This window comes from Anabaena sp. WA102 (assembly GCF_001277295.1).
In the GTDB taxonomy this organism is placed as follows: domain Bacteria; phylum Cyanobacteriota; class Cyanobacteriia; order Cyanobacteriales; family Nostocaceae; genus Dolichospermum; species Dolichospermum heterosporum.
This window is the reverse complement of record NZ_CP011456.1, coordinates 5,499,222-5,705,437: the sequence shown is the minus strand read 5'-3', so window position 1 is coordinate 5,705,437 and position 206,216 is coordinate 5,499,222. Positions and strand designations below refer to the sequence as shown.

Here is a 206,216-nt window from a genome sequence, read left to right as displayed (position 1 = left end):
TACTTCTGTGTCACCTATAATCATTTTGATAAAAACCCGGTAGCTAATATCCTAGCACCTACTAACGAATACGGAGCAATAATCACATGATAAAAATTAATAATCATAACTTAGCAGCGCAGAATATTAATACTAGATTTTTAGGGCAAAATTGGGGAAATAAGGGTAAAAAATGGCTCGCAGTGTGTGGTGTAGCCGTGTTCATGCTGGGAGGTTGTACGAATCTCAAGAAAACCACCACAGAAATCGAACCTAGCAATGCACAACCACACAAAACCACTGCACCCACTACAGAAATTGCTCCTCCCGCGATTTTTTCCTCTTCTGGAGATCCTAACTTTGTTGTCAAAGTAGTACAAAAGGTGGGAGGTGCAGTTGTTCGCATTGATTCGACAAGAACCGTCACAACTCAAGCACCAGACGAATTTTCTGATCCCTTTTTTCGCGGCTTTTTTGGCAATAGAATCCCTTCTCAACAAAGAGAAAGAGTAGAAAGAGGTAGCGGTTCGGGATTTATCATTAATTCATCTGGGCAAATTTTAACTAATTCTCATGTTGTAGACGGTGCTGATTTAGTTACAGTTACCCTCAAAGACGGCAGAACTTTTAAAGGTAAAGTATTAGGCGAAGATGCTGTAACAGATGTGGCAGTAATTCAAATTGATGCCAGTAATTTACCCAGTCTAGCTTTAGGTAAGTCGGATACTTTGCAACCAGGAGAAGCCGTTATCGCTATTGGTAATCCCTTGGGTTTAAATAATACTGTCACATCTGGAATTATCAGCGCCACAGATCGTTCTAGTAGTGATATCGGTGCAAGTGATAAGCGTGTTGATTATCTGCAAACAGATGCAGCAATTAATCCTGGTAATTCTGGTGGACCATTACTAAATGCTCGTGGTGAAGTCATTGGCATGAATACAGCAATTATTCAAGGCGCTCAAGGTTTAGGTTTTGCGATTCCTATTAATACTGCCCAAAAAATTGCCGAAGAACTAATTGCTAAAGGTAGAGTTGATCATCCCTATTTAGGCATACAAATGGTCACACTCACACCTGAAGTTAAGGAAAAAATTATTGCTCGATTTGGAGAGAAAATAAATTTATCTGCAAATCAAGGGATTCTATTAGTGAGGATTGTTCCTAACTCACCCGCAGCCACTGCTGGATTACGTCCAGGAGATGTGATCAAAAGTATGAATAATCAACCCGTTTTGAAAGTTGATGAGGTGCAAAGAATAGTAGAAAATAGTCAAGTTGGTATTCCTTTACAAGTGCAAGTAGAGCGTAATGGCAAAATTTCTGAATTCTTAGTTAAACCTGCACCTTTACCAATTAACAAAGAAAATTGATATTTAGTAAGTTGTCCCGGATTTCCTGCCCTTGGGAAAATCTTCTTCAATATCATCTAAGGTGGCAAAAATTTCCAGGAGGGATTTTTTCTGATAGGGTTCTATGATCAGTTTTCCGTCTTCTTGTCGGATAATTACTTCTGTTGTTGATAGGTTTAATTCTTGAGGAATTGTTAAGGTTTGGGTGTTACCTGCTTGAATAAGTTGGACATGATATTCTGTACTCATTGTCATGATCCTTTTTTGTGGTTTTATGGGTTTTATGGGATTAGGAAATAGCAACTTGACATCTACTGGCGTAAGCCATATTTCCCGGCTAATAGGTAAAGTTTACAATGGTTTTAGCTTTATTTAGCAAGCCCTAATTATTTCACAGAAAAGAGCGAACGGCACGGAAGCCACTTCTTGTCTCGCTTTTTTTAATGCGTAAAGTAACACCTTACGGCATTCATGACGGTGCGAGGTAGAAGGCGACGCAATCGGAGGGCGATCGCACATCATCAATGGTATAATCGTCAAAACGGCGATAATGAAATTTGATATGAGAAAAATATAGAGATTTGAAAATGAATGAATTAGCACCAATCATTAAATTAGGTAATCCGATATTACGACAAAAAGCTGCTGCGGTTGAGAATATTCAAAATCAAGAAATTCAAAACCTCATTGATGAATTAATTACCTCAGTTGCTCAAGCTAATGGGGTGGGAATTGCTGCACCACAAATAGCAGCATCATACCGTTTATTTATCGTTGCTTCCCGTCCTAATGCCAGATATCCCCATGCGCCAGAAATGCAAGCAACAGCAATGATCAATCCCCGAATTGTTGCCAATTCTTCAGAAGTGGTTAAAGATTGGGAAGGTTGTTTAAGTGTTCCTGGAATTAGGGGTTTAGTTCCTAGATATCAAACAATTGAAGTTGAATATACAGACCGTTATGGCAATTTACAAAAACAAGAATTAACTGATTTTGTTGCCAGAATTTTTCAACATGAGTATGATCATTTGGAGGGATTAGTATTTTTAGATCGTGTAGAAAACAATCAGGATTTAATTAGTGAAGAAGAATATCAAAAATCGGTGATTGGTAAAAATGAGTGATCCACAGATCCCCGACTTCTCTAAGAAGTCGGGGATCTAAATTCTCGGTGATATTTTACCAACCTAATTTTTCTAAAATGGGTTTTGTAGACACAATATGTCTGTCTAAACCCAATTCTTTGGGACTGACACCTAAAGCTAAAGCAATTAACTGGGGTAAGTGTAAAATTGGTAAACCTAATTTTTGACCAATGACCTTTTCTACTTCTGGTTGACGAGAATCTAAATTCAAATGACACAAAGGACATGGTGTGACAATACAATCAGCACCATTATTTAAAGCTTCTTGGATATGATTTCCAGCCATTTGGAAAGATTCTGTTGTTGCGTAGCTGGATAAAGGCCAACCACAGCATTGAGTTCTGCCACGATAATATACAGGTGTCGCCCCTACTGCCCGAAATACATTTTCCATTGCTTCGGGTTTAAAAGGATCATCATAGGGCATGGATTTCTGAGCGCGGAGGAGATAACAACCATAGAAAGCTGCACATTTTAATCCACTTAATTTCTTGGTGACACGCTGGGTAATTTCCTCTAAGCCGTAATCTGTCACTAAAGCGTAAAGAAGATGTTTAACTTCTGTACTCCCCCGATAAGGAGAACAGCCTTCTTTTTCTAATAAACCATTAACTTTATTCACGTAATCGGGATTTGTTGACTGACATTCTTTTAATCGTTCATCAACATGACCAATAACACCTTGACAAGTGCTGCAATGGGTAAGTAAAGGGAGATTTAATGATTCTGCTAACGCGATATTTCTGGCATTAACGGTATCTTCTAATAATTGGGAATCTTCTTTAAATGTCCCTGAACCACAGCAAGAGGCTTTTTTCAGTTCAACCAATTCAATACCCAAGGCTTGAGTGAGAGATTGAGTTGATATATACAGTTCCCTACAAGCCCCTTGAGCTACACAGCCTGGATAGTAAGCGTATTTTAGCGGTTTAGATAGCATAAAAGTATAGTTGGTTTATTGTTTAGAGGTGATGAGGATTGATTAATTGGGTGGTTACTGTGGTTATTAAACCTTTATCTCTCATTTCCAGGATCTCCTTCATCTTTAATCCTCAGTTTTAATGATAGAACCTATACTCAGGTTCACCCTTTCCGATAAGATGTATATGCCCAAAAAAAACTTTGTTCATTTAGAGCAAATCATAGCAACTTGTTAAGGACTTTTATTTATGAGCCAAGCAGCAACTTTTGAAAAAGTTAAAAAGATTATCGTTGAGCAACTTAGCATAGAGGATGAGGCTAAGGTTATACCAAATGCCAATTTTATGGAAGATCTAGGGGCTGATTCCCTAGATACAGTGGAGTTAGTCATGGCTTTGGAAGAAGAATTTGAGATCGACATTCCTGATGAAGCGGCTGAAAAAATTACAACTGTTCAAGCCGTAGTTGATTATATCTCTAGTCACGTTGCTGCATCTCCATAGACGAAATTATATTCAGCATTGACGGGTTTAAACAAATACTTTAAGAGTATACAAATTAACTGGATAAACCCGTCCTTAAATGAGTGTTAAGTGTCTAAACTGTAAGTTTGACTTCAAAAAAAGCACCAAAAGTCCATAATATTGAGCAAACAGTATAGTCTTAACTAAGAATACTTAACTCGGAACTCAGCCCTCTTAATTGTTTCCCCCTGCTGCTTTTTCGCCATATTTAATGCAATCATGATAGACTATAAACGTAACCGCGTTGTTGTAACAGGTGTGGGCGCGATTACACCTATTGGTAACACACCAGCCGAATATTGGGAAGGATTATTAAGCGGACGGAATGGAATTGACTATATCACCGCCTTTGATGCTTCTAAACATAGTTGCCGCATTGCGGGTGAAGTCAAAAACTTTGATCCACACACTTACTTAGATCGCAAAGAAGCCAAGCGGATGGATCGGTTTGCCCAATTGGGTGTATCAGCAGCTAAACAAGCTGTTGCTGATTCAGGTTTAGTAATTGATGATCTCAACGCTGAACAAATTGGTGTAATTATCGGTTCGGGAATTGGTGGAATTAAGGTTTTAGAAGACCAACAAACCATTTACTTAGATCCTAATAAAGGTCCTAGTCGTTGTAGTCCCTTCATGATTCCCATGATGATCGCCAATATGGCAGCAGGATTAACAGCAATTCATACTGGGGCAAAAGGTCCAAATTCCTGCTCTGTAACAGCTTGTGCTGCGGGTTCTAATTCTATCGGCGATGCTTTTCGTCAGATTCAAGGCGGATATGCCACAGCCATGATTTGCGGTGGCTGTGAAGCCGCAGTTACACCCCTGTCAGTGGCAGGATTTGCATCTGCTCGCGCCCTGTCCACCCGCAATGATGATCCGGCTCATGCTTGTCGTCCCTTTGATCGTGATCGTGATGGCTTTGTCATGGGTGAAGGAGCAGGAATTTTAATTCTCGAAGAATTAGAACACGCCCTTAATCGTGGCGCAAGGATTTATGGGGAAATTGTTGGTTATGGGATGACCTGTGATGCCTATCACATGACTTCTCCTGTTCCCGGTGGTTTAGGTGCAGCCAGAGCGATTGAGTTAGCTTTAAAAGATGCGTCACTGACACCGGAAATGGTTAGTTACATCAATGCTCATGGAACTAGTACATCAGCCAATGATGTGAATGAAACCGCGGCGATTAAGAAAGCTTTGGGAGATCATGCGTATAAAGTAGCCATCAGTTCTACTAAATCCATGACAGGACACCTGTTAGGCGGTTCTGGTGGGATTGAAGCTGTAGCGACAATTTTAGCGATCGCTCATAACAAAATTCCCCCCACCATCAATATCGAAAATCTTGATCCAGAATGTGACCTAGATTATGTTCCCCATACTAGCCGTGATCAGGTAGTCGAGGTGGCTTTATCTAATTCTTTTGGCTTTGGTGGTCATAATGTTACCCTGGCATTCAAGAAATTTACTCTCTAGTGACTTGCAAATAAAAAATATCCTATCGCTGTTGGGGCAGGGGAGTAGGGGGAGTAGGGGGAGTAGGGGGAGTAGGGGGAGTAGGGGGAGTAGGGGGAGTAGGGGGAGTAGGGGGAGTAGGGGGAGTAGGGGAGAAATTTCTTTCTTCTTTCTTCTTTCTTCTTTCTTCTTCCTTCTGAACTCCTGAACTCCTGAACTCCTGATAGCGCAGCGTGGCGTTAGCCATACTCCTGAATGGGCGCAGGCCCTGCGCCCCTACCTCCTGAACTCCTACTGTAATTTTGTTACTGGTTGGCTTTTTAGAAGTGAACCTGTGGCAAGTATGATAGAGATCATTCTCTGCTGAACCGTTAGTATGGCTTATGCCACGCTTTGGGAACAGCAAGATTAAATTATTGGCTTTATTCATCACCAAAAACTCACAATATCCCCCTTGTCCATTGACAATTAGGAATGGGATGATGAGAAAAGTGGGATCACTTGATAATGAACCCAACAAGAACAAGCTAAAAAGAGTCCTAACCCGTCGTTAACAATAAGAGATTATGGCTGTTGCAACCCAATCCATCCAAGAACTTTGTATTAATTCGATCCGCTTTTTGGCTGTAGATGCCATAGAAAAATCTAAATCGGGACACCCTGGACTACCGATGGGCGCGGCTCCAATGGCTTTTGTGCTTTGGGATAGCTTCATGCGCTATAACCCCAAAAATCCTCAGTGGTTCAACCGCGATCGCTTTGTTTTATCCGCTGGTCATGGTTCAATGTTGCAGTATGCCCTACTGTACTTAACCGGCTACGATAGCGTTACCATAGACGACATCAAGCAATTTCGTCAATGGGGTGCTAAGACCCCAGGCCACCCCGAAAATTTTGTTACAGCCGGTGTAGAAGTTACCACAGGTCCTTTAGGTCAAGGAATTGCCAATGCAGTGGGTTTAGCAGTAGCAGAAGCACACCTAGCTGCTAAGTTCAACAAACCAGATGCCAAGATAGTTGATCATTATACTTATGTACTTCTGGGTGATGGTTGCAACATGGAAGGAATTTCCGGTGAAGCTGCTTCCATTGCTGGACACTGGGGATTAGGTAAACTGATTGCTCTTTATGACGATAACCACATCTCCATTGATGGTTCTACAGATGTAGCTTTCACTGAAGACGTTTCCAAACGCTTTGAATCTTACGGTTGGCACGTTATCCACGTTAAAGACGGTAACACCGACTTAGCGGGAATTGCCAAAGCTATTGAAGCTGCAAAAGCCGTCACCGACAAACCCACCATGATTAAGGTGACAACCACCATTGGTTATGGTTCTCCTAACAAACAAGATACCGCTGGTATTCACGGTGCGGCTTTGGGTCCAGAAGAAACCATCGCTACCCGCAAAAACTTAGGTTGGGAATATGATGCCTTTGTAGTTCCTGAAGATGCTCTAAATCATACTCGCAAAGCAGTAGAACGCGGTGCAGGTTACGAATCCGAATGGAATACAGTTTATGCTGACTACAAAGCTAAATACCCCCAAGAAGCAGCGGAATTTGACCGTTTCATTACTGGTAAATTACCAGACGGTTGGGACAAAGTATTACCTACCTACACAACCGAAGACAAAGCATTACCCACCCGCAAACACTCAGAAAACTGCCTCAACAAACTCGGGGCTGTTTTGCCAGAATTAATTGGTGGTTCTGCTGACTTAACCCACTCCAACCTCACCGAACTCAAAGGTGCTGGAGACTTCCAAAAAGGACATTTTGCCAACCGCAACATCCACTTTGGTGTGCGGGAACACGCAATGGGTGCAATCTGTAATGGTATGGCGTTGCACAACTCAGGTTTAATTCCCTACGGTGCAACCTTCCTAATCTTCACAGATTATATGCGGGCTGCTATTCGTTTGGCTGCGCTCTCTGAAGCTGGTTCAATTTGGGTCATGACTCACGACTCCATTGGTCAAGGTGAAGATGGTCCTACTCACCAACCTATTGAAACCCTTGCTTCTTTGCGTGCCATTCCTGATTTAACCGTAATTCGTCCTGCTGACGGAAATGAAACCTCTGGTGGTTACAAAGTCGCAATTGAGAAGTCTAAAGCACACGCTTCCACTTTATTGGCGTTCACTCGTCAAAATGTTCCTAACTTGGCAGGTACATCCATTGCAGGTGTCGCTAAGGGTGGATATACAATTGTTGATTGCCAAGGTACACCAGATATCATCTTGATTGGTACTGGTTCAGAAGTCAGCCTCTGTGTAAGTGCAGCAGAAAAATTAACTGCGGTCGGTAAGAAGGTTCGTGTAGTTTCTATGCCTTCTTCTACCTTGTTCGATACACAAGATGCAGCTTACAAAGAATCTGTTCTACCAAAAGCTGTTACTAAGCGTCTATCGGTAGAAGCTGCTAGTAGCTTCGGTTGGCACAAATATACAGGTAGTGAAGGCGACACTGTAAGTATTGATACTTTTGGTGCTTCTGCTCCTGGTGGTATTTGTTTGGAGAAGTTTGGCTTCACTGTTGATAATGTTTTAGCTAAAGCCAAAGCATTGTTAGTTTAAACAGTAGAAGCCTCTCACCTACCCGATAGGGTAGGTGGTGAGATGAATACGCGTAAGTGACGAATTGCCCAACGAGCAAAATTAAGCGCAGCTTAATCAGTGTTGTTGGGCGATGTTAGCGAAGCGGCACGAAGTGCGGAATGAAACCACGAGATTATGTGATTACTTGCGCTCGTAATGACAATTTCAGGGGTCTATAACGCCTGAAACCCTTGCAGATAACACTTGTGTGTACACCGTAGCCTCGTAGGGAAGGGTCAGAGACTGGGAATGAGATGACTTGAGTTCTTTGCGGGATAGAGGTTTTACGTTAAGTTGACACCAATGAAGCTCTTGCTTTACCCCTACGTTTAGAATCAAACAATCAAGCCGTTTTGAGTATAAACTTTTTATGTCCTGTCATATTAAACCCTCCCGACTAATTTCAACCGCCAAATTAATCGCTGCTTTCATACTTGTTGGGTCAGCAATGCCTTTGCCGGCAATATCAAAAGCTGTACCATGATCCGGGGAAGTCCGCACAAACGGTAAACCAATGGTAGTATTGACAGCCCGATCAAAAGCCATCAACTTCACGGGAATTAAACCTTGGTCGTGATAAAGTGCCAAGTAACCATCAGCCGGATTTTTAACTGAAGAATTACCATACCAAGCCATACCTGGTTTCACCCACATTGTATCTGGGGGGATGGGTCCTTCTAGCTGTAAATGGGGGCGTTTTTGGCGTTCTGACTCCAGCCAGGGAATTAACCAATCTATTTCTTCCGTTCCTAGTTGTCCCATTTCACCGCTGTGGGGATTTAACCCGGCGATCGCAATTCTCCCATTTTTAATCCCCAAATCATTTTCTAAATACTCCACTAGCAAATCTAATTTCTGTGTCAACAACTGCGGTGTTAATGCCTCAGCTACTTGACGTAAAGGAATATGTGTGGTAGCAAGTAACGCCCGCAGAGTCCAACCAGTAAAAGGCGATCGCCCCACAAACAACATCCCGAAACGCTCCACACCAGCCCTTGCGGCTAAAAGTTCCGTTTGTCCTGGATAATTGTAACCAGCAGCCTTCCAAGCAGATTTAGCGATAGGTCCGGTAACAATTCCATCAAACTCACCCGCCAAAGTTTGAGATATAGCATATTCCATATAAGCAAAACTCGCCGCACCACTAGCTGCATTCCCCACACCAGTAATAATTTCACCAGCACTAGGCACATCAACTACAGACAAATTAGCAGGATTTACCAAAAAGAGGGAATTATCAATATTTTTACTGATATTTTCATAAACTTGAGCTAATAAAATTTTATTTCCCACCACCACCACATCACAATCTTGAGTAACTTCAGGATCAGCCAAAGCCTTCAAAATTACCTCAGCACCAATACCCGCCGGATCTCCCAGAGTCAGCACCAAACGCGGACGTTTATCTTGATTAATCATGATCTTGTATCCCTGCCCATCGTCGTCTATCCCCGAATATCATCCCTAAATTGGTTTAGAATTATTGATAGAGGTTTAATCTCAATAATTCTGATAGACCCAGTTTATCTGAATCCTCAAAGTTGAAAATAAGATTTGAGCCTTCAAATCAAATTCAGCGGTCTGAAAAACAGGAAACATAAATCAACAATCCACAAAGGAGCATTACAGCAAATGGGCAGCGAAATATTAAATGCAGCTATGCTATCTTTCGGTCTAATCTTCGTAGGTTGGGCGATCGGTGCTTTGTTACTCAAAATTCAAGGCGCAGAAGAGTAGAGGGGAAGTAGGGGAGTAGGGGAAGTAGGGGAAGTAGGGGAAGTAGGGGAAGTAAGGGAAGTAAGGGAAGTAGGGGAAGTAGGGGAAGTAGGGGAAGTAGGGGAAAAAAATTAATTCTTCATCCTGACTCGGTGACTCCTGACTCGGTGACTCCTGACTCGGTGACTCGGTGACTCCTGAACTCCTGAACTCCTGAACTCCTGAACTCCTGAACTCCTGAACTCCTAAATCTTTTATTAAAATGATGTAAAGTTTTATTTACATAACTAATTCTGTTAAGATTCTTTTCATAAACATTAAGATATATAACCAACCCCATGACATTATTAATAGTTGGTGCAACTGGCACACTGGGAAGACAAGTAGCCCGTCGCGCAATTGATGAAGGATACAAAGTCCGCTGTCTCGTTCGGAGTCCTAAAAAAGCAGCTTTTTTGAAAGAATGGGGTGCAGAACTGGTACGAGGAAACTTGTGCAATCCGCAAACCCTGACGGAAGCATTGACGGGAGTAACAGCAGTTATTGATGCCGCTACGTCCCGTGCTACAGATTCTCTAACTATTAAAGAGGTAGATTGGGATGGAAAAGTAGCATTAATTCAAGCAGCCAAAGCCGCTGGTGTAGAAAGATTTATCTTCTTTTCCATTCTCGATGCTGATAAATATCCCAATGTACCACTAATGGAAATTAAGGGATGTACAGAAGCATACTTGGTAGAATCCGGTTTAAACTACACAATTTTACGTTTGGCTGGATTTATGCAAGGATTAATTGGTCAATATGGTATACCTATTTTAGAAAAACAACCAGTATGGGTGACGGGAACATCCTCACCTATTGGCTACATGGATACTCAAGATATTGCTAAATTTGCAGTGCGGGCTTTGACAGTACCAGAAACAGAAAAGCAAGCTTTCCCAGTCGTGGGAACTCGTGCTTGGAGTGCCGAGGAAATTATTAATCTTTGCGAGCGCTTGTCTGATAGAGATGCAAAAGTTACACGAATGCCCATTGGATTATTACGGGCTGTACGGAATTTACTACGCTGCTTTCAATGGGGATGGAATGTTGCTGATAGATTAGCTTTTACAGAAGTTTTAGCCAGTGGTAAAGCTCTAAACGCAGAAAATATGGACGAAGTATATACTATTTTTGGTTTAGACAAACAGCAAACCACCACACTGGAAGTATATCTACAAGAATATTTCAGCCGGATTATGAACAAGCTGAAACAGTTAGATTACGAGAAAGCTAAAAGCAAAAAGCTCAAAAGTAAAAAGACTCCCTTTAAAGAATCTTCCAAAGCCAATAGTCAATAAATATGAGACTTATGGTTACATTAGTCCAAAATGTGTAACTATGAGATACATAAAAAACAGCCCTTAGACTTGGATATTTGAGTGTGCCGAAAGCAGGCATTATCTATAACGACGTTAAACCGATAGCGAGTAGTGTCGCTATTGAACTAAAAGACAAACTTACCGCTGCTGGTTGGGATGTGTACATCACAGCTAGTATCGGTGGGATATTGGGCTATTCTCAACCAGATAGTCCTGTCTTTCACACCCCCATTGAAGGTCTTACGCCCCCTGGCTTTGACTCAGATATGAAATTTACTGTGGTGTTAGGAGGTGATGGAACTGTATTAGCAGCATCACGCCTGGTAGCCCCCTCTGGTATCCCCATGCTGACGGTAAATACTGGTCACATGGGATTTCTGACGGAAATTTATCTTAACCAATTGCCCCAAGCCTTAGAACAGGCAATGGCGGGTGCATATCAGGTTGAAGATAGAGCTATGCTCACCGTTAAAGTTATGCGGGGAGATACGGTGAAATGGGAAGCCCTCTGTTTAAATGAAATGGTGCTACATCGAGAACCTTTAACTTGTATGTGCCATTTTGAAATTGCGGTGGGACGACATTCACCTGTGGATATTGCGGCTGATGGAATTATTGTTTCTACTCCCACTGGTTCAACGGCTTATTCTTTAAGCGCAGGTGGTCCAGTAATTACTCCCGGTGTGCCTGTATTGCAGTTAGTACCTATTTGTCCTCATTCTCTGGCTTCTAGGGCTTTGGTGTTTCCCGATAGTGAACCAGTCAATATATATCCTGTGAATATTCCCCGGTTGGTGATGGTTGTGGATGGTAATGGTGGATGTTATATTTTACCGGAAGATCGGGTATATTTAGAGCGATCGCCCTATAGCGCCCGATTTATTCGTCTCCAGTCTCCAGAATTTTTCCGTGTTCTCCGGGAAAAACTCGGTTGGGGTTTACCACATATCGCTAAACCCAATTCTGTAGAATTGCCTTAATTGTTAATTGTCAGTTAGTGTTGTCTTTGGTGGTAAATGCCAACTTAGTGTAACTCGCACTTCTCTATTTGGTAAAACTGATATTTCCCATACACCATTTATAAGTTCACGGGCTACAGTATCCATGATTTTATTACCATAGCCGCCTTTTTTGGGTCTATAAGTAGATGCTAAAATAGCTCCATCACATTTTTATGCAGGGATACACATTGACATCCAATCACTTACATATCTATTATCAGGAACAAAGAATTACAATTTAATGGTTAAGTAGCAAAATGAAAAAGTTGTTAAGACTTACAATATGTTTTGGCGCAGTTACTTTGCCCCACCTGTTTGGTCTGGGATTAATGAATAGTAGTATAGTTCCTGTTGCTTTTGGACAAAACAGTATCCGTAACGATCAAGTTTTCACACGAAAATCTGGTAATGGTGCTCCCTGGGGTGATTGGACTAGACCTGTGTACTGTCCACCAGGTTCATGGGCAGCTGGTTACACAATGAGGGTAGAACCTGAACGAGGTGAGGGTGATGATACTGGGCTTAATGCTATTGCTCTCTACTGCCGCGATCGCAATGGACGAGATGTAGATCGTATTATGCCCGATCCAGGGATGTGGGGTAATTGGCTTGAAGATTCTAATTGCTCTCCAGGTGTTTTTATGACACATTTTCAGCTAAGAGTGGAGAGCAACCGGGGATCAGAAGATGATACAGCTGCAAATTCTGTTGCTTTTACCTGTGGTAATCGCAGACAAATTGAATCTTCAGGTACTACACCTTGGGGAAACTGGGGACCTTGGCAAGGAAGTTACAAAAGAGTTGCTATTTGTGGTGTCCAAGCTAAGGTAGAATCTAATCGAGGTGAGAGCGATGATACTGCATTGAATGATTTAGAATTTATGTGGTGCAAAATCTAAGAGGATGATTTTGAGCGATCCTAGTATTCAAATCCCCGACTTCTTTGATAAGTCGGGGATCTATTTTCCTAATTTCTACAGCATGATGATCTTGTACCGTTGTCATACATTATATTTAATACCATATAATTACTTATTGACATAATATGCTAGTTTTAGCATACTTAACATTAGATGAATGAAAAACAAGAAAAGCCTCTCAGATGGATTGCAAGCGCCCTTAATGATTTAAAGAAGTTTCCTGAAGATGTACAGGATGTCATGGGTTACGCTCTTGATTTGGCACAACATGGACAAAAACACCCTAATGCAAAACCTTTACGCGGGTTCTCTGGAGCAGGTGTTTTAGAAATTGTAGATGATTTTGATGGGGATACATATAGGGCAATTTATACTGTTAAATTCGAGGGTGTTATCTACTTACTACATTCCTTTCAAAAGAAATCAAAACATGGTATTGCTACACCAAAACAAGATATAGAATTAGTTAAAAAAAGATTGAAAATCGCTCAAGAAAATTATTTACAACAAACTACCGAAAAAATGGAGTAAAAAAATGCCAGAAGAAAATCAAGTTGAGGTTAGTAGCGGAAATGTATTTGCTGACTTAGGTTTATCTAATCCTGAAGAAAGATTATTGAAAGCGGAGTTAGTCCGTAAAATCAGTGAAATCATTACTAATTTAAATTTAACACAAGTTCAAGCAGCAGAAATTCTAGGCATAGATCAACCAAAAGTTTCTCTACTAATTAGAGGTAGATTAAGTGGCTTCTCAACTGATAGGTTGATGAACTATCTAAACAAGTTAGGTAGTGATGTAGAGATTACAGTTAAACCTAAACCTGAAAATCGTAAGTTTGCTCAGATAATTGTAGTCTAATAATTATTTCCAAACTCAATATAGTTCGCTTATAGCGATATCACTGCGATCGCTCTTTTGATAATAGGATATTTAATGAAAAAACTTAATTGGCGCAACTATATTATTGCAACCTTAACTACCATAGTTAGTAACCCAATACTCTATGTTGCTGCTCAAGAAATTCCTAAAGGACAATGTATTACTAATAACTTTGGGCAACAACTATGTGGCTATAATTGTGTTCAAAATCAATTTGGACAAATGAAATGTGCAGATTGGCCAGGTGGTGTGTGTACTGTGAATAATTTTGGTCAAATTACTTGTGGACCACCAGCACCACACCATTGGAATTTACGTTATACATCCCCGTCACAAACAGCAAATCCTCCTGATATAAAATGGAGAATTGTCAGACATAATATGAGTCTGCAAGAATGTCAGCAAAGAGCATATCAATCTCTAGAAACAGCAAATTTTATTAATTTAAAAACAGGAGTAAATTCTAATTCAGGTTACATGATACAAGGCGATATTAACAATAATAGAGCAAAAATATCTTGTCTAAACGATATAGTCCTTATTATAGTTGCTGGAGATGAACCAAAAACTCTTAAGAGATTACACGATTCTATATATCAAAATATGGGTTTTCGTTGAAACAGCTAAAAAATATTGTAATCAATCATATCCCCGACTTCTTAGAGAAGTTGGGGATCTAGGTCTTGCTAAAATATAGACCATTTAGGGATACATCTGGCTAGTAAATGTGGTCAATCACCAGAATCAATTATTAGTGAAATTGTCAGATTATACATGGAAATACAATCACCATAAACAGTTGATGATACTGTATCTGATCCGTTAATTGGCTTATTTGCAGCAGTTCCATACTTCAACCCAATCTACGGGAGACCGGTCACACTATTAGTAATAGTCCAAATATCTACTAAAAGTAATAATAAGGTACAACCAAATAAAATAATATACATCCAAGGTTGTGAGAAAGGGTTAACATCGTGAGTATTAATATTAGTTTTTTCTTGAACAATTTTGAGTAGCTGAGATAAACCAGCTATACGCATGGGTAATAAATAACCTTTACCATCATGACTGATAAAATAATAGACTAATCCACCTTGACCAGTAGTACGTGGTTTTAAATCTTTAACATCCGACCAAAGCAAAGACCAACCAGGAAGGAAAAAGCGTGGTATCCACACTGGATAAGTGACTTGAATTTTTTCCTCATCTGTTATAACTCTTTCAGAAAGTACAGCATATAAAATCACAAAACCGGCGATAATTCCTACGATTAACAATGATGGAGGAACAGAGGCAGAAGTAACTTTAGCCAAAATAGGTAAAGGAACTGTTAAGGCTATATATAATGTTAATAATGTGATGCGAATGATTGGGGATAGGCGAAAAATAGAATTTGTCGTCATGGTAGTTATTGAAAATGAAGTTAGCTATATTTATAGTAACTGATTTTATTTTATTTTTGTGCTTTCAATTCTTACAGCTTTTGCATAGAATATGACTTTGTTGAGAACAAAGTGAGAAATATAGGATTAGACATCTCCAAAGAAGATGTAGAGCCGAGAATCCCTGTACATGGAACGTCTCTACAAAGGTTTCGACAGTCATATCTACAGGAACAAGCACGCAAACCATCAAACTCACCTTTTAGCTGATGAGTAGCAAGGTTAGCAGCAAATAAATCTATTTCCATTTGCTGTAATGTTTCCTCAATTCGTGCTTGTAAATTCTGATCATGTCTGATGAATTTTCGCAAAAATCGCCTGAAGCGAGAAGTAAGAACCAATTTTTTCATTATGTTTCATTAGTATTTAAGTAAGTTCTTAACTCAGCGATCGCTCTCCCAAGCAACACCCAACTTGTTCCTAAATGGCGATTTCTGCGGAGCGCTTCGCTATCGCACCCCAACCAACTTATTCCTAAACAGCGATACCTTCTTGATTAAGATATCGATCATTTTCAGAAGTTGGCTAGATATCTAGTTGATGCAAATTCTTAGTTTAAGCTATAATGGATAAATACTATTTCTATAAAAACCTACTTTTCCACCTCCCGAATTATAAGCACCTCCCATAGCTTCTTGTTTTAATTCTTCTGGTAAATGCTTCCAGTTTTGTCCAGATTCCAATAATCTTAAATATTTTAAGCGACTTTCTGGATAAGCCATAAATTCTCGTTCTGTATCAATTAAATCTGTTATGGCATCTCCTAAAGTTCGCCATTTAGGTAAAATTTTACCATCTTTGCAATATTTCGGAATAGGAAATGTAGCAGCTTCACCATCTCTAGAACCAATAAATACCTGGAGTTTAGACTAAGGCATGACAAAATGACCCAGAAGGACTGAGTTTACAAATTACATAGCTCAAACTAGAAAAACTAAGAGGTCAAGCCGATTTAGGTTGTTCCTTCTTGGGTCTAGGAGTAGTATTTTTGACTGTAGGGTAGCGAATTCTGCGTAAGCGGATTCTCCCAGTAGGCCAGCCAGGAGACTTTCCACGGGGTTTGGGGGAAACAGCCGGTGTACCAATCGCGGCGAAAACTCCTCCCATAGACTGAATCGCGCCTAGTAAGGCTACTTGGTCATCAGTTATTAAATTCTGCAATATTGTGACTGCTGGGGAGTGCTTCGCTATCGCACCCCAACATCCCCAAACAGCGATTCCTATCGCTCACAACCACCCCAATTTTAAGCGAACTGCTTGCAGCAGCGCTTCGCTATCGCTATTCCAACTTATTCCCAAACGGTGGTTCCTAGGTCGTGCTTTGCTATCGCACACAACTACCCTAATTTTAGACGATTCCTAGGTCGTGCTTTGCTATCGCACAAATAATTTGTAGAAGGTTTAAAAATTTGATACAATCTTAATTAAGACTGTTTAATTTTCGCAAAAAAACTATGTCTCAAGCAATTGATAAACCTATAATTCAAGAAAACACACTGTTAGAGAAATTTAGAAATCTAACTATTGAACAACAACAAACTATCTTAGATTTTGTGGAATTTATGCACAGTAAAAAACCGAAATCACAAGACAATCAAGAGGTTTCAGCTTATGATTTAGCTAAGGAATGGGCTGGGTCTGTAGAAAGTGGGATTGGTGATTTATCTACTAATAAAAGGTATCTTCAAGGATTTGGTAAATAATGAAATCAGAAATTATTATAGATAAGTAGGTGAACACAATAAAACCAAACTGTGTAAAGAAATGTAAAATCGCCCAAACCCTCTTCACTCTTGCCTCTTGCATGAGTGCCTTTTGCCTTGCCATAACGACAATTTTCAACACCAACCTACTTACTTCGCCTTTAGTGGCTTTTATTGATAAAAGTGATGATTTTCATGAATGGACAGTAGCAAAATGGAAAAATTTACGTCCTCCTTTATTCACTTGTGAAGCGGTTATTGCGGAATCTGGTTTTTTATTACAAAATGTTCATGGAGGAGAAAGTGCTATTTTATCTTTATTGGAAGCAGAAGTAATTAAAATACCTTTTAATTGAAGTGAAGAAGTAACAGTAATTAAGCAATTAATGCAACAATATCAATCCGTTCCTATGTCTTTAGCTGATGCTTTTTTAGTAAGAATGAGTGAATTAATTAGAGGAAGTAGTGTTTTCACTTTAGATAGTGATTTTAGGGTTTATCGTCAATATAAAAATAAGGTTATTCCTGTTATTATGCCTGAATAACATCATTGAATTGCACCACAGTCTCCCGATTCCTAGGTCGCGCTAGTTCCCTCCGGGACGCTACCGCGAACGCTATCGCACCCCAACATCCCCAAATAGCGATTCCTAGGTCGCGCTTCGCTCACAACCCCCTAATTTTAAACAATCGCACCCCACATCCCCAAACAGCGATCGCCTATTTTTCTTGATTAAGGGTTGAACGCAGATAAACGCGGATTTTTTGTCTGAATCAGGATGTCCAGGATTTGAGGATGTACAGGATGTAATTGCTCATTTGTTTGTTGGTAGTTAATGTTGTAATTGTCTGATAGCGTAGCGTGGCGTTAGCCATATCAGAATAAACAAAATCATCCCCAAATTTTCACCAACAATTATTAAATAACATCCTGTGAATCCTTTAATCCTGGTTATCCTGATTCAGACAAAAAAATCATAATCGCACCCCAACATTCCCCAAACGGTGATCGCCCACAACCACCCTAATTTTAAACGATTCCTAGGTCGCGCTAGTTCCCTCCGGGACGCTACCGCGAACGCTATCGCACCCCATATCCCCAAACAGCGATTCCTGCGGAGCGCTTCGCTATCGCTCACAACCCCCTAATTTTAAATGATTGCTCTCCCAACTGATTCCTAAATTTCTATCACAACCAATTTTCTAATTTAAGTCCTTCAATTCTTAATAAATCAGAATCATTAGAAACGAGAATTAAATCGCGGACAATTGCTGTAGCTGCTATTAAAATGTCAGCATCTTGGATAGGAGTACCTTTGGATTTTAATTTGGCATGAATTTCACAGGATTTTTCAATAATTTCTAAATCATCTAACAATAATACAGGATAATCATTACAAAATCCATGAAAATCTACTAATTGTTTAGTAGCATTGAGAGATATCAAACCTCTTTTAATTTCATAGTAGGTTATACAACTAATAAATATTTCTGAACCAAGAAAGCTTAACTCTCTCAATTTATTATTTATGGTTGTATTTTTCTTTAACGCATAGCTAACGATATTTGAATCAAGTAAAAAATTCATGGTTTTATTTTCTCGCTACTGCTGCATCAAAAATCGCTATTTCTTCTGGTGTTAAATCATTTAATGTCCCAGCAACAGCTTCTAATGTTAATATTTTACCAATCCTTCTGGTTAAATCATGTTCTTTAATTGCTCTCATTTCTTCTGGTGAAAATCTGCTAAATAATTCTATTAACGTTGCGGTCATTTCATATTGATCTAATTTCACCATGTAGAAACTACTACCTCGAAATAGTTTATCTACAACATGAGAAATGCGTTCTGTTAGTTCTTGTTGATAGTCGGTTAATTGTTCTTGCATGATGTTTACTCTGTTTGTGCTTTGGAAAAATCTAATTCTTATTTATATTATATCGTTCAATAAATTAATTTTTTAATACTCATTACCAAACAGCGATTCCTACGGAGCGCTTCGCTATCGCACACAACCCCTAATTTTAAACGAACTGCTTGCAGCAGCGCTTCGCTATCGCACTCCAACATCCCAAAACAGCGATTCCTAGGGAGCGCTTCGCTATCGCTCACAACCCTAATTTTAAACGATTCCTACGGAGTGCTTCGCTATCGCACTCCCAACATCCCCAAACAGCGATTCCTACGGAGCGCTTCGCTATCGCACACAACCACCCCAATTTTAGGCGAACTGCTTGGAGCAGCGCTTCGCTATCGCGCTAACCCTCAACAGGCAATAAAATAATAGGAATATGTACTAGAAAATTCTGAAAATCATTGTCAGTGTAGAGAATGCTGTAGCTTCGACGATGAGCAACTGCACAAATCAAAAAATCAGTATTTGAACCCTGAATGCCTTTACTGCGGCAGGTATTGAAAAACTCCGCAGCAAGTTCGTAGTCTTCTGGCATGAGTTCTAAATCAGGGAAAGCTCGGAGATAATCTCGTAGACGGGTAAACTGTTCAAAATTGCGGATTCCAGAAAGAATTTCTTGACGAATCGCACCTAGTAAGGCAACTTGGTCATCAGTGATTAAATTCTGCAATATTGTAACTGCTGGGGAAAAATCAGGTGGTGTTTTCCGACGTAGAGCCAATGACCAAACGGAAGTATCAACAATAATGCTCATGCTTAATGACGTTGCTGCTTATAGTTATAGCTTTCGTCATACTCGATAGTCCCAAAGAGGTCTAATACTTTGAGCCGTTTACGACGTTGAATATATTCGCGCAGTGCTGTTTCTACTAAAGAATCAATGTTCACCTGATTATCAAGTGCCAACGCCTCATTTAGTAAGGCTTCGTTGATGTTGAGAGATGTAGTCACAATCAATTTTGATCCTAAAAATGACTAAGGAATGTGAATTAAATAAGGTGCAAAAGTAGGGTGTGTTAGCGACAGCGTAACGCACCATTCCAGGTTACATCAGAATTGCAGGTTATTAAATTTGCGTTCCTAAACAAATGGTAGCGCACTCTAGGCGATCGCTCACAACCCCCTAATTTTAAACGAACTGCTTGCAGCAGCGCTTCGCTATCGCTCACAAATACCCTAATTTTCGGCGATTCCTAGGTCGCGCTTCTTCATTAAGACACTAAGCAAATAATTAGTTAATAAAATTGCACTTATTTGTTATAATATTATTTGTGGTTAATAAGAGAGAAATTATCTTGTGAAATCTACATTTAACTGGAATCCAGAACAGACTTTACTCGAAAAACTGATCAATCTGGCTAGTAACCGTGGTCAATCACCGGAATCAATTATTAGTGAAGCTGTCAGATCATACCTGGAAATCCAATCACTAGAAACAGTTAATGATGCTGTATCTGATCCATTAATTGGCTTATTTGCAGCCACACCTGATTTAGCTATTAATTCCGAAGATATTCTTCAAAATGAAGTAACAGAGAAATCAGGTTGGACATGGAAAGAACCCCAGCAGTAGCTGATACTGGCTTTGTTGTCGCATTGTTGAATCGTTTGGACACAATGCACAATAGTGTAACACCAGTATACACACAACAAAAACAAATTTTATTGCCACAAACAGTATTAGCAGAAGTGGCTTATTTAGTAGGACGTAATGCAGGTTCAGCAACATTAGTAGCTTTCTTAAAAGGACTATCTGCAAGTAGATTTATTTTAGTAGCTTTGACAGATCAAGATTTGGTGCGTGTTGCGGAAATTTTGGATGAATATGCAGATAGTCGGATTGATTTTGTAGATGCAAGTGTTATGGCTATAGCTGAACGTTTTGATATTAAAAGAATATTGACTTTAGATCAGCGAGATTTTAGATTATTTCGACCTCAGCATTGTGATTGTTTTGAGATTTTGCCTTGAAAGAAATATATAGTTAATATATAAGCGCGATTCCTGCGGAGCGCTTCGCTATCGCACCCCAACATCCCCAAACAGCGATCGCTCACAACCCCCTAATTTTAAGCGATTCCTACGGAGCGCTTCGCTATCGCAATTCCAACTTATTCCTAAAGTGCGATCGCTCACAACCCTAATTTTAAACGATCGCCTATTTTTGATCCTTGATTCAGGAGGTGAACGCTGATAAACGCAGATAAACGCGGATTTTTTGTCTGAATCAGGATGTCCAGGATTTGAGGATGTACAGGATGTAATTGCTCTTTTGTTTGTTGGTGGTGAATGTTGTAATTGTCTGATAGCGTAGCGTGGCGTTAGCCATATCAGAATAAACAAAATCATCCCCAAATTTTCACCAACAATTATTAAATAACATCCTGTAAATCCTTTAATCCTGGTTATCCTGATTCTGACAAAAAATCATAATCGCTCTCACAACATCCCCAAACAGCGATCGCTCACAACCACCCCAATCTTAAACGAACTGCTTGCAGCAGTGCTTCGCTATCGCACTCCCAACTTATTCCTAAATTGCGCCGGTGATAGCAATTTTCAAAATCTTTGCAATTTTCGTAATTATCCAGCCAGTAAATCCACAACATCTACTGATCTGAAGCCCACTCAAGTAGGGCTTGAAGATTTGAAAATTTAATGACTTTATATTCTGCTTTGAGAATAGTATTGCTCTCGTTGTACAAAAAGTTCTCAATTTTTTCTGCCTCCACGTCTAAATGAAGATAAAATAACCTGAATGAGTCCGAATCTTTGCTCTCTTCTATTTCGTATAACTCTTGAGACTTGTGACTGTTATGATATTCTTTGAACAATAAAAATCCGTCAGTACATACAGCAGATGTAAAGGTACTAAGAATTTTTTCAGTTATACCTGTATTACCAAATCCGGAGCTAACAACACTATCCAGCAGTCCTTTGACAAGCTTTAATCCTTGATCAAAAGTCATATATTTTTTAGTGATTGATTCTTCATATTTTTGATCAAGACCTTCAGATTGTTTTTTAATCTTGCTCTTAGCCTTTTCAATAACTTTATCCTTAAAATCAGGATATTTTTTTGCTAAATCTGTTACTGAAAAAATATTTCTGGCATCATTTTCATTGACACGTTTCGTAAATAATTTATAATAATCTGCCCCAAAAGCAATTTTAAGAAGGTCTCCTAAAAATTCTAAAAGCATAATTTGACCTGATGTACGCATAATTTTCCTCCTAACAGTAAATCAATTTTGTCCAACAAAATTAGAGTTCCCAGAACTGGGGGCTATACTAAACACGGATGGGAAATGGACTTTTGTAATATTACGAAAAACCCAGATGTGTAGGGGTTTAGCACTGCTAAACCCTTACCACAGAATCAAATGATTCAGCCATGTTGAGTATAACTGCACAATTGAGCAGCAAGCGATCGCTTAACTCAAAACCAGAATATCACAATACTGTCAGCACTAACGTTTTGTTACATAACAGCATAATTATGTAAACAAAATTTAAAAACAGGTGAGAGAACCTGTATTCTTTGTTAAGATTCATGAATAAATATGTTGTTTTCTATATCATTTTGTGTCAGATATAGGACAAAACCCCCACAGAATCCGAGTTTTCTGCTAAAAAACTCTTATTGCCGAAAATAATTGCAGTTACAAACGGCCATATTAGCCGTGAGGAACTTCATGAGAACACGCTTGAAAGGAGCTTATTTGAATGTTTACCCAAGTCAAGTCCACGATTCGACATATTGCACCTGACGATTTACGGGGACGTAAGTTAATCAAGGTTGTCTATGTCGTGCTAGAATCCCAATACCAAAGTGCATTATCGCAAGCGGTACGGGAAATTAACGCTAATCATCCCAGCGTAGCCATAGAAATCAGTGGATACTTGATTGAAGAACTGCGTGGAACTGAAAACTATGAGGAGTTGAAACGTGATATAGCCAGTGCTAATATATTCATTGCTTCTCTGATTTTTATAGAAGACTTAGCACAGAAAGTAGTTGCCGCAGTTGAACCCCATCGTGATAACCTAGATGTATCGGTTGTCTTCCCCTCCATGCCCGAAGTTATGCGCCTCAATAAAATGGGTAGCTTCTCTTTGGCGCAGTTAGGACAATCCAAGAGCGTCATTGCTAACTTCATGAAGAAGCGCAAAGAAAAATCTGGCGCTGGTTTCCAAGATGGAATGTTGAAGTTGTTGCGGACACTTCCCCAAGTGCTGAAATTCCTCCCCATGGAAAAAGCACAAGACGCGAGAAACTTCATGCTCAGTTTTCAGTATTGGCTAGGTGGTTCAGCGGAAAACCTGGAAAACTTCTTGCTGATGCTGGCTGATAAATACGTATTGAAAGGCGTAGAAAAAGAAAGCTTTGCTGCTGCTAAGTATGAAGCACCAGTTGTTTATCCCGACATGGGAATTTGGCATCCTTTAGCGCCGACTATGTTTGAGGATGTGCGAGAATATCTGAACTGGTATTCTGCCCGCAAGGACATTTCTAGTAACCTGAAAGACCCCCTTGCACCCTGTGTAGGTTTGGTATTACAACGGACTCACCTCGTTACCGGCGATGATGCCCATTATGTGGCAATTGTGCAGGAATTGGAATCTTTAGGGGCAAGAGTTCTTCCTGTTTTTGCTGGTGGTTTGGATTTCTCTAAACCAATAGAAGCTTACTTCTATGAACCAATTACAAAAATGCAGTTAATAGATGCGGTGGTGTCTTTAACTGGTTTCGCTTTGGTGGGTGGACCCGCTAGACAAGATCATCCTAAAGCTATTGAAGCCTTAAAACGGTTAAATCGTCCTTACATGGTCGCATTGCCTTTGGTCTTCCAGACTACGGAAGAATGGCTCGATAGCGATTTGGGGTTACATCCCATTCAAGTGGCTTTACAGATTGCTATACCCGAACTAGACGGCGCAATTGAGCCGATTATCTTATCAGGTAAAGATGGGGCAACCGGGAGAGCGATCGCTTTACAAGACCGAGTAGAAATAGTTGCCCAACGCGCCTTAAAATGGGCAAATCTCCGCCGCAAACCCAAATTAGACAAGAAAGTTGCCATCACTGTTTTCAGCTTCCCTCCCGACAAAGGTAACGTGGGTACAGCCGCATATTTAGACGTATTCGGTTCTATCTTCGAGGTTTTACAAGGACTCAGAAACAACGGTTACGACGTGCAGGACATTCCCGAAACTCCCCAAGAGTTGCTAGAACAAGTCATCCACGACGCACAAGCACAATACAACAGTCCTGAACTCAACATTGCTTACAAAATGTCCGTGCCAGAATATGAAGCACTGACACCCTACTCCCAACGCTTAGAAGAGAACTGGGGACCACCTCCCGGAAACCTCAACAGCGATGGACAAAATCTGTTGATTTATGGGAAACAATTTGGTAATGTGTTCATTGGTGTCCAGCCCACATTTGGTTATGAAGGCGACCCCATGCGGTTGTTATTCTCCCGTTCCGCAAGTCCTCATCACGGTTTTGCAGCTTACTACACCTACCTAGAACGGATTTGGGGCGCTGATGCTGTGTTACACTTTGGTACTCATGGCTCGTTGGAATTTATGCCCGGTAAGCAAATGGGAATGTCCGGTGATTGTTACCCAGATCAACTAATTGGCTCAATTCCTAACCTGTATTATTACGCAGCTAATAACCCCAGTGAAGCCACAATTGCCAAACGTCGCAGTTACGCAGAAACAATTTCTTACCTGACACCACCTGCGGAAAATGCTGGTTTATACAAGGGTTTGAAGGAACTCAGCGAGTTAATTGCTTCTTACCAAACTTTGAAAGACACAGGACGCGGCGTTTCCATTGTCAATTCCATCATGGATAAATGCCGCATTGTCAACTTAGACAAGGATATTGAGTTACCAGAAACCGATTCTAAGGATATGTCCTCGGAAGAACGGGATAACATTGTTGGTAGCGTTTATCGCAGGTTGATGGAAATTGAATCACGCTTGTTACCTTGTGGACTGCACGTGATTGGTAAGCCTCCTAGTGCTGAAGAAGCGATCGCAACTTTGGTCAACATTGCTAGTTTAGATCGGCAAGAGGAAGAAATTCAAGGTTTACCGGGAATTATTGCCAGAAGTCTGGGACGCACCATTGAAGATATCTACAGAAACAACGATGCCGGAATTTTGGCAGATGTGCAACTATTACAAGATATCACCCTCGCTACCCGTGCGGCTGTAACGGCATTAGTTCAAGAACAAATTGACGCAGAAGGTCGAGTTATCGCGGTTTCCAAGTTGAATTTCTTCAATATGGGCAGAAAAGAACCTTGGGTAGAATCACTGCATCAATCAGGTTACACCAAAGTTGATACCTCTGCGTTGAAACCCCTGTTTGAATATTTGGAATTCTGCTTAAAACAAGTTTGTGCAGATAACGAACTGGGTGGACTTCTCCAAGGTTTAGCTGGTGAATATATTCTCCCTGGTCCCGGTGGTGATCCTATCCGTAATCCTGACGTATTACCCACTGGTAAAAATATTCACGCTTTAGATCCCCAATCTATCCCCACTTCCGCCGCAGTTCAATCTGCGAAAATCGTCGTTGATAGATTGTTGGAACGGAACAGGTCAGAAAATGAAGGAAACTGGCCAGAAACCATTGCCTGTGTCCTCTGGGGTACAGATAACATCAAAACCTACGGTGAATCCCTCGCCCAAATTATGTGGATGATTGGTGTGCGTCCAGTACCCGATGCTTTGGGACGGGTGAATAAGTTGGAATTGATACCTTTATCAGAGTTGGGTCGTCCTAGAATTGACGTGGTAATTAACTGTTCTGGTGTATTCCGCGACTTGTTCATTAACCAAATGAATTTGCTTGACCAAGGTGTGAAAATGGCTGCGGAAGCTGATGAACCTTTGGAAATGAATTTTGTCCGCAAGCACGCTTTGAAACAAGCGGAGGACATGGGGATAAATCTGCGTCAAGCTGCAACTCGCGTTTTCTCTAATGCTTCTGGTTCTTATTCTTCTAATATTAACTTAGCGGTGGAGAATAGCACTTGGGATAGTGAAGCTGAGTTACAGGAAATGTATTTGAAACGGAAATCTTTCTCTTTCAATTCTGATAATCCTGGGGTTATGGATGAGTCGCGGGAGATTTTTGAAACTACTTTGAAAACTGCTGATGCAACTTTCCAGAATCTCGATTCTTCGGAAATCAGTTTAACAGATGTTTCCCATTATTTTGACTCTGATCCTACTAAGTTAGTAGCAAGTCTGCGTGCAGATGGCAAGAAACCTGCATCTTACATTGCAGATACAACTACTGCGAATGCACAGGTGAGAAGTTTATCAGAAACTGTGCGTTTAGATGCGCGGACTAAGTTGTTAAATCCCAAATGGTATGAGGGGATGTTATCTCACGGTTACGAAGGTGTGCGGGAACTTTCTAAGCGGTTGGTAAATACGACTGGTTGGAGTGCGACTGCTGGCGCTGTGGATAACTGGGTTTATGAGGACACGAATGAGACTTTCATCAAAGATGAGGAAATGCAAAAGCGTCTCATGAATCTCAATCCTCATTCTTTCCGCAAGATTGTTTCTACTTTGTTGGAAATGAATGGACGCGGTTATTGGGAGACTAGTGAGGAAAATTTAGACCGGTTACGTGAGTTGTATCAGGAGGTGGAAAATCGGATTGAGGGTATAGAATAGGATTAAATGGGCAGGTTTTATACCTGCCTATGATATCTTGATTTTGTTTCGCGCAATCTCTCTTAGAGATCCCGAAGGGTAGTCGCAAAGGAGCAAAGGAAGAGGGAGATTAGTTTATGATTTGGGAAAATAACAATTTTTGTAATTGTGGGATGTGGTTATGAATGCTTTAACTGTGAGTTTAAAATCAGTGATAGATATGACTGATGATCAGTTTTTTCAGCTATGTCAAAACAACCGCGAATTGAGATTTGAAAGAAATGCAAATGGGGAATTAATAATTATGTCACCTGCGGGGGGAGAAACGGGAAATCGTAATGGTAGACTCAATCAACAATTATTTAATTGGACTGATGCTGATGGTACTGGGATAGCTTTTGATTCTTCTACTGGTTTTAAATTACCAAATGGTGCAGATCGTTCTCCTGATGCTTCTTGGATTAAGTTGGAAAGATGGGATGCTTTAAGTGATGAAGAAAAACAAAAGTTTCCTCCTATTTGTCCTGATTTTGTCATTGAGTTACTTTCTCCTAGTGATAGTTTGAAGACTACACAGGAAAAGATGAAGGAATATATAGATAATGGTGTGCGTTTGGGTATATTAATTAATCGTAAATCTCGTCAAGTGGAGATTTATAGACCAGGAAAAGAGGTTGAGGTTTTGGATTCTCCTGCTACGGTTTCAGGGGAAGATGTTTTAAAGGGGTTTGTTTTGAATTTGGCGATGATTTGGTAATGTTTACAATTATTCAATTTATCTATCACGAAAGAGTGATACACTTGATCTAATTAGTGATATATGAGCAAGTTCCTTATACATCTCATTATATAACTATTGATTTTAGTAATTGTTGGGGAACGACAAGAATGATAGATGGTAAAGCTATTTCTATTTCCTTATTTACAGGTGCTTTTGGTCTAGACTTGGGTATGGAACAAGCAGGATTTCATACAGTAAGTGTAGTAGAAAAAGACCGTGATGCTACAAAAACAATTGCTCTTAATCGTCCATTTTTGCAAGAAAGTGCTATTCCCAGAGAAATACAAAACGTCAGTTCTCAAGAATTACTTGAAGAAGGGGGAATAGTTTTAAATTTAGGACGTGCTTTACAACCAGGAGAAGTAGATTTAGTAACAGGTGGTCCACCTTGTCAGCCATTTAGTACCGCAGGGAAAAGAGGTTCAGTTATGGACCCTCGCGGTAGTTTATTCATGGACTTTGTTCGCATTGTTAAAGAAGTCCAACCCCGTTTTTTCTTAATGGAAAATGTCAAAGGTTTGCTTTCTGCTCCACTTCGTCATAGACCAATTAACCAAAGAGGAAAAGATTACCCACCCTTGGAAGTTGATGAAATAGCTGGTGCTGCTTTGAAAGTAGTATTATCAGAAATGAAGGAAATAGGCTATAACATCGTTTATAACCTTTTAGAAGCAGCAGATTATGGTGTTCCACAGAATAGAGCGCGTGTAGTATTTATTGGTTCTAGAGATGGTGAAGCTGCTACATTTCCTATTCCCAAATATTGTAAAGATGGTAAAATTTTACCTAAATGGCGAACTTTAGAAGATGCTATAACAGATTTAGTTGATACAGAACAAGAATTTATGGCTTATCCAGAAAGTCGCTTAAAATATTTAAGATTATTGGAAGCTGGACAAAACTGGAAGCATTTACCAGAAGAATTAAAACAAGAAGCTATGGGAGGTGCTTATAATTCGGGAGGTGGAAAAGTGGGTTTTTATAGAAGATTATCTTGGGATAAACCTTCTCCAACAATTACAACAAGTCCACACCAAAAAGCTACAGATATGTGTCATCCTGTAGAATTACGTTCTTTAACTGTCCGTGAATCTGCAAGAATTCAAACTTTTCCCGATGATTGGATTTTTTATGGTTCTATCAGTTCTAAATATAAACAAATTGGTAATGCAGTTCCCGTATTACTTGCTAAAGAACTTGGTAGTTATCTTCTCAACTTAATTCAAGGAAAGAAAGCAAAAGGTAAAGAGATATCTGAACAACTTTCACTTTTTTCTCTATAGATTTGGTAACTATTTATTTTGTGGCTAATTCAGCAAATGCTTGATCAATTTTCTGTAACATATCTCGGATATGATTTTCAACTAGATCATAATCCATGCAAATCATATTCCAAAATGGTTTACCAGCAATGCGAGGAATGTTACTTCTATTTGAAAAAGTCCATTTACCTAAATCAAAAGCTGCTATAAACAAAGAGTTTTCATGAATACTTAATTCTTTTTTTGCTCTTGGTACTTGGGAACCAGTCAATGTTCCTTTTAGAGTTTTTAGTTGTGCAAACTTAACTGTTTCTTCCGAAAAAAGTAGAATATCAATTCCAGTAATTTTAATTCCAAATTCAAATTCTGGGTTAATAATATAAGGACTAATATTAGATATCTTTTCCCAGAGACTTCCCATTGTTGTACTAAGGCTTCTTGTCACTGAGTTGCTAGTAACTAGCAATTTAGCTCCACAGAGTTCAAAAAGATTGGATGGGTTAGGATGATCCTCAATTATTGAATTTTTCTTTTCAAAGTCGAGTTTTAACCACTCAATAAAATCATCTGCGAATTTTTCAGTTTTACTACTAATTAACTGAGATTGTCTATCTAATTCTAAAACAGATCCATTCTGCTTGTCTTGTGCAATTTGATATTGGAAGTAAGCTGGTGCTATTGAGGAAATAATTTTTCCGTATTTATATGCTATGTGTAAATCTTCATCTGCGATGTGAGTCACATCAATTAATGAAGCATGATGCAAAATTAGTGCTTTCCGTTCTTGGACAGAAAGTGGGATTAAAGTTTCAGCAGTTAATTCAGTAGACATACAAAGCTATATTTAACTTATTGAGCTTTCTTAGTATTACCCAAAATTACCCCCTAAACTGTCATATCTACGGAAATTGTATTTGATTGTTGGTGTAAAATCTTGATAAGTACAAAAATACTATGCAATAGTGATCGCTAGGTTGCTTTTGGGGATGCGGGGAGTGCGATAGCGAAGCGCTGCTGCAAGCAGTTCGCTTGTTGAGGATGTGGAGAGTGCGATCGCTGGTTGGGGGTGTGGAGGTGCTATCGCTTTTGGGGTGTGGGAGTGCGATAGCGAAGCGCTCCGTAGGAATCGCTGTTTGGGATGTGGGGGATGCGATAGCGAAGCGCTCCGTAGGAATCGCTTGTTAGGGTTGTGAGGAGGTGCGATAGCGAAGCGCTCCGTAGGAATCGCTCTTTTGGGGATGTTGGGAATGTGGGAGTGCGATAGCGAAGCTGACCGAAGGCATCGCTTTCGATTATTATAAGCATCTGAGTCAATAAAATTATAACTTGTGAGTCAACAAGACAAGCTATCAGCTAAAATTCTATCAGGCGCATCTGACACAAATATATCCTTTGAGCAATTGTGTCAACTCTTAATCAGATTAGGATTTGATGAAAGAATTCGTGGTAGTCACCACATTTTTACAAAAGAAGGAGTTGAAGAAATCTTGAACCTTCAACCCAAACAAGGAAAAGCCAAAGCATATCAAGTTAAACAAGTCCGTGAAATGTTACTTAAATATCAGCTAGGAGGTTAAGATGACTCTGCGCTATGAAATTAATCTCTATTGGAGTGAACAAGACCAAGCATTTATCGCAGAAGTTCCAGATTTACCGGGATGTGCTGCTGATGGAGAAACTTATCAAGAAGCACTGCAAAATATAGAAATTATTATGCAGGAATGGATAGAAACTGCTCAAGAGTTAGGTCGAAAAATTCCTGAACCTACACAGCGTTTAATGTCTGCTTAATTGATGCTTTTGGGATGTGGGAGTGCGATAGCGAAGCGCTCCGCAGGAATCGCTGTTTTGGGAGGTGTGGGAGTGCGATCGCTCTATTTCAAAGCACTTAACTTATCAATTGATTTAAAACCAACACAGTTAACCCTGGTAAAGAAGGTAAACGTATATCATTTGTCAAGAAAAAAGACGCACCACCATAAATAGCAGTAGCCATTTGAATAGCATCCGGTGTTCTTAAATTGTAATCTGCTCTTAATTTAGCCGCATTTTCAGCAATATCTGGTAACACTTCAATAGTTGTTAAACCTTGAGAATTAAAAAGAATATCACGATATTGTTGAGCTAATATCGTATTTCCTGCACGTAAAGGATAAACTAAAACTTCTGATATAGTTAAAACCGACGTGACAACACTGAACTAACCTCTATACATAGCTGTAAAAAAACATCTGTAACTTCTAAATAAATAGGATTTTCTTCTATAAAATAAATTAGCGGTGCAGTATCTAAACCTATAATTTTACCCTGTAATTCATTTAACCATTCCATGAATCACGCTCCTGATTAATATATTCCTGAGCGTCAATATTTCCCCAGATTTCTTTACCTAAACCACGTAATTCTAGAATACTACGCTTTGGTTTTGATGTCATTTTCAATTGTTGACGAATTAAGATAGATAAATTTTCAACTAATTTAAGTTGTTCTTCTGGAGTCAGATTTTTAGCCTGTTGTAACAATTCTTGATAGTTAGACATACATTTTTTGCTTATTTATAGTTTTAAGCCTAATTTAACTATACGCTGTTTTGGGTTTGTGGGGTGCGATAGCGAAGCGCGACCTAGGAATCGCTGTTTGGGATGTGTGGGAGTGAGATCGCTTGTTTGGAAATGTGGGGTGCGATCGCGTAACTGTAGGTAGAAACTTTGTATAATCTACATAATGATATAAAATTCAAGATGATTCAAACATTTAAAAGTAAAGCATTACAAAATCTATTCAGAGAAAATTTTAATAAAGGAGTTCCTGCAAATTTAGAAAAGAAAATTAGAATTAGGCTTGAAGTTATAGACTCAGCTTTAATGGTAGACGATATAAAATTACCGGGATATGATTTGCATGAATTAAAAGGAGACAGAAAAGGAACTTGGTCAATTAAGGTATCAGGAAACTGGCGGATAACGTTTAAATTTGAAGATGGGGATGCTTATGATGTCAATTTAGAAGATTACCATTAATGAATGTTGTGTTAATATAGTATTGAATGATTGAACATCGTTAAATAAAGCCAACCAAATTATTAAGGAGTATTAATTATGAATAATTTGCAAGATATTACTCAAGATAGATTAGTAAGACCAATACATCCTGGTGAAATAATTGCAGATATTTTAGATGATTTAGATATTAATCCTAGCAATTTTGCTGAAATTTTAGGAGTATCTAATCAAACAATTCAGGAAATTATTAATGGTGAAAAATCAATTACTGTAGATATTGCAATTCGTCTTGGTAAAGCTTTGGGAAATGGACATAGACTTTGGTTGAATCTTCAGCAAAAAGTTGATGTCTGGGATGCTTTGCAAAGTCATAAGGAAGAATATGAGCAAGTTATGACATTGGTTTAGAATTTATCACTCTCTATCTACCTCCATCAATTCAAATAACTGATGATCAATTCTTTGAAATCTGCCAAATCAATGAATTAATCAAAATTGAACGTAATGCTGATGGTAGTCTTTTATTAAAACCTTTATTGGGTGGGATAACTGGCAATATTAATTCTGGTTTAACTGCTCAATTAGCAAATTGGAACGATGACAAATCACAAGGTGTAGTTTTTGGTTCTGATGTCGGATTTATTTTACCAAATGGTGCTATTCGCTCCCCTAATGCTGCTTGGGTAAAGTTAGAAAGATGGAATAATTTAACTGATGAGGAAAAACAAAAATTTCCTCCCATTTGTCCTGATTTTGTAATTGAGTTACTTTTTTCTAGTGATAGTTTGAAGACTACACAGGAAAAGATGAAGGAATATATAGATAATGGTGTGCGTTTGGGTATATTAATCAATTGGAAATCTCGTCAAGTGGAAATTTATATACCTGGTAAGGAGGTTGAGGTTTTGAAATCTCCTGCTACGGTTTCGGGGGAAGATGTTTTGAAGGGTTTTGTTTTGAACTTGGGGATGATTTGGTAATTATTTGAGATTAAGAAGGGAGTTGTAATTTTTATGCCTGTTGACATTTTTATTTGGAAAGGTGAAATGCCAATCAAAAAGAAGATTCTTCTAAAAAATACTATTTGGCAGATTATTGTGAAAAAGGTTCTCCAATTTCCTATCAAGAAGATTGTAAGAAGCGTGGGAGATCACCTGATAATACATTTACTATCAACGGCTTAAATGAGTCTGCAATGCTTGATTATTATTCTCTCTATATAAGAGGTGATTTACATAAAGACGAATGTTCCCTTGCCTTTCCAGAAACACTTTTTCAGCAAGCCCTAAGTATAAAGCTACTATAGTTTTGTGCTGTTGGAGATGGTGCGATAGCGAAGCGCTGCTGCAAGCAGTTCGCTTTTTGGGATGTGGGGATGCGATAGCGAAGTGCTGCTGCAAGCAGTTCGCTTTTTGGGATGTGGGGAATGCGATAGCGAAGCGCGACCTAGGAATCGCTTTTGGGGTTTGGGAGTGCGTAAGCGTTGCGCTCCGCAGGAATCGCTGTTTGGGGGTATGGGAATGAGATCGCTGTTTGGGATGTTGGGAATGCGTAAGCGTTGCGCTCCGCAGGAATCGCTGTTTGGATATGTGGGGATGAGCGATCGCGTTTAAGGATGTGGGGTAGTGCGATCTCTCCTACAAACTACCAAACAATAGCAACTAAACCCGACGTAGTTATATTTTTATCGCACGTCAATAACCGTACAACTTCACCTTTACTGGCTAAAACTAACACAGTTGCCGCAATTTGTCTATCGTGCATTTCATTAATAGCAGATAAATTCATAGTCATTTCAATAACATCTTGATCAAGGGGATAAATTACCACACGAGGATCAGCTTCTACTGCTAAAATTACATCTTTAGGAGTAGGAATAGATGTTCTACCTCTTTCTACAATCCAAACAGCCTCAGCTAAGGTAGTCGCAGGAATAACTAACTGTGAATTAGGATCACAAAGGATAACTTTAGCATTTGGACCTAACTTTAAATTACCTTCAAGAAACCAGATTAAAGCATGAGTATCTAGGACATATTTCATAATTTATTATGACCAGTCTAAACTGTCTTCACTATCCCCATGAAATTCAGCAATTTCAAAATCCGCTTCTGTTGACTGCTGATTTCCAGAAAACATACCAAACAGCATTATTTGATCTTTTTTGTGATTTTTTTTCGATTTTAAAAAAGTGACAATAACAAAACTTTCTGAAATATCAGATGGTAATTCTTTAAGTTCTACCTTACCATCTTTGTAAATTCCTTCAATTGCTTGCAACATAATTTTTACCATTATCCAATTTTTCCTATCAGGAAAATACTCTCAATATCAGCAATAGCACTAAGTAAAATCTCAATCCGGTATGCCATACTTTTCCTTAAATTCTGCAAATGCTTGATTTAACGGCATACCCTCACCTTGTTCAAACTCATTTATACTTTGACGTATCTTGGCAACGGATTCCAGTAATTCCAGTCTATCAATCATTTTTTGATAACTTTCAGCATCTTGAACCACAGCAGCAGCTTTACCATTCACAGTCAGCACAATAGGAGATTTAGTTTCTTTTAACTTATCCAGAAACATCTTTGCTCCTCGCTGAAACTCTGATAAGGGGTGAATATCGCTTAAGCTAAACATCATACTTTCAATAAATTATTTGATAATTTCATGTTAATTGTATGAAAATATTTTGTCAAGGGAAGATATAGCTGTTTTGGGATGTGGGGAGTGCGATAGCGTTCGCGGTAGCGTCCCGGAGGGAACTAGCGCGACCTAGGAATCAAAAAATTAAACTTCCTCATCTAAGAATGGCAATAAATCCTCTAAATCTCTCGCTCCATGCAAAACCCGTAGAACCTCCACTTGTTCCTCTTGGACTTTATAAAAAATCAAATAGTCCTTAAAATTCTTAATCCGCCACTGACGAATTGTTCCCATATCAGACAAAGACAACACAACCTTACCCATATTGGGGGTTATTGCCAATTGAGCAAAAGCAGACTCAACAAACTCCAAAAACTTCTCCCCTGATTCCCGATTGCCATTGACCAAAATATAATTTGCTTGTTGTCTAATATCCTGGGTAGCACGATTGCGAACAATTACCTGGAAAGCCATACTCACTACTGCGCCTTACCAAAGACTGAACGGCGCAAATCTTGCCAATATTCAGGAGTTACAGGTTCTGCTTCTGAGTCCAAACCTTCTTGCAACAAACTAGCTAATTTTGCTTGAGCATCCTTACGCCGTTGATCCTGCTGCAACAACATCAAAAAATAGTCCGCTACAGTATCATAATTGCCAGATTGAAGCTGAACCTCAAGATAAGACTCAAGTTCTTTTGGTATCGGAAAACTCACATTCATAAGTTTCTAATATGAATAAAATCTTATTAGTATCTTATCATTTTTTATTCTGGTGATGAATTGAGGCGATAGCGAAGCGCTGCTGCTTTCAGCAGATCGCTGTTTTAGGGATGTTGGGAGAGCGATCGCGTTCGCGGAGCGTCCCGGAGGGAACTAGCGCTGCTGCAAGCAGTTCGCTGTTTGGGATGTTGGGAGAGCGTTAGCGAAGCTTACCGAAGGTATCGCTGTTTGGGGTGTGGGATGGTACGATAGCGCAAGCGCTGACTTGTCAGTTCGCGTTTGAGGGTGTGGGGAAGTGCGATTTCGTAACTGTAAGTAGAAATTTTGTATAATTCATATAATGATATAAAATTCAAAGATAAATGATACAAACATTTAAAAATAAATCCTTAGAAAATCTGGCTCTTCGGTACTTGTTATGCTAAACCGAGAAATTGAGAGAAGGGAACAGGGAACTCTTAACTGGGAACAGGGGAAAAATTTTAATTTTCTAGTTTTTTAATAAGACTAATAATCATTCTGCTTTCTTCTTTTAATAAATTAAGAATCATTTCTACATCTTTTTCTGAACATAATCCTACTCGGTGAGATAAAATCAGATGAGTTTCTAATTCATTAACTGACCCTTGAGCTATGTTTAAAAATCTTATATATTCTCCTCTATATCTTCGTCCATATCATAAGAGATATATTAGCACCGAATAGATACAGCACTTCTTCTAATTTGTTGAACCATACCATATAACTCATCTTTGGGAAAAAGTTTAGTGAGGAAATAGCATCTTTGAGCAATATCCATTCCTTTTTGCCAAATTATTAAGTCTTTAAAGTCATTAATATCTGACATTCTTCCTGTTCCCTGTTAAGAGTTCCCAGTTAAGAGTTCCCTCCAGTTTAGCATACTAAGTCCGGTAGAGCCGAAAATCTATTCAGAGAAAATCTACTAAGTCTTGGGGTAAAAGCATAATCAATTTATTAGATTGGATGCACAATGGACTTTCGTATTTTCCCAAAAGTATAGGAACAATGATTAGATGGTTTGGTGAAGTCGTAGGTTATTTTGATGGCAGAACTACGAGTGGTACTGTTGAAGGAATTAATAATAAACTCAAATTAATCAAAAGACTTGGATATGGCTTTCGTAACTTTAGTAATTTCCGATTACGTAGTTTATTAAACTGGCACTTTAGTATTAATTCTCCATAAAAGAGACGCAAGAGCCTCTTAGGTTTTCAGTCTCCTTTTATGAGGCAGTTTACAGAATATGCTGTGAGTTAAAATATTTAGGAATATTGATTATGAATCATTGTTTTGGGGATGTGGGGATGAGCGATCACGCAAGCGCTGACTTGTCAGTTTGCTGTTTAGAGATGTGGTGATGTGCGATAGCGAAGTGCTGCTGCAAGCAGTTCATGTTTGGGGATGTGCGATCGCTTTTGAACTTGTAACTTTAGGGAGAAACTTATCAAGAAGCACTGCAAAATATAGAAATTATTATGCAGGAATGGATAGAAACTGCTCAAGAGTTAGGTCGAAAAATTCCTGCACCTACACAGTTCAAATCATGAAACTATTGTTAATTTTACAATCACTGGAAAATGGTCAGAAGGCCACACCCCTTCCCACTGTTGACGATCAATAATGACTTGTTCTACTGAGAAAGAGCGATACCTTTGGTCAGCGCAGCGATCGCAATATATAGTATCAATAGCATCCCAGGCTTGACCCGTAAAATTATGAAAAGTTTTCTGTTGTTCTAGAGGCAGAGTCTCTAAAGGATCTTGTAATTGTTTGCCATTAGCTAAAGGGGATAGAAAAATTTGCCGTTCTAGAGTACCAGGATTAGCGTTAAAATCCCCCGTTAGCAGTAAGTAGTTTTTTAACGGAAATTCCGCCAACCGTTGACTAATTAAAGCTGCACTTAACTCCCTAGATTTGGCATTTTCGTGATCTAGATGGGTATTTAATATAGTTAAAGATAGACCAGGATTAGCAACTTCAAAATTAGCCCAAGTAGCCATACGTGGTAAACGAGTTCCCCAAGTAATGCTACCAGGAATTTCTGGAGTATCACTGAGATAAAAATCCTGTGTTTCCTGAAGTTTCAGACATTGTGGGTTGTAGAAAATTGCACAATGTTCACCCGTTCCTGTCCCAGTGCGATCGCCCCCAATTATGTTATATTCAGGTAAGAGCGCCTGTAAATCCGCCAGTTGATGAGATTTACCCTCCTGTGTACCCAGCAAATCCGGTTTGTAATGTTGAATTAAAGAAGCGATCGCCCCTACACGCTTTTTCCACTGACGCACCCCAGGATCTGGTTTATCATAGCGGAGGTTAAAAGTCATTACAGTAATTTGCATATATATTTTTTAAAGCTAACAGTGCAGTTGTTCCTAAACCAGAGAATATCCTATAGAAGCAAAAAATTAAAGGTTTTATCCGAGGCTTGAGTAGATACGACTCCCTGACAGACTTTAGCCCCAATATCTACCGATTAATCACCTAAATCATCTCATCAAGCCCAGATTTGAGCAAATTGTTAAGCCATCACAACCATCATATTTCGCCAAATTTAAACTGTGGTATTTTCAGGTGGATCAAACTTATAGCCATAACCCCGTACCGTCTTAATAAACTCCGGCATACTAGAATCAGCCTCCATTTTCTTGCGTAATTGACCAATATGCACATCAACAACGCGCCCATCACCCACATAATCACACCCCCAAATCTTTTGAATTAATTGAGTACGACTCCATGCTTGTCTAGGATGGGTAGCCAGAAAATGTAAAATATTAAACTCCAAAGCAGTCAAAGGCAAAGCCTTATTATTGAGTGTAACCTCCCGTGCTTCCGAATTAATAGACAACTGATTAAAAGTGAGACGTTGTGAAACACTAGGCTGAATATAGCGAACACGCCTTAATAGTGCTTCCACCCTAACTTCCACCTCAGCCAAACTAAATGGTTTAGTTAAAAAATCATCCGCACCGGCAGCTAAAACCTTGATCTTATCAGCTTCATCATTGCGACTAGTAAGCATCATTACCAAAGCATTAGTACGGCTCTGCATCTCTTGACACAGTTTATATCCATTTGCATCTGGTAAATTCCAGTCAAGAATCACTAAAGCCGGATTTAATTTTTCAAAAGCAACAAGAGCCGTTTTACCGTCCGCGGCTGATTCTATCTCATATTTACGACTCAAGAAACGCTGAATCAGGTTACGGACACTGACATCATCATCTACAATCAGAATCTTAGACTTAGTTGTGGAAAGCGTATCCATAATGCAATATATTATTGTTTCGGCAAGTTGCTGTGACGATAGGTACTGCTCAAGTTGAGTTTTTGAAAGTAAATTTACCCTCAATCCCTGTTTATTGATAGCAGGAAAGCGAAAAGTCTTTTAGTATCTAAATCAAGCAGCAAGGGTAATACCACATTCTGCTCAAGCCATGTTTTATGATTAGGGGATGTCCTCTTCTAGCTGGAAACTGTTATGGCTAAATTTTTCATGAAGTTTGTGCAAACTTTAGACATCTTACACTTTAAAAGAAGTATAAGTAATGGACAATTTTGGTATTTTTTAAAGATTTTTTTGTATAAATTATATCAATAACTAAAATAGATGCCTCTATATACATCATCACAAGATACCCAACTATCTAAAATATCGGGTATCTTGCTGTTAACATCGGACTGGAGATAGTTATAGGTTTAAGCTAAACATGATCAACAATCCTGAAAAAAAATGATTAATACTGAGGAACAGAAGCATCCACTTCTTGACTCCAAGCATTAATTCCCCCTTTAACATTTGTCCCAGTAATCCCCGCTTCCTTCAAGATAGCCAAGGCTTTCGCGGAACGTCCACCCAGTTTACAATGAGCAATTAAACGGTGTCCATTGAGTAATTCCTTCACCTTAGCCACACCATCACCATTTTCAATATCTGGTAAAGGGACTAACACAGAACCAGGAATTCTCGCAATTTCATACTCATGAGGATTACGCACGTCTAGCAGCACAAAATCCTTTGCCCCACCATCTAATAACGCCTTCAACTCCTTCACAGTCATTTCTTGAATTTCCATTTGCTGTTTCGCTTCTTCAGCTTGGGCTTGGGGAATACCACAGAATTGTTCGTAATCTATTAGCTTGTCAATAACTGGACGGATGGGGTTAGGACGCAGTTTCAACTCCCGGAATTTCATATCCAAGGCATTATAAAGCACCAGTCTACCACTCAAGGTAGTACCATTGCCCAGAATAATTTTCACTGTTTCCGTAGCTTGGATAATGCCAATCATTCCCGGTAAAATCCCCAGCACTCCACCTTCTGCACAAGAAGGAACCATTCCTGGTGGTGGTGGTTCGGGGTACAAGTCACGATAGTTAGGACCACCCTCATAGTTAAAGACGGTTGCTTGTCCTTCAAAACGGAAGATAGAACCGTAGACGTTGGGTTTATCTAACAATACGCAAGCGTCGTTGACTAAATACCGCGTTGGGAAGTTATCAGTGCCATCAACTACGATATCGTAAGGACGAATAATATCCAGGGCGTTTTCTGCACTCAGACGGGTTTCATACAAATCAACCTGACAATGGGGGTTAATTTCATGAATCCGGTTTTTTGCTGATTCGATTTTGGGTTTACCTACCCAGGATGTCCCGTGAATAACTTGACGTTGGAGGTTAGAGGTATCCACAACATCAAAATCAACAATACCAATTCTGCCTATACCTGCTGCTGCAAGATATAACAGTAATGGCGAACCTAGTCCACCTGTACCAATACACAATACACTGGCGGCTTTTAGGCGTTTTTGCCCTTCCATGCCCACTTCTGGCAAAATTAAGTGGCGGGAATAGCGTTCGTAGTCGTCTTTCGTCAACTGGATTTCATCCAGATTGGGATTTAGCATAGCAGTTGTAGGAATCAGCGCGGAGTATTAATGTTAACTTAAATTTGCTAATTTTATCAGTTTAATTGTCTCGGATTGAAACTGGTGGTTGTCGTCAAGAGTCCAGCTTTGCAGTTCACTAGCTTGAGTATTTTGCACTGATAATATCACATAAGAGTATTCTGTCCAAGCGTATATTCTATCCCATTCTGAAGGAATAGCTGGAGAATCAGGATGGGAATGATAGATCCCAATAATATTTAAATTACGGTTTCTCGCTGCTTTTTGCGTGTGTAACATGACTTGGGGCGATATTGCATATCTTCTGCTGGTACTATGTTTTTGGTCCTCTGTAAAATTGCCTTTTTCTGTATTCCAGACGTTTTCTGTGGGGATGATTTCTACTACAATTTTATATTCACTATTTTTATAACCTAAAATTAGCCCACAACATTCATCTGGATAGGTTTTTTGTGCATGATTTTTGATAATTTCTATATGATTTGTTTTGAGTTGAAGATTCATGGTAGCTTGTAAACGCAGATAAACGCAGATAAACGCAGATAAAGAAAAAAAGAGGAATAAATATCAAGTTAAAAATCTAACTTTACCAGTATTAATATCATAGTAAGCACCGATAATTTTTAATCTGTCATCACGGATTAATCTATCTATAATTTGTGAACTATTCTGCAATTTCCTAGCTTGGTATTCAATATTATTAATCACTGGATTGTTATCATCATTAATATTACTTCTTGTTCTTTGAGGTTGAGACAAACTTGGCTTAATGCCATCAACTACAGAGTTAATTTTACCATCATCTGGTTGATTGTCAATCGCTGCTGATACTGCACCACATCCTTTATGACCAAAAACAACTATTAATTGTGTTCCTAAATTAGCAGTAGCATATTCTAAACTCCCAATAGTTTCATTACTGGCAATATTACCAGCTATACGCACGACAAATAAATCTCCTAATCCTTGATCAAAAATTATTTCTGGGGGTACGCGAGAATCTGCACATCCTAATATTGCTGCATAGGGATATTGTTTTTTAGATACTGATTGCAACCGTCTTTTTGATTGATTGGGATATTGACGATTTTGATTAACAAATCTTCTGTTTCCTGCTATTAATCTTCTTTTTGCTTCCTCTGCACTCACTGGATTAGGATTAGGATTATTTTCAGGAATTGTAATTTCTGAACGGTTAGTAATGATTTCATTACAAGCAGTCAAAGTACCCATACTCAAGGTACTTAAACCTACGAATTTTAAGAAGTTACGACGACCGACAAATCCGTTAATTCTACTCATAACTCTACCTGATAACTTCTACATAATTTTTACAGAAGATATCAGATTTGATCATGATGTGAGAGTACCTTATTACACGGTTTAAGGGTTATTTAATCTTTTGCTTAAATACCAAACAATATATTGGACATATTCAGTATATTTGCCTTCTACATCTTTGCTACTAAGTTCCTCTAGTTTCTTTTTGATAGCTTCTTTTGACCAAGTTTTATTAGGGAATTTTTTATTTAACGCATTAATTAGAGTAAATAATTTGGTTTGACGATTATCCTTGAGAGTTTGAAGGTTAAGATTTAAAATTTCATTTAGTTCATGATTGATAGTTTCATCATCAGAAAAAATTTTTCCAGTAGAACTATATTTGATATAATTTTCACAATTTTTAGTAGAATCGCATGGATTAATAGTTATTTCTGCATCGCCTTTTCTTGGATTACAATGCTGATTATCCTTTTTACTACGACGATTACCTAAACAAGAAGCAAGGAGATTTTTATAATTTATTTGTAATTCTGGATATTTACTTTGTGGTTCGCAATGCTCAATTTCCATATTATCTTCAGATATTCGTCGCACACAATAGCAACAGATATAAACTTGTTCAGTCAATAATGCCTCTTTTAAAGACTTTTTTGGACTATATCCGTCATAATTTGCCCCATTTATTTGACGATATTGTAAAAGACATCGAGGTTCATAACCTTTGATAATGCGTTTCATTCTACCCTGTTTAAAAAGTCAATAAGTGTATAAGCTTGAATCATATCTGGATCATTATTTCCCAAGGATTCAGATAATTTTTGCAGTTCTAATTTAGCTTCTTCTAAGTTATCATTATCTATCATTTCAAAACATTTATCTATTCTTTCTTGCATTTTCACAGGTCTTTTTTCCACACCCATAACCTCAGAAAGAATTGAGTTACTGTCTCTACCAAAAGTATGGGGTGTTAATTCTACAATTTCTGAATCTTCTAAAATAAATACGTTTTCTCGGTTGACTTCACTCAAAACTTGAGGAGAATGAGTAGTAACAATAAATTGACAGTTGGGAAATGTTTTTCTAAAACTCGGAATGACAATTCTTTGCCATTGAGGATGTAAATGTAAATCTATTTCATCAATTAATATTATTCCTGTTCCTTTTTCTAGCAGTTCGGCAGGATTATTAATACTAGGATTTAAAATTGCTAACCGTCTTGCGATATCAACCACTATCATTAGTAAGGTTTTTTCCCCGTCGGAAAGTTGATCTAGTTTGAAGTTTTCACCATTTTTTTTAATAACTAACGAAGGTTTACTTAAACGACGAATACCACCTTCTCTTTTAGAATTTGCACGCACTATGTGTAAATCGGAAAATTCCGCATTAGGAAAGTTTTCTAAAAATGTTTCTAATACTTTCCTTATGATTTGAAGACGTGGATTTCTAAAGTTGGTATCTTGTGTTAATCTAACTTCATTTTCATATTCTTCTTCTTCTTTAAACCAATATAGGAAATCTCTAAAATCATTTATATTTCCTGAAAAAGCTGTTTGATAACCAATAAGTCTATTATTATCATAAGTATTTTCTCTTTCCTCTTCACTCATATCTTTTATGGCTGAAGATTTTATTAATATTCTGTCGGTGTGATAAAAAACGATAATTGGTAAAATTAAATCATTTTTATTATTAATTTGTAAAATTCGCTCATCATCATGAATAGGAATTAATTCGTTTAAAAGTCTCTCCAGCAAATAATTAAAAAGGTCTCCTTTCGTGGATTGCATTCCCCTTTTTCTATCTTGACTAACTTCCCACCACAACTTGTTATTTGAATCAACTTCAACACGAGTAGATAGAAAAACTTCATTGGAAGTTATTTTAATATCATCCTCTTCAATATATAGACGAGATTCATAATGTACACTCACGTCGGCTACAAATTGAGATAAAAGGATAGCAATACTATCTAAAATAGACGATTTACCTGAACCATTCACTCCAATAAACACAGCCAAATCAGGAGGAAGCGTTAATTTAAGTTCTCGAAAACCTCGAAAGTTTTGTAAATGTAATTCTTCAATACGCATATTTATAAATTGAATATAATTGTAAATTCAAATCGCCAACAAGATGATATTTTTATCTTATCAAAAATTTCCGATTTAATAAAATCAGGACTTATGCAAAATATCTCTCAAACCCTCATTTCTCTGTGACCTCTGTGCCTGGAGTGGTTCATTCATCTTCAATCTCCATTTTCTGTAATTACCCTTTCTAAAGGCTTATCCCAACTATCAACCGGTAATTGAGATAAATAAGCAAAATCAAAAACTACTCCTATAGTCGCTTTCGTCTCCCAACCGGGAGAATTTAACAAACGGTCATAATATCCCCCACCATAACCTAAGCGGTATCCTTGGACATCACAACCCACACAGGGGACAATAATTAAATCTACTTCGTCAATCTCTATTATCGGTGCTTCGTGGTGAGGTTCAGTAATCCCATAAGCACCGATATTCATTGTGTCATGGGGTTGCCAAGAATGCCAAACTAGAGATTTATCAACACAACGGGGAAAACCCCAACGTTTGTTAGTGTTGGTATACAGTGAGCTAATATCAGGTTCTTGACGAAAGCTAAAAAAAGCGAGAATGGTATTTGCTTGATTAAATATAACCGAGTTTTGGATATTGGTGGTGAGGCGATCGCTTTTCCCCCGCCATTCTAATAATGTCATAGACTGACGTTTTTGGAGTAAAACCCGTCGCAATTCCTTTTTAGTTAGTTGTGACAATTTTAGATTTTAGATTTTAGATTTCCCTCGTTCCCATACTCTGTATGGGAATGAATTAAGAAGGCTCTGCCTTCTATATATACTAGAGTCAGAGACTCTATGAAGCATTCCCAGTCGGAGACTGGGAACGAGATACTCTTATGTAGCGGTTTTCCGCCACCAATCAATAGTATTTTTCAGGCCTTCTCTAAATTCTACCTCAGCAGTAAAACCAAAAGCCTGTTTTGCTCTTTCCGTATCCAAACAACGTCGGGGTTGACCATTGGGTTTGTCGGTTTCCCAAACAATTTCCCCGTCATACTCCATTAATTCGCAAATCAGGGTGATTAAGTCTTTAATGGATATCTCGTAACCAGTTCCTAAATTGACGGGTTCAGCATCATTATAAAACTGTGTTCCCATGACTATTCCCCGTGCTGCGTCCGTAGAATACAAAAACTCACGGGTAGGAGAACCATCACCCCACACAGGAAGTTGTTTTTCTCCCCTGGTTTGGGCTTCTTCCACTTTGCGAATTAAAGCGGGAATTACATGAGAACTGCTGGGGTTGAAATTATCTTCAGGTCCATACAAGTTCACTGGTAACAGGTAAATACCATTAAACCCATACTGCTGACGATAAGATTGTAGTTGGACTAAGAGAGCTTTTTTCGCCACTCCATAGGGGGCGTTAGTTTCTTCTGGATAACCATTCCAGATGTCATCTTCTTTAAATGGTACAGGGGTAAACTTAGGATAGGCGCAAATAGTTCCTACACAGACAAACTTTTCTATCCCTTGTTGATAAGCTGCATGGATTAACTGAGTTCCCATCATCAAGTTATCGTAAAATAACTCGCCGGGTTTTTCTCGATTTAGACCAATGCCACCAACATGGGCAGCTAGGTGAATGATAATATCCTGTTGATCTGCTGCCCGTTGGCAATTTTCCCATACTCGTAGATCACAATCGTGCGATCGCGTTACAGTAATTTTCTCACGATTAGCGCCATGCCGACATAATTGATCTATCACTTGACGACCGAGAAAACCCGCCCCACCAGTGACAAGAATTCGTTTATTTTCTAATTCTAAGGCTGTCATATTATTATCCTTGATCTGAATTAAAAGTGTAGAGATCCGAATTCTTGACGGGTAGTAGCAATATCTTGAGGGTATTTTGCACCATTACCATTGGAGGAAGTACAACCCACAGCTTGTAAATCAGCTTCCACCATTAGCGCAACCAGTTCTTTAAATGTTACCGATGGTTGCCAGCCTAATTTCTGCTGGGCTTTAGTGGGATCACCAATTAGTAAATCCACTTCAGCAGGACGCAGATAACGTTGATCAAATTCTACGTATTTCTGCCAATCGAGATTAACATAACTAAATGCTAACTCCAGAAACTCCTTCACTGAATGGGTTTCACCTGTAGCCACCACATAATCATCCGGTTGCTCTTGCTGCAACATCAACCACATAGCTTTGACGTAATCTTTCGCATAGCCCCAATCTCTCTTGGAGTCCAAATTACCCATGTAGATATTTTTTTGTTTACCAGCAACAATGCGGGCTACTGCTCTAGTAATTTTCCGAGTAACAAATGTTTCTCCCCGTCTTGGAGATTCATGATTAAAAAGAATACCGTTACAAGCAAATAAATTGTAAGATTCGCGGTAATTGATGGTTTGCCAGTGAGCGTACACCTTAGCACAAGCGTAGGGACTGCGGGGATAAAAAGGTGTGGTTTCACTTTGAGGAACTGCTTGCACCAAACCATACATTTCCGAAGAACCAGCTTGATAGAAACGGACTTCAATCCCAGTGCGGTGTTGATAATCGCGGATTGCTTCTAATAAACGTAATGTCCCCATACCTACAGCATCTACTGTATATTCAGGTGAATCAAAGCTGACCCGGACGTGGGATTGAGCGCCTAAATTATAAATTTCTGTAGGTTTAACTTCTTCTAAAATCCGCCGCAGTGTTGTTCCGTCTGTCAAATCACCATAGTGGAGAAATAGCCTTGCGCCCTCGTTATGAGGATCTTCATACATATGATCAATTCTGTCTGTGTTAAAGGTGGAAGTACGGCGAATAATTCCGTGTACTTCATAACCTTGTTCTAGTAACAGTTCAGTTAAATAAGAACCATCTTGACCAGTAATACCAGTAATTAAAGCCCGTTTTCTTTGTATCATGGTTGGTGATGCCTTGTTATTTTTAGTTGAAGATTACAAACCTTCTGATATAAATTAGCAGTTAATTGATATAACTGCCCAATAGTCGGGCTACAAATATTAGTTGCTATTACAAGTTAGAGGATGTTTGAAAAGTTTTGAATGTATAGACTGACCCCTCTCCAAACCTCTCCCCTGCAAGCTCCCCTGCAAGGGGAGAGGCTTTAAAACCCCCATTCCCTTGCAGGGAAGGGGGGTAGGGGGGTTAGGTTTTTGGAGATTACGGGTTTGATATAATACTTTTCAAACAACCTCTTAAAGGTCAACAAATATTTTTGCTAAAAAACACTTTAACAAATAATTATAGGTTTAGTTCAATTAATATTCTTGATTTCAAGTGTATCAATTATTGTCAGTAATAGAAATTCCTTGAGCCGTATATATGCGTAAGAATAAATTTTATACCTTTGCTATCGAAAATAGTTTTTGGGGCATAATGTTGCCCCATAAGATGGAATTTGCGTACTTACTTAGTAAGCTCCTTTATTTTTGGGCATGATGACAACATTAACTGTTTTCAGGATAATCCACAAATCGAGCCAAAAATTCCTAAAATTGACATAATGGAGGTCTATTTGCACCCGGCGAGGATATGGAATATCATTACGCCCGGATACTTGCCACAAACCAGTAATTCCAGGACGAATCGTTAAAACATGATTGATATAATCACCATATTTGATTAATTCTTCCGCTACTAAAGGTCTTGGACCAACTACACTCATATCTCCTTTGAGAACATTCCAAAATTGGGGAAATTCATCTAAGCTGGTAATTCGCAAAAAGTGACCAATTTTAGTGATTCTTGGGTCTGTTTTCAGCTTAAAATTGTCTTCAAATTCTGCTCGGAGGTTAGGTGATGTAGCCATCATTTCGACAAGAATTTCGTCAGCATTGTTGACCATGGTGCGAAACTTAATGCAATTGAAGCTGCGGTAGTTTTTGCCCACCCGTTCTTGAACATAAAAGATCGGACCCTTTGAGCTTATGGCTATCAATAAGGCCAATATCATGTAGATGGGAGAAAACAAAATCAAGACCGACAATGAAAAAACTATATCAAACAGTCGTTTAAAAAACTCTCCGTATAAACCCTCAAAAGATAAACTTCTGGATTTCACCTTTGGCTGTTTAACTTTTTGACCACGTTTTGATAAAACAGTCACAGATGTACCGTTATCCTTCCGCGGGTATCGCTTGCCGGAGAGGAGTGAACTCTGGGCAGTCATCATACTCCTTTATAATCCACACCACACATAGTCCCAATCTTAAAGCTAAAAGGCAGTAATTTTGAGGAAAAATTTGCACTCTTCTCAGAAAATAAATACAAAAGGCCGATGTTTACTTTTGGTAAACTCCTTTTTCACGACATTCATTCACAAAACCTAGATAACGTTCTGCAAAAACCTGGCGAGAAAATTGATTAGCGTGTGTTTGTATATACTCGTAATTGTATAAATGCTGATGATCTACAAATTTTTCTACGGCATCTACTATAGCTCCTACTGTTTGGATTTTAAATAATATACCAGTTCCTGTATCAGGATGTGTCTGAATATCTCTAACTGTTTCTAATGCACCACCTGCACCATAGGCAATTACGGGAGTTCCACAAGCTTGGGCTTCAACTAGGGCAATGCCAAAGTCTTCGCAAGCTGCATAAACAAAGGCTTTGGCACGGGACATATAATTTTTGACGATATGATCGGGTTGCCATCCTAAGATTTGAATATGTGGTTGGGCTATTTCCCGTAGTTTGTTCATTTGGGGACCTGTGCCAATAATGATCAAGGGTTTTTTTAGGTGATTAAAAGCCTCAATAATTAAGGAAACTTGTTTATAACTAACTAACCGAGAAACTATCAGGTAAAAATCCTCTTTTTCCGAGGAAAAGAGACATTCATCTAGGTTGACTGGTGGATAGATGACGGTTGCTTCTCGACGATAGCAACGCCAAATCCGTCTGGCTGTGTGTTGAGAGTTGGCAATGAAGTAATCTACTCGATTGGCACTAATTACGTCCCATTGCCGCAAATTATGGAGGATTTGGCGGGTGATCCAGCCGACTGCTCCTTGCCCTAGTTTGCTTTGCTTGAGATAATCAAAGGTTAAATCCCAAGCGTAGCGCATGGGGCTATGGCTATAACAGATATGCAATTGATTAGGGGTGGTTAAGACTCCTTTAGCTACAGCATGAGATGAAGATAAGATGACTTCATATTCTCGCAAATCCAATTGCTCAATAGCCAAGGGTAATAAGGGTAAATATTTTTGGACTCCTTGACGGGCTTGGGGAAATTTCTGTAAAAACGTTGTGCCAATTTGACGTTTGTACAGGTAACTTTCTGGATTGCTGGATTCAAAATCTATCAGGGCGTATAAATCAGCGTCAATGTGATTTAATATTTCCTGGACTACGAGTTCTGAACCTCCTGTGGCTTGAGGGGTTAACCACTCATGAACTAAGGCATATTCTAGGGACACGGTTAAGTTGAATGGGTGGAAGGTAAGTAGGTGAGCATTAAAAATTGTCGTTCGGAGACGGCAGGGGGAAAGATTTTGATCTCTCTAGATTGAATAGAAGATATAATCCTACCAAAAGATGTTCCTCTATTGATACTACAACCTGATAACCTCTACAGATAGGGGTGATTTTCCCATTTCGGTTATTGAGGAGTTAGGAAGTTATGCGGATTCTGGTTATCGGTGGAACTCGATTTATTGGGGTGTATTTGACTGAATTACTGATGAAAGCTGGACATGAGGTGGTTTTGTTCAATCGTGGTAATCATGCTGCACCTGCGGGGGTAGGACAAATTATAGGCGATCGCACTAACTCAACTCAACTTCAAGAAAAGTTAGCACCAGAAAGTTTTGATGTCGTTTTTGACAATAATGGTAGGGAACTAACGGATACACAACCTCTGGCAGAAATTTTTCAAGGACGGGTCAAACATTTTGTTTATATGAGTTCTGCGGGTGTTTACCTCAAATCTGACCAAATGCCCCATTTAGAAGGGGATGCTGTTGATCCTAAGAGTCGTCACAAGGGTAAACATGAAACGGAAGCTTACCTCAAGCAGTTGGGAATCCCCTTTACTTCTATTCGTCCTACTTATATCTACGGACCGCAAAATTATAATCCTTTGGAAAGTTGGTTTTTTGATAGAATTGTGCGCGATCGCCCGATTTGTATTCCCGGAAATGGTATGCACATCACTCAACTTGGCCATGTCTGGGATTTAGCTCAAGCGATGACCCAGATAATTGGGAATGATCAAGCAATTGGACAGATTTATAATATTTCGGGCGATCGCTTTGTCACTTTCGACGGTTTAGCCCGCGCTTGTGCTGTGGCTGTTGGTAAGTCTGCTGATGATATTAAAATTGTCCATTATGATCCGAAAAAGTTTGATTTCGGTAAACGCAAGGCTTTTCCCATGCGGGTGCAGCATTTCTTTGCATCGGTGAATAAAGCGCAAATAGAATTAAATTGGCAACCTAAATATGATTTAATTTCTGGTTTGCAAGACTCTTTAGAAAATGACTATTTAGCGACTGGTGCAGATAAAAAAGAAGTTGATTTTTCTGTAGATGATGAGATTTTAAACGCCACGTAATGAGTAATGGGTAAAATGGTGTCAACTTAACGGAAAACATCTATCTCGCAAACAACTCAAGTCATCTCATTCCCAGTCAGAGACTGGGAATGAATTCTAGAAGGCTCTGCCTTCAATGATATTAATGTAAGTTGCTAGTTAGGTAAATTGTCAGAATCAGGATATCCAGGATTAAAGGATGAACAGGATGAAACCAGAGCTTTTATTACCAATTACCTATTACCCATTACCAGCCTCAACGAGATAACTAGCAACTTGAGTTATTAGAGGCAGAGCCTCATCAACTGCATTCCTAGTCAGAGACTAGGAACGAGATGTGGTAGGGATTTGAGCTTAAGTTGCCACCTATGGGTTGCCATAAAACCCCACCCCTAGCCTCTCCCCGCAACGGGGAGAGGCTTTGAACTTGTTCTTTGTATGATAAAAAAGTCCAGCTTCTAGCCGTTTTGAGTATAAGTAGGTTGGTGTTGAAAATTGTCGTTATGGCAAGGCAAAAGGCACTCATGCAAGAGGCAAGAGTGAAGAGGGTTTGGGCGATTTTACATTTCTTTACACAGTTTGGTTTTATTGTGTTCACCTACTTAGCAGCCCCGACAGCTTATTTACTACTTTGCCCTGTTTGGAGCAAGAATAGTCTTAAAGATGCGTAGAAACCCAAGAGAATCAATTTTAATGCCAGAAGGTTCAGGGTATTCGCTATATTCTCTCATTTCCCCTTCTAACTGATGCAATAGGTTTTCGTTATCCTGCGTTCTCGCTACTTGCAAGCGATGTTCTAGGATTTTTTGGATATTTTCTTGATGCTTTCTTGCAGTTTGTTTAGCCAATTCCATTCTTTTTATACTCATTTTCGTTATCCTAACAAAGAATTTTAGATTAGACAATTTATACCCTGATAGCTTTTTTACTCATTTTTTAACTTTGCTAACATCTTCTTAGAAGTCTTCAAAAGATCCCCGACTTCTTAAAGAAGTCGGGGATCTGACTTGGTGATTTTGAACTACTTGGCTTGAGTTGACACAGTTAAAACCTGTGGTGGTGAAGCATCTGGTGGATACAGAAAGTCAACTTGGACTAAAGATGTATTTCCTGGTTTTATATCTAATGAGACTAATGGTTCTCCTAATTCACCGCGCTTCTGAACTAAATGTACAAATTTATTTTGCCATTTTCCCTGATCTTGATAACGCAAGCGTACAGTTCCTCGGAAAAAGATTTGACGAGTCGGTAACTTGAAAAAGCGGAGTCCAGGTTTACTTAATTGATTTTCTTTGAGTGGAGTTTGAATCGCAACACTCACAGTTTGTGGATTTTGAGTATTGTTGTATAAAGGTAACTTGAGACTATATTGAGTCCCATAATTACCATGAGCGTAATAAGCGGTGTCAGGATAGCGGACTAACATGGGTGCGGTTTGAATTTGATTTGTGCCTAATGTTCCTCCATGTAAGGTACTCAAACCGTAGGAAAAGGCTGCACCAGGTTGGGGAATGGTTAAATACTTGCTTTTTGGGGCATCTACTATGTCTGCTAACCATCGAGAACCCTTGGATACTCCGGCTACACGCCCGTAAATTGTCGGTTTGTTGTTTCCTGTGATGGTTGTGGGGACTTTATCTCTAGGGGTAGATAATTCACCATTATCTAATAAATTTTGCCATTCTGATAAATTCGGCGCACGTTCACTACCGTCAGTATTTATACGGGCAAACATCGCTAAACTAGCAGCATAAACATTACCATTACTTCGCAGTCGTAAATATGTAGACCGACCATTTAAAGGGGGTGTTAATCCTTGAACGGGAATGGGTAAATTTAATAACATCTGGCTTTTCCCTGGGGGAATAACAATTTGGGGAGGAAAAATATCTTGTCTTTTCCCTCTCAAAATATCAGACATAACCCGACTCCCAGGACCAGAAAAAACTGTGCCTAAGTCATTGGGAATTAAAGATGCTATTTCCTTAAACGGGGCATCTGGTTGACTTAAATAACTCGCACCTTGCAATATATTTACTGTCACTGGTTGAGAACCAGGGTTATGTAAGATGATGCCCAAATACAAAGAACGTAAATTTTCCGGTGGGTCAGCTTTGGCAATATGATGGGCAAAAATATCAAACTGTCCGCGCAAGGGAAAATCTAAATGGGCTGATGGGACTTTTTTTCCCGTTGCTGGAAAGGTAGAAAGTAAAATTCCTTCTTCTGATACCAGTTCTGGACTATTGCTGTTAAATACTGGTAATGAATCCAATTTTCCCGGTAAAGGACGGACTGATTGTATTTGTAATATTTCTTCTGGTGGTGGCGTGGCAGGAACAGCTTGAGCAAGGGTGAAAGCAAGTAATAGTGGCAACATAATACTGAGTAAATTTGTTTAAACAGACGTTAATCTCTCTAGAGAAGTGCCAAGTTGTTAATGATCAAAACGAAATCGGCAATTATCTCTGGCGAATTTTCTGGATTTAAAATTGGGACATGAACAAAAATACACTTAATTGACAGTTGGAACTGGTGTAAATAGTCCAATACTTTATAATAAAGTCCCTCGCAGACAAACTTACCACAGTCGTAGCTGATCTCAACTGCTGCTGTTTGGACTAATAATTTTTCGAGATCAACGCTGGTTTGGAAAATATTTTCAGGGGAATTTATAGACTCTTGAGGCAAGATGTCGAGAGAATTTGGAGATTTTACAGGCAAGATGCCTGTACCACGGGCAAGGACTTCTACGCTTAATTGGGAACGAGTTTCCGCCATGCCACAACAAATAATGTAGTCTGGTTGGAGTTCATTGATTTTGGCAATGACGCGGGAACTTGCCAGTTGCACATCTACAGGTAAACGGGGCAAAAAATTTAAATCATGGGAGAGTGAAGCCATTTTGGCTAGTGCGAGTAACAAGTCATCGGATGAATTTGACTCTTGTTGGCTTAACCAAATGTCAAAAGAAGTTAATAGTATTTTTTTTGCATTATAAATAATAATTAGAATTAGAATAATTAAAAGCCCTCCCTCATAAATTTACAAGGAGCAGCTAAATGGCAGTGATTGCAGTTGTTGATTACGATATGGGAAATTTGCACTCTGTTTGCAAAGGATTAGAAAAAGCTGGGGCGACTCCTCTGGTTACTTATTGTTCTCAAGAGTTGGCAAAAGCAGATGCTATAGTTTTACCAGGAGTGGGAGCATTTGATCCGGCGGTACAACATTTGCGATCGCGTGGTTTGGAACAACCGATTAAAGATGCGATCGCCTCTGGCAAACCGTTCCTGGGTATTTGTTTAGGATTACAAATTTTGTTTGAATCCAGTGCCGAAGGAACGTTACCAGGATTAGGAATTGTGCCAGGAAAAGTCCGCCGGTTTCGTTCTGAACCGGGGATGACGATTCCCCACATGGGTTGGAATCAACTCCAACTCAACCAGCCAAAAAACCTTTTATGGGAACATTTACCTATAGATCCTTGGGTTTATTTTGTGCATTCTTACTATGTTGAACCGACAAATCCCCAAGTGCAGGCGGCAACTGTGACTCATGGTGATCAAAGTTTTACAGCAGCGATCGCTCATGAAAATCTCATGGCTGTCCAATTCCATCCTGAAAAATCATCAAATGTGGGATTGCAAATTCTATCTAATTTTGTGGCTCAAGTCCGTGAAAAAGTTTTTGCTTAACAAAAGTTTGCAATATTTTCAGGTGTTTATTTACTCAAAGTTGAATATCTAATGATCAATTAAGTAATGAGTCTAAGAATTTACGGGAATCGTCTGCTTAAAACTTTACCAGGTGAACATACCAGACCTACCAGTGCGCGAGTCCGGGAAGCATTGTTTAATATTTGGCAGGGGAGAATCAGTGGTTGTCGCTGGTTAGATTTGTGCGCCGGTAGTGGTTCTATGGGTGCGGAGGCTTTGTGCAGAGAAGCCAGTGTCGTGATTGGCATTGAACAATCAAGTCAAGCCTGTGCCATCATCCAAGAAAATTGGCAACAGGTAGCCAAACCAGAACAGAAATTTCAGCTATTACGGGGAAATATTACTCAACAGTTAAAAAAATTATCAGGTCAAAAATTTGACAGAATATATTTTGACCCACCTTATACTAGTGGATTATATGAACCAGTATTACAAGCGATCGCTCAATATCAGCTTTTAGATTCCCAGGGAGAAATAGCAGTCGAACATCGTTACCAAGATTGGACACCACTAACCATCCCCAACTGGGAAATCTGTCGTCAGAAAAGCTATGGTAAAACCGCTTTGACATTTTATCAAGAAAGAATTCAGGAGTCAGGAGTTGCAGAAGTTCAGAATCAATAGACTAATTAACCACCCAGAACTAATAACGTAGCGTGGCGTAAGCCATAGTTCCGGGCTAATACCCAAAGTCCACTTTAGCAGTCTTCTTTAGAAGACTTCTGTTATTAGCCTCAGAATGAATTCTGAGGCGGGTGTTAGGACTGAGGCAAGAGGTCTATGGTAAAGGCAATACTCCTCACTCCCAACTCATCAATCAATATCAGCCGCCCAATTCTGTAGGACGCTTATATTGTCTATAGGCAGCGTAAAATAAACCGCTTAAAGTCACAAAAACTAAACCAAGCACAATACCTGATAGTAGGGGTTCAACCACTGTAAAGCTCCTTGTTGCAATTATTGAAAGATTTGATTCCTGTTTTTCATTTTACCAAATTTTGCATTAATCCCGCGTTCCATAGTAGCTTTAAATTTGACACTCCCCGGTCCAAAGACGCGAGAATTCTATAGAGAGTTTCAGTCTATATCTCTCAGTTATCCCAGCTTCAGGCAGGGTTCCTTCAATATTTGGGTTCTTGCCCTGATTCTGTTTACCATTACTGGCAGAATCATCTCTGACAAGCGTAACTTTCCGAGAGTCCCCCGGTAGGTTTTTAATGTCTTTGCTTACAATCTGATTGTATCACGAATATAGATTAAAATATAAATACTAGATAAAAATTATCATTTGTACTTGCGAACACCATCAAGAAATTTTAAGCTATGTGTAGGAAATGAAAACTTGCACATTGTCAAAGCAAACCTTTTGGATAACCAGCTAATCAAACCTGAAACCCTCATTCAACAGATCGTTATCTTCATCGTAGCGATACTGATAGCCCTCCCATTGATCCTGTTTGGGATTGAGATCGTCAAAGCCTCCGATCCTTATGTTAAAAGTGTTCTATCCCGTCAAGGCAACCCAGTCCAGGGGAAAGCTATTTTTCAAATCAACTGTGCTGGCTGTCATGGTTTAGACGCAACCGGACTAGTTGGTCCAAGTTTACGTGAAATCTCCAAATATAAATCCCGCTATGGACTAATTCATCAAGTAACTAGTGGGGAAACTCCCCCCATGCCAAAATTCCAGCCCAGTATCCAAGAAATGGCAGACCTTTTAAGCTATCTAGAAAGTCTATGAATAAGTAGGTTGGCGTTGAAAATTGTCGTCATAGCAAGGCAAGAGGCAAGAGGCAAGAGGCAAGAGTAAAGAAGTTTTCAGCGATTTTACGTTTCTTTACACAGTTTGGTTTTATTGTGTTCACCTACTTAGTTGTGCATAATTACGGGAGAAAGAAGAAGGAGTACAATTCTAGAGATTGCTATATTCTTGGATGTCCAGACGTTTGATTAAAAGTTTTTATAAGATTTTTCATATAAAAAACCATTTCTCAACGCAAAAGTAAATTGAGAACTTTATGCCAAATTTAGTTAAAAGTAAATCCCACCGCCGACTAAAACGCCAACTACTTATGGTGATGCTGGTGATTTTTGCTTGGAGTGTGGCTATAGGCTGGATATTGGGATTCGCCACTAGCGCCCACAGTGCAAACCCGGTGGACTCAATTGGGACTGTTGATGTCATACCAGCACAATATCAACCAGGACAAGAACTGTATTTAGAAAACTGCTCATCTTGTCACATCGCATTACCACCTGCTGTATTTCCTAGCCAAACTTGGAAAAATCTTTTACAGGACTCCCAGCACTATGGCGCACAAATTAAGCCCTTAGATAAGGTTTCACATTTCTTGGTATCAAAATATCTTTACACTTTTTCCCGTGTACAACTACAAGAGGAAGCAACACCCTATCGTCTCAAGGACTCTCGTTATTTTAAGGCTTTGCATCCCAGTGTGAAATTACCCAAACCTGTAACTATGAGTAGTTGTGTAAGTTGTCATATTGGGGCTGATAAGTATAATTTCCGCAGCCTCAGTGCAGAATGGGAGTAGAGTTAGGGGGCAGGGAGAAATAATTTAATGACAACTGACAACTGACTAATGACAACTGACGACTGACTAATGAAGCAGTTTAAATATTAAGATATTAATTGAAATCTATGATTGTATAAAGGCGACAGGTTTGCTTTCATTCGGTTTTTGAGTAAATTCTCATTTTACACCCATCCATAAGCAAAAGGGCTGGGTTACATTAAGTGTCTATAATCGAATAACCAAAGCTTTAATCTCCATTCCTCTTGATTTAATTCTATAAACTGCCATGCTAAAACTTTTGTTGGGCGATCCCAACGCTCGTAAACTTAAAAAATACCAACCTTACATTACAGAAATTAACCTCTTAGAGGAAGATATTAAGCCGCTATCTGATGAACAGTTAAAAGCTAAAACCGTCGAGTTTAAACAACGGTTGGCTAAAGGCGAAACTCTAGATGATATTTTACCGGAAGCCTTTGCTGTGGTTCGGGAATCGGGGCGGCGTGTCTTAGGATTGCGACATTTTGATGTGCAATTACAGGGTGGGATAATTCTGCATACCGGACAAATTGCCGAAATGAAAACTGGTGAGGGGAAAACTTTGGTAGCGACTTTACCAAGTTATTTAAATGCCCTGACTGGTAAGGGCGCCCACGTAATTACTGTGAATGATTACCTGGCGCGTCGGGACGCGGAATGGATGGGTCAGGTACACAGGTTTTTGGGGTTAAGTGTGGGGCTAATTCAGTCCACTATGACCCCCAGCGAGCGCCAAAAAAATTATGCGTGTGATATTACCTATGTCACCAATAGCGAGATTGGCTTTGATTATCTCCGGGATAATATGGCTACATCTATGGCTGAGGTGGTGCAACGTCCGTTTAATTTCTGTGTGATTGACGAGGTAGACTCGATTTTAGTTGATGAGGCGCGAACTCCATTAATTATTTCTGGTCAGGTGGAAAGACCGACAGAAAAATACCTCCAAGCGGCGGAAATTGCTTTTAGTCTCAAAAAAGATGAGCATTACGAAGTTAATGAAAAGGATCGTAACGTTCTCTTGACAGATGAGGGTTTTGCTGAATCGGAAAATCAGTTGGGTGTGACAGATTTATTTGACCCGGAAGACCCTTGGGCGCATTTTATGTTTAATGCGATTAAAGCTAAGGAATTGTTTCTCAAGGATGTAAATTATATTGTCCGCAATGATGAAGTGGTGATTGTGGATGAGTTTACAGGTCGGGTATTACCGGGCAGACGGTGGAGTGATGGGTTGCATCAGGCAATTGAAGCGAAGGAACACGTAGAAATTCAGCCAGAAACCCAAACTTTGGCGACAATTACCTATCAAAACTTATTTTTGCTGTATCCCAAGTTGGGGGGAATGACGGGAACGGCGAAAACGGAAGAGGTAGAATTTGAAAAGATTTACAAACGAGAAGTCACGATTATTCCCACTAACCGGATTAGAAGACGGGAAGACTTGTCTGATATGGTGTTTAAGACTGAACCAGGGAAGTGGAGAGCGATCGCTAAAGAATGTGCTGAAATGCACGAAAATGGTAGACCTGTGTTAGTGGGGACAACCAGTGTCGAAAAATCCGAACTTCTCAGCCGACTCCTCAAGGAAATAGATATTCCCCATGAGTTGCTTAACGCTAGACCAGAAAATGTGGAACGGGAAGCGGAAATTATTGCCCAAGCTGGACGCAGTGGGGCTGTAACTATCGCTACCAACATGGCAGGACGGGGTACAGATATTATCCTGGGTGGTAATTCCGAGTATATGGCGCGGTTGAAACTACGGGAATACTTTATGCCCCGCATTGTCAGCCCTGAAGATGATGAATTTGGCGTACAAAGGGCTTCGGGACTACCTATGGGTGGTAGCGGTGGTGGACAAGGCTTTGTTCCTGGTAAAAAGGTGAAAACTTGGCGGGCTTCTCCAGAAATTTTTCCCACTCAATTAACCAAGGAAACAGAACAGCTTTTAAAAGCGGCTGTAGAGGTGGCTGTTAAGGCTTACGGTGAACGGAGTTTACCGGAGTTGGAAGCAGAAGATAAGGTGGCTGTGGCGGCGGAAAAAGCCCCGACAGATGATGTGGTAATTCAGAAGTTGCGGGAAGCTTACCAGCAGGTTAAGCATGAATATGAAGAATTTACTGTCCGCGAACATGATCAAGTGGTGGAACGTGGCGGTTTGCACGTTATTGGAACAGAACGTCACGAATCAAGACGGATTGACAATCAATTACGCGGACGGGCGGGAAGACAAGGCGACCCAGGAACTACCAGATTTTTCCTCAGTTTAGAGGATAACCTATTACGAATCTTTGGGGGCGATCGCGTTGCCGGCTTGATGAATGCGTTTCAAGTGGAAGAAGATATGCCCATTGAGTCGGGAATGTTAACCCGCAGCTTAGAGGGCGCACAGAAAAAGGTCGAAACCTATTACTACGACATCCGTAAACAGGTGTTTGAGTATGACGAGGTGATGAATAACCAACGTCGGGCGATCTATGCGGAACGTCGCCGGGTATTGGAAGGTCAAGACTTGAAGGAACAGGTGGTTAAATACGCGGAAAAAACGATGGATGACATTGTTGATTATTACATCAACCCTGATTTACCTTCGGAAGAATGGGAATTGGATAAGTTGGTGGATAAGGTGAAGGAGTTTGTTTACCTGTTGGCTGATATGCAGTCTAGCCAGTTGGAGGATATGGTGGTGGTGGAAATTAAGGCTTTCCTCCATGAACAGGCGCGAATTGCCTATGATATGAAGGAATCACAAATTGACCAAATTCAACCAGGTTTAATGCGTCAAGCGGAACGGTTCTTTATTCTCCAACGCATAGATACTTTATGGCGGGAGCATCTGCAACAAATGGATGCTTTGCGTGAGTCGGTTGGCTTGCGTGGTTATGGGCAAAAAGACCCGCTGATTGAGTATAAGAGTGAGGGTTATGAGTTGTTCTTGGATATGATGGTGAATATCCGCCGTGATGTGGTTTATTCTCTGTTTATGTTCCAGCCTCAAGCGCAGCAAACTGCTGAGATGGTTTAAGGTAATATTTTCACGCGGAGACGCAGAGAGTTTTTTCTGCGTCTTTGTTTTAGGGACTTCCAAGAAATAAATTATCCTGATTAACGAACCACGGAGGCGCAGAGGACACAGAGGAATAAGGGTTTTGAGATATTTTTGCGTTAGGTGGTTTATCGGTTGTCAAGAGATTGCTTCCTTTCACTCGCAATTTTATCACTAAGTAGGTTGGCGTTGAAAATTGTCGTTATGGCAAGGCAAAAGGCAAGAGGCAAGAGGCAAGAGTGAAGAGGGTTTAGGCGATTTTACATTTCTTTACACAGTTTGGTTTTATTGTGTTCACCTACTTACCAAATTTTACTCATATTCAACACAAACCTCGGTAAAATAGGATCACAACTCACAGTATCAGGATTTTCTAAACACTCTTCTACTTGTCCAGGACGATAAATATAAACTCGGCGATTTTTGCGGTCAATTAATAAACCTAATTGGATTCCTGGTTCTTGTATATATTCCTGCATTTTATCCTTTAAAGGCTGCAAGTTATCAGAAGCAGACCTTAATTCAATCACAAAATCAGGACAAATAGGTGCAAACTTCTCTTGTTGTGCAGGTGTAAGTTGATTCCATCTTTCTAACTTTACCCAAGCAGCATCAGGAGAACGTTTCGCACCTGTAGACAGTGTAAATCCTGTACTAGAAGAAAATGCTATTCCTGTACCATCTTCATCTGTCCAATTCATTAATTGTTGGATAATTCTACCTTCTCGATTTCCTGTTTCTGAACCTGCGGGTGACATAATTGATATATCTCCAAATCTATTTTTCTCAATCCGTAAATCACGGTTTAGTTGACAAAATTCAAAAAATTGATCATCTGTCATTGATGAAGGCATTTGTAACATTAAGGGAGATGAAAGCATAATAATTTCCTTCCGTTTATTTGGTTTACCAAATTTTATTCATATCCAAAATAAATCCTGATAAAACAGATTCACAACTCACAGTATCAGGATTTTCTAAACATTCCTCTATTTCTCCAGGATGATAAATATAAACTCGGCGATTTTTACGGTCAATTAATAAACCTAATTGGATTCCTGGTTCTTGCATATATTCCTGCATTTTATCTTTTAAAGGCCGCAAATTATCAGAAGCAGACCTTAATTCAATCACAAAATCAGGACAAATAGGTGCAAACTTCTTTTGTTGTGCAGGTGTAAGTTGATTCCATCTTTCTAATTTTATCCAGGAAGCATCAGGAGAACGTATTGCACCTGTGGAAAGTGTAAATCCCGCACTGGAAGAAAAGCCAATTCCTGAACCATTTTCATCTGATCAAATTGCTCACTGTCCAATAATATGAAATTCTCGATTTCCCGTTTCTGAATCAACAGGTGGCATAATTAATATATTTCCGAATTCATTCCTCTCAATGCGTAAATCACGGTTTTCTTGACAGAAATCAAAAAATTGATCATCTGTCATTTGCACTGATGAGGGAAAATGCAATATCAAAGGTGATGAAATCATAATTATTTCTTCCATCTGAAATTAAAATCAATTTTACCACAAGCCGTTGCTGAAATTAGTTAATATATAGTTACCAACGGTTGAGCAATTAAAAGCAGAATTAAACGCAGATTTCGTGGAAATTCCCTATAGAATATAAGATACAGGAATTAAACAAAGGGTAAATATGCGATTACTACATACAATGCTGCGGGTAGGTAATTTAGGAGAGTCCTTAACATTTTACTGTGATGTATTGGGAATGAAGTTACTCCGCCGGAAAGATTATCCAGCGGGAGAATTTACCCTGGCTTTTGTCGGTTATGGAGAAGAAAGTGATCATTCAGTTTTAGAACTCACCCACAACTGGGGCGTAGAAAAGTATGATTTAGGTAGCGCCTATGGTCATATCGCTTTGGGTGTGCATGATATTTACGCTACCTGTGAGACTATTGGAAAACTGGGTGGTAAAGTAGTCCGAGAACCAGGACCTATGAAACATGGTTCAACAGTAATTGCTTTTGTGGAAGACCCAGATGGTTATAAAGTTGAATTGATTCAGTTAAAAACTCCAGAATGATTTAGGGTAGAGGGTAAGAAGAGAACTTCTTTACCCATTACCCAAATCCCTCCTAAACTTAAATTACAAGTCTAAAATCTAAAATTTTACAAATGCAGCCTACAGATCCTGATAAATTTACTGATACAGCCTGGGAAGCGGTAACAAAATCCCAAGACGTGGTTCGTGCTTATAAACAACAACAATTAGAAGTTGAACATTTAATTCTCGCCCTTTTAGAAGAACCCACAAGCCTAGCTACAGCCATTCTCACCCGTGCAGAAGTTGATTCTGTGCGATTCAAACAACAACTAGAGGCTTTTACCCAACGTCAACCCAAAGTTGGTAAAAGTGATCAACTTTACCTGGGGCGGAATTTAGATTTACTTTTAGATAAAGCTAATGAAATTAGAGCCAAAATGAGAGAGGAGGAAATCTCAGAAGGGCATATAATTCTAGCGTTTGGTAATGATGAACGTGTTGGTAGACGGTTATTTAAAAGCTTAAATATAGATATTGCTCAAGTAGAACTTGGGGTTAAATCTGTTCGCGCTACTCCCAAAATCAAAGCATCTCCAAAAGCAGAAGCAGATGTACAAGAGGAAGCTTTAAAAAGATTTGGACGAGATTTAACGGAACAAGCTAAAGCAGGAAAATTAGATCCAGTTATTGGTAGAGATGATGAAATTCGCCGGGTAATTCAGGTTTTATCTCGTCGTAGCAAAAATAACCCTGTGTTAATTGGTGAGCCGGGAGTTGGCAAAACTGCGATCGCTGAAGCTTTAGCCCAAAGAATGGTGAATGGTGACGTTCCTGAGTCTTTAAAGAATCGCCAATTGATTTCCTTGGATATCGGTAGTTTGATTGCAGGAGCAAAATACAGAGGTGAATTTGAAGACCGTTTAAAGAATGTCCTCCGTGAGGTTACGGAATCAAACGGGCAAGTAGTTTTATTTATTGATGAACTACATACCGTTGTCGGGGCTGGTTCTAATCAACAAGGGTCAATGGATGCCGGAAATTTGCTTAAACCTATGTTGGCGCGGGGCGAGTTGCGTTGTATTGGTGCAACTACCTTAGATGAATATCGCAAATTTATTGAAAAAGATGCAGCATTAGAAAGAAGATTTCAACAAGTATATGTAGATCAACCGACAGTAGAAAATACAATTTCGATTTTGCGAGGTTTAAAAGAACGTTATGAAGTGCATCATAATGTTAAAATTTCCGATTCCGCTTTAGTTGCTGCTGCAACTTTATCAGCGCGTTATATTGCCGATAGATTTCTACCAGACAAAGCTATTGACTTAGTTGATGAAGCCGCAGCGAAATTAAAAATGGAGATTACATCCAAACCGGCGGAATTAGAAACCATTGACCGGCGCTTAATGCAGCTAGAAATGGAAAAGCTGTCATTATCTGGAGAAGAACAGAGTATTTCTCCAACTAGAGAACGATTAGAACGAATTGAACAAGAAATTGCCAGTTTAACAGTTAAACAGCAAATATTTAATGAACAATGGCAAGGGGAAAAGCAGATTTTAGAATCTATCAGCGGGTTAAAGAAAGAAGAAGATGCCATGCGGGTGCAAATTGAACAAGCAGAACGAGACTATGATTTAAACAAAGCCGCTCAATTGAAGTACGGTAAGTTAGAAGGTGTGCAACGAGAACGAGAAGTTAAAGAAGCGAAACTTTTAGAAATGCAAACTCAAGGTTCGACTTTGTTGCGCGAACAAGTCACCGAAGCCGATATTGCCGAAATTGTCGCTAAATGGACAGGAATCCCTGTAAATCGGCTTTTAGAATCCGAACGGCAAAAATTACTAAAATTAGAAAGTCATTTACACGAACGGGTAATTGGTCAAGAAGAAGCCGTTTCCGCCGTCTCTGCGGCGATTCGTCGCGCCCGTGCGGGGATGAAAGACCCCTCTCGTCCCATCGGTTCATTCTTGTTTATGGGACCAACTGGAGTGGGTAAAACCGAACTCGCCCGCGCCTTAGCTCAATTTCTCTTTGATTCGGATGATGCTTTAGTGCGTTTGGATATGTCCGAATATATGGAAAAACACTCAGTTTCCCGCCTAGTGGGTGCGCCTCCTGGATATGTGGGTTATGAAGAAGGGGGACAACTTTCCGAAGCGATTCGCAGACATCCTTATTCTGTGGTGCTGTTAGATGAAGTAGAAAAAGCCCATCCCGATGTATTTAATATTTTGTTGCAGGTATTGGATGATGGTAGAGTTACTGATTCCCAAGGACGGGCTGTAGATTTTCGGAATACTGTCATAGTTATGACTAGCAACATTGGTAGTGAACATATTTTGGATGTATCTGGGGATGATTCCAAGTATGATTTAATGCGTAATAAGGTGATGGAAGGTTTGCGAAGTCACTTCCGTCCCGAATTTCTCAACCGCATAGATGACTTAATTCTTTTCCACGCTCTTAATCGTTCAGAAATGGGGCATATTATCCGTATTCAACTTAAACGGGTGGAAAATCTGCTCAAAGAACAAAAAATCTCTTTCGAGATATCTCAAGCCGCTTGTGATCATCTTGTGGAAGCTGGTTATGATCCAGTTTATGGCGCACGTCCATTAAAACGCTCAATTCAACGAGAGGTAGAAAATCCTCTGGCTACGAAGTTACTGGAAAATACTTTTGTTTCTGGTGATACTATCATCATTGATAAGGCTGAAACTGGGTTAAGTTTTAGTAAAAAAGTTTAGGCGTTGCTGAATGAAAGTATGAATTTGTCAGGCTTCGCCCCGCTTCGCTAACACGCAGAGGCGCAAAGAGTTTGAGAAAGGGAATTTTTAGTTTTCATACCGCCATTATCCAACGCTAAACTTTAAATGAATTTTCATTAGTAAATAGGGGGCTTTCTATGGAATTGATTTCTTCGTTAGGGATTACAAGTTCGCAATATCTTTCCAAGGAAAGATTTATTAGTTATCATCATCAGTCGCGGTTATTGTTTTCCTTGGGTAGTCAGGTTAAAAATGTTCTAGAAATTGGTATTTTTAATTCTTTGCTTACAGAAATACTCCGACAAAGTAATTATAATGTAACTACTGCGGATATTGATCCTAGTCTCAAACCAGATATAATCTTGGATTTGACGGCGGACTTTATACTACCAAAAGATAAGTTTGATGCAATTGTTCTGTTTCAGGTATTAGAACATTTCCCTTACGAAAAATCTGAATTAGCATTGCAAAAACTCGCCGCAGTTACTAAGAAATATTTGGTAATTTCGATTCCCAATACTACTCAATATCTGTCATTGCAAATCAAAACTTCTTTTCTACTTAAAGCCAGACATTTACTCTGGGAAATTCCCCAATTTTGGAGTACAACACCACTTTGTGATGAACATTATTGGGAATTGGGATTGAAAGGATATCCTAAAAAGCGGTTTTTGGAATCTGTTGCTAAAGCTGGTTTGATAGTGAGGGAAGAATATGTTGATCCTACTTTCCCATATCACTACTTTTTGATCTTAGAAAAAATATAAGTGCGATCGCTTGTCTAATACCAATTCTGTATAAAGATGCCCCAAATTTAGAAAGGAACGAACCACAGAGGCACAGAGAACACAGAGGAGGAAAAGACAAGGTTACAAAATTCAACGCAGCTTCATAAAGAAATGGTATAAGATCATGAGAATATCCTACTCGGTTTTCTTTTTGGTGGGACGTTTCCGTTCTGATTTCTTCTTGAAACCTACTGCTTGGGCTGCATCACTATCTGACCCAAATTGACCTTTTACTGCTTCTTTCATGGCTAAAACAGCATTATGGAACTCCCATTCTGCTTGTTTGGCTGCGTCTGCGGAGGCTTTAAATAATGCTTGTTTTTCGGTTTCTTCTTGTTGTCTTGTCACCATTTCTGCATAAGCTTTTTGTAATGCTTCCGGTGTGGCTGCTACACGAGCAGTGGTATAACCAGAGACGGCTTTGAGTCCGTTGTAAGAATCTATGTCTTGCTGGAGGTTGCTAGGGGTGATGCGGCGACTAGTATCTGGGGCTGGCATGATAACTTTGTTGTTAAAAATATTTGTATCAGTTTACTATACAATGTTTATTTATGGCAAGACGTTATTTAGATTTTTTATTTGAGTAGATTTGGATTGCTAAACAATGCTTATGTATTGATATCTAATATTTTTGTTTTTTATGCAATGCTTAAAGAATAAATGACAATGGTTTAAAATTGCAATTTAATCTTTTTAGCATTGCTAACATTAAGTCATCAGCTAAGTAGGTTAGCATTGAAAATTGTCGTTATGGCAAGGCAAGAGGCAAGAGGCAAGAGGCAAGAGTGAAGAGGGTTTGAGCGATTTTACTTTTCGTTACATATTACTCTTCGAGAAGCCGCTTCGCGTCTACGGTTTTTTCCGTTCACCTACTTATCTGTTTCTTGTGGTTTCTGTTGCTTTAACCAAGTTTCTAAATCAGCAACTTGTGAAAAATCTAACAAAGCATCTGCTAAATTTTCCAGTTGTTCTATAGACAATGATTGAACTTGCTCGATTAATGATAATTTAATTTCACCAAATCGGCGATTTATTAGCCGTAAAACTAGACGTTCTTCTCCTTTTTGTTCTCCTTCTAGTCTAGCTTGTTCTTTATCTCGTTGATAAAATGGTGCTAACCGCATAATTAACTCCTTATCTTCTGGTTCTGAACTTTTATTGATCTGTAAAGTCTGTTGGAGGTTGTAAAGCAATTCTAACGTTGCTTGTTGGAATGGGTAATTAGTTGGTAATGTTTCTAATTCATCAATTGCTCTTTTTTGTACTGTTTCCCGTCCTAATAGTCTTAACCATAGGGTTTCGGGTGTACGTGGTAATTGATGAATGGCGACAATGGCTGTATTCAAGTAATCTGCTAAAAAGTAGATTCCTGCTGGCCAATTGGGGTTTTCTATGGCTCTAAAGCCCGATAATAGGGTTTGTGATGCTGTTGGTGTCAGAACCCATAGTTTAGGTGTTTCTATGGTAGCTATGGGGTTTTTATTCCGTTTTGCTTCTCGTTGTAATGCACCTCTCACTTCTAATGATTTTAACAAACAATCACAGATTTCTTCTTTGCTTGCTGGATTGCGAAAGGGTTCAAAGATAGCAGGTGTAGCTGCTAGTTTACCTAACAATCCTAATATCTCGATGTCGGCGGTTTGTGTGCTGACGGGGGAAAATAATACATCTATTTCCCTGATTTCTCCAGCTAAATGGCTGGGGGCTTCAACTTGTCCAAAGGGTTTTAGTAGTTCTTCTAAATAGTCTTTGGCGAATTGGTCATGGATAAAGCGGGTCACAGTTGGTTTTGTAAGAATATTTAAGATAGTTCTTCCTTATCAAGTTCAGGATAACATATTTTAAATGAGATGTCAATAGTTTTATTACCTTTTTTGGGCGATGCTTTTAAGGTGTTAGGAGTTAATGTTTTATTGGGTTGGCAAATAGGGTTATTATTTTTTTCTCACGCAGAGACGCAGAGGCACGGAGAGTTAAATTGTCTGTTTGCGAGATAGTTCTTCCTTATCAAGTTCAGGATAACATATTTTAAATAGGAAGTCAATAGCTTTATTATGTTTTTTTTGCGATGAGTTATGAATGGATGATGAAAATATTTTTCTGGATTGTTATCTGATGCTTTAGGAATAATTGTCTGAATCAGGATGTCCAGGATTATAGGATTTGCAGGATTATATGTATAAGAGTCATTATTGTGGATGATTTATGGGTTTTACTTTAATTATTGCGTTATTTTCTATCTAAGCAGTTTTATATTTATGGGTTTAGTAGTTGTTCTCAATGGGTTTTGGTGAGTTAATGATGAGTTACGCAAAGCAAAATTAGTTTTGTGAGAGTTTCCCACAAAATCGCACTATATTTAGTTAACTCAAGCATGATCTTCTTCAGGATTTTAGTAATTTATCAAGTAATTTGACACTTATAATCCTGTACATCCTTAAATCCTGGACATCCTGATTCTGACAATTTTATGATTGCATTGCAAACCTGTTTTTATGTATTGCTATCCGATGCTTTTGGTTATTGGTGCAAAGACTCTCGAATAGATAACAATAAATCAGGATCACTTTCTATCTGTTCTAGTAATGCTAATGCTATTTCTGTATTTAGTTCGGGAAGGTTTGCTCGTTGAGCAAGTGCGTCAAGAACAGCAAATAATGTATCTTTTTTGCAATGCAAAAAGCTCATTACGTATAAGGTTTTTACCATAAGTGCTGCGTTTTGCGTATTGGGGTGTTGATTTCCTAATACTTTTTGATATATTGCTAATGCTTTGTTAAATAATTTTTCAGCTTCTTTATATTTATTTTGTGCTTCATATAAAAATGCAAAATTGTAATAGCTTTGTGCTACGTCAGAATGTTCTGTACCGAGTTGAAATTTACGTATTTCTAAAGACTGAAGATAGTAAAGTGCTGCTTTATTATATCGTCCTTGATTTTTATAAAGTAATGCTAAATTATGAAGACTTTGTGCAACATCAATATGACTTGTACCTAATTGGCGTTTTCTAATTCTTAAAGATAGGCGATATAAAGATTCTGCTTTAATGTAACGTCTTTGGCAATGGTGCAATAATGCTAAATTATTAAGACTTTGAGCTACATCAAGATTATCTGTACCTAGTTGGTGTTTTCTGATTTCTAAAGACTGACAACAGAAAGATTCTGCTTTAATATAAAGTCCTTGGCAACTATACATTAATCCTAACTCATTTAAAATTTTTGCAACATCAAGATGATCTGTACCTAGTTGGCATTTTTTTATTTCTAAAGACTGACGATAGAGAGGTTCTGCTTTATTGTGTTCTCCTTGAGAATGGTATAACCGTGCTAAACCATTTAAACTGTAAGCAAATTTAATATCTTCTTTGTTTTCACACCAACCAATTATCTTTTTTAAATGTGGTTCAATTAAATTGAATGTTATTAAATTGATTGGTTGATTGATATTACTAGCAACAATGGCAAAAATATCACAATATGCTTGTTTAATTTGGCTGTAATCAGAATGTTGTTTCAGATGTTCACTAAAATAGTCGTGAATAAGCAAATGTAAATTATAAATATTTTTTTCAACAGTTATCACTAGATGCCGTTTTATTAAATATTTTAACCAACGGTCTTTTAAATTATCCTCATTAAATAATTCACCTTGCAACTGTTGATAAATAGCTGTAACAAAATCCCAACGAATAGGAAAAGGTGCAAAAGCAGCCAACACACAAGCGAGATATTTAGCTTCTGGTTTTAATTCATCCCAACTTAAATCAAATGCAGCTTGTAACCCTCTTTGTGCTTGTATTCCTCCTGGAACGTCTTCTGGTGACAGTGCAGGATGTTTAACTTTTTCTTGCAACTTACCACGCATTGCTAACAGTGATAAATCCTGATAGTCTTCATCATCTAAATAATATGCCACCAATTCTAAAGCTAAAGGCAAATATCCCAACTCATAACAAAGTAGTTTAGCCTGTTTTGGTTCTGCATCAATTCGTGATTGTCCAATAATTGAGGCTAATAAATCTACTGCTGCTGCTTCTGACAATACTTGTAATTCTAACTTTTCCGCAATGCGTTTATCTGGTGTTTCCCGCGAAGTCATCAACAACCGCAGGGAAACTAAATCTGCTGGTGGTAAATAGGTTTTGATATTATCAGCTAACCCAGATACATCATCAAGAATCAATAATACATTTTCTGTTTGGTATTTCCATTGTTGCCAACAAGCCGTTACCATTTGTTGAGTAGATAAATTTGCTGGTAATTCGGCTTTAAATCTCCATTTAGTCAAAGCGATAATTTCCGCAGCCATATTTTGCCTATCTCTGGCATCAATATAATAGATTCCACCAGTAAAGAATGATGTACATTCTGTTAAATTGGCATATTCTCGCACCAGTCCAGTTTTCCCAACTCCTCCCATTCCAGAAACAACACAAACGTTTTTACCACTTTGCAATAATTCATGGAGTTCTTCTAATTTTTTTTCTCGTCCAAACAGTCCACCCTCACGGGGTTGAGGTAGTTTGAAAGGGTTTCCTTGTAGTTGTGTGGGTTGAGAAGAAAAGAAGTTATTTATAACATTACCTTGTCCGTCTTGTTGGATATTTATTTGTTTGTCAATCATTTTTTATTTACCATTGCTGCTAGTTTATCTAGTTATCTCGTTCCCAGTCTCAGACTGGGAATGCTATCATTGAGGCTCTGTCTCTGCTATTATTGAAGTCAGAGACTTCTAGAATTCATTCCCATACAGAGTATGGGAACGAGAAACAAAGTATAACAACGAGAAAATTATTGTTGTCTATATGACATTTTCTAAGATTAAAGCAATAGCTTGTTGTAATATCATTTCCTTATCTACCATTGCTGCTAATTCTTCGGTTTCATATTTACCTTCAAATGCTTCTTTTGCTGCACCATTCAATGATAATTCATAAGCATCTTCTAAAGTTTCTCGCAATTCTTCACTTGTAAAGTACATTCCCCCAGCTTTACGACGTTTGTTTGTGCGTTGAATTTCTTTCACTGCATTAGCAATAGACAAATCCCATGATCTAGTTGTTCGTTTTTCCGCAGCTTGCTTAATTAGATGCAGAAGAATAATTTTGCCAAAACTAAAAATCTTATTCAGTTTATCATCTTTGCTCATTTCAGTCATCTCTTCAACTAGCAGCAATGCACCAGGAATATTGCCATTAATCAGCAATTGTTGAAGTTCTAGTAATTCTTCCATAACTCAAACCTCCTGAATTAAATTTCTCACTTTAAAACTTCTACCCCAATATGGGTTAGATAAAATTCCTCACCCTCTGACTCACGTAAAGCATCCAAATAAGCATCAATACCACGAGGTGGGGGAATTGATGTACTATCTTGAAGATGGAAAACTAAAGCTGAACGCATATTCTCTAACGTTGTTTCCAATGTCTCCCCCGTAGCAATACAACCCCAAACATCAGGAGAGTATGCGGAAAATCCTGTTTCAGTTCTTTCTAAAACGATCAGATACTTATCCATATAATATAAGTTCAGAAGTTACTAAAGGTATTATGCTGAGTATTGCCTGTACCAGCTTGGGAAATATTAATCTGTTTACCAATAATATTAATTGTGCCACCAGCTTTCACCGCTTGATACTTTTCCTGAAATGTGGTATTTTCCTCTGTGTCAGCAGTAGCAACTAATTCCGCAAAAATCGGATTTGAGGGAATTTGTTGTAAAACTTCTGAATTGAGAGATAATACTTCTGGATTCCCTGCTGCTAACGCTGCTGCTGTTTCTGGGGAATGCTTGCGAATGACAGCAAGCGCTTCACCAACCTTTTGCATGAAAAAATCACTAAAATTTTCACCCTGTTTCTGTAACACTCCAGTGAGAAATATGGTAGTAATGGCAGTAGCTAAAGTTATCGGTTCCATAGAATTATTCCTCAAGATAGTTGAATATACTTAATTTTTATTATAAATGCCTAAAACCATCAACAATAATCCTGGTAGTGTAATCCGAATCATAATGAAGAGGTATTCCTGACCCCAAAAGCGATAAAATCACCGAAAATTGATTTTCATAAAATATATCTGCAAGTAAAACCGACGGATAACTATGTTAGAACAAGGCAATATCAGTATTCATACCGATAATATTTTCCCGATTATCAAGAAGTCTCTCTACTCAGATCATCAAATCTTCTTGCGGGAACTGGTATCCAACGGGGTAGACGCTATCCAAAAGTTAAACATGGTATCCCGCGCTGGGGAATACAATGGCGAAATTGGTGAACCGGAAATTACAATTAGCATTGATAAAGACAACAAAACTCTCTCAATAGCTGATAATGGCATTGGCATGACAGCAGAGGAAGTAAAAAAATACATTAACCAAGTTGCTTTCTCCAGTGCTGAAGAATTTATTGACAAGTATGAAGGTAAGGCAGATCAACCGATTATCGGTCATTTCGGTTTGGGTTTCTACTCATCCTTCATGGTAGCAAAGCAAGTAGAAATTGATACTTTATCTTACCAGGAAGGCGCACAAGCCGTGCGTTGGACTTGTGATGGTTCACCCAAATTTATTTTAGATGAATCTTCCCGCACCAGTCGCGGAACTACGATTATCCTCAGATTAGAAGGGGAAGAAGAGGAATTTTTAGAACCAGCACGAATTAGGAATCTTGTCAAGACTTACTGCGATTTCATGTCAGTTCCCATTAAAATGGATGGGGAAGTTTTAAATAAACAAAAAGCTGCATGGCGGGAATCTCCCACTAATCTCACCAAGGAAGATTATTTAGAGTTTTACCGCTATTTGTATCCTTTCCAAGAAGAACCTTTGCTGTGGGTGCATTTGAATACAGATTATCCCTTTGTGATTAACGGGATTTTGTATTTCCCGAAAATGCGTCCTGATGTAGATGTCACCAAGGGACAAATTAAGTTATTCTGCAATCAGGTGTTTGTCAGTGACAACTGTGAGGAAATTATTCCCCAGTTTTTAATGCCCATGCGGGGCGTGATTGATAGCACTGATATACCTTTGAACGTTTCTCGAAGTGCATTACAAGGCGATCGCACTATTAAGAGAATAGGAGATTATATAGCCAAAAAAGTCGGCGATAGACTCAAAGAATTATACCGTGATAACCGCGAACAATACGTAACAGCCTGGAAAGACTTGGGAACATTCGTGAAATTTGGCGTTCTCAACGATGATAAATTCAAAAAACAAGTTGAAGACATCATCATCTTCCGCAGTACAGCCAAATTAGAAGCCCCTGTAGCCGACACCGCAGCCGTTGAAGTTCAATCTGCTGACGGTGATGTTTGGCAAGATGTTACCCCAGCAAACGCGACTAGCATCCCCTACACCACGCTGAAAGAATACCTAGAACGGAACAAAGAACGTCACGAAAACAAGGTATTCTACAGCACCGATGCAGCTACTCAATCCACATACATAGAACTGCACAAAAATCAAGGTTTAGAAGTCCTCTTTATGGACTCCTTCATTGATACCCACTTCATTAACTTCCTAGAACAAGAATATCGGGATGTTAAATTTACACGGGTAGACTCTGACCTCGATAACACTCTTCTCGATGACAAAACCAGCGAAATTGTTGACCCCACCACCAACAAGACCAAAGGAGAAGTCATTAAAGAACTATTTGAGAAAGCCCTCAACAAGCCAAAACTCAACATCCGCACCGAGTCCTTAAAATCAGACGACCCACAGGGAACACCACCTGCAATGGTGTTATTACCCGAATTTCTGCGGCGGATGCGAGAAATGAGTGCTATGATGCAGCAGCAAACCGTCGAATTCCCCGAAGAACATATTTTACTAGTAAATACTGCTCACCCGTTAATTCAAAACTTGGTTAATCTCAGTCAAGGTAGTATTATTCAGGGTGATGGGGAGTCACAATCTAGCCAATTAGTTAATATGATGTGTCAGCACGTTTATGATTTGGCACTTATATCGCAAAAAGGCTTTGATGCAGATGGGATGAAATCCTTTGTAGAACGTTCCAATGACGTACTCACCAAGCTAACAGAACAAGCCAGCAAGTAAACAGCCAGATAACCGACTTCTCGGAGAAGTCGGTTGTAACACTTTATTTTTTTAGAGATTTTCTTGATGGTTAATATAAGAACGCAGCACAGTATTAATCATTGATTGATAGCCTTTTCCCTGGTGTTTAAACCATTCTAAAACGTCACTATCTAAGCGAATGGAAATAGCTTTTTTAGTAATAGGTTTCACCATTTTAGCGGTTTGCCAAAAGTTATCATCTAATTCGGGAATATCAGAAGTATCAATAGCAGAATCTGGGATATTTTGGATTTCTTCAAGACGTTGCGGCGAGATATTCATAGTATTGTCTCCTTTCTTTAGGGGTGGCTTTTCGGGCTGAAATTAGACGGATTTTACCGTTTATTTCGGTATGGACTACGGTAACAACAATAATTCCTTGTATTGCACCAATAGTAATTTCTCTAATTTCTTCATCATAGTCAAATCGTTCATCAATTGACGTAAAAACGATTCCCTGAAAAATTTCTTGTGCTTCCTCAAAGCTAAGGAACGCAAATTTAATAACCTGCAATTCTGATGTAACCTGGAATGGTGCGTTACGCTGTCGCTAACACACCCTACTTTTGCACCTTATTTAATTCACATTCCTAAGTCCATGTTTTTTGTGATTGTGTTGATTTTTATGTTCGTCCCATTCAAATTCCATTTACTTTATAAATACATTTTGTATATACACAAGAATAACACAAGTAATCAAAAGTCAAGATTAAGAGGGTGTTTGAAAAGTTATGGTTGATGTATCAAATATTTTTTACCCCACCCTAACCCTCCCCTTGTAAAGGGGAGGGAACTGGATTTTTATTGTTTCCCCCCTTTACAAGGGGGGACTAAGGGGGGTAGCAATGTGATGAAAATTACGGAATACCACTTTTCAAACATCCTCTAAGATTTTCTCAAAAGGTCGGTAATGCTTGCCATAATTCCCCAGATACTAGATAATTATTCTTTTTCCCGAACTTGTTGAGATATAATGGGAAGGTTGTCTTAAAATAGAACTCTAGGAGATATTTATTATGTCCCGTCGTTGTGAACTAACTGGTAAAAAAGCCAATAACGCTTGTTCCGTTTCCCACTCTAACCGTCACACCAAGCGTCTACAGCACGTTAATCTGCAAACAAAGCGGGTTTGGTGGCCTGCTGGTAACCGTTGGGTAAAATTGAAACTTTCCACCAAAGCCATCAAAACCTTAGAATTTAAAGGTTTAGACGCAATGGCAAAAGAAGCAGGAATCAACCTCAACCATTACTAAATAGTAGGGAACAGGGAACAGGGAACAGGGAACAGGAAATAGGGGGAGGAAAAGTTCTTTGATATTGATTATTCTTCTTTCTTCCTCCTGACTCGTTCTTTCTTCTCCTGACTCCTGACTCCTTTCATTAAACACTATTTAATTTAATTACACCCTGATCAAAAACGCGATTATTAGTACCAATAGCACTCACTTCCATTCTATCTGCATACACATCATAGGCAGCAAAACTCAAATCACTGGTTGAATATTCTGTCCATTGAGAACGACCAACTGGACGATTACCAGCACCAGCACCACAGATTAAATAGGTAGTTCCATTAATAGCGCGAGTTCGTTCATAATTATGTTCATGACCATTGATATAAAGTTGAACATTGTATTTTTTAAATAGAGGAGTAAAGGTTTTAATAAAACTTGTATTATTTCCATAATGACCAGACGAATAAATCGGATGATGACCAAAGACAACTTTCCAAGGTGCTTTACTCAGACTTAATTCTTTATCTAACCAAATTAATTGATTTTTCCAATCAGCATTACCATTAGTATCTAACGCAAAAAACTGAACTTTATTTTGACTAAATGTGTAATAACGTCCCTGCATATTAAAACCAGGATATTTAACTTGGGGAACACCATTATCAGTGCGAATATCATGATTGCCTAAACAAGCATGAAACTTGACACCATTTTTTAGTAAAGGTTGATAGGGACGTTCAAAAACTTCATTTATTTTCTCAATTTCCCCATTATTGTAGATGTTATCACCAGCTAAAACTACCAAATTATAAGGATTTTGCTGATGATAAAAATTCATAGCATTTGCTACAGCATATTGTCCTTTAGTCCCAGTTCCTGTATCAGCAACGGAGACAAAACGCAATAATAAATCTTTTTTGACTGGTTTAGCTGCTGTTGCTGATTGTATGAGAGAATTTGAATTTGACAATTTCCCACTCAAAAATCCAGATGCTATGGTGCTGATTCCACTTAAAAACAAAAATTGACGGCGGTTAATATTCATATTTTATTAAAATGGCACAATAGATGATTATAGTCACAATACGTTTTCTACATTTCAATACCTTGTCCATTTTTCGTAGGTTGGGTTAAGCGATCGCGCAACCCAACGCATTTGTTGGGTTTCGTACCTCAACCCAACCTACAAATCAAGACTTTTTCCAATTTGGACAAGGTATTGATATTTTTGATTCGCTAATTTGGGTAAAAGTTCCATGTCAGGAGAAAAACGTAGAAAACCAAGAAGTGAACCCGCACCTACACTCTATCAAAAAAATCAACCAATTTGGAAAACGGCAATTATCCAAGTTTTGCGGGGAACGATTGGTGTTTTAGAAACTACAGTAGTTAAACTGGAGACAGAAACACCCGCTGATACTCAGAAAAAAACTAATTTTTTATGGCGTTGGGATGGATTTTTAAGGACATTCCGCTTATTTCTACCATCAAATATATCTAATAATGTATCAGATACGGTGCTGACAGGGATTTTTGCAGTAATTTTTGTGGTGACAATAGGAATAACTACATTTATGTTTATTCCTAAATCTGTGGAAGTCGCAACTGTTCCCCCGGTAGAAGAGGTTATCCCACCAAAATCAGTTATAGAACCAGAACCAACTCCCACCCCAGTTATAGAACCTGAAGTCATACCAACCCCCACCCCAGTTGTTGAACCGGAAGTCATACCAACTCCGGTTATAGAAACTGAAACTACCCCAACTCCAGTTATCGAATTAACACCTGAACAAGCTTTACTAGCAGCAATTGAAAATCAGTTTTCAGATATTACCATTGCTGTTAAAAATACGCAGGATAAAAATATTATTTCTCAACTCATAAAACCTCTTCAAGCTAATTTCCGTACCAGCGATTTAACTGTGAAAATTAGCGATATTTGGTATAACCTGGAAAAATCTCAACAGGACAAACTAGCAGCGGATATATTACAACGTTCCCAAGAACTTAATTTTATCCATTTAGAAGTTGTTGATTTTCAAGAGAAAATAATTGCCCGTAGTCCAGTTGTGGGTAATAAAATGATAGTTTTTAAACGTTGAAATTTTATAGACTTTTTTCACTGAGAGAGACTGAAAAACAAACTTACAGCAATTCTCGTTCTTATGAAACACAATGGAGGGCGCAGGCCCTGCGCCCCTACGGGTTTGGTGATAAAAAACTGTACTTCATAACATTAGAAAGTGCTGTATCTTGATTTTTCAGCCTCCCTAAAATTAGCTTAATTCCAATAAACCTTGATAACCTGTAACAATACGATTACCATCTTTGAGAATGTGGACTTCAATTTGATCACTAGCCCAAGTAATTTTATCTGCAAATTCTGGATTAAAGATATTGACTTTTTGATTACTAGAAGAAACGGGAGAATCAGGAGAATTAATTGCTAGAGATTTGACAAAAGGACCATCAATCAAAATATCTAATTCTGCCAATAATTCTTTTGCACCAGGAGGTGCGGAATCAGATTGTAATTGCTGGAGTGTGAAACCAGTAAAAGACATGATATTTAAACCCGCTGCTTTTAATTTTTTCGCTAAAATTGTTAGTGCAGGTGCTTGCCAAAATGGTTCACCACCGGAAAAAGTTACACCCGTATTCTGGGGATTTTTGAGAATACTTTCAGCGAGGGTATCAATAGCAACTAAATCATTAATCTCAAATGCCCAGGAGTCAGGATTAAAGCAACCAGAACACTCACGGTTACAACCTTGTACCCAGACAACAGCCCGACAACCGGGTCCATTAACTTCTGATTGGTCAACATAACCCATAATATTCAGATAACCGGGGGGGATGTCCGCGAGTGCTAGAGATGGGTTCATGGGCTTAGTTTCCATCTTTTCTCAACTCCTTTTCAACTTTTCCTATTACTTGCTAATATAGCGAGACTCGGAACAAGTGTGGAGAAAGAAAATATAAGCTTTTTGAAGTTTGATTATTTTGTACAGTCAACCTTTAGGTTTTTTTAAGCTTTTGCCCAGGAGGGGATGAATGAACGCGCAGCAGCGATCGCATGAAAGAATGCAAATATCCTGTGGCTGGCTTGACCATGATCCCGGCATTTTTGCAAGTCGAAAGACCGTAATTCTTTTTCGATGACGTTTTCGACATCAGCAGCTAAATTTAACCTACCTTCATTGAGATAACATTCGGTGAGAAACAGTAATTTCTCAACATTAATTTCATTGGTTTCCCATTGAATTTCAATAGGAAACTCATAATTTTTGTCTAATGTTCCCCCACTGTAAACGTTTTCCATGAGTTTATTGCCGATAATATATTTAACTTTATGGGTGTTAGCCAGTTCTATTAAATCATTAGCAGTTGGCTTCAATCCTAGACGACGACGGAAAACGGAATCAATAATTTCATATTTACTATTGTCTGGAAATACTGTGACAACCACTGCCGCAATTCCTTCTGTATTTCCATAACATCCGATGATGTTTTGACTTTCTTCACCGTGAACAAATAAGATATCCATAATATGCACCAACTAAATTAATAAGAGGGAATCGAGTTGATAAGATTCTCGCAGATGAGACGCAATACTTGTCGGTCAAGGAAATGTAGGTTGGGTTGAGCGACAGCGAAACCCAACAAAATCCCTGATAATGTTGGGTTATGGCTGATGCCTCCGGCGATAGCGAAGCGCTGCTGCAAGCAGTTCGCAGGGATACGCCACACTATGGCTATAATCTATCAGACTTTTTTCCAGAATTGTAACTTTGTTCAAAAAAAAGCACCTTTTTATCAATAGATTAATTTTAGATTAATTACAAATTAAAATCTATTTCTTTAGATAGATGAAAGGGCAGATTTTATTTTGTTTAATCAAACGTTGCTCAATTAACATATTTTTGACATCTCGTCGCAGGAGTCAGATCCCCGACTTCTTTAAGAAGTCGGGGATCTTATTTATTGTTAACCTGAATAATAAATATTCATAAGATGTCGTTCTGCACCTGCACCTAAAACCCAGCGAATAGTTGTAAAAAACGGATGCCAATTGTCTGTACCATTACCAAAATATTCGGCTGCAACTTTCTCTTCTAAATCATTTATATCAATTGTCTCATCATCAAGTTCTTTTTCTATTTCGTCAATTACAACTAATCGTTGATCTTTCAATCTTTGGACATTAAGTTCCAGAGTATCAATAGTAAATTGAACATTTTCTATAGGAATACCAGAATCTTCACAAGCTTTTTTATCAGGTCTAATTTCACCATCTTTACTACTGAATTTAAATAGACGTAATGTTGGTAAATTCAGAGGATTTAATAATCTACCATCAGGTATGTCACCATCCTTCTTTTTGCCACAACATGGTAAATCTTTCAGTAGTTGTGGATTTTCCAAGTCTTCATCTTTCATTCCACCTGGAGGAAGACAGATAGCAAGCATATTTTGCCAATCTAGATCATGATTATTTTCTTTTGTTGATTGGTTACGAGGAATAAAATGTTCTACAGAACGATTTTTCTCATGAAGGGACATTTCACAATAGGCACAAAGTCCCTTTTGATCAGTCGCTAAAGTGTCACGAATTGCATTCAAAGTTTCTCGGTTCTTTTTTAAATCACTCCATCGCTTTATCTGTAAAGAAAATCGCCCTTTATACTTTTTAAGTTCCTCTGGTTCTGGGGATTTCAGCACTTTTTTCACACCGCATTCCTCCGTTCCAATTTGCGGATTTGCATATCTGCTCTAGTCATATCTGGATCATAAGATTCCCAGTGTTGTAATTCTTGTCTGAGGCGTTTTGCTTCTTCTAATTGACCATTATCAATTGCTTCAAAAAGGCGTGTCAGTGTTCTTGATTCTTCCGTATCTGGTCTTAAATCACTCAACCCTAAAACATATCTGACAATATCTGAACTTTTCATCCCCTTGGTAGGTGATGGACATTCCTTGATTTGATAATCTTCTAATATCTTCACCTGATTTTGTTTAACTGTTGTTACAACTTCGGGACTGTGAGTAGTGGCGATAATTTGAGTGTTGGGAAATACCTTTTTTAAATCAGGAATAATATTTTGTTGCCACGTTGGATGTAAATGTAAATCTAACTCATCAATCATCAAAATGGCTTCTGCTGATAATGGGTTTTCCATGTGTGGGTTTGCTTGTGCTAAACGCCGCGCAAAATCCATCACCAACGCTAACATATTGCGATAACCTGCACTTAATTGACTAAGTAAAAGTTCTCGTTTTTCTCCTGTTTCCATTGTCCACTCAACCATCAATTTTGCAGATGTTGCACCTGAAAAATAAACGCGAGCATTAGGAGCAATAATAGTAGAAATAGCTTTTCGTATTTGCTTTAAATCTGGAAGTTCAAAGTTAATATCTTTTTGATTTTTTCCCTCTCTCAATTCTTCATACTCACGCCAAAAAAACCAAGTGGCTAAATCAGTAAAATTAGCTGTTGCACTTAAAGCATTTTTTAAAGAATCAAATCTATCTAAAGGTAGATTGGAAATATTTTCTTGGTATTCAAGATTAGTTAAATTACGATCACTTTTATAATAACCTATGACAGAAAGCTCAGATTTTGGGTCATTTTTCAAAGTATCACATTTATTTTGCAACTCAGCAAAAAACTCCTTATTTGCTTCTTCTGATAAAGATATACCTGTGACTGCTGTAGAAATATCTTCCTTGTTATAAATAAACTTTTTTTCGTAGACTATTCTCCAATCTAAAAAATCTGTAGTTGATACAGTAAATTCTGCATAATGTTTTTGTTGATTTTCTTTTTGTTTGACTGAAAAATCTTCTTGTGAAAAAGGGTTAGTTTGTTGATATCTTATACTTTCAATTAGCTGAATACAACGTATATATGAAGCAAACATTGCCGCAGCAATACCATCCAATAACGCACTCTTACCTGATCCATTATTGCCAACAAAAATATTGATATCGGGATCTAAATTAACTTCCAAATGCTCAAAGCAGCGGAAGTTTTTGATAATGACTTTTTGAATGTGCATTGATTTATTGTTACAGTTGATTTTATTTTAACATATTACCTCGTTACCGTTAATTGCATTTCTTTGGTGTTAATAATTCTAAGTTATTCTCTAAAATCGTCCCTTTCAAATTTGCTCCCTGAAAATTTGCACCCCTAATAGTTGCACCGTGCAAATTTGCTCCGGCTAAATTCGCACCTTTCAAATTTGCCCAACTTAAATCAGCTTCCGTTAAATTAGCTTCCGTTAAATTAGCTTTAGATAAAAATGCGTTTCCTAAATGAGCTTTGGTTAAATTAGCTTTATGTAAGTTAGCTTGATAAAGTTGAGCAGTCATTAATTCTGCTTCATATAAATTTGCTTCACTCAAGTTAGCAGTAATTAAATTAACTGCCATCAAATTTGCAAAACTTAAATTACTGCGAATAAGTTGCGCTGCGGCTAAATCAGCATTTTTTAAATTAGCATTTTGGAAATCTGTACCAATTAAATTAGCATCGTTAATGATAGTATTTTCCAGATTTGCACCACTAAAATCAGCACCAATAAAGTTGCCAAAACTTAAATTAGCCTGGGTTAAAATTGCCCCACTCAAATTAGCAATACTCAAATTCGCTTGACTTAAGTTAGCTTCTATTAATTTGGCTTGATAAAAAATAGCATTACTGAGATTGGCATGACTGAAATTAGTTCGCACCAATAAAGCGTGAGCTAAATTTACTTTATTCAAGTTTACCCCTTGGAGATTTGCTCCGCGGAGATTTTCTCCTAGTAGATTTGCAGCACTAAGATCAATTTCAATTTGGGAATTTTTGTTTCTCCATTCTATCCAGGTAACTGCTCCTGAACGTAATACATTGAGATGTTGTTGATTTGCCATTTTTTGCTCCTTTAGGACTTACGCAAGTTTCACATTTAATATTTTTTGTAAGAGGGTGTTTGAAAAGTCATGATTGCTGTATCAAATCTTTTACCCCTCCCTAACCCTCCCCTTGTGAAGGGGAGGGAAGCAGATTTTTCTTGTTTCCCTTTACAAGGGGAAAGGGGGTAACAATGTGATGAAAATTACGGGATACCACTTTTAAAACATCCTCTAAGGTGCGTCAGACTCGATTATGGGGTAAGAATAAACAGATTTTTAACATTTGACGCACCCTACTAATATGTTAGTTGCGTCAATCTTGTTCCTTATTCGTTACGCTTACCTTGGGAATTTTCCCTTCCAGGTGAGTTTTCAATTGCGGCTAAAGCGCCCGCTGCTCCTGCTAAAATATCCTGTTCTGAGCCACCTAAATAAAGTCTGCCAAAACTACCGACAGCTTGAACTTCGAGGATGTTAATTTGCGCTGCTTTTTCTGCTTCATTAGCTGCTAGTGCTGCATAAGCGGCTGGTTCAACTTCCAATACATAGAGGGTTTGTCCTGCTAGTAGCAGTTGTCCTCGTCGGGTACGGTTAATAAGTTGGGTTTGGTAAGCGTCAATATTGCGGATAATTTGGCTAGAAACTACGCGAGGTTTAATACATTCCTCTTTTTTTACGCCTAAAAATGCCAAAATCGCATCTCCAGCGGCTCGTGTTTCCCCTTGAGAGCCAGAATGCACTTCTAATAGTCCATATAGACGTTCTACTACTTGCACTCCAGGACGAACGGAAGCGGATTTCAGGGCTACGTCCGTAATCTTGTTGATTTCGATACCAGGGGAAATTTCAATCCATAGGGATGTATCCCCCGGTAATGGTAAGAAACCCTGGGCTACTGTTCCCATGTATGCGGCGTGTTGAGGTTGCAGATTGTCTAGAAATACGAAACTGCGTAATTCTATGCCCAAAGTCTTAATTCTCCAGTCATGAGGGTAAACATTTTGGATTTAGATCCCCGACTTCTTTGAGAAGTCGGGGATCTGCAATATATGAGTTTACCGTTAAAGTGGACTAGTTTGGTAATTAGTGATGATTAATTCTTCGGCTGGAGGATGTTTTATTTATAAGTATTAATATGAAATAAGTAAGCCTTAAAGCCAAAATCTTCTGGATTAGAGACTTCCAAGAAATAAATTATCCTAAGAAACGAACCACAGAGGCACAGAGTACACAGAGAGAGAATTTCTGCATCAGTTTTGGGACATTTTTTTATTTGGAAGTCTCTTAGATATTTTAGATGCACAAAAAGGGTTTTACTACTGACCGCTGCTCGATTTTTCATGGGGTCTTTATGTCTAAGACTTTTATGAGATCACGGCATCTTTGATTTTTCGCTTTTTCAAAAAATTAGACATAAATGGCCGCTCAAAGAATAAGTAAAACCAGTAAGCAATAATGAGTGACATCACCGTACCTATTAAATAACATCCTGCTGCAAACATATCTGGTGAGATTGGTAGGTAAAACAGGAAGTAACGCACAAAAACTAAAACTGGTCCATGAGTAAGATAGAGACTATAGGAAAATGTTCCCAGGGCGATCGCTAAAGGATGTTGTAAGATCCGTAGGATTAAAGATGGTTTTTTGTCCTCTATTATTGACTTGGTTAAGGAAATAAATAGACAGGCAAATGCTAGACCGGCGAAAGTTTGATTAATCCATATATGCAGTCCTAGCCGTCGCCATTCAGTGATGACAGCAAGACAGCTAAAGATAATAGCCAACCAACCCCAAGGTAAAGAATTTCTGATAGCTACTAACTTGGGTTTTTGGGAAAATCCAATATCTGCTGCTGCCATTCCTAAACAGAATATACATAAAAACCAAGGATTGGCTGATTCAAATAATCCATTCAACAAATATAGAGGAGTTAAACCAATTAAAAAGGTAATAATGACAATCCCAAATAATCCCAACCTTCGCCATATAGGTAACAATAATAACGGAAATAAAAAGTATATTTGCCATTCTGTGGCGACAGTCCACATGGGTGGGTTAATAGTTAGATATGAGTTGCTGTCAAGATTATGAACTATGAGTAGTTTAAGCAAGACATCCATCAAAGAAAATCTGGGAGAAAATGCTCCTAGTCCTGCTTCTGTATTCCATTGAAAATCCGTAAATTTTTCTAAACCCAAGATAATTGCTGTTAATAGTAAACAGATAAACAGTATTATATAGTAGGGTGGTAAAATTCGCCGCGATCGCTTCTTAATATAATTCATGAAACTTCCTGATAACTGACCATTTTCAGAACGCGCTACTGGCAGCATCAAAACATAACCAGAAAGAACAATGAAAATGACAACACTAAATGCACCATATTTCATGATTTCTCCAAATAATGACCACATTATAGGCAATTGTCCTTCAATTGATGGTTCAATATGTACGAGGACAATATATAAAGACGCTAATCCCCTCAATCCGTCTAAATAAGGAAGATGAAGTCTCTTTTTAGTGGATTCTTCGATAATTTTAGTCATTCAACTAATCTCCTATGCTATTTTTGTACGGACATTTCTTCTCTATTTGCATTTTGGGATTGCAAATTAATTATCAAGAAGAAATACAATATAAAGTTTTTCAAGTATTTGCAAAACCCACAACAAGTTTAGGACTTACACAAAAGTCACGAAATATGAATGAATAAGGAAGTAAATGACAATAAAAAAAGAGGTTTTAGAGATTTTTCACCTAAGCTATAAGGTTCTCAAAATGCCTCTTAAATAGAGGTTATTTAAATGTTGTAGATGGCTATACAAAAGATGCTGATTGATTTGTAACCAAATTTGGTAATCCGCTATATGTACTTGTTCAAAAATCAGAGAAAATACTTTTTTATATTTGGAATTAATAAATACTTCCCTGATTACTGTAACGGCTTCCTTTGAGCCAATTTTTAAATATACCATTGTTGTAATCATAGTATGTCAATAAATTTCACTTATGTACTCTTCGTACAAAATACCTTTTTAGTGACATAAATAATGTCTCTCTCTTATTTTAAAATAAAGCTACAAAATAAATATCAAGTAATCGTAAAGTTTAAACATAAATTATGAAGATTTAAAAGTAAACTTAGTTTTATGATTAGTACGGTTACAGCCAGGATACTCTACCCAATACTGTTCGGTTAACGAAAATTTCCACGTAAACAACATATTGTATAAAACCAACAAATCATTGAAAATGTTGGGTTTCGTTCCGATTGCTCCGCAACGCTAACGCGAACAACCCAACCTACGTATTTTTGTTTTTTAGTCTTAACCGAACAGTATTGATACTCTACCAATAGGACATAAGTATAAATAATACTTACGACAAATAGGGTATTGATTACTGCTGTATTTTGTGATTTCATAGTCCAATTTAATCTAAATTAAAGTAAAAACTGTATCTGTGCCTACAACTTTAATTTTCCGAAATATATTTTTCATTACAGCTTTAAATAAGAATAATAGCGAGAATGGGGGCAGAAGAAATGATTGTTTATTTTCTATTGTGAAATCATGGTAATGATATCAGAGAACGTTCAGAACCGATTAACTATACAAACTGTAGAAATTGCCCCTAATACCACTGCGATTCGTTCTCTAGACTGGGATCGGGATCGTTTTGATATTGAATTTGGTTTACAAAATGGTACAACCTATAATTCATATTTAATTAGAGGTGAACAAACAGTTTTAATTGATACTTCTCACCAGAAGTTTCGTGAACTTTATTTAGAGACTCTTAAAGGTTTAGTTAATCCTAAAACGATTGATTATATAATTGTTAGCCATACTGAACCTGATCATAGTGGCTTAGTAGAAGATATTTTACAGTTAGCACCTAGAGCCACTGTTTTAGCTTCTAAAGTGGCTTTGCAATTTTTAGAAGGTTTGGTACATGAACCTTTTTCTAAGCGAATTGTTAAAAGTGGCGATCGCGTAAAAATTGGTAAAGATCACGAAATGGAATTTGTCAGTGCGCCAAATTTACACTGGCCAGATACTATTTTTAGCTTTGATCGCAAAACCCAAGTTCTCTACACTTGTGATGCCTTTGGAATGCACTACTGTGATGATCGCACTTTCGACGAAGATTTAGAAGCAATTGAAGCTGATTTTCGCTTTTATTATGATTGTTTAATGGGTCCAAATGCTCGTTCTTTGCTAAATGCAATGAAGAGAATGGGTGAACTTGGGGAAATCAAAATTATTGCCAATGGACACGGACCATTACTACATCATAACCTCGATATTCTCAGAGAATGTTATCACAATTGGAGTCAAAAACAAGCAAAAACAGAAACTACTGTAGGGTTGTTTTATGTTTCTGGTTATGGACATAGCGATCACTTGGCACACTCAATTGGTGATGGTTTGCAAAAAGCTGGTGTTGGTGTGGAAGTATTGGATCTCAACACCGCAGAAAGCCAAGAAATTCAAGAATTAGCCGGCAGAGCATCTGGTTTAATTGTAGGGATGCCTTCTACTAGTGCAATTAAAGCACAAGCCGCAATTAGTTCTTTATTAGCCGTTGCTAAAAATAAGCAAGTTGTGGGTTTATTTGAGTCCTATGGTGGCGATGATGAACCGATTGATACTCTCAGACGCAAATTTATTGATTTAGGTATTAAGGAAGCTTTTCCAGCCATTCGTATTAAAGAAACCCCCACAGATTCCACCTATAAACAATTTACAGAAGCCGGCAATGCTTTGGGACAATTGTTAGTGCGGGAACGCAATATTAAACAAATCAAATCTCTCGACGTGAACATGGAAAAAGCGTTGGGAAGAATTAGCAATGGTTTGTATATTGTCACTGCCAAAAAAGGCGATATTAGCGGTGCAATGATCGCTTCTTGGGTGACACAAGCCAGTTTACAGCCTTTAGGTTTTACCATTGCTGTAGCTAAAGATCGCGCTTTAGATGACTTAATGCAAGTAGGCGATCGCTTTGTTCTCAATGTTCTAGAAGAAGGCAACTATCAAGACCTGAAAAAGCATTTTCTCAAACGTTTAAATCCCGGTGCTGATAGATTTGCAGACATAAAAATCCAAACTGCTAAAAACGGTTCACCCATTCTTACCGACGCACTCGCATACATGGAATGTGAAGTAATCAGCAACATGGAATGTAGTGATCACTGGATTTTATACTGCACAGTTGAAGATGGCAAAGTTTCTAAACCCGATGGAATTACCGCAGTTCGTCATCGCAAAGTAGGAAATTACTATTAATTAGTCATTAGTCAGTGGAAGTAAGAGTAAAATTTCCTTCTTCTTTCCTATTTTCCTATCTTCCTTCTTTTTCCTGACTCCTGACTGGGCGCAGTCCCTGCGCCCCTACCTCCTATTTTCCAATACACAGATATTTATTTACCCATCTTTCATAATAACTATGACACTTCCAGATTCATTTTCTAACGCTGTTGAATCAGCTAAAAATTGGGTTTCTCAAGTTTTTTCGACCCAACAAGTATCCATGAGCGATTCCAGACCAAGAGACGTACAAATACTACCAATTGCTACTAACACAAAAGTAATGCGATCGCGTAGTAAGTCCCGGTTGCGGTTTGAAATTGAATATGCTCTAGAACGGGGAACTACTTCTAATAGCTATTTAATAGAAGCCGATAAGACTGCATTAACAGACGCTCCCGCCGAAGGATTTACAGAAATTTATCTGGAAGCATTACAGAAAACTATTAATGTGCAAAAGTTGGATTATGTAATTTTGGGACATTTTAACCCCAATCGTATTCCTACTTTAAAAGCAATTTTAGCGATCGCACCCCAAATTACCTTTGTTTGTTCCCTTCCCGCTGCTAATAATTTACGTGCTGCTTTCACCGACCAAGATATCAAAGTTCTCGTCATGCGGGGGAAAGAAACCCTAGATTTAGGTAAAGGTCATGTCTTGAAATTCTTACCTACTCCTAGTCCCCGCTGGCCTGAAGCACTTTGTACTTACGACCAACAAACCCAAATTCTTTTTACAGATAAGCTATTTGGCGCTCACATCTGTGGTGAAGAAGTATTTGATGATCATTGGGAAACTTTCAAAGAAGACCAACGTTATTACTTTAATTGCCTCATGGCTCCTCATGCAACTCATGTGGAATCAGCTTTGGAGAAAATCTCCGATTTACAGGTGAGAATGTATGCTGTCGGTCATGGACCCTTGGTACGCACCAGTTTAATTGAACTAACCAAATCCTACAGTGAGTGGAGTCGCGCTCAAAAAGATCGAGAAATATCCGTAGCACTTCTCTACGCTTCCGCTTATGGCAACACTGCCACCTTAGCACAAGCAATGGCGTTAGGATTAACCAAAGGTGGCGTTGCAGTTAAATCTGTCAACTGTGAATTTGCTTCTGCTGACGAAATCCGTACCAGCTTCGAACAAGCAGATGGTTTTATCATTGGTACTCCTACCATTGGTGGACACGCACCTACTCCCATTCATACCGCATTAGGAATTGTCCTCTCTAGCGGTGATAATACCAAACCGGCGGGGGTATTTGGTTCTTATGGTTGGAGTGGTGAAGCTTTAGACTTGGTAGAATGCAAACTCCGAGACGCTGGCTATCGTTTCGGTTTTGATACCTTGAAAGTCAAATTTAAACCAGATGAAGTCACTCTCAAATATTGCGAAGAAGTCGGTACAGACTTTGCTCAAAGTTTGCGAAAAGCCAAGAAAGTGCGTGTTCCTCAACAATCTGCAACCCCCACAGAACAAGCTGTCGGCCGGATTATTGGTTCTGTCTGTGTTATTGCAGCCAAACAAGGAGAATTTTCGACAGGGATGATGGGGGCTTGGGTATCTCAGGCTACTTTCAACCCACCGGGAATTACTGTAGCGATCGCCAAAGAGCGAGCAGTCGAATCACTATTATATCCTGGTGGTAAATTTGTCTTGAATATCCTTCCTGAAGGTGTTCATCTGGAATACATGAAACATTTCCGCAAAAGTTTTAAACCTGGAGAAGACAGATTTGCTAACTTCCCCACAGCGGAAGCCGATAATGGTTGTACCATTTTAACAGAAGCCTGTGCATATCTAGAATGTTTGGTACAACAGCGCCTAGAATGCGGTGATCATTGGGTAATTTATGCAACTGTTGACAACGGTAAATTACTCAAGCCGGATGCCATGACTGCTATTAACCACCGGAAAACAGGTTCATACTATTGATGTTTTAAAAGTTTTCGGCGACTAGAAGTCGCTACTACACAAGCAAAGTCCACCTAATCAAAAATCCATTCTATTACATTCGACTGGAAACCGCTGTAAAATACAATGGAGGGCGCACGCCCTGCGCCCCTACGGGTTTTGCGATAAACAACTATAACGTATTCAACCCACGAAGGTGGGTTTTGTCTGTGTAGCCGCGACTTCTAGTCGCCAGGTGGATAATAAAATTAGACTGATATTTTTTAACTCTTACAAAAGTTAAATTTTTTAACTTCCGTAATTTCCACAAAGACAATTGTGAAATACTAGTTTAATCTCAAATTATGAAGGTATTAGTAATCGAAATTTATTAACTAAGTAATTGGACAAAAATATTTACAGTCATTGCGAGGGAAGGGAAGCAATCACAACCCTTGCGATTGCTTCATTTCACTTCGTTCCATATGGCTAATGCCACGCAACGCTTACGCAATGACATTGTGTAATTAATTTTGTCTCACTACTTAGATTGCCAGATACTTCTGAAGTGGTTGATTATATAGTATATTTTTCCCCCCATGAATCCCAAACATACAAAAATTAACTTTCCTCTGTGGCAATATTTAAACCAGCCATTATTTAGCTATCATATTCAAGTAATCTGGAATCCCCAACGTTTTGCTATGCTTTGGCGAATTCAACTTTTAGAACAATGCTGGAGAAAAAAATGTGCTTCTAAGGGTAAACAACAATCTTGATTTGTCAGTTGTTAGTAGAAACTACCAATTACCAATTACCAATTACCAATTACCCATTACATAGATTGACTCAAAAATAAAAATCCTACTTGTAACAAACCAACAACAAAACCTAAAACACCACCCAAAGTGACAATTGCTTGTAATTCATTTCTGACAATTCCCTCAATTGCATCTTCTAACTCAGCAGGTGATGTACCTTTGACTCGTTCTACAATTACCTGATCTATAGATAAAATAGGAATTGCTTGAGATACAATAACTTCTAAATCTTTTTCCAGATACTTTTCTAAAATTAATGCTAAATCCCGTGCAACAACTTCTAAGGAGGTGTTAACAACGCTTGAACTACTTAAGCGATTTAGTAATACAATAGAAATCCTTTCCCAGTCAGCCGATTCTGTTAATTCTTTCAGTAAATTACTACCACTATTTTGTAGATATTGACGGACATTATCTCTAATAGTTTTCCGCAGTTGACGCACTGTACCAACTGGGAGATTTTGCAAAGATAAATTTTGTAATAATTCTTTAATGCGATCGCGCATTTTTAAATCTTTGATTAATTCTTGCAATCGCTTGTTAGTTGCTTCTTTCTCATCTAAGCAAAATGTCCGTAATCGAGTTAAAGTATTTTTCAACCCAAACAAATTTGCCACTACCCAATAAGTACCACTGGTTTTTTCTCGAAAGCTTTCATCAATAGTTTGAATTGTCCGATCTGTTAAAAAATCAATAATAACTTGTCGTAATCTATCTGAAGGTAAAACCACCTCTAGTAACCAATCAGCTAACCGGATAGATTGTTCATCACTGAGTTGAAATTCTAGTAATACTTTGTCAAATATTTGGTTAACTTGGGTTTCTAAAAATGTTTCTTTTCTCGCCAGAACCTTCAAGAGACGCGGTAAAGATTCACCTAATAAATCCCGTAAAATACCAGCTAAAATTTTAGTGCTACGAGGGTTTTTATCACCTTTAACTTGATCAACTACCAGACGTAATAACCAGAGAATTCCACCTTGTAATCGTTCAGGTTGTAGGAGTTTCCGCGCCAGATTTTGCATTTCTTCTGGAGTCAGTAGCGATTTCATAATCGCATTCGCAATATTCTGTCCTAACCGTTCCTGATTACTAGGAATTAAACCAGGAGTAAACGGTACTTTTCGTCCAAAAATATAAACGGCTTTATAGGGACGAAATAACATTTTTATGGCTATGTCGTTGGTATAATAGCCAATTAATCCACCCAGAATGGGGGGAGAGATATATAATAGAATTCTAGACAAATCCACAGGCTTTTGGATTAGGTAATGGGTAATGGGTAATGGGTAAGGGTGGAAGTTTTATTGAATTATTAATTTTGGCTCTACCGCTCCCTTTACGTAAAACAACATTTATTGTAGGTTGGGTTGACGCAAGGAAACCCAACAACTCTTACTATCTTACCGCCAATGTTGGGGTTCACTTCGTTTAACCCAACCTACAAAAATTAAATTAATATTCTTCTCCATAAGGGGAGCGGTAGAACCTTAATTTTTAATTTCTTACTACTAATACTCCCATCATACCGTTAGCAATGGGGTAATGTGTGGCATTCATAAAACCGGCTTCAATAGCTAACTCTATTTGCTCCTTCCCAGTGGGAAATCGGTCTAAACTAGGGCTAATATAAGCATATTCGTCTTTTAAGCCTAGATTAGTAGCTATGGGAACTACCAGATTATCCAAGTACCACTGTTGCACAGCGCGGTACTGTTGATTGTCGGGACGATGAAAGTCTAAAATTGCGGCTTTTGCACCTGGTTTGAGAACACGGTGTATTTCTTTGAGACTACCGGGAATATCTTTAACATTTCTTAATCCATACCCCATCGTGGCTGTGTCAAAATAATTATCATCAAAAGGTAAATTTAATACATCTGCTTCTATCCAATTAATAGGAGGTTGGGGATAGTAATTTTTGCAGCGTTCTTGAGCAGTATTTAGTAAGTTAGCAGAAAAATCTACTCCATAAACTTTGCCTATTTTCCCTACATGACGTGCTAACCGAAAGGTTAAATCCCCACTACCACAACACAAATCTAAGCCAGTATCACCAGGTTTAGCTGCGCTCCATTTGACTGTCATTTCTTTCCAAATGCGGTGTTGTCCCCAGCTTAACTGATCGTTAAGTTGGTCATAAACAGGAGCAATACGATTAAATATAGCGCGGACTTCGTTACTCATTTGTTGAGGGAATAGGGAACATTAAGTTTTTTGGCACTTTCAGGGGTTAGGCGTTGACGGCGAACTTGGTTAGATTCAAAATTGGGTTTATCCATAAATATATCCGTGTTAGCTGCTATTTTGTTATATTTTCTATCTGTATGATGTTAAGAATAGCGCTGAAAACTCAAGTGAGATGCAAATTTCTTTGATACACTAATTCTACAACTATATATCTCACTTATTTTTTCTGACTATTTTCATGAGTAATAAGTCAAAATACACATAAGAGAAGAAGATAGTTTTCCAGATTTATATTTCTTCACGCTCATCACACAGTATTAACTTTTTAAGACGCATCCTTTAATTATGACCGAAATACAGCCCAATTTGCCAAATCCTGACCAAGAAACAGCCACAGAATTATTAGTTAAGCTGAGACAAAAACAGGGGACTTGGGTGGAATGGGGACAGGCGATCGCCTACCTGCAAAAAAATGGTTACAATCCCCAAGACATCTTTGAAGCCACTGGATTTGAACCAATTCAACAAAATCAGGTAATTGTTGGCTCTCAGGTTTATAATTCTATGGAAAAATGTGGCTCATCATCGGCAACATTGGCATATTATAGCACCAAGAGTAGTGATGTCTTATATGAATTGCGTGGATTAACCCAAGAAGACCGAGCCACGACTGCGGATTTGACATATCAATACAAACTTGATGCCGATGTAGTCAGGGATATAGCCAAAGCAGTGAAAGACTATTCTTGGTTTCCTACTTTACCCGAAGGTTTTAGTAAACATCCAGGAGATGCGATCGCCTATCAATCCTGGAAATATGCTAAACAAAAATCTGACTTATCCGAGCGATCGCGCTTAATTGCCAAGGGATTACGCTTTGCTCACTCCGAAACAGCTAGAAAACAACTAGAACAACTGTTAATGGATTTTAGCGTTACGGCTAAAGTAGCACCGCCGATTTTACCATTTTATCGTCTAGAAATTGATGAAGATTTACCCCGGATTTTACCGGTTGTAGGCGAGTTACCATTAACATCACAGGAATTAAAAGCTGTACCATTTATTACCGAAATTCAACCATTTCGGATCGTCAAATTTGCCGGAGAACAAGCTTGGGTATCTTTACCAGGTTGGAAAGTGCTACTAAATGCCGAAGATCCTGTAGTTGTCATTGGTAAAAGCGATATTTTCCCCAACCCCCATCAAAACAAAGTTGAACCAATTATGATCGTTATAGATCGCGCTCAAAGAGAATGGGATATTTCCAATTACTTTGTGTTTGAAAACGGCGATAGTATTGACTTTCAATGGTTTGAAACTGCACCAGCAATTCCCTTGTTAGGAAAAATGATTGTCTTGGTTCGTCCTAAGAAAGTTCTCGATGAAGAATATACCAAAGATGCTTGGCAGATTGACGAGTAATGCAATAGGAGACTTCCAAGAAATAAATTATCCCAAGAAACGAACCACAGAGGCACAGAGTACACAGAGAGAGAATTTTTGCATCAGTTTTGGGACATTTTTTTATTTGGAAGTCTCTAGAAGTCACCGAGTCAGAAAGAAGAAATTAATTTAACAGTTTTGCGTAGATGTGTAAGGGTTTAGCAGTGCTAAACCCCTACCCATACAATCAAGTAGTTAAGATATTTTTATTATATAAGCAGGTTTCATAGAAGACCAAGGGATTATTTTCTGTTGAAAGTTGATGAATTACGCATTGAAGATGTGATTCTTATATTAAGAATATGGCATGGGAAGGAGTTTCGTGATTTTGGGTAAAAACTGAAGCTAGATAGAGACTACACAAGCTTTTTGTGCGAAAATTAATCCAAGTATTTGGGGAGTTGCAAAAATGGCTTGGGTAGCAGGTGATCAGTTGCAAGGTGGAAAATACACAATTGAGAGAAAGTTAAAAACAGGACGATTTGGCATTAATTATATTGCTAAAAACAAACAGCACGATTTTCTGCTGCTAAAAACTTTAGATGTTAATTCACTTACATCTCTTAATCAATTAGAGAAAGAACGTTTAGAAACTATGTTTATGCGAGAAGCGGTAAAACTTACCCTTTGTCAACATGAACATATTGTCAAATTTTACGAACCTTTTAAAGAAGCAGGTTATTCATGTTTAGTAATGGAATATATTCCTGGAGAAACTTTAGATAAACTGGGAAAAATTTCTTCAGAAGAAGCATTAATTTATATTCAACAAATTGGCGCGGCTTTAACAATTGTACATCAACATCATTTAATTCATGGAGATGTACAGCCAGAAAATATTATTTTACGTGCGGGAAAATCTGAAGCTGTATTAATTGATTTTGATTTAGTTTTAGATTTTGATCATGAATTAACAACGCGACGAGTTAGAGAAAATGTCGAGGGTTTTGCATCTCTTGAGCTTTGCACTAAAAATACTAAACCAACCGCAGCTAGTGATATTTATTCCTTAGCTGCAACTTTTTATTATGCCATAACTGGTCAACTTCCTGAAACTGCTTTAAAACGTAAAATTGACAATAAACGTTTAACACCACCACAAGAGCTTATTTCTAGTATCAGTAATGAATTAAATCTAGCAATTCTTAAAGGAATGGAATTAGAAGCCAAAAACAGACCAAAATCAATAGAATTATGGCTAAAATTATTAAATAGCAATTCTTACAATGCCAATGCAGAACGTCAAAATGCCAATGCAGAAGGTCAAAATGTCAATGCAGAAGGTCAAAATACTAATGCAGGAAGTCACACTAATAACAGAACGGAAAACAAACCTTCTGTAAGTTGGGATAAAAGAATGCAGATTTTGACATTAGTTATAGCTGCAATTACAGCTTTTGGGGCTTTACTCCAAGGTATAGCTAGTTGGAAGAGTTCAACAACACCACCTCCCAATCCTACTTCTACCAAAAAATAAACAGTTTTTAATAAATAAACAGCTTTTTTAAATTTAATGAAATACAAAGTTATCTTATCTGTGTTCATCTGCGTCTATCCGCGTTTAATTCTTTTTTGTATTTTACTTAAATCAGAATTGCTGTAATTTGCTACTCAAAATTAGTATTAATTTGTAAATCAGAGGTGTTTATGACTTGGGTAACAGGACAAGAATTACAAAATGGTAAATATGTAATTCAGCAAGTTCTCGGACAAGGAGGATTTGGAATTACTTACCAAGCATTACAAGTTAATTTAAAGCGGTCAGTTGTCATTAAAACACCTAATGAATATCTGCAACATGATCCAGATTATGAAAAATATATAGAAAAATTTATTGCAGAAGGACAAATATTAGCAGAGTTATCTAAAGATCCTCATCCTCATATTGTTGGGGTAATTGAACTATTTCAGGAAGGTAATACCTATTGTCTAGTCATGGAATTTATACCAGGTGAAAATTTATTTCAAGTAATTAACCGTAGTGGAGCATTACCAGAAGCAGAGATTATAACTTATATTCGCCAAATTGGAGCAGCTTTGATAAAGGTACATAAAGCGGGTTTAGTGCATAGAGATACTCACCCTAGAAATATCATGATACGAAATAATAGTAAAGCAGTTTTAATTGATTTTGGCATTGCTAAAGAAATAATTTTTTTAAGTAGAACGTTGACAGATAGAGATGCTAATAGGGAATTTGCACCTTATGAACAGATATTTAAAGGAAGTAGAGATCCACGAGTAGATATTTACTGTTTAGCTGCTAGTCTTTATTATGGAGTAACTGGTCAATACCCGACAAATTCTTTAGCTCGTAAAGTTGGTAGAGAGCGATTAATTCCACCGCAGAAAATTATTTCTGGTATCAGCAAGGAATTAAATCAGGCAATTCTCAAAGGTATGGCGTTAGAAGCAAGAGACAGACCGAAATCAATGCAGTTATGGTTAGAAATGTTAAATTATAAATCTCAAATTCCTAATAAAGAGAGAAAAGTTAGTAATGTAATATTAAATATTGTTAGTGTCAGGAAAAACATTGTTAATATAATAATAAAATTTATTAATAGAGGCAAAAACATTGTTAATGTAACAATAAAAATTGTTAATGCAGGAACAAACATTGTTAATGCAGTGTTAATTAGAAATACTGAAAAGTCAAAAGTTGTTTATCCTGACCGTAAACCAGCTAGAACAATTCCTTGGGTTTCGTTGACTATATTATTATTGAATTATTGTATTATTGGCTTCACTTTAACCCTGGTTAATGCTCCGTTTTGGCTTTGGGCTGTGCTTGTGCCTTTGGTTTTGGTTTGGGCTGTGGCTTTCGCTTGGGAGGTGGCTGTGGCTTTGGCTTTGGTTTGGGCTGTGATTGTGGTTGCGTTTGTGGCTAAGGCTGTGGTTATGTTTCTGGCTGCGGCTGTGGCTGTACCTGCTCTTCTGGCTGAGGAAAAATTAAGAAAATCATTTAGTAAGTTTCATGCTTTTCTAATTTTAGCTGGCACTTCCAACATCGGTTTAGGTTTAGGATGGATAGTATACAAACTTTTGACGGTTTTATAGATAGTAAATAGAAATTTAGAGGTAAAGATTGTAGAGACCTTCCATATAATCACTACCCATATTTAACTTCAGGACTTACACAAAATATTCCTCAAACCCTCCTTTCTCCGTGTTCTCCGTGCCTGGAGTGGTTCGTTATTCCGTAACTCCTAAATTTAATATTACGCTTCCGGTTCAATTCCCAAAGCCCGTAATTGTGCGGCCAAGCAATTTCCTGTAGGTGTGGTGTGCTATGTCTCTTTTTCCTCAATTAAGTTATAATCTATTTAAATAAAGTCAATTAAATCAAGAGAACCTAAATTAGGGTAACATTAGAACAGGCAATTTTAACTGTTAATCAACTTCCTTTTGAACAAAGAGAAATGTTATTAGAAATTATTAAAAATCAAATGATTGAATCTCGTCGTGAAGAAATTGCTGAAGATGCAAAAAAAGCGATCTCAGCCTTTCACAAAGGAGAGTTAAAACCTCAGTCTATGGAGAGTATTATTGTTGAATTACAAGCAAGTTTAACAGAAGATTAATGAGAGAATTAGTTTTAACGCCTAATATCAAATTTAGTCATCTTTAGATGACTTTTGCTATTAGACTGGGAATTCATTCTCAGTCGGGCTATTTGTTTTTACTTCCATTAAATCCAAAACCGTCACCATTACATTTAATTTAATATTACGCTTCTGGTTCAATTCCCAAAGCCCGTAATTGTGCAGCCAAGCGATTTGCTCTTTCTTCACCAGTTAATAACAAATTACCTTGCAAATCCCACCACCGCAACCAGGGTAATTCTGCATTCTGATATTCACCTTGCCATAAACCCAACTCCACACCCATAGGTGTAATTGAATAATGTCCTCGTTCATTTGCTGCTAATAACTGATATTTTCCACCAATTAATTCATAAACTTCTATACTGGCTTTATTCACTTCATAAATGCCATAAAAAGCAGGTTTAATCACCTGTTCGTAAATCCATAATTTACCCTTCCAAGGCGTTTTATCTCGCTTTTCTGCACCATTCCCAGAAACAAATTCTAACACAATTAATGGCGAAATATATTCTAACCAACGCACATAAGAACGTCGGATTTTACCATCTAGTAAAGGTGGAACATTGGGTATATAAAACCAGTCTGGAGCTAGTGCGCCAATTTCTGGCGGCTCGGTAATGCGCCAATAAATAGCACTATTTTGACCTATGATATATTGTAGGTCTGGATGATGTTTTTGTAATACTGGTTTGATAGAATCAGTTAGTAGAATACTTTGGGGATGTTCTTGCCAATTTTTCACAAATGTACCGTCCGACTCTGGGAGTTGAGTGTGGTCTGGAAGAGAGGTTTCTGGATAAGGGCGTAAGTCTTGATCTTCCTGGATATCAGTTGTAAAAGTCATTATGTCCTCCTGCTGGTGTGAGGTTTATTCTAGTTTAGCAAGATTAAGGTGTAAAGCGATCGCCCAGCGCTCCGCAGGCATCGTACGATGTAATAAACCTACCCCTGTAGATATTCCTCTCATTGAGGATATTAACTTAAATCAAATTACACAGCTTGTATAAAAACTAATGACTAATGACCAATCACCACTGACTAAATTAAAAGAGAATATCGCTGTCATTCGCGCCCAACTGCGCCCAGGACAAACGCAAATGGCGGATTGGAGATGGGGACCATTGGCTGTGTCTGCTGTGCCTGGAGCGGGAAAATCAACGGGAATGGCGGCAGCCGCAGCGATCGCCATTGCTCGTCAATATGAGGATTATTTAAATACAGGCAATCAGGATTATAAACAGTTAATTGTTGTTACTTTTACCCGTTCCGCCACTGCTAATATTAAACTTAAAATTCGGGAAAACTTAAAGAAATTATCTTTACCACAAACAGGATTTGCCGTTTATACTTTGCATGGTTTAGCGTTAATTATCGCTAGTCGTCATCCGAATTTGTCAGGGTTACAATTAGAAAATGCGACTTTAATCACACCCAATCAAAGTCATAAATTCATTCGCACAGCAGTAGAACAATGGATTGCTAATTATCCAGAAATTTATCTACGTTTACTTGCAGGAAAGCAATTTGATGGCGAAGAAACCGAAAAACTCCGTCGTCAATCGGTGCTGCGAACGGAAATATTGCCAGATTTAGCTTATACGGTGATTCATGAAGCCAAAAGTTCGGGAATATCGCCAGCAGATTTATTAAAGTGGAGTGAACAAACTCATAATAAATATGACATTTTAAGAATAGCCGCTGGATTATATGAACAATATCAAAAAATCATGCAGTTACAAGACTTTATTGATTACGATGATATGATATTAGGGGCTTTAAAAGTTTTGCGAAATCCTAGCACCTGCCGCATTGAACAAAATAAAGTTTTTGCTGTTTTTGAAGACGAAGCTCAAGATTCTAGTCCTTTACAAACAGATTTATTAGAAATACTCGCTAGTCAAGAATATGCCGATAATTTAGATAAATCAGCTTTGAATTTAATCAGAGTTGGTGATCCTAATCAAGCCATTAATTCTACATTTACACCTGCTGACCCTATTTATTTTCGAGAATTTTGCGAAGATTGTCAAATTCAAGATAGACTAGCGGAAATGGATCAAGCTGGTCGTAGTACACAAATAATTATTGATGCGGCTAACTTTGCTTTAGAATGGGTCAATAATCAAGATTTTGCCAAAACTCAACATAGACAAGCACCATTTAGAAATCAGAAAATTCACCCAGTTAATCAAGAAAATGGCAATCCTCAACCTGTGGGACAAGGTTTCGAACTTTATACTCCTAGAGATATTCATCATACAGTTGAATTACTTTCCCAAAGAGCAATTGAACTATTTACAGAAAATCCCCAAGCTTGTGCAGCGATATTAGTGCGAGAAAATCGTCAAGGACGATGGTTAGCTGCGGCTTTAGAACCAATATGCAAAGAACATAAAATTAAACTTTATGATGTGGGAGAAAAAGAACGTCGTTCTCATGTTCCTCAAGAGATATTATCATTATTGCAGTTTTGCGATCGCCCCCATTCCCCCGATTATCTCAAAGCTACCTTAGAAGTCCTTGTAGAACGACAATTAATTCCTACCCAAGATATTAACACTCTGGCTAGTTTACCTGAAGAATTTCTATATCCGGGTCCTTTAGCCACACCCCAAACAGAAACAGTCCAAAAAGCGGCTCATCTTTGTCGGAGTTTACTCAGGGCTTATTTAGAATTACCATTTTATCAAATAATTTCTTTTTTGGCCTTAACCTTAAAATATGATCAAGCCGAATTGGCCACTGCGGATAAACTTGCAGAACGGGTAAATCAGCAAATTTTTGGTAATAGTTCTATGGGGGCAATGATCTCAACTTTAAGTGAAATTGTCAATTCCGAAAGATTTGAATCTGTAGAACCAGAAAATGTAGAAGCACAATACACCAAAGCCGGACAATTAACAATTATCACCATGCACAAAGCCAAAGGGCTAGACTGGGATTATGTATTTTTGCCTTTTCTCCATGAAAATTTAATTCCTGGACGCTTTTGGATTCCCCCCCAAGGACAATTTTTAGGTGATTTTACTCTATCAGAAGTTGCCCGCGCCCAAATTCGTGCTGGACTTCACAAAAAACCCATACCAGATATTAACCAAGCCTGGGAAGAATCAAAATACCTGAAAATTGCTGAAGAATATCGTTTACTTTATGTTGCCATGACTAGAGCCAAAAGACTATTATGGATGTCTGCGGCTCAAAAAGCACCTTTTACTTGGAATAAACCGGAGAATTTACAAACATCAGCCCCTTGTCCAGTTTTTACAGCTTTAAAACGGCAATTTTCTCGGTGAAATAATGTATTTCTCCTTTTCTCGTTCCCATACTTTCTCGTTTCTCGTTCCCATACTCTGTATGGGAATGAATTCAGAAGGCTCTGCCTTCCATAATAATAGAGGCAGAGCCTCTGTGATAGCATTCCCAGTCAGAGACTGGGAACGAGGTATGATGTATGACTTATGCTTTTCTCGTTCCCATACTCTGTATGGGAATGAATTCAGAAGGCTCTGCCTTCCATAATAATAGAGGCAGAGTCTCTGTGACAGCATTACCAGTCAGAGACTGGGAACGAGGTATGGGGTATGACTTAAGCTATTCTATTGGTCTTCTAACTGACTGCTGAATTCTCTTGGTGAACGTCGTTTTAACTCGACTGACTCAGTGCGGGGTAATAAGTCAAATATTTCTCTCAATTTGTCGTCTATTTCCTCAAAAGGTACTTGACCTTTTTTGTTCAAGATTACCTTACCTGACTGGTCAAAAACTACAACTTGAGGAACACTTCCTCCATAGTAATATCCCGCTTCTGTGGGTTGATAGGTATTGTCCGCTAAAAGAGTATCAACGCTGACAGGAATGATTTCTGTGGCGCGACCATAGAATGCTTGCATCTCGGAAACAACCGGCGCATATTTTTTGCAATCGCTACTGTCATCAGTGTAGAATGTCACTATTGCTGGTTTATGTTCTGCTAATGTCTGTGCTAGAGTTTCTTTGGGGGGAACGAGAGAACCATTACCAGCATAAATTACAAAAATATTGCCATCATATCGGTCATCTTTAATACCTGCTAATGCTGGCTGCATACTAATTACGAATAGGCAAACAAGCAGCAGCAAGCATTTCGACACTAACCGTTTCCAATTAGTAATTATTTGAGTTTGTGAAAAAAGCCACTTTATGCTATTCATTAACAGAAACCTTGTCTTTGCTACTATTTTTTGTGAGTTTGTGCTGAACTGATGGTGACATACTCCACACACTTCTCCTGTGCCTTGCGGCACGCTTGCGCGAACAGCCCAACCTAGTGGTCTGTCAATTTTGTTTTTGTGTTTAATCAGTTCCTAAATCAAAGATTCCCAAAATTGGATACAGACAATTTTAAGCTTGACAGACCACTAGTAGTCTGTCAACCCGAAAATGACGGGTGAAGGCAAGCAGGGGGAGAAGAGAGGCAGGGGGGGCAGGGGAGGCAAGAACAGAAGTTTTTTCCGATCATTACCCGTCAAAATAAATTTGACGAACTACTAGAAATCAAGACTTTTTTCGATTTGGACAAGGTATTGTTAGACTATACTCCTTTTGATGCTATCTTTTCTAATTAGTTAAACTTATACCAAGTTAAGAGGATGTTTGAAAAGTTTTTAATGTATAAATAAACCCCTCTCCAAATCTCTCCCCGATGCGGGGAGAGGCTTTGAAACCCCCATTCCCAGCCTTCGGCACGCTGCGCTAACGTAGGGAAGGGGGGTTAGGTTTCTGGAGATTATCGGTTTCATCTAATACTTTTAAAACACCCTCTAAGATGAAATTCCCTAGAATAAAATTTCCAGAATAATTGACCGCAGATAAACGCAGATAAAGACGGATGGATTTATGGATTTCATGATTCTGTGCAACTTCACATAAAATTGGGATTAAGGGTTAAAATTCTTTTGGCAATTATAGGTTATTTATAAATCATGACTGTGGGTAAGAAAATAAAGGTTATAGATAGACTCCGCTTGGGTTTTGCGGTATCAATGGCTAAAAGTGTGACGTTTTTGGTGCGGTCATTGCGTCTTGGTGCTGCTAGTGTTTTACCCGGTTCGATTGCGCGACGGATAGAACCTCGGATTTTGGAGTTATTGAGTCAGCAGGTTAAAAATGGGGTAATTCTCATTGCGGGGACGAATGGTAAAACTACTACGGCATTACTGTTATGTACTATTTTAGAACGGAATGGTTTCTGTGTTGCCCATAATTCTACTGGTGCAAATTTAGAAAATGGGTTAGCGACGGCTTTAATAGACAATGCTAGTTTGCTGGGAAATCTGAATGTAGATTATGCAATTTTGGAGGTTGATGAAAATATAGTTCCCAAGGTTTTAAAACCATTACAACCGCGAATTATTCTCTGTTTGAATCTGTTCCGTGACCAGTTGGATAGATATGGGGAAGTGGATAGTATTAGTAAGCGGTGGACTCAGGTGATTGCTACTTTACCAACAACAACGGTAGTTATTCCCAATGCTGATGATCCGACTTTATCCTATTTGGGTCAACAGTTACCCCAAAAGGTTTTATTCTTTGGTTTAAATGAGCCTGAGAATTATTTAGAAGCTATTCCTCATGCTGTTGATTCTATTTATTGTCCTAGATGTGGTCATGCTTTAGATTATCAAGGGGTTTATTTGTCCCATTTGGGAGATTTTACTTGTCCTAGTTGTGGTTTTACTAAAAGTAAACCTGCTTTATTAAGTCAGGAATGGTCACAAATTCTCGTGGGTTTATATAACAAATATAATACTTTGGCAGCAGCTACAGCAGCGCAAGCATTAGGAGTTGATGAGGTTAATATTAGGGATGGAATTAATAATTTTCAAGCTGCTTTTGGTCGTGCAGAAGATTTAGTAATTGACGGTAAACGGGTGCGGATTCTATTATCAAAAAACCCTGTAGGAACAAATGAAACTATTCGTGTCGTCACTCAAAGTACCGATAAAACTACTTTATTGGTGTTGAATGACAGAACCCCAGATGGTACTGATGTATCATGGATTTGGGATGTGGATACAGAAAAGTTGGTAACAAGGGGTGGAACGTTGATTGTGAGTGGCGATCGCGTGTATGATATGGCTTTACGTCTACGTTATAGTCAGGAATCTCTGGACAGTGACATCAATCTGATTGTAGAGCCAAATTTGCAGCAAGCGATCGCTACTGCTCTAGAGCATACACCAGCAAATGAAACTTTACACATTCTCCCCACCTATTCAGCCATGCTGGAAGTGCGAGAAGTATTGACTGGTAGGAAAATCCTCTGATAATTGACTAATGACGTTTATGGTTTATGTGTGAATTATGAAAATAGTCAAACTGATTTTACTGGCTTTTCCTATGTTTTTCGCATCTCTGCTATTGGTAGTTAACCCAGCACACGCTTCCAATTTCAAACCTACACCTGCTGTGCAAATGATTGTGGTGACATCTACTCAAGCCAATCTTGATATAGTAGTTACACCGCAAATAAATAGCATCACACACTCTGTAATCGAACAAACTGGTTGTAGTTGCACTAGTTGTGTTCAAGCTAATTTACAAAAATTACAAGGTAAATTACCTATGGTGGGAATTTAAGAAATTAGAACAATAAATGTTTTACAAGACACAGCAAGTCTGTGTCTTTATTACTTTATATAATTATTTCTGGACTTTTTAATATATTCATCAATTACAATCAATTATGTTAGAAAAAAAACTATCTTCACATTTATTGAAAACTATCATTCTAGGTGTAATGGTAGGTTTATTTGGATGTGGAAATAAAACTATTAGTACAACATATAATACCACCAATAATAATATTAATAATAATTTGCCCTTTGTCGTAGCAACTAATAGCGTAATTTGCGATTTAACAAAACAAGTTGCTGGAGATACAATTAATCTGATTTGTTTAATTCCTCCTGGGATAAATCCTATAAATTATAAACCCGTACCAGAAGATAATCAAGCCATTAAAAATGCTGGTTTAGTATTATATCATGGTTATAACTTTGAACCAGGGTTAATTAAAATTATTGAAGAGATCAAAAAGCCTAAATCAAAAATTGCCGTTGCTAAAACTATAGGTGTAAATTTCATCAAAATTGGAAAAACCGGTAAACAAATTGTTGAACCTCATGTTTGGCATAATCCAAATAATACTATCAAAATGGTAGAGATAATTAATAGTAGTTTAATTAAACTAGTACCAAAAAATAAGAAAATCTATAATAAAAATACAAAAATAATCACCCAAGAAATCAATCAAATCAATAATTGGATTAAAGTAAGACTAGCTAGTATTCCCGATAAAAATCGAAAATTAATTACAACAAATTCAGCAATGATTTATTATGTCAAAGCTTATGATATTCCCTATTCAGTCAATTTAGGTAATGTTAAAAATATGGGAAAATTGACAGATACAGAAGTCAGAAATTTGGCTAAGGATATTCAAAAAGCTAAAGTACCAACAATTTTTGCAGATACAAATACCAATTCCAATTTACTCGCACCTGTAGCGACAGCAGCGAAAGTCAGAGTTTCTCAAAAACCACTTTATATTGACGGACTAGGTGAACCAGGAAGTGACGGAGAAACCTATCAGAAAATGATGACTGCTAATACAAGAATAATTGTAGAAGGATTGGGAGGAACATATTTGAAATTTGAGCCGAAAAATCCTCGAAATAAATAGCTACTGGATTTCCATAGAAACAAAATATTTGCTACTTACGTCTAATCACTAAGTTGCTGTCACAAGCAATGCTACGCTTGAAATTTATACAGCATTGGATTGGGTGTAATGTTACCAGGGAACACAACTAATATGAAGCATCTATCGTACCGATATGGTATTTTGACGCTGTTTTCTATGTTTAACCTCATGGGTATGACTAGCAATAACAGCGTCTTGGCGTTACCAGAGGGGGACATAGCAAATCAAGTTTGCACTAAAGGAGGCGCTGCTGTTGTCACCGTTAAAAATGGTAATGGACATGGTAGCGGTTTTCTGGTCAGTCAGGATGGTTTAATTATTACCAATGCTCATGTAGTTGATGGTGGTCCTAGCGTTGTCACCGTGGCGTTTCGAGATGGTAAGCAAGTACCCGCCGATGTGATCGGTTTTGCGAGGGGTGGCGTGGATTTAGCGGCTTTAAAAATCCAAAATCGCAAAAATTTACCACATCTGAATTTAGCTCGTCCTGGGACAGCAAAAGTGGGTTATCAAGTATTTGCTATTGGTAGTCCTCTTGATGCTGATAACCGTGATACCTGCACTCAAGGAAATATTAGCCGCATTCGTCCAGATGGAATTATTCAACATACTGCAACTTTGAATCTGGGAAACTCTGGCGGACCATTATTAAACTCCAAAGGGGAAGTTATTGGTGTCAATACCAGCGTGGCTACATCTTTTGTTCTCGATAGTGAAGGTAATCCCATTGGTCGGACACCAGGGGGAACTGGAATTAACCTTTCTCAACCGGGGGAAAAAGTCAAATCTTTTTTAGCAGATATTAGACAAAAAAAAGTTTCTCCCGTATCAACTTTAGATGAACCAAAAGAAAAATCTGTAGAAACTATTGCACTTGATGGTCAAGTGATTAATGGTACTTTAAATGGCAGTCCTGATTATTATACATTTTCAGGTAAAGCAGGACAAAAAGTTGTGATTGAGATGAATAGTCAGAAGATTAATTCATTTTTAACTTTAGCTCAGGTGATAGAATCTGCTAACGGAAAAGAGTTGGAAAAAGTTGCTGAAAATGATGACAAAGGAGCAGGTAATTTTAATGCTGAAATTGTCACCACTTTACCAGCAGATGGCATTTATTTAATAGTTGCCAAATCTTCACAAAGGGAGGAAACTGGTAGTTATAGTTTACGCGCAACTGTCCAACAGTAGGTTGGGTTGACAAAGGAAACCCAACATTCATAAACGATAAAGTTCTAACCTTGTTGGGTTTCGCTATCGCTCTACCCAACCTACATTTTGACTACATTTTGACAATCAACATCAATTTTTTAATCAAGGACTCAAAAATCATGAAATTACAATCATTCTGCACTGCATTGGGATTAACAGCTTTAACATTAAGCGTCAGCACATTTCCTGGTTTTAGTCAAGATAATTCTTCTGCAAATCAACCAAATCAAGTGACTTTCTTCTGTCAGGAAGTATTTGATTCAGCCAGTGGGGAAAAAATTCCGGCTACAGTTGCTTGGATTCCCGAACGTCAAGCTCATGTCCGGTTTATTGGTTGGAAATCTCAGTATTTTGAAAAAAGTGGCTGGAGTCCCCAAAAACGTTGCCAAGAAGTATCTAAAAAATTCAAGAATTTTCAGGAAGCAGGTCTTTTGAATTACTTAAAAACAGGTAAAATAAATAATGGTATTTCTGTGATTTGTGCTGTGAAAAGTAATGAAGAAACTTGCAATGGAAACAATCAATTATTTCAGCTAAAAACTGGTAGTGATCCTGAATTAGTTTTAAAACAACTTGTTAATATAGCCGTGGGGACAAGTTCAAAAGAAATTCTACAAAGTACAGGAGGTAAAACGTATGTCAATGTGGGTAATTATTTGCAGAATGCACCCGTTGTTAATGTGGAAAAATAGGCGATAAAATAGCCGAGCCGAGTCATTTATCCGGGGAATAAATTTCCCGTCTTAGAGGGTGTTTGAAAAGTTATGGTTGATGTATCAAATATTTTTTACCCCACCCTAACCCTCCCCTTGTAAAGGGGAGGGAACTGGATTTTTATTGTTTCCCCCCTTTACAAGGGGAAAGGGGGGTAGCAATGTGATGAAAATTACGGAATACCACTTTTCAAACATCCTCTTATAGCCTAGTCATTTATCCGGGGAATTAATTCCCCGTCTTATAGCCTAAGTCGGTTAAAACCGACTGGGAATTAAGGACGGAAATTGATTGACAACTATTTGTAGATAAACATCTATAAATTCCCCAACCCATTACCAAAATCTGATAAGATGCCCAAACAACATCTTACCAATTAGTCGGTTTTAACCGACTTTAGCTATCAGACAGGGAATTTATTCCCTGGCTAAATGGCTAAATGGCTAAATGAATGACTACTGAACTACTGACTAACTACAAATCATCTACCAATCAACAAATACCATGAACCGCAAAGTTGCTATCATTTCCTCCTTATTATTCCTATCTTTCCCTTCATTGACATTAGCAAATCCTCCTCATTTCTTAGCTCAAACAGTTACACCAACCACCTGCAATATAGAACCAGAAAACGGTGAGACTGGAGAATATTCACCACAACAACTCCAAAATATTGCTAAACAAATTACAATCAGAGTAATTGGTGATAATAACGGTGGTTCAGGAACAATGTTTGCTAAAAAGGGAAACTCTTATTTAGTTGTAACCAACTCTCATGTACTTCTGGGAGTTAATAAAATTCAAGTTAAAACACCTGACGGTAAAACCTATTCAGCCCAAATTCTTCCTCATACTAATTTTGGTAACTTAGATTTAGCCGTCTTGCAATTCACCTCTAATCAAATATATTGTTTACCTAAAGAAATTGCTAGTTTCGATATTAATAAAGATACAGAAGTTTTAGCCACCGGATATTCTAGCAGCAAAGGTGAAATAGCTTTTAGAACTGGAAAAGTACAACAAATAATTTCTCAACCAAGTTTAAAAGAAGGATATGAAATTGGCTATAGCAGCGATATTGAACAGGGAATGAGTGGCGGTGCAATTATTGATAGTCGAGGCTATCTTCTGGGAATTAATGGTAAAAGTGCTTATCCTGTGTTAAATTCTGGCTATATTTATGCAGACGGAAAACGCCCCACAGATACAGAAATTCAAGAACTGCGAAAACTGAGTTGGGGAATACCTATTAAAACTCTTCTAGCTCAAGTAACACCAGATATGCTGACTGCTTATGCTTTACCTCAACCAGATGAAAAACAGGGAATATCACAAGGAAAATTAACAGGCTGGTTAAAAGATTTAGAACAAAAAGCTCAACAAATTACTGTCAGAATTGATAGTAGTAGCGGGGCTAATGGTTCAGGGGTAATTATTGCTAAAGAAGGGGATATTTACACCGTTTTAACTGCGGCTCATGTTCTCTGTGAAAGGGAAGACGCAACAAAACCCTGTGGAGGATTTAATTATCAAATCCTCGCCCCAAATGAAAAACAATATGCTGTGGAGAAAAGCAGTATTAAATTAGAAGAAGGGGTAGATTTAGCGGTAGTTAAATTTAGAAGCCAGGAAAATTATCAAGTTGCCACTTTAGCCAAATATGACCCGAAAGATGATGAATATATGTTCACTGCGGGTTATCCCAAATTAGGAGATAAATCACCTTGGCGGTTCACATTAGGACAGATTTTTAGTAAAGAACAAGGATTATTCCAAACTACCCAATCAGACTTTAATAACAATAGTTATGGTACAACACAAGCCGCAATTTCCTTAACAGGAGGATATGAATTAGTTTATAGTAGTATCACATTTGGAGGTATGAGTGGGGGACCTGTATTAGACTCCCAAGGGCGGGTAATTGGTATTCATGGCAGGACTGAAGGAGAAGCTGCTATTGATAATAATAGTAGTAGTGGCGGGACAATCCAATTAGGTAATAGTTTGGGTATTCCTGTGAGTACCTTTTTAGCAATAGCAACCCGACTGAATACACAAGCACAAAAAGTAGAAACCACCCCACCACCCGAACTAAATAAACAAAAAGCTGATTCTATTAAAACAGCGAGATTATCAGTAGATGTTGACAAAGGAAATACTACCGCCAGTCAATGGTTAGAACGAGGAAATCAACTTTGGCGGTTACGTCGTCCTTCAGAAGCAATACAGGCTTTTGAGGAAGCGATTAAGCAGAAACCAAAGTTTATTCACTTAGCTTATTATGGCAAAGGTTTGACGTTAGCTTCGAGTGGAAAATATCCAGAGGCTATAGCTGCATTACAGCAAGCAGTGAACTCTAAACCTGATTTTGTTCATGCTTGGAAGAAGTTAAGTGCAATTTATCCAGAATCAAAACAACTGGATAAAGCATTAGTAGCTATCAATAAAGCAATTCAACTCCAGCCTAATAATCCCAATTTGTATAATCAGAAGTATGCAGTTTTAGATAGTTTAAAAAGGTATGCAGAAGCAGAAGTAGCGATAAATGCAGCGATTAAACTCAGTCCCCGTGCAGTATTTTACTTCAATCGCGGGGTTGTTTACGGTGAGCAAAAAAAATGGGAATTAGCTCTGGCTGATTATAGCAAGGCTATTGCTATTAATCCAGATAATGCTGATGCTTACATCAATCGCGGGGTTGTTTACAATGAGCAAAAAAAATGGGAATTAGCTCTGGCTGATTATAGCAAGGCTATTGCTATTAATCCAGATAATGCTGATGCTTACATCAATCGCGGGGTTGTTTACGGTGAGCAAAAAAAATGGGAATTAGCCCTGTCTGATTACAACAAAGCTATTGCTATTAATCCAGATAATGCTGATGCTTACATTAATCGCGGGGTTGTTTACGGTGAGCAAAAAAAATGGGAATTAGCTCTGGCTGATTATAACAAGGCTATTGCTATTAATCCTGATTATGCTCAAGCTTACATCAATCGAGGGAATGGTTACTATAACCAGAAAAAATGGGAATTAGCCCTGTCTGATTACAACAAAGCTATTGCTATTAATCCTGATTTTTTTCAATCTTACTACAATCGCGGGGTTGTTTATGATGAGCAAAAAAAATGGGAATTAGCCCTGGCTGATTATAACAAAGCTATTGCTATTAATCCTGATTATGCTCAAGCTTACAACAATCGCGGGAATCTTTACTCTGACCAGAAAAAATGGGTATTAGCCCTGGCTGATTTCAACAAGGCTATTGCTATTAATCCTGATTTTTTTCAATCTTACTACAATCGCGGGGTTGTTTACGTTAACCAGAAAAAATGGGAATTAGCCCTGGCTGATTTCAACAAGGCTATTGCTATTAATCCTGATTTTTCTCAATTTTACTACAATCGCGGGATTATCTATTATCAACTTGGAGACAAACAAAAAGCAATTGAGAACTTCAAACAATCAGCGCAATTATATCTTGATCAAGGAGATACGGCTAGTTATGAACAAATAATGGATTTCTTAAAAAGGTTGTAGACAGCCATTCATTTAGCTATTTATCCGGGGAATAAATTCATCGTCTCATAGCGGAAATTTATCCGGGGAATAAATTCCCCGTCTTATAGTTAAAGTCGGTTAAAACCGACTGGGAATTAAGGGGGGAAATTGATTTATAAGCGTTGGTAGATCAACCTCCAAAAATTCCCCAACTCATCACCAAAACCAGTTAAATAAATAGCCGAGGAATAAATTCCCCGTCTCATAGCGAAAGTCGGTTAAAACCGACTAGGAATTAAGACGAAGAAATTAATTTATAACCCTTCGTAAATAAATCGCCACAAATTCCCCAATCCATCACCAAAAACTGTTAAAATGCCCAAACAACATCTTAAAAATTAGTCGGTTTCAACCGACTTGAGCTATTAGACAGGGAATTTATTCCCTGGATAAATGTATTACCTGGCTAAATAAACGCCTAAATAAACCCCTGATTATTTTAAAATTAATTATGGCTTTTTCGTAAATAAATCGCCACAAATTCCCCAACCCATCACCAAAAACTGTTAAAATACCCAAACAACATCTTAAAAATTAGTCGGTTTCAACCGACTTTAGCTATCAGACAGGGAATTTATTCCCTGGATAATCTGGATAATCTGGATAATCTGGATAAATGTATTACCTGGATAAATAAACGTCTAAATAAACCCCTGATTATTTAAAAATCAATTATGGCTTTGTGGAGATTGTATTATCATATTATTTGGGCTACGAAAAAACGCGAACCTTTAATAACCAATGATATAGAACAAAAATTGTATGGTTATTTAATTGGTAAAGCCGATCATTTATATTGTATAATTCATGCCATTGGTGGAATTGAAGACCATATTCATTTAGTGGTTTCCATTCCTCCTAAATTATCTATCGCTGAATTCGTGAAAACCTTAAAAGGCAGTAGCGCTTATCATTATAATCATTCTTTAAGTGACGGACAACAAAAATTTAGTTGGCAGGAAGGATATGGTATATTTTCTCTGGGAGGTAAACAATTACCAGAAGCCATTGATTATGTGAATAATCAAAAAATACATCATTTGCAGGGAACGACAATTCCATTATTAGAACAAGAAACAGATTTAGATAAACCTCCACAAACTGCAAAAACATCAGTTGATAGCTAAACAAATAGCCAGGGAATAAATTCCCTGTCTTATAGCTAAAGTCGGTTAAAACCGACTGGGAATTAAAGTTATAAATTAATTCGATTCAGCCCAGTTTTTTGCCCAATTTAGAGTTTGATGAACTTCCTCCATTGTTGCAGCTTCACAATAAAGACGTAAAACCGGTTCAGTGCCGCTAAATCTAATCATTAACCAACTTTGATCAGCTAGACGGAATTTATAACCATCAATTGTTTGACAACCAATAACTTCTTTACCCGCAATTTCTGTTAAAGGTTGAGATTGTAACTGTTGTAATAATCGCCCTCTAACTTCCATATTTGCTAAAGGTAAATCAATCCGATCATAGGCTGATGAAAAACCAGTTTGTTGTTGTAAATAGCGATAATATTCACCTAAATCCAACCCGGATTCGACCACAGCTTCTAATACATAAAGTGCCGATAATAAAGCATCACGTTCGGGAATATGGCTACCATAACCAATGCCACCAGATTCTTCACCACCGAGTAATACCTGTGTAGTTAACATTCGGTCAGCAATGTATTTATAACCTACTGCCGTTTCATGGATAGAAAGGTTATGTAATGCGGCTACACGGGGCATTAAGTCCGAACCACTCACAGTTTTAACGATTTCGCCCTGAAAGTTGCGCCGTAGGGTTAAATGGTCAATTAAGATGGGAATTAAAATTTGGGAACTGAGGAAATTAGCATCTTGATCTACTGCGGCAATGCGATCGCAATCTCCATCAAATACCAAACCCACAGTTAAACCGGTTTTATGGGTTTCTCGATGGGTTTTCATAACTGTAAATAGTCGGGAAAGATACTTTGGTAAAGGTTCAGGCGCACCACCTTCAAATAGAGGATCACGGTCGCTATTAATTTCCTTAACTTGTTCCCCTAATAATCGTGCTAATCCCCCAGCCGCTGCCCCGTGCATGACATCCACAAATATTGTTAACTTGCCAGTTGCGATCGCTTCTTTGATTTTGTCAATATCAACTTTAGCGGCTAATGCTTGACAATAACTTGGCCAAGGATCAAAGGTTTCTTCCTTACCTGGAATCGCTGCTGGGGCAACTTTTTCTGATAATAAAGCCTCTATCTCTTGAGTAACTTCCGGTGGTACTGAACCACCAAAAGCACTTTTAACTTTTAATCCTAAATATGCGCCAGGATTATGACTAGCTGTGACAACTAATGCCCCTAAAGCCTTGAGTTCTTTAGCCGCCCAACTGTAAGCTGGAGTTGGGGCAAAGGTTTCGCTAAACAGGACATCGAAACCCACTGCGGTGACGGCATTGGCAACCACACGGGCAAACTCTTCCGCCATAAATCGGCGGTCATAACCGACAATAATCGTTCGGCTACCCACTTGGGAAAAGTAAGTATTATGTAAAACTTTGGCTGCTACGGTTGCGACTAATGCCAGACGTTCAAAGGTAAACTCCTCACCTATCACACCCCTCCAACCATCTGTACCGAATTTGATTGGGTTAGTTACAACTGACATAAAAATATCCTAAATTTCTCACTGAGAATTTTAACATTAGTCAGTGGTCAATTGTCAGTTGTCAGTTGTAATAAAACTCTTCCTCTATTACCAATTACCAATTACCAATTACCTATTCCCTTTAACTTAATAGAGAAATTGCTATTGGTAAAATCCGATGCTCTTGGATTTGAATTCTCGCGTGTAGTGTTTCTGATGTATCATCTGGTAAAACGGGAACAGCCGCTTGAATTAAAATTTCGCCACTGTCAACTTCTAAAGAAACAAGATGTACAGTACAGCCAGTAATTTTGACTTTAGCGACTAAAGCCTGTTCTACAGCTTGCACGCCTTTAAAACTCGGTAATAAACTGGGATGAATATTAATCATGCGATTAGGAAAAGCGTCAATTAAAACTTGTGTGACTAATCGCATCCATCCCGCCATAATCACAAATTCTACATCATACTGCTGTAGTGTTTGGACAACTTTATGATCAAATTTTTGACGATTTTTATAGTCCCGATGATTTAAAAATACAGATTCTACACCCCAATTTTCTGCCCTAACTGCTGCTTTCGCATCAGGATTGTTGTAAATTAAAACTTGAATTTGGGCGTTAATTTTACCGTCGGCAATAGCTTGGGCAATTACTTCAAAATTACTACCATTGCCAGAAGCCATAATTCCTAGTTTCAAAGGCTGATTCGAGGAAACTTGGTGATGATAAATATCGGGATAAATGAGACTGTCAGTAGTATTTATTGGGGAATTTTGAATCATAGACAATAATTATTTTAACAAAATTTTTGAAAGTCGAGATTTTCAGATCCCCGACTTCTTAGAGAAGTCGGGGATCTTGTTATTTAAAATTCTCGTCTTAAGAAAATAATAATGGCGATCGCTAACAACATAAAACTGTAAAGTAAACTATAACCTGCATTGGTAACTAATGTGATTGGATCAGGTAGTGCTTGCAAACCGTAAACAGCATCATTCTTTAAATCTAATCTAGATAAATCTGGCAAAATTAGATATAAACTTTGGGTAATGCGTTCCATACCAGGATTCTGACTTAATTTACCTAATGCCACTAAATCTTGAGTAACATTCCCCATTAAATACACTGCAAATGTTAGGGCTGTGGCTATCAGTGAACTGGTAAAAACGCCCAAAGTAATGGCTACGGCAGTAATTAAACATAATTGCAAAAATAAGAATAGTGTAGCCAGAAAAATGCTAGTAATTGGATAGGATACTTGACCAACTTGTAAGAATCCTAAATAAATTATTGTCATTGCAGTAATGAGTACACCGATAACTGCTGATAACCCTAAATATTTACTAGCAATAAATTCACTGCGGCTGATGGGTTTGGCAATTAATACTAAAATAGTGCGTTTTTCAATTTCTTTGTTAACTAATCCTGTGCCGATAAATATAGCGACAATTAAACCAATGACGTTCATTGTTGCCAAACCAAAGTCCAAAAATATTTTATTACTGGTGGTGCCGGCAAATTCGGGAATGGCACGGAAGGCAATAGCCAGGATGATAGCATAAAAACCGATGATGTACAGAATGCGATCGCGGATCACTTCCTGAAATACATTCTTAGCCATGACGACAGTTCTAATTACATTCATAGTAATTACTTCTTCCTTATTGTTGTGCTGGTGGAGAACCCATGATAAATTTACTTGTGCGATCGCAAGTTAGACGGGCAACGGTATTTTTATTATCTGTTTGTTTACCAGAGTTAGATGGTTCTATCAAACAAGATTTTTTCCAGTAATATCCTTGAGAGTTGGCACTAGGTCCAGCCCAAATTGTTAAAATATCTAGCCTATATCCAGACTTGATATTGACTACACGGGGTTCAACTCGCCATAGTAGTCTTTCTTGAGATTTACCTAAATTACTATTAATCGTTCTTTTCCCCAAGTTGCCTAGTTGCTGATTAGCTTCTAGTAACCATTTTTCTACTTCACCCCAAGGTTTATTGGCAAGTTGTTGATTAATTAAGGGTTGCAGTTTATTTAAGATCAAATCACCAGTTTTTGGCTTTCGTGCTGGTCGTTCTAATCTAATCACAAAAGCACTTTTCTGAAAATTATCTGCTCGTAAACTGGGATATTCTTTTAACCATTTATCTATCACAAAGTAAAACTGAAGCCAACAACTAATTAGCATACACCAAGCTAATAAAACTACAACTTTTTGACGATCTTGCAATTTAGGAAGTTTCGCGTTTGGCAATCCTCTACCGTTGCCTTCAAAGAAGTTAGGTATGGCTGTAACTAGGGCGGCTATTGTCGGCCAAATGACTATAGTATTAAATGTTAATCCACTCTCCTGGTATCCAAAGGCAAAGACGCTCACTAAAAAGCCTGTGATTACTGCCCCAACTGGCATAAAAGTTCCGGGAATTCTTAAAGGATCGTCCGTAGTATACCAAGTTGTTCCTGCTAATAAAAATAACCAACCACAAAAGGCAATAATATCCCTAATATACCCTACGGCAAAATATGATATTCCCCAAGAAAAAACACTCAAATAGATAAATGTTTGCCATGAATATGCTTTGGCTGGTGTCAGAAATTTTTGCACTCCTGCAAATAAATCCTGAATATATTTAAATATGCCACCTATTTCCTTCAATAAAAAGTTCATGAGATTACCTCTAATTAATGCAATGATGAATATTGATCATTTTACCGAGAGCGAATTAATATGATAAAGGTTATGGCACTGTAACTGAGTGAATTTGCTATTAATGTTGCCGTGATTAAATTAGTATTCTGCAACTTAGCTATATTCATATAACTAGCTCTTTGTTGTGAAGACATGGTTTCTGGCTGGGTGTTTTTTCCGCCTTCACCCATAAAAATGATGAGGATCTTCATCAATAAAAATTTAACTAAGAAAGTCGCTATGAAAATAGTAAATGATAATAAAATTATCATTGTACTAATGCTAGAAGCTTTAATCTTATTGAAAAATACATAATTAATCAATTCGGCTTTGATCGGGATAGGTAACATTGGTTCGACTGTGAAAAACACAATCCAGCCAATGACACTCGAAAAAACATTTAAGGCAATGGCATAAAAAATGCTGGTTCTTTTATCAAACTTTAACCATTTATGAAGAACATAGGCTTCTATGGGAATGGCAGTTAGTAAGAATAATATTTCAAAAAATATTGCCCCAATAGGCAAGATTATGGGTAGTGATAATTCATCAGACATAATGGTAACAACAAGAAAATTTTAGGAGTTAGTTATATCCCCGACTTCTTGAAGAAGTCGGGGATCTGGAGATTACGTTTTTTTGACTTAGTTGTACAGAGTATAACTGAAAGAATACGGATAAGTAGTGAGACAGAATTAATTACACAATGTCATTGCCAATGGAACGAAGTGAAATGAAGCAATTCCAAGGGTTGTGATTGCTTCCCTTCGCTCGCAATGACTGTAAATATTTTTGTCCAATTACTTAATCGGCAATTATCTCATTGTTCTGACATTTATGATCCGAGTGTGACAGGATATTTAGATTGATTTTATTGATACATCTACCAAGCTTGAATACGCAAAGATACAAACCGCCCACCGCAGGGCGGAAGTCAAAAGTCAAAAGTCAAAAATCAAAAGTCAAAACCAAGACAGGATAGGCTTTTTAATGATTTGGGATAGTTGATTTATTTATGCCCTGCCGCACTAGATTCTAGTTTCGTTAAGATAGAGAATTGCTACTTTATAGCTTTTCAAAAGATGACAAGGAACGGTATCGGTATTCGCACAGCGCAAGTCCGTTCTGAGCGGCTTACGGGTCAAATTCACGTCTATGATGGTATTGGGAAAGGTAAGTCCCAAGCGGCTTTAGGGGTGGTTTTGCGCTCTATTGGGTTGGGAATCAATACACCTAGTGATTCTAGCCGGGTTTTATTGTTGCGGTTTTTGAAAGGTCCAGAACGGGATTATGATGAGGATGGAGCGATCGCTGCATTACAGCGCGGTTTCCCCCATTTAATTGATCAGGTTCGCACGGGGAGAGCCGAATTTTTTGGTCATGATCAAATTACAGCTTTTGATCGAACAGAGGCTGCAAGGGGTTGGGATGTAGCCAAAGGGGCGATCGCCTCTGGGTTGTATTCAGTTGTTGTCCTGGATGAAATTAACCCGGTTTTGGATTTGGGTTTGCTGTCAGTGGATGAGGTAGTAAAGACTTTAAAATCTAAACCCCAAGAACTGGAAATCATTACGACTGGACGCGCAGCACCGCCACAATTATTGGATATTGCGGATTTGCATTCGGAAATGAAACCCCATCACCACCCCACAGCCGCAGAACTTTTCATTGAAGGCATTGAAATTTATACAGGTGCAGGTAAGGGTAAATCTACCAGTGCTTTAGGTAAAGCTTTACAAGCAATTGGTAGAGGCATCAATCATCCTGGTTCTACTCGTGTATTAATTATGCAGTGGCTCAAAGGCGGTAGTGGTTATACTGAAGACGCAGCGATCGCCGCCTTACAACAATCCTATCCAGAAATTGTAGATCATCAACGCTGTGGACGGGATGCCATTGTTTGGCGGAATTCTCGTCAAGATTTAGACTATATAGAAGCGGAAAGAGGTTGGGAAATTGCCAAAATAGCGATCGCCTCTGGTGTCTATAAAACAATTATTCTTGATGAACTCAATCCCACTGTTGATTTAGAATTGTTACCCGTTGATCCCATTGTTCAAGCCCTGCTACGCAAACCTCGTGATACAGAAGTGATCATCACCGGGCGCTGTCAAAACCAACCCGCTTATTTTGATTTAGCTAGTATTCACTCTGAGGTTTACTGTCATAAACACTATGCAAATCAAGGCGTAGAATTGAAGCGTGGAGTTGATTTCTAAAGATACAGCGGTTTTCAGTTAGAGAACTCCACAAAAAAGATGAACTGCTTGCAGCAGCGCTAGTTCCCTCCGGGACGCTCTCGCGTTCGCTATCCAATCTTGTGGGATGGGCATCTTGCCCGTCCTTGTATTATTGGCAGGCTTTTCGGCCTGCACCACAAGAAATTTTGGGATATTTTTTTAATTGGAAGTCTCTTATATGAGTTACATCTTAGCCCCCTCTCGAAGAGCGGGGAGGGGTTTGGGGGTGGGGTCATTGGACTTCATAACATCGGTAAGTGCTGTATGGGCAGGGTTTTCCCGTCCTCATTTTCCTATTCCCTCTTTGTCCAATTAGCTTTGAAACCATCAAAAAGCTATCACTTTTCCCGATTCGAGACTATTCTTATCTCCTTCTGATTCTTCCTCCTGACTCCTGACTGGGCGCAGGCCCTGCGCCCCTACCTCCTGACTCCTAGCCCTCAATTTATTAATAGTAAATTTACAAAATTAAATAAATATCTGTATTCTCAATGAACCCCAAATATCCTATACTGAATCTTACCTATAAATAACTAAACCCCCATTTCTGTACTTCTGAAATCCCTGAAAATTATGGCGATTATCTCCTCCAAAAAACAGCCTCCAGAACCCAACGGAGAACCCAAAAAGCAACGGGAATCAGCCAAAGTACCCCCCGCAGAAAATCTGTTGCAATCAGAAGCTGCCATTAATGAACAAGGGAAACCAGAAGAAAGTATTCGTCCCCAGCGCTTTGCTGATTACATCGGCCAAAAGGATTTAAAGGATGTCTTAGATATAGCCATTAAAGCCGCTAAATCTAGGAACGAAGTCATGGATCATTTGCTGTTGTATGGACCACCAGGTTTAGGTAAAACCACAATGGCGATGATTTTAGCCTCAGAAATGGGGGTAAGTTGCAAAATTACCAGCGCCCCAGCTTTAGAACGACCACGAGATATCGTGGGGTTATTGGTGAACCTGAAACCAGGAGATGTGTTATTTATAGATGAAATTCATCGTTTATCACGGATGACAGAGGAAATTCTCTATCCAGCAATGGAAGATTGTCGCCTAGATATTACAGTAGGTAAGGGTTCTAGTGCCAGAATTAGAAGTATACCTTTGTCTAAATTTACCCTAGTCGGGGCAACAACCCGCGTCGGAGCTTTAACTTCCCCATTGCGCGATCGCTTTGGCTTAATTCAAAAGTTGCGTTTTTATGAAGTTGCTGAACTTACTCAAATTGTGGTTCGCACTGCCGAATTATTACAAACTTCAGTTAATTTAGACGGGGCTACAGAAATAGCCAAACGTTCACGAGGAACACCAAGAATAGCTAATAGACTACTAAAAAGAGTCCGTGATTATGCAGAAGTAAAATCTTTTATAGAAATAAATGAAACTGTAGCAGCGGAAGCATTGCAGCTATTCCAAGTTGATCCTTGTGGTTTAGATTGGACAGATAGAAAAATGCTCAGTGTGATTATTGAAAACTTTAATGGTGGTCCAGTCGGTTTAGAAACCATTGCTGCTACCACTGGGGAAGACACCCAAACCATTGAAGAAGTTTATGAACCATATTTAATGCAAATAGGTTATTTAAGTCGGACACCCAGGGGGAGAATAGCCACTAAAGCAGCCTATCAACACATGGGTTTTAAACCCCCTAATGAGCAGTTATCATTACTGTAGCCTAAGATCCCCGACTTCTCTAAGAAGTCGGGGATCTAGAGAAGTCGGGGATCTGAAAAGAATAAAAATACTGATTTAGTCTAAACTCCAGTTGCTACTGGCTGTTGATTGGTAACAGGAGCAAAAATATCTTCGTAACTTGGGAAAATTTCAAATACTGAATCAAGCTGGGTAAGTTCCAAAATCAACTTAACTGGAGCTTTAACATTGCAGAGAACCAACCGACAACCAATTTGACGCGCTGTGGTAAGTCCCTTGACAAGTGGGACCAATCCAGAACTATCCATGAAATCTACATTTGCTAAATCTATAACCCAGAGTTGGTGATGCTGAGGTTTAATAGCAGCCATCTGTTCGCTCAAGACTGTACCACTATCCAGGTCTATACTACCTTGGGGTTTGAACAAAATCACTTGGCGTTCTTGTGTAAGAGTCATAAATTTAACTGAGTATTTAAAACACAAAAGAAAGGGCAAACTGACATCCATACTGTTTATAATTCAACCGCATAATGACTGTTTTCGCAAAGTTTATGAGAATTAACAGCCGGACAGTTGAGAAAAAATTTTCCAGTATTTATGCCGTATAATTTGTTGATATGTTTTTCTAGTATAAGCATAAATTACCACTAATTTCGGTAACGAACTTATCATTATCTCAAATTATCTATAGCAATCCGGTTTGATTGGTCATTGGTCATTGGTGAAAAATATTCTTCTTTCTTCTTTCTTCTTTCTTCTTCCCCCTGAACTCCTGATAGCGCAGCGTGGCGTTAGCCATACTCCTGACTCCTGACTCCTGAACTCCTGACTCCTGACTCCTGATAGCGCAGCGTGGCGTTAGCCATACTCCTGACTCCTCCTATTGCGGTTTGATTGACACCCTAGCCAAAAGCAAGCAAAGATATGGTAAAGGTAAAAATTTGTAAACTCGGTGGTGCTGGATGTCTTTTGAGCTACTTTCACTAGAAAACATCCAAGAAATTGCTCATAATTATGGTTATTTAGCAATTTTTTTGGGAATATTGCTAGAAAATTTGGGCATTCCCCTTCCTGGCGAAACTGTAACAATTGTTGGTGGTTTCCTTGCTGGTAGTAATGAATTAAATTACTGGCTGGTTCTCGGTAACGCTGTGGGGGGTGCTGTAATTGGTGGCAATTGCGGCTATTGGATTGGTAGAGTTGGTGGTTGGCCTTTTCTGCTGCAAGTTGGCAAGATTTTCCGCATTTCCGAAGTCCGACTGCTGAGTATTAAAGAGCAATTTACGGAAAACGCTGGTAAGGCTGTATTTTTTGGTCGCTTTTTTGCCTTATTGCGGATTTTTGCTTCACCACTTGCAGGTATAGCGGAAATGCCCTTTGGCAAATTCCTGATTTATAACTTAGCTGGAGCGACTGCTTGGGGTAGCGTCATGGTGACATTAGCTTTTTTCGCGGGAAGAATTATTTCCCTAGAACAATTGGTAGCCTGGGTAAGTAAATTTGCAATTTTGGCGTTACTTATTTTAGTTGCTGTGATTGCTGTACCAATTTGGTTAGAGTCCCGCGAAGTGAAACAGCAAACTGAAGAATAGGTAAGAGGTAGGGGCGCAGGGCCTGCGCCCATTCAGAAGTATGGCTAACACCACGCTTCGCTATCAGGAGTATGGCTAACGCCACGCTGCGCTATCAGGAGTTCAGGAGGAAGAAATTTCTCCCCCTACTTCCCCTACTCCCCCTACTCCCCCTACTCCCCCTACTTCCCCTACTCCCCCTACTCCCCTACTCCCCTACTTCCCCTACTCCCCCTACTCCCCTACTCCCCTACTCCCCCTACCCTTTACTTGTTGCCCTGCGCCCAAATGCGGGTAGGTAGTCCCCAAACGTAGATAAAGCCTTCTGCGGCTTTGTGATCGAATTGATCTTCTGCGCCGTAAGTGGCTAAATCGGGGGTGTAAAGAGTATTGTCACTCCAGCGCCCAACTATGACGGCGTTACCTTTGAAAAGTTTTAACCGCACTACACCGGAAACTCTTTCTTGTGTTTGTTGAATAAAGGCATCTAAGGCTGCTTTGAGTGGACTATACCAAAGTCCGTTGTATACAATTTTGGTATATGTTTCTTCTATGCCTCGTTTGTACTGAGTGACATCTGCTGTTAAGGTGAGGCTTTCTAAGTCACGGTGGGCGTTAATCAGAACTATCATGGCTGGTGATTCGTAGATTTCCCGTGATTTGATGCCTACTAAGCGGTTTTCAATCATGTCAATCCGCCCAATACCATGATTTCCCACGATTTTATTGAGTTGTTCAATTAACTCAACAGGCTCTTTTGATGTGCCATTGATAGTGGTAGGAAGCCCTTTTTGGAAACCAATTTCTAGATATTCCGGTTCATTGGGAGTATCAGCTATGGCTTTGGTCATTTCATAGATTTCTTCCGGTGGCTCGTTTGCTGGATCTTCTAATGTACCAGCTTCAATACTGCGACCTAGCAAGTTTTTATCTATACTGAAAGGAGAGGATTTTTTCACGGGTGCAGGAATACCAAATTTCTCACCATAGGCGATGGTTTGCTCCCGACTCATGCCCCATTCTCTGGCTGGTGCTAGAATTTTCAGGTTAGGGTTGAGGGCTGTACAGGAAACATCAAAGCGTACTTGGTCATTACCTTTACCCGTACAACCATGAGCGATCGCATCTGCACCATATTTTGCAGCCGCCTCTACCAGTATCTTAGCAATCAAGGGACGAGCCAGGGCTGTACCAAGAGGATAGCGGTTTTCATAGAGCGCATTGGCTTGAATCGCCGGAAATGCGTAGTCTTTAACAAATATATCCTTAACATCCGCTACCAAGGATTCACTTGCACCGGATTTAAGAGCTTTTTCTCGAACTGGTTCTAATTCATCTCCCTGACCTAAATCTGCTGCTAGGGTAATTATCTCCTCTACTCCCCACTCTTGCTTGAGATAGGGAATGCAAACAGAAGTATCAACTCCACCAGAATATGCTAGAACAACCTTTTTAGCGCGACCCATGAATTTCTCCACTTAGGAAAACAAAGAATGAGTCATTATTATATCTGACTTGCCTAGCGGATATTTTTTTATGCAACCGTGACTTTGCTATATTTGTTTTATCCTAAATATGGGTAATAGTTTTTTGGGTGCAACTGTGTTTTTTAGTATTGTCATTCCTACATATAATCGCTTACCAATTTTGGAAAAGTGCCTCCGCGCTTTGGAGAGTCAGGAGTTTAGCAATAAAACTTATATAGAAGACTATGAAGTTGTGTTAGTAGATGATGGTTCTACTGATGGTACTTTGAATTGGTTAGCATTACATAAAGATGAGTTTCCCCACGTCCGCTGTTTTGAACAAAATCATGCAGGTCCAGCAGCAGCGCGAAATTTAGGGGTGGAAAAAGCGCAAGGTGACACAATTATTTTTATTGATAGTGACTTAGTGGTTTTGTCTAATTTCCTCCAAGCTCATACAAATGCTTTGGTACAGGGAAGGGAGAAATTAAGGAGCGATACCTCCGGTACACAATGCGATCGCTTTTTTACTTATGGTGCTGTAATTAATACTTGTAACTTCGCCAATCCTACGGCTGAACCTTATAAAATTACAGATTTTTCTGCTGCTTTCTTTGCTACGGGTAACGTGGCTATTCCCAAACATTGGTTAGAAGAAGCTGGGTTATTTGATAATGGTTTTCAACTTTATGGTTGGGAAGATTTAGAATTAGGTGTTAGGTTAAAAAACTTGGGTTTAAAATTAATTAAATGTCCTGAAGCTGTTGGGTATCACTGGCATCCACCATTTAGTTTACAGCAAATTCCTAAGTTAATTGATCAAGAAATTCAACGGGGACGCATGGGAGTTTTGTTTTATCAAAAACATCCTACTTGGGAAGTAAAAATGATGATTCAAATGACCTGGTTTCATCGTCTACTATGGGGGATTCTTTCTGTAAACGGATTATTGAATGAAAGAACTATGTCTCCGTTCTTACAATGGGTAATTAATATTGGTAAACCGCAATTGGCTTTGGAAATTGCCCGGATTTTCTTGAATTGGTATAATGTCAAGAGTGTTTATGCGGCTTATGCTGAAACAAAAAGTAAGTAAATCAAATTTATATACATCCTAGCTCATTAGGGTGGGCATTGCCCACCATGATCCATCATGTTAAATTAATAACCCTATTAATCATCGTGATCATCAAAAGGATCATCTAATTCCTGACTTGGAGGTCCAAAAGATGTATAAATTGCCATACCAGTAATAGCAACCAATGCCGAGCAAAAGGCAATTCCAAGCACCGTAGCGGGTTCTAAGTCCATAAATTTAGATACATATTATGAAAGCCATATTTATAGAATATTACAAAATTTAACTAATCGCACATTGTCCCGGAAGTCAGGAGTCAGGATTCCTAACTCCTCCTCTGAACAAGCAACCCCTCATCAAGAATCAATACCAGTAAAATTCTGGGTATTGCAAAGATTCATTGCCTTTTCTACTCCCTGTTTGAAACTAAATTCTCCACACTCAACAACAAAGTTTAAAACCTGAGACATAACTTTATTCTCAGCAGCGGAAAATCGTCCCAAAACATGAGAAACAGTATGAGAATTATCTCCATCTATTGCGCCCTTTGGTTTACCTATGCCAATTCGCAATCTGGGGAAATTTTGGGTATTTAGATGAGAAATAATGCTTTTCATGCCATTATGTCCACCCGCAGAACCGGATAAACGTAAGCGAGTTTTGCCCAAAGGTAAATCTAAATCATCATAAATTACTAATACTGATTCAGGCGGTATTTTGTACCAATTTGTCACAGCTTGAATAGCTTGTCCTGAAAGATTCATATAGGTTAAGGGTTTGAGCAAGCGGACTTTACCCTTACCTGCTGCATTCCCTTCACCAAACTCTCCTTGAAACTTGCGATTTTCAGCTAGAGAAATTTGCCAAGCCCGAGCTAGGGTATCTATAGCTGCAAAGCCAATATTATGACGAGTTTGATCGTATTTAGGCTCTGGATTTCCCAGTCCAACAATTAGCTGGGGAATCACCAAAACCATTGGTTTTACTTCTTCATCTTTCATCCTTGTATATTTTCTGACTGGGTTTTTCCAGCTTCAATGTGTTTATGCTCTAATTCAGCGGTTGTTTGCACAGTTTCTTTTAATTGTTCAGATTCTTTTTTGAACTCGCTTTGAAATTCATTAGAGGCCTCTTGAAAACTGCGAATCGTTTTCCCCAAACTGCGCCCAATTTCTGGTAACTTCTTCGGTCCAAAGATTAATAATGCAACTACCATAATGACACCCATTTCTGGTAAGCCGATACCAAATATATTCATTCTTCTCTCCTGTATACAGAAAAACCGCCACAACTACCTTATAGCTTTGGGATCTAGATTAATTTTATCGCTATTTTTAGGCATTTTTTTGCATAATAAAAAAACCCGGACAAGCCGGGTAGATGCTAATTGTCAGCTTGATGACTGGATAGCCATTAGCCGCCTAAACTGCGCCAATCAACAAGCACGTCCTGAATTAACAGAGACTTGTTATAAACTTGGAGGATAATTAGCAGAAATACCAAAAATAAACCCATAAACACACCCATTAAAGGTGTTGTTCCCCAACCTGGAGACACTTTACCATACTCAGCATTTAAGGGTCTGAGAATATCTCCTAACTTAGTCCGTTGTGCCATAGTTCACCTAAGAATTAGTTACCAAAGCTTTTTTAAATTTTTTCAGACATTCCCAAACCTTTACAGGCTGGGGATTCTTGGTTTAAACTTACCTGTTTTCGATTGACCTAATCACGGGTTTAACAGTTCGCATTTACTCATGTCTTTGTCACGAATAATTACCCAAGCTTTTATCCAGTGGTGGATAAGTTCCCGGTTGTCTCACGGTACATGGATGAATCCAAAAGCTGTTCTTAAATTATCGCAGTTTGTGATCTTTGTTTAGCGATATTGCCGGAGGTTTTCGCCACATTTACAAAAATACATGATTTTCGGTGTGTTGATGCGGTTATGGATGAATTAACGAACCGCAGAGGCGCAGAGTACACAGAGGGAAGAGTTAGAGAGAGAGGGCTATGCGTTTGATACCGTCTTTGAGGAGGGGAACGTTAAAGTTGATGAGGAGTCCTAAAGTGCGTTTGGTTATTTTGAGGTAGGAGAGAAGTTGAGCTTCGTGAATGGGGGCTAGGGTTTGCACAGCTTTTAATTCTACAACTAAACAGTCTGCAACTAAAAAATCTAATCTACCTCTACCTACATCATGTCCTTTATATGTCAAGCTTATTGACTTCTCAACCTCATGATGTATACCCCGAATCATAAATTCAACAACTAGTGCCTCCTTATACACCTCCTCCAAAAACCCAGGACCTAAAACCCGGTGTACCTCAATAGCAGCCCCAATAACCTCCCCTGTAAGCCAACTCATCTCCTCTCCTAACTCTCTTCCCTCTGCGTCCTCTGCGCCTCTGCGGTTCGTTTTCATCACATAATCCTTGCAAAAACAACTAATTACCAAATTAACCCAATTATCACCTCTACCAAACCTCTTACCTCCGTGTCCTCTGCGTCTCTGTGGTTCGTATTCATTGTTACATCTTTACTAACAAAATGAAGAAGTAATATTTAATTTATTCACAGGCGAAAAACGCGAAAATGCCAAAGCCTTAATTAGAAACTATTGCTAACTTACCCGCCTAGCACTGAAGTGCAAGGCTAATAACAAAAGTCGTCTCAAGACGACTGAAAAAAGAAAAGATTTGAGTCCGTTTTAACGGAGTTTGGCTATTAGCCTGGGGTTTCAACCCTAGACGGTTTGTGTAACCAACTACAAATCCTCCTTTCCCCATATCTTCACGATTTATCATCCCCCTCCCTCCAATCATCACCAAAATGCTACAATCTACACCATGCTAGGGGTGCTTGGGAAACCAAGCTGAGATCAAACCCTTAACACCTGAGTCTGGATAATACCAGCGGAGGGAAGCTGTTTATTTGAGGATTGTAATATGCGGACAGAATGGGTAGCCAAGCGACGTGGACAAGCTAACGTATCGCAAATGCACTACGCCCGTCAGGGTGTGATTACTGAAGAAATGGATTATGTAGCGAAGCGGGAAAAGCTGCCTGCTGAACTTATCCGCGCTGAAGTGGCACGGGGACGGATGATTATCCCTGCGAATATTAATCATACTAACTTAGAACCGATGGCCATTGGTATCGCTTCTAGTTGTAAAGTTAACGCCAATATCGGTGCTTCTCCCAACTCTTCTAACTTGCAGGAAGAAGTTGATAAACTCAACCTGGCGGTAAAATACGGTGCTGATACCGTAATGGATTTGTCCACAGGTGGCGGTAATTTAGATGAAATTCGTACCGCAATTATCAATGCTTCACCTGTTCCCATTGGTACAGTACCAGTTTATCAAGCTTTAGAAAGCGTTCACGGCACTATCGAAAATCTCACCGCTGACGATTTTCTCCACATCATCGAAAAACACGCCCAGCAAGGGGTAGACTATCAAACTATCCACGCGGGAATTTTGATTGAACATTTACCTTTAGTCAGAAACCGTCTGACAGGGATTGTTTCTCGTGGTGGCGGAATTTTGGCGCGGTGGATGTTGCATCACCACAAACAAAACCCCCTCTATACCCATTTTAACGACATCATTGAGATTTTCAAAAGATATGATGTTTCTTTCAGTTTGGGCGACTCCCTGCGCCCCGGATGTACCCATGATGCCTCAGATGAAGCCCAGTTGGCGGAACTGAAAACTCTGGGAAATCTCACCCGCAAAGCCTGGGAACATGATGTGCAAGTCATGGTGGAAGGTCCTGGTCACGTTCCTATGGATCAAATTGAATTCAATGTCCGTAAACAAATGGAAGAGTGTTCGGAAGCTCCTTTCTATGTTCTCGGTCCTTTGGTGACTGATATTGCTCCTGGTTATGATCATATTACCTCAGCTATTGGGGCAGCTATGGCGGGCTGGTATGGAACAGCAATGTTGTGTTATGTGACTCCTAAAGAACATTTAGGTTTACCTGATGCTGAAGATGTGCGGAATGGCTTAATTGCGTATAAAATTGCGGCTCATGCTGCGGATATTGCGAGACATCGCCCTGGTGCTAGAGATAGAGATGATGAACTTTCTAAAGCTCGCTATAATTTCGACTGGAATCGTCAATTTGAGTTATCTTTAGACCCCGAAAGAGCGAAGGAATATCACGACGAAACTTTACCAGCAGATATCTATAAAACCGCTGAGTTTTGTTCAATGTGTGGACCGAAGTTCTGTCCAATGCAGACTAAGGTTGATGCTGATGCTTTGACAGAATTGGAGAAGTTTTTGGCAAAAGAACCTGTAGCGCAAGGTTAATTACTGAACAACAAGATCCCCGACTTCTTAGAGAAGTCGGGGATCTAAAACCTTAGTTTTGGGAATAAAAATAAATCTAAAAGCCTTATCAAAATCGAGAAGAAAATCATGAAAATTCATCAATTGATATTCCAAGGATGTGCGCTAGTTATTCTGACTGCATTACCTTCTTTTGCAGAAACAAATAATAAGGTCATTTTAGTTCCGGGTGACAATCTTTTCCCTCTTAAATGTGAAACCATTAAGGGTAGTATTGATGCAAATGATAAGCTTGCTCCGCCGGGAACTCTTCATAATTCTGCGTCAAGATATGATTCATATAGCTTCAAGACTGACCCTGGAAATATTGTCTTTTTTGAACTTAGTAATACTAACCAGAACGATTCTAATTTTAATCCAAGACTTGAAACAATAGTGTTTAATAATGCGTCGAATTATTATAAATCAGGATTTGTATTAGGTCTAAATCCAAATAAAATACAGAAAGAAGCATGGTATTTTAGTCGGAAAGATACTAAAACCACAAATCGTAATTTGTATATTTCTTCTGCGACCTTTGGGAATTACAATTTAAGAATTGTATACGCTAGACCAAGCTCCAAGATTTATGAATCACAGATAGAGAAAGCTGTTGAAGATTCCTCAATTCTAGGTCAGCGCAAATTGTTATTAAATTAACGACATTAAAAACAAGAATGGGTCAAACACTAAATGATGATGAAAAAATACATCCCGTTGACATAAACGCTTTATGTAAAAATTAATATTTATATCATTCTTCCTTTGCGTCTTTGCTCATTTGCGTCTTTGCGCGAAACACAATTCATAAAATTTCTAATGTATGTCTGAGTGCTGCATCTACCAAAAACATTTCTGACCAAAAACCAATAACTTTATCTATTTCTGTATCTAAAACAGTTGCTAGATTATCTGTCATAATCACAGAATCAGTAATTAATCCTGTTTGTTTTCCTTCTGGTGTTCCTATATTCACAAATACTCTGCTAGGGTGTCCAGCACGAGAAACATTACTGGTAATCATAGCTATAATAGTTTGTGATAAACCAGTACCAATATTGTGAGATTGAACAACTAAAGCAGGACGACGTTTAGCAGTTTTCAAGTTTGAGTCTGGGAACAAAACCAGCACTACTGAACCACGATTATAAGGCATCGTAAACTTCCATCTCTGGTTGATCCCAATCTTGTGCAAAACATTGTAATCTAGCTCTTAATTTTGCGGCTTGTTCTTCATTAATTCCGCGAGATGACAAATCTACGGAAGCATTGGTATCGAGAAAAGTTACAATTACTCGCGCTGTATTTATGCCTGTTGGAGTTTCGGTTAGCTCAATTTTCCCGTCTTTGTAAATGCCTTCGATTGACTGTAACATTAGTTTAATTTTTGGGGTAAACTACTTTTAAAACTATGCTTTTGGTAGTAACATAATTATTATATAATATTTTTCATGTTTAGTGTGATTTTTGTACAAAACAAATGTGATTTTTAATACAATAAAATGACTCGACAATCTCACGATCAATTCGCTAAAGAATATCTAGAGGAATTATTAACACCTCTAGGAACAATTAAAAAAAGTGAAAAAGTTAAAAGTGAAGTTCAAGAAATTGATGTTTGGTTTGAACCATTTTCTTCTCAAACTCTGAAAAACTAGATTCCCGACTTCTTCAAGAAGTCGGGGATCTGAGGACATCAATATTAAAATGTAAAAATCTGCAAGTGAACAAATTAAATTTCATCCAAAAATTTCTGAACCGATAAAATATCAATCTGTTTAAATGGGTGAAGAATAAGCAAATCTTCATCACCTGTAATAATACATTGAGCTTTGCCACTCACAGCTAATTCTAGGTATTTATTATCTTTAGGATCTCGACATTCACTGATTTGTTCAGTAATATTAATAAACTCGATAGTTTCTACTAAATTATCTATTAATTCCCTCCGTCTTTCTAAGGTAATATAACGGTTGAATTTTGGTCTTGATAAAACTTCTTGTAACTCGGCAAAAACAGCAGCACTTAACAAGATAATACCTACATCTTGAGCTTTATTTAATGCCTGACGTGGTTTACTTTGACTAAATAAAAATGCACTTACGAAAACATTTGTATCAAATACAAAGCGGCGTTTATTTATCATCTTGCAAAATAGATTCTAAAATTTCAGAAGTTAAACCATTAGCTTGTGCCTCTTGACTAGCTTTATCCATTGTGTTTCTAAGTTTTTGAAGTGCTTCTTTACTATTTTTTAATAAATTTGACTCCATAATTAATGCTAACTTTAGCTGAATTTGTTCCTGTTCTTCCTTAGTGCTGCGACGATAAGCTTCAGCAATATTTGATGGTACTTTGATGATTATTTCTTGTATCGTATTCATATTTTTACCATTTTTATTCTTCCTATTCGACAATTATAATCTAATTTTTGAATTGCTGCCAGTTTTTGTGAATTAGTTTAACTTGTGGGGTAAACCACTTTTCAAACTATGCTTTCGGTAGTATAATAATTATTATACAATATTTTTCATGTTTAGTGTAATTTTTGATCTAATCAAATGACTCGACAATCCCATGATCAATTCGCTAAGGAATATCTAGAGGAATTATTAACACCTCTAGGAACAATTAAAAAAAGCGAAAAGGTCAAAAGTGAAATTCAAGAAATTGATGTTTGGTTTGAACCATTTTCTGATCAAACTCAGGAAAATCTACCTTTAGGTTTGTTAGGGAAGATGGCTAAAATTCAATGTTTATCGCAATCTACCATCGGAAATAGAAATTCGCAGTTGTTTACTTAAATTATATGCCGTTCATGGCGATGTAATTAGGAAAGCAAAACGCGAAAACAGAAATATTGCTGAATCAGAATTACCGATTTTATGGATTTTAAAACTAACTTTTTCATCTCGGATGATTGCGGGTTTAGGTGCAACTGAAATTCTAGAAGATTGGGTTCAAGGTGTTTATTTTCTGCCGAATATCCTGAAAACAGCAATAGTCGCTATTCATCAATTACCAGTAAATGAGGATACGTTATGGTTGAGAGTTTTGGGGAAAGGAGGAACACAGAAAAGAGCAGTTGAGGAGTTAACTGAATTACCAGAAAATAACCCTTTTCGAGAGAATTTGTTAGAAATTTTAGCGGACTGGCGCAAGAATTTAGAATTGAGAGATAATTTAAGTAGGGAAGAAGAGGAAGTAATTATGAACCTATCACCAGCTTATTTACAACAAATAGAAGACTGGAAGCAAGAAGGAAAGCAAGAAGGTAAGTTAGAAGCAGAACTTTATTTTATAACTTCTCTTCTGGAAGGGCGTTTTGGTAGTTTGGATGCTGAGTTATCTGGTGTGGTGGCAAAGATTGCTAAATTTCCCATTTCTGAACGCACTCAGTTACTTCTTTCTTTGGGTAATTTATCCCGTGAAGAATTGTTACAAAGATTGAGTAGTAAGGAAAGTTAGTATAATATAATTTTGGCAGTTTGAGGATATTTCCCAAACTGCTGATTTTTGTTTGATGCTGATGCTTTAACTGAGTTGGGAAAGTTTTTGGCAAAAGAAACTGTACTACAAGGGTAATAATAGAAGGATGGGCAATGCCCACTTTTCTCTTTTAAATTAAAAGTAGCATTGTAAAATCAAAGCCTTTATGTCTAATCAGCATCAAATTCTTCTTAATTCTATAGCAACGACAATTGCCGATTATAGACAGGGTGAAATTCCTGTTATTGATCCAAACCATGTAGAAAAATGGGTGAGGCAGTTTGATAAATTTGGCTTTGATGAAAATGCTCAAAAGGTTATTCTTGAGCAAATGGATAGAATTCTCAAAAATTACTATATTTCTCGCCAAGTAGCTCAAGAATTTGTTACTGATGTTTTGACTTTTGAAGCAATTTTTGGATCTAATCCCGCTAAAACAATAAAAAATGCTCAATTCTTACGAGTTCAAACTAAAGGAAATAGTCAGAATGATTTATTAAGTCTGACGGAAAAATCTTTACAGAATTTGTATGGTCTTAATTTTGACGATTGCGATAAATCACCTGTTATATATATCTATTTGGATGATTGTTTATATTCAGGAAATAGAGTACGACGTGATATTGATTCCTGGCTGTCTAATGCTGTTGAAGGAACAACTTTACATTTAATATTTTTAGGAATTCATAGTGATGGATACGATTACTCAAGAAAAATAATTCAGCAAAAGGCTCAAGCTAAGAATATTATAGTAGAATTTTGGCGACTACATGAATTTCATAATAATCGTTGGAAACCATCAAGATTTGACTGCTTTTGGACAAGCGAAATTTCTGAAGATGAATTAGTTGATAGATTCGTTCAACAAGTAAACGAAGATCGCCAGAATACAAATAAATCTCTACCATCTCTATTTCGTCCTAATAATGTACCAATTGAAGACAACATATTTTCTTCACCTACTGATCGTAAAGTTATTGAGTCTGCGTTTCTAAAAGCTGGTGCTTACATTGTCTCATTGCCAAAAAATCCGAATTCAAGTATGCGACCTTTAGGGTATGACTATCTTAAGTCACTAGGATTTGGTGCAATTTTGGTAACATATCGTAATATTGCCAATAACTGCCCCTTGGCATTATGGTGGGGTGATCCTAATAAAGCTTATCCACTAAATGCGTGGTATCCCCTGTTTCCTAGAATAGTTAATGAACATTACTCCAATCCCTGAATAGGAGAAATTTAAGATGGTAGCAGCATTAAAGCTTCCTGAATCAAGAACATATAATAGGCAAGATTGTATTACTTTTCGCAAAACGGCTGAAAGATTTGGTGGATTATCCAACATGGCAGGAGGATACCCATTATTTGTCAACGGTGTTAGGATTCTTACTTCTGAAGCATTGTATCAAGCCTGTCGTTTTCCTCATATACCTGACGTACAGCGTTTAATAATTACTGAACGAAGTCCCATGACAGCAAAAATGAGGAGTAAGCCTTATCGTGATAATTCCCGTGTTGACTGGGATTTAGTTCGGACAAAAATTATGCGCTGGTGCTTACAGGTAAAGCTCATTCAGAATTGGGAAAAATTTAGTAGTCTCTTACTTGAGACAGAAAATCAACCAATTGTTGAAGACTCGAGAAAAGATGATTTTTGGGGAGCTAAACCAGTAGATGAAGAAATCCTTATTGGAATAAATGTTCTCGGTCGATTACTAATGCAATTAAGAGAACAGGTCAAAACCGGAGAAATTACTTCCCAAACAATTGTAAGACCTCTATCAATTCCAAACTTTCTACTTTATGAGCGAGAAATAAATCCAGTATCAACAGATGGCGAATGTTATCTAGATAGCAACGCAGAAGTTTCAGTTGAAGTTGAGAACGAAGTAGCTAGTCAACTAACTCCAGAAGTAGTTTTACTGAGTGAGGATAAATATGAGATAGTTGGTAAAAAAAATGATACTGCAAATAGCATTGTTGAAATTAAGAGTGATTTTAACAAATACGATGCTTTCCATATAGTGTTACCTCATATTGAGGAGTTGTTGAATATAGAATGTACGGATAAAGAGTTAGCTGAACGTTTAAATATTCCTTTAACTTTAATGCGTACTTGGTTAGAAAGAGGAGTAAAACTAGGTAAGATTTCAAAGCTTCGTAAACCCGTTAGATATGTTTTAGAACGCCAATTATCTTTACTTAACCAAATGTAGAATTTGTGATTTTGGGAGTGCGATAGCGAAGCCCACCGAAGGTGTCGCTTATAGGATGATTTTGGGAATGCGATCGCTTGTAGTAAGATTTTGGAAGTGTGATCGCTTGTGGTGTGATTTTGGAGAGAGCGATAGCGAAGCGCACCGAAGGTATCGCTTGTAGGGTGATTTTGATGAGTGCCATATCAAGCTCATGTTATAATATCTCCATATATAGGAAAAAGGCTATGACTGCTTTAGTACAAGAACTTCTGAATACATTCGACCGCTTGACAGACTCAGAACGGTTAGATTTGGTATTAGAGATTTTAAAGCGGACAGTTGATTTAGATTTTTCACCCTTATCTGATGAAGATTTAGTCATGAATGCTGAGGGACTTTTTCTTGATTTAGATGAGGAAGAAACGACATATAAGTAGTCCTGAACGTGGAGAAGTTTGGTTAGTAGATTTAGGTTATGTGGCAAAAGTCAGACCATGTTTAGTAATTAGTATTCCTGCACTAGATCAAGATCGTGCATTAGTAACTCTTGTTCCACACACAACAAGTTCACGCGGTTCAAGATTTGAGGTACAAATCAAAACTAATTTTCTTCGAGAAGGAGTATTTGATGTGCAAAATATCATCACAATTCCTCATGCAAAGCTTTTACGCAAATTGGGAAACATAACACCAGAACAAATGCTGGAATTAGAACAGGTGCTACTATTTTGGCTGGGATTTGACGAAAAAAACGTTCAAGATGATGATGAGTAGTCTGTGCAGCAAATTGATAATTTAGTGCTTGTGTGATTTTTGGGAGTGCGATAGCGAAGCGCACCGAAGGAATCGCTGTAAAATAAAGAGATAAAATAGAATCATCCCTATTCTTCCTATTCTTCCTATCAAAACGAGGTACAGATGACTTATTTAGAACTACATCAAAAAATTGAACAACAGATATCCCAACTACCACGAGAACAGCTTTCCTTAGTTAATGATTTTCTCGACTCTATTCAGGAAAAAAGCACCGTAAATCAACGCCCATTACGTCGTATTTCCCCCATCAAGCGAGGTAAAAAAGCAGGTGATTTACTACATTATGCTGGAACTTGGCATGGTGATGATCTTGAAGATTGTCTGCGTTTAGTTGAAGAAACCCGTTCCCAAACGCAGTTTTAATTTCTGTTACTATGTCTTATTTGCTCGATACTAATCACTGTAGCTACATTATTAATGGTAATCCTCAAGTTACCAATACCTTAAAATCTTAGTCATCGTTGTTTACTTAAATTATATGCCGTTCATGGTGATGTAGTTAGGAAAGCAAAACGCGAAAACAGAAATATTGCTGAATCAGAATTACCGATTTTATGGATTTTAACACCAACTTTTTCATCTCGGATGATTGCGGGTTTAGGTGCAAATGAAATTGTAGAAGATTGGGTTAAAGGTGTTTATTTTCTGCCGAATATTCTGAAAACAGCAATAGTTGTGATTCATCAATTACCAGAAAATGAGGATACATTATGGTTGAGAGTTTTAGGGAAAGGAGGAACACAAAAAAGAGCAGTTGAGGAGTTAACTGAGTTACCAGAAAATAACCCTTTTCGAGAGAATTTGTTAGAAATTTTAGCGGACTGGCGCAAGAATTTAGAATTGGGAGATAATTTAAGTAGGGAAGAAGAGGAAGTAATTATGAACTTATCACCGGTTTATTTACAACAAATAGAAGACTGGAAGCAAGAAGGAAAACAGGAAGGACAACTTTCTTTGATAACTTCTCTGCTAGAAGGGCGGTTTGGTAGTTTAGATGCTGAGTTATCTGGTGTGGTGGAAAAGATTGCTAAATTTCCTATTTCTGAACGTACTCAGTTACTTCTTGCTTTGGGTAATTTATCCCGTGAGGAGTTGTTGCAAAGATTGAGTAGTGAGGAAGTTTGAGGGGATTTATGAAACAACAAGACCCCCGATTTCTTCAAGAAGTCGGGGATCTAAAATCTAATTATGGGTTATTTGTAATAAACTGATGTAGGGAGTTGAAATGGGTACTTTCCCAATATAAATTGTGGAAAGCACAAGCCAAGAGGGGATGTCGAAAACGAACAAATTATGTTACTAAATCGGCATTGGTAGAGGTGCGTTTCAGTGTGAATACAGCCAAGATAATTCCCACAATTGCTAATCCCGCAGTTGGGTAAAAGAAATTTGTGTAACTACCGAAAATGTCCCTAATTTTGCCAGCTAATAAAGTTCCACCCAAAGCCCCCATACCGTAAGCAGTGAAGACAATACCGTAATTTTTGGCGTAGTCTTGGGGTTGAAATATGATTAAAGTGGAAGTAGGAGCGATCGCTAACCAACCCCCCAAAGCCAAGTAAAATAGCGAGAAAGCGACTATATAAGTTAGTACACTTCCCTTTCCAGCACTCAGCATCATAATCGAGGCAATCAAAATCAAAACAAAGGAAACAATTGCCGCCAATTTTGGCGTAAATTTGTCTGTGAACCACCCAAAAAATAACCGCCCTGCACCATTAAAGACAGCGAACAGGGAGACTGTATTTGCGGCTGTTGCTGCATCCAATTTAATAATTTCCTGTGCTAGAGGACTAGAAATACCAATAGCTGCCAGTCCGGCAAAAGAACCAATGCTATAACAAAACCACAAGCCATAAAAACTGGAAGTCTGAAGAATTGATCCTGAAGTTTTAGTATGAGAATTTGCTTGAACAGCTACAGGTGGAGTCCATCCTTCCGGTTGCCAACCTTGGGGAGGAGTTGTGAGGACAGTAGAAATAGCGGTAATAATAGCTGCAAAAGCAATACCTAAAATTACAAAAGTTTGCCGAACTCCAAAAGCATCTATCAGAAACTTTGCCAAGGGTGCAGTAATTAAAGGTGACAAACCAAACCCAATCACAGTAGCACCAACAGCCAAACCTTTTTTATCGGGAAACCACTTAGCTACCACAGCCAACGGTACACCGTAAGCGATACCCACACCCATACCAGCAATTACACCATAGGTAATAGTTAGTGTGGGAATATTGCCACCCAAACTAGAGAGAATATAACCTAATGCCGTAATTAACCCACCAACACCTGTAATCAGACGAGTATCAAAACGATTGATATAAAAGCCAGTGATTGGCATTAAAATTGCGAAGACAACCAACAGCACAGTAAATGGCAACAGGCTATCAGTGGCACCTACATTGAGAAGTTTTTCTAAAGGTTTTCTAAAAATACTCCAAGAATAAACTGTACCCAAGCACAGCAGGATAGTGATACTTAGAGGTATCAGTATCCATCGCCCTTTCTCAGCAGGCATACCGAACAATTGTACTTTTTCCATTTGTTGTTATGTGAATAAGGGTGTTGTTATGTGAATAAGGGAAATAATTTTTTTCTAGTATCTCACTTTTTGGCTAAATTAACACCAACTCAGTTACTTCTTTCTTTGGGTAATTTATCCTAATTTATCCCGTGAAGAGTTGTTACAAAGATTGAGTAGTGAGGAAAGTTAGTAATGATATATTTTTTGGCAGTTTGACGGAATTTCCCAAACTGCTCATTATTTTTTGGCGAAAGCACCTGTAGCAGAAGGTTAAGATAATTGTCGTTAAAAATCTTTATTAGGTTGAAACTGGTAACAATCTAATCAATTAAACAAAAATATAACTGTTACTGAGGTAATTTAGTGAAACCTATTCTATCACAAATTGAGAAGGAATATTCTCCTCGTAGTCCTTTACACCAGTTTCGATTTAAAGAAGTGATCGCCTTTCATTGTTTTCGTTGTGGAACTTCAAAGAAAGCAAAACTACTAACTTGCAAATCATCCCGCAACCATGAGGGGAATAAAGGACGAAGTGGACGGTTAATCAGACGACTGGCAAGAATTGCCTTTTCCGGTGGACGACCTTGATTTTGGGGAGTGCGATAGCGAAGCGCACCGAAGGTATCGCTATTAGATAAAATAGAATAAGATAATTCGATAATTCTGACTCTACATATCTCAAACACATCCAGTAGGAAAATATGACATTAACCGAGTTACTTCCGTCAATTAAACAACTTTCAGCACCAGAAAAACTCAAATTAATTCGCATCCTTGCGGAAGATTTGGACACTGCTGAAGACATTTCTCCATTAGAACCCTTTAAAACATATCACCTACCAACGCCTTATAATAACTTTGGTGCAGGAGAAATTCTCATGGAAGCACTAAATCAATCAATTTATAATGATTAAATTTTATGCGGTTTAAGTATTCAACAAGCCACCCCAGCCAAAACGAATTTGATAGTTTACCAAGAGTTCTATTAGTTTTGCGTCGAGGAGATCAAATAGTAGAAGCAATTGGTTTAGTAGATAGTGGTGCGACTATCAACGTTTTACCTTATGAAATAGGTCTTCAATTAGGCGGAGTATGGGATGAAAGCAAAGCCATTATCCAATTAGCAGGTAATATCAGTCAAGCAGCAATGCCATTTTTCGCAAATGCTGAAATAGGTGAATTTCCCTCAGTTAGATTGGCTTTTGCATGGGTGAGTAAACCAAATGCACCTTTAATTTTGGGACAAACTAACTTTTTTATGGAATTTGATGTTTCTTTCTATCGTTCAAAACTTGAATTTGAAATCAAACCTAAATCCTAACAAAATCTCTCATGTATCGTTATTGGTAGTGTCTCATAGGTAAGGCGATCGCTTGTAGGATGATTTTGAGGAGTGCGATCGCACTGCGCTTCAGTGACCTATCAATATGTACTCAATACTAACATCCTCTCAAATTTGGTAAGACATCCTCAAGGTATGGTTATTTTATATGTTTCAAAGTATAGTTATTTAATTAGCTTTTCGTCTGGACAAGACCCATTATATATTGATCCTCTCTTGTCATCTATTTCCCAATTACCTTTACAATTAAAATTCCTAGCAATTACCGGGAGTGAAAAAGTCATTATGTTGTCTAAAAGAATCTTACCTTGTTTAGATGTCAAGGCGGGCAGGGTTGTGAAGGGAATTAACTTTGTGGATCTCAAGGATGCGGGTGATCCTGTGGAACTAGCCAAGGTTTACAATGAAGCCGGTGCAGATGAGTTAGTGTTTCTAGATATTACGGCTACTCATGAAGACAGGGACACAATTATTGATGTGGTTTACCGGACTGCTGAACAGGTCTTTATTCCCCTGACTGTGGGTGGTGGAATTCAAACCTTAGAAAATGTTAAAGGTTTGTTAAGGGCAGGCGCTGATAAGGTTAGTATTAATTCTGCGGCGGTCAGAAATCCAGATTTAATTAATCATGCCAGCGATCGCTTTGGCAATCAGTGTATTGTTGTGGCTATTGATGCTAGACGTAGACTTGATCCTGAGAATCCTGGCTGGGATGTATACGTTCGCGGTGGCAGAGAAAATACTGGTATTGATGCCCTTCGCTGGGCGGAGGAAGTAACAAAACGGGGGGCTGGAGAATTGTTGGTGACGAGTATGGATGCTGATGGAACTCAAGCTGGTTATGATTTGGACTTGACAAAAGCGATCGCTAATGCTGTAGAAATCCCCGTCATCGCTTCTGGTGGTGCAGGGAATTGTGAACATATTCACACTGCTTTAACGGAAGGTAAAGCCGAAGCTGCACTTTTAGCGTCTTTGTTACATTTTGGGAAACTAAGCGTAGCACAAATTAAAACTTATTTGCAAGAACGCCATGTTCCTGTCCGTCTTCCTACTTGATATCAAATACAGCGACCAACTGCATCTATTGAAGACAAAACACAGTTATCCAAAACAGTGTTAAGATAATCGTACTTCTATGAAGAAATATTAAGAAATATGTTGATTCCTATTTTAATCTTTGATGTCGCACTTGTAGCATGGTCGCTACACCTAATGGAAAAAGCCTATCATCATAAAGAATTTTCCTTCATGCTGGCTGGTATACTGGTGGCATTAGCCGCAGCAGCAATGCTAGTAGTTTACTTTTTAATGGGAAACTGCATGAGCTATTTGTTACAAGTAACTTAGTTTGGTAATTGGTAATTGGTCATGGGTAATTGGTAATTGGTAATTGGTAATTGCCATTCTGGAAATCCAGTTGTTATATTAGACTAAATCAATAGTAGTTAAGGATTTAGCAACTGTGCGAGATGATTTACAGGGATTGGATATTAGTCATGATCAACTTCAAGATGCGACTAACTTACCTGTTGATAATAAATTAATAATTATTACTGATATTATCCAGCAATTCAGTATAAGGTTGCTAAAAAAAGCTCGAAAAACAGAAATTGCTACTGTGGCTTTCGCGGGAATTACCATTTCTGTTTGTACTTATCTATTAGTAAAACTATCATCTTGGCTATCATTAATTATTTTCATTTTATGGACAAGTGGGAGTATTCAAATATTATTATATTTATTATGGAGAGGTAAAAGTAAGTTTCTGAAGCAGAATATGACCAATTCTTTGCGGATTTTACTAAATGATGTGGAAAGATATAATTCCGTGATTAAAGCTATAGATATTAACGACCAAATTGAGGATGTTGGCAACTTAGGAGTAAGTATACAAGAAAGAGAAAAAGTATTATTAGCACTTGAATTAACTAGAAATGATTTAATCCGCGCTTTAAAAACAGAGAGAATTTTGCGAGAAAATAAAAGTTTTATTATCACCAATTCTGATTTATTTACTAATAATTTAGCCACTTTGGCATCAATGCAAGTTACTGAAGAAGCCACAGAACATGGTAAATTATTAAATGAAGCCTTGCAAATTTCCCTAGATGTACAGCAGGAAATGAAAAAGTTGCAAAGTCAGAGTTAATACTTTATATATATTTATAGCGGTATGCAATTGAATGAGATAAAGTCAGCAAATCGTAAAGTCTTCTATTCTACAAACTTTGGAAATGAACTGGCAAGAAATTAGAGGCAATTGGGTACTTATTCCCCGTAATCCTATCGGGATTATTCATTTTTTAGGTGGTGCATTTGTCGCCACCTTACCACATTTAACTTATCGTTGGTTACTGGAAAACTTGGCGGATCAAGGATATGTCATTATTGCTACACCTTTTGTGAATACATTAGATCATATAGCGATCGCTAAATCTGTCCTCCATAAATTTGAATATACTCTCGAAAAGTTACAAGACTCTGGAAAACTCCGCAAAATTTATCTTCCCACCTATGGAGTCGGACATAGCATGGGTTGTAAACTGCATTTACTAATTGGTAGCCTGTTTCCAATCCAAAGGGCTGGTAATATTTTAATATCCTTTAATAACTTTGCCGCCAGTGAAGCCATACCATTAGTAGAACAGTTAAATTCCCAGTTAAATTCCCAATTAGACATTGAATTTACACCTACACCCGCACAAACCAACCAAATAGTCCAAGACAGCTATCAGATTCGGCGAAATTTATTAATAAGATTTAATAAAGATAGCCTAGATCAATCAGCAAACTTAACAATAATTTTACAACAACTCTTTCCTGACATGGTGACAACACAAACTTTATCAGGCACTCATACCACACCTTTAGGACAAGATGTTAAATGGCAACCAGGAACTTCCTTTAGTCCCTTTGATGCTTTAGGACAATGGTTAAAGCAAGAAGTTTATCGAGATTTAAATCAATTAAAACAAGTTATATTGTTTTGGTTAAATCCCCTTTCTTAATAATCTCATGTTTGAAATCCTAATTATTGATGATGACCGATCCATCCAAATTTTCCTCAAAAGAATCTTAGAAAAACAAGGTTATCAAGTTATTACCGCGAGTACGGGAGAAGAAGGGATTTTAAGAACGCTGGATTCACCTCCAGCCTTAATTATATGTGATTGGATTATGCCGGGATTAACTGGGATAGAAGTATGTAATATCATTAAAAAAGATCCCAAATTATCTACCACATTTTTTATTTTATTAACATCTTTAGATTCCGTCGCAGATCGAGTTAAAGGATTAGATGCTGGTGCTGATGATTTTATCTCCAAACCTATCGAACAAAACGAACTCCAAGCAAGAGTTAGAGCCGGGTTACGTCTACATCAATTAAGTCAGGATTTACAGACCCAAAAGCTACTTTTAGAAACAGAATTATCCGAAGCTACAGAATATGTAAAATCCCTTTTACCCCTGCCTATAAATAACCCCCTGAGTATTCAGTTTAAGTTTTTGCCATCCAGGCAACTTGGTGGGGATTGTTTGGACTATAATTGGCTGGACGCTGATTCTTTAGCTATTTACCTACTAGATGTTGCTGGTCATGGACTAAAAGCAACTCTGCCTTCAATTTCTGTATTAAATCTCTTACGTTCCCGCGCTCTCAAAGATTTAAATTACTATCAACCTAGCGAGGTATTAGCGGCTTTAAATAATACCTTTCAAATAAATTATCAAAATGATAAATATTTTACGATTTGGTATGGAGTTTATAATCGAGTTAGTCGGCAGTTAACATACTCTAGTGCTGGACATCCACCAGCTATTATCATTTCTGGTAACTCTCCTACTAACACAGAAGTAAAAAGATTAAAAACTCCAGGAATGCCGGTGGGGATGTTTCCTGAAGCTAAATATGTTGATGCTTATTGTCAGATTGAAAAATCTAGTACCCTTTATATTTTTAGTGATGGTGCTTATGAAATCACTCAATCAAATGGTAATCTTTGGAGTTTGGAAGGGTTCACTCAGATTTTAATTAGCCTACAATATTCTGTTGATAATCAACTTGATTATATACTGGATTACCTAATTAAATTAAACTCCAAAGAGATATTTGAAGATGATTTATCTATTCTTCAAGTTAAATTTGATTGATCAAATAAGTAGGTGAACACAATAAAACCAAAGTGTGTAAAGAAAAGTAAAATCGCCCAAAGCCTCTTACTTCTTACCTCTTGCCTTTTGCCTCTTGCCTCTTACCTTTTACCTCTTGCCTCTTGCCTCTTACCTCTTGCCTCTTGCCTCTTGCCTCTTGCCTCTTGCCTCTTGCCTTTTGCCTTCCTATAACGACAATTTTCAATGCTAACCTACTTGGCAGAAAGCAAAAGATTTTCAAATGCTTCTTGACTAGGAACAATTGTAAATTTGCTATCCATCCCGGTTAATTCAAATAGCATTCTAACTTGTTCATTAATTGAACAAATTACCATCTTTATACCTAATTCTTGTAAAGCTTTAAATGTTAAAACGAGAGTGCCTAATCCAGAACTATCCATAAAGGTAACATTATGACAATCAACTAACACAATGGACATTCCACTTTCCATTACTTCTGTAATACTTTCTCGAAAGTTTTGAGAGCTATTGGCATTGAATCTCCCACTAATGGAAATCACTTTCACCTGCTGATTCATAATATGCTAATTTTGATTTATTTAATAAGGTTCTGATTTTGATTTTATTAGTATATCTTAACGTTAAATTGAATAAAGACATTTTGTACACAAAAATATTGAGCAATTTTTCATCAGGCATTTATTCCAGTTTCTTATAACCCAAAATAGTGATCCTTTAGAGCATTTTTGGGAGATTGAGTCGCAACAAATACAACAAATAATTATATGGGACTGACTCTAGCTCGGTATAAAAGCTGGTCGTGTTGCATATAACCTGGATAACGTACCTTAATGATTTCTCCTGGTTGTGCTGTTCCCTCTAATAATTGATGAAATTGTGGATTATAGGGAATTTGGTCGCCGACAGCAGCGATCGCTTGCACATTCCAAGTCTGTAATAATGTCTCTAGGGGTTTATCTACCAAAGGTAGTATTTTCACCGCTGATAACTGGTGATCCTCCCTGGCTCTATGTGCTGCTATTGGCCATTGTAATAGTAAGGATTCCAATATTTGTAAACTCGATCGCTGAAATTCTTGTTGTAATACTTCCCGTTGTTCTAACATTGATAATGTTAATCTTTCATACTCAGATTGTAAATCCGTAATTTGTCTTAATAAGTTTATGTTTTTATGAGAGGAATGAGTGTTGTTGACACTTGAAAATAAACCATCAACACTGAAAGTTTCTACCAACTCAATCCAAGATATTTGTAAAATCTCTGACAGTTTTACCAATACTTCCATCCGCATCTGTCCGATTTTCCCCCTCCGCAACTGCAAAATTTGCCATTGGGAAACACCAGCAGCACGACTTAAAGCGTTAAAACTATCACAACCAACTTTTTGCATTAAATTTCGCAAATTATCAGTCAAGTCAACTTGCGCCATAAAATCTGGGATATAAGATGTTGTTAGCTATTATACCTTTTTTCCAGTGAAACTATTCTTCTATACTCAACATGGTTGAAATATGGACTTTTGGAAAATTACGAAAAACCTAGATTTGTAGGGGGTAAAGCAAGAGCTTCATTGGTGTCAACTTAACGTAAAACCTCTATCCCGCAAAGAACTCAAGTCATCTCATTCCCACTCAGAGACTGGGAATGAATTCTAGAAGGCTCTGCCTTCAATAATATTAATTCAGAGGGAACAGGGAACGGGCAACAGGGAACAGGAAAAACTCATGTTTAAAAACATGAGATTGAAATAATGACACTGTTTTTTTCGTGCTACGCATCTTTTAAAAACATCCTTTTTTTGACTGAAGCTCTAAACTTGTGCAAATGAGTGTTTCTTATTTGCTCCCAGTTAAGAGTTCCCTGTTCCCTTCTTTTGTAATTGGACAAAAATATTTACAGTCATTGCGAGCGAAGGGAAGCAATCACAACCCTTGGAATTGCTTCATTTCACTTCGTTCCATATGGCTAACGCCACGCTGCGCTAACGCAATGATATTGTGTAATTAACTCTGTCTCACTACTTAGAGGCAGAGCCTCATCAACTGCATTCCTAGTCAGAGACTAGGGGACTTCCAAGAAATAAATTATCCTGATTAACGAACCACAGAGGCGCAGAGGACACAGAGGAATAAGGGTTTGAGAGATTTTTGCGTTAGGTGGTTGAGTATTTTTTTATTTGGAAGTCCCTAGGAACGAGATGTGGTAGGGATTTGAGCTTAAGTTGACACCAATGAAGCTCTTGCTTTACCCCTACCTATAGAATCAAATAGAATCAAATAGAATCAAATAATTAAGCCGCATTGAGTATAGTTGGCTTATACAGCAGCAGGTTGTCATTAAAAATTGTCGTTATCACTAAATAAATCATACTCATAATGAGTTTTATTTGCAATTGTGCCGAAGAAAAGACGTAATGGTATTATAGAAGCGCGTAAGTGAAAAATATATAATATTCCCAGTTGCTAATTATCTAACTTGAGATTGGTAATTTGTGATTCTTCCTGCCGCCCTGCATCTTCTTATCATGATTCAGAGGAAGAAGCAACAGGGAACAGGAAAAACTCATGTTTAAAAACATGAGATTGAAATAATGACACTGTTTTTTTCGTGCTACGCATCTTTTAAAAACATCTTTTTTTTGACTGAAGCTCTAAACTGGTGCAAATGAGTGTTTCTTATCTGTTCCCTGTTCCCTGTTCCCTTCTTTTGTAAATTGAGTTAATTAATTTAAAACCTCTCCGACAATATAAGGGCAATCAGAATTAGTTTGCATGAAAATATTTATTTGGCGTTCTTCCTACAGATTAATAACAACCTTGTGCTTATTGGGATTGACTGCCGCATCAGAACCCGTAAGCAAAAACCAGGATGTAAAATTGCAAATTGGTATTGTCCAACGATTTGGGGCTAAACCCACAGACAAGTTAGAATTATCTGCCACCAAGGGCGATCGCTTAACATTAAAATTTGCAGTAGGTAGTCAACAGCAAACCCTAGTCACAGACAAACCCATCCAGTTAGCAACATTCATGCAGCCCTTAACCCAAACAGTGGTTCAGGAAGTATTAGTGCTGGGTGACTTTCGCACCTTTGAAACAGCCGAAGATAACGCTAATCACTGGCGTTCCCAGGGTATAGAAGTGGAAATATCCCAACCAGAACGCTGGCAAGTATGGGCAAAACGGGACGTTTACAGCACTCCCTTAATTCGCCGCTTACTATTAAAAAGTATAGAAACATCCGGTGATAAAAATGCTTACTTAGCCACCAATATTTTATCAAAAGTCCCAAAAATTACTTGGGTAGTAAATGGTAAAAATTATAGTCCCAATTATCTGGAAGTGACTGCGGGTAAGGAATTGGTCAAAGTCAGTACCGATAACAAACTCGAATCAAAGGGTGTTTATCCCGGAAAAGTGACCTTGCAGCCTAACGCCTATGGGAATTATACCTTAGTGAATACCGTCCCCTTGGAAACCTATGTGCGAGGAGTTTTACCCCATGAAATTGGCATAGATGCGCCAATGGCAGCCCTAGAAGCACAAGCGATTATTGCTCGCACCTATGCTTTGCGAAATGTTCGCAGATTTGCGGTAGATAATTATCAATTATGTGCTGACACACACTGTCAAGTTTATCAAGGACTGAGCGGAATTGCTAAAAATACAGATCAGGCGATCGCCTCGACCAGAGGTCAGATCCTCACTTATAATAATGAAATAGTTGATGCTTTGTATTCTTCCACTACAGGTGGTGTTACCGCTAACTTTAGTGATATCTGGAATGGAGAAGATCGTCCCTATTTAAAACCGGTCATAGATGCTGCTAATCAAAATCTTTGGAACTTATCACATCAGAATCTAGCAGATGATCGGAACTTTGAGAAATTTATCAATCTTAAAGCCGGATTTAATGAAAGTACATGGGATGTATTCCGTTGGCACAGAGAAACGGACATCAATAAAATTACCAAAGACTTGCAAAAGTTCTTACAAGCGAAAAAAAGTCCCTATAGCAAGTTCAAAAAAATTCAAGCCATGTCCGTCGTTCAACGCAGTCCCAGTGGACGGATTTTAAAACTGGCTGTGAAAACAGATATTGGCGTTTTTACCTTACAAAAAGATGAAGTTCGCAGTGCCTTCGCTGCCCCCATCAGCACGCTTTTCTACATTCAACCATTGAATAAAGGTCAAACCAATCTGTGGGGATATGCTTTTATTGGGGGTGGTTTAGGACATGGGGTGGGTTTAAGTCAAACAGGCGCTCAGAATCTAGCCAAACTGGGTTGGTCTAGTTCCAAGATTCTGGAGTTTTATTATCCGGGGACTAAAATTCAAGGGAGTAAGTAGGTGAACACAATAAAACCAATCTGTGTAAAGAAAAGTAAAATCGCCTAAACCCTCTTCACTCTTGCCTCTTGCCTTTTGCCTCTTGCCTTGCCATAACGACAATTTTTAACGCCCACCTAATTAGGTAATTGGGGAATTGGTGCAACTCCTACTCAGTAGCCAATTCCCAATCCCCTTTGTAGAGTGGATTTTTTTACTAAAACTTAGTAAAGATCTTCTTCTCTGTGGGTTTCGATAGTGACATCAGAAGTAGGATAAGCAACACAAGTCAATACATATTGAGCTTCAACTTGGTCGTCGTCTAAGAAAGACTGATCAGATTGGTCAACAGTACCGGAAATGATTTTACCAGCACAGGTTGAACAAGCACCAGCCCGACAGGAGTAGGGTAAGTCAAGTCCAGCTTCTTCCGCTGCATCTAGAATGTAGGTATCGTCTTCAACGTCAATGGTTGTGTCCAAATCTTCTGATTTGTTGATTAGTCTGACTTTGTAAGTAGCCATTTAATTATCCTCTGTTGTGAAATCGGCAGTATAAGTGATGTTTCAGCAAATTTTACAGCTATTCTGATGGGATTAAGTGCTGGTTTCAATTTACTTGAGTTCTGATCCCCAGGAAAAGGTTACAAGGGGTGACAGAAAATTAACTTTGTGAGGTTGATCTAGTTCCAAGATTTTAGAGTTCTATGATCCAGGAACTAAAATTCAAGGGAATAAGTAATGGGACAGAATTAATTACACAATTGATTTTTCTGTTCCCAGTTAAGAGTTCCCTGTTCCCTCTCTCAACGAGTGAATTTAATTTTGTCCGACTACTTAAGTAGTTGGGCAATTGGTAAAAGTCTTACTCAGTAGCCAATCCCCAATTCCCTTTGTAGAGTGGACTTTTTTACTAAAACTTAGTAAAGATCTTCTTCCCTGTGGGTTTCGATAGTGACATCAGAAGTAGGATAAGCAACACAAGTCAATACATATTGAGCTTCAACTTGGTCGTCGTCTAAGAAAGACTGATCAGACTGGTCAACAGTACCGGAAATGATTTTACCAGCACAGGTTGAACAAGCACCAGCCCGACAGGAGTAGGGTAAGTCAAGTCCAGCTTCTTCCGCTGCATCTAGAATGTAGGTGTCCTCAGGACATTCAATAGTTTGGTCTAAACCTTCGGCTTCGTTGAATAGTCTTACCTTGAAAATAGCCATTTAATTATCCTCTGTTGTGAAATCGGCAGTATAAGTGATATTTAAGCAAACACTACAGCTATTCTGATGGGATTAGCCGCTGGTTTAAATTTGCTTCAATTCTGATACTAAGGGAAAAGTTAAAATTTATGACAGAAAATTGACCCCGATTAGTAATGAAATTTAGTTACTTATTACCAATAAGTTTTTGTTATATAAAATCCGTAGGTGGATAGATGTCAAAGTGCATCAGACCTGAGTTCGGTGTTCGGTGTTCGGAGTTTGGAGTTCGGAGTTTGGTGTTTTTCCTTGACTTTTTTCGTGATAGTTACCAAAATTCTGATAATGATATCAATTTGTTGCCTAAGACATTTGACCTTTTCTGGGTTAATAGCTTCTGATTCAACTAAAACAATCAGCCAATATTCCGTTTCGCAGGCTTCTTTTAAAGAAATTTCCATTTTATGGAGAAAGTCTTTATGGCTGAAGTGCTGACTGAGATTCTCTTACATTCGCACCGATGGAAGTACCACTACGAATGAGTTGAGATGAGAGAATTTTTTCTACGCCACCCAAATCATGGAGAAAGCGACAAAGTTTGACAATCCTGACAGCAAAAGTTAAAGTTCTCTCTTGAATTCCTTGATTATCCGTCATGATTCAAATATGCGTGTCCTTTGCTCTTAAATTTTAACTCCTAACACCGAACTCAGGCATCAGGTAGTTCATTTTCTACGCAGCGCAGACGTGGATACAAGTAGGCAATCAAGGTGACGACTAGAGAAAACAGACCCATGATGATCAACATTAAACCCATGCCGCGACCATGACCAACCCCAATAATCTGGCCAATGCTATTGGCTAAAGCTCCATCTTGCGCCATGATTGGTTCAAAAAATTGATCAGCTAATGCTCCGCAGGTCAGGTAGGCCAGTGGTAAAAACCCCTGCACAGCAGCACTACGAAAAGCAAAAACCCTTCCCTGGACTTCTGGGGCTACTTTTTTTTGATAGATGACTTGAATTGATCCATTGATGATGGGAATTGTCAGAAATATCAAGAAATTGGCGATCGTAAATATAACTGTGGAAGCCTTCAACCCAGCTAATACATATAAAATGCCCAAAAATGCCATTGATACAAATATAGTATTGATCTGGCGTTCTAGCCCGCCCCAAATGCTCATTACTAGACTACCTACCAATAGTCCAGAACTGGCAATAGAATAGATAGTCCCTAGGGATTGAGCGGAAGCAAAGGAAAGCACTAAGGGTGTAGTTAAAGCTTCTGCGCTACCAATGAGAAAGTTGCTAATGGCAATGAACATGACTAATCCGAGTAGTCCAGGACGTGCTACTAAATATTTCCAGCCAAAGGTGATTTCTTGCCAAAATGAATGGGTTTCGGTATCGGGATTTTCTGTGGACGAGATTTCAGGAAATTTAACTACCAGCAAACAGATCAAGGCCAAGGCTAATGTAGATAAATCAATGATGACAATTCCTGATAATTGTACAGTTACTAACAAAGCTGCTGCTAATGCGGGGGAGAGAATTTCAGCGATCGCTAATCTGATCTGTGTCATCGAACTGGCACGACCAAGTTGTGCTTTTGGCACCAGTAATGTAGTCGCGGAGGAATAGGCTAGTCCCTGAAAAGCATTAAAGCTGGCACTAATCGCACTGACTACACACAGACTCCAAACTTCTAAGTGATTACTGATAAATAACCAAGCAATTAGCAAGGTACATAAACCCGCACAAAAATCACTAATAATCATGATCCAGCGCCGAGAAAAGCGATCGACAATCACGCCGGCAATGGGAGAGATCAAAATTGTCGGTAGGGTTGTGGAGAGAATCAGCAGTGTAAATTGAATTGTGGAATTCGTATGTTGATAAATCCAAATACTGAGCGCAAAACTGGTTGTCCGTGAGCCAACTAGGGATAAAACTTGACCAAACCAGATCAAGATAAACACGCTCATGCTTTGAGTTATCTCTCCTGACTGACTGGAGAAATACTCAGTCCATCTCAATAAAGACGATCCAAATCTGGGTTGTTGTTTTAACTCTGGTGGGCTGTTTTCTAACATGGCAATAGTGATTATTAGTGAACTTGTGGCAAAGCTTCATGGTTTAATGTCAGATCCCCGACTTCTCTAAGAAGTCGGGGATCTGAGTCTTGCAATGTTCACCAATCAAAAAATTCACAAACTTGACTAGTGGGATCTTCGACAAGCTGCTGAAGAATTTGCTGGTAATAGCCGAACAAAACCTCGATAGTTTCACTTGTGAATAACTCCGTGCTGTAGAAAACCTTAATTTCCATAGTGGGATTATTTACTGAGGGTGAAGAAACATAAATTTCTAAGGGAATTTCTCCATCCCACAAGTCGAGATCGCGCTTAATTGTGACAAAATCTACATCTAATATCCAATTATGCCAATTTTGTGGAGGTAGCATAGCCAGGGCTGCTGAGATATTCAGTGGTTGTTTACTGGTGATAGTTTCTGTGACTGTTTGACAAGCAATTTCTTTATTATTAATGGCTTCTGTGAGAGTTTCTTGGGCTTGTTCTAAAAGATTAATTCCAGTTTGTTCAGAGGAAAGATGCGATCGCAAAATTACATCATTGATGAAGCAACCGAGCATTTTTTCAGTTTCAACTGAACTTCGATTACCAATAGTTGTTATTACTAAAATATCGTTCTTACTACTGTACTTGAACAAAAGTATATTCATAGCAGTGAGAATGATCGCAAAGATGCTGACTCTTTGAGAACGGCAGACGGCTTCGATTGATGTCACAAGACTTACTGGCAGAACCACAGAATAAATAGCTGCGCTACTGCTTTTGTTACTCAACTGTAGCTGATTGCTAGATATCTGATCAGATTCTAGTGCAGTATCAGTTAGCTTTTGTAGCCAGTAAGCCAATTGCTTTTCTATGACCTTTTCATTAAAGTATTGCCGTTGCCAGAGGGTAAAATCTGCGTAATGAACAGGTAATTCCGGTAGGGGTGAAGGTAAACCATTTACAAAAGCTGTATAGAGGATTCCTAACTCCTCCAACAACAGACCAAATGACCAACCATCTGTGATGATATGGTGCATATTTAGTGTTAACCAATGTTCTTCTGGAGTTAGTCGCAGTAAAGTTGTTTTGATGAGAGGAACTAAAGCCAGATCAAAATGGTGATTATATTGCAATGCAGCTAGTCTTTCTGCTTCGGACTTTCGCTCTATCAAAGGGAGGTTTTGTAAGTCTATAATCTCTAATGGGATAGTCAGAAATGGGGTAATTACTTGTACAGGTTGACTTTCTACTATAGTAAAACCAGTGCGTAATATTTCATGACGACGAATTATTTCATTGAAACTGGACTCCAATGCAATTGCAGAAAGAGAGCCAGTGAAACGTAAAATAAAAAAGCTGTTGTAGGCGCAACTTTCAGGAGCTAATTGTTGTAACTGCCATATAGACTCTTGTGCAAAAGACAGGGGGATATAAGTATCTCGTGCTTGAGGGACAAGCGGTGGTAAAGTATCAACTGTCATGGCATCCAGTTGATGTGCAGTTATTACTTGACTAAGTTCAGCGATAGTTGGGGCTGTAAATAGAGAACGCAGAGGCAGAACTATGGAAAAATGTTCTCGAATGCGAGATATTACAGATGTGATCAGGAGAGAGTGTCCCCCCAATTCAAAGAAGTTATCATAGATGCCCACCTGCTCCCGGTGTAATACTGTACACCAAATTTCGGCTAATTTTGCTTCTAGGGCAGTCCCAGGGGCAACAAAGGTGGTTTCTAGCTCTGCATTGATTGTTTCTGGCTTTGGCAAAACCAGCCGGTCAACTTTACCATTAGGAGTCAGAGGTAAGGCTTTGAGCATGACAAAAGCCGCAGGTATCATATATTCTGGCAGATTTCCTTTCAGAAATTGACGTAATTCGCTACTGGTCAATGTTTCTGTGGTGCTGACAATATAAGCTGTTAAATACTTGTTTCCTGGATGATCTTCGCGGACAATTACTACTACCTGCTGAACTTGAGGATGTTGGGTTAATACTGTTTCAATTTCTCCTAGTTCAATCCGAAAACCCCGAATTTTAACTTGATGATCAATGCGTCCTAGAAATTCAATATTTCCGTCTGGTAAATAGCGTCCTAAGTCTCCAGTTTTATAAAGTCGCTCATTTGCCACAAAAGGATTAGCAATAAATCGCTCAGATGTTAAGTCAGGACGATTTAAATACCCTCTAGCTAAACCTAGACCACCAATGTATATTTCTCCATAAACGCCAATTGGTAGGAGTTGAAGATAGTGATCAAGAATGTAAACTTGAGTATTGGTAATAGGACGACCTATGGGTGGGAATTTACCATCTGATTCTTCTGATAAAATTTGTCCAGACGTTGTAACCACTGTATTTTCGGTGGGTCCATAGTTATTAAAAAACTTAAATGGTAACTTATTTGATGGATAAGAATTAAGTCTATCTCCACCAGTTAACATAGTTCGCAAAGTTGTCTTTTCTGTCCAGGATAAAAGACATAATTGTTCTGCTAAGGGTGTAGGAATAAAACTAATAGTAATATTATGTGATATCAACTTCTCTTGAAGGGTTTCCGCTGACAGCAGAAATTCTGATTTAATTAAATATATACTCGCTCCGACTACTAAATAAGGCCATAATTCCCAAACAGCAGCATCAAAGGCTGTTCCGGCTAACTGTGTAGTTCGATCTGATGATTTTAATTCAAAATTATTTAAGTGCCAGAACACTAGATTTAATAATGCTGAATGTTGAATTAGTACACCTTTAGGTCTTCCTGTAGAACCAGAAGTATAAATTACATAAGCTAAATTTTCCGGGGTGAAATTATGAATAGGATTATGGGAACTCTGACTGGCAATTTCAATTTCAAAATCTTTATCCCAACAAATAATTTTAGTTTGCGATAGCGAAGCGCTGCTGCAAGCAGATCGCTCTAGTGTTAATGATAAATGTGGGAGTAATAAAGAATGAGTCAAGATGATGGACATTTGTGAATCTGCCACCATATAAGTGAGGCGTTCTGGGGGATAGTTAGGATCGAGTGGCACATAAGCACCACCAGCTTTTAAAATTCCCAAATATCCGACGATCATTTCTAAAGAACGTTCTAAATAAACACCCACTAAGATTTCTGGTTCTACACCCAGAAATTGCAAATAATGAGCTAGTTTGTTAGCTTGTAAATTTAATTGTTTGTAGGTTAATTGCTGATCTTCAAATATTACCGCCACTGCATCAGGTGTTTTTTCTACTTGTTCTTCAAATAATTGATGAATGGATTTTTGGGGATAATCAGTTCCCGTATGATTCCATTCAACTAATAACTGATGCTTTTGGGATGCTGTTAGTAAAGGTAATGTTCTAATCCGTTCTTGGGGATTTGCTACAACTGCCTCAACTAAGGTGTGAAAACTCTCCACCATCCTGGCAATACTATCAGCATTAAACAAATTAGCATTATATTCAAATGCACCTATTAATTCAGTTCCTGATGCTGACTCTTTTTCCTGCATTGATAAGGTTAAATCAAAAGTTGCCCCCGCAGTCCCTCTTGTTAATTCTATTTGTGTAACTTGCAAATCTCCTAATTCCAGTTTTGACACCGGAGAATTTTGCAATACAAACATAACTTGAAATAAAGGACTATGACTGAGGTGGCGCTGAGGTTGGAGGGTTTCTACAAGTTGATCAAAGGGGACATCTTGGTGAGTATAAGCATCAAGTGCCATCTGTCGCACCTGTTGAAGTAATTCTTCAAATGTGGGATTTTCTTGGAGACGAGTCCGTAAAACTAAGGTATTCACAAAAAAGCCAATTAATGGCTCTAACGCGACACGATTGCGATTACTAATGGGAGAACCAACAACAATATCTTCCTGACCACTGTAGCGAGAAAGTAAGATCACAAAAGCCGTCAGAAGTGTCATAAATAGGGAAGAACCCGATTTTTGACTGAGGTTTTTGAGCTTGTGAGTGAGTTGGGAATCAAATTGAAATTTCTGGAGATCACCGTGAAAGGTTTGAATTGCTGTTCGTGATCGATCTGTAGGTAATTCAATGACTGCGGGAATATCTGCTAATTGTTGTTTCCAGTAATCAAGCGCGGGTTGATTTTCCAGCCATTGCCGTTGCCAATAAGCGTAGTCTGCATACTGAATTGATAATTCGGGTAAGGGAGAAGGTAAACCCGCTGTCAAGGCTGAATAAATAACCGATAATTCTTGAAGAAAATTCCCTGCTGACCAGGCATCAGAAATGATGTGGTGCATTATTACTAATAACTGATGGGATTCTGCCCCCAATTGCATCAATGTCACTCTTAAGAGAGATGATTCAGTTAGGGCAAAAGGGCGAAGATATTCATTAGTAGTTAATCTTTGTGCCGCAGTCGTTTTCTGATCTTCTGCTAATTCTTGTAAATCAATTACGGGTAAGGTAAATGCTAATTTATCAGCAATAAATTGAATGGGTTTACCATCGGCAATTCCAAAACTGGTACGCAGGGTTTCATGACGATTAATAATTGTAGCGATCGCCTGTTCAAGTGCTATAAAGTTAAGCAATCCTTGTAAATTCAGGACTCTGACAATATTGTAAGCAGGATTTGCCCCTTCCATTTGATCGAGAAACCAAAAACGCTGCTGGGTTAATGAAAGTGGTAATTCAATATTTCGAGAAACTGGTTCTAAGGTTGGCAGTAAATTCTGGGCAGAAGATCCAATTTGTTCACTAAATGTGGCAATTGTTGGCGCAGCAAATAAACTGGCAATTGATAATTCTAGGGATAGTGCCTCACGCAATCTTGATATAACTAAACTTGCCAATAGGGAATGTCCACCCAATTCTAAAAAATTATCATGGATACCAATTCTTTCAATGCCTAAAACTTCTGCCCAGATTTTAGCAATGATTTCTTGTGTGGGTGTTTGCGGAGGGATAAATTCACTTTGAATTGCTGAGATATCAGGTTCAGGTAAACTGTTACGGTCTAACTTTCCATTAGGTAAAACTGGCAATTTCTCCATGACCATTAAGGTATGGGGAATCATATAATCTGGTAGTTTGCTGGCAAGAAAATTGCGTAATTCTCCCGAATTAAAATCTTGATTATTCACTACGATATAAGCAACTAATCGCTGACCACCAGATACATCTTCTCTGGCAGAAACCACGGCTTCTCGAATACTGGGATGGAGTTTAATTACTGCTTCAATTTCTTCTAGTTCAACCCGCATTCCGCGGATATTTACCTGAAAATCAATGCGACCAAGAATTTCTAAATTGCGACCGCTTGAATAACGAGCAACATCCCCGGTTTTAAAGAGTCGTTGTTGAGGATTAAAAGGATTAATGATGAATTTTTCCTCATTGGCCTCGGTGCGGTTCAGATAGCCTCGTGCTAAGGTAGAACCCGCAATATGGACTTCTCCAGACTCACCAGTTTTGACTGGTTCAAGTTGGGAGTTAAGGACATAAACTTGTTGAATGTTTGCTAAAGGATGACCAACGGGAACATAGCCATCTTCAAGATCGTAATCTTCAGGAACAGTATAAAAACCATGGCCAATACTTTCTGTTTGACCAAGAATATTAAAAAACTGGGGTGGTGTTTTAAACAGGTTGCGTAACTTTTTAATTAGCTGATAGGGTAGTAATTCGCCACCAAATACTATTAATCTTAATTGTGATTCGCTTAGAGCTTTTGTATATTGTTGCTCTAAACTTTCTAAAGCAATTAGTCCATATCGCCATACAGAGGGTACACCATCAGAAATAGTAACACCACGTTTTTGAATTAATTCAAATAGGCTTAAAGGAGTTCTGGTTTGTTCACGAGTAGCAAGAATACTGGTTGCACCTTGGGATAAAGGTAAAAATAATTGTCTGACTGAGGCAGTAAAAGAGAAAGATGCTGTATGGAGATAAATATCTTGATGATTAACTGGTAATATTTTAGCGATCGCTTCAAGATAATTACAAATACTACCATGAGGCATTTGTACACCTTTTGGCTTGCCAGTAGAACCGGAGGTATAGATTAAATAAGCGAGATTTTCGGCTGTGACTCCACTGATGGGATTATGGGAACTTTGACACTCAATTTCTTGCCAATCTGTATCTAGACAAATTGTTGTAGAAGTTTCAGGAAGAGATACTACCAATTGTTGTTGTGTCACCACAAATTGCAACTTAGTGTCTTCTAGCATGAATGCTATGCGTTCTTGGGGATAGGCCGGGTCTATAGGCACATAAGCACCTCCAGCTTTAAGAATACCAAGAATACCGATAATCAGATCGAGCGATCGCTCTACGCACAAGCCGACCATGACTTCAGCACCTACACCAATACTCTGTAAATAATGTGCTAACTGATTGGCTTTAGCATTCAATTCTTGGTAGGTAAGTTGCTGATTTTCAAATATTGTCGCTACTGAATCTGGTGCTGCTTTTACCTGAATTGCAAATAAATCATGGATACAAACACCATTTTCTGGCAAATCATTGATGATTGTAGTTGTACTTGATAAATCTGAACTCAAATCTAATTTCATGTTATTCATCACTATAATTCCCAATTAATTTTTGATTGAATTTGTATTTAGATTCCTGATATAGCGTTTTCTAAGAGGGTGTTTGAAAAGTCCCTCATGGTGTATCAAATATTTTCAGATCCCCCTAAATCCCCCTTAAAAAGGGGGACTTTGACTTTAGTTCCCCCCTTGCTAAGGGGGGTTAGGGGGGATCTGTAAGTGCCTAAAATCACAACCTAAAACTTTTCAAACAACCTCTAATCTAATGAGGTACAAAATTATCTGTGTTTATCTGCGTTTATCTGCGTTTATCTGCGTTCCATAATTACTTCTTGTCCCTCACTTGCATGGGAACTGCTATAAAAAATTATTCCCTACTTATCTTTTGGTTGTAACTTTGCCAAATAGATTTAAATGGCTGTACTAATAAATTAATTGGATTATTAAATAAACTTGATTCCCCATCTGATAGACCAAAATTCAGCTTTTCATAACCTTTCGGTATATACAAAGTCCCAAATATCCAATCCCAAAAAGACAGAATGTAACCAAAGTTTTTATCATAATGCTTTGGTTCAACACTATGATGAATATGCAGAAGTGTTGAATGTTAAGATTTTGAGGATTGTGTCCAAGTTGTGCATTGGTATTGGTGATACCAAATTTGATCAATTAATGACTCTATTCTCAATAGACAATGGATTTTACCTGGGTAAAACGCAAAGATTGTAAAGTTTTATTGCAGGATTCAACACTTGTGATGAATATGATGTTGGGCAGGACTCATCAACACATGACTAACTTTATAGGGGTAGTTCAACCAAATATGAGAATGTCGTAAGTTAGCACCAGTTAAATAAAAGAGAAATATCTCCCAATTAACTCCATAAATGGATAAATGTGATACTTGATTACCAAATAAATAAATCCAGATTCCTGTCGTAAAACCCAGCATTACCGTCGCAAAGATCATACTTAATATTAAATCAAAGGGATGAGAGCGGTAAACAGTCATTGGAGTTAGTACATCCGCAGAATGATGGACTTTATGAAATTCCCAAAAGAATGAACTTCTATGAGCTAAGTAATGGTAACAATAATAGGCAAAATCCCCCGCTAAAGCCACAAAAATACTCAATATGACATAATGGTACCAATAAGGATCGGTGATTAAAAAAGGCGTTGTCAGATGGGTAATTTCTGTTAAATAATCACAAATGATATTTGCTAGATTTGGTAGAGAGAACATAACTGGCAATATTACAAATATTTCTAAGAGCGAAGATAAAAAATAATACTTGTATTCAGCGATCGCTGAAGGATGTAAATAAACTGCTTTTGGCAAAAGATACTGTCTTAAATTTATCTGTTCATCTTGTTGAGATAACCCTAATTTATATATAATCAAAGCTAGTAACAAAGCCGAAAGTATATATAACCAATAAATCTGAGATGAGCTGATAAATGGCACTAGGAATGGATAAAAAATCCGCAGATTTTGGATTTGTATAATCATCTTAGATATTGGGAAAATGAAAATAGAAATCTAGTAGATACTTCTGAAAATTATCCGGGGATTTGATATTTAAAGGAGAAAATAGACACATTTTATACACAAGATGTATAATTTCTTTTGGTATTTTCTAATTCATGTAGCATATCATGTAAAACCTATAACAGAACCTAATTATTTACAAACGCGAATTTATGACAAATTCAAAGAAAAATGCTCAAAAACCATGAGAAACCAGCTCTGAAAAGTTAAAATCGTTTAATTAATTGTTTATCCTGAGTTTTACACGATTTTTAAGCTGTATTATATTTATGGTAATGTTTCCAAAATTACTAAAGAGCCATAATATTTTACATTGTTGAAAAATACCCTAGTAGTTCGTCAAGATAAAAATGATGGACTGTAGTGTGAGCGTCTCGCTTACGCGGGCAAGATGCCCGCACTACCAAAAACCCGTCAAAATAAATTTGACAGACTACTAGTGGTATTAGATATTTCCTGATGGTGGCTTGTTGTTGACACTCCCCGGTCTAAAGACGCGGGGATTCTATAGAGAGTTTCAGTCTATATCTCTCAGTTATCCCAGCTTCAGGCATTGCCTTAAATATTTGGGTTCTTGCCCTGATCCTGTTTGCCATTACTGGCAGAATCATCTCTGACAAGCGTAACTTTCCGAGAGTCTCCCGGTAGGTTTTTAATGTCTTTGCTGACAATTTAATTGTCTCACGAATATGGATTGGATTAAAATTTGAAATAATTTCAAATTTTTAAATTAATGTCAATGCAGGATAAAGGAAAGCCTCTAGCCTTCATCCCTTCTCTAAAGCACAGATGTAGCTGACTAAGTCAGCTACATCTTCAAGGGTTTTCGGCATTTCCCTTATAAAATACCAACGGCATTAAACCGAAACATTGAAAACTGGTGATAAATTCATGGACAATAACGAACTACCTTTATGTACACACAGTCTCAGAGTCGGTTTGGTGGGAACAGGCTATGCGGCTAAACTCAGGGCTGAGGCGTTATTACAAGATCCTCGAACTGATTTAATAGCGATCGCTGGTAATCTTGAAAGGACAGCGGTTTTAGCCCAAGAATATGCAACTGTGGCGATGGATTCTTGGCAACAGCTAGTAGAACGAGACGATTTAGATCTGGTGGTCATCTGCACCATTAATCGAGATCATGGTAAGATTACCCGTGCAGCTTTAGAATCTGGCAAACACACCATTGTTGAATATCCCTTATCTGTGGATGTCCAAGAAGCTGAAGAACTGATTGCTTTAGCAAAAACAGTAAACAAGCTTTTGCACGTCGAACACATTGAATTATTGGGGGGTTGGCATCAAACTTTAAAACAACACTTAGACCAAATTGGTGACTTGTTTTATATCCGCTATAGCACCCTGAATCCCCAGCATCCAGCCCCGCGGAAGTGGACTTATAATCATGATATGTTTGGCTTTCCCCTAATTGGGGCATTATCTCGGTTACATCGTCTGATTGATTTGTTCGGTGAAGTCTTCACTGTCAATTGTCACCAACGATATTGGCAAACTGAGTCTGATTATTACCAAACCTGTTTATGTTCAGCCCAATTATGCTTTGACAGTGGATTATTGGCACAGGTAATTTATGGTAAGGGGGAAACTTTGTGGCAATCAGAACGCAAATTAGAAGTTCAAGGTGAAAAAGGGGAAATAATTCTCGATGGTGATACCGGAATGTTAGTCTTAGCAGAAGGAACAAAGTTGATTGAAGTGGGAACGCGACGGGGTTTATTTGCCAAAGATACAACTATGGTATTAGACCATCTATTTGATGGTAGTCCCTTATATATCACCCCAGAACAAAGCTTATATGCTCTCAAGGTAGCAGATGCTGCACACAGAGCAGCAACAACTGGATTAACTATATTTTTAAAAGAGTAGATAGAAAATTGATGAAAATCGAAACCATAGTCATTTTATCCCAACGAGAAATCGAAAAAATGCGCCGTGCTGGCAGCTTGGCCGCCAAGTTATTACAACATTTAGAACCTTTGGTTAAACCGGGAGTTAGCACTCTACAATTGAATGATGAAGCGGAAAGATGGACTCAAAAGCATGGAGCAAAAAGCGCTCCTTTAGGTTATAAAGGTTATCCTAAGTCTATTTGTACCAGTGTGAATGAGGTGATTTGTCATGGTATTCCCAATGCTAAACAAATTCTCAAGGATGGGGACATTATTAATATAGATGTTACGCCTATTGTTGAAGGTTATCATGGTGATACATCAAAAACATTTCTAGTGGGTAATCCTTCCCCCACAGCCCAAAAGTTAGTGGAAGTAACTCAAGAGTGTCTGCGGTTGGGAATTGCAGAGGTTAAACCAGGGGCAAAAATTGGAGATATTGGGGCAGCAATTCAAGAGTATGCGGAGTCTTTCGGCTTTTCTGTGGTGCGGGATTTTGTGGGACATGGAATTAGTAATATTTTCCATACTGCACCAGATGTTCCCCATTATGGCATTAGGGGTAGAGGGAAGAAACTGAGAGCCGGGATGGTGTTTACCATTGAACCGATGATTAATGAAGGAACTCATGAAGCCCAAATGCTTGGAGATGGTTGGACTGCGGTAACAAGCGATCGCCTCCTGTCTGCTCAATTTGAGCATACCATTGCTGTCACCGAAGATGGCGTAGAAATTCTGACTTTACCCTTAACGGGTGACAAGGCGGTTGAAGATGAGATGTGGCAATAATTTGAGAAAATAAGGGAGTAAAAAAATAGGGACAAAGAAGCCCCCGAAGCAAAAAATGTTACCACAATCATATCAAACAATTTTCCGAAAGCATTTGAGTGAACAGCAGTATTTGACACTAGAGATATTGTTGTTATTAATACAGGCTCATCGCCAAGTAAAACTGTCAAAATTGGCCAGCTTGTTTCCCCAACCAATTAAATATGAAAGCAGGAAACGTAATCTACAAAGATTTTTAGGAATAGGTAAACTCTGCGTAAAATTATTATGGTTTCCATTGATAAAATATTGGATTAGACAATCGTTAACACCAAAACAACTGAATCGAGAACAGCGCCGTTATTTTCATAAAAAACAGTATCAAAAATATGGTTATTGGATGGTAGCACTGGATAGAACACAGTGGAAGGGGCGAAATATATTTATGGTGACATTGGTATGGGGTACTCATGCCCTACCACTATATTGGGAAACATTAAATCATGTCGGAAATAGTAATTTACAAACACAGAAAAGATTAATAAAGACAGCAATAAAGTTGTTAAAAAAATGTCGAATTGTGGTGTTAGCAGACAGAGAATTTCATAGTCCAAAACTGGCTAAATGGCTTGATGAGCAAGGAGTTTACTTCGCTTTACGCCAGAAGAAAAACCTTTATTTTCAAGAAAAACCTGAACAAGAATATCAAGTTCTTAAAAATCAAGGATTTAAGCCAGGAATGTCGAGATTTTATGAAAAAGTTAAATGTGGTAAAGGGGATGAATTAGGCTTATTTAATATCGCTGTTTATTGGAAGAGAAAATATCGGAACTCTGGACCAAAAGAACCTTGGTATATCTTGACGAATCTACCAACTCTCCAACAAACTTTATGCCTCTATAGATGTCGATGGGGAATTGAGCAATTCTTTAAGGATTGTAAAACTGGTGGTTATAATTTAGAGGATACTAAAGTAAATGAAACTCGCTTTTTAGCTTTAGTATTATTGATTGTCATTGCTTATAGTTTAGCCACTATGCACGGTCAACGGATGAAAAAATTAGGTATAGAGACTTATGCCGGACGTATTCAACAACATCAGGACAAGTACCCACGTCAAAGTGATTTTAGCTTTGCTCTCTACGGACAACTATGGATTTATGGTATGGAATTATGGGCTGATTTAGCTCTGAATTTAATCAATCTCAAGCCTCATAAACGCCTCTTTTTTCAACGGGGCTTTCAGGCTCTATCCCTTATGAAACAAGCTCTTTAGCCGCCTTGTCACCCGTTAAGGACTTTACCAGACAACTCATAATTTCTCCAACACAAAATACTATGGGGGCTTAATATGCAGGTGATAGAAAAAGTAAATCCACATTCACAAGATAAAGTTATTGAGAGTATTATTAATCTCGTCAAAGCAGATTATGGAGATTTTGATTATATCGGTAAAATGGCAAATGCCGTTAGCGATTCTGATAGCTTGCAAAAAATGATTGATTTTCTTTCTATCACTCCCCAAGGCAAACAAGCTTTTCAAAAGCGACCAATGTTGGGTGATATCAACTTAGAAAAACTCCATAATCTTCCCACAAATACTTTAGGATATGCCGTTCTATAAAACTTACCCAAAATTACCAAAATCTAGACACATCTGGACAGCGATAATTTTGGTGTTTACTTTCTGCTTCATCGTGGTCTTAGAATGACTTCTAAGAGGGTTTTCCACTCGACAGACAATCTCGGTAGAACTTACCGTTTCTGACCGTAGTTCCTAAAAGGAACCGCTACGCTACAGGGATAAAAATATCCGCAAACCATCGGTCAATGTTCCGCGCTGCATTTAAGTCCCTATCGGCTTTATAGCCACAATCAGGACAAACATAAACGCGGTTTTTTAATGGCATTTTATGACGATGATTCCCACAGTTAGAGCATATTTGAGAACTGGGGAAGAACCTATCCACAAGGATTAATTCACTCCCGAACTTCTCGGTTTTATACTCTAACTGTCGTTTGAACTCATACATCCCACAATCGGCGATAGCACCCGCTAATTTGTGGTTCTTCAAAAATGCCTTAACGTGCAAATCCTCTAGGTAGAGTCGAGGAGGGATATTATTCCCTGCCCCTCTCTGTTAAATCTGGGCGTGCAACTTTCACTGCACCCAGCTTCCGATGTTCTTAGCTTTCGCTTTTGCTGATATGAATATAATCGTGGCAGCTTTCATGAATTGCTAGAAGGTTTTTAGGTTTACCATTCTTATGGTTTCCATCTATATGATGTAAATGTACCTTCTCATCACTGAGCATTTTTAAACCACAATGACCACATTTATGGCTTTGCCGTTTGAGGGCTTTAGAGGTATGGTTGTCATAGAGCTTGCTGTTACGCTCGCTCCAATAACTCAAATCTCCGTCATAGGGTGATTTCTCACCTTTAACGTTGATGTATTTGTTTTCGGAGTAAGGAACTGATGGAAACGCTTTATCTAGTAATTCCTTGCTAGTGTAGCGATTCTGTTTGGTTTCCTTGTTGAATACCCTGTAAGCTCTGTGTTGAATGTGGAATAACGAGTTGCGTGACCCTTTCATCTTACAAAAGCGGTGGTAGTTCCTCCAACCTCTAACTACAGGGGCTAATTTCTCAGCCTTAGTGATAGCACCATAATTCGAGTTGTTGACGATGTGTTTTACTTTCTTGCGAAAAGCTTTGAAGTTATCCACTGATGGAACGCATTTAAACTTCCCGTTTTTCTGGACTTTAAAGTGCCAGCCGAGGAAATCAAACCCACCTGTCGCGGCGGTTAGCTTGGTCTTTTTCTCACTGACTTTCATTCCCCGCTCTGCTAGGAACTGACTGATTTTGTCAAGTATAACGGTAGCATCGTCTTGAGGTCTAAGTATTATCACCATGTCATCCGCATATCGGACTGATGGTTCTATTACGTTGTTTCCGGCATCTTTATATCTGTGGATACTTTCGATGCCGTTTAAGGCGATGTTAGCTAATAGTGGACTTACTACCCCGCCTTGAGGTGTTCCCTGTTCTGGGAATTGAGGATTAACTCCGGCTTTGAGACAGCGGAATATTCCCTGTCTTATGCTATAAGGAGCGATGAGTCTATCCATGATGGCGGTGTGGTTTATCCTGTCGAAGCATTTTTCGATATCGAGTTCTATAACTCGTTTATCTATTCCTTTTCGTGTAGAGCATAGGTTGTTGTACAGGTATTTCTGTGCGTCATGCGCTGAACGACCCGTCCTAAACCCGTAGCTCCTGGCGTGAAAGGTTGCTTCGTGTGCTGGTTCTAATGCGTATTTGACAAGGCATTGGTAAGCTCTGTCTGCAATAGTGGGGATTTTCAGCATCCTCATAGTACCGTCCTTTTTGGGGATTGGTATTTCTCTTAATTCCTGGTGTTTCCAGTTGCTAACAGATGCTTTTAGCAGTTCATTAAGCTCGAAGCGTTCCTTAAAGGTAAGGGACTTTTTGCCATCAATTCCTGCGGTCTTTTTCCCAGCGTTTAGCTGTGATACTTGACGAATAGCCAGTAATCTTGCTGCGGTTGATTTCAGAATCAGCTTCTGTAGTGACTGCGCTTTCCGCTTGTCTCCAACTTGAACCGCTTTATACACTCGTTTTTGTAGGCGGAATAAGTTACGGCGGAATTGCTTCCAGGGTAACGTCTTCCAAGATTCACTAGAGTTTTCTCTGTGTCCAATCATGCTCTGCTCCAATTTGTGTATTCTGAACACCTCAGACCAATTACGGTCTGTCCTACCCGAATTGAAGGGATTCCGCTGCTCGTCCAGCCTACTTATGGGGTTCGACCGCCCCTAGACCTTCAATCCGTTTTTATTCGTTCCCTCGGTTGATTAATAGTTCCGTCAGGTGTAGCCATTTCAACCACTGGATTCCCTGGACTCTGACCGCTATTTAAAAAAGATGCGGCGGGATTTCGCTCCAGTGAAGTCAGGTTTTTGAGTTGTGTCCTGCTTGCGTGTAGGTTGCTTTTCTAGGCTCTGTTTCACCGTGGGAACTCCCCATTAACGCCAAGTGTCACCCCACAACGGATGTCTGATTGCGTCCTGTTCCCAGCTTCACCCTCTAGAAACCGAGTCTAGTCAGTGTGGGCAGGTAGGGAGTCATACCTGAGTCTGGTAGATGGGACTTGCACCCATATCAGACCGAGAGTTCAACCTTTCTCCTTAATTGGGTTAGGTTGGTTAGTTTATGTACGGACTGATTACCGTGATTCAACTAACAACGAATCGCACTCTTTATCACGCTGTGGTTTTTAGCTAGATAGTAGGTTAATTTGTGTATGGAATCCTGGCGAATATTAGAAACTTTGGCGTGTAATTTAGCCAATTTTCTCACAGCTTTTTTACGATTATTAGACCCCTTGACCTTCTGGGTAACGCTACGCTGTAAACGTTTCATGCGTTTACTCATCCGGCGGTAGGCTTTGGGGTTTTTGAATATTTCACCATTACTGCAAACTGCTAACTCCTTTATTCCTACGTCAACGCCGATGGTCGGTCTATCTGCAAGTATAGGAGGTTTTTCAATCTCGTACTTGACAGAAATAAACCATTTATCAGCCTGTCTAGAAATCACGCAATTATGAGTTGCTGTAATCGGTAAAGGTTCTGCTAAACGTACCCAGCCAATTGACGGTAATTTAATTCTTTTACCATCATTTTTAATCGCTGGTTTCGCCTTAGTTCCTGATTCTAAATAGAAAGAATCGTGTTGTCCTTTTTTCTTGAATCGTGGTTGTTTTGATGTTTTTTTGAAACACCTATCCCAAGCCTGGCGTAAATCAGCTAACGCCTTCTGAGGAACATTTTTATTAACTTCGTAATACCAAATATGCTCAGATTTTACCTCAGCAACTAACTTTTTATGCAGGTCAATCGCTGATGGTAATTTAAGTTTTTCGCCTTCTTTTTGAGTAACTAAGATATCTATAACTTGAGCATTTGCCCAGTTGTAAGCGTGTCTAGCTACTCCAGATGCTTTACGAAAAGCTGTAACCTGTCCGTTATTTGGAATTAACGCGGTTTTGAATGATAAAAGCATTGATTCGACCTTCAATGTTGTGTTACAATATTTAGTATACTCGATACTCTAGGATTTAGCAATGCCTAAAACTAAATTTAAACCACAAAATCAAGTAGCGTACGATAAATCACCTTTGCAGTTTAAGGTGTTGCCTGGGGTCAGAGAAAAAATTAAAACCGTCCCTAACACAGCAGCAACGGTTAAGGGAATTTGTTGATCAACTAATTGAAGACTTGGACAAACAGTAATATATGGATAGTTATGGGGAGAAATTATCAAGCTGTTCCTACCCCTTGCACATCATCTGCTGTCCAATAATTTACAACTCTTAAAACCAGGTCCTGTCGAAACCGATAGCCAATTCCTATTAGCCCACATCACTGAAACCCATGATATTTGGCATATCGTCACTGGTAGCAATACAAGTGTCCTGGGTGAAATTCAATTAGAAGCCTTTTGTGTTTCTCAGTTATATGCCAGCCGTTTTTGGTTGGGATTATTAACTAAAAATTTGTTGAAAGTTGTTTTATATGACATTGAACTTTCAACAAAATACATGGATGCTATTACCCAAGGATGGATCATGGCTAAACAGGCTAAACCACTATTTGGCATAGAATGGAATCTACTCTGGGAAACTCCATTGGCAGATGTGCGAAATTCCTTAAATATCATCCACGAATTTTGACGTTAATTTGATAGGTTTTTAAGGGCGGCAGATTTCTTTCCCAGGGACGTAAATAATGGAGTTCTAGCACTGCTGAACCCGAATTTTGGGCTAAAAACTGGAAAACTTGATTTTCAGATGCTCCTGGGGCTTCTGTCTCTAATGGCTTTAATACTGAATCTCCCAAAGGTTTGAGTTTGTCAGGGTCATTTTTAATAATTTGCCAACTATAGCCTGTTCCTGGATTAGTTAACAATTCAACAATCATCATATTACCTTTTTGAATAATAATCTGACTGTTATTGTTAGCATCATTGACAGTGATTTCTGATTTAGACATAGGAGGATTAGCCGTATTACTAACTTGAAAAATAATAGTCAAGGTAGTTAACAGAGAAATAATTAAAAAAACTCGCTTTGTAAGGGACATACAGCACTTTCTGATGTTAGGAGTGATTTTTTTTCATCTCGTTCCCAGTCTCTGACTGGGAACGAATTCTAGAAGGCTCTGCCTTCAATGATATTATACTCCGCAAGGGAATAAATTGAGCTTTTGCTTAAAGGTAATATATGGATGTAAAAACGCAAGTTATTACCTTCTCAAGTATAGAGGCAGAGCCTCATCAACTGCATTCCTAGTCAGAGACTAGGAACGAGATGTGGTAGGGATTTGAGCTTAAGTTGACACCAATGGGTTAGCTAAAGTCAAAACAATTATCGAGAGATGTTTTTGGAATTAACTTTAATTAATTCTGGATTGATTTTTAAAGGAGTGATTTTTTTCAACAAGTCAGGAGAAAGCTTGTAGAAATTGCTTCTAGCTTGAGTCCAAGCTGCGCCATAACCGATGCTATTGCTGTTATAGCCAATCCACATATAACCATTGTCACCCCAACCTGTACCCCAAGAATTCTTGATTAACCAAGCTTGTTTTTGATCATCCCAACCAATGAGGGTGACACCATGATTAATAGGACCATTTGCTTGCTCGTTAAATACGCCGCTAACATAACCTTGGAAAGCAGGAGTAACTCTCACTGCAACTGTTAAGGGTCCATATTTGCACATAGCCAGTTTCATTTCTGCAACTGTGGGAATTCCGCCGTTTGGTTTAACATATCCCCAGGCTATGGAACGGTAGGGAGTGTCTACGCTGGGATTGTAGGGATTGTTGGTGGCGGTGTAGGGTACTGTGGCTTCGGTGGCTGTGCCTTTGTTAATGAGGAAATCAAATGCTTTAGACCACCAACCCCCACCACAACTACCTGCACCACCCCAGTTAATAATTTGCTGTTCGGAAGCATCAGCAGCGGAGTTATTGCGAATGAGGTTATTCCCTTCGTAAGCTCCCAAGGTAGCAAATGCCCAACAACTACCGCAACCTCCTTGGTTACGAACTGGGGTAACTTTATTTAAATTCCGCCAGTCAAAGGATTTGGCTGAGGCAAAACAGCCATTACGTTTAATTAATTGTAATTCAGGGATTACGCCGGGATTGATACGTTCAAATTTCTCACGTTCGGCTGAATCAAGATTTAAGATTTGTGCTGCAACGGCGTTTTGGATGTTAGCCTGTGTTGGTAAATCATCTGGTGCTTGGGTGGCGGCTAGTTGCTCTAGTTTATAATCTAAGGCTGTGGTGTAACCTACCTGAAAGGTGAAGTTTTTTGACTGGATATCCCGGCGTAATTCCAGTAGTTGATTTTTAATGATTAAGGGAGCTTTTTGTTCTCGTTCAAGATAAAGGGGATTGATTTTGATTTGCGATAAATTTTTATCTACAGTTTGAGATGGGGGGATTCTTATTTGGGTTTTAATTGGTTGAGCAAGAGCTATGTTTTGGAAGATTCCTAAACTCAATAAAGCCGCAGTAGATATTTGCAGAAATTTAGAATTTCTCATCAATTTAAATCCTCCTTAAACTTGTTAGTTCAGTTTTAGTTCTGTTTTTTAAAGATTTTTTTACCCATTACCCATAGGTATTGCTGTTGACTTGTGGTTTATAGGTTTAGTTCCAAGATTTTTGAATATTAAGAATTGTCAATTTCCTGTTAGATAGGTCAAAGACAAAGTTTGAGGAATTACGCAACTGATACATTGGAAGGGTGCGTCAGACTACATAAATCCTGCAAATAAACAGATTTTTGGTGTGGCACTTGCGTAAGTTGTAAGGTTATAACTATACAATTAAAGTTCAAGTAAGGCTATACTTGTTATAGTCTTAGGGACTTCCAAGAAATAAATTACCCTAATAAACGAACCACAGAGGCACAGAGGACACGGAGGAAGAAGAAATTAATCATTTTTGTCAAAGTCACTCGATTCGCAAGTTGTCTTTATTTGGTTCAGTATTAAGAGATGATTTTACAAAAGAGAGGATATCCAGATAGTTGAAACTGTTCCCTGTTCCCTGTTCTCTGCCCTCACAGACAACTTTTTCAGCAAACCCTAAATAGGCAGATAGATTTAAGAACATCAGCCGATTTAAGTCGTTATTTTCGTGAGCAAGTCTTAATAGAAGCAATGGTTATTTATGAGCAAAATTGATGATTTAACTCGGCTAAAACACATCAAAGATTGGGCAAGGGAAGCGTTATATGGCTCTACCGGATCTACCGTTCCCTTTATGTAAAACAATATTTATTGTAGGTTTGGTTGAGGGACTGAGGGACGTTTACGAAGTGTGGCGATAGCTTGCGTGGCGACGTAGGAGCCATAGCCATAACCCAACACCTCCTACTATCCTCTCGCTAATGTTGGGTTTCATGCTTCAAGCCAACCTACGAAAATTAAATTAATGGTCAATTGCCTCTTTCCTAAATTTTATCTTCCCAATTTGTTAGGAATCCCTTGACAACCACCGGGAATTGTCCGTCTGGTTTTTTCTCCACACCAAGTACAGCAATAGTGACGGGTAGATTCGGACATTCTTTGGGCGTTGGTGAAGTCGGCATTTTCGATAACTGCGCCGGTGTGTTCTCCTGTTTCGTAGTTGGGTGGTTCGCTGCGACTGCGGGGGGATGCCTGTTCAGGTAAACCATAAAATAGGCGCACTCCATTTAAATCGGCGTTGCTCAAATTGGCATCATATAAGATTGTGCGGGCAAGGTTGGCTTTGACTAAATCGCAATTACTCAGATTAGCACGAATGAGGTTAGCTTCACTTAAATCTGTCCAGCGTAAATCATTGTCGGCTAAATCTGCACCTGCTAACATGACACCTAAATCAATGACGCGCACTCCTTCTAAAAGATCTTCGGCATAACCACCACTACCATCTAGAATAGCTCTTCCTAGTCGGCGATCGCGCTGGAGGGGAGAGAGTAATTTGGAACGGGAGAGAAATCGCAGAATTTTGGCTTTACCACTGCCATCTACACTACTAAATATAGCGGCGGTGCGTCCTTCAGCGATCGCTCTTTCTTGTGGCCAATCTTCTAATAATCCTTCTTCATCTAATACTAGGTCAGAAATTCCTTGAAAGTAGGAATCTATGGTTTGCTGTTGGGTAATAATGTTTTGCTGTACAGTTAGCAGGTTTTGTTGAATGGTGAGGTCTTTAGAAATTACATATTGTCGCCATGCTACATAAACGGCGATGATAGCAATGGCAATTTGTCCCAATGCTCCAAACCATTCTGCTAAAGTCCCAGAAGCATCCCAGTTAACTCTTTTTCCCCAACTCAGTAAACCACTACCCAAATTAGTAAATCTGAATAAGCCAATTATTGCTACTATTACTCCTATTAAGCCAATAAATACATTTCTATCTTGAGGTGAAAACCATTCTTGAATAATATTTTGCAGCCACGGGAACAGGATTAACAGTGATAAAATCAAGGTTGCTAAAGTTCCCACAATCCCCAGAAATGAGTTATTAATGACAATACTAATGATAGTTGTGGCGATCGCCAAACTGGTAAATAATAAAATTCTTGGGGTAATAGCAGTTTGCAAACTGGAGTTACTTTCCACAAGAAACGTAGCCCCTTTGCTCATGTTCGCCTTGAATGCAGATTGTCCAAATATTTGTTTTTTTCCTAATCCTTCTGTTAGTAATGAGTGATCACTACCATCAGTTGCTAATTCATCTGCTTGATTTATTTCTGAGTTGGATGAGTCAGGTTCAATACTCATATTTTTAGTTTCCTCCCATCGTCTCATTATCAATTTAATTGCTGTCAAAACACTTGTATTCACAGTATTATATAATCTTTATCCTCAATCTCAGATCAATCTGGATAATTGATCACAGATAAATACGGATAATTATGATTCTGTGCGGTTGTAAATCAATTTTTTTGTCTCCACAAGCAACAAGCACGTAATTTTACCACAAATCATTTAGAATTTTTATGTGGGATGATTCTTTTTTTTGGCAACTCACCAAATGACTCCGCCACAACAGCTATAAATAAGATCCCCGACTTCTTAGAGAAGTCGGGGATCTGACTCTGGCAGATATGGTATAATATTCATACTTTATGAAAACCTTATCCAAATCTTCATCTTGAGTTTACATAAATAAAAAACAATTAGTAATGATTAGTTGATTTCGATACGACTTAGAAGTTTCCATCAGTTTTAGGATAATTATATGATTTTTGTAGGTGCAACATGGTAGTTTGGCGAAAATTAATTGCCTCTAGTTTAATTAGTTTTCTGGCGATTGGCTGTAGTGATTTGGCAAATTCTTCTCCAGATAATACTCAACAAGTTGCCCAGGAAAGCAATGTTAATCAACTAATTACAGAGGTGCAAGATAGTCAAAAAGCCAAAAATTTATTACTACAAGGTAATGGTTTGTTGGATACCCATCGTTATCAAGAAGCTTTAAATGTATATAATCAGGTCATAGCTATTAAAGCTGATAGTGCGGAGACTTGGGTAAATCGTGGTAATGCTTTAATTGCTTTGCAACAGTATCCAGAAGCGGTATTATCTTATGATAAGGCGATCGCTATTCGTCCAAATAAAGATGAGGCTTGGTATAATCGTGGTAATGCTTTAACGGCTTTAGGAAATTATGAAGAAGCTGTTAAATCATACAATGAAGCGATCGCTATTCACTCGAATAAACATGAAGCTTGGATTAACCGAGGCATTGCTCTGACTAAATTACAACGCTACAAAGAAGCTTTGGCATCTTACAATCAAGCAATTACTATTCAACCCAATTTGCACCAAGCATATTATAACAAGGCTTGTAATTATGCCTTGCAAAATAATCTCGAACTAGCAATTGATAACCTCAAAAAAGCTATTCAACTTGTACCCAAAAAATATCAAGATTTAGCGAAAACCGACCCAGATTTTGCTAAAATTCGCGGTGAACAGCGGTTTCAAGCATTATTACATTGACACTCTCCGGTCTAAAGACCTATACTCAAAACGGCTAGAAGCTGGACTTTTTTATCATACAAAGAACAAGGTTCAAAGCCTTTCCCTAACCCTCTCCTAAGAAGAGAGGAAAAAGGAATAACATTTAATATTGGAGAGATTTACCAGAGGGGGTTCATATTTGGTTAAACTTATGAACCGTTTGCAGTATATCACCTTCCCAGATTTAAGGGACTTCCAAATAAAAAAACACTCAGCTACCTAACGCAAAAAATCTCTCAAACCCTCATTCCTCCGTGTCCTCTGTGCCTCTGTGGTTCGTTTATTAGGGTAATTTATTTCTTGGAAGTCCCTAAGACTATTCTTACTTTCTGACTCCTGCTAATATGTCCCAACTTCAACGCATTACTGTTCATCCCCAACAACTTCAAGCTAACAAACTTGTATTAACACCTCAACAACAACATTATTTGCTGCGGGTATTGCGCTTGCGAGATAGTGATAAATTTATTGTGATGGATGGTATGGGGAAATGGTGGTTAGCGCAGTTACAAGGGGAACAAGGAGAGATTTTAGAACCGCTGGAGGTAAAAACTGAATTACCTGTGGCTATTACCTTGATGATGGCATTACCCAAAGGCAATGGATTTGATGAAATTGTCCGGTGTTGTACTGAGTTAGGGGTAACTTGTATTGCACCTATTTTGAGCGATCGCACCCTATTAAATCCCAGCCCCAAAAAACTAGAACGTTGGCAGCGTATAGCCTCAGAAGCCGCTGAACAGTCAGAACGGGCTGTAGTTCCCACCATCCTCCAACCAGTAGCTTTCAACACTGCCATCAAAGAAAATATTGCCACTCATCGTTATATCTGTGAAGCTCGTGGAGATTATCCTCATTTACAGCAGATAATCAATAAAACTGCAAATGAGATCATTATTGCCATTGGCCCAGAAGGAGGTTGGACAAATCAAGAAATAGAAATAGCCATAGAATCAGGATTTCAGCCCATTTCCTTGGGTCGTCGGATTCTTCGCGCAGTCACCGCACCCATAGTTGCCATATCTTTAATAGCAGCAAATTTTGAATGATATCTTGGAAACCATCAAAACAACACCTGATTATTTTTACCCGCTACCCAGAACCAGGGACAACAAAAACCCGGTTAATACCTGTTTTGGGTGAAGTTGGTGCTGCTAACTTGCACAAACAAATGACCGAACATACTATTTTTCAGGTCAAAGAACTGCAAAGGACCACCAGAGTATCCGTAGAAGTGCGGTTTACAGGTGGTAATTTGGAAAAAATGCAAAATTGGTTAGGAAATGATTTAAAATATCAATCTCAGGGCGAAGGAGATTTGGGAGCAAAAATGGAGCGATCGCTCATCAATGCGTTTAATCAAAAAGCAGAACGAGTCATCATCATTGGTACAGACTGCCCTGATCTAAACTCGCAAATTTTAACAACCGCCTTCGAGGAATTAAAAGTTTGTAATCTTGTCCTGGGTCCTGCCCTAGACGGTGGTTATTATTTAATTGGGTTACAACAACCAATAGCAGAATTATTTACAAATATTTCCTGGGGAACCGCTCAAGTATTTGTAAAAACAGTAGAAATTGCCCAGAAGTTAAACTTATCAATGAGCTATCTGCAAACTTTAGCGGATATTGATCGTCCAGAGGATCTTAACCCCACTTTCTGATGTTATGAGGTACACTTTCCTATCGCAAAACCTGTAGGGGCGCAGGGTCTGCGCCCTCCACTGTATTTCATGAAACCGAGAATTGCTGTAACACCTAAACTGTTTTACTTGACAAATTCTTGTCATTCATTCAGGGAAAAACTTGATACACTAATCTTTATCAAACATTCTCCTAAATTCTGATTTTAAAAAAACTATGTTTAAATTCCCGCAAGCATTACCCGTACTAGGCTTACCAGTGCATATAATGAATAATTATCCAAACTGGTTATTAGATTGCTTAAAAGCAGGTCAAGGGACTCATGTCGTCACCCTCAATGCCGAAATGACTATGCAAGCAGAGCGCAATCTCCCATTAGCAAAAATCATTAAAAATGCTGAATTAGTTATTCCCGACGGCGCAGGAGTAGTTCTCTATTTACAATATTTATTAGGACAAAAAGTGCAACGGTTTCCCGGAATTGAATTAGCAGAAAGCCTTTTACAAATAATAGATCAAGAACAAACATCTGCTTCAATATTTTTCTATGGAGGCGCACCAGGAATAGCCGAAAAAGCAGCAGATTTATGGCAAAAACAACTTCCCACTCTCAAAATATCCGGCACACATTCTGGTTATCATTCCCCAGCAGAAGAACAACAGTTATTGCAAACTCTGACTCAACTACAGCCACAAGTAATATTTGTTGGTTTGGGAGTACCACGTCAAGAATTATGGATTGCTGAACACCGTCATTTGTGTCCTCACTCCATTTGGGTAGGTGTTGGTGGTAGTTTTGATATTTGGTCAGGTGGAAAAACTCGCGCCCCCCGTTGGTTAGCAAATAATAACTTAGAATGGCTATATAGACTATATCAAGAACCTTGGCGCTGGCAACGAATGTTAGCCTTACCAGAGTTCGCCTTTAAATCCTTAATTTATCGTTGGACTCATAAAGATGTTAATAGTTGGGAGTTCTGAGTGCAACGGTAATAGGGTTCTTTTTAGGAACTACGGTCAGAAACGGTAAGTTCTACCGAGATTGTCTGTGGAGCGGGCAAACAAGATTGGAAGTCATTCTAAGACCGCGATGAAGCAGGAAATAAACACTAAGATTATCGCTGTCCAGATGTGTCTAGACTTTGGTAATTTTGGGTAAGTTTTATAGAACGGAAACAGTTCGCAACGTAGGGGCGCAGGGTCTGCGCCCAGAATTCGGTAACAACAACAATGAGAAATCTGTAATGTACCAAATTATTGATAATGGTGCGTTACGCTGTCGCTAACACACCCTACTAAAAAATTTTTGCATATTTTGCACAAATGCTACAGTGTTTTCTAGATGAATATTATGTGCAATTTGATCAATTATTTGTAATTTAACAAAGTTACATTTTTTGGTAACTTCCATATTAATTTTCATAAATTTTTCATCTTCCTCACCAACTAATAATAATAGAGGAATAGTATTTTTAGGTAGAAATTCCCATAAACTAGGTTGAGAACCTGTTCCCATAAATTGCAGTGATTTAACTAAATTTAGCGGATTATTTGCTAATCTACTGGCTATCATAGATTGGTATTGTGGATGATTTTTAATATCCCCAAAAATTGGCTGTTGATACCAATTATGGAGAAAGTAATCAAAATCATCTTTATTTGTCATTCTCGTTAATTTTTTGGCTATTTGAGCATCACTTTTAATTCTAGCCAACCTTGCGGTTTCTGTGGCTAAACCAGGAGAAGCAGATTCTAGGATAACTTTAATAAATCTTTGGGGAAAATACAGAGTCAGATATAAGGCTAATCTTCCTCCCATTGAGTAACCAATTAAATAACACTGGTCAATTTTTAATTGATCTAATAATTGGATAATCGCTGCGGCTGTAGATGCCATTGTATAACATTCATCATCTAAAACATGAGTTTTGCCATGTCCCGGTAAATCAATGGTAAGATGGGAAAAATCATCAACTAGTAGTTTTATGGCTTGATCAAATTCATAAATATTCCCCATGAAGCCATGTAAAAACAGAATTATTGGTTTGTTTGGTTGATGATTTAAAGAATAGTGAAATTGATATTTATGGATAATCAAGGCAAAAATCTATCTAAAGCGGCTTTTAATTGTTCAATTTCTGATTCTATATTACCTGCTTGAGCGGCTCTACCAATACATTCAGTTAAATGTTCGTCTAGGACAATTCGTGCTACTTTATCTAATGCTCCTCGCACGGCGGCAATTTGTAATAATACATCAGGACATGGCGTATTTTGTTGTACCATTGTCTTGATTCCGCGAACGTGACCTTCTATACGTGATAGTCGGTTAATAATCCGCCGTAAGGACTCTTCACTGTGGACATGAGGATGAACAGAATCAATGTGTGTATGATCCGTATGACTGTGATTGTGGATATGTTCGCCTGGTTCTGATACAGGTGAGGAGTTGTTTGTGATGGGGGTTGCTCCATTCATGAGTTGTTCTATGAATATTGGTTTTGGCATTTTGGCTCTAATCAATATTTTAGCCTAGAGAGATAGGAATTTTGTATGTTGTTTAACTGCTGCTACTGAATTAGTGACAGATGGGAAATATTCATGTTTGAGCCAAGATTTGGCAAAATCCCCGAAACTTAAATGTGAGTGAAAATGTCAATAAACTAGAATGAGATGTAGATAGATTTATCAAGAAACAGCAAAAACTAGGCTTGTAGATTAGGTTGTGATTATGCGATTTTTTCAAATGCCCCGGTCTATTAGACAACTCAGTACCCATGTGTTAGCGATTTTTATGGGAGTGGTCTTGACTGTCACTTCCCTGCGGGTGTTACCTTCAGCAGCAGAACCGGGTCCAAATCCTGTCACTGAGTCATTCACACAAGTTGCTCAAAAACCATCTCCTGCTACTGCTGTCATTGGTAGTCACAGTTTTGTGACAGCAGCGGTGAATCGTGTGGGTGCGGCAGTGGTGAGAATTGATACTGAACGAACGATTACTCGCCGAAATGATCCGATGATGGAAGATCCATTTTTTCGGCGGTTTTTTGGTGATAGCTTTCCCCAACAATCACCGACGGAACAATTACGGGGTTTAGGTTCTGGTTTTATTCTTGACAAAAGCGGCGTAATTCTCACTAATGCTCACGTAGTTGATAAGGCTGATAAGGTTACAGTCCGTCTAAAAGATGGTCGCACTTTTGAGGGTAAGGTGAAAGGCATTGATGAAGTTACGGATTTGGCTGTAGTTAAGATTAATGCTGGTAAAGATTTACCTGTTGCCCCTTTGGGTGCTTCTAATAATGTTCAGGTGGGAGATTGGGCGATCGCGGTGGGTAATCCGTTAGGATTTGATAATACTGTTACCTTGGGGATTGTCAGCACCCTAAAACGTTCGAGCGCTCAAGTAGGAATCAGTGATAAACGGTTAGATTTCATCCAGACTGACGCAGCTATTAACCCCGGTAACTCTGGTGGACCATTATTAAATGGTTTAGGCGAAGTGATTGGAATTAATACCGCAATTCGCGCCGATGCGATGGGGATTGGGTTTGCAATTCCTATTGATAAGGCTAAGGCGATCGCTGTACAATTGCAACGAGATGGCAGAGTTGTTCACCCATACTTAGGTGTGCAAATGGTGACATTAACACCGGAATTAGCAAAACAAAATAACAATGATCCTAATTCCATGTTTGCAATTCCTGAAGTTAAAGGAGTTTTAGTCATGCGAGTTGTCCCTAATTCTCCGGCTGCAACTGCGGGTATCCGTCGCGGTGATGTGATTGTACAGATTGATAGTAAAGAAATTACTAGTGCTGAACAGTTACAAGGTGTAGTGGAAGACAGTACCCTTGGTCAAGCGTTGCAGATAAAAGTGCAAAGAGGGAATCAGACACAGATGCTTTCCGTCCGCACCGCTGAGTTGAAAGACCTTTCTTAGTTAGTTTTGAGTATGGGGGTATGCTTCATTCAATGGTGTCAACTTATACTCAATACGGCTTAATTATTTGATTCTGCGGGTAGGGGTAAAGCAAGAGCTTCATTGGTGTCAACTTAACATAAAACATTTATCCCCCAAAGAACTCAAGTCATCTCATTCCCAGTCTCTGACTGGGAATGAATTCTAGAAGGCTCTGCCTTCAATGATATTAGAGGCAGAGCCTCATTAACTGCATTCCTAGTCAGAGACTAGTAGTCTGTCAACCCGAAAATGACGGGTGAAGGCAAGCAGGGGGAGAAGAGAGGCAGGGGGGGTAGGGGAGGGAAGAACAGAAGTTTTTTCCGATCATTACCCGTCAAAATAAATTTGACGAACTACTAGGAACGAGATGATGATAGCGTAGCGTGGCCTTAGCTATATTCCCAGTCTCATAGCAAAAGTTTTCTTTTGATGACTGAATAACTAGAAAATTTTTGAACTTGTTTAGGCTAAAATTCAGTAACCCAATTGGCTTGTTGGGGTACGGGAATATAAATTCCGGCTGCGTCTAAGGAAATTTTGAGACGACGACGGTATTCTCTGGCTACAGTCCATTGCTTGAGGGGCTGAGTTTTGATTAAGACGCGAATCATGATACCGCGATCGCTAAAATGTTCGACTCCTAAAACATTCGGCTTTTCCAGAATTTGATGTTGCCATTCGGGATCTTGACTCATCTCCAAACCCACATTTTCAATTAATTGTAAAGCTTTGTCTACATCAGCTTGATAAGAAATCGGAATACTTAAATCAGCCCGTGACCAGCGGCTGGAGAGATTAGCTACAATCTTGACTTCACTATTGGGAATGGTAATTAAACGCCCTTCTGAATCTCGAACTTGAGTCATTCGTAGATTCAACTTTTCCACCAAACCGCCCACAGTGCCGACGGTAATCATATCACCCAGAGCATATTGATCTTCAAAAATAATTAGAAAGCCGTTAATTGCGTCTTTGATTAAGTTTTGGGAAGCGAGAGATATAGCCACACCGACCAAACCGGCACCAGCCAGAAGAGGAACAATATTTATTCCCAAGGCAATTAAGGACATTAAAATTCCCGCACCTACCCAAATAATGGTGGTGATACTTTTAGTGACACCGGAAAATGTGGATATTCTCAATTGTAGACGTTCGGAAGTTTCTGGAGTTAGTAATGCTCCACCACTAATGATGGTAGAGGTAAAATGATCGATGATAGCATAAGTAAACCTGACTATGACATACGTTCCCACACCAACAATAATTAATTTGATGGGAATTTTGGCAATGGTGAGAATCCCAATTTGTAAGGCTTGGGTAGCAGGAAATAGTCCTAAAATAATTAAATTACCACTGACCCAAATTCCAGCTTGTGCAAGTTGAAATAGTCTGGTTTTAACTTCTTGAAGATGTTGCTGTTGTTGATTAATTAATTTGGTAATGGGTTGATCATCTAAGGAATTAGACTCAAATGATTTTAGTAAATTATTACTTAAACGTTTTTGGAAACGACGGACTCCCCAACTCATAATCATCATAGTGATGGTACTAGCAGTAGCAATACCAACTTGTTGGAAAAATTGAGTTTGCGTTTCTGGTTGTGGTTGGGTTAATGCTGTTTTGATAAATGCAGTTTTGTGTAAATTCTCTGGAGTTTGGGTTGTAGCTTTAGGTATAGGTGCAATAGATATGATCATTGAACCCGTAATAGCTAAAAATTGAACTAGCACTCAAATACCTCCTTGGGTAATTCGCAAGGTTGCTATAGTCTTATCAGAGAAGGATGAAAAAGCCAAAAGTTAGATCAGGTCTTAATCTTACTTATATTGAAGATAAAGGTAGTATCTACTAGCTAATAGGTATTTATGATAAAATATGGCTAATTAAATGTATAATATCTTAGAAATAATATTTTTGAAAAATTTCCTATGTCTCGACCATCTTTTGTGATTTTTGCCCAAAATTACCTTTCTGCACTACTTAGTAATTATGGTAATGTTTTCCTGAATGAACTTATTCCCCGCAACCCTAAATTAAGAGTCTATAAACATCCTTCTCGATTTGGTTGGGAACGTACATATATAGAAACACTCTTTACTAATAACCCTAATATATTAGTTAGTCCCGAAGTGGTGGCGGAAGCAAAAATAGTAGATGTATTGTTTGAACCTGATATTAATAAATCTAGGATATCCTTGGGATTATTGGGAGAACTTACTTCAACTCCCTGTATTATTCAACCTCTACGCTGGACACCAAACACGCAGGAAGTAAGAAACTGTATAAATCATTTTTTAACGTGGACAAGTGAAACTAATGGCGGGATTATTCCTGTAAATGAAACTTTAAAAGATATAGATCGGGAAAAATCGGAAGAGGATGATAATAAAACTCAATTGATCATCGTTCCCTCTATTTTTCCTGACCATTTTCAAGGATTTGGAATTAAATCATCTGCTGTGAATATTCCAGGTGTTTATAATTTACCTGCAATTTTTTCTACTACTATCGTTGTTACAAATGAACTACCTATAGATATTTCCACTCTCTGGTTGAGGATTTTAGGACGGGGAAAGACTCAAAGACAGGCGATAATAGAACTTTTTCACTCAGGTATTGATGATCCGCTTTATACTTTAGCTCGGCAACAGTTACAACAATGGTATCAATTTTTATTACAAGGTGATATTGGTAAAGAATCTCATCTGTTGATACAAACTTTGGCTTCATTAACTTAGAAAATACTCTCACCCCTGCACACTAGCAATTATCTGGCCGATATCCTGGGGAGTTGCACCAGTAGCTAACATTGCACGTATTAATAACTCAATGGAAACAGAATCATCTCCATTTTCAGCATTAGCAATTCTGGGTTGACTATCTTATGACTTACACAAAATATCTCTGAAACCCTCTTTTCTTCGTTTTCTTCGTTCCTTCGTGGTTCGTTCTCTCATGATTTGTACTTAACTTCTGAACTTATCCATGTAATAAAACTAGAGGTTTATCAGTTTTTTCCATATTTTTACTATATCAAATCTGATATATTTCGGCATATAATTGGCAAAATTACTTTTGCTGATAAATCGGGAATCAGTATTTACGAGAAAATATGGCTAGTTGTCAGAAAATATTGTTAAAGTACGTAAAGGTTTATAGACCTGTTTCATTTTTTAGAGGATAATTTTCATGATTGCAACAACTCCCATATTAAAGCACGAGGTTAAAGACCTCGCCCTCGCTCCCTTGGGAAGACAACGGATTGAATGGGCTGGAAGAGAAATGCCCGTATTGAAGCAAATCCGCGATCGCTTTGAGAAAGAAAAGCCCTTTGCTGGATTGCGTATTTCAGCTTGCGCCCACGTCACCACAGAAACTGCACATTTAGCGATCGCTCTCAAAGCCGGTGGTGCTGATGCAGTCTTAATTGCCAGTAACCCTTTATCAACTCAAGATGACGTAGCTGCAAGTCTTGTAGCCGATCATGGAATTGCCGTATTTGCTCAAAAAGGCGAAGATGCCGCTACATATAACCGCCACGTCCAAATCGCCTTAGATCATCGCCCCAACATCATTGTTGATGACGGTAGCGACGTGGTAGCAGAATTAGTTCAACATCGTCAACACCAAATCGCCGATTTAATTGGTAGCACCGAAGAAACCACAACTGGGATCGTGCGGTTACGCGCCATGTTTAAAGAAGGCGTTCTCACCTTCCCAGCGATGAACGTCAACGACGCAGACACCAAGCACTTCTTTGATAACCGCTATGGTACTGGTCAATCTACCTTAGACGGGATTATCCGCGCTACAAATATTTTGTTAGCTGGTAAGACTGTTGTGGTTGTCGGTTATGGCTGGTGTGGTAAGGGTACAGCCCTCCGCGCCCGTGGTATGGGTGCAAACGTCATCGTTACCGAAATTGACCACATCAAGGCAATTGAAGCCGTTATGGATGGTTTCCGCGTGCTACCAATGGCGGAAGCAGCACCTCACGGTGATATCTTCATTACTGTGACAGGTAACAAGCACGTCGTTCGTGGTGAACACTTCGATGTCATGAAAGACGGTGCGATCGTTTGTAACTCTGGTCACTTTGATTTGGAACTTGATTTGAAATACTTAGCCGCTAATGCTAAGGAAATCAAGGATGTCCGTCCTTTCACAGAAGAGTATAAATTGACAAATGGTAAATCCGTTGTCGTTCTCGGACAAGGACGTTTGATTAATTTGGCTGCGGCTGAAGGACACCCCAGCGCAGTTATGGATATGAGTTTTGCTAACCAAGCATTAGCTGTTGAATACCTGGTGAAGAATAAGGGTAGTTTAGCTGCTGGTTTGCACTCTATTCCTAGAGATGTGGATGAAGAAATTGCTCGTTTGAAGTTGCAAGCTATGGGCATTTTCATTGATAGTTTGACAGCAGCGCAAATTGACTATACCAATTCTTGGCAGTCTGGAACGTAAGTCATTAATTAGTTGATTTTTTGGGGATAGGCTTTTAGGCTTATCCCTAATGTATAATGGTGCAATCAATTTATAGAGTTTAATTGCCTTCTTATGAACAAAAAACTTGTTGACTATGTTCAAAAAATTGAAGCTGGTTCTGAAGAAATTTTAAGCTCTGAATCTTCTTCCAAAAACACAACTGATGGTACAGGCAGCAATATAAATACTACAACTGTGATTTACAAATTTAAAGATGGAGTATCAATTGAATATGAACGAGAACATGATGATGGAAGTCCTTATCCAGGATGTCAAACATTTTTCTATACCTATAGGGTAATAAATACTAATAATTTTATTTTTGATGGAGAAACTACAGAAGTTTTTAGTAGTAAATCAGAATTTTGCACTTGGTTAGATAGAGCAAACAATTCATAAGTAATAAATTTTTTTTGGCTTGTTTTGACTTTTGAGGCTATTTACAGCAGTTTGCGATCAAGTCCAGTACAAAAATAGCTATCTAAATAGGGTCAAAAAACAATCCACAATGATTAAACCAATTGAGAGCATTTTCATCAGTAATAGCATTAACCGCCATAGTAATTGCCTCATCAAGAGCATCAAAACTACGAGCTTTTGCAGAACGTAAGATTTCTTTTAACTTTGACCAACATAATTCAATGGGTGATAAATCAGGGGAGTATGGAGGTAAAAATTTAACCTTTGCTCCAACAGATTCAATCAAAATTCTTGCCTTTTCAGCATAATGTACAGGTAAATTATCCATGACTACAATTGCGCCAATCCACAACTGAGGTAGTAAGATTTGTTCAATGAAAACTAAAAAACTAGTAGTGTTTAAACTACCAGGAAAGGTCATAGTGGCAATTAACCCTTCATCACTCATAGCTCCAATTAATGTGATGTTTTTACCTTTATTTCCTGGACGATCATCATAGACCCTTTCACCTTCAACACCTCTACCGTAGTTTCGTGTCATAGCCAGGTGTACACCTGTTTCATCAATGAATACAAGGTTTTTGACATCTATTGTATCTAGCCAACGTCGAAATTCATAACGCATTTCTTGTACTCTTTGTGTTTCTTGCTCACTTGCCACTAAAGTTTTTTTTTACGTCTTAAATCTAAGCGTTTTAGAGTTCGGGATAAACTGGATATACTTACCTCTATTTCTGTTTGATCCTTTATTGCTGCTTGAATTTCCCGTAAATATATATCATTCTGCTCTATCACTATTTTCTTCAACAATTCTTCCTCTTTACCTTTAATTAAAGAACGGCGGTCTCCACCTTGGGGTTTGGGTTCTATCTTCCCCGTTTCTCTATATTGGCGGAAAAATTCACTGATAAATGATAGGCTCACTTTAAATCTCGCTGCTAACTCTCTTTGCGTACCTTCTTTATTTTGCCAAGCACTTAATATTTTTTGTCTTATATCAGTCGAATATGCTGCTGCCATATATCTCAATTATTTTCTTTTTTTTACATCTTTAAAGTTTACCATCTTTGTACCGCGTTTGATCTCAAACTGCTGTATAAAAAAAGGAAAGCTGAAACTTTCCTTTTTTTCATACTGTGAATTTTAAATAAAGGTATGTCAAACCTTTTCAACACCTAGCTTAGACTCAATAATTATATTGTCAGATGATAATTTGACAACAATTATACCCATAGGGCTGTTTGCGGATAAAGATTGATATGAATTACCCACTTTAATATGCAATTTATAGCCTTGTTGTTCAGCATAATGAGTAGCTTCATCAAAAGTCTTTCCTTTCAAATTTAAATAATTGTCCATGTCAAAAAAATTCATATTTTTATTTTGAGTAGATTAGTTGTGTAGGTTGGGTTGAGAAACGAAACCCAACATCTTGATAATTTTATTACGTTAGGTTGCGCTTTGCTTAACCCAACCTAAGAATATTCTTAAACGCTCAATATTGTCTGTGACTCCATAGCACCAAGTTTTTGAGCTATCTCATCATACAGATCAACTATCTTTTCTGCTATCTTGCGAGCTTCTTCCTCACTCATTTTTGTAGTAGTTGCTTCAAAACTACCTTCATGAGTTAATTTCTGATGAATTTCATTAAATTCTTCTCTTAATTCTTCAGGAAAATCATCTGGTTGATGAAGTGTCATTAAATCACTTGAAGCAAAATATAGTCTGTCCTGTATACTTTCGTTAGATGAAGCTAGTGTTCGCACTGCTGAGTACAGCTTTTGCCGTGTGTATCTTAGAGACATAAGATCACCTTGCTAAATGTTTACTAAATAACATGGTAGTCACATTTTTTGGATGTGGTTGCGTATTAACCGTACTAAATGATGGTAGGATTTTATCACAATCCACATCTTGCTTGAAAATTAATTAAGCAAAACCACCATCCAACCTTGCTCTTAAAGCGCAAATATAAACAATAGCTGGAATAACTCTTTTATAACTAGGTTCTGACAACTGCCATATAGTAAATAATCCTGCACCTATCCAACCTACCGGACCGAGAACCTGAGCTATTGCAATTGACATTGTTTTATAAGCAACAAAAGGTAAAGTAATTCCTATCATTCCGCTAAGTGAACTTAGAGATGTTGAAGCTAGTAAATAAATACCAAAACCAGACAACTTAGCACCAGTCAAAGCCAGAAAAATACTACTACTTCCTAAAAGTTCACTTCCTTTATCAAATTCTGATGCTGTTTTTCTTAACTCTTCTTCCATTTGTCGTTTTTGTTCAGGTGTCATTTTCTCCCATATTGTTTCCATTACCTTCTGAGCAATTTTAATTTCCATGACACTAGCAGATTCATATTTATCACATTTGATTTTTAACTTTTTAGCAGCACGCCTAACTATTTTCTGATAACTTGGATGATCATCAAATATTTCATTAAATATATAACTAGCTGCATCTTGACTCTTTTTAGATAAACGATCAATAATGCGATCAACAGTTGGTTCTTTAGCTTTGAGAATATCTGCTAAAGCTTTTCTTTCATCAAACGATGCACGATTTAATAAATATTTAAGGTCATCCATATCATTAAGAGGTATTAACGGTTACTTGTTGACTTCTAAAATTATATCAAATATCACTCAATATTCAATAGATCGCTGTGCTGTGTTCTTCCTTTGCGTCTTTGCTCCTTTGCGACTTTGCGCGAAACAAAAAATATTTAAACACCCGGCGAATATAATTCGCGTCTACACAGACAAAACCCGCCTTCGCGGGTTCAAAAATCTTGTTTTTAGTCCACGCAGGTGGACTTCGTTTGTATAGCTGCGATTTCTAATCGCCAGGACTTTTTGTAAATACCCAAATTAATATACTATATATTGTAGTATAAATTTATCCCTATGTCAGCAAAAGACTTTTTTCACAATGCAGTTAGGTTAGCTTTAGAAAAAGATGGTTGGTTAATTACTAATGATCCTTTATCATTTACAGTAGATGGTCTTGACTTTAGAATTGATTTAGGAGCAGAAAGACTATTAGGAGCAGAAAAAGAAGGTCAAAAAATAGCAGTTGAGGTAAAATCTTTTTTAGGACAATCTGAAGTTACTGAATTTCATACAGCTTTAGGACAAACACTTAATTATCGTACTGTTTTAAGAAAAAAAGAACCCAACCGTATCTTATATTTAGCAATTGGTAATGACATATACAAAGAGTTTTTTCTAATTCCGTTTATTCAAGAAATAATTGCTGAACATAAATTAAAATTATTAATTTTTGAAATTATTAAACAGGAGATTGTTTTATGGAAAGAATGAATTATCCTGAATTAGTAAAAACCGTGTTAGCAAGACATACCGAAAATCATAGATCAGAAGGAACAGAAAAGGAGTTAATTTTTGATAGTGAAAGAAATAGTTATTTAGTAGTTCATGTAGGATGGCACAATAACGAAAGGGCTTATGGTACAGTTATTCATGTAGATATTAGAGATGGAAAAATCTGGATTCAGCGAGATTTAACTGAAGAAGGTGTAGCTAGTGAACTGGTAGAATTAGGAGTACCAAAAACCGATATAGTTTTAGGTTTTAAATCTCCTTTTGTGAGGGAATTTACTGGTTTTGCAGTGGGTTAGTTGTAGGTTGGGTTGAGAAACGTTCGCGTAGCGTGCCGTAAGCATAACCCAACATTTTTATTACTTAAAAAATAAGGTATTATCTAAGATAAAATATCACTTTAAATTTTTATGTCAGCAAAAGATATATTTCACAATACAGTTAAGATAGCTTTAGAAAAAGATAATTGGTTAATTACTCATGATCCTTTATCTTTTGAACTTACTGAAAAAGTTAAAGTGAGAATAGACTTAGGTGCAGAAAAGTTAATTACTGCGGAGAAAGATAATCAAAAAATAGCTGTAGAGGTAAGAAGTTTTATAGGACTTTCAGCGATTTCTGAATTTCATACAGCTATTGGTCAGTTTTTGAATTATAAGGTAGTATTAACACAGAAAGATCCTCACAGGATATTATATCTAGCTATATCTCAAGATATATATGAAGGATTTTTTCTAGATTCTTTTATTCAAACTGTTTTACAGACTTATGACATTAAGTTATTAGTGTTTGATGTAAAAAGAGAGGAAATCTTACTATGGAAACATTAAATTATCGAGAAATAGTTAAAAACTTTATCCAAAAATATGCACAAGAAGAATGTATAGAAGATTCAGAAAATCTCGAACTTGTTTTTGATACAGAAAGGGATGTTTATTTATTATTGGTTACAGGATGGAAAGATGAAAAGAGAATTTACTGGTTTCCCATTCATATTAGTATTAAAGATGGTAAAATTTGGATTGAAAGAGATTTTACCGAAGAAGGAATTCCTCATCAATTAGTAGCGTTAGGTGTTCCGAAAACAGATATTGTTTTAGGTTTTAGATCACCTTATGTCAGACAGTTTACAGGTTTTGCATCGGTTTAACTTTTTTATGTATCGTTCTAATCGCTTGATTATCCCCTAAAATCACAAACCAACCGCTTAAACATAGACACAGAAACAATAGTAGTATTCACTAAATTCTGCGCTTGATTAAAATCAGCATCTCCAGTAATTAAAAAATCCGCCTCTGCTGCGATAGCACAAGCTAAAAACTTTTCATCCTTTCTATCTCTAGCAAAATCTATAGTTACCTGAACATCAACTAATGTAGTCACCAAATCTATAATATCTAACCATTCTTTTCTGACTTCATCTGTCAACTTAAACTTCTTCCGACTTAACACATCCTGATACTCTGCTAAAATCTCCTCAGAAACAACCCAATCACAATTAGGACTATCCACAACAAATTGAATAACATCCCTTGGTTCTCTCCCCTTGAGAACAGCAGAAACTAAAACATTAGTATCAATAATAACTTTCATTCCCCACGCCGATAAGCTTCAATTTCTGCGGCTATATCCTCCTCTGTAACCTCTTCCACACCAGAAATAGCCTGAGTTTTATCAAATAAATTCCGCAACTTATTACTAATTGTAACTTGCGGGTTATCTTCAGCTAAAACAATAATCTCCACACGCTGTCCAACTTGAAAAGGTAAATCAGATAAAACTACCTGCTTCGGGTCTTCAATGGTGATATAAGTCTTGTAAGCATTCATGATTTATTCTGCTATTTATCCTGTATATATTTTATAACACTTCTCTTCCTTTGCACCTTTGCGTGAAATAAAAATATTCATAACTTCTTGATATACTAGAAACATTCCTAAACAATCATCTCATGTTAACCATAACCATTGATGAAATCCAGAAAAACTTCACTAGCTATCTTCACCAAGTAGCAGCAGGAGAAAGTATAATTATCATGGAATCAGGTAAAGCGATTTAGAGCGCCTCATATTAGGCAGTTTACTGGTTTTGCAGAGGGTTAAATTTTTTGTATTCTTCCTTTGCGTCTTTGCGTGAGATAAAGTTTCAATCATCCATTGATTCTGTAAACAAAGATTCCAGATTTCGATAACCACTAACTACACGCACAATTTCAATCCCACCATTAATAACTCAATAAAAAATAACATAACCATCCAAAGGAACACCCTGCAAATCAACCCTAATATATTCATAGCTACGCCCCATATTGGGGAAATTAGCTAAATATTTACATTTTTTCTCAAATTCATCAACAAAACGCTCTCCAGCATCAATATTTCTATTGGCAAAATAATCAATAATTTCTAATAAATCCCGACTAGCTTCTGGAGAAATAATATGTATTTTCATCCTTGTATCTCTCTCGCTTGACGCAACTTATCCCGCAATTGTGAAATCACAACATCTCCATTAATACCTTCCCCTCTATCCAATTGTTCAATAGCAATATCAACCTTTTCCCGTGTTTCTTCCAACCAATTTTGATAACCCTTATCCCACTCCAAAAGTAACTTCAAAGCCTTACTAATTACATCTTCAGGATTTGTATATCTACCCGTAGCAATTTGCGCTTGAATAATTTGCTCTAATTCCGGTTTAATTTGGATATTCATGATTTCACCTTTGCGCCTTTGCGCGAAATAAAAAATTATCCTAAATTCAAAATACCTTCTGGAAAATCCACAACCAAACGCAAAAACTTCAACCATTCAGAACCTAATAAAACTTCTGTAATATTATCCCCCACATGAACAGGAATTTCATATTCCTTACCATCCAATATTACCTTACCTAAATAGATATTAAACCTTGATTCACCTTGTGCTGTTTGCATAGGTTCATTACCAAGAAAAACCCAATCCAGTCCATCCAAATCTTGAGTATTAATTGCCATAAACTTGGTAAATCCTGTATCTAACATCGCATCCACAGGTAGATTTAATCCATCAGCCGTAATCAAATCAAGCTCAAAAAATAGCTGCCCCTCACTACCAAAATTTCCCTGAATCATATTCTCCCAGTCGTTCCTGTTTCATTTAAGCAAAACACATAATTCTTAGCCTTTGGATATTTTTCATGGACTTTTTTATGAGCTTGGATATTATCTTGATCAAGAAAGTATTCTCCACTATCTGGTTCTATGGCAATATACCAACCATAGTGACTTTCCATATATTCAGGACGGACACGATCAAAAATTGCCCGACAACGTTGATAAAATATTTCATCTTCTGCTTCTCGTCTAGCTAATTCTTCTGGTGATATAATCAATTCAGGAAAAATTCTTCCTCTTCTTACCACTTTTTTTGATGTTATGTGAGTCATATCATTAACTTTAACTCTATTTATTATCTTAACTTAAATTGTGCTTAATTGCAACTTTTATCATTATTTGAACATAAATTTTAACATGATTTTCCCTCTTTATTTTCATCATTAAAAGCTGCTGCTAACTCAGGACTACTAATAGCTATAGAACTTTCTTTCCATTCATAAATAATAGCATCAATCAAATCCCAAGCCTGATTAGAAGTATCAGTTAAGCGAAAAGCCTCACTCACTTCTTTAATAAACTCTTGCAATTCATCAGCATCAAAAACCCGCAACCAACCATAAGGATGTTCATAACCAATTTCTTGACCCAACAATAACCGAAACGCCAACGATAATACCTCAAAAACCGCCTTACTTTGTGTTACACCTTTCACTAAATAAGCCACATCCTCACGACGCAACAGCGCAAAAGATTGGTCATTTCTAGTAATAGTAATTGGGTGTTCATAAGCCTTATCTAAAACCTTTCCAGGTTGACGATTTAACTCAGTAGCTGTCACTAACTCATCTGAGTAAGCATTGCTAAAAATTGCCATTGACATGATACCTGCGTTTTCCAGAAACGCTGACTTAATATGAATATAATATTACGTACTATTATACGTAACCCTTATCATTTGTCAATAGGTAAGATTACAAAAACCTTTGTTTGGGGTTTCATTTTTTCTTTGCGCGAAATAAAAACCCCAAAAATCCCCATCATTAATCATTAGGAGGATGCCAACTTAAACCAATCCAAATAGCCCTAGCTTGGACAACATCTTCATTATTTAATCGTAAAGCTAAAACTGTACCTCTGCCAATAGCAGTTATCCCAATAATATGAGTACCACCATTTGCCCATTGAAAATGATCTAAGAGACTTCCAAATAAAAAAATGTCCCAAAACTGATGCAAAAATTCTCTCTCTGTGTACTCTGTGCCTCTGTGGTTCGTTTCTTGGGATAATTTATTTCTTGGAAGTCTCTAACCATCTTTGTAGACGAGCATTAAACAAAGATACAGATTCATTCGTTACAGGATCATTAGCTGTTATTTTCGCTCCTTTAAACTCATTACAACGATAACAACAAGCAGCTAAATTTTCTCGCTCATCATTTCCCCCTAAAGAACTAGGCAAAATATGATCCATAACTAAAGGCATACCTGTTAAACGGCTAGATGTGCGACAATATTCACATCTATAGCTCGCCTCATTAATAACTTGTTGACGAAGAGATTTAGAAATAGATGACACTGGTATTATACTAATTGCTCAAAATCTGGAAGAGAATAACCTTTCCACTTTAAAAGTGCATAGGCATAGGCTTTTTTCAACATTAAATAATCAGCACTCACTCGCAGCGATTTCAATAATAATCTATCAGATTCACTTAATTGATTATTTTGATTTTTTTCTAAAAGTTGTAAATGTAATTCTTGCTGACTTTCTGGAACTCGACTTTGAGCAATAGTTAATAACTCCTCAATAGTTAATTCTTGCATAGCGATTAATTCCCCTTGTAATTCCAGAGGTGCATAATCAATAGCAGGAGGAGCATTAATTTGAATAGTCATGATTTATCCTGGTATTGGAACTATATATATTTTATAACACTTCTCTTCCTTTGCGCCTTTGCTCCTTTGTATCTTTGCGCGAAATAAAAAATTATCCCAAAGTTAAAATACCCTCTGGAAAATCCACCACCAAACGCAACAACTTCAACCACTCAGAACCCAATAAAATTTCATTAATACCTTTACCCACGTTCACAGGAATTTGATACTGCTTTCCGTCTAATATCACTTGACCTAAATAAATCTGAAATTTTGATTCACCTTTCGCAGTCCGTAAAATTTCCTCCCCACTATACACCCATTCTAATCCATTTAAATCTTGTGTATTAACAGCCATAAAACCTGCAAATCCCGTATCAAATAGGGCATCTATAGGAAGATTTAAGCCATCATCAGTAACTAATTCAATCTCAAAAAATAATTGCCCATTTTCTCCAAAATAACCATCTATCATATTGTGCCAGTTGTCCCCGTTTCATTCAAACAAAAAACGAAGTGTCTAGCTTGAGGATATTTTTCCAACATTCTTTTATGAGATTGCATTCTATCCTGATCAATTAAATATTCCCCACTATTTGGTTCTATGGAAATATACCAACCATAGTGACTTTCGATATATTGAGGACGGACACGCTCAAAAATTGCCCGACAACGTTGATAAAATATTTCATCTTCTGCTTCTCGTTTGGCTAATTCTTCTGGTGATATAGTCAATTCAGGAAAAATTCTTCCTCTTCTTACTACTTTTTTTGATGTTATGTGAGTCATATTTTTAACCTCAATTCCAACTAACATTGTAACACAATATATGATATTATCTAAATAATCAATATAAAAGTTTTCTAATATGACTCTTAGCCAATCTCACCCCTATCTTTCCCCAGAAGAATATTTAGAAGCTGAAAAATCCAGCCCTATTAAACATGAATATATCCAAGGGCAAATTTACGCAATGGCTGGTGCTAGTGATGCCCATGTGACAATTACCGCTAACTTAGTCGCCCTTTTAAGAAATCATATTCGTGGTACAGGATGCCGTCTTTATGTCGCTGATATGAAAGCGAGAATTGAATCTCTAGATATTTTCTATTATCCTGATATTATGGTAACTTGCGATTCAAGAGATACACAATTTGAATATTTTAAACGATATCCGAGTTTAATTATTGAAGTTTTATCACCTTCTACAGAGGCCTTAGATAGAGGTGATAAATTTAGTGATTATCAAGAATTAGACACTTTACAAGAATATGTTTTAGTAAGCCAGAATCGGCAAAGGATTGATTGTTTTCGGCGCAATGCTGAAGGAAGATGGGTTCTTTATAGCTATAGAGTAAATCAACAATTAGAGTTAAACAGTGTGAATTTTTCTTGTTCTCTAACTAATGTTTATGAAGACGTTACTTTTCCTACAAATTTAAGTAAATAAAATAAGATTACTTAGCTGGAATGGGGGTTTCAAAGCCTCTCCCCGCACCTCTCCCTAACCCTCTCCTAAGAGGCTCCTAAGAGGAGAGGGAAAAGGAATAACATTTAATACTGGAGAGGTTTACCAGAGGGGTTTATTTATACATTAAAAACTTTTCAAACATCCTCTTAGTTTCATCATTAAAAGCTGCTGCTAACTCAGGACTAATAATAGCCATAGAACTTTTATACTACACACGGGTGAGATTTAAACTTTTGCCAAATGACAAAGAACCCAGATGTGTAGGGGTTTAGCAGTGTTCATAGGTGTCAACTTAAGCTCAAATCCCTACCACATCTCGTTCCTAGTCTCTGACTAGGAATGCAGTTGATGAGGCTCTGCCTCTAATATCATTGAAGGCAGAGCCTTCTAGAATTCATTCCCAGTCAGAGACTGGGAATGAGACGAGTTGAGTTCTTCGGAAAAAACTTCTGTTCTTCCCTCCCCTACCCCCCCTGCCTCTCTTCTCCCCCTGCTTGCCTTCACCCGTCATTTTCGGGTTGACAGACTACTAGTATAGGGAGTATAACCGTTTAAAACCCCCTATTTACCAGCAATATCCTTTATGAAGTCTGGATAGATATTAGGTAAAAAATTGCTCCTAACCTATCAATTTCTGCCAAGTCATTGCCCCAATAATACCATCAGCCGTTAAACCATTTTGCTGTTGAAATTTCTTGAGCGCTGCTTCCGTTTGCGAACCATAAATACCATCGGGATTAGCACCTATACGATATTGTAAATATCTGATAATCACACCACTAGCATGAGTTCCTTGAATAACTCGTTTAGCTAATATCTGATTGATAGCATCCCAGGTAGTGTTACTAGCAATTCCTGTTGGTAAAACTCCCACAATTCTCTGGAATTTTTCCGTTGCTGAAGATGTAGCTGCTCCCATGCCATTATCTTCTACTAAGGGACGATTATTTTTATCAGTAATTTTCAGCCGATTTAAAGCCTGTTGTAGTCTGAGAATGCTCTTATCTTTATTCTGTTCCTCATCTATAACAGGATTTGCAGGAGCATTAGAAGCAGGATTTACAGAAGTACTTGCTACTTTACCTGTTAACCCGGCAACTATGGCATTAGCCATTGCTTCACCATCATATATTTGCATATCTTTGGCAGAATCAATGAAGCAACCTTCTATGAGAATTCCTGGCATATTTGTTCTTTTGAGAACATACAGGTGTGAACCACTTTTAACACCACGATTAAAAAAGCCCAATTTGACAATTTCATCTAATACCTTTTGGGCAACTTTTTTGCCAGCGTCGCTAATAGCAAATACTTCTGTCCCATTAGCTTGTCCATTAAAAGCATTAAAATGAATAGATACGAAAAAATCTACTCGGTTATTATTGGCTTTTTCGCACCGGCTACCTAATGATTGATTTACTGTACTGGCACTATTTGGTTTGCATGAGATTACTGTATGTCCTAAACTTTCTAATTTAGCAATAACCTTATTACCCACTTCCATTGTTAACTTATCTTCCGATTTAATACCACCTGCACCACTATCGGGAGGGCAGTTGTGACCAATATCAATGCCGAATTTCATTTTTATCTCCTTAATTGACTTTGTTGCTATGCCAAGAGTCTGCTACTGGTTAATTTAGTTCCAAAAAGCATAGACATCATTTTAATCTCTAGGTAGAGATTCCCCCATTAATCCCCAAAAATGTTTAAGATCAATGTAAAGAAATATTTCGTAGCAAAAGCGCATGAAACGCATTGTCTTGATTGCTGGGTTTGAATCGTTTAACGTGGACTTGTACCGAAAAGCGGCTGATTTGGCTAGTTCCCGGTGTCCAGAGTTGGATATTCGAGTATTTAGCGATCGCAATATTACCACCAATAGCCCGGAAGTAGAAGCAGCCCTGAAAAACGCAGATGTGTTCTTTGGCAGTTTACTCTTCGATTATGACCAAGTTGTGTGGTTGCGAGAGCGTGTCGCTAATATTCCTATCCGTCTCATTTTCGAGTCAGCACTGGAATTAATTAGTTTAACCAAAATAGGAGCATTCGCTATCGGTGACAAACCCGCAGGAATGCCCAAACCCATTAAATTCATCCTTGACAAATTCAGCAACGGTAAAGAAGAAGACAAACTCGCCGGTTATATCAGTTTTCTGAAAATTGGACCCAAGTTATTAAAATTCATCCCAGTCCAAAAAGTCCAAGACCTTCGTAACTGGTTAATTATCTATGGTTACTGGAACGCTGGCGGTTCAGAAAACGTCGCTGCCTTATTTTGGACAATTGCGGAAAAATACTTAGATTTAAAAATTGGAGATATACCGCCACCCATCGAAACCCCCGACATGGGTTTATTACATCCCGAATATCAAGGGTTTTTTAGATCACCGCGTGAATATTTACAATGGTATCGGAAAAGGGACCAGGACGTAGGGGCGCAGGGCCTGCGCCCAATCATTGGTATTTTACTTTACCGAAAGCACGTTATCACCAAATTGCCCTATATTCCCCAACTGATCCGCTATTTTGAAAAAGCCGGTTTAACTCCCTTACCCATCTTTATCAACGGCGTAGAAGGTCACGTAGCCGTCAGAGATTGGATGACCAGCGACTACGAAACCCAACAACGTCAAAGAGGTAACATTGAAACTCCTTCCCTTACCGCAGAAGCAGTAAAAATTGATGCCATAGTTTCTACCATTGGATTTCCCCTAGTTGGTGGTCCGGCTGGTTCAATGGAAGCAGGAAGACAGGTGGAAGTAGCTAAACGCATTCTCACAGCCAAAAATGTCCCTTATATCGTCGCTGCACCGTTATTAATTCAAGATATTTACTCTTGGACGCGCCAAGGTGTAGGCGGATTGCAAAGTGTTGTACTGTATGCTTTGCCAGAATTAGATGGTGCGATTGATACAATTCCCCTCGGTGGTTTAGTCGGTGAACAAATTTATTTAGTTCCTGAACGAATGCAGCGATTAACTAATAGAGTTAAAAGTTGGGTTTCTCTCCGCCAAAAACCTATTTCCCAACGGAAAATTGCCATTATTTTATATGGGTTTCCCCCCGGTTACGGTGCAGTGGGAACTGCTGCATTATTAAACGTTCCTCGCAGTTTAATTAAATTACTAAATGCACTCAAAGCACAGGGTTATACAGTTGGTGATATTCCTGAAGATGGTGAAGTATTAATCCAACAAATTAAAGAAGCAGATGAAATTAATCCCATGAATGTGGAGACGTTTCATGAAACGTCTCCACAAAATAAAAATACCGTTAATGCCAGAACCTTAGAAAAATGGTTAGGATATCTTTTTACATCTCGCATTGAAAAACAATGGAAATACCTCACCGGTAGCGGCATTAAAACCTATGGTGATGAGTTCAATATTGGTGGTGTGCAATTAGGAAATGTGTGGATAGGTGTCCAGCCACCTTTGGGAATTCAAGGTGATCCCATGCGGTTAATGTTTGAAAGAGATTTAACCCCCCATCCCCAATATGCAGCCTATTATAAATGGTTGCAAAATGAATTTGCAGCTGATGCAGTTGTTCATTTCGGAATGCACGGAACCGTTGAATGGTTGCCCGGTTCACCATTAGGAAATACTGGCTATTCTTGGTCTGATATTCTCTTGGGAAATCTGCCAAATCTCTATATCTATGCCGCAAATAATCCTTCCGAATCAATCTTAGCCAAACGTCGTGGTTATGGAGTATTAATTTCTCACAATGTCCCACCCTATGGACGCGCTGGTTTATATAAGGAATTGGTGAATTTACGCGATTTAATTGCAGAATATCGGGAAGATCCAGAAAAGAATTATCTGTTAAAGGAAGGGATTTGTAAAAAAATTGTTGATACTGGTTTGGAGGTAGATTGTCCTTTTGATGATGCTAAAAGGTTGGGTATTCCCTTTACACCGGAAAATGTGAGGATGTTTAGTAATCATGCTTTTGATCATTATTTGGTTAAGTTGTATGAGTATCTCCAAGTTCTCGAAAATCGTCTTTTTTCTTCTGGTTTACATACTTTAGGTGAAGCACCGAATCATGAGGAGTTAACTGGTTATTTGGATGCTTATTTTGGAAACGAACCACAGAGCCACAGAGAACACAGAGAGAAGGAGGAAGAGGAAATTACAAGGTTATTAAATCAATCTACTGATGAGTTAACAAATCTTTTGCGGGGTTTAAATGGTGAGTTTATTCCTCCTGCACCTGGTGGTGATTTGTTGCGTGATGGTGCTGGTGTTTTACCGACGGGTAGGAATATTCATGCTTTAGATCCTTATCGGATGCCTTCTCCTGCTGCTTTTGAAAGGGGTAAGGAAATTGCTAAGAAAATTATTTCTCAGTCTTTAGATGAAAATAAGAAATACCCAGAAACAGTGGCAGTTTTATTATGGGGTTTGGATGCTATTAAAACTAAGGGTGAATCTTTGGGGATTCTCTTGGAATTGGTAGGTGCTGAACCTGTGAAGGAAGGAACAGGACGCATCGTTAGATATGATTTAAAACCTCTGGCTGAGGTTGGACATCCGCGTATTGATGTGTTAGCAAATCTATCGGGTATTTTCCGAGATAGTTTTGTGAATATCATTGAATTATTGGATGATTTATTTCAACGGGCTGCGGAAATTGATGAACCGGAGGAAATGAATTTTATCAGAAAACACGCTTTGATTTTGAAAGCCCAAGGTGTGGAAAATTCTTCCGCAAGATTGTTTTCTAATCCCTCTGGTGATTTTGGTTCTTTAGTTAATGATAGGGTGGTTGATGGTAATTGGGAATCTGGAGAAGATTTGGGAAATACTTGGGAAAGTCGCAATGTCTTTAGTTATGGTAGAAATGATAAAGGACAAGCTAGACCAGAAGTATTACAGACCTTATTAAAAACTAGCGATCGCATTATTCAAGAAATAGATTCGGTAGAATATGGATTAACCGATATTCAGGAATATTATGCCAATACAGGCGGTTTGAAAAAAGCCGCAGAAAAACAAAGCGGCAAAAAAGTACAAGCCAGTTTTGTCGAAAGTTTTTCTAAAGACACCACACCCCGCAATTTAGATGATTTATTGCGAATGGAATACAGAACCAAGTTATTAAATCCTAAATGGGCTGACGCAATGGCTAATCAAGGTTCTGGTGGTGCTTTTGAAATTTCCCAACGCATGACGGCGTTAATAGGTTGGGGTGGAACTGCTGATTTCCAAGATGATTGGGTATATGATCAAGCAGCAGAAACTTATGCTTTAGATCCAGAAATGGCAGAAAAATTACGCAAAGCCAATCCTGAAGCTTTTAAAAATATCCTGGGAAGAATGTTAGAAGCATCAGGACGCGGATTATGGCAAGCTGACGGAGATAAGTTAGAAAAATTGCGTCAGTTGTATGAATTGAGTGATGAACAATTGGAAGGGGTGACAGTTTAATAGCTTTAATTGTAGGGTGCGTTAGCGACAGCGTAACGCACCACATCTCAAATCATATTTTAAAACCCACATTCCGCAGGTGTTTTTTGAATTTTCGGAATTATCCATAACCCAATGATAACAAGGCTTTCAGACAATGACACGCAATTCTATATTAGAGCGATGCCTTCGGCGCGGCGTAGCCATCGCCGATATATTTAAAGCTCGAATCAAGTTTATTGAGAATAATGTCAATAAATTAGTTGGTTTGAGATTAAATTCATTGAATACCGACCTAGATAGCAAAAAGCATGAACTGGTTATTATGATTGGGTTTTAGCTGTTTTATGAAATTCTTTTTTTGACAAAATAACCTGCTGGGAAAAATATTTTGAGTATATTTACTCATGCTGAATGTGGGTTAAAATAATTCTATAATACAATCTCTCAATATCTCAATTAACTGTTCTTTACTAACTTTATTATCAGCAACCTGCATTGTTAATTGATATGCTTCTTCTGGTGTCATGTTCAGTTCATAATCATTCAAGTTCAAGAATGTCACTATAACATCAAAAGCGGTGCGTTTATTTCCATCTATAAAAGCATGATTATTAGTAATGTGAAATAAATATGCTGCTGCTTGTTCAACAATAGTATGATGTAAAAACTCTCCTCCAAAACTTGCTTGAGGTTGGTAAATCGCAGAATCTAATAAACCTTCATCGCGGATACCGTATGAGCCACCATATAGGTTAATTTGCTTATTATGTATACTTAGTACATCTTCTTTTGCAATAAATTTAGGACTATGCAAGTTTTCTATACACATAATCCCATTTTTTCGTAGATGCTAAAGAAGTTAATATAGCTTCCGATTCTTTAGGTGTGATATCATCTTCCAATTCTAGTGATTTAAGAAAATCTTCAGTAAATACTTTAAATTGTACACTAGCTTTAATGATTGATTGTATTACGTGTTTTCTTGTTTCTGTAAGAATGTATATTTCATGCTGCGAATAGGTTACAGAAGAAGCTTCCTTCTTAATTTTCTGATATACCACTAGAGTAGACACAATTATGTCCATAAAAATCTCTTTACTATGTTTGATAAAACTAAACTCGCAGCATTGTTCTAAAATTTCTTTAAGCAGAAAATTGTATCTAACAAAAAGTATAACTGATGATTGATCCAATTCTACTTTTTCCTTTAATGCCTTAACAAACTTAATAATTTTATTAAGTTTGTACTGTAGATTTTTCACTTCCTCTATAAGTTTATTGATAGATATTAGTCCGCTATTTTCCAACTCAATTATTTCTGCAAATATTTCATCTTGCGGGTTAGCATTATTCAGGCACTTTTCCAGGAATTCTATCTTTTCCTGAAAGTTGGTAATAGTCTCTTCTGGGAGTATAAAGCTGTATACCATTTTTTACGTACCTGTCTGGTGATATTATAGCGGTATGCACTTGAGCGAGATCCAGTCAGCAAATTGTAAAGCCTGTAGGGGCGCAGGGTCTGCGCCCTAGATTGTATTGCATCAAGGGCGATAACCGCCATATACGCTTTCTTAAAAATATTTTAACTGAAAAAACCATAATAATCCAGTCCGCCAGTTACTAATATAGCCTTAGCCAAAAATCGTTAAATCGCACTTTATTATCACTTAATCGTAGGCTGGGTTAAACGAAGTGCAACCCAATACATTTACAATATAACTTTTCTTGGTCTGATAAAGTACAAGTTTATCCGCGTTTATCTGCGTCCATCTTCTTCCATTTGCGGTTAATTATTTCCTATTGTACCTCCCTTGAATAGAAATTACAATAACACAAAATAAAAAAGCTATCTACAATCTTGAAATTATTCTCCAAATAATAGATAATACAATGTAACAACCAAATAAACCTTAGCACTCGCAGGGGTTGAGTGCTAATTTCTAGCTTAATATTGAAACTGATGTAGTAGGCAAAAATTCTCTTTTTTCTCTTAACGGGTGACAAGGCGGTTGAAGATGAGATGTGGCAATAATTTGAGAAAATAAGGGAGTAAAAAAATAGGGACAAAGAAGCCCCCGAAGCAAAAAATGTTACCACAATCATATCAAACAATTTTCCGAAAGCATTTGAGTGAACAGCAGTATTTGACACTAGAGATATTGTTGTTATTAATACAGGCTCATCGCCAAGTAAAACTGTCAAAATTGGCCAGCTTGTTTCCCCAACCAATTAAATATGAAAGCAGGAAACGTAATCTACAAAGATTTTTAGGAATAGGTAAACTCTGCGTAAAATTATTATGGTTTCCATTGATAAAATATTGGATTAGACAATCGTTAACACCAAAACAACTGAATCGAGAACAGCGCCGTTATTTTCATAAAAAACAGTATCAAAAATATGGTTATTGGATGGTAGCACTGGATAGAACACAGTGGAAGGGGCGAAATATATTTATGGTGACATTGGTATGGGGTACTCATGCCCTACCACTATATTGGGAAACATTAAATCATGTCGGAAATAGTAATTTACAAACACAGAAAAGATTAATAAAGACAGCAATAAAGTTGTTAAAAAAATGTCGAATTGTGGTGTTAGCAGACAGAGAATTTCATAGTCCAAAACTGGCTAAATGGCTTGATGAGCAAGGAGTTTACTTCGCTTTACGCCAGAAGAAAAACCTTTATTTTCAAGAAAAACCTGAACAAGAATATCAAGTTCTTAAAAATCAAGGATTTAAGCCAGGAATGTCGAGATTTTATGAAAAAGTTAAATGTGGTAAAGGGGATGAATTAGGCTTATTTAATATCGCTGTTTATTGGAAGAGAAAATATCGGAACTCTGGACCAAAAGAACCTTGGTATATCTTGACGAATCTACCAACTCTCCAACAAACTTTATGCCTCTATAGATGTCGATGGGGAATTGAGCAATTCTTTAAGGATTGTAAAACTGGTGGTTATAATTTAGAGGATACTAAAGTAAATGAAACTCGCTTTTTAGCTTTAGTATTATTGATTGTCATTGCTTATAGTTTAGCCACTATGCACGGTCAACGGATGAAAAAATTAGGTATAGAGACTTATGCCGGACGTATTCAACAACATCAGGACAAGTACCCACGTCAAAGTGATTTTAGCTTTGCTCTCTACGGACAACTATGGATTTATGGTATGGAATTATGGGCTGATTTAGCTCTGAATTTAATCAATCTCAAGCCTCATAAACGCCTCTTTTTTCAACGGGGCTTTCAGGCTCTATCCCTTATGAAACAAGCTCTTTAGCCGCCTTGTCACCCGTTAAGCTTTTTTCTAGATAGAGTTAGCGGACTTTTCCGTAATAGATTCTTGCCCAAAATTCAAGTTTCTCGGCAATTGATGAATTCATTAGGAGGACTAGAATGATTAAATACAGCTTCAATCTGGTAGGTGTATCTCCTGTTTTGCATTTTTTCAATCATCAACAACAGAGTTTAGTAAAACCGCAACACCAAGGCATAGAATATCTAGGAACTCACACTTGTACCTTAGATACCTTCCTCGCATCTATAGAACCAGTCCCCGTTAAATGGGGTTGGAACTTAGATCAAGTAGTAGATACAGTAATTGAGTTTTGGATGAATAATGCTGAAAGTATTAACTATTGGAAATCCCGGTTAAACGATGCCGGACATGATAGTTTACTCGTGGCTAGAGTCGCAGATATGAACTCTTTGTCAGAGGAACTTGAATCACTACTCGGCAAAAATTTGTAACCTTTAACTCTCATTCTCTATCACCTGAAGAATTTTCAAATATAACTCTTCCACTCTCTTTGCTGCTAATTTACCACTAGCAGCATAGTGATTTAACCCAGGAGAACCATTGACTTCAATCAGCGTATAATCTACCATCGGCATAGTAATATCATCGGTAAGTATGTCCACCCCAGCTAATCTTAGTCCAATATCTTTAGTCATATTAATTGCTAACTTCTGAAAATCAGGATGAATAGTTTCCGAAAAATCCACCGCTTCACCTCCACTTGATAAATTAGCACTATCCAAAAGATAAACAGTATGATCATGAGGAATCACACTATCCCAATCAAAATTTTGTGTTTTTAATTTTTGGGAAATGCGAAAATCATCAAATTTAATCACATTTTTTCTACCCGTACTAATAATTTTTTCCTGTTTTTGTTGTAGCAACTCCAAAACATTAGATATACCATCACCAACAACACATAAAGGAATTCTTTGATAAGCCGTAATCACCTCATCATCTAACACTACAATTCTATAGTCATTACCACTATAAAACTTTTCAACAATCAACCCTGATTTAATTTGGAATATCTTATTAGCAACATCATAATATTCCTCCTGATTATGCACCTTAGTCACCAATATACCTTGACTCAGATTTAGCGGCTTAACAATCACAGGAAATCCCATTGATTGTGCATAATTAAATCCATCATCAATATTTCGAGGATGAGCTATTTTAGCACACATCTGATCACTAAAAAATGTCTTTCCCTCTGTCACCCGATATCCAAAGTGCTTCAGGAAAAAATTACTATAGGCTTTATCTTTAGCTAATTCGGCTGAGGCGAAACCATTAATATTCAATTTGGCATGACTAAAAACCGACTTTTTCCCATTTTTAAAAGTAATATGCCCCACAAATTCATATTCTGGTTCAACTAAAATCACAGCCCCTATTTGCAATGCTACTTTTTGGATGATTGATGTAATTGACATTTTTTATTTTCTCGGATTCTTTTAAAATTACCCTGAAAAAGTATGGCAATATTCGTAAATATTTCCCAAGCCGAAACCTCAAATCATTCGTGAATTATGCCATATATTACACAATGATTTTGGTTCTTATGTGTATCTAAATACTAAGCTACTCAGTAAATACCCATTGGCATTAAATAAAACTGAACATTCTTAAAAGATAAGTTGTTGCATCACGTATTGACAATTTTGAAAATATGTAATAACAAGGTGGCATCATCAATAAAAGACGCTAGTACATCTTTGGCTAAGAGACATACTAACGCCCTTCACTCAAATTCATACGCATAAAATAATCATGCCACAAAATACGGATTACAAAAATATCACCTCAGAAAATCAAGCCATGCCTACAGCAAGAGAAGATAACGCCTACAAAAAAAGGCTGAATGGTTGGGCTGTAGCCCGTGTTGTCACCGAACAAGAAAAAGTAATTGTTTCCAGGTTTCGCAGTCGTTCTGATGCCGAAGGCTATATTCAGCACATCCGTCAGATGATTCCTAACACTGTTTTTGAGCTTTTCTTTGATTGCCAACGGGAAGAAGTTGTTATTTAACACTCTCAATGAGATTCTTGGTTCACCGAAACCACTTAATTTGGATTCCTTGCGTTCTCTAAACCAGAGGTGGGGTTCTCCCCAAGGGACTTCGGGTATTCCTGTAAATCCACAAGAGACAAGAGACAAGAGGTAAGAGGCACAATTCAAGATAAATATTCTCCTCATTCCCTCATCCCTTCGACTTCTAACTTACACAGCAGCCAGCAGTCCATTGTGCTTGAGTAAAGCCTTGGTACTGGGTTTTCGTCCCCGGAAGGTTTTAAATACATCCATTGGATGCTGACTGCCACCTAGTGCTAACACCGTATCTCGGTAACGTCTGCCAATCGCATGAATTGCAGCTTCATCTTCCAAACCTACTTCTTCAAAAGCGGCAAAAGCATCAGCACTGAGAACTTCAGCCCATTTATAGCTATAATATCCCGCTGCATAACCCCCTTCAAAAATATGACCGAAAGCACATAAAAACGCATCCTGGGGTAATGGTGTTAACACAGTCGTTAACCTAGCAATCCGGTTTCGCACATCTGTCACAGTTTCCTGACTATTAGGGCAATAGCGGTAATGTAACTCCAAGTCCACACTACTAAAATCCAGTTGCCGCAACATAGTTGAACCACTCATGTAATTACGTGCCGCCAACAATTTTTGGTAGTAATGTTCCGGTAATGCTTCCCCTGTTCCATAATGTTTCGCCATGCCAAACAAGGTTTGGCGGTCATAACACCAGTTTTCCATAAACTGGCTCGGTAATTCCACTGCGTCCCACTCAACATTATTAATACCTGCTGCCCCCAGATAATCCACCTTAGTCAGCATATGATGTAAACCATGTCCAAATTCATGGAACAATGTCTCCACTTCATCAAAAGCCATCAAACTCGGATTACCATCTACAGGGGGAGTTTGATTACAAATCAAATAAGCTACAGGTAGCCGAATAGTAGTTAAACCATTTTCTGTAACTTTGCGACGGTGAATACAAGCATCCATCCAAGCACCACCACGCTTTTCCGCAGGACGGCTGTAAGCATCTAGGTAAAAATAGGCAATGGGTTCACCATATTTATCAGCAATTTGGAAATAACGAACATCCTCATGCCATATTGGGGCTTGACCATCAGCAGGTGTCACCGTCACCCCAAAAAGCCTTTTTACCAGCCCAAATAGCCCATCTAGAACTTGAGGCAGGGGAAAATAGGGAAGTAACTCCTCGGCAGTAAAGGCAAATTGTTCTTCCCGTTGACGTTCAGCCCAAAAGCTAATATCCCAATGCTGCAAATTTTCGGCTTCTACGGCTCCTTTCGCCTTGGCAAAGGCTTTGAGTTGTTCTAAATCTTTGACAGCAGCATTATAACTAGCTTGACGGAGTTCTTCTAACAGCCTTTCTACAGAGGGAATATCCTTAGCCATCTTACTAGCCAAACTCAGTTCAGCAAAAGTTTCAAAGCCAATTAATTTAGCTAGTTCTTTTCTTAGCTCTAAAATTCGTATAATCAAAGGATTATTATCTAATTCCCCAGAAGATGCCCGGGTAATATAAGCCTTATAGAGTTTTTCACGCAAATCCCGCCTGGTACTGTGCTGTATGAATGGGAAATAACTAGGAAAATCTAAAGTAATATGCCAAGGTCCATGTTCCGGGGTGGCATTTTCTTCACCAGATGCACGAGCAACTTGAGCTGCAAGACTCAACAAGCTACTTGGTAAGCCATCAATGTCATCTGGGGTGGTGAGAATTAAAATAAAGCCTTTAGTCGCATCTAGAACGTGATTAGCAAACCTAGTTGCCAGTTCTGCTAATTCCATCTGGATAGTATTAAAACGCTCTCTATCTTTTCCTTCTAAACCAACACCAGACAATTCTGCATCCCGAATTGCAGCTTTGATAATTCTCTGCTGGGCTGAATCTAAAGTTTCCCAGCTAGGACTATTCCGAATTGCTTTGAAAGCATTATAAATAGGTTTACTTTGACCCAGGATATTCATAAACTGAACTACTTGCGGCTGTACCTTTTCATAGGCAATACGTAGTTCTGGACTATTTTTTACACCCATTAAATGATTCAGTATTCCCCAACTCCAATTTAGTCTTTCTGTCAATTTTTCTAGAGGTTCTACTAAACCGTTCCAAGTAGGCTCTATATTTGCCTCTAAGTCAATTAATTGCTTTTCCAGTTCTGCCAATAGATGACTAAAAGCTGGTTCGACTTGCTCTGATTTAATATCCGCAAATACGGGTAAACTACAGCTTTGAAGTAGGGGATTCTGATAAATAGTAGCAGTTGCACGCATGGTAGTGAGTTAATAGCCGATGAATTAGTGGGAAACAACGATTGATTTTTCTTTATATAACTAATAATTTAACGTTGCGACAAAATTTCGCGTTGCTAGAATGGCAATCTTACTCAACAGATACAGAAGTTAGGAGACCAGAATCAAATAAGTATATTTCTATACGAAAAATAATTAAATCTACCTCTATTCCTATGCCAGTTATACAAAAAGTTCATTCTGATAGCGTATCGTAGTGTGGCGTAAACCATACTGCTGCAACTTTATAACTACTGAATTTGTTTTTGATAGCTCAGATACATAGTGGTCTGTCAATATTAATTTTGTGTGTTAACGAAGTTTGAAAGTATTGCTAACAAACGGTTATAAAATTTAATAAAGGTATGAAATTTTTACTTTCTGTTTTGCTGACACCTGCGGTGGTTTTGTTGAGTTCTGCTCATGTATTAGCAGCAATTAAAACTAAAACAATTGAGTACAAGCAAGGAAACACAATATTGGAAGGATATCTTGCTTATGATGATGCTATTAAAGTTAAACGTCCCGGTGTATTAGTAGTTCATGAATGGAATGGGTTACAGTTTTATGCCAAAAAACAGACCCAACAGTTGGCTAAATTGGGATATGTGGCTTTTGCCGCCGATATTTATGGTAAAGGAATTAGACCAAAAAACATCGAAGAATCAGGTAAACAAGCAACTATTTATCGTCAAGATCGAAAATTACTCCGCGAACGGGCAAAAGCTGGGTTACAAGTTTTACAAATTATCCCTTAACTGACTCTAAACACATTGCTGCCATTGGGTATTGCTTCGGTGGTGGTACAGTCTTAGAATTAGCCCGTAGTGGTGTTAATATTGCAGGTGTAGTTAGTTTTCATGGCAACCTAGACACACCCAATCCTAATGATGCTAGAAATATTAAAGCTAAGGTATTAGTATTGCATGGCGCTGATGATCCCTTTGTCCCAGAAGAGCAAGTCCAAGGTTTTGAAAGAGAAATGCGTCTAGGTAATGTGAACTGGCAACTAATATACTATGGTCGTGCGCTTCATTCTTTCACTAACCCAGAAGCCAAAAATAATCCCAAAGGAGCTGTTTATAATTCAATCGCAGATCAGCGTTCTTGGCAAGCTATGCGACAGTTTTTTGCCGAAATATTTGCTAAGTAATATTTTGTGGGTTTGAACACTGATTATATCTGCAAGGACTGTTCAGAGGAAGAAGCAACAGGGAACAGAAAAAACTCATGTTTAAAAACATGAGATTGAAATAATGATACTGTTTTTTTTCGTGCTACGCATCTTTTAAAAACATCTTTTTCTTGACTGAAGCTCTAAGGGACTTCCAAATAAAAAAATACTCAACGACCTAACGCAAAAATCTCTCAAACCCTTATTCCTCTGTGTCCTCTGCGCCTCTGTGGTTCGTTAATCAGGATAATTTATTTCTTGGAAGTCCCTAAACTCAGCAAATGAGTGTTTCTTATCTGTTCCCTGTTCCCTGTTCCCTGTTCCCTTTTTTGTAATTGGTAAAATTATTACCTATTATCTATTCCTTCCTCTTACCTGAAAATCATGTCTAATCTTCCACCGCTAAATACAGAAACAATTTGGGCAATTATTAACGATACAATTGATGATGCCACTGTAAACCAATTATTATGGTATCACTTAGGT

223 protein-coding genes, 5 pseudogenes and 1 riboswitch (1 of these 229 only partly in view) are annotated in these 206,216 nt (G+C 38.2%); of the genes and pseudogenes, 104 read left to right on the top strand and 124 right to left on the bottom strand.

Annotation, left to right across the window (positions count from 1 at the left end; all coding sequences use genetic code 11):
• Positions 1-86: 86 nt before the first annotated feature.
• The gene (locus tag AA650_RS25360) at positions 87-1,352 is read left to right on the top strand and encodes an HhoA/HhoB/HtrA family serine endopeptidase (RefSeq protein WP_053541142.1); all 1,266 of its coding nucleotides are present in this window, start codon (positions 87-89) and stop codon (positions 1,350-1,352) included.
• 3 nt (positions 1,353-1,355) lie between these two features.
• Here the strand turns inward: AA650_RS25360 and AA650_RS25355 are convergent, their stop codons facing one another.
• A complete protein-coding gene (locus AA650_RS25355; protein WP_442853950.1) occupies positions 1,356-1,586 on the bottom strand; it encodes an antitoxin in 231 nt (76 codons plus the stop codon).
• 332 nt (positions 1,587-1,918) lie between these two features.
• Here AA650_RS25355 and def point away from each other — a divergent pair, with 332 nt between their 5' ends.
• On the top strand, positions 1,919-2,455 hold the full coding sequence (gene def, locus AA650_RS25350) for a peptide deformylase (RefSeq protein WP_053541141.1): 537 nt from the start codon (positions 1,919-1,921) through the stop codon (positions 2,453-2,455).
• A gap of 55 nt (positions 2,456-2,510) precedes the next feature.
• Here def and AA650_RS25345 read toward each other — a convergent pair whose 3' ends face one another.
• Positions 2,511-3,416 (bottom strand): CoB--CoM heterodisulfide reductase iron-sulfur subunit B family protein, encoded by a 906-nt coding sequence (locus AA650_RS25345; RefSeq protein ID WP_053541140.1) that lies wholly within the window; start codon positions 3,414-3,416, stop codon positions 2,511-2,513.
• A gap of 229 nt (positions 3,417-3,645) precedes the next feature.
• Here AA650_RS25345 and acpP point away from each other — a divergent pair, with 229 nt between their 5' ends.
• The 3 genes from acpP to tkt all read left to right on the top strand — a co-directional run bounded on the left by acpP (position 3,646) and on the right by tkt (position 7,958).
• Positions 3,646-3,900 (top strand): acyl carrier protein, encoded by a 255-nt coding sequence (acpP, locus tag AA650_RS25340; RefSeq protein WP_053541139.1) that lies wholly within the window; start codon positions 3,646-3,648, stop codon positions 3,898-3,900.
• A 240-nt stretch (positions 3,901-4,140) separates the two neighbouring features.
• Complete coding sequence (gene fabF / locus AA650_RS25335) at positions 4,141-5,400, top strand: beta-ketoacyl-ACP synthase II (protein WP_053541138.1); 1,260 nt, start codon at positions 4,141-4,143, stop codon at positions 5,398-5,400.
• A gap of 545 nt (positions 5,401-5,945) precedes the next feature.
• Positions 5,946-7,958: a transketolase gene (gene tkt / locus AA650_RS25325; protein ID WP_053541136.1), complete on the top strand. Its 2,013-nt coding sequence runs from the start codon at positions 5,946-5,948 to the stop codon at positions 7,956-7,958.
• A 399-nt stretch (positions 7,959-8,357) separates the two neighbouring features.
• Here tkt and pdxA read toward each other — a convergent pair whose 3' ends face one another.
• Positions 8,358-9,398 (bottom strand): 4-hydroxythreonine-4-phosphate dehydrogenase PdxA, encoded by a 1,041-nt coding sequence (gene pdxA / locus AA650_RS25320; RefSeq protein ID WP_053541135.1) that lies wholly within the window; start codon positions 9,396-9,398, stop codon positions 8,358-8,360.
• A 213-nt stretch (positions 9,399-9,611) separates the two neighbouring features.
• Between pdxA and petM the strand changes: the two genes are divergently transcribed.
• The 3 genes from petM (at position 9,612) to AA650_RS25305 (ending at position 12,036) form a co-directional block, all read left to right on the top strand.
• Positions 9,612-9,716, top strand: a complete 105-nt coding sequence (gene petM / locus AA650_RS25315; protein WP_039199595.1) for a cytochrome b6-f complex subunit PetM — start codon at positions 9,612-9,614, stop codon at positions 9,714-9,716.
• Positions 9,717-10,033: 317 nt separating this feature from the next.
• A complete protein-coding gene (locus tag AA650_RS25310; RefSeq protein WP_053541134.1) occupies positions 10,034-11,035 on the top strand; it encodes an SDR family oxidoreductase in 1,002 nt (333 codons plus the stop codon).
• Between the two features lie 83 nt (positions 11,036-11,118).
• On the top strand, positions 11,119-12,036 hold the full coding sequence (locus AA650_RS25305) for an NAD(+) kinase (RefSeq protein ID WP_053541133.1): 918 nt from the start codon (positions 11,119-11,121) through the stop codon (positions 12,034-12,036).
• A gap of 3 nt (positions 12,037-12,039) precedes the next feature.
• On the opposite strand, the gene AA650_RS29210 is transcribed toward AA650_RS25305, so the two are convergent.
• Entirely contained in the window at positions 12,040-12,162 is a 123-nt protein-coding gene (locus AA650_RS29210) for a hypothetical protein (protein WP_257720889.1), read from the bottom strand.
• 152 nt (positions 12,163-12,314) lie between these two features.
• On the opposite strand from AA650_RS29210, the gene AA650_RS25300 reads away from it, so the two are divergent.
• The gene (locus AA650_RS25300; RefSeq protein ID WP_053541132.1) at positions 12,315-12,956 is read left to right on the top strand and encodes a hypothetical protein; all 642 of its coding nucleotides are present in this window, start codon (positions 12,315-12,317) and stop codon (positions 12,954-12,956) included.
• Here the strand turns inward: AA650_RS25300 and AA650_RS29205 are convergent.
• Positions 12,937-13,062, bottom strand: a complete 126-nt coding sequence (locus AA650_RS29205) for a hypothetical protein (RefSeq protein ID WP_257720888.1) — start codon at positions 13,060-13,062, stop codon at positions 12,937-12,939. The two genes, AA650_RS25300 and AA650_RS29205, sit on opposite strands and share 20 nt — an antisense overlap.
• A 68-nt stretch (positions 13,063-13,130) precedes the next feature.
• Between AA650_RS29205 and AA650_RS25295 the strand changes: the two genes are divergently transcribed.
• The 3 genes from AA650_RS25295 (at position 13,131) to AA650_RS25285 (ending at position 14,475) form a co-directional block, all read left to right on the top strand.
• Positions 13,131-13,508: a type II toxin-antitoxin system RelE/ParE family toxin gene (locus AA650_RS25295; protein ID WP_053541131.1), complete on the top strand. Its 378-nt coding sequence runs from the start codon at positions 13,131-13,133 to the stop codon at positions 13,506-13,508.
• A gap of 4 nt (positions 13,509-13,512) precedes the next feature.
• Complete coding sequence (locus AA650_RS25290) at positions 13,513-13,836, top strand: helix-turn-helix domain-containing protein (protein WP_053541130.1); 324 nt, start codon at positions 13,513-13,515, stop codon at positions 13,834-13,836.
• A gap of 75 nt (positions 13,837-13,911) precedes the next feature.
• Positions 13,912-14,475: a hypothetical protein gene (locus tag AA650_RS25285; RefSeq protein WP_053541129.1), complete on the top strand. Its 564-nt coding sequence runs from the start codon at positions 13,912-13,914 to the stop codon at positions 14,473-14,475.
• Positions 14,476-14,720: 245 nt separating this feature from the next.
• Here AA650_RS25285 and AA650_RS25280 read toward each other — a convergent pair whose 3' ends face one another.
• The 4 genes from AA650_RS25280 to AA650_RS25275 all read right to left on the bottom strand — a co-directional run bounded on the left by AA650_RS25280 (position 14,721) and on the right by AA650_RS25275 (position 16,463).
• On the bottom strand, positions 14,721-15,263 hold the full coding sequence (locus tag AA650_RS25280; RefSeq protein ID WP_053541128.1) for a hypothetical protein: 543 nt from the start codon (positions 15,261-15,263) through the stop codon (positions 14,721-14,723).
• 71 nt (positions 15,264-15,334) lie between these two features.
• On the bottom strand, positions 15,335-15,652 hold the full coding sequence (locus AA650_RS28475) for a type II toxin-antitoxin system RelE/ParE family toxin (RefSeq protein ID WP_168635658.1): 318 nt from the start codon (positions 15,650-15,652) through the stop codon (positions 15,335-15,337).
• A gap of 210 nt (positions 15,653-15,862) precedes the next feature.
• On the bottom strand, positions 15,863-16,024 hold the full coding sequence (locus AA650_RS28955) for a hypothetical protein (protein WP_233455438.1): 162 nt from the start codon (positions 16,022-16,024) through the stop codon (positions 15,863-15,865).
• Between the two features lie 220 nt (positions 16,025-16,244).
• Positions 16,245-16,463 (bottom strand): hypothetical protein, encoded by a 219-nt coding sequence (locus AA650_RS25275; RefSeq protein WP_053541127.1) that lies wholly within the window; start codon positions 16,461-16,463, stop codon positions 16,245-16,247.
• Between the two features lie 293 nt (positions 16,464-16,756).
• Here AA650_RS25275 and AA650_RS25270 point away from each other — a divergent pair, with 293 nt between their 5' ends.
• The 3 genes from AA650_RS25270 to AA650_RS28945 all read left to right on the top strand — a co-directional run bounded on the left by AA650_RS25270 (position 16,757) and on the right by AA650_RS28945 (position 17,550).
• Positions 16,757-17,005 (top strand): hypothetical protein, encoded by a 249-nt coding sequence (locus AA650_RS25270; RefSeq protein WP_053541126.1) that lies wholly within the window; start codon positions 16,757-16,759, stop codon positions 17,003-17,005.
• Positions 17,006-17,106: 101 nt separating this feature from the next.
• On the top strand, positions 17,107-17,361 hold the full coding sequence (locus tag AA650_RS28950) for a hypothetical protein (RefSeq protein ID WP_234413260.1): 255 nt from the start codon (positions 17,107-17,109) through the stop codon (positions 17,359-17,361).
• 30 nt (positions 17,362-17,391) lie between these two features.
• Positions 17,392-17,550, top strand: a complete 159-nt coding sequence (locus AA650_RS28945; protein WP_234413259.1) for a hypothetical protein — start codon at positions 17,392-17,394, stop codon at positions 17,548-17,550.
• Between the two features lie 644 nt (positions 17,551-18,194).
• Here the strand turns inward: AA650_RS28945 and AA650_RS25260 are convergent.
• The 4 genes from AA650_RS25260 to AA650_RS25245 form a co-directional block, all read right to left on the bottom strand.
• Complete coding sequence (locus AA650_RS25260; protein WP_053541125.1) at positions 18,195-18,593, bottom strand: type II toxin-antitoxin system VapC family toxin; 399 nt, start codon at positions 18,591-18,593, stop codon at positions 18,195-18,197.
• Positions 18,594-18,597: 4 nt separating this feature from the next.
• Positions 18,598-18,894, bottom strand: a complete 297-nt coding sequence (locus AA650_RS25255; protein WP_053541124.1) for a hypothetical protein — start codon at positions 18,892-18,894, stop codon at positions 18,598-18,600.
• A gap of 370 nt (positions 18,895-19,264) precedes the next feature.
• Complete coding sequence (gene vapC / locus AA650_RS25250; protein WP_053541123.1) at positions 19,265-19,675, bottom strand: type II toxin-antitoxin system VapC family toxin; 411 nt, start codon at positions 19,673-19,675, stop codon at positions 19,265-19,267.
• 2 nt (positions 19,676-19,677) lie between these two features.
• On the bottom strand, positions 19,678-19,872 hold the full coding sequence (locus AA650_RS25245) for a type II toxin-antitoxin system VapB family antitoxin (protein ID WP_039199934.1): 195 nt from the start codon (positions 19,870-19,872) through the stop codon (positions 19,678-19,680).
• Between the two features lie 346 nt (positions 19,873-20,218).
• On the opposite strand from AA650_RS25245, the gene AA650_RS25240 reads away from it, so the two are divergent.
• Complete coding sequence (locus AA650_RS25240; protein WP_027402764.1) at positions 20,219-20,494, top strand: hypothetical protein; 276 nt, start codon at positions 20,219-20,221, stop codon at positions 20,492-20,494.
• A complete protein-coding gene (locus AA650_RS25235) occupies positions 20,473-20,892 on the top strand; it encodes a type II toxin-antitoxin system VapC family toxin (protein WP_039199932.1) in 420 nt (139 codons plus the stop codon). Before AA650_RS25240 ends, AA650_RS25235 begins: the two co-directional genes overlap by 22 nt.
• Before the next feature lie 48 nt (positions 20,893-20,940).
• Here the strand turns inward: AA650_RS25235 and AA650_RS28470 are convergent, their stop codons facing one another.
• Both AA650_RS28470 and AA650_RS25230 read right to left on the bottom strand, forming a co-directional pair.
• Positions 20,941-21,270, bottom strand: coding sequence for a hypothetical protein (locus AA650_RS28470; RefSeq protein ID WP_199924349.1), 330 nt, complete (start codon positions 21,268-21,270; stop codon positions 20,941-20,943).
• A 260-nt stretch (positions 21,271-21,530) separates the two neighbouring features.
• Positions 21,531-22,145, bottom strand: coding sequence for a hypothetical protein (locus AA650_RS25230; protein WP_053541122.1), 615 nt, complete (start codon positions 22,143-22,145; stop codon positions 21,531-21,533).
• A 502-nt stretch (positions 22,146-22,647) separates the two neighbouring features.
• Here AA650_RS25230 and AA650_RS25225 point away from each other — a divergent pair.
• The 3 genes from AA650_RS25225 (at position 22,648) to AA650_RS25215 (ending at position 28,677) form a co-directional block, all read left to right on the top strand.
• A complete protein-coding gene (locus AA650_RS25225; RefSeq protein ID WP_053541121.1) occupies positions 22,648-26,634 on the top strand; it encodes a magnesium chelatase subunit H in 3,987 nt (1,328 codons plus the stop codon).
• A 160-nt stretch (positions 26,635-26,794) separates the two neighbouring features.
• The gene (locus AA650_RS25220) at positions 26,795-27,370 is read left to right on the top strand and encodes a Uma2 family endonuclease (RefSeq protein WP_053541120.1); all 576 of its coding nucleotides are present in this window, start codon (positions 26,795-26,797) and stop codon (positions 27,368-27,370) included.
• Between the two features lie 131 nt (positions 27,371-27,501).
• On the top strand, positions 27,502-28,677 hold the full coding sequence (locus tag AA650_RS25215) for a DNA cytosine methyltransferase (RefSeq protein WP_053541119.1): 1,176 nt from the start codon (positions 27,502-27,504) through the stop codon (positions 28,675-28,677).
• 13 nt (positions 28,678-28,690) lie between these two features.
• Here AA650_RS25215 and AA650_RS25210 read toward each other — a convergent pair whose 3' ends face one another.
• A complete protein-coding gene (locus AA650_RS25210; RefSeq protein ID WP_053541118.1) occupies positions 28,691-29,488 on the bottom strand; it encodes a hypothetical protein in 798 nt (265 codons plus the stop codon).
• Positions 29,489-29,984: 496 nt separating this feature from the next.
• Between AA650_RS25210 and AA650_RS25205 the strand changes: the two genes are divergently transcribed.
• Both AA650_RS25205 and AA650_RS25200 read left to right on the top strand, forming a co-directional pair.
• Positions 29,985-30,233 (top strand): type II toxin-antitoxin system HicA family toxin, encoded by a 249-nt coding sequence (locus AA650_RS25205; protein WP_053541117.1) that lies wholly within the window; start codon positions 29,985-29,987, stop codon positions 30,231-30,233.
• 1 nt (position 30,234) lies between these two features.
• Positions 30,235-30,447: a type II toxin-antitoxin system HicB family antitoxin gene (locus AA650_RS25200; protein WP_053541116.1), complete on the top strand. Its 213-nt coding sequence runs from the start codon at positions 30,235-30,237 to the stop codon at positions 30,445-30,447.
• Between the two features lie 97 nt (positions 30,448-30,544).
• Here the strand turns inward: AA650_RS25200 and AA650_RS28940 are convergent, their stop codons facing one another.
• From AA650_RS28940 to AA650_RS25190, 3 genes are read right to left on the bottom strand one after another with little or no spacing between them, the layout of a single operon-like run.
• Complete coding sequence (locus AA650_RS28940; RefSeq protein WP_234413448.1) at positions 30,545-30,829, bottom strand: type II toxin-antitoxin system VapC family toxin; 285 nt, start codon at positions 30,827-30,829, stop codon at positions 30,545-30,547.
• A gap of 2 nt (positions 30,830-30,831) precedes the next feature.
• Positions 30,832-30,987 carry a hypothetical protein gene (locus AA650_RS28935; RefSeq protein ID WP_234413258.1) on the bottom strand — a complete coding sequence of 52 codons (156 nt, stop codon included), beginning with the start codon at positions 30,985-30,987 and terminating at the stop codon, positions 30,832-30,834.
• Positions 30,975-31,196: a hypothetical protein gene (locus tag AA650_RS25190; RefSeq protein WP_053541115.1), complete on the bottom strand. Its 222-nt coding sequence runs from the start codon at positions 31,194-31,196 to the stop codon at positions 30,975-30,977. The genes AA650_RS28935 and AA650_RS25190 overlap by 13 nt, the downstream gene beginning before the upstream one ends.
• Positions 31,197-31,397: 201 nt before the next feature.
• Here AA650_RS25190 and AA650_RS25185 point away from each other — a divergent pair, with 201 nt between their 5' ends.
• The 4 genes from AA650_RS25185 to AA650_RS25170 all read left to right on the top strand — a co-directional run bounded on the left by AA650_RS25185 (position 31,398) and on the right by AA650_RS25170 (position 33,271).
• Positions 31,398-31,676: a type II toxin-antitoxin system RelE/ParE family toxin gene (locus AA650_RS25185; protein WP_053541114.1), complete on the top strand. Its 279-nt coding sequence runs from the start codon at positions 31,398-31,400 to the stop codon at positions 31,674-31,676.
• A 78-nt stretch (positions 31,677-31,754) separates the two neighbouring features.
• A complete protein-coding gene (locus AA650_RS25180; RefSeq protein ID WP_053541113.1) occupies positions 31,755-32,066 on the top strand; it encodes a HigA family addiction module antitoxin in 312 nt (103 codons plus the stop codon).
• A complete protein-coding gene (locus tag AA650_RS25175) occupies positions 32,057-32,638 on the top strand; it encodes a Uma2 family endonuclease (RefSeq protein ID WP_053541112.1) in 582 nt (193 codons plus the stop codon). The genes AA650_RS25180 and AA650_RS25175 overlap by 10 nt, the downstream gene beginning before the upstream one ends.
• Before the next feature lie 387 nt (positions 32,639-33,025).
• A complete protein-coding gene (locus tag AA650_RS25170) occupies positions 33,026-33,271 on the top strand; it encodes a hypothetical protein (protein ID WP_053541111.1) in 246 nt (81 codons plus the stop codon).
• A gap of 31 nt (positions 33,272-33,302) precedes the next feature.
• Here the strand turns inward: AA650_RS25170 and AA650_RS25165 are convergent, their stop codons facing one another.
• From AA650_RS25165 to AA650_RS29005, 7 genes are all read right to left on the bottom strand, one after another.
• Positions 33,303-33,701 (bottom strand): type II toxin-antitoxin system VapC family toxin, encoded by a 399-nt coding sequence (locus tag AA650_RS25165; protein ID WP_053541110.1) that lies wholly within the window; start codon positions 33,699-33,701, stop codon positions 33,303-33,305.
• A 6-nt stretch (positions 33,702-33,707) separates the two neighbouring features.
• Complete coding sequence (locus AA650_RS25160) at positions 33,708-33,941, bottom strand: hypothetical protein (protein WP_053541413.1); 234 nt, start codon at positions 33,939-33,941, stop codon at positions 33,708-33,710.
• A gap of 72 nt (positions 33,942-34,013) precedes the next feature.
• Positions 34,014-34,304, bottom strand: a complete 291-nt coding sequence (locus tag AA650_RS25155; RefSeq protein WP_233455439.1) for a type II toxin-antitoxin system Phd/YefM family antitoxin — start codon at positions 34,302-34,304, stop codon at positions 34,014-34,016.
• A gap of 147 nt (positions 34,305-34,451) precedes the next feature.
• Positions 34,452-34,781 carry a type II toxin-antitoxin system RelE/ParE family toxin gene (locus AA650_RS25150; protein ID WP_027402785.1) on the bottom strand — a complete coding sequence of 110 codons (330 nt, stop codon included), beginning with the start codon at positions 34,779-34,781 and terminating at the stop codon, positions 34,452-34,454.
• A 5-nt stretch (positions 34,782-34,786) separates the two neighbouring features.
• Complete coding sequence (locus tag AA650_RS25145; RefSeq protein WP_053541109.1) at positions 34,787-35,029, bottom strand: ribbon-helix-helix domain-containing protein; 243 nt, start codon at positions 35,027-35,029, stop codon at positions 34,787-34,789.
• Positions 35,030-35,511: 482 nt separating this feature from the next.
• Positions 35,512-35,664 carry a four helix bundle protein gene (locus AA650_RS29010; protein ID WP_235335026.1) on the bottom strand — a complete coding sequence of 51 codons (153 nt, stop codon included), beginning with the start codon at positions 35,662-35,664 and terminating at the stop codon, positions 35,512-35,514.
• Between the two features lie 56 nt (positions 35,665-35,720).
• Complete coding sequence (locus tag AA650_RS29005) at positions 35,721-35,876, bottom strand: four helix bundle protein (protein WP_250636666.1); 156 nt, start codon at positions 35,874-35,876, stop codon at positions 35,721-35,723.
• A gap of 89 nt (positions 35,877-35,965) precedes the next feature.
• On the opposite strand from AA650_RS29005, the pseudogene AA650_RS27350 reads away from it, so the two are divergent.
• Together AA650_RS27350 and AA650_RS28930 are read left to right on the top strand one after the other, a co-directional pair.
• Positions 35,966-36,235, top strand: a pseudogene (locus AA650_RS27350) (transposase); the annotation flags it as partial.
• A 248-nt stretch (positions 36,236-36,483) separates the two neighbouring features.
• A pseudogene (locus AA650_RS28930) lies at positions 36,484-36,597 on the top strand (type II toxin-antitoxin system HicB family antitoxin); the annotation flags it as partial.
• Here the strand turns inward: AA650_RS28930 and AA650_RS25130 are convergent.
• The 12 genes from AA650_RS25130 to AA650_RS25075 all read right to left on the bottom strand — a co-directional run bounded on the left by AA650_RS25130 (position 36,592) and on the right by AA650_RS25075 (position 48,756).
• Positions 36,592-37,392, bottom strand: coding sequence for an endonuclease/exonuclease/phosphatase family protein (locus AA650_RS25130; protein ID WP_053541107.1), 801 nt, complete (start codon positions 37,390-37,392; stop codon positions 36,592-36,594). The pseudogene AA650_RS28930 and the gene AA650_RS25130 sit on opposite strands and share 6 nt — an antisense overlap.
• A gap of 212 nt (positions 37,393-37,604) precedes the next feature.
• Entirely contained in the window at positions 37,605-38,321 is a 717-nt protein-coding gene (locus tag AA650_RS25125; RefSeq protein ID WP_053541106.1) for a response regulator transcription factor, read from the bottom strand.
• Between the two features lie 469 nt (positions 38,322-38,790).
• Positions 38,791-39,963 carry a molybdopterin-synthase adenylyltransferase MoeB gene (gene moeB / locus AA650_RS25120; RefSeq protein ID WP_053541105.1) on the bottom strand — a complete coding sequence of 391 codons (1,173 nt, stop codon included), beginning with the start codon at positions 39,961-39,963 and terminating at the stop codon, positions 38,791-38,793.
• 33 nt (positions 39,964-39,996) lie between these two features.
• Positions 39,997-40,467, bottom strand: coding sequence for a M67 family metallopeptidase (locus AA650_RS25115; RefSeq protein WP_053541104.1), 471 nt, complete (start codon positions 40,465-40,467; stop codon positions 39,997-39,999).
• A gap of 63 nt (positions 40,468-40,530) precedes the next feature.
• The gene (locus AA650_RS25110; protein WP_053541103.1) at positions 40,531-41,265 is read right to left on the bottom strand and encodes a carbonic anhydrase; all 735 of its coding nucleotides are present in this window, start codon (positions 41,263-41,265) and stop codon (positions 40,531-40,533) included.
• A gap of 81 nt (positions 41,266-41,346) precedes the next feature.
• Positions 41,347-41,985 carry a retron system putative HNH endonuclease gene (locus AA650_RS25105; RefSeq protein WP_053541102.1) on the bottom strand — a complete coding sequence of 213 codons (639 nt, stop codon included), beginning with the start codon at positions 41,983-41,985 and terminating at the stop codon, positions 41,347-41,349.
• Positions 41,982-43,340, bottom strand: coding sequence for an AAA family ATPase (locus tag AA650_RS25100; protein WP_053541101.1), 1,359 nt, complete (start codon positions 43,338-43,340; stop codon positions 41,982-41,984). The genes AA650_RS25105 and AA650_RS25100 overlap by 4 nt, the downstream gene beginning before the upstream one ends.
• Positions 43,341-43,498: 158 nt before the next feature.
• Positions 43,499-44,050 (bottom strand): 5-formyltetrahydrofolate cyclo-ligase, encoded by a 552-nt coding sequence (locus AA650_RS25095; RefSeq protein WP_053541100.1) that lies wholly within the window; start codon positions 44,048-44,050, stop codon positions 43,499-43,501.
• A gap of 138 nt (positions 44,051-44,188) precedes the next feature.
• Positions 44,189-45,133 (bottom strand): GDP-L-fucose synthase family protein, encoded by a 945-nt coding sequence (locus tag AA650_RS25090; RefSeq protein ID WP_053541099.1) that lies wholly within the window; start codon positions 45,131-45,133, stop codon positions 44,189-44,191.
• A gap of 20 nt (positions 45,134-45,153) precedes the next feature.
• Positions 45,154-46,233 (bottom strand): GDP-mannose 4,6-dehydratase, encoded by a 1,080-nt coding sequence (gmd, locus tag AA650_RS25085; protein ID WP_053541098.1) that lies wholly within the window; start codon positions 46,231-46,233, stop codon positions 45,154-45,156.
• 509 nt (positions 46,234-46,742) lie between these two features.
• Positions 46,743-47,501 (bottom strand): sugar transferase, encoded by a 759-nt coding sequence (locus AA650_RS25080; protein WP_053541097.1) that lies wholly within the window; start codon positions 47,499-47,501, stop codon positions 46,743-46,745.
• 112 nt (positions 47,502-47,613) lie between these two features.
• Positions 47,614-48,756, bottom strand: a complete 1,143-nt coding sequence (locus tag AA650_RS25075; protein ID WP_053541096.1) for a glycosyltransferase — start codon at positions 48,754-48,756, stop codon at positions 47,614-47,616.
• 203 nt (positions 48,757-48,959) lie between these two features.
• On the opposite strand from AA650_RS25075, the gene AA650_RS25070 reads away from it, so the two are divergent.
• The gene (locus AA650_RS25070) at positions 48,960-49,892 is read left to right on the top strand and encodes an NAD-dependent epimerase/dehydratase family protein (protein ID WP_053541095.1); all 933 of its coding nucleotides are present in this window, start codon (positions 48,960-48,962) and stop codon (positions 49,890-49,892) included.
• Between the two features lie 605 nt (positions 49,893-50,497).
• On the opposite strand, the gene pirA is transcribed toward AA650_RS25070, so the two are convergent.
• The 3 genes from pirA to AA650_RS25055 form a co-directional block, all read right to left on the bottom strand.
• Positions 50,498-50,740, bottom strand: a complete 243-nt coding sequence (gene pirA / locus AA650_RS25065) for an arginine synthesis PII-interacting regulator PirA (RefSeq protein WP_053541094.1) — start codon at positions 50,738-50,740, stop codon at positions 50,498-50,500.
• A gap of 152 nt (positions 50,741-50,892) precedes the next feature.
• Entirely contained in the window at positions 50,893-52,251 is a 1,359-nt protein-coding gene (locus tag AA650_RS25060) for a DUF3370 domain-containing protein (protein ID WP_053541093.1), read from the bottom strand.
• Between the two features lie 38 nt (positions 52,252-52,289).
• A complete protein-coding gene (locus tag AA650_RS25055; protein ID WP_053541092.1) occupies positions 52,290-52,874 on the bottom strand; it encodes a pyroglutamyl-peptidase I family protein in 585 nt (194 codons plus the stop codon).
• A gap of 59 nt (positions 52,875-52,933) precedes the next feature.
• On the opposite strand from AA650_RS25055, the gene hisH reads away from it, so the two are divergent.
• Both hisH and rsmD read left to right on the top strand, forming a co-directional pair.
• On the top strand, positions 52,934-53,569 hold the full coding sequence (gene hisH, locus AA650_RS25050; protein ID WP_027402806.1) for an imidazole glycerol phosphate synthase subunit HisH: 636 nt from the start codon (positions 52,934-52,936) through the stop codon (positions 53,567-53,569).
• A 66-nt stretch (positions 53,570-53,635) separates the two neighbouring features.
• Positions 53,636-54,214, top strand: a complete 579-nt coding sequence (gene rsmD, locus AA650_RS25045) for a 16S rRNA (guanine(966)-N(2))-methyltransferase RsmD (RefSeq protein ID WP_053541091.1) — start codon at positions 53,636-53,638, stop codon at positions 54,212-54,214.
• Between the two features lie 199 nt (positions 54,215-54,413).
• Here the strand turns inward: rsmD and petG are convergent, their stop codons facing one another.
• Entirely contained in the window at positions 54,414-54,527 is a 114-nt protein-coding gene (petG, locus tag AA650_RS25040) for a cytochrome b6-f complex subunit V (RefSeq protein WP_015078754.1), read from the bottom strand.
• A 429-nt stretch (positions 54,528-54,956) separates the two neighbouring features.
• Between petG and AA650_RS25035 the strand changes: the two genes are divergently transcribed.
• From AA650_RS25035 to secA, 3 genes are all read left to right on the top strand, one after another.
• Complete coding sequence (locus AA650_RS25035; RefSeq protein ID WP_053541411.1) at positions 54,957-55,331, top strand: c-type cytochrome; 375 nt, start codon at positions 54,957-54,959, stop codon at positions 55,329-55,331.
• Positions 55,332-55,608: 277 nt separating this feature from the next.
• Positions 55,609-56,145, top strand: coding sequence for a cytochrome c (locus AA650_RS25030; protein WP_053541090.1), 537 nt, complete (start codon positions 55,609-55,611; stop codon positions 56,143-56,145).
• Between the two features lie 268 nt (positions 56,146-56,413).
• A complete protein-coding gene (gene secA, locus AA650_RS25025; RefSeq protein ID WP_053541089.1) occupies positions 56,414-59,194 on the top strand; it encodes a preprotein translocase subunit SecA in 2,781 nt (926 codons plus the stop codon).
• 323 nt (positions 59,195-59,517) lie between these two features.
• Here the strand turns inward: secA and AA650_RS25020 are convergent, their stop codons facing one another.
• Entirely contained in the window at positions 59,518-60,096 is a 579-nt protein-coding gene (locus tag AA650_RS25020) for a Uma2 family endonuclease (RefSeq protein WP_039204374.1), read from the bottom strand.
• 25 nt (positions 60,097-60,121) lie between these two features.
• Positions 60,122-60,706: pseudogene (locus AA650_RS25015) on the bottom strand (Uma2 family endonuclease).
• Positions 60,707-60,872: 166 nt separating this feature from the next.
• Here AA650_RS25015 and gloA point away from each other — a divergent pair.
• From gloA to AA650_RS25000, 3 genes are all read left to right on the top strand, one after another.
• Positions 60,873-61,265 carry a lactoylglutathione lyase gene (gene gloA / locus AA650_RS25010; RefSeq protein ID WP_081424330.1) on the top strand — a complete coding sequence of 131 codons (393 nt, stop codon included), beginning with the start codon at positions 60,873-60,875 and terminating at the stop codon, positions 61,263-61,265.
• 92 nt (positions 61,266-61,357) lie between these two features.
• The gene (gene clpB, locus AA650_RS25005; protein WP_053541087.1) at positions 61,358-63,976 is read left to right on the top strand and encodes an ATP-dependent chaperone ClpB; all 2,619 of its coding nucleotides are present in this window, start codon (positions 61,358-61,360) and stop codon (positions 63,974-63,976) included.
• Between the two features lie 158 nt (positions 63,977-64,134).
• A complete protein-coding gene (locus tag AA650_RS25000) occupies positions 64,135-64,764 on the top strand; it encodes a class I SAM-dependent methyltransferase (RefSeq protein WP_039204377.1) in 630 nt (209 codons plus the stop codon).
• 156 nt (positions 64,765-64,920) lie between these two features.
• Here AA650_RS25000 and AA650_RS24995 read toward each other — a convergent pair whose 3' ends face one another.
• From AA650_RS24995 to AA650_RS24970, 6 genes are all read right to left on the bottom strand, one after another.
• Entirely contained in the window at positions 64,921-65,283 is a 363-nt protein-coding gene (locus AA650_RS24995) for a hypothetical protein (RefSeq protein WP_053541086.1), read from the bottom strand.
• A 371-nt stretch (positions 65,284-65,654) separates the two neighbouring features.
• Positions 65,655-66,566: a DUF4351 domain-containing protein gene (locus AA650_RS24990; protein WP_053541085.1), complete on the bottom strand. Its 912-nt coding sequence runs from the start codon at positions 66,564-66,566 to the stop codon at positions 65,655-65,657.
• 739 nt (positions 66,567-67,305) lie between these two features.
• Positions 67,306-69,414, bottom strand: a complete 2,109-nt coding sequence (locus AA650_RS24985; RefSeq protein ID WP_053541084.1) for a tetratricopeptide repeat protein — start codon at positions 69,412-69,414, stop codon at positions 67,306-67,308.
• 177 nt (positions 69,415-69,591) lie between these two features.
• On the bottom strand, positions 69,592-70,023 hold the full coding sequence (locus AA650_RS24980) for a DUF29 family protein (RefSeq protein ID WP_053541083.1): 432 nt from the start codon (positions 70,021-70,023) through the stop codon (positions 69,592-69,594).
• Between the two features lie 26 nt (positions 70,024-70,049).
• Positions 70,050-70,307, bottom strand: coding sequence for a type II toxin-antitoxin system HicB family antitoxin (locus tag AA650_RS24975; protein WP_053541082.1), 258 nt, complete (start codon positions 70,305-70,307; stop codon positions 70,050-70,052).
• 11 nt (positions 70,308-70,318) lie between these two features.
• Positions 70,319-70,708 carry a hypothetical protein gene (locus AA650_RS24970; protein WP_053541081.1) on the bottom strand — a complete coding sequence of 130 codons (390 nt, stop codon included), beginning with the start codon at positions 70,706-70,708 and terminating at the stop codon, positions 70,319-70,321.
• A gap of 184 nt (positions 70,709-70,892) precedes the next feature.
• Between AA650_RS24970 and htpG the strand changes: the two genes are divergently transcribed.
• Positions 70,893-72,860 (top strand): molecular chaperone HtpG, encoded by a 1,968-nt coding sequence (gene htpG / locus AA650_RS24965; protein WP_053541080.1) that lies wholly within the window; start codon positions 70,893-70,895, stop codon positions 72,858-72,860.
• Between the two features lie 51 nt (positions 72,861-72,911).
• Here the strand turns inward: htpG and AA650_RS24960 are convergent, their stop codons facing one another.
• Positions 72,912-73,163 carry a BrnA antitoxin family protein gene (locus tag AA650_RS24960; RefSeq protein WP_053541079.1) on the bottom strand — a complete coding sequence of 84 codons (252 nt, stop codon included), beginning with the start codon at positions 73,161-73,163 and terminating at the stop codon, positions 72,912-72,914.
• Entirely contained in the window at positions 73,138-73,395 is a 258-nt protein-coding gene (locus AA650_RS24955) for a BrnT family toxin (RefSeq protein ID WP_053541078.1), read from the bottom strand. The genes AA650_RS24960 and AA650_RS24955 overlap by 26 nt, the downstream gene beginning before the upstream one ends.
• Before the next feature lie 502 nt (positions 73,396-73,897).
• On the opposite strand from AA650_RS24955, the gene rpmB reads away from it, so the two are divergent.
• Positions 73,898-74,134, top strand: a complete 237-nt coding sequence (gene rpmB, locus AA650_RS24950) for a 50S ribosomal protein L28 (RefSeq protein WP_039202842.1) — start codon at positions 73,898-73,900, stop codon at positions 74,132-74,134.
• Positions 74,135-74,261: 127 nt separating this feature from the next.
• On the opposite strand, the gene AA650_RS24945 is transcribed toward rpmB, so the two are convergent.
• Complete coding sequence (locus AA650_RS24945) at positions 74,262-75,161, bottom strand: metallophosphoesterase family protein (protein WP_053541077.1); 900 nt, start codon at positions 75,159-75,161, stop codon at positions 74,262-74,264.
• 211 nt (positions 75,162-75,372) lie between these two features.
• On the opposite strand from AA650_RS24945, the gene AA650_RS24940 reads away from it, so the two are divergent.
• Complete coding sequence (locus tag AA650_RS24940; protein WP_053541076.1) at positions 75,373-76,218, top strand: hypothetical protein; 846 nt, start codon at positions 75,373-75,375, stop codon at positions 76,216-76,218.
• Between the two features lie 174 nt (positions 76,219-76,392).
• Here the strand turns inward: AA650_RS24940 and AA650_RS24935 are convergent, their stop codons facing one another.
• From AA650_RS24935 to AA650_RS24900, 8 genes are all read right to left on the bottom strand, one after another.
• Positions 76,393-77,016: a 4Fe-4S single cluster domain-containing protein gene (locus AA650_RS24935; protein ID WP_053541075.1), complete on the bottom strand. Its 624-nt coding sequence runs from the start codon at positions 77,014-77,016 to the stop codon at positions 76,393-76,395.
• A 128-nt stretch (positions 77,017-77,144) separates the two neighbouring features.
• Positions 77,145-77,663 carry a hypothetical protein gene (locus AA650_RS24930; protein ID WP_053541074.1) on the bottom strand — a complete coding sequence of 173 codons (519 nt, stop codon included), beginning with the start codon at positions 77,661-77,663 and terminating at the stop codon, positions 77,145-77,147.
• 440 nt (positions 77,664-78,103) lie between these two features.
• Entirely contained in the window at positions 78,104-78,847 is a 744-nt protein-coding gene (locus AA650_RS24925) for a retron system putative HNH endonuclease (RefSeq protein ID WP_053541073.1), read from the bottom strand.
• Entirely contained in the window at positions 78,844-80,175 is a 1,332-nt protein-coding gene (locus AA650_RS24920; RefSeq protein ID WP_053541072.1) for an AAA family ATPase, read from the bottom strand. Before AA650_RS24920 ends, AA650_RS24925 begins: the two co-directional genes overlap by 4 nt.
• Before the next feature lie 49 nt (positions 80,176-80,224).
• Positions 80,225-81,034 (bottom strand): pentapeptide repeat-containing protein, encoded by an 810-nt coding sequence (locus tag AA650_RS24915; protein WP_053541071.1) that lies wholly within the window; start codon positions 81,032-81,034, stop codon positions 80,225-80,227.
• Between the two features lie 308 nt (positions 81,035-81,342).
• Positions 81,343-81,984 carry a hypothetical protein gene (locus tag AA650_RS24910; RefSeq protein WP_039202830.1) on the bottom strand — a complete coding sequence of 214 codons (642 nt, stop codon included), beginning with the start codon at positions 81,982-81,984 and terminating at the stop codon, positions 81,343-81,345.
• Positions 81,985-82,380: 396 nt separating this feature from the next.
• Positions 82,381-83,562, bottom strand: a complete 1,182-nt coding sequence (locus tag AA650_RS24905; protein WP_039202828.1) for an acyltransferase family protein — start codon at positions 83,560-83,562, stop codon at positions 82,381-82,383.
• A 216-nt stretch (positions 83,563-83,778) separates the two neighbouring features.
• Positions 83,779-84,003 carry a hypothetical protein gene (locus tag AA650_RS24900; RefSeq protein WP_039202827.1) on the bottom strand — a complete coding sequence of 75 codons (225 nt, stop codon included), beginning with the start codon at positions 84,001-84,003 and terminating at the stop codon, positions 83,779-83,781.
• Positions 84,004-84,588: 585 nt separating this feature from the next.
• On the opposite strand from AA650_RS24900, the gene AA650_RS24895 reads away from it, so the two are divergent.
• The 3 genes from AA650_RS24895 (at position 84,589) to AA650_RS24885 (ending at position 89,001) form a co-directional block, all read left to right on the top strand.
• A complete protein-coding gene (locus AA650_RS24895) occupies positions 84,589-86,307 on the top strand; it encodes a diflavin flavoprotein (protein WP_053541070.1) in 1,719 nt (572 codons plus the stop codon).
• A gap of 244 nt (positions 86,308-86,551) precedes the next feature.
• Positions 86,552-88,264 carry a diflavin flavoprotein gene (locus AA650_RS24890; RefSeq protein ID WP_053541410.1) on the top strand — a complete coding sequence of 571 codons (1,713 nt, stop codon included), beginning with the start codon at positions 86,552-86,554 and terminating at the stop codon, positions 88,262-88,264.
• A 557-nt stretch (positions 88,265-88,821) separates the two neighbouring features.
• Complete coding sequence (locus tag AA650_RS24885) at positions 88,822-89,001, top strand: hypothetical protein (protein WP_199924348.1); 180 nt, start codon at positions 88,822-88,824, stop codon at positions 88,999-89,001.
• 56 nt (positions 89,002-89,057) lie between these two features.
• Here AA650_RS24885 and AA650_RS24880 read toward each other — a convergent pair whose 3' ends face one another.
• Together AA650_RS24880 and ubiE are read right to left on the bottom strand one after the other, a co-directional pair.
• Complete coding sequence (locus AA650_RS24880) at positions 89,058-90,296, bottom strand: DUF445 domain-containing protein (protein ID WP_053541068.1); 1,239 nt, start codon at positions 90,294-90,296, stop codon at positions 89,058-89,060.
• Positions 90,297-90,540: 244 nt separating this feature from the next.
• Entirely contained in the window at positions 90,541-91,230 is a 690-nt protein-coding gene (ubiE, locus tag AA650_RS24875) for a bifunctional demethylmenaquinone methyltransferase/2-methoxy-6-polyprenyl-1,4-benzoquinol methylase UbiE (RefSeq protein WP_053541067.1), read from the bottom strand.
• A gap of 348 nt (positions 91,231-91,578) precedes the next feature.
• On the opposite strand from ubiE, the gene AA650_RS24870 reads away from it, so the two are divergent.
• The 4 genes from AA650_RS24870 to AA650_RS28465 all read left to right on the top strand — a co-directional run bounded on the left by AA650_RS24870 (position 91,579) and on the right by AA650_RS28465 (position 96,260).
• Positions 91,579-92,655, top strand: coding sequence for a RuBisCO accumulation factor 1 (locus tag AA650_RS24870; protein WP_053541066.1), 1,077 nt, complete (start codon positions 91,579-91,581; stop codon positions 92,653-92,655).
• 430 nt (positions 92,656-93,085) lie between these two features.
• A complete protein-coding gene (locus tag AA650_RS24865; protein WP_053541065.1) occupies positions 93,086-94,153 on the top strand; it encodes a serine/threonine protein kinase in 1,068 nt (355 codons plus the stop codon).
• Positions 94,154-94,323: 170 nt separating this feature from the next.
• Entirely contained in the window at positions 94,324-95,736 is a 1,413-nt protein-coding gene (locus tag AA650_RS24860; RefSeq protein WP_053541064.1) for a serine/threonine protein kinase, read from the top strand.
• Positions 95,737-96,098: 362 nt separating this feature from the next.
• Entirely contained in the window at positions 96,099-96,260 is a 162-nt protein-coding gene (locus AA650_RS28465; RefSeq protein ID WP_199924347.1) for a hypothetical protein, read from the top strand.
• A 145-nt stretch (positions 96,261-96,405) separates the two neighbouring features.
• On the opposite strand, the gene AA650_RS24855 is transcribed toward AA650_RS28465, so the two are convergent.
• Positions 96,406-97,128: a Uma2 family endonuclease gene (locus AA650_RS24855; protein ID WP_053541063.1), complete on the bottom strand. Its 723-nt coding sequence runs from the start codon at positions 97,126-97,128 to the stop codon at positions 96,406-96,408.
• Positions 97,129-97,297: 169 nt separating this feature from the next.
• Here AA650_RS24855 and AA650_RS24850 point away from each other — a divergent pair, with 169 nt between their 5' ends.
• Positions 97,298-99,577 (top strand): ATP-dependent helicase, encoded by a 2,280-nt coding sequence (locus tag AA650_RS24850; protein ID WP_053541062.1) that lies wholly within the window; start codon positions 97,298-97,300, stop codon positions 99,575-99,577.
• A 303-nt stretch (positions 99,578-99,880) separates the two neighbouring features.
• On the opposite strand, the gene AA650_RS24845 is transcribed toward AA650_RS24850, so the two are convergent.
• Positions 99,881-100,474: a thylakoid membrane photosystem I accumulation factor gene (locus AA650_RS24845; RefSeq protein ID WP_039205242.1), complete on the bottom strand. Its 594-nt coding sequence runs from the start codon at positions 100,472-100,474 to the stop codon at positions 99,881-99,883.
• A gap of 771 nt (positions 100,475-101,245) precedes the next feature.
• Between AA650_RS24845 and AA650_RS24840 the strand changes: the two genes are divergently transcribed.
• The 7 genes from AA650_RS24840 (at position 101,246) to tnpA (ending at position 110,642) form a co-directional block, all read left to right on the top strand.
• On the top strand, positions 101,246-102,589 hold the full coding sequence (locus tag AA650_RS24840; protein WP_053541061.1) for a Mur ligase family protein: 1,344 nt from the start codon (positions 101,246-101,248) through the stop codon (positions 102,587-102,589).
• 37 nt (positions 102,590-102,626) lie between these two features.
• Positions 102,627-102,902: a hypothetical protein gene (locus AA650_RS24835; protein ID WP_053541060.1), complete on the top strand. Its 276-nt coding sequence runs from the start codon at positions 102,627-102,629 to the stop codon at positions 102,900-102,902.
• Between the two features lie 106 nt (positions 102,903-103,008).
• Positions 103,009-104,007, top strand: a complete 999-nt coding sequence (locus AA650_RS24830) for a metal ABC transporter solute-binding protein, Zn/Mn family (RefSeq protein ID WP_081424329.1) — start codon at positions 103,009-103,011, stop codon at positions 104,005-104,007.
• 132 nt (positions 104,008-104,139) lie between these two features.
• Positions 104,140-105,219 carry a S1C family serine protease gene (locus AA650_RS24825; RefSeq protein ID WP_234413257.1) on the top strand — a complete coding sequence of 360 codons (1,080 nt, stop codon included), beginning with the start codon at positions 104,140-104,142 and terminating at the stop codon, positions 105,217-105,219.
• 140 nt (positions 105,220-105,359) lie between these two features.
• Entirely contained in the window at positions 105,360-105,932 is a 573-nt protein-coding gene (locus tag AA650_RS24820) for a COP23 domain-containing protein (protein WP_053541057.1), read from the top strand.
• A gap of 526 nt (positions 105,933-106,458) precedes the next feature.
• Positions 106,459-109,494, top strand: coding sequence for a serine protease (locus tag AA650_RS24815; protein ID WP_053541056.1), 3,036 nt, complete (start codon positions 106,459-106,461; stop codon positions 109,492-109,494).
• Positions 109,495-110,189: 695 nt separating this feature from the next.
• On the top strand, positions 110,190-110,642 hold the full coding sequence (gene tnpA / locus AA650_RS24810; protein ID WP_053541055.1) for an IS200/IS605 family transposase: 453 nt from the start codon (positions 110,190-110,192) through the stop codon (positions 110,640-110,642).
• Between the two features lie 75 nt (positions 110,643-110,717).
• Here tnpA and AA650_RS24805 read toward each other — a convergent pair whose 3' ends face one another.
• From AA650_RS24805 to fraC, 5 genes are all read right to left on the bottom strand, one after another.
• Complete coding sequence (locus tag AA650_RS24805) at positions 110,718-112,160, bottom strand: phosphoglucomutase/phosphomannomutase family protein (protein WP_053541054.1); 1,443 nt, start codon at positions 112,158-112,160, stop codon at positions 110,718-110,720.
• Positions 112,161-112,281: 121 nt separating this feature from the next.
• Positions 112,282-112,923, bottom strand: a complete 642-nt coding sequence (purN, locus tag AA650_RS24800; RefSeq protein ID WP_053541053.1) for a phosphoribosylglycinamide formyltransferase — start codon at positions 112,921-112,923, stop codon at positions 112,282-112,284.
• Positions 112,924-113,006: 83 nt separating this feature from the next.
• Complete coding sequence (locus tag AA650_RS24795) at positions 113,007-113,786, bottom strand: ABC transporter permease (protein WP_053541052.1); 780 nt, start codon at positions 113,784-113,786, stop codon at positions 113,007-113,009.
• A 16-nt stretch (positions 113,787-113,802) separates the two neighbouring features.
• Positions 113,803-114,813, bottom strand: coding sequence for a septal junction protein FraD (gene fraD / locus AA650_RS24790; protein WP_053541051.1), 1,011 nt, complete (start codon positions 114,811-114,813; stop codon positions 113,803-113,805).
• Positions 114,814-114,854: 41 nt separating this feature from the next.
• Positions 114,855-115,391 carry a filament integrity protein FraC gene (gene fraC, locus AA650_RS24785; RefSeq protein ID WP_039201975.1) on the bottom strand — a complete coding sequence of 179 codons (537 nt, stop codon included), beginning with the start codon at positions 115,389-115,391 and terminating at the stop codon, positions 114,855-114,857.
• 525 nt (positions 115,392-115,916) lie between these two features.
• Between fraC and AA650_RS24780 the strand changes: the two genes are divergently transcribed.
• Together AA650_RS24780 and ruvB are read left to right on the top strand one after the other, a co-directional pair.
• On the top strand, positions 115,917-117,053 hold the full coding sequence (locus AA650_RS24780) for a cob(I)yrinic acid a,c-diamide adenosyltransferase (RefSeq protein WP_053541050.1): 1,137 nt from the start codon (positions 115,917-115,919) through the stop codon (positions 117,051-117,053).
• Between the two features lie 594 nt (positions 117,054-117,647).
• A complete protein-coding gene (ruvB, locus tag AA650_RS24775; RefSeq protein WP_039201976.1) occupies positions 117,648-118,748 on the top strand; it encodes a Holliday junction branch migration DNA helicase RuvB in 1,101 nt (366 codons plus the stop codon).
• An 80-nt stretch (positions 118,749-118,828) separates the two neighbouring features.
• Here ruvB and AA650_RS24770 read toward each other — a convergent pair whose 3' ends face one another.
• Complete coding sequence (locus tag AA650_RS24770; protein WP_081424400.1) at positions 118,829-119,185, bottom strand: STAS domain-containing protein; 357 nt, start codon at positions 119,183-119,185, stop codon at positions 118,829-118,831.
• Between the two features lie 506 nt (positions 119,186-119,691).
• Here AA650_RS24770 and AA650_RS24765 point away from each other — a divergent pair.
• Positions 119,692-120,321: a DedA family protein gene (locus tag AA650_RS24765; protein WP_027402852.1), complete on the top strand. Its 630-nt coding sequence runs from the start codon at positions 119,692-119,694 to the stop codon at positions 120,319-120,321.
• A 245-nt stretch (positions 120,322-120,566) separates the two neighbouring features.
• Here AA650_RS24765 and AA650_RS24760 read toward each other — a convergent pair whose 3' ends face one another.
• Entirely contained in the window at positions 120,567-121,766 is a 1,200-nt protein-coding gene (locus tag AA650_RS24760; RefSeq protein ID WP_053541048.1) for an argininosuccinate synthase, read from the bottom strand.
• A 109-nt stretch (positions 121,767-121,875) separates the two neighbouring features.
• Here AA650_RS24760 and AA650_RS24755 point away from each other — a divergent pair, with 109 nt between their 5' ends.
• Positions 121,876-122,862, top strand: a complete 987-nt coding sequence (locus tag AA650_RS24755) for a glycosyltransferase family 2 protein (RefSeq protein ID WP_053541047.1) — start codon at positions 121,876-121,878, stop codon at positions 122,860-122,862.
• A 77-nt stretch (positions 122,863-122,939) separates the two neighbouring features.
• Here AA650_RS24755 and psbN read toward each other — a convergent pair whose 3' ends face one another.
• The 5 genes from psbN to AA650_RS24730 form a co-directional block, all read right to left on the bottom strand.
• Complete coding sequence (psbN, locus tag AA650_RS24750; RefSeq protein WP_027402855.1) at positions 122,940-123,077, bottom strand: photosystem II reaction center protein PsbN; 138 nt, start codon at positions 123,075-123,077, stop codon at positions 122,940-122,942.
• 123 nt (positions 123,078-123,200) lie between these two features.
• Positions 123,201-123,845: an aminoacyl-tRNA hydrolase gene (pth, locus tag AA650_RS24745; protein WP_053541046.1), complete on the bottom strand. Its 645-nt coding sequence runs from the start codon at positions 123,843-123,845 to the stop codon at positions 123,201-123,203.
• The gene (locus AA650_RS24740; RefSeq protein WP_053541045.1) at positions 123,842-124,102 is read right to left on the bottom strand and encodes a TatA/E family twin arginine-targeting protein translocase; all 261 of its coding nucleotides are present in this window, start codon (positions 124,100-124,102) and stop codon (positions 123,842-123,844) included. The genes pth and AA650_RS24740 overlap by 4 nt, the downstream gene beginning before the upstream one ends.
• A 155-nt stretch (positions 124,103-124,257) precedes the next feature.
• Positions 124,258-124,461, bottom strand: a complete 204-nt coding sequence (gene psbH, locus AA650_RS24735; protein WP_015078233.1) for a photosystem II reaction center phosphoprotein PsbH — start codon at positions 124,459-124,461, stop codon at positions 124,258-124,260.
• 379 nt (positions 124,462-124,840) lie between these two features.
• Positions 124,841-125,266: a GxxExxY protein gene (locus AA650_RS24730; RefSeq protein ID WP_015078232.1), complete on the bottom strand. Its 426-nt coding sequence runs from the start codon at positions 125,264-125,266 to the stop codon at positions 124,841-124,843.
• 419 nt (positions 125,267-125,685) lie between these two features.
• Positions 125,686-125,782, top strand: a riboswitch (TPP riboswitch).
• A gap of 7 nt (positions 125,783-125,789) precedes the next feature.
• Between AA650_RS24730 and thiC the strand changes: the two genes are divergently transcribed.
• Together thiC and AA650_RS24715 are read left to right on the top strand one after the other, a co-directional pair.
• A complete protein-coding gene (gene thiC / locus AA650_RS24720; protein WP_015078229.1) occupies positions 125,790-127,163 on the top strand; it encodes a phosphomethylpyrimidine synthase in 1,374 nt (457 codons plus the stop codon).
• A gap of 108 nt (positions 127,164-127,271) precedes the next feature.
• Positions 127,272-127,841, top strand: coding sequence for a hypothetical protein (locus tag AA650_RS24715; RefSeq protein ID WP_053541043.1), 570 nt, complete (start codon positions 127,272-127,274; stop codon positions 127,839-127,841).
• Positions 127,842-127,986: 145 nt separating this feature from the next.
• Here AA650_RS24715 and AA650_RS24710 read toward each other — a convergent pair whose 3' ends face one another.
• Complete coding sequence (locus AA650_RS24710) at positions 127,987-128,337, bottom strand: type II toxin-antitoxin system PemK/MazF family toxin (RefSeq protein ID WP_053541042.1); 351 nt, start codon at positions 128,335-128,337, stop codon at positions 127,987-127,989.
• Complete coding sequence (locus AA650_RS24705; RefSeq protein WP_027402862.1) at positions 128,327-128,557, bottom strand: hypothetical protein; 231 nt, start codon at positions 128,555-128,557, stop codon at positions 128,327-128,329. Before AA650_RS24705 ends, AA650_RS24710 begins: the two co-directional genes overlap by 11 nt.
• Positions 128,558-128,683: 126 nt before the next feature.
• Between AA650_RS24705 and AA650_RS28460 the strand changes: the two genes are divergently transcribed.
• On the top strand, positions 128,684-128,839 hold the full coding sequence (locus AA650_RS28460) for a hypothetical protein (protein WP_190382823.1): 156 nt from the start codon (positions 128,684-128,686) through the stop codon (positions 128,837-128,839).
• A gap of 74 nt (positions 128,840-128,913) precedes the next feature.
• Here the strand turns inward: AA650_RS28460 and AA650_RS24700 are convergent, their stop codons facing one another.
• Entirely contained in the window at positions 128,914-129,327 is a 414-nt protein-coding gene (locus AA650_RS24700) for a putative toxin-antitoxin system toxin component, PIN family (RefSeq protein WP_053541041.1), read from the bottom strand.
• Entirely contained in the window at positions 129,317-129,565 is a 249-nt protein-coding gene (locus AA650_RS24695) for a hypothetical protein (protein ID WP_053541040.1), read from the bottom strand. The genes AA650_RS24700 and AA650_RS24695 overlap by 11 nt, the downstream gene beginning before the upstream one ends.
• A gap of 177 nt (positions 129,566-129,742) precedes the next feature.
• On the opposite strand from AA650_RS24695, the pseudogene AA650_RS24690 reads away from it, so the two are divergent.
• The 3 genes and pseudogenes from AA650_RS24690 (at position 129,743) to AA650_RS24680 (ending at position 132,886) form a co-directional block, all read left to right on the top strand.
• Positions 129,743-130,649: pseudogene (locus AA650_RS24690) on the top strand (hypothetical protein).
• A gap of 187 nt (positions 130,650-130,836) precedes the next feature.
• The gene (locus tag AA650_RS24685; protein ID WP_053541039.1) at positions 130,837-131,898 is read left to right on the top strand and encodes a phosphoribosyltransferase-like protein; all 1,062 of its coding nucleotides are present in this window, start codon (positions 130,837-130,839) and stop codon (positions 131,896-131,898) included.
• 16 nt (positions 131,899-131,914) lie between these two features.
• Positions 131,915-132,886: an NADAR family protein gene (locus AA650_RS24680; RefSeq protein ID WP_053541038.1), complete on the top strand. Its 972-nt coding sequence runs from the start codon at positions 131,915-131,917 to the stop codon at positions 132,884-132,886.
• Here the strand turns inward: AA650_RS24680 and AA650_RS28455 are convergent.
• Positions 132,873-133,070 (bottom strand): hypothetical protein, encoded by a 198-nt coding sequence (locus AA650_RS28455; RefSeq protein WP_199924346.1) that lies wholly within the window; start codon positions 133,068-133,070, stop codon positions 132,873-132,875. The genes AA650_RS24680 and AA650_RS28455 overlap by 14 nt on opposite strands.
• Positions 133,071-133,113: 43 nt before the next feature.
• Here AA650_RS28455 and AA650_RS24675 point away from each other — a divergent pair, with 43 nt between their 5' ends.
• From AA650_RS24675 to AA650_RS24660, 4 genes are all read left to right on the top strand, one after another.
• Positions 133,114-133,305: a hypothetical protein gene (locus AA650_RS24675; protein WP_053541037.1), complete on the top strand. Its 192-nt coding sequence runs from the start codon at positions 133,114-133,116 to the stop codon at positions 133,303-133,305.
• Positions 133,280-133,642 carry a type II toxin-antitoxin system PemK/MazF family toxin gene (locus tag AA650_RS24670; RefSeq protein ID WP_234413256.1) on the top strand — a complete coding sequence of 121 codons (363 nt, stop codon included), beginning with the start codon at positions 133,280-133,282 and terminating at the stop codon, positions 133,640-133,642. The genes AA650_RS24675 and AA650_RS24670 overlap by 26 nt, the downstream gene beginning before the upstream one ends.
• A gap of 144 nt (positions 133,643-133,786) precedes the next feature.
• Positions 133,787-134,047: a hypothetical protein gene (locus AA650_RS24665; RefSeq protein WP_053541036.1), complete on the top strand. Its 261-nt coding sequence runs from the start codon at positions 133,787-133,789 to the stop codon at positions 134,045-134,047.
• Between the two features lie 222 nt (positions 134,048-134,269).
• On the top strand, positions 134,270-134,809 hold the full coding sequence (locus AA650_RS24660) for a DUF4351 domain-containing protein (RefSeq protein ID WP_234413255.1): 540 nt from the start codon (positions 134,270-134,272) through the stop codon (positions 134,807-134,809).
• A gap of 166 nt (positions 134,810-134,975) precedes the next feature.
• Here the strand turns inward: AA650_RS24660 and AA650_RS24655 are convergent, their stop codons facing one another.
• Together AA650_RS24655 and AA650_RS24650 are read right to left on the bottom strand one after the other, a co-directional pair.
• Complete coding sequence (locus tag AA650_RS24655; protein ID WP_053541035.1) at positions 134,976-136,223, bottom strand: L-lactate MFS transporter; 1,248 nt, start codon at positions 136,221-136,223, stop codon at positions 134,976-134,978.
• Positions 136,224-136,654: 431 nt separating this feature from the next.
• On the bottom strand, positions 136,655-136,894 hold the full coding sequence (locus tag AA650_RS24650; protein WP_053541034.1) for a hypothetical protein: 240 nt from the start codon (positions 136,892-136,894) through the stop codon (positions 136,655-136,657).
• Positions 136,895-136,909: 15 nt separating this feature from the next.
• On the opposite strand from AA650_RS24650, the gene AA650_RS24645 reads away from it, so the two are divergent.
• The 7 genes from AA650_RS24645 (at position 136,910) to AA650_RS24615 (ending at position 141,705) form a co-directional block, all read left to right on the top strand.
• Complete coding sequence (locus tag AA650_RS24645) at positions 136,910-137,122, top strand: hypothetical protein (RefSeq protein ID WP_027402869.1); 213 nt, start codon at positions 136,910-136,912, stop codon at positions 137,120-137,122.
• A 5-nt stretch (positions 137,123-137,127) separates the two neighbouring features.
• A complete protein-coding gene (locus tag AA650_RS24640) occupies positions 137,128-137,529 on the top strand; it encodes a hypothetical protein (protein WP_053541033.1) in 402 nt (133 codons plus the stop codon).
• Between the two features lie 306 nt (positions 137,530-137,835).
• Complete coding sequence (hisF, locus tag AA650_RS24635; RefSeq protein ID WP_039203271.1) at positions 137,836-138,609, top strand: imidazole glycerol phosphate synthase subunit HisF; 774 nt, start codon at positions 137,836-137,838, stop codon at positions 138,607-138,609.
• 99 nt (positions 138,610-138,708) lie between these two features.
• On the top strand, positions 138,709-138,900 hold the full coding sequence (locus AA650_RS24630; RefSeq protein WP_039203251.1) for a hypothetical protein: 192 nt from the start codon (positions 138,709-138,711) through the stop codon (positions 138,898-138,900).
• Positions 138,901-139,015: 115 nt separating this feature from the next.
• On the top strand, positions 139,016-139,702 hold the full coding sequence (locus tag AA650_RS24625) for a hypothetical protein (protein ID WP_053541032.1): 687 nt from the start codon (positions 139,016-139,018) through the stop codon (positions 139,700-139,702).
• Positions 139,703-139,787: 85 nt separating this feature from the next.
• Positions 139,788-140,561 carry a DUF1350 family protein gene (locus AA650_RS24620; RefSeq protein ID WP_053541031.1) on the top strand — a complete coding sequence of 258 codons (774 nt, stop codon included), beginning with the start codon at positions 139,788-139,790 and terminating at the stop codon, positions 140,559-140,561.
• 7 nt (positions 140,562-140,568) lie between these two features.
• Entirely contained in the window at positions 140,569-141,705 is a 1,137-nt protein-coding gene (locus tag AA650_RS24615; RefSeq protein WP_053541030.1) for a PP2C family protein-serine/threonine phosphatase, read from the top strand.
• Between the two features lie 212 nt (positions 141,706-141,917).
• On the opposite strand, the gene AA650_RS24610 is transcribed toward AA650_RS24615, so the two are convergent.
• Positions 141,918-142,244, bottom strand: coding sequence for an STAS domain-containing protein (locus AA650_RS24610; protein ID WP_081424327.1), 327 nt, complete (start codon positions 142,242-142,244; stop codon positions 141,918-141,920).
• A gap of 203 nt (positions 142,245-142,447) precedes the next feature.
• Complete coding sequence (grpE, locus tag AA650_RS24605; RefSeq protein ID WP_053541028.1) at positions 142,448-143,116, bottom strand: nucleotide exchange factor GrpE; 669 nt, start codon at positions 143,114-143,116, stop codon at positions 142,448-142,450.
• Between the two features lie 1,342 nt (positions 143,117-144,458).
• Between grpE and AA650_RS24600 the strand changes: the two genes are divergently transcribed.
• Positions 144,459-146,036 carry a SpoIID/LytB domain-containing protein gene (locus AA650_RS24600; RefSeq protein ID WP_053541027.1) on the top strand — a complete coding sequence of 526 codons (1,578 nt, stop codon included), beginning with the start codon at positions 144,459-144,461 and terminating at the stop codon, positions 146,034-146,036.
• A 203-nt stretch (positions 146,037-146,239) separates the two neighbouring features.
• On the opposite strand, the gene AA650_RS24595 is transcribed toward AA650_RS24600, so the two are convergent.
• From AA650_RS24595 to AA650_RS24565, 7 genes are all read right to left on the bottom strand, one after another.
• Positions 146,240-146,539 (bottom strand): ferredoxin, encoded by a 300-nt coding sequence (locus AA650_RS24595; protein ID WP_039201987.1) that lies wholly within the window; start codon positions 146,537-146,539, stop codon positions 146,240-146,242.
• 395 nt (positions 146,540-146,934) lie between these two features.
• Positions 146,935-147,234: a ferredoxin gene (locus tag AA650_RS24590; RefSeq protein ID WP_053541026.1), complete on the bottom strand. Its 300-nt coding sequence runs from the start codon at positions 147,232-147,234 to the stop codon at positions 146,935-146,937.
• 218 nt (positions 147,235-147,452) lie between these two features.
• A complete protein-coding gene (locus AA650_RS29390) occupies positions 147,453-147,674 on the bottom strand; it encodes a four helix bundle protein (protein ID WP_335337402.1) in 222 nt (73 codons plus the stop codon).
• A gap of 16 nt (positions 147,675-147,690) precedes the next feature.
• Positions 147,691-147,870: a four helix bundle protein gene (locus tag AA650_RS29385; protein WP_335337401.1), complete on the bottom strand. Its 180-nt coding sequence runs from the start codon at positions 147,868-147,870 to the stop codon at positions 147,691-147,693.
• A gap of 52 nt (positions 147,871-147,922) precedes the next feature.
• Positions 147,923-149,308, bottom strand: coding sequence for an MFS transporter (locus AA650_RS24580; RefSeq protein ID WP_199924345.1), 1,386 nt, complete (start codon positions 149,306-149,308; stop codon positions 147,923-147,925).
• A 98-nt stretch (positions 149,309-149,406) separates the two neighbouring features.
• Positions 149,407-155,838, bottom strand: a complete 6,432-nt coding sequence (locus AA650_RS24575) for a non-ribosomal peptide synthetase (RefSeq protein WP_081424326.1) — start codon at positions 155,836-155,838, stop codon at positions 149,407-149,409.
• Between the two features lie 718 nt (positions 155,839-156,556).
• Positions 156,557-157,324 (bottom strand): sterol desaturase family protein, encoded by a 768-nt coding sequence (locus tag AA650_RS24565; protein WP_053541024.1) that lies wholly within the window; start codon positions 157,322-157,324, stop codon positions 156,557-156,559.
• 930 nt (positions 157,325-158,254) lie between these two features.
• Between AA650_RS24565 and AA650_RS24560 the strand changes: the two genes are divergently transcribed.
• The 4 genes from AA650_RS24560 to AA650_RS24545 all read left to right on the top strand — a co-directional run bounded on the left by AA650_RS24560 (position 158,255) and on the right by AA650_RS24545 (position 161,668).
• Positions 158,255-159,253 (top strand): Gfo/Idh/MocA family protein, encoded by a 999-nt coding sequence (locus AA650_RS24560; protein WP_053541023.1) that lies wholly within the window; start codon positions 158,255-158,257, stop codon positions 159,251-159,253.
• Positions 159,254-159,264: 11 nt separating this feature from the next.
• Positions 159,265-160,065 (top strand): type I methionyl aminopeptidase, encoded by an 801-nt coding sequence (gene map, locus AA650_RS24555; protein ID WP_053541022.1) that lies wholly within the window; start codon positions 159,265-159,267, stop codon positions 160,063-160,065.
• Between the two features lie 55 nt (positions 160,066-160,120).
• Positions 160,121-161,320: an IS4 family transposase gene (locus AA650_RS24550; RefSeq protein WP_053537530.1), complete on the top strand. Its 1,200-nt coding sequence runs from the start codon at positions 160,121-160,123 to the stop codon at positions 161,318-161,320.
• A 75-nt stretch (positions 161,321-161,395) separates the two neighbouring features.
• Entirely contained in the window at positions 161,396-161,668 is a 273-nt protein-coding gene (locus AA650_RS24545) for a Coq4 family protein (RefSeq protein ID WP_039202566.1), read from the top strand.
• A 166-nt stretch (positions 161,669-161,834) separates the two neighbouring features.
• Here AA650_RS24545 and AA650_RS27330 read toward each other — a convergent pair whose 3' ends face one another.
• The 3 genes from AA650_RS27330 to AA650_RS24530 all read right to left on the bottom strand — a co-directional run bounded on the left by AA650_RS27330 (position 161,835) and on the right by AA650_RS24530 (position 165,136).
• A complete protein-coding gene (locus AA650_RS27330) occupies positions 161,835-162,119 on the bottom strand; it encodes an RNA-guided endonuclease InsQ/TnpB family protein (protein WP_233455509.1) in 285 nt (94 codons plus the stop codon).
• A 112-nt stretch (positions 162,120-162,231) separates the two neighbouring features.
• Entirely contained in the window at positions 162,232-163,776 is a 1,545-nt protein-coding gene (locus AA650_RS24535) for a group II intron reverse transcriptase/maturase (protein ID WP_053537706.1), read from the bottom strand.
• A 535-nt stretch (positions 163,777-164,311) separates the two neighbouring features.
• Positions 164,312-165,136, bottom strand: coding sequence for an RNA-guided endonuclease InsQ/TnpB family protein (locus AA650_RS24530; RefSeq protein ID WP_081424325.1), 825 nt, complete (start codon positions 165,134-165,136; stop codon positions 164,312-164,314).
• A gap of 61 nt (positions 165,137-165,197) precedes the next feature.
• Here AA650_RS24530 and AA650_RS28450 point away from each other — a divergent pair, with 61 nt between their 5' ends.
• Together AA650_RS28450 and AA650_RS24525 are read left to right on the top strand one after the other, a co-directional pair.
• A complete protein-coding gene (locus AA650_RS28450; protein WP_199924471.1) occupies positions 165,198-165,335 on the top strand; it encodes a hypothetical protein in 138 nt (45 codons plus the stop codon).
• A 54-nt stretch (positions 165,336-165,389) separates the two neighbouring features.
• Entirely contained in the window at positions 165,390-165,806 is a 417-nt protein-coding gene (locus AA650_RS24525) for a Coq4 family protein (RefSeq protein WP_081424324.1), read from the top strand.
• Here AA650_RS24525 and AA650_RS24520 read toward each other — a convergent pair.
• The 3 genes from AA650_RS24520 to AA650_RS24510 form a co-directional block, all read right to left on the bottom strand.
• On the bottom strand, positions 165,790-166,215 hold the full coding sequence (locus AA650_RS24520; protein ID WP_039204826.1) for a protease inhibitor I42 family protein: 426 nt from the start codon (positions 166,213-166,215) through the stop codon (positions 165,790-165,792). The two genes, AA650_RS24525 and AA650_RS24520, sit on opposite strands and share 17 nt — an antisense overlap.
• Before the next feature lie 284 nt (positions 166,216-166,499).
• The gene (locus tag AA650_RS24515; protein WP_053541021.1) at positions 166,500-167,687 is read right to left on the bottom strand and encodes a C1 family peptidase; all 1,188 of its coding nucleotides are present in this window, start codon (positions 167,685-167,687) and stop codon (positions 166,500-166,502) included.
• A 921-nt stretch (positions 167,688-168,608) separates the two neighbouring features.
• Positions 168,609-169,922, bottom strand: a complete 1,314-nt coding sequence (locus tag AA650_RS24510) for a pentapeptide repeat-containing protein (protein WP_053541020.1) — start codon at positions 169,920-169,922, stop codon at positions 168,609-168,611.
• A 480-nt stretch (positions 169,923-170,402) separates the two neighbouring features.
• Between AA650_RS24510 and AA650_RS24505 the strand changes: the two genes are divergently transcribed.
• The 4 genes from AA650_RS24505 (at position 170,403) to AA650_RS24490 (ending at position 173,791) form a co-directional block, all read left to right on the top strand.
• Complete coding sequence (locus AA650_RS24505; RefSeq protein WP_053541019.1) at positions 170,403-171,146, top strand: tetratricopeptide repeat protein; 744 nt, start codon at positions 170,403-170,405, stop codon at positions 171,144-171,146.
• Positions 171,147-171,511: 365 nt separating this feature from the next.
• Positions 171,512-172,216: a 16S rRNA (uracil(1498)-N(3))-methyltransferase gene (locus tag AA650_RS24500; protein WP_053541018.1), complete on the top strand. Its 705-nt coding sequence runs from the start codon at positions 171,512-171,514 to the stop codon at positions 172,214-172,216.
• Positions 172,213-172,830: a TIGR04282 family arsenosugar biosynthesis glycosyltransferase gene (locus AA650_RS24495; protein ID WP_053541017.1), complete on the top strand. Its 618-nt coding sequence runs from the start codon at positions 172,213-172,215 to the stop codon at positions 172,828-172,830. The genes AA650_RS24500 and AA650_RS24495 overlap by 4 nt, the downstream gene beginning before the upstream one ends.
• 196 nt (positions 172,831-173,026) lie before the next feature.
• Positions 173,027-173,791 (top strand): WecB/TagA/CpsF family glycosyltransferase, encoded by a 765-nt coding sequence (locus AA650_RS24490; protein ID WP_053541016.1) that lies wholly within the window; start codon positions 173,027-173,029, stop codon positions 173,789-173,791.
• A gap of 301 nt (positions 173,792-174,092) precedes the next feature.
• On the opposite strand, the gene menH is transcribed toward AA650_RS24490, so the two are convergent.
• A complete protein-coding gene (gene menH / locus AA650_RS24485; protein WP_053541015.1) occupies positions 174,093-174,908 on the bottom strand; it encodes a 2-succinyl-6-hydroxy-2,4-cyclohexadiene-1-carboxylate synthase in 816 nt (271 codons plus the stop codon).
• Complete coding sequence (locus AA650_RS24480) at positions 174,905-175,288, bottom strand: metal-sensing transcriptional repressor (RefSeq protein WP_053541406.1); 384 nt, start codon at positions 175,286-175,288, stop codon at positions 174,905-174,907. Before AA650_RS24480 ends, menH begins: the two co-directional genes overlap by 4 nt.
• A gap of 253 nt (positions 175,289-175,541) precedes the next feature.
• Here AA650_RS24480 and AA650_RS24475 point away from each other — a divergent pair, with 253 nt between their 5' ends.
• Positions 175,542-176,753 (top strand): HhoA/HhoB/HtrA family serine endopeptidase, encoded by a 1,212-nt coding sequence (locus tag AA650_RS24475; RefSeq protein ID WP_053541014.1) that lies wholly within the window; start codon positions 175,542-175,544, stop codon positions 176,751-176,753.
• 488 nt (positions 176,754-177,241) lie between these two features.
• Here the strand turns inward: AA650_RS24475 and AA650_RS24470 are convergent, their stop codons facing one another.
• Complete coding sequence (locus AA650_RS24470; RefSeq protein WP_027402898.1) at positions 177,242-178,504, bottom strand: mechanosensitive ion channel family protein; 1,263 nt, start codon at positions 178,502-178,504, stop codon at positions 177,242-177,244.
• Between the two features lie 198 nt (positions 178,505-178,702).
• Here AA650_RS24470 and AA650_RS24465 point away from each other — a divergent pair, with 198 nt between their 5' ends.
• The 3 genes from AA650_RS24465 (at position 178,703) to AA650_RS24455 (ending at position 181,661) form a co-directional block, all read left to right on the top strand.
• On the top strand, positions 178,703-179,512 hold the full coding sequence (locus tag AA650_RS24465) for a hypothetical protein (protein WP_053541013.1): 810 nt from the start codon (positions 178,703-178,705) through the stop codon (positions 179,510-179,512).
• A gap of 451 nt (positions 179,513-179,963) precedes the next feature.
• Positions 179,964-181,241, top strand: coding sequence for an adenosylhomocysteinase (ahcY, locus tag AA650_RS24460; RefSeq protein ID WP_053541012.1), 1,278 nt, complete (start codon positions 179,964-179,966; stop codon positions 181,239-181,241).
• A 93-nt stretch (positions 181,242-181,334) separates the two neighbouring features.
• Positions 181,335-181,661, top strand: coding sequence for a hypothetical protein (locus AA650_RS24455; protein ID WP_053541011.1), 327 nt, complete (start codon positions 181,335-181,337; stop codon positions 181,659-181,661).
• A gap of 82 nt (positions 181,662-181,743) precedes the next feature.
• Here the strand turns inward: AA650_RS24455 and AA650_RS24450 are convergent, their stop codons facing one another.
• The 5 genes from AA650_RS24450 to AA650_RS24430 all read right to left on the bottom strand — a co-directional run bounded on the left by AA650_RS24450 (position 181,744) and on the right by AA650_RS24430 (position 184,283).
• A complete protein-coding gene (locus tag AA650_RS24450; RefSeq protein ID WP_193899790.1) occupies positions 181,744-182,343 on the bottom strand; it encodes an IS630 family transposase in 600 nt (199 codons plus the stop codon).
• A complete protein-coding gene (locus AA650_RS24445; RefSeq protein ID WP_053541010.1) occupies positions 182,343-182,702 on the bottom strand; it encodes a transposase in 360 nt (119 codons plus the stop codon). The genes AA650_RS24450 and AA650_RS24445 overlap by 1 nt, the downstream gene beginning before the upstream one ends.
• A 138-nt stretch (positions 182,703-182,840) precedes the next feature.
• On the bottom strand, positions 182,841-183,056 hold the full coding sequence (locus AA650_RS24440; RefSeq protein ID WP_053541009.1) for a hypothetical protein: 216 nt from the start codon (positions 183,054-183,056) through the stop codon (positions 182,841-182,843).
• Positions 183,057-183,169: 113 nt separating this feature from the next.
• Entirely contained in the window at positions 183,170-183,490 is a 321-nt protein-coding gene (locus tag AA650_RS24435) for a hypothetical protein (RefSeq protein ID WP_053541008.1), read from the bottom strand.
• A gap of 124 nt (positions 183,491-183,614) precedes the next feature.
• On the bottom strand, positions 183,615-184,283 hold the full coding sequence (locus AA650_RS24430) for a YaaW family protein (protein ID WP_053541007.1): 669 nt from the start codon (positions 184,281-184,283) through the stop codon (positions 183,615-183,617).
• A 318-nt stretch (positions 184,284-184,601) separates the two neighbouring features.
• Here AA650_RS24430 and AA650_RS24425 point away from each other — a divergent pair, with 318 nt between their 5' ends.
• The 4 genes from AA650_RS24425 (at position 184,602) to AA650_RS24410 (ending at position 186,186) form a co-directional block, all read left to right on the top strand.
• A complete protein-coding gene (locus AA650_RS24425; RefSeq protein ID WP_016949023.1) occupies positions 184,602-185,018 on the top strand; it encodes a XisH family protein in 417 nt (138 codons plus the stop codon).
• Complete coding sequence (locus AA650_RS24420; protein ID WP_053541006.1) at positions 185,006-185,335, top strand: XisI protein; 330 nt, start codon at positions 185,006-185,008, stop codon at positions 185,333-185,335. Before AA650_RS24425 ends, AA650_RS24420 begins: the two co-directional genes overlap by 13 nt.
• Before the next feature lie 111 nt (positions 185,336-185,446).
• A complete protein-coding gene (locus tag AA650_RS24415) occupies positions 185,447-185,866 on the top strand; it encodes a XisH family protein (RefSeq protein ID WP_053541005.1) in 420 nt (139 codons plus the stop codon).
• On the top strand, positions 185,854-186,186 hold the full coding sequence (locus tag AA650_RS24410) for a XisI protein (RefSeq protein ID WP_053541004.1): 333 nt from the start codon (positions 185,854-185,856) through the stop codon (positions 186,184-186,186). Before AA650_RS24415 ends, AA650_RS24410 begins: the two co-directional genes overlap by 13 nt.
• 29 nt (positions 186,187-186,215) lie before the next feature.
• Here AA650_RS24410 and AA650_RS24405 read toward each other — a convergent pair whose 3' ends face one another.
• Both AA650_RS24405 and AA650_RS24400 read right to left on the bottom strand, forming a co-directional pair.
• Positions 186,216-186,629: a putative toxin-antitoxin system toxin component, PIN family gene (locus AA650_RS24405; RefSeq protein ID WP_053541003.1), complete on the bottom strand. Its 414-nt coding sequence runs from the start codon at positions 186,627-186,629 to the stop codon at positions 186,216-186,218.
• Positions 186,626-186,865: a hypothetical protein gene (locus AA650_RS24400; RefSeq protein ID WP_027402910.1), complete on the bottom strand. Its 240-nt coding sequence runs from the start codon at positions 186,863-186,865 to the stop codon at positions 186,626-186,628. The genes AA650_RS24405 and AA650_RS24400 overlap by 4 nt, the downstream gene beginning before the upstream one ends.
• A gap of 122 nt (positions 186,866-186,987) precedes the next feature.
• Between AA650_RS24400 and AA650_RS29530 the strand changes: the two genes are divergently transcribed.
• A complete protein-coding gene (locus tag AA650_RS29530; RefSeq protein WP_367272404.1) occupies positions 186,988-187,095 on the top strand; it encodes a type II toxin-antitoxin system Phd/YefM family antitoxin in 108 nt (35 codons plus the stop codon).
• 173 nt (positions 187,096-187,268) lie between these two features.
• On the opposite strand, the gene AA650_RS24395 is transcribed toward AA650_RS29530, so the two are convergent.
• The 10 genes from AA650_RS24395 to AA650_RS24350 form a co-directional block, all read right to left on the bottom strand.
• Positions 187,269-187,487, bottom strand: a complete 219-nt coding sequence (locus AA650_RS24395; protein WP_306459842.1) for a type II toxin-antitoxin system RelE/ParE family toxin — start codon at positions 187,485-187,487, stop codon at positions 187,269-187,271.
• A complete protein-coding gene (locus tag AA650_RS24390) occupies positions 187,484-187,750 on the bottom strand; it encodes a ribbon-helix-helix domain-containing protein (protein WP_053541002.1) in 267 nt (88 codons plus the stop codon). The genes AA650_RS24395 and AA650_RS24390 overlap by 4 nt, the downstream gene beginning before the upstream one ends.
• Positions 187,751-187,785: 35 nt before the next feature.
• The gene (locus AA650_RS24385) at positions 187,786-188,148 is read right to left on the bottom strand and encodes an aspartyl protease (protein WP_053541001.1); all 363 of its coding nucleotides are present in this window, start codon (positions 188,146-188,148) and stop codon (positions 187,786-187,788) included.
• Positions 188,145-188,462 (bottom strand): hypothetical protein, encoded by a 318-nt coding sequence (locus AA650_RS24380; protein WP_027402913.1) that lies wholly within the window; start codon positions 188,460-188,462, stop codon positions 188,145-188,147. The genes AA650_RS24385 and AA650_RS24380 overlap by 4 nt, the downstream gene beginning before the upstream one ends.
• An 80-nt stretch (positions 188,463-188,542) precedes the next feature.
• A complete protein-coding gene (locus AA650_RS24375) occupies positions 188,543-189,013 on the bottom strand; it encodes a hypothetical protein (protein ID WP_053541000.1) in 471 nt (156 codons plus the stop codon).
• 160 nt (positions 189,014-189,173) lie between these two features.
• Positions 189,174-189,368 (bottom strand): hypothetical protein, encoded by a 195-nt coding sequence (locus tag AA650_RS24370; RefSeq protein ID WP_228043854.1) that lies wholly within the window; start codon positions 189,366-189,368, stop codon positions 189,174-189,176.
• A 52-nt stretch (positions 189,369-189,420) separates the two neighbouring features.
• The gene (locus tag AA650_RS24365; protein WP_234413254.1) at positions 189,421-189,708 is read right to left on the bottom strand and encodes an HNH endonuclease; all 288 of its coding nucleotides are present in this window, start codon (positions 189,706-189,708) and stop codon (positions 189,421-189,423) included.
• A 5-nt stretch (positions 189,709-189,713) separates the two neighbouring features.
• On the bottom strand, positions 189,714-190,028 hold the full coding sequence (locus tag AA650_RS24360) for a hypothetical protein (RefSeq protein WP_053540999.1): 315 nt from the start codon (positions 190,026-190,028) through the stop codon (positions 189,714-189,716).
• Positions 190,029-190,119: 91 nt separating this feature from the next.
• Positions 190,120-190,482 carry an aspartyl protease gene (locus AA650_RS24355; RefSeq protein WP_053540998.1) on the bottom strand — a complete coding sequence of 121 codons (363 nt, stop codon included), beginning with the start codon at positions 190,480-190,482 and terminating at the stop codon, positions 190,120-190,122.
• Positions 190,479-190,796, bottom strand: coding sequence for a hypothetical protein (locus AA650_RS24350; RefSeq protein ID WP_053541404.1), 318 nt, complete (start codon positions 190,794-190,796; stop codon positions 190,479-190,481). The genes AA650_RS24355 and AA650_RS24350 overlap by 4 nt, the downstream gene beginning before the upstream one ends.
• Positions 190,797-190,875: 79 nt before the next feature.
• Here AA650_RS24350 and AA650_RS24345 point away from each other — a divergent pair, with 79 nt between their 5' ends.
• The gene (locus AA650_RS24345; protein ID WP_027402916.1) at positions 190,876-191,457 is read left to right on the top strand and encodes a Uma2 family endonuclease; all 582 of its coding nucleotides are present in this window, start codon (positions 190,876-190,878) and stop codon (positions 191,455-191,457) included.
• Between the two features lie 640 nt (positions 191,458-192,097).
• Here the strand turns inward: AA650_RS24345 and AA650_RS24340 are convergent.
• Complete coding sequence (locus tag AA650_RS24340; RefSeq protein WP_053540997.1) at positions 192,098-193,063, bottom strand: N-acetylmuramoyl-L-alanine amidase; 966 nt, start codon at positions 193,061-193,063, stop codon at positions 192,098-192,100.
• Positions 193,064-193,226: 163 nt separating this feature from the next.
• On the opposite strand from AA650_RS24340, the gene bchH reads away from it, so the two are divergent.
• A complete protein-coding gene (gene bchH / locus AA650_RS24335) occupies positions 193,227-196,916 on the top strand; it encodes a magnesium chelatase subunit H (protein ID WP_053540996.1) in 3,690 nt (1,229 codons plus the stop codon).
• 136 nt (positions 196,917-197,052) lie between these two features.
• Complete coding sequence (locus AA650_RS28445; protein ID WP_152608850.1) at positions 197,053-197,235, top strand: hypothetical protein; 183 nt, start codon at positions 197,053-197,055, stop codon at positions 197,233-197,235.
• A gap of 81 nt (positions 197,236-197,316) precedes the next feature.
• Here AA650_RS28445 and AA650_RS24330 read toward each other — a convergent pair whose 3' ends face one another.
• Together AA650_RS24330 and AA650_RS24325 are read right to left on the bottom strand one after the other, a co-directional pair.
• On the bottom strand, positions 197,317-197,712 hold the full coding sequence (locus AA650_RS24330; protein WP_053541403.1) for a type II toxin-antitoxin system death-on-curing family toxin: 396 nt from the start codon (positions 197,710-197,712) through the stop codon (positions 197,317-197,319).
• Positions 197,705-198,328 carry a hypothetical protein gene (locus tag AA650_RS24325; RefSeq protein WP_053540995.1) on the bottom strand — a complete coding sequence of 208 codons (624 nt, stop codon included), beginning with the start codon at positions 198,326-198,328 and terminating at the stop codon, positions 197,705-197,707. Before AA650_RS24325 ends, AA650_RS24330 begins: the two co-directional genes overlap by 8 nt.
• Positions 198,329-198,985: 657 nt before the next feature.
• On the opposite strand from AA650_RS24325, the gene AA650_RS24320 reads away from it, so the two are divergent.
• Positions 198,986-200,185, top strand: coding sequence for an IS4 family transposase (locus AA650_RS24320; protein ID WP_053537530.1), 1,200 nt, complete (start codon positions 198,986-198,988; stop codon positions 200,183-200,185).
• 119 nt (positions 200,186-200,304) lie between these two features.
• The gene (locus AA650_RS24315) at positions 200,305-200,655 is read left to right on the top strand and encodes a hypothetical protein (RefSeq protein ID WP_053541402.1); all 351 of its coding nucleotides are present in this window, start codon (positions 200,305-200,307) and stop codon (positions 200,653-200,655) included.
• 3 nt (positions 200,656-200,658) lie between these two features.
• Here the strand turns inward: AA650_RS24315 and AA650_RS24310 are convergent, their stop codons facing one another.
• Positions 200,659-201,645: a cyanophycin synthetase gene (locus AA650_RS24310; RefSeq protein ID WP_053540994.1), complete on the bottom strand. Its 987-nt coding sequence runs from the start codon at positions 201,643-201,645 to the stop codon at positions 200,659-200,661.
• A gap of 337 nt (positions 201,646-201,982) precedes the next feature.
• Here AA650_RS24310 and AA650_RS24305 point away from each other — a divergent pair, with 337 nt between their 5' ends.
• Entirely contained in the window at positions 201,983-202,240 is a 258-nt protein-coding gene (locus AA650_RS24305; protein ID WP_027402924.1) for a hypothetical protein, read from the top strand.
• Between the two features lie 192 nt (positions 202,241-202,432).
• On the opposite strand, the gene AA650_RS24300 is transcribed toward AA650_RS24305, so the two are convergent.
• On the bottom strand, positions 202,433-204,538 hold the full coding sequence (locus AA650_RS24300) for a M3 family metallopeptidase (protein ID WP_053540993.1): 2,106 nt from the start codon (positions 204,536-204,538) through the stop codon (positions 202,433-202,435).
• A 383-nt stretch (positions 204,539-204,921) separates the two neighbouring features.
• Here AA650_RS24300 and AA650_RS24295 point away from each other — a divergent pair.
• Positions 204,922-205,709, top strand: a pseudogene (locus AA650_RS24295) (dienelactone hydrolase family protein).
• 405 nt (positions 205,710-206,114) lie between these two features.
• Positions 206,115-206,216 carry the start of a DUF1823 family protein gene (locus tag AA650_RS24290; RefSeq protein ID WP_053540992.1) on the top strand. The gene runs 276 nt beyond the window's last position, so 102 of the gene's 378 nt are visible here — the first part of the coding sequence; its start codon is at positions 206,115-206,117; its stop codon lies off the right edge, out of view.

Coding starts and splice junctions, on each gene's coding strand:
- AA650_RS24665 (WP_053541036.1), top strand. CDS start 133,787: ATGACTTATTTAGAACTACATCAAAAAATTGAACAACAGATATCCCAA.
- AA650_RS24300 (WP_053540993.1), bottom strand. CDS start 204,538: ATGCGTGCAACTGCTACTATTTATCAGAATCCCCTACTTCAAAGCTGT.
- tnpA (WP_053541055.1), top strand. CDS start 110,190: ATGGCTTTGTGGAGATTGTATTATCATATTATTTGGGCTACGAAAAAA.
- fraD (WP_053541051.1), bottom strand. CDS start 114,813: ATGAACTTTTTATTGAAGGAAATAGGTGGCATATTTAAATATATTCAG.
- AA650_RS24350 (WP_053541404.1), bottom strand. CDS start 190,796: ATGACTCACATAACATCAAAAAAAGTAGTAAGAAGAGGAAGAATTTTT.
- AA650_RS24565 (WP_053541024.1), bottom strand. CDS start 157,324: ATGATTATACAAATCCAAAATCTGCGGATTTTTTATCCATTCCTAGTG.
- AA650_RS25030 (WP_053541090.1), top strand. CDS start 55,609: ATGCCAAATTTAGTTAAAAGTAAATCCCACCGCCGACTAAAACGCCAA.
- AA650_RS24310 (WP_053540994.1), bottom strand. CDS start 201,645: ATGTCAATTACATCAATCATCCAAAAAGTAGCATTGCAAATAGGGGCT.
- AA650_RS28950 (WP_234413260.1), top strand. CDS start 17,107: ATGAGTGCCTTTTGCCTTGCCATAACGACAATTTTCAACACCAACCTA.
- AA650_RS24945 (WP_053541077.1), bottom strand. CDS start 75,161: ATGAATATTAACCGCCGTCAATTTTTGTTTTTAAGTGGAATCAGCACC.
- AA650_RS24980 (WP_053541083.1), bottom strand. CDS start 70,023: ATGGAAGAATTACTAGAACTTCAACAATTGCTGATTAATGGCAATATT.
- AA650_RS25200 (WP_053541116.1), top strand. CDS start 30,235: ATGACTCTGCGCTATGAAATTAATCTCTATTGGAGTGAACAAGACCAA.
- grpE (WP_053541028.1), bottom strand. CDS start 143,116: ATGGCGCAAGTTGACTTGACTGATAATTTGCGAAATTTAATGCAAAAA.
- AA650_RS25080 (WP_053541097.1), bottom strand. CDS start 47,501: ATGACTGCCCAGAGTTCACTCCTCTCCGGCAAGCGATACCCGCGGAAG.
- psbH (WP_015078233.1), bottom strand. CDS start 124,461: ATGGCACAACGGACTAAGTTAGGAGATATTCTCAGACCCTTAAATGCT.
- AA650_RS25355 (WP_442853950.1), bottom strand. CDS start 1,586: ATGACAATGAGTACAGAATATCATGTCCAACTTATTCAAGCAGGTAAC.
- AA650_RS24685 (WP_053541039.1), top strand. CDS start 130,837: ATGTCTAATCAGCATCAAATTCTTCTTAATTCTATAGCAACGACAATT.
- AA650_RS28455 (WP_199924346.1), bottom strand. CDS start 133,070: ATGGCACTCATCAAAATCACCCTACAAGCGATACCTTCGGTGCGCTTC.
- AA650_RS24970 (WP_053541081.1), bottom strand. CDS start 70,708: ATGGAACCGATAACTTTAGCTACTGCCATTACTACCATATTTCTCACT.
- AA650_RS24855 (WP_053541063.1), bottom strand. CDS start 97,128: ATGACTTTTACAACTGATATCCAGGAAGATCAAGACTTACGCCCTTAT.
- AA650_RS25000 (WP_039204377.1), top strand. CDS start 64,135: ATGGAATTGATTTCTTCGTTAGGGATTACAAGTTCGCAATATCTTTCC.
- AA650_RS29390 (WP_335337402.1), bottom strand. CDS start 147,674: ATGGAAATTTCTTTAAAAGAAGCCTGCGAAACGGAATATTGGCTGATT.
- AA650_RS25280 (WP_053541128.1), bottom strand. CDS start 15,263: ATGACGACAAATTCTATTTTTCGCCTATCCCCAATCATTCGCATCACA.
- AA650_RS28465 (WP_199924347.1), top strand. CDS start 96,099: ATGTTATTAGAAATTATTAAAAATCAAATGATTGAATCTCGTCGTGAA.
- AA650_RS24505 (WP_053541019.1), top strand. CDS start 170,403: ATGGTAGTTTGGCGAAAATTAATTGCCTCTAGTTTAATTAGTTTTCTG.
- AA650_RS24550 (WP_053537530.1), top strand. CDS start 160,121: ATGTTACCACAATCATATCAAACAATTTTCCGAAAGCATTTGAGTGAA.
- AA650_RS25270 (WP_053541126.1), top strand. CDS start 16,757: ATGTCTCAAGCAATTGATAAACCTATAATTCAAGAAAACACACTGTTA.
- AA650_RS24530 (WP_081424325.1), bottom strand. CDS start 165,136: ATGCTTTTATCATTCAAAACCGCGTTAATTCCAAATAACGGACAGGTT.
- AA650_RS24710 (WP_053541042.1), bottom strand. CDS start 128,337: ATGCCTTATAATCGTGGTTCAGTAGTGCTGGTTTTGTTCCCAGACTCA.
- AA650_RS24385 (WP_053541001.1), bottom strand. CDS start 188,148: ATGATTCAGGGAAATTTTGGTAGTGAGGGGCAGCTATTTTTTGAGCTT.
- AA650_RS24415 (WP_053541005.1), top strand. CDS start 185,447: ATGTCAGCAAAAGATATATTTCACAATACAGTTAAGATAGCTTTAGAA.
- fraC (WP_039201975.1), bottom strand. CDS start 115,391: ATGTCTGATGAATTATCACTACCCATAATCTTGCCTATTGGGGCAATA.
- AA650_RS24835 (WP_053541060.1), top strand. CDS start 102,627: ATGAAAATAGTCAAACTGATTTTACTGGCTTTTCCTATGTTTTTCGCA.
- AA650_RS24740 (WP_053541045.1), bottom strand. CDS start 124,102: ATGAATATATTTGGTATCGGCTTACCAGAAATGGGTGTCATTATGGTA.
- AA650_RS28470 (WP_199924349.1), bottom strand. CDS start 21,270: ATGATTTTGTTTATTCTGATATGGCTAACGCCACGCTACGCTATCAGA.
- rpmB (WP_039202842.1), top strand. CDS start 73,898: ATGTCCCGTCGTTGTGAACTAACTGGTAAAAAAGCCAATAACGCTTGT.
- AA650_RS24995 (WP_053541086.1), bottom strand. CDS start 65,283: ATGCCAGCCCCAGATACTAGTCGCCGCATCACCCCTAGCAACCTCCAG.
- AA650_RS24500 (WP_053541018.1), top strand. CDS start 171,512: ATGTCCCAACTTCAACGCATTACTGTTCATCCCCAACAACTTCAAGCT.
- AA650_RS24830 (WP_081424329.1), top strand. CDS start 103,009: ATGTTAGAAAAAAAACTATCTTCACATTTATTGAAAACTATCATTCTA.
- pth (WP_053541046.1), bottom strand. CDS start 123,845: ATGAAAGATGAAGAAGTAAAACCAATGGTTTTGGTGATTCCCCAGCTA.
- AA650_RS24375 (WP_053541000.1), bottom strand. CDS start 189,013: ATGTCAATGGCAATTTTTAGCAATGCTTACTCAGATGAGTTAGTGACA.
- AA650_RS25345 (WP_053541140.1), bottom strand. CDS start 3,416: ATGCTATCTAAACCGCTAAAATACGCTTACTATCCAGGCTGTGTAGCT.
- AA650_RS25060 (WP_053541093.1), bottom strand. CDS start 52,251: ATGTTGCCACTATTACTTGCTTTCACCCTTGCTCAAGCTGTTCCTGCC.
- AA650_RS24455 (WP_053541011.1), top strand. CDS start 181,335: ATGAACAAAAAACTTGTTGACTATGTTCAAAAAATTGAAGCTGGTTCT.
- AA650_RS24430 (WP_053541007.1), bottom strand. CDS start 184,283: ATGGATGACCTTAAATATTTATTAAATCGTGCATCGTTTGATGAAAGA.
- pdxA (WP_053541135.1), bottom strand. CDS start 9,398: ATGATTAATCAAGATAAACGTCCGCGTTTGGTGCTGACTCTGGGAGAT.
- bchH (WP_053540996.1), top strand. CDS start 193,227: ATGAAACGCATTGTCTTGATTGCTGGGTTTGAATCGTTTAACGTGGAC.
- AA650_RS28445 (WP_152608850.1), top strand. CDS start 197,053: ATGACACGCAATTCTATATTAGAGCGATGCCTTCGGCGCGGCGTAGCC.
- AA650_RS24345 (WP_027402916.1), top strand. CDS start 190,876: ATGACTCTTAGCCAATCTCACCCCTATCTTTCCCCAGAAGAATATTTA.
- AA650_RS24920 (WP_053541072.1), bottom strand. CDS start 80,175: ATGCACATTCAAAAAGTCATTATCAAAAACTTCCGCTGCTTTGAGCAT.
- AA650_RS24640 (WP_053541033.1), top strand. CDS start 137,128: ATGCGGTTTAAGTATTCAACAAGCCACCCCAGCCAAAACGAATTTGAT.
- AA650_RS24480 (WP_053541406.1), bottom strand. CDS start 175,288: ATGAATGGAGCAACCCCCATCACAAACAACTCCTCACCTGTATCAGAA.
- secA (WP_053541089.1), top strand. CDS start 56,414: ATGCTAAAACTTTTGTTGGGCGATCCCAACGCTCGTAAACTTAAAAAA.
- AA650_RS24865 (WP_053541065.1), top strand. CDS start 93,086: ATGGCTTGGGTAGCAGGTGATCAGTTGCAAGGTGGAAAATACACAATT.
- AA650_RS24400 (WP_027402910.1), bottom strand. CDS start 186,865: ATGAATGCTTACAAGACTTATATCACCATTGAAGACCCGAAGCAGGTA.
- AA650_RS24870 (WP_053541066.1), top strand. CDS start 91,579: ATGACCGAAATACAGCCCAATTTGCCAAATCCTGACCAAGAAACAGCC.
- moeB (WP_053541105.1), bottom strand. CDS start 39,963: ATGCTAAATCCCAATCTGGATGAAATCCAGTTGACGAAAGACGACTAC.
- petM (WP_039199595.1), top strand. CDS start 9,612: ATGGGCAGCGAAATATTAAATGCAGCTATGCTATCTTTCGGTCTAATC.
- AA650_RS24755 (WP_053541047.1), top strand. CDS start 121,876: ATGGGTAATAGTTTTTTGGGTGCAACTGTGTTTTTTAGTATTGTCATT.
- AA650_RS25290 (WP_053541130.1), top strand. CDS start 13,513: ATGCCAGAAGAAAATCAAGTTGAGGTTAGTAGCGGAAATGTATTTGCT.
- AA650_RS24715 (WP_053541043.1), top strand. CDS start 127,272: ATGAAAATTCATCAATTGATATTCCAAGGATGTGCGCTAGTTATTCTG.
- AA650_RS28955 (WP_233455438.1), bottom strand. CDS start 16,024: ATGGCTTATCCAGAAAGTCGCTTAAAATATTTAAGATTATTGGAATCT.
- AA650_RS28935 (WP_234413258.1), bottom strand. CDS start 30,987: ATGGAATGGTTAAATGAATTACAGGGTAAAATTATAGGTTTAGATACT.
- AA650_RS24850 (WP_053541062.1), top strand. CDS start 97,298: ATGACTAATGACCAATCACCACTGACTAAATTAAAAGAGAATATCGCT.
- AA650_RS25150 (WP_027402785.1), bottom strand. CDS start 34,781: ATGGCTTTCCAGGTAATTGTTCGCAATCGTGCTACCCAGGATATTAGA.
- AA650_RS24590 (WP_053541026.1), bottom strand. CDS start 147,234: ATGGCTATTTTCAAGGTAAGACTATTCAACGAAGCCGAAGGTTTAGAC.
- ubiE (WP_053541067.1), bottom strand. CDS start 91,230: ATGAGTAACGAAGTCCGCGCTATATTTAATCGTATTGCTCCTGTTTAT.
- AA650_RS24675 (WP_053541037.1), top strand. CDS start 133,114: ATGACTGCTTTAGTACAAGAACTTCTGAATACATTCGACCGCTTGACA.
- AA650_RS24595 (WP_039201987.1), bottom strand. CDS start 146,539: ATGGCTACTTACAAAGTCAGACTAATCAACAAATCAGAAGATTTGGAC.
- AA650_RS24620 (WP_053541031.1), top strand. CDS start 139,788: ATGAACTGGCAAGAAATTAGAGGCAATTGGGTACTTATTCCCCGTAAT.
- AA650_RS24935 (WP_053541075.1), bottom strand. CDS start 77,016: ATGGAAACTAAGCCCATGAACCCATCTCTAGCACTCGCGGACATCCCC.
- AA650_RS25070 (WP_053541095.1), top strand. CDS start 48,960: ATGCGGATTCTGGTTATCGGTGGAACTCGATTTATTGGGGTGTATTTG.
- AA650_RS24475 (WP_053541014.1), top strand. CDS start 175,542: ATGCGATTTTTTCAAATGCCCCGGTCTATTAGACAACTCAGTACCCAT.
- AA650_RS24320 (WP_053537530.1), top strand. CDS start 198,986: ATGTTACCACAATCATATCAAACAATTTTCCGAAAGCATTTGAGTGAA.
- pirA (WP_053541094.1), bottom strand. CDS start 50,740: ATGAGTATAAAAAGAATGGAATTGGCTAAACAAACTGCAAGAAAGCAT.
- AA650_RS24395 (WP_306459842.1), bottom strand. CDS start 187,487: ATGAAAATACATATTATTTCTCCAGAAGCTAGTCGGGATTTATTAGAA.
- AA650_RS24700 (WP_053541041.1), bottom strand. CDS start 129,327: ATGATAAATAAACGCCGCTTTGTATTTGATACAAATGTTTTCGTAAGT.
- AA650_RS24545 (WP_039202566.1), top strand. CDS start 161,396: ATGCAGGTGATAGAAAAAGTAAATCCACATTCACAAGATAAAGTTATT.
- AA650_RS25160 (WP_053541413.1), bottom strand. CDS start 33,941: ATGTTGCAAGCAATTGAAGGAATTTACAAAGATGGTAAGGTAGAACTT.
- AA650_RS25210 (WP_053541118.1), bottom strand. CDS start 29,488: ATGTCTACTGAATTAACTGCTGAAACTTTAATCCCACTTTCTGTCCAA.
- AA650_RS25020 (WP_039204374.1), bottom strand. CDS start 60,096: ATGCTTTCATCTCCCTTAATGTTACAAATGCCTTCATCAATGACAGAT.
- AA650_RS24515 (WP_053541021.1), bottom strand. CDS start 167,687: ATGAGAAATTCTAAATTTCTGCAAATATCTACTGCGGCTTTATTGAGT.
- AA650_RS25255 (WP_053541124.1), bottom strand. CDS start 18,894: ATGCAAGAACAATTAACCGACTATCAACAAGAACTAACAGAACGCATT.
- fabF (WP_053541138.1), top strand. CDS start 4,141: ATGATAGACTATAAACGTAACCGCGTTGTTGTAACAGGTGTGGGCGCG.
- AA650_RS24885 (WP_199924348.1), top strand. CDS start 88,822: ATGAATCCCAAACATACAAAAATTAACTTTCCTCTGTGGCAATATTTA.
- AA650_RS24765 (WP_027402852.1), top strand. CDS start 119,692: ATGTCTTTTGAGCTACTTTCACTAGAAAACATCCAAGAAATTGCTCAT.
- AA650_RS24770 (WP_081424400.1), bottom strand. CDS start 119,185: ATGACTCTTACACAAGAACGCCAAGTGATTTTGTTCAAACCCCAAGGT.
- gmd (WP_053541098.1), bottom strand. CDS start 46,233: ATGATACAAAGAAAACGGGCTTTAATTACTGGTATTACTGGTCAAGAT.
- AA650_RS24340 (WP_053540997.1), bottom strand. CDS start 193,063: ATGAAATTCGGCATTGATATTGGTCACAACTGCCCTCCCGATAGTGGT.
- AA650_RS25125 (WP_053541106.1), bottom strand. CDS start 38,321: ATGGATACGCTTTCCACAACTAAGTCTAAGATTCTGATTGTAGATGAT.
- AA650_RS28945 (WP_234413259.1), top strand. CDS start 17,392: ATGCAACAATATCAATCCGTTCCTATGTCTTTAGCTGATGCTTTTTTA.
- AA650_RS24975 (WP_053541082.1), bottom strand. CDS start 70,307: ATGGATAAGTATCTGATCGTTTTAGAAAGAACTGAAACAGGATTTTCC.
- AA650_RS24425 (WP_016949023.1), top strand. CDS start 184,602: ATGTCAGCAAAAGACTTTTTTCACAATGCAGTTAGGTTAGCTTTAGAA.
- AA650_RS24930 (WP_053541074.1), bottom strand. CDS start 77,663: ATGGATATCTTATTTGTTCACGGTGAAGAAAGTCAAAACATCATCGGA.
- clpB (WP_053541087.1), top strand. CDS start 61,358: ATGCAGCCTACAGATCCTGATAAATTTACTGATACAGCCTGGGAAGCG.
- AA650_RS24420 (WP_053541006.1), top strand. CDS start 185,006: ATGGAAAGAATGAATTATCCTGAATTAGTAAAAACCGTGTTAGCAAGA.
- AA650_RS24805 (WP_053541054.1), bottom strand. CDS start 112,160: ATGTCAGTTGTAACTAACCCAATCAAATTCGGTACAGATGGTTGGAGG.
- AA650_RS24630 (WP_039203251.1), top strand. CDS start 138,709: ATGTTGATTCCTATTTTAATCTTTGATGTCGCACTTGTAGCATGGTCG.
- AA650_RS24705 (WP_027402862.1), bottom strand. CDS start 128,557: ATGTTACAGTCAATCGAAGGCATTTACAAAGACGGGAAAATTGAGCTA.
- AA650_RS24380 (WP_027402913.1), bottom strand. CDS start 188,462: ATGACTCACATAACATCAAAAAAAGTGGTAAGAAGAGGAAGAATTTTT.
- AA650_RS29005 (WP_250636666.1), bottom strand. CDS start 35,876: ATGTCAGATATTAATGACTTTAAAGACTTAATAATTTGGCAAAAAGGA.
- thiC (WP_015078229.1), top strand. CDS start 125,790: ATGCGGACAGAATGGGTAGCCAAGCGACGTGGACAAGCTAACGTATCG.
- AA650_RS24535 (WP_053537706.1), bottom strand. CDS start 163,776: ATGATTGGACACAGAGAAAACTCTAGTGAATCTTGGAAGACGTTACCC.
- AA650_RS24760 (WP_053541048.1), bottom strand. CDS start 121,766: ATGGGTCGCGCTAAAAAGGTTGTTCTAGCATATTCTGGTGGAGTTGAT.
- AA650_RS24490 (WP_053541016.1), top strand. CDS start 173,027: ATGTTTAAATTCCCGCAAGCATTACCCGTACTAGGCTTACCAGTGCAT.
- AA650_RS24405 (WP_053541003.1), bottom strand. CDS start 186,629: ATGAAAGTTATTATTGATACTAATGTTTTAGTTTCTGCTGTTCTCAAG.
- AA650_RS24355 (WP_053540998.1), bottom strand. CDS start 190,482: ATGATAGATGGTTATTTTGGAGAAAATGGGCAATTATTTTTTGAGATT.
- AA650_RS25145 (WP_053541109.1), bottom strand. CDS start 35,029: ATGAATGTGAGTTTTCCGATACCAAAAGAACTTGAGTCTTATCTTGAG.
- AA650_RS24560 (WP_053541023.1), top strand. CDS start 158,255: ATGGACAATAACGAACTACCTTTATGTACACACAGTCTCAGAGTCGGT.
- AA650_RS24840 (WP_053541061.1), top strand. CDS start 101,246: ATGACTGTGGGTAAGAAAATAAAGGTTATAGATAGACTCCGCTTGGGT.
- AA650_RS24660 (WP_234413255.1), top strand. CDS start 134,270: ATGATTGCGGGTTTAGGTGCAAATGAAATTGTAGAAGATTGGGTTAAA.
- AA650_RS28450 (WP_199924471.1), top strand. CDS start 165,198: ATGCCTAAAACTAAATTTAAACCACAAAATCAAGTAGCGTACGATAAA.
- AA650_RS24695 (WP_053541040.1), bottom strand. CDS start 129,565: ATGAATACGATACAAGAAATAATCATCAAAGTACCATCAAATATTGCT.
- AA650_RS24900 (WP_039202827.1), bottom strand. CDS start 84,003: ATGATTACAACAATGGTATATTTAAAAATTGGCTCAAAGGAAGCCGTT.
- AA650_RS29205 (WP_257720888.1), bottom strand. CDS start 13,062: ATGACAACGGTACAAGATCATCATGCTGTAGAAATTAGGAAAATAGAT.
- AA650_RS25360 (WP_053541142.1), top strand. CDS start 87: ATGATAAAAATTAATAATCATAACTTAGCAGCGCAGAATATTAATACT.
- AA650_RS25105 (WP_053541102.1), bottom strand. CDS start 41,985: ATGAAACGCATTATCAAAGGTTATGAACCTCGATGTCTTTTACAATAT.
- AA650_RS25130 (WP_053541107.1), bottom strand. CDS start 37,392: ATGCAAATTACTGTAATGACTTTTAACCTCCGCTATGATAAACCAGAT.
- AA650_RS24600 (WP_053541027.1), top strand. CDS start 144,459: ATGAAAATATTTATTTGGCGTTCTTCCTACAGATTAATAACAACCTTG.
- htpG (WP_053541080.1), top strand. CDS start 70,893: ATGTTAGAACAAGGCAATATCAGTATTCATACCGATAATATTTTCCCG.
- AA650_RS24985 (WP_053541084.1), bottom strand. CDS start 69,414: ATGATTGACAAACAAATAAATATCCAACAAGACGGACAAGGTAATGTT.
- AA650_RS25190 (WP_053541115.1), bottom strand. CDS start 31,196: ATGTCTAACTATCAAGAATTGTTACAACAGGCTAAAAATCTGACTCCA.
- AA650_RS24895 (WP_053541070.1), top strand. CDS start 84,589: ATGGTAATGATATCAGAGAACGTTCAGAACCGATTAACTATACAAACT.
- AA650_RS24390 (WP_053541002.1), bottom strand. CDS start 187,750: ATGAATATCCAAATTAAACCGGAATTAGAGCAAATTATTCAAGCGCAA.
- AA650_RS25090 (WP_053541099.1), bottom strand. CDS start 45,133: ATGACAGCCTTAGAATTAGAAAATAAACGAATTCTTGTCACTGGTGGG.
- AA650_RS24510 (WP_053541020.1), bottom strand. CDS start 169,922: ATGAGTATTGAACCTGACTCATCCAACTCAGAAATAAATCAAGCAGAT.
- AA650_RS24445 (WP_053541010.1), bottom strand. CDS start 182,702: ATGGCAGCAGCATATTCGACTGATATAAGACAAAAAATATTAAGTGCT.
- AA650_RS24780 (WP_053541050.1), top strand. CDS start 115,917: ATGACAAGGAACGGTATCGGTATTCGCACAGCGCAAGTCCGTTCTGAG.
- AA650_RS28475 (WP_168635658.1), bottom strand. CDS start 15,652: ATGAAAAAATTGGTTCTTACTTCTCGCTTCAGGCGATTTTTGCGAAAA.
- AA650_RS24915 (WP_053541071.1), bottom strand. CDS start 81,034: ATGGCAAATCAACAACATCTCAATGTATTACGTTCAGGAGCAGTTACC.
- AA650_RS24960 (WP_053541079.1), bottom strand. CDS start 73,163: ATGAATATCTCGCCGCAACGTCTTGAAGAAATCCAAAATATCCCAGAT.
- AA650_RS24890 (WP_053541410.1), top strand. CDS start 86,552: ATGAGCGATTCCAGACCAAGAGACGTACAAATACTACCAATTGCTACT.
- hisH (WP_027402806.1), top strand. CDS start 52,934: ATGGCAGTGATTGCAGTTGTTGATTACGATATGGGAAATTTGCACTCT.
- AA650_RS24610 (WP_081424327.1), bottom strand. CDS start 142,244: ATGAATCAGCAGGTGAAAGTGATTTCCATTAGTGGGAGATTCAATGCC.
- AA650_RS24655 (WP_053541035.1), bottom strand. CDS start 136,223: ATGGAAAAAGTACAATTGTTCGGTATGCCTGCTGAGAAAGGGCGATGG.
- AA650_RS24670 (WP_234413256.1), top strand. CDS start 133,280: ATGAGGAAGAAACGACATATAAGTAGTCCTGAACGTGGAGAAGTTTGG.
- AA650_RS24905 (WP_039202828.1), bottom strand. CDS start 83,562: ATGACTAAAATTATCGAAGAATCCACTAAAAAGAGACTTCATCTTCCT.
- AA650_RS29385 (WP_335337401.1), bottom strand. CDS start 147,870: ATGACGGATAATCAAGGAATTCAAGAGAGAACTTTAACTTTTGCTGTC.
- AA650_RS25260 (WP_053541125.1), bottom strand. CDS start 18,593: ATGAATTTTTTACTTGATTCAAATATCGTTAGCTATGCGTTAAAGAAA.
- hisF (WP_039203271.1), top strand. CDS start 137,836: ATGTTGTCTAAAAGAATCTTACCTTGTTTAGATGTCAAGGCGGGCAGG.
- map (WP_053541022.1), top strand. CDS start 159,265: ATGAAAATCGAAACCATAGTCATTTTATCCCAACGAGAAATCGAAAAA.
- gloA (WP_081424330.1), top strand. CDS start 60,873: ATGCGATTACTACATACAATGCTGCGGGTAGGTAATTTAGGAGAGTCC.
- AA650_RS24575 (WP_081424326.1), bottom strand. CDS start 155,838: ATGAATAACATGAAATTAGATTTGAGTTCAGATTTATCAAGTACAACT.
- AA650_RS25165 (WP_053541110.1), bottom strand. CDS start 33,701: ATGAAATATGTCCTAGATACTCATGCTTTAATCTGGTTTCTTGAAGGT.
- purN (WP_053541053.1), bottom strand. CDS start 112,923: ATGATTCAAAATTCCCCAATAAATACTACTGACAGTCTCATTTATCCC.
- psbN (WP_027402855.1), bottom strand. CDS start 123,077: ATGGACTTAGAACCCGCTACGGTGCTTGGAATTGCCTTTTGCTCGGCA.
- AA650_RS24860 (WP_053541064.1), top strand. CDS start 94,324: ATGACTTGGGTAACAGGACAAGAATTACAAAATGGTAAATATGTAATT.
- AA650_RS24815 (WP_053541056.1), top strand. CDS start 106,459: ATGAACCGCAAAGTTGCTATCATTTCCTCCTTATTATTCCTATCTTTC.
- AA650_RS25100 (WP_053541101.1), bottom strand. CDS start 43,340: ATGCGTATTGAAGAATTACATTTACAAAACTTTCGAGGTTTTCGAGAA.
- AA650_RS24440 (WP_053541009.1), bottom strand. CDS start 183,056: ATGAATTTTTTTGACATGGACAATTATTTAAATTTGAAAGGAAAGACT.
- AA650_RS24820 (WP_053541057.1), top strand. CDS start 105,360: ATGAAATTACAATCATTCTGCACTGCATTGGGATTAACAGCTTTAACA.
- AA650_RS25310 (WP_053541134.1), top strand. CDS start 10,034: ATGACATTATTAATAGTTGGTGCAACTGGCACACTGGGAAGACAAGTA.
- AA650_RS25155 (WP_233455439.1), bottom strand. CDS start 34,304: ATGATGTTTAGCTTAAGCGATATTCACCCCTTATCAGAGTTTCAGCGA.
- AA650_RS24730 (WP_015078232.1), bottom strand. CDS start 125,266: ATGAAAACGAACCGCAGAGGCGCAGAGGACGCAGAGGGAAGAGAGTTA.
- AA650_RS24435 (WP_053541008.1), bottom strand. CDS start 183,490: ATGTCTCTAAGATACACACGGCAAAAGCTGTACTCAGCAGTGCGAACA.
- acpP (WP_053541139.1), top strand. CDS start 3,646: ATGAGCCAAGCAGCAACTTTTGAAAAAGTTAAAAAGATTATCGTTGAG.
- AA650_RS29530 (WP_367272404.1), top strand. CDS start 186,988: ATGTTAACCATAACCATTGATGAAATCCAGAAAAACTTCACTAGCTAT.
- AA650_RS24495 (WP_053541017.1), top strand. CDS start 172,213: ATGATATCTTGGAAACCATCAAAACAACACCTGATTATTTTTACCCGC.
- AA650_RS25225 (WP_053541121.1), top strand. CDS start 22,648: ATGTTTACCCAAGTCAAGTCCACGATTCGACATATTGCACCTGACGAT.
- AA650_RS24325 (WP_053540995.1), bottom strand. CDS start 198,328: ATGGTATACAGCTTTATACTCCCAGAAGAGACTATTACCAACTTTCAG.
- AA650_RS24465 (WP_053541013.1), top strand. CDS start 178,703: ATGTCTCGACCATCTTTTGTGATTTTTGCCCAAAATTACCTTTCTGCA.
- AA650_RS24520 (WP_039204826.1), bottom strand. CDS start 166,215: ATGTCCCTTACAAAGCGAGTTTTTTTAATTATTTCTCTGTTAACTACC.
- AA650_RS24845 (WP_039205242.1), bottom strand. CDS start 100,474: ATGAATAGCATAAAGTGGCTTTTTTCACAAACTCAAATAATTACTAAT.
- ruvB (WP_039201976.1), top strand. CDS start 117,648: ATGGCGATTATCTCCTCCAAAAAACAGCCTCCAGAACCCAACGGAGAA.
- AA650_RS25180 (WP_053541113.1), top strand. CDS start 31,755: ATGAATAATTTGCAAGATATTACTCAAGATAGATTAGTAAGACCAATA.
- AA650_RS24580 (WP_199924345.1), bottom strand. CDS start 149,308: ATGTTAGAAAACAGCCCACCAGAGTTAAAACAACAACCCAGATTTGGA.
- AA650_RS25230 (WP_053541122.1), bottom strand. CDS start 22,145: ATGCGTACATCAGGTCAAATTATGCTTTTAGAATTTTTAGGAGACCTT.
- AA650_RS25110 (WP_053541103.1), bottom strand. CDS start 41,265: ATGAGTAGAATTAACGGATTTGTCGGTCGTCGTAACTTCTTAAAATTC.
- tkt (WP_053541136.1), top strand. CDS start 5,946: ATGGCTGTTGCAACCCAATCCATCCAAGAACTTTGTATTAATTCGATC.
- AA650_RS24360 (WP_053540999.1), bottom strand. CDS start 190,028: ATGACTATTCAAATTAATGCTCCTCCTGCTATTGATTATGCACCTCTG.
- AA650_RS24305 (WP_027402924.1), top strand. CDS start 201,983: ATGCCACAAAATACGGATTACAAAAATATCACCTCAGAAAATCAAGCC.
- AA650_RS24795 (WP_053541052.1), bottom strand. CDS start 113,786: ATGAATGTAATTAGAACTGTCGTCATGGCTAAGAATGTATTTCAGGAA.
- AA650_RS28460 (WP_190382823.1), top strand. CDS start 128,684: ATGACTCGACAATCTCACGATCAATTCGCTAAAGAATATCTAGAGGAA.
- AA650_RS24825 (WP_234413257.1), top strand. CDS start 104,140: ATGAAGCATCTATCGTACCGATATGGTATTTTGACGCTGTTTTCTATG.
- AA650_RS25220 (WP_053541120.1), top strand. CDS start 26,795: ATGAATGCTTTAACTGTGAGTTTAAAATCAGTGATAGATATGACTGAT.
- AA650_RS25215 (WP_053541119.1), top strand. CDS start 27,502: ATGATAGATGGTAAAGCTATTTCTATTTCCTTATTTACAGGTGCTTTT.
- AA650_RS24940 (WP_053541076.1), top strand. CDS start 75,373: ATGTCAGGAGAAAAACGTAGAAAACCAAGAAGTGAACCCGCACCTACA.
- AA650_RS25285 (WP_053541129.1), top strand. CDS start 13,912: ATGAAAAAACTTAATTGGCGCAACTATATTATTGCAACCTTAACTACC.
- ahcY (WP_053541012.1), top strand. CDS start 179,964: ATGATTGCAACAACTCCCATATTAAAGCACGAGGTTAAAGACCTCGCC.
- AA650_RS25170 (WP_053541111.1), top strand. CDS start 33,026: ATGTGGGGATGCGATAGCGAAGTGCTGCTGCAAGCAGTTCGCTTTTTG.
- AA650_RS25295 (WP_053541131.1), top strand. CDS start 13,131: ATGAATGAAAAACAAGAAAAGCCTCTCAGATGGATTGCAAGCGCCCTT.
- AA650_RS24410 (WP_053541004.1), top strand. CDS start 185,854: ATGGAAACATTAAATTATCGAGAAATAGTTAAAAACTTTATCCAAAAA.
- AA650_RS29210 (WP_257720889.1), bottom strand. CDS start 12,162: ATGGATACTGTAGCCCGTGAACTTATAAATGGTGTATGGGAAATATCA.
- AA650_RS25115 (WP_053541104.1), bottom strand. CDS start 40,467: ATGAATCTTCAACTCAAAACAAATCATATAGAAATTATCAAAAATCAT.
- AA650_RS25300 (WP_053541132.1), top strand. CDS start 12,315: ATGAAAAAGTTGTTAAGACTTACAATATGTTTTGGCGCAGTTACTTTG.
- def (WP_053541141.1), top strand. CDS start 1,919: ATGAATGAATTAGCACCAATCATTAAATTAGGTAATCCGATATTACGA.
- rsmD (WP_053541091.1), top strand. CDS start 53,636: ATGAGTCTAAGAATTTACGGGAATCGTCTGCTTAAAACTTTACCAGGT.
- vapC (WP_053541123.1), bottom strand. CDS start 19,675: ATGAGCATTATTGTTGATACTTCCGTTTGGTCATTGGCTCTACGTCGG.
- AA650_RS24680 (WP_053541038.1), top strand. CDS start 131,915: ATGGTAGCAGCATTAAAGCTTCCTGAATCAAGAACATATAATAGGCAA.
- AA650_RS24645 (WP_027402869.1), top strand. CDS start 136,910: ATGACATTAACCGAGTTACTTCCGTCAATTAAACAACTTTCAGCACCA.
- AA650_RS25185 (WP_053541114.1), top strand. CDS start 31,398: ATGATTCAAACATTTAAAAGTAAAGCATTACAAAATCTATTCAGAGAA.
- AA650_RS25235 (WP_039199932.1), top strand. CDS start 20,473: ATGGAAAGAACCCCAGCAGTAGCTGATACTGGCTTTGTTGTCGCATTG.
- AA650_RS24615 (WP_053541030.1), top strand. CDS start 140,569: ATGTTTGAAATCCTAATTATTGATGATGACCGATCCATCCAAATTTTC.